A 223127-nucleotide genomic window follows, 5' to 3' on the forward strand; every position below is an offset into this window, starting at 1 on the left:
ACGAAGGAACTCAGGCTCGAAGAGATGGTGCGGGCCTGCATCTCCCTCGTCCGGGACGAAGGCGAGTGAGCGTCCGGCCGCGCCGGCCTGTGGTGCCGACGACATCCCGGGGGCCGCGAAAGTCAGGATCCGGCCGTGATCCCTGACCACCTTCAGCCCGGGTCCGCCTGTGGTCCGCCTGCGGTCCGCGTATCGGAAAGCTCCGCGGGCGGCCCGGCAAGGGCCGATGCGGCGCGCCGGACGCCCGCGGAACCGTGCTCCATCCGCCTCCGGGATTACACGCAGCAATTGAAATCAGGTCTTCCGGAAAGAATCCGGAAAGCTCCCCGTTGCTAAAGTCCCGCCTGGTGGGAGCGTGCACCGTCCAGCAGTACGTTCGCGCAGGCGGACGAGTGGGATCCCCGGAACATGAACAGTGGGATGGGCGCGCTGCGGGAGAAGGCGAAGCTTCTGGACACCGTCCTCGACACGATGGACCAGGGTCTCATGATGATCGACGCCGCCGGCGTCGTTCAGGTCTGCAATGCCCGCGCCCTCACGCTGCTCGATTTGCCGCCGGCGCTGATGCGGACCCGCCCGACCTTCGAGGCCGTCCGGCAATATCAGATCGCGCAGGGGGAGTTCGGCGCGGCGTGCGAGACCCTGCGGCGCTGGGTGGCCGCGCGCGGGCTGGAGCGCCGCGCCCACACCTACGAGCGCGAGCGCCCGAACGGCACCGTGCTGGAGATCCGCACCGTGCCGCTGCCCGATGGCGGGGCGGTGCGGACCTTCACGGACATCACCGCGCGCAAACGGGCCGAGGAGACGCTGCAGGTCAGCGAGACACGCCTCGCCCTGGCGCAGGACGCGGGCAGTGACGGGCTCTGGGACTGCGATCTCACGACCGGGGAGGCGTGGTCCTCGGATCGCTGGTGGGGGGTGCTGGGCTACGAGCCCGGCGAGCTGGCGAGCCACGCCCAGACGTGGCGGGCCCTGCTCCACCCGGAGGATGCGGGCGCGGCCGAGCGGGCCCTGATCGAGCATCTGAGCGGGCGGGCGCCGACCTTCGCGTGCGAGCACCGCATGCGGCGCAAGGACGGCACTTGGGCCTGGATGATGACCCGCGGCAAGGTCGTGGCCCGCGCCGCGGATGGCCGTGCCCTGCGCTTCATCGGCACGCAGATCGACATCAGCGCCCGCAAGGCGGCCGAGGGGCAGGTGGCCCACATGGCGCGCCACGACGGCCTCACCGACCTGCCCAACCGCGCGCTGTTCTACGAGCGGCTGGAGATCCGGCTCGCCGACCTGCATCTCCACGGCGGCGCCTGCGCGGTGCTGTGCCTCGACCTCGACCGCTTCAAGGCCGTCAACGACAGCCTCGGCCACGCGGCCGGGGATTTCCTGCTCCGGGCGGTGGCCCATCGCATCCGCGCGGTACTGCGGGCCGAGGACATGGTGGCGCGCCTCGGCGGCGACGAGTTCGCCGTGCTGGTGGCCGATGCGGGCGATCCCGCCCACGCCGAGACCCTGGCGGCGCGCCTCATCGCGGCGGTGCAGGCGCCGATCCGCTTCGGCAAGCAGCGGCTGAAGGTGGGCCTGAGCGTCGGCATCGCGCAGGCGCCCGGCCACGGTCCCGATAGCGAGACGCTGTTCCGGCGCGCCGATCTCGCCCTCTGCCGGGCGAAGGCGGAGGGCGGGAACACCCATCGGTTGTTCGAGCCCACGATGGACGAGGCCGAGGCGGCCCGGCGCGACCTGGAACGGGATCTGCGCCAGGCGATCGAGGGCGACGAACTCATCCTGCACTACCAGCCGCAGGTGAGCACCGCCACCGGCCGGCTCCTCGGGTTCGAGGCGCTGGTGCGCTGGGAGCATCCGACCCGCGGGCTGGTGCCGCCGAATGCCTTCATCCCGCTGGCGGAGGAGAGCGACCTGATCCTGCTGCTGGGGGAGTGGGTGCTGCGCGCCGCCTCCCGGGAGGCGGCGCGGTGGTCCCGTCCGCTGAAGGTGGCGGTGAACCTGTCCCCGCGCCAGTTCCAGCAAGCGGATCTGCCCGAGCGCATCCTGGCCATCCTCACCGAGACGGGCCTGGCGCCGACGCGGCTCGAGCTCGAGATCACCGAGACCCTGATCATCAACGACATGGCGCGGGCGCTCGGCATCCTGCGTCGGCTGAAGGCCTTCGGCATCTCCATCGCGATGGATGATTTCGGGACGGGCTACTCGTCGCTGGCGACGCTGCAGGCGTTCCCCTTCGACAAGATCAAGATCGACCGGTCGTTCGTGGGCCATGTCGAGGTCAGCGCCCAGGCCGCTGTGATCGTGCGCGCGGTCCTGGGGCTCGGCCGCAGCCTGGGGATGAGCGTCGTGGCCGAGGGCGTCGAGACGGATGCGCAGATGCGCTTCCTGGCCGCGGAGGCGTGCGACGAGGCTCAGGGCTATCTGATCAGCAAGCCGCAGCCGATCGAGCATTTCGCCGAGCAGATCGGTGCGTGCGAAGGCTTCGTGGCACCGGGCCGCCCGGACGCGGCCGTCGCCTGAGGCACGCTGCGGATCGACGACGGCCCGGAGCCCGGACGGTCGACGCGGGGCCGGATCGGGCCGCCCGATCGGCCGGCGTCCCACGGCGGCGATAGCCGCCCTGCGGACTCGACGCGTTCCGGTCCGCCGGGACCGCGGGCGCCGCGCCGGCCTCTGTGGCGCGGCCGCGACACCCGACGACGACCGCCTGTGGATGACGTGACCTGCCCCCGATCCGTCAAGGTTCGCAGGCCAGCATGACCGCGCACCGCCGATCCGGCTCACCCAGCGCCCTCATCGCATGTTCGCCCAGCCCCACGCCCTCATCCTCCGTCATCGCGAGCGCGTCGCCGTGCTCATCTCCTCCGCGCTGTTCCTGGCGGGCGCCCTGCCGCTCTTCTGGGCGATCGGCTGATCCCCCGGCTCTGACCAATAGAGAATCGGCTGCGGACCGGGCCGCACAGGCTCTCGACGCGCCGCACGCCCGGCGGGCGGTCCGATACGGATTCCGCGTGAAGCGCTCGGACGACGCCGGCGTCCAGGTTTCACGCGCGCAGCGAAGCCATCCGGGGCGCACCACGCGCTCCGAGGTCGCCCCCTGGTTCACAGCGCTCCGCGCTTAAGGCCGTGGAAAGTCCGGCCTGTCGCAGACGCGACGGCCTCCGAACGCCGAAGGGGCCGCGTCCTTTCGGACGCGGCCCCTTGCGAGCTCGGCTTGGCGCGGCGGTCGGGATCCGACCGCCGCGGCGCGGTCTTAGTAGGAGCCGAACTTGTAGTTCAGGCCGGCGCGGACGACGGCGAACTCGTCGGAACGGCGGCCGATGCCGCTGTAGACGACGGGGAAGTTGTTGGCGGCGTTGATGACGAACGCGCCCTGGTTGCGGGTGTTGCGGTCGAGGTTGACGTACAGGCCTTCGACCTTGAGCGTCACGGCCGAGGAGCGGAAGAAGTTCAGGAAGGAGTCGGTGGGGAGCGCGTACTCGACGCCGCCGCCGACGGCCCAGCCGGTGCGGAAGCTGTCGTTGCCGGCGTAGCCGCCGAAGGAGCGGTCGGCGCTGCCCGAGCCGTAGGCGAAGCCGCCGGTGCCGTACACGAGGGTGCGGTCGAAGGCGTAGCCGAGGCGGCCGCGGACGGTGCCGAAGAAGTCGAGGCTGGAGAGGCCGCGCGGGTCGGTGACGTAGTAGCCGGGAGCCAGCGCGCCGGCGACGAAGGCGTTGTTCCGGTTACGGCCGAAGTCGAGGTACTGGGCATCGGCCTCGATACCGAACACGACGCCGGAGCCGGGGGTCAGCTGCCAGTTGTAGCCGATCTGGCCACCGCCGGAGAAGCCGTCCTGGCTGCGGTTGCGGAAGGAGGCGACGGTGCCGGGAGCGGCGTAGGGGAACGGCACGGCGAAGGTGTTGCCGGTGTTGCGGTCGCTGGCGTCGAAGGCGTAGCCGGCGTTGATACCGAAATAGGCGCCGGTCCAGGTGAAGACCGGGACGGGGGTGAAGACCGGCGGCGGGGCGGCGCGGCGCGGCAGGTCGGCGGCCGAGGCGGCAGCGGTCAGGGCGGTGAAGGCAGCCAGCGAGGCCAGGAGCTTGGTCATCAGGTAAGGTCCAAATTTCGATCTGGACGTATGGCTACCGATCATCGACGAAAATGGCTGTAGTTTTACGGACACACCGCCCGTCGATGGCGGGCAATGCCATAGTAAATCATCCCTCAAGATTCGCCGACGTGCCGAAATACATCGCTCATACCGCGAGCGCGCGCGAGAACAATGTGAAGGCGTTTTGGTTGCATCGCACTGTGCCTACGCCCGCACCTGTGGCTGTCGAGCCACAGGTGCCCCTGCGCGACCGGCCGGCCTCGTGGGGGGAGGGCGCCGCCTGGGCCGGGCCTGACACTCGAGATCGATCCCGCGGGATTCCGGACCGGGCCGCCGAGCCAGTCGCCGGCAATCGCGCGCCGCGCGGATGATCGGGTTTCGGCACCCTCGCCGCTGTCCGGCAGCCGATCGACGGTAAATCCGATGGGCCGCCCAAAGTTATCACTCCCGTTACCAGCGGGAAAATAGACGGGATCGACAGTCATTGTCTCGAGCGACCCATCGATAGGAACCCGGCTGCCATGCATGTGAGAGTTCGCCTCGACGGCGCGAACCCGCGCCGCTGGCACGTCGCGCTGCTGACGCGACTCTCGGGCCTGCCCGGCATCGAAGCCGTCAGTGTCGAGGCCGCACCCGGCCCGGACGGTTGGCCGGTCCAGGCCGACCTCCTGTTCCGGCTGGAATCCCTGATCTTCCGGGTGGCCCCGAACGGGTCGGCGCCTGTGCCGCCGGCGGACTTGGCCGCCTGGACCGATCCCGCGGCCCCGGACCTCTTGCTCGACCTGTGTGGCGATGCGGTCGCCCGCTGCCCGGTCTGGCGGGTGGCTTACGATGGCGGCTTCGGCGAGACCGGCCTGCTCGGGAGCCTGCTCGCCGGCCGCGTGCCGCGCCTCGACCTGCTGGAAGGCGACACCGTCCTGGTCTCGGGACGCCTCGGATCGGATTACCGGGGCTCCATCGCGCTGTCGTTCGAGGACGCGCTGGTGCGCACGACCACGCTGGTCGCCGCCGCGCTGCGGGACCGATTGGCGGGCCGCGCCGCGGCTGAGATCCCGGCCCCGGCGGTCGCCGGGCCCGCGCGCCCGGCGCGGATCCGGGCGTCCCGACCGGCGCGGCTGCTGGCCCGCAGTCTCGTCGGCCGCCTGTACAGGCTGTGCTATCACGCGCCGCACTGGCGCACCGGATGGCGGGTTCTGCGCGGGCCGGATCTCATCGACCTGGGGCGCCATCCCGAGGGGGGATGGCAGATCCTGCCCGACGACGGCCGTCGCTTCTACGCCGACCCGTTCCCGCTCGCCGCCGATGGGACGACCCACGTCTTCGTCGAGGAATTCCCGCACGCGACCGGCAAGGCGATCATCTCGGCCGTCCGCTTCGGGCCGGACGGTCCCGTAGGGGCGCCCATCCCCGTGCTGGAGGAGCCGTATCACCTCTCCTACCCGTTCGTGTTCGCGCGGGCGGGCGCCGTCTGGATGGTGCCGGAGAGTTCCGCGGCGGGCACGGTCGACCTCTACCGGGCGACGCGCTACCCCGGCGGCTGGGTGAAGGAAGCGACGCTCCTCTCCGGCGTGGTCGCGAGCGACGCGACGCTCCTCGAACAGGACGGCCGCTGGTGGCTCTTCGCCACCGTGCGCGACGCCCCCCCCGGCGCCCCGGCGGGATCGGGGTGCCACCACGACGCGCTGTATCTCTGGTCGGCCCCCGACTTCCGGGGACCGTATGTGCCGCATCCGGCCAATCCCGTTCTGGTCGACCCCTCGTTCGCGCGGCCCGCGGGCCGGATCGTCGCGCGCGGCGGGCGCCTGATCCGTCCGGTTCAGGATTGCGCCCACGGTTACGGCCGCGCCCTGTCGCTGGCGCGGATTGACCGGCTGGACCAAGACGGGTTCGCCCAGACCGTCCTCGGCCGGATCGAGCCCGGGCCGGCTTGGCCCGGCAGCTGTCTCCACACGCTCAACGCCGGCGGCGGCATCGAGTGCATCGACGGATCCGGCCGGGCTTCGCGCCTCAGGGCGCGGCTCGGCGCCTAGAGCCGCACCCGGCCCCGGGCGAACCGGCACGGCGTCGGATGCCCGTTCTCACAAGCCCTCCTGCGCCGAACCGGCATCCGCCCTGCGCCCCGGAGCCTCGATCCGGGACCTCGATCCGATGCGTGTCGCGGCGGAGGCCCGGCCCCCAGGAACCAGCCGGCGCTTTCCGTGTTCGCTCACGAACCCGGAGACACGTCACCCCCATGATCATGATCCTCATCTGCTTTCTCGCGCCATGGCTCGCCATGTTCCTGCGCGGAAAGGTGCTTCAGGGTATCCTCTGCATCATCCTCCACCTGACGATCATCGGATGGATCCCGGCGACGATCTGGGCCCTGGTCGTGACCCGGAGGGAGGCGGCCTGACGGACAGCGCCGGGCCGGTCGCGGACCGGCCCGCCTTACGCCCGAAGATCGACGGAGGCCGCACCGTCGCGGAAGGATCGATCCGAGCGATCCCACCGAGGGACGTGACCGGCCTGATGCTCCGAATCGGCTCCAGCGGCCGGCCCGAGCCTCGGGAGACCGGCCGAGGCGGCCGGCGGCGTCCCGAGCCCGGCAGTCTCGAACCGGCGATCCGCTTCGCACGGTAAAGGAATGTCGGGCTCGATCCCGCATGCCGGCGGGATTCCGGTTCGCCTCACCGTCGATCGGGCGCGGCGCACTGCGCCCGGCCGTCACGCGCCACCGGATCCCGCTGGCCGGCCGTCGACTGGAAGTGGGTTGCGTTCGCGGCTTGCGCGGCGGTGCCGCGATCTGCCCGGTCCCCGAACGCGAAGACGGCGGGGCAAGAACCCCGCCGCCCGCGAAGACCGTCGCCAGGGCAGCCTCGCGGGCTGCCAGTCTCCGTCGCTCAGAAGCCCATCAGGACGCCGGCCGAGCCGGTCACCGTCATCGCGAGGCCGCCCAGGAAAGCGCCGATCATCGCGTAGGAAAAGCCCTTCAGAACCATGTCGTGCACTCCTTTCATCACGCGGCGGGCCTTCAAAGGCCCGGGAAAACCAACTGCAACGATGATGCCGGATCGGCCGGGCGCGTGCGGTGCGATGCGTCACGTTGCATTGCGGAACCGTTCGGCGCAGGTTCAGCGACACGGCTGAGCGTGCCCCGGCGCGGGCCGGGATGCGGCGGTCGGCCGTCCTGCCGGTCCGTCCTATGCGAAATGCGCGGGGAGGCTCAGAGCTTGCGCGTAGGTGACCAGCGCGATCGCGCCCGCGATCAGGGTGGCGGCGATCGTGATGCGGTTCGTCCAGGTCATCGTCATCTCCATCAGATGTGCGGCGGCGTTCGCGGTGTGATCCTGATGTAAGCTCAAGCATTCAGGTCCGGCGTGTCCTGAAACACCCGCGGTAGAGGGCGCCCCCGCACATCGTCTGCGCGGCAATGGCCGGCCGAGCCCGCACCGCGCTGCACGCCGGCGCGGTGCGGGCTCGGTCCGTCCTTCTGGCGTGGGCCCCTCCACAGAACCGGCATCCGCTTCGGCGGAGGGCGCCCTAGGCACCCTGCTGCGGACCGGAGGCACCGTCCCGCGCCGCACCGCGGAGGGCGGCCGGTCGCGCCCGGCAGCGCTCCAGATAGGCCTCGAAGGCCTCGCTGGCCGGGAACGCGGCGCGACCGAAGCCCAGCGCGCTGGCGATGAGGATGTCGGCGCCGGAAAACCTCTCACCCATCGCGTAGGGGCCGCGCGCCAGGGCGGTTTCGAGGCGGCGAACCACCGCCTCGTGGGCGCGCCGCTTCTGCGGCGATCCCGGGAGCTCGCCCGCCATGCCGGCGAACAGGGCAGGCTCGAACTCTGCCACGTACCAAGCCAGCCAAGTCAGGTATGCGCCGCGATCGGGGTCGCCGATCGCCGGCGCCAGCCCCGCTTCGGGGAAGTGCTCCGCCAGATGGAGCACGATGGCCAGGGACTCCGCGACCAGCACGCCGTTGTGCAGGAGGGCCGGGACGCGTTTGTCGGGATGCGGGTTGGCGGCATCCGGCACGCCCTCCCCCGTCATCGGCCGGAAGATCGAGACCGGCTCGATGGCGTAGGGAACGCCCAGCTCCTCCAGCAGCCAGATCATGCGTGAGGATCGCGATTGCGGGGCGTGATACAGGGTGATCATGGCGCGGTTCCTTCGTCACGGCGGGCGGGATGGCCGCGACGGGAGGCTTGTAGGACCACCCTGCTGACAGCATCCTGTCAGCAGGAGTCGAGTGATGCGCCGCGCCGACAGGCTGTTTCAGATCATCCAGATCCTGCGGCGTGCGCCGCGCCCGGTGACCGCCGCCGAGATCGCCCGGGAGCTGGAGGTGTCCGCCCGCACGGTCTATCGGGACGTGGCCGATCTCGTCGGCCAGCGCGTGCCGATCCTGGGCGAGGCCGGGCTCGGCTACGTGCTGGGCGAGACCTTCGACATGCCGCCGCTGATGCTGACACCCGACGAGATCGAGGCGGCGGTTCTCGGCGCGCAATGGGTTGCGGGCCGGGGCGAGCCGGTCCTCGCCAGGGCGGCGCGCGATCTCATCGCCAAGATCACCGCCGTCGTGCCCGAGCGCCTGCATCCGTTCATCGCCGATCCCTCGATCGGTACGCCGCCGGCTTTCACGCAGACCGCGGACGGGATCGATGTCGCGCGGACCCGGGCCTGGATCCGCGAGGGCCGCAAGATCCGCATCGACTACCGCGATGCGCGCGGCGATCCGAGCCGGCGCGTGATCTGGCCGGTGATCGTCGGGTTCTTCGATCAGGCACGGATGCTGGCCGGCTGGTGCGAGCTGCGCGGGGAATTCCGGCACTTCCGCACCGACCGGATCACGGACCCCGACTTCCTGGAGGAGCGGCACGGCCTCCGGCCCGCCGTCCTGCGCGCCCGGTGGAAGCGGAGCCTGTCGGGCCGGCCGGTGGGTCCGCACGCGCCGACGCAGGTCGTGACGTGAAGGCGTCGGGATCCCGGCTTGCGGCCACCCGCCGTCGAGGGCGGGCGCCCCCTGGCGTTCCGAACGCGATCCGGGTCGCGCCGCGATCGCCCCCGTCGCCCGCCCGGCTGTCACGCGCTGGCCGAACTGCGCCCGCGCCGCCCGGGGGCGGCGCGACGGATCGCCCTTGGGACGCCGCCGCGCTCTTCAGATCGCCCAGTCGGCCGCCAGTGCCGCGGCGGCGTATCGGGCGCGCGCCGCCGCATCTCTCTGAAGCCCGGCCCGCTCGCACCACGCGGCGAAGATCTCCGGCTCGATCGGCACGCGCACGACCTCTACGCCGCTGCGCTGCACCTCGCGTTCCATTTGTTCGGTGGCGACGCGCCACGTCTCATAGTCGGGCGGCAGCTTGGCGCCATCCGCCAAGCGCGCGCGCAACTCCGCGTAGCGCTCCGGAGCGTACCAGGGCAGGCCGACGCGGCGGGGGCGGTCCATGGGAGGCTCTTCGAACGGTCACGCTGAACGGCCATCAACGGTCCAGAGCGCTCTTCGGTTCGAACCAGGATGGCCGGAGCGGCGGTGATCGTGCCGCAGCGGCCGAACGCCCGATGGCCGAGCCTGCGGCTCGCCGCTACGCGGCCCTCATGGATATCGTCCCGTTCGCCCTCATGGCCTCCGCCCTCACGTTTTCCGGCTTCGTCGTGCTGCTCGGATGGCGGTGAGTTCCGCGGCGTCGCGGTCGCGTCGGCGCCGTGAACGCGGAGGAGGACGCTGCGGCATCGTGAAACCCGCTCCGTCATCCCCGCAGCGGGCAAGTTGCTGGCGACCCCGGTAGGGCTCGAACCTACGACCTGCCGCTTAGAAGGCGGCTGCTCTATCCAGCTGAGCTACGGAGTCAGGATGCCAAGCGGCCCCAGAAGCCACGGGCTCGCCCGGGGGTCAAGCGCGAGACGAAGACGTCCGCCGCCCCCGGGTTCACATCGGCGGTGACGATGTGGACGTCTGGATCGTGCCGCGGATCCGGATTGGGGTTGCGCGGCGCTGCGGATCCGGACAGGCCGGGGCGCGGTTCATGCCGGGGCACCGCCCCCCCGTCCGGAGACCGAGGTTGCCCGCGCCGAGTCCCACAGCTTCGCCCCCTGGGCCGGCCCGGCGCCGGTGGAACGCCGCGGGTCGGGGCAGCCTGAACCGGCCCGGCTCGGACCTGCGGCGCCTGCCGACGGGCCTCGACCTCCGGAACGTCCGGCTCGTGGAGGGCGTGCGCGCCGCCTTCGCGTTCGGCGTCGTCATCCTCCTCAACATCTGGATCCAGTGGGCGCCGCTGCTGACGATGGCGCTCGCCGCCAACCTCGCCTGCTTCTGCGACAACGGCGGCCCGATGCGCGCCCGCCTGCGGGTCCTCACCGCCTTCTCGGTCCTGGGCGGCCTGCTCTGGGCCGGACTCGGCTTGATCCAGCCCCTCGGCCTGCCGGTGGTCGTCCCGGTCGCCTGCGCGCTGATCTTCGCTTGCTCGTACGCCCGCGTCTGGAGCGTTCAGGCCCAGTCGGCCGGCAACGTGCTCGTGGTGGTGCTGTGCATCGCCCTCGACCGGCCCCTGACCCCGGAGCAGGCGGCCGTCACCGCGCTGATGTTCGCGGCCGGCGGTCTCTGGGCGACGTTCCTGGCCCTGGTGATCTGGCGGCTGCACCCGTACCGGCCGGCCCACCGGGCGGTGGCGGAGGTCTGGCACAACCTCGCCCGGCTCTGCGGCGACCTCGAGCGGCTCGTCGTCCTGCCGGAACCCGATACGGCCGCCTTCGACGGCCACGCGCGGGGCCACCGGCGGGGCGTGCGGGCGAGCATCGAGACCGCCCGGACCATGATCCTCGACCTCGCCCGCTCCCGCGAGCGCGTCTCGGACCGCACTGCCCAGGCCCTGCTGCGCCTGGAGAGCGCCGAGCAGATCTTTTCCGCGCTGATCGCCGTCGGCGAGCTGATCGACAGCCGTCCCGATGCCCGCCGCCGGGCCCTCGCCAAGGTCTTCCTGCGGCGCCTGCGCCCCCTGCTGGTGACCATCGCCCGGGCGATCCGCGACGACGTCAACCTCGACCTCGACCGTCTGGAACACTCCATCGCCCGCGTGGCCGAGGGGCTGTCGGAGGATCCGACCCTCGCCCGCCTCGCCGAACGGATCGTCGGGCGCGTGCGGATCGGCGCCAAGCTGTCGACCCCGGAGGGCTATCGCCCCGGCGGCACGCTCACGGAGGGCGGCAGCCTCGACCGCTGGACCCGCTATGTCGGGCCGCTGCGTCAGAACTTCACCCTGGCCTCGCCCAATCTCCGGCACGCCCTGCGGGCGAGCGCGGTCGCGGCCCCGGCGCTCGCCGCCACCCTGACCTATGCGGGCGCCTTCACGCACTGGCTGGTGATGACCGTGGTGCTCACCATGCAGCCCTTCTACGCGGCGACGTGGCAGCGGGCGCTGGAGCGGATCGGCGGCACGGTGCTGGGCGGCCTCGTGGGCGCCGTGCTCGCCTACTACGCCACGAGCCCCCTGGCGGAGGCCGGGCTGATCCTCGTGCTCAGCATCGTCGGCTTCGCGGCGCGCCAGATCTCCTACGGCTTCTTCGTCACCTGCCTGACCCCCCTCGTGGTGCTGCTGGTCGAGCTGCTGGAGCCCGGCCACAGCTCCTGGGAGATCGTCGCCATGCGGGGCGGCTTCACGGTGCTGGGCGGCGTGATCGCGGTGGCGAGCTGCCTGGTGCTGTGGCCGATCTGGGAGCCCGATCAGGTCCGGCAGGAACTGCGCCGGGCGCTCAAGGCCCAGGCCGGTCTCGCCGAGGCGGTGCTCCGCGCGCCGCCCGGCGAGGGCCGCGAGACCGCGATCGCGGCGCAGAGCCGCGAGGCCGGCCTCGCCCTCAACGATCTGGAGGCGGCGCTCTCCCGCGCCCTGCAGCAGCCCCGGGCCGGCAGCCACCCGGAGGTGGAATCCGCCCTGGTGGCCGACGCGACCCTGCGCCGGATCAGCGCCCGGCTCATCGTCCTGCGGCACGCCCCGGAGGCGGCCGCCCCCGAGGCCGAGCCCTGGCGGGCCTGGATCACCGCAACCCTGGCGGCCCTGGGCGCGGACAGGCCCGTGCCCGAGCGGCCGGCGCTGGATCGCGGGCAATCGCTCGTGCGTCTCGTCAGCCAGGTCGATCTTCTGGTGGGAACCCTCCGCCCTGGAGAGATCCGGGCTGGGACGGCGGCCGTCGGCGCGGTGCCGGGTCCGGCAAACGGCGCCACCGGCCTTGCCGACCGGCCCGTCCCTCACACCTGAGGGTCCGCCGGTCCGGTGCCCCGATCACCGCCGGTTATCGGGGCCCGCGGAGCCCGCGGGCCCGTTCGCCCGTCAGAACCGCGGCAGGGCGTTGGCCGGGCCACCGGCATGCGGACCGCTGTAGCGGTAGGCGGCCGCCCGCGCCGGACCGGCGGCGTCCCGATGCAGGACGGCGCCGTTGCCGACCCAGCCCGAATAGGCCGAGGCCGGGTAGGGCGAGTGCTTCGAATCCAGGCCCTGCGCGAGGGCGGGCGTGGCGACCGCGGCGACCAGGGCGGCGGCAGCGAGCATGCGGACGGTCATGATGATCTCCTGGTGTCTTCGTACGACTTCAGCGGGAAGTCATCCGGTCAACCGTGTCGCGTGAGGAAGATCGTCGGGTCGGCGGTCTTGATCACTCGGGCTTTGCTTGGCCGAATGTGACCTCTCAACGGGGATACTCTGCTTCGGGTTCGGCCGAGGCCGTGCGCTGGCGCACGACGGAGACGAACCGGGCCCGGAGGCCGGCCCATCGCTCCGGTCTGGCCGGACCCGGCGCGGGGGTGCGTCCCGCGCGGAAGCGTGCCACAGACCGCGCCGAACGGAGTCCCGCGGAACCCTCTGACATGAAGTTGATCGTCGGCCTCGGAAACCCGGGCGCACGCTATGCGGGCAACCGGCACAATATCGGCTTCCTCGCCGTCGACGCGATCGCCCGCCAGCACCGGGCGAGCCCGTTCCGCCACCGCTTCCAGGGCGAGGCCGCCGAGGCGGTGCTGGGCCCAGAGCGGGCGATCCTCCTGAAGCCCTCGACCTTCATGAACGAGTCCGGCCGCGCCGTCTCGGAGGCGCAGCGCTTCTACAAGATTCCGCTGTCCGACGTGATCGTGCTGCACGACGAGCTCGACCTCGCCCCCGCCAAGCTGCGGGTGAAGCTCGGCGGCGGCAATGCCGGCCATAACGGCCTGCGCTCGATCACCGCCCAATGCGGCAACGACTATCGCCGGGTGCGGCTCGGCATCGGCCATCCCGGCGACAAGGCGCTGGTGCATGCCTACGTGCTCAACGATTTCGGCAAGGCCGAGCTGCCCTGGGTGGACGATCTCTGCCGGGCCGTGGCCGACCACGCCGCCCTGCTCGCCGCCGGCGAGGATGCGAGCTTCCAGAACAAGGTCCACCTCGCCATGGCCGGCCGCGGCTGGGACGAGGTGAAGACGCTGGGCGCCCGAAATTGACACGCCCCCGCGGGGACGGGATATCGGGGCGGGCGAGAGGGTCCGATGAAGGCCGTGCGCCACAAGCCCGGCTGTCGGCGGTTCGATTGCCTCCCGGTGGCTGAGGCCCGGCTCGCCGGTGCCGCGCGTGCTCGACCGAGGACAGGGCGCACGGTGCCGTGTTCGCGGGCCTGACTCTCCGCAACCCTTTTTCGCGCGTCGCCCGACGACGTGCTGCGACGGAACTGACCCATGGGCTTCAAATGCGGCATCGTCGGCCTGCCGAACGTCGGCAAGTCGACCCTCTTCAACGCGCTGACGCAGACGGCGGCCGCCCAGGCGGCGAACTACCCGTTCTGCACCATCGAGCCGAATGTCGGCGAGGTGGCGGTGCCCGATCCGCGGCTCGATGACCTCGCCCGCATCGCCTCGTCGAAGGAGAAGATCCCGACGCGCCTGACCTTCGTGGACATCGCCGGCCTCGTGCGCGGCGCCTCCAAGGGCGAGGGCCTGGGCAACCAGTTCCTGGCCAACATCCGCGAGGTCGACGCCATCGCCCACGTGGTCCGCTGCTTCACGGACGGCGACGTCACCCACGTGGAGGGCAAGGTCGATCCGGCCGCCGACATCGAGACGATCGAGACCGAGCTGATGCTCGCCGACCTCGACAGCCTGGAGCGCCGCGCCGTCGCCCTGGAGAAGAAGGCCAAGGGGGCCGACAAGGAGGCCAAGGAGAGCCTCGACCTCGTCAACCGGGCGCTGCCGCTCCTGCGCGAGGGCAAGCCGGCGCGGCTGGTGGAGCGCAAGCCCGACGAGGAGAAGCTGTTCCAGTCCCTCGGCCTGATGACCGCCAAGCCTGTCCTCTACGTCTGCAACGTCGATGAGCCCGACGCCGACAAGGGCAACGCCTATTCGGACGCGGTCTTCGCCCGCGCCAAGGCGGAGGGCGCCGTGGCGGTGGTGGTCTCGGCCAAGATCGAGAGCGAGATCGCCGTGATGCCCGAGGCCGACCAGGCGGAGTTCCTGGAGGCGGTGGGGCTCGCCGAGCCCGGCCTCAACCGGGTGATCCGCGCCGGCTACGACCTGCTCGGCCTCGTCACCTACTTCACGGTGGGCCCCAAGGAGGCCCGCGCCTGGACGATCACCAAGGGCACCCGCGCCCCCGGGGCGGCCGGGGTGATCCACTCGGATTTCGAGAAGGGCTTCATCCGGGCCGAGACCATCGCGTTCAAGGACTACACGGCGCTCAACGGTGAATCCGGGGCCCGGGACGCCGGCAAGCTGCGGCTGGAGGGCAAGGAGTACGTGGTGCAGGACGGCGACGTGCTGCACTTCCGCTTCGCCAACTGAGGCTCGGGTCGCGCTCAGCCCTGGGCGGCGCTGCGTCTTTGCGAGCGGAGCGAAGCGATCCAGGGCAGCGCGACATCGGTGAGCGTGGCGCTCCTGGATTGCTTCGCTCCCGCTCGCAAAGACGGCGATCCCGATCGCCCGCCCCACCGATCAACCAGACGAGCCCGCCATGCCCGATCCCGCCCTCGAGGATTTCGCCGTCGGCGACGTGATCGTCGGCGCGCCGCTCACCGTCACCCGCGACGCCATCGTGGGCTTCGCGCAGGCCTTCGACTTCCAGCCCTTCCACCTCGACGAGGCGGCGGCGGAAGGGACCTTCGCGGGCCGGCTGATCGGCTCGGGCTGGCACACGGCGGCTTTGGGCATGCGGCTGCTCCAGCAGGGACCGTTCAAGGGCGGCTCGTCGCTCGGCGCGCCGGGGATCGACGAGCTGCGCTGGCTCGCGCCGGTCCTGCCGGGGGACGCGCTGACGCTGACCTTCCGGGTGGTGGGGCTGCGCGATTCGGCCTCCAAGCCCGGGCTCGGTTTCGTGACCGCCGAAGTCGCCCTCGGCAACCCGCGCGGCGAGACGGTGCTGACCCAGCGCTTCACCTTCATGCTGGCCCGCCGCGGCACCGATCCCCTGCCCCCGCGGCCGGTGGAGATCGGCGTGCCGGGACCGGTCGCCGAGCCGGAGGATGCCGAGATCCTGCCGTTCCTGCGGGATGCCGAGATCGGCGCCGTGCGGGAGCTGGGCGCCTATCCGTTCACCGCCGAGGCGATCATCGCGTTCGCCGAGGCCTACGATCCACAGGCCTTCCACCTCGACCACGCGGCGGCCAAGCGCAGCCATTTCGGCGGCCTCTGCGCCTCCGGCTGGCACACGGCCGCCGCCTACATGAACCGGATGCTCACGACCCGCGCCCGCGACGCCGCCTACACGGCCACCCGCGGCCCGGTCCCGGAGGCGGGCCCCTCCCCCGGGTTCAAGAACCTGCGCTGGCTGAAGCCCGTCTACGCGGGCGACACGGTCCGGTTCAGCGCCAAGCTCACCGACAAGCGCGCCTCGGCCTCGCGGCCCGGCTGGGGCCTGGCCTTCGCCCGCAACACCGGGGTGAACCAGCGCGGCGAGCCGGTCTTCGCCTTCGACAGCGCGGTGTTCCACCGCTGGGAGCCCTGAGCGCACCGGGCCCGCTCCCGCGCGTTGACACCCCAGACACGGACGGGATCAGGCAGGCATGTATCAGAAGAAGCTCGGCAGCACGGGGCTGTTCGTCTCGGAACTCTGCCTCGGCACCATGACCTTCGGCGGCGGGGCCGGGATGTGGCGCCAGATCGGCGCCCTCGACCAGACGGAGGCCGGGCGCCTCGTCGGACGGGCGCTCGATGCCGGGATCAACTTCATCGACACGGCCGACGTCTACGCGGAGGGGCTCTCGGAGCAGATCACCGGCCAGGCCCTGCGCGACCTCAAGGTCCCGCGCGACAGCGTCGTCGTCGCCACCAAGGGCTACGGGCCGATGGGGCCGGGCGCGAACGCCAAGGGCGCCTCGCGCCTGCACCTGATCGACGCCTGCAAGGCGAGCCTCAAGCGGCTCCAGCTCGACCACATCGACCTCTATCAGGTCCACGGCTTCGACCCGGCGACGCCGATCGAGGAGCAGGTGCGCGCCCTCGACATCCTCGTCCAGCACGGCCACGTCCGCTACGTCGGCGTCTCGAACTGGGCGGCGTGGCAGATCGTGAAGGCGCTGGGGATCAGCGCGCGGGCGGGGCTCGCCCGCTTCGAGACCCTGCAGGCCTATTACTCCATCGCGGGTCGCGACCTGGAGCGGGAGATCGTCCCGATGCTGCGCTCGGAGGGGCTCGGCCTCCTGGTCTGGAGCCCGCTGGCCGGCGGCCTGCTCAGCGGCAAGTATGCCGGCGGCGCGGGGGAGGGCCGGCGCGCGAGCTTCGACTTCCCGCCGGTCGACCGCCCCCGGGCCGACGCCTGCATCGACGCCATGCGGCAGGTGGCGGAGGCCCGCGCCGTCTCGGTGGCCCAGGTGGCGCTGGCCTGGCTGCTGCACCGCAAGGCGGTGACCAGCGTGATCGTCGGTGCCAAGCGCCTCGACCAGCTGGAGGACAACATCGCGGCGACCGAACTCAGCCTCAGCGACGCGGAACTCGACGCCCTCGATGCGGTGAGCGCCCTGCCGCCGGAATATCCGGGCTGGATGTTCGAGCGCCAGGGCGCCCGGGCGCAGCAGCTCGCGGAATCGGGCCGGCCCGGGGTGCGGTGAGGCGGCTCACGCCGCCTTCCGGCGCTCCGGATAGAGCCCGTACAACCCCTCGGCGCTGGCCTCGCAGATGCCGCGCTCGGTGATGATGCCGGTCACCAGCCGGGCCGGGGTCACGTCGAAGGCGGGATTCGCCACGGGACTGCCGGGGGAGACCACCTCGATCGTGGCGAAGCCGCCATCGGCGAGCCGCCCGGTCATGTGGGTGACCTCGCGCCCGTCGCGCTCCTCGATCGGGATCTCCTTGACCCCGTCGTCGAGGGTCCAGTCGATGGTCGAGAACGGCAGGGCGGCGTAGAACGGCACGCCGTTGTCGTGGGCCGCCAGCGCCTTCAGGTAGGTGCCGATCTTGTTGCAGACGTCGCCGCTCGCCGTGGTCCGGTCCGAGCCGACGATGCACAGGTCGACGCCGCCGTGCTGCATGAGGTGGCCGCCGGCATTGTCGGCGATGACCGTGTGCGGCACGCCGTGGCCGTTCAGCTCGAAGGCCGTGAGCGCGGCACCCTGGCTGCGCGGCCGGGTCTCGTCGACCAGGACATGCACCGGCACCCCCCGCTCGTGGGCGGCGTAGATCGGCGCCAGCGCCGTGCCCCAATCCACCGTGGCGAGCCAGCCGGCATTGCAGTGGGTCAGCACGGTGACCGGTCTGTCGCCGCCCTTGGTCCTGTGCAGGTCGGCGATCACCTGGCTGCCATGGGCGCCGATGGCGCGGCAGCTCGCCACGTCCTCCTCGGCGATGCGGCCGGCCTCCGCGAAGGCGCGGGCGAAGCGCTCGTCCGGCGCAACCTGCCGCAGGTTGGTGGAGACCCGATCCAGCGCCCAGCGCAGGTTGATGGCGGTCGGACGTGTCGCCGCGAGCGTCGCCACCGCCCGGTCGATCCCGTCGTGGGAGGCATCCGCCCGCATGGCCAGCGCCAGCCCGTAGGCGGCCGTGACGCCGATCAGGGGCGCGCCCCGCACGATCATCGTGCGGATCGCCACCGCGGCGTCCTCCAGAGTGGCGAGGCGCTTCAGCTCGAACGCGAAGGGCAGGCGGGTCTGGTCGATCACCTGGACGCTGACGCCGTCCGGGTCCGGGAAGATCGTGCGGTAGGGCTGGCCGTCGATATTCATGGCCGCTCCTGTGCCACAGCGGGGCGGCTTTTGCATCCTCCCGGGCGGGATCGCGACGGCCCGAGGAGGCCCGGCCGGGCGCCGGTGAGCCTTCCTCAACCTTAGCGGGTCGTTAAGGCGGTCATGCCTAGCCTCGGGCGTAAGTCCCCGTCTTGCGTCCGGTCCCGCATGCGCTCGCTTCGCCGTCCCGCATCGCCCTACGAGACTTTCGTCGACAGCGTTCGCCCCTTCCTGGGCAAGCGCCTGACGGAACTCGGCGGTTTCGTGCTCTTCACCGGCGCGGTCGCGCTGACCGTGGCCCTGGCCACGTGGTCGATCGACGACCCGAGCCTCAACCACGCCACCGACCACGCCGCCCACAACGTCCTCGGCCAGCCGGGCGCCGTCGTGGCCGATCTCGCCATGCAGATCCTGGGCCTGGGCTCCCTGGCCTTCGTGCTGCCGCCGGTCCTCTGGGGCATCCGGCTGATGCGCGAGCGCAACCTGCCCGAGGGCGGCCTGCGCATCGCGCTCTGGATCATCGGCTTCTGCGCCGCCAGTGCGGTGGCGAGCGCGCTCCCGCCGACGACCCGCTGGCCGCTGCCCACCGGCCTCGGCGGCGTGGCCGGCGACGGCCTGCTGTCGATGGCGCGGGTGATCGTCGGGGCGGTCTCGTCCGCGGCGGCCCATCTCGTCGGCTTCGGCTACGCGGCGGTGGCGATCCTCAGCCTGACCGGTGCCTGCCGCTTCGGCGCCGTCGAGGAGGAAAGCCTGCACGACGACCCCTATCCCGTCCGCCGCGCCCCGGCGCGCGGCCGGGAATCGGCCCGCGACGAGCGCGAGGATTCCGACGAGCCGAGCCTCGGCCTCGTGGGTGTCGGCGCCCTGGCGCAGGGGCTGATGGGCCTGCGCGTCGCCGCGGCGGACCGGATCGCGGCATGGCGCGCCGGCCGGGCCGAGCCGATCGACAGTGCCTCGCCGGCCCTCGCGGCCCGGCGCGCCTTCACGGATGCGGATCTGCCCTGGGCCGACCACCTGCCCGAGGGACGGGCGCCGGGGCCGGGTCGGCGCGAGCCGGTCTTCGAGGCGCCCGAGGACGGCCCCCCGGCCACGACCGCCCGCCGAATCGCGGCGCCGCAGGTCGATGCGGAGGACGAGCTGGAGGCGTTCGAGGCGCCGCAGAGCCCGGTCCCGCCGCGCTCCGAACCCACCGCCTCCCGGGTCGCTCCGCCCCCGGCCGCGCCGGTGCCGGCGCGCCGCGCGCCCGCGCCGCCCGTCCGCCCGGAGGATTACGCCCTGCCCGCCCTCGACCTGCTGGCCGCCCCCCGCGGCCCGTCCCAGGCGAGCCTGATCTCGGCGGACGCCCTGGAGCAGAACGCCACGCTCCTCGAGGCGACGCTGGGCGATTTCGGCGTGCGCGGCGACATCCTGGCGGTGCGGCCGGGCCCGGTCGTCACCCTCTACGAGCTGGAGCCGGCACCGGGCACCAAGTCCAGCCGCGTCATCGCGCTCGCCGACGACATCGCCCGGTCGATGTCGGCGGTCTCGGCCCGCGTCGCGGTGGTGCCCGGCCGCAACGCCATCGGCATCGAACTGCCGAACGCCAAGCGCGAGACGGTGTATCTGCGCGAGCTCCTGGCCTCCACGGATTTCGCCGAGAGCAAGCACAAGCTGGCCCTGTGCCTGGGCAAGAACATCGGCGGCGAGCCGATCATCGCCGACCTCGCGCGCATGCCGCACCTGCTGGTGGCCGGCACCACCGGCTCGGGCAAGTCGGTGGCGATCAACACCATGATCCTGTCGCTGCTCTACCGGCTGAAGCCGGAGGAGTGCCGGCTGATCATGGTCGATCCGAAGATGCTGGAGCTGTCGGTCTACGACGGCATCCCGCACCTGCTCTCCCCCGTGGTCACCGACCCCAAGAAGGCGGTCATCGCCCTCAAATGGGCCGTGCGCGAGATGGAGGAGCGCTACAAGAAGATGGCCAAGATCGCCGTCCGGAACATCGACGGCTACAACGCCCGGGTCGCCGAGGCGGCGGCGCGCGGCGAGGTGCTGACCCGGACCGTGCAGACCGGCTTCGACCGCCACACTGGCGAGGCGGTCTACGAGGACGAGGCGATGGACCTGGCGCCGCTGCCGTACATCGTGATCGTTGTCGACGAGATGGCCGACCTGATGATGGTGGCCGGCAAGGACATCGAGGGGGCGATCCAGCGTCTGGCGCAGATGGCGCGGGCGGCGGGCATCCACCTGATCATGGCGACGCAGCGGCCTTCGGTGGACGTGATCACCGGGACGATCAAGGCGAACTTCCCGACCCGGATCAGCTTCCAGGTGACGAGCAAGATCGACTCGCGCACGATCCTGGGCGAGATGGGCGCCGAGCAGCTTCTGGGCCAGGGCGACATGCTGTTCATGGCCGGCGGCGGGCGCACGACCCGGGTGCACGGGCCGTTCTGCTCGGACAGCGAGGTCGAGACCGTCGTGGCGCATCTCAAGCGCCAGGGCCGCCCCAGCTACCTCGACGCCGTCACGGCGGATGACGAGGAGGGCGCGCCCGAGAAGGGCGGCGAACGGGCCGGGAAGGGGAAGGCCGGCGCGGCGGAACTCGAACTCGACGGCGCCGTATTCGACCAGGGCTCCTTCGGCGAGGCCGGCGGCGATCTCTACGATCAGGCCGTGCAGGTGGTGCTGCGCGACCAGAAGGCGTCGACGAGCTACATCCAGCGCCGCCTGCAGATCGGCTACAACCGCGCCGCCTCGCTCATGGAGCGGATGGAGATCGAGGGCATCGTCGGTCCGGCCAACCATGCCGGCAAGCGCGAGATCCTGGTGGAGGAGGCGGTCGGCTGAGCGTGCGGGCGCCGGTGCCGCCGGTTCCGGTCCGGCGCCCGTCCCAGTCCCCGGCCTCATCCTGATCTCTTGGGGCCGGAATGCCCGGTTCGACAGCTCGCAGCGCTGCGGTCAAAAATTTTCGCTCGGCCTGGAACCCGCCCTCACCCGGCACGTTACGCGCGTGCGAGGCCCGGAAACGGGCTCGCGGTGAGGGCGCCGGACACGGTGTCCGGCGTCGCTTGTAGTCACGTTGCTCGTCGGAGGATGTGGTTATGAGGACTTACGACGTTTCGCCCCTGTTCCGGTCGTCCATTGGGTTCGACCGCCTGTTCGAGCTGCTCAATCAGGCTGAGCGCGTCGAGCCTTCGGCCGCTTGGCCGCCCTACAACATCGAGAAGGTCGCCGAGGACCAGTATCGCATCACCATGGCGGTGGCGGGCTTCACGCCCGAGGAGATCGAGCTGAACCAGCAGGACACCACGCTCCTGGTGTCCGGTCAGAAGGCCGCCCAGGAGGGCGAGAGACACTACCTCCACCGCGGCATCGCGGCGCGCACCTTCCGCCAGACCTTCAATCTGGCCGAGCACGTGACGGTCGTGGGCGCGTCCCTGGAGAACGGCCTGCTCACCGTCGCGCTGAAGCGCGAGGTGCCGGAGGCGCTCAAGCCCCGCCGCATCGCCATCGGTGGCACGACGGCCGCGTCCGGCCAGGACAACGCCCCGGCTCAGATCGCCCGCGACGCCAAGGCAGCCTGATCGGCGGCCCGGGCCGCGCGTCCGGGCACCCCGTGCCGACACGCATGACATCCCTCACGGGTCCGCGGACCCGCCGCGGGCCTGTTCCCACGACTGCATCGCATGCGCTGGAGAATGGACCATGAGCGTGAGAGATCTGATTCCCTGGAGCCGCAGCACGGCCCCGGCGCCCACCGCCCTGTCGCAGGAGCCGGCCAGCCCGTTCCTGACGCTGCACCGGGAGATGAACCGCCTGTTCGACGACGTGTTCAGCGGGTTCGGCGGCGTGCCCAGCCTCGCGAGCCGCGGCATCGGCTGGCCGCGGGTCGAGCTGGTGGAGGCGGACGGGGCGCTGCGCGTCTCCGCCGAGCTTCCCGGCCTCGACGAGAAGGACGTCGAACTCCTCATCGCGGACGGTGTCCTGACCTTGAAGGGCGAGAAGCGTGCCGAGACCACCGACAGGGTGCGCGGCTATTCCGAGCGCAGCTACGGCCGTTTCGAGCGGTCGATCGCCCTCCCCGTGCCGGTGGAGGAGGACAAGGCCGAGGCGACGTTCCGCAACGGCGTGCTCACCGTGACGCTGCCGCGGGCCGCCGAGGCGCCGGAACGTCGTCGGCGCATCGCGATCAACGCTACCGGCGCGCCGGCCGCCAAGCACTGAGCCGGCTTTGGATCGACCTTGCCTGCGGCCGCCCCGGCGGCCGCAGACCTGAACGCATGATGCGGCCGCCGGTGCGTCCCGACCAACGTGCCGGCTGCCCCTGCCTTTGCTCACGACGAGGAGGGTTGCATGCAGCCGATCGATACGACGTCCATCCATCCCGAGATCGAGCGCCTCGGTCCGGTGGCGGCCGCCACCCTGAGACCGCAGGCGGTCGAGCCGTTCGACGCCTTCGTGGCGCCGGGCGACGTCTTCCGGCATCCCCGAGAGGTGCTGCGCTATCCGGGCCTGTCGCACGCCGAGAAGCGGGCGATCCTGGCCTCCTGGGCCTCCGACGCACGGGCGGTCGAGTCCTGTCCGGCGCTGCGCTGCTTGCCCGGTTGCCGGGCCGAGCCCGTGCCGCTCGACGCGATCCTGGACGCGCTCCAGGCGCTCGACGAGGGTTCGGCCCCGCCCGTCTCGCCGGCGCCGCCCAAGCCGCTCTTCCCCGCGGCGTTCACCCGCCGCTGGCGGCGCGGTCCGACCGGGCGCGAGCCTCAGCTGAACTGAGCCGGAGGCGTCCGATGGCAACCTTCGACCTGAGGGGTGGGCACAGGCGCGTATCCCGGTTGCGGCATGGCCGGCGTGGCGGGCCGGTGCAGGCGACCGACTGGGCCGTGCTGGGCCGCTGGATCCTGTCCGCCGCGCTGTGCCTCGCTTTGGCCGCGCTCTGCCCGTCACCGGCCCTGCCCTGGGTGCTGGCCGTGCTGCTGAGCCTGTCGGGCTTCGTGTGGCTCGGTCTTGCGATCACGCAGGCCGGGCCGCCGGCCAACACCCCGCATCTGACTTCCTGGGACGCCGCGCTGCTCTCGTTCGCGGCGAGCTTCGGCGTGCAATCGGCGGCGCGGCTCGGTCTCTTCGGCGGCTGAGCGCGCCTCAACAGGGAGGCAACCATGCAGGATCGTACGATCGGACTCGGAGACGACACGCCGCCCGCGGGCGCAACGAGGCGCGCCGGCCGCCGGGCGCCGATCCGCCACGGCGTGCGCTCCGTCGAGACATCCGGCCCCGCCCGGGCCGAGAGGGGCGGCCTCGCCGTCGAGCGGGCGACGCCTCCGGAGATCGCGGCGCCGATGGGCTGGACCGGCGAGACCGGCACGCCCGCCACGGAGGGGGCGCTGACAGGCCCGACAGGGGAGCGGGCGGCAGCCTCTGCCGCGGGCCGGAGCCGCGCCGACAGGCCCGCGCCCGACCCGGCGGACCGACGTGGTCGGCCAGGCACTGTGCGGGTCTGGCGCTCGAACCGGGACGCGGCGCCCGTGCAGGTCCGCGCGACGGCGCAGGGTCGTTCCGCGGACGATCGCGTGCCCGAGGGGGTGCCGGATCTGGAGCGAGCCCTGGTCAACCCGGCCGCGGTGTTCGCCACGCCGGCCGCGGTCCTCGATCATCCCCGGCTGCTGCCCAGCTGCAAGCGCGAAATCCTGCGGCGCTGGGCGTGGGACGAGTACCTGAAGGAAGTCGCCGCCGCCGAGGGCATGGCCGATGGCGAGCCGTCCCGGCTCGACGCCGTGACGGTTGCCCTACTGGCGCTCGGCGAGACGCGGCGTCCGCATCCCGCCGCGCCGGCCGCCGCGATCCCCGGCCTGCGGGGACGCCCGCAGGCCGCGTGAGGCCGGAGCCGGCCGTCAGACCGGATCGGCCGGTCCCGGATCGATCCAGGCTTCGGCCCTCAGGGCGCTGCGGCCCGGCGGTGTGCGCCCTGACGGAGGCGTGAGGCTGGCGCGACGCGCCCTCACACCACCGAGAACCGGAACTTCGTCGTCGCCGCGAAGGTCTCGCCCGGCCGCAGAACCGCGGAGGGAAAGGCCGGCTGGTTCGGCGCGTCCGGAAAGCCCTGCGTCTCGAAGCAGACGCCGTCCCCGGACCGGTAGATGCGTCCGGAGGGCCCGATCAGCCGCCCGTCGAGATTGTTGCCGCTGTAGAGCTGCAGCGCCGGCTGCGTGGTCCAGACGTCGAGCCGGCGCCCGCTGTCGGGGGCGATGCAGGTGGCGGCCGGCCGCAGCGTCCCTGCGGCCCCGCGCAGGACGAAGGTGTGATCGTAGCCCTTGGCGTAGGCGAGCTGCGGGTCCCCCTCGCGGATCCGGGTCTCCAGGGCCCGGGGCGTGCGGAAGTCGAACGGCGTCCCGGCGACCGGCTGGAGCGCGCCGGTGGGGATCTGGGTCGCGTCCGTCGGCGCGAATGCGTCCGCTTCGACCTGCACGATGTGGCCGAGGACGCTGCCCGTCCCCTCCCCGGCGAGGTTGAAGTAGCTGTGGTTGGTGAGGTTCACGACCGTCGGCCGGTCGGTGACGGCGGCGTAATCGATGCGCAGCACGCCGTCCTCGGGAAGGCTGTACGTCACGCGGACATCGAGGGTGCCGGGAAATCCCTCTTCCCCGTCCGGGGAGCGGCGGCTCAGGACGAGGCGCGTCGCCTCGGAGAGGTCCGCCCGCCACAGGCGCCTGCCGAAATTGTCCGGGCCGCCGTGGAGGGTGTTGGGCGCCTCGTTCACAGGCAGGCGATAGCTCTGCCCGTCGAGGCTGAAGCGCCCGTCCGCGATGCGGTTGGCGTAGCGGCCGACGATGGCGCCGAAGCTCGGGCTCAGCGTCTCGTAGGCCGCGAGGGTGTCGAGGCCGAGGACGACGTTGGCCGAATGGCCGGCGCGGTCGGGCACCTCGATCGCCGTGACGGCCGCGCCGAAATCGATGATGGCGACGCGCAGACCGTCCCGGCTCAGGACATGGCGGGTGACCGGCCGTCCATCCGCGGTGGTGCCGAACGCTTCGGCCGGCATCGGTCTAGCGCTTCCAGACGCCGAGCCGTTCGCTCCGGGCGTGATCCTCGGCCGCGACCAGTTCGGGGCTCGCCTCCGGCGAGGCGCGACCGCCACCGTTGAACAGCACCACCTCGGAGAGGTCGCGCCCGTCCACGAGGCAATTCATGGTCGTGCTGCCGGGGGCGGGCTGGCAGGTCACCGGCCGGTTGCCGATGTACCGGGCCAACTCCTCCGCCTGACCGCCGCGCACCCATTCGACGCCGAACAGATGCACGACCTTGCCGCCGACCTTGAGGGTCGCGGTATCGATGACTTGGGCCTGTCCCGTCACGGCATTCGGCGGCAGCGGCGCGTCGGGCTCGGACTCGCCTCCGGTTTCGGGGGGCGGCGTGACCGTGTCGGGGGCTGCCGCCGGGGCGCCGGAGGAGGGATTGTTCGGGGTGGCGCCGTTCGGGGCCTCCGTGCGGGGCGCGGCCGGGGCCGCGGGGCGCGCGGGATCGGGCGCACGGCCCTCCAGGACGAGGCCCGCGGCGATCACCGCCGCCAGGGTGCCGGCACTGGCGCCCAGGAGCAGGCGGCGCTGCCGGCGTGCGCCCTCGTCCGCGCCGTCTCCGCCGCGGCCGAACCGGTCGCGCAGACGGCCGAAGCCGTCACGGAGGGACTCTCCGACGCGGCCGGGGCCGCTGTTCCAGGCCGTTGCCGGATCGACCTCCGGGCTCGCCCCCGTGGCCGCGTCGGTCCGGACCGTCGCGGGACGGGCGAACCGGCCGCGCAGGCTCGTCCGCAGGGTGGCGAACCGGCCGGCGGCGCTCTGCGCCAGCACCCGACCCTGCTCGGAGGAGCGCTCCGCCAGGGAGCGGGCCCGTTCGGACTGGGTTTCGACGAAGCGCGCGGTGGCGGCCTTCATCTCGTAGGCGCCGCTCAGCAGGGACGAATCGCGGGCCTCGTCGGCGGCCTCCGGCGCCGATTCGGGTTCGGGCTCGGGCGGCAGGAACAGGGCCGGATGCCGGGCGCGCAGGTCCGCCACGAGATCCACGAGGGTCATCGGCTCGGACGTGTCGTCCCGCAGGCGCACGGCACCGTGTCGATCGAGCACGCGGAGGCCGGTTCCCGCCTCATCGGGGGTGCAGGCGGTCTCGGCCAGGAGCTCGAGGGTCCGGACCGCCACGGGGCGCGGGCGCGCCCGCGCGATCTCAGCCCGGATTGCCTCGCGCAGGGCGAGGCGGCCGGGACCGTCGAGGGCCGGACGCGCCGGCTCCGCCGCCTGTTTCCCCACCACCATCGAAGACGTCATACACCCGATCCCGGCATCACCGCGCGCGGCGTGAAGGAGGCCCGGCCGCGCCTCCCGACGAAGCCCGCCCGGGGCGCCTCACGGAACGCCCGAGCACCGGGACCGATCCCATGACGCACCACCTCGCACGCCCCTGCCCGCCGCGAGGCGGCGGACCATGATCCGGGGCTCTTACGCCTTGCCGGGCGAAGCGGCCAGGGTTCCGGCCTGGATGCTCCGCCGCAGGACGCGACCGGTCTCGCCGAGGATGTAGGGTCGCGTGCCCGCGAAGCCGACCTCCAGGATCAGCTCGGCCTCGCCGCTGGAGACGGCGCCGCGCCCCGGATTGGCGGTGCGGAAATCGACGATCGTGCGGATCGTACAGGTCTCGGCATCGCAGGCGGCGCGCATCGCCCGCGGCTCGTAGCGACGCTCGGGCCAGCGCTGCACGAAGCTGCGCTTCTCGGCCACGAGGCCCGCCGTGGTGATCGGCCGCCCATAGAAGCGCACGCGGGTCGCGTAGAACCGGGTCGCGGCATCGACCATCGTGTCGCTCGAACCCGAGACGGTGGCGAGGTAGCTCGTGGCCAGCGCCCGGGCGGCGGCGGCGCGCTCGGCCGAGACGCCGGATGCCGGGACCATCGCGGCCGGCGTCTCGGCGAGCCGGTGCTGAGGGCGCGCGTGATGGTGCAGGGATTCCCGGACCGGCGGGCGCTCCAGGGCGGCGGCCCGCTTCGGTCCCGGCCCCCGCGTCGCCGCAGCCTTCGGCAGGGCATCCTCCCCCGGTTCCGGTCTGGCGGCCTGCCGGAGCGGCTCGGCGCCGCGCCCGCCTTCGGGCGGGGCTTTCGCCTGAGCGGTGATCGGCTCTTGGGTCTGTGGGCCTGCGGCTTTGAGCGGGGCCTTCGGGGCAGCCGCAACGGGCGCGGCCGCCCGCGGGGGCGGATCCACCCAGCCGCCCCCGCCTGCAGCACCCGGCTGCTGGGCCGCGGCAGAGCCCACGATGGCGAGCGGCAGGACCAAGCCCAGGACGAGGGCCTGGGGACGGGTGGGACGTGTGGCGGGCATCGGTGCCTTCCTGGCGGCCGGGGCGGACTGAGAGAGAACGCGCCTGCGTGAGTGCGAGGTTCCACGGGGGCTTCGGGCGCGCGTCACATCCTGCCCGACTGCGCGGCGGCGACCAGCCCTGGATTGCGGGGATGATGGGGTTGCGTTCGTGCGTTTGGGTACCAAGTCGGGGACAGTCTCGGCCTTTCGCCGTTCCCGCGTTCCCCTGGCACCCCCTTGCCGCCGTGCACCGAGGATCCCTTGGCCCGACCTGAGACCGAAACGCTGTCCGGCACCCGTCCCGGACGCACACGATGAGCACGCGCCAGCGCCGGGCCCTGCTGATCTGTAACGCCAAGGCCCGCAATGGCGCCCTGGATCTCGACGAGGTGCGCGCCATCCTGCGGGAGGGCGGGATCGAGCCGGAGGAGCCGTCGCCGGAGGCCGATTGCCGGGATGTCATCCGCGACCGCGCCGGCGCGGTCGACCTCGTGATTCTCGGCGGCGGCGACGGCACCATGAACTACGCCGCCCCGGCTCTGGTGGAGGCCGGCCTGCCCTTCGCCATCCTGCCGCTTGGCACGGCCAACGACCTCGCCCGCTCCCTCAACCTGCCGCTGGATCCCCTGGCGGCCGCCCGCTTCATCCCCGCCGCCGAGGCGCGGCCGGTGGATCTCGGCTGGGTCAACGGTCACTACTACTTCAACGTGGCGAGCATCGGCTTCTCCGCCGAACTCGCCGGCGAACTCACGGCGGAATCCAAGAAGACCTGGGGCGTGCTCGGTTACGCGGTCGCGGCTGTCCGCGTGCTGCGCCGTGTCCGGCCCTTCACCGTGACGATCGAGCATGACGGCACGGTGGAGAAGGTCACCACGATCCAGGTCTCGGTGGGCAATGGCCGCCACTATGGCGGCGGCATGACCGTCGAGGAGATGGCCGCGGTGGATGACGGCAAGCTGGATTTCTACAGCCTGGAGATCGATCACTGGTGGCGGCTCATCACCCTGCTCCCGGCGCTTCGGCGGGGCACGCATGGACGGGCGGCCGACGTGCGGGCGTTCCACGCGCAGGAGATCCGCCTCTCCACCCGCAGACCCCGGCCGGTGAACACCGACGGCGAACTGACCACGCACACGCCCGCCCACTTCAAGGTCTTCCCGCAGATTCTGCGGGTGCTGGCCCCCGAGCCGGTGCGCGGCCCCAGCCCGTTCGACCTGACCACCCTGGGCAGCCGCTTGTTCCCGACCAGTGAGGCCCCCAGCCTGTGACCGACCTGCTCCAACTCGCGAGCCAGCCGGCCGTCTGGGCCGCCCTCGCCACCCTGGTGGTGATGGAGGTGGTGCTCGGGATCGACAACCTGATCTTCATCTCGATCCTGACCAACAAGCTGCCGGCCGATCAGCAGACCCGGGCGCGGCGTATCGGCATCGGGCTCGCGCTGATCCTGCGGCTGGGGCTGCTCGGCACCGTGGCGTTCATCGTGCAGCTGACCGAACCGGTCTTCGCGGTGCTCGGCCAGGCTTTCTCCTGGCGCGACCTGATCCTGATCGGCGGCGGCCTGTTCCTGCTGTGGAAGGCCACCAAGGAGATCCACCACACGGTGGATCCGGAGCCCGAGACGGACAGGCCAACCGGGGGCAGCCTGGGCTTCGGCGCGGCGATCGGCCAGATCCTGCTCCTCGACCTCGTCTTCTCCATCGACTCGATCATCACCGCGGTGGGCATGACCGAGCACGTGCCGGTGATGATGGTGGCGGTGGTGGCCGCCGTGGTGGTGATGCTGGTCGCCGCCGAGCCGCTCTCGGCCTTCATCGCCCGAAACCCCAGCGTGGTGATGCTGGCGCTCGGCTTCCTGATCATGATCGGCATGACGCTGATCGCCGAGGGGTTCGGCGCGCATGTGCAGAAGGGCTACGTCTACACGGCCATGGCCTTCTCGGCCGGCGTCGAGGTCCTCAACATGCTGGCCCGCCGGCGCCGCCGTCCCGCCCGGGACGGCGTCCCCGCGTCGACCGGGCCGGCGCGGCGCGCCTGAGGCGGAGCGACCGTCATGTGGATCCGCGCAGCCCTCCTCCTCCTGCTGCTTCCCGCCGCCGCACATGCCGAGACGAGACCGATGGCACCCGATCCGACGGTCCTGCACGACCTCGCCCCCACCGGCACGCTCCGGGCGGCGATCAATCTCGGCAACCCGGTGCTCGCTCAGGGAGGCCCGGACGGGCCCGCGGGGGTCTCGGTGGATCTGGCCCGGGCCCTGGCGGCGCGGCTCGGGGTGCCGGTGGCGTTCATCACCTATCCGGGAGCGGGCGCGGTTTCGGGCTCGGCGGGCTCCGGAACCTGGGACATCTGCTTCCTGGCGATCGACCCCAAGCGCGCCGAGGGGATCAGCTTCACCGAGCCCTACGTGCTGATCGCCGGCAGCTACCTCGTGCCGGCCGCCTCGCCGCTCCGGTCCCCGGAGGCGGTGGATCGCGACGGCGTGCGCGTCTCGGTGGGGCGCGGCAGCGCCTACGACCTGTTCCTGACCCGCGCCCTGACGCACGCGACCCTGGTGCGGGCACCGACCTCGGCCGAGGCGGTGACGGCCTTCGCGCGGGACGGGTTGGAGGTGGCGGCGGGCGTGCATCAGCCGCTGGCCGCCTACGCGGCGGCGCATCCGGAGGTGCGATTGCTGCCGGGGCACTTCATGGAGATCCCGCAGGCCATGGGCCTGCCGGTCGGACGCGCGGCCGGGGCCGCCTACCTCGCCGCGTTCATCGCGCAGGCGAAGCGGGACGGACTGGTGCGGCGCGGTCTGGAAGCCAGCGGGCAGGACCCGGAGCTGGCGGCGCCTTGAGGTGCGTCACGCGGCGCGCTGAGGCCTTCGTCAACCCGGCGCTGTGACAGAGGCCCGGCAGAGCCGTCCTCGCCCTGGAATCCGCTGACCTCACCCGTGCCCTCATCCTGAGGTGCCCGCGTCGGCGGGCCTCGAAGGAGGGCACCCGGGATCGCCCGGCTGGCGGGAGCTCTCTTTCGAGGCCTCCGCTGCGCTCCGGCACCTCAGGATGAGGATGGAGGGTGGGATGGAGTCGATTCCCGATGGGATCGGCAGATCGACGCCTCACACCACCAGGTTCACGATCCGCCCCGGCACGACGATGACCTTGCGGGGCGCCTTGCCCTCCAGGACCTTCTGGACCGCCTCCAGCGCCAGGGTCGCGGCCTCCACAGCCTTGGCGTCGGCATCGCGCGGCACGGTGACGTCCGCACGCTTCTTGCCGTTGATCTGGACCGGCAAGGTGATCTCGTCCTCGACGAGGAGCCCCGCCTCGGTCTCGGGCCAGGGCGCCTGGGCCACGAGGCCGCCGCGGCCGAGGACGGACCAGCACTCCTCGGCGAGGTGCGGCATCATCGGGGCGATGAGCTGGACCAGGATGCCGGCGGCCTCCCGCGCCGCTTGTCCCGAGACCGGCCCGCGCAGGCCATCCTCCAGGGCGTTGGCCAGCGTGTAGATGTGGGCGACGCAGCGGTTGAAGCGCAGGCGCTCGATATCGTCCTGCACGGAGGCCAGCGCCCGGTGGGCGGCCTTGCGCAGGGGCAGGTCCGCGGCGCCGTCGCCGGTCGCCTGCACGGCCGCGTTGACCAGCCGCCAGACCTTCTGGACGAAGCGGGCCGCGCCCTGCACGCCCTCCTCGGTCCAGATCACGTCGCGCTCCGGCGGCGAGTCGGAGAGCATGAACCAGCGCGCCGTGTCGGCCCCATAGCTCGCGATGATGTCGTCGGGGTCGACCACGTTCTTCTTCGACTTGGACATCTTCTCGATGGCGCCGATCGTGATCGGCGCCTGAGTTTTCACGTGAAACGCGCGGCGCTCGCCCTCCTCCGTGGCGAAGCGGATCTCGGCCGGGGGCACCCAGGCGCCGGCCGCGTCCTTGTAGGTTTCGTGGACGACCATGCCCTGCGTGAACAGGCCGGCGAAGGGCTCGGAGACGCCGGCCCAGCCGGTCTCGCGCATCGCCCGCATGAAGAACCGGGCGTAGAGCAGGTGCAGGATCGCGTGCTCGATGCCGCCGATATACTGGTCCACCGCCAGCCAGCGATCGACCACGGCGCGGTCGGTGGGCGCGTCCGTGAGCCAGGGCGCGGTGAAGCGGGCGTAGTACCAGGACGAATCGACGAACGTGTCCATCGTGTCGGTCTCGCGCCGGGCCGGCGCGCCGCATTGCGGGCAGGGCACGTTCCGCCACGCCGCGTCGCGCTCCAGCGGGTTGCCGGGCTGATCGAAGGAGACGTCCTCGGGGAGTTTCACCGGCAGGTCGGACACCGGAACCGGGACCGGGCCGCAGGACTCGCAGTGGATGATCGGGATCGGGCAGCCCCAGTAGCGCTGGCGGGAGACGCCCCAGTCGCGCAGGCGGAACTGGACCTTGCGCTTGGCGATCCCCTCCCCTTCCAGGCGCCGCGCCACGGCCTCGAAGGCCTCCCCGGTGCTCATGCCGTCGAGGAAGCGCGAATTGATCATCCGCCCGTCCTCGACATAGGCGGTGTCAGTGATGACGAAGGTCGCCGGATCCTGCCCCTCGGGGCAGACCACCGGCGTGTTGCCGAGCCCGTACTTGTTCGAAAAATCGAGGTCGCGCTGGTCGTGCGCCGGGCAGCCGAACACCGCGCCGGTGCCGTATTCCATCAGCACGAAATTCGCCACGTAGACCGGCAGCGTCCAGGACGGGTCCAGGGGATGGCGGACGGTGAGGCCGGTGTCGAAGCCGAGTTTTTCCGCCGTGTCGATCGCCGCCTGGGCCGTGCCCGTGCGCCGGCATTCTTCGATGAAGGCCTGGAGAGCGGGGTTTGTTGCGGCAACCGCTGCCGCCAGCGGATGATCGGCGGCCACGGCGAGGAACTTGGCGCCGAACAGGGTGTCGGGCCGCGTGGTGTAGACCTTGATGTCACGGAGGACCCCATCGGCCGCACGTTGGGCAGCTGCGGCGTGGGCATCCGGAACAAGTGCGAAAAGAACCTCCAGGCCCTCCGAGCGGCCGATCCAGTTCTTCTGCATCAGCCGGACCTTCTCCGGCCAGCGGTCCAGCCCGTCCAGCGCGGTCAGCAGGTCCTCGGCGAAATCGGTGATCTTGAAGAACCACTGGGTCAGCTCGCGCTGCTCCACCAGGGCGCCGGAGCGCCAGCCGCGCCCGTCGATCACCTGCTCGTTGGCGAGCACGGTGTGGTCCACCGGGTCCCAGTTCACCTTGGCGGTGCGGCGGGTCACGAGGCCCTTCGCCAAGAAGTCCAGGAACATGCGCTGCTGATGCTTGTAATAGTCGGGATCGCAGGTCGCGATCTCCCGGCTCCAGTCCAGCGACAGGCCCATGGCCTTCAACTGGTCGCGCATCGACGCGATGTTGGCGTAGGTCCAGTCCCGCGGGTTGACCTTGCGCTCCATGGCGGCGTTCTCGGCCGGCAGGCCGAAGGCGTCCCAGCCCATCGGGTGCAGCACGTTGAAGCCGCGGGCGCGCTTGTAGCGGGCGACGACGTCGCCCATCGCGTAGTTGCGGACATGGCCCATGTGGATGCGCCCCGACGGATAGGGGAACATCTCAAGAACGTAGTATTTCGGACGGCTGTCGGAATTGTCGGTCTCGAACAGGCGCCTCTCAGCCCAGGCTTCCTGCCAGCGCGGCTCGGCATCCTTGGCGTTGTAGCGCTCGACGGGCTGGGGGGCGGTGCTGGTCATGGATCCGGCTGGGTCAGGGGCTCGTCGGTCATTCCGAAGGATGACCACGGCACGGTCGCGCCGCGATAGCATATCTGCGCCGCAGCCGGTCAACGCAGCGCGCGATTCGGGCTTGCGCGGGGCGCGCGAACGCATAGGTCGGACAGGGAGAGACGGGACATGAGGCGGGGTCGCGCCGGAGCGATCCCATCCAACCCCCTCATCCTGAGACGCGGCGCCGCCGCCTCGACGGCGGGCTGCAGGGGGGCGGACCGCCGGGACCCTCCTTCGAGGCCTCCGCGGCGCTCCGGCATCTCAGGATGAGGGGGTTGGACAGGATGACCGTCCCCTCGAGAATCACGGCAGCGGGGATGCACGGGCCGCCGCCCGGCAGCGACAGGACAGGCAAGGCCATGGACGACGCGAAGACCGAACCCAGCGCGCCTCCCACCGACGGGATGGGGCATGTGACCGCGAAGCTTCCGGTGGGGCAGGCCGATGTTGCCGCGGGTCTCGCCGAGGTCCGGGCGGCCATCGCCCGGGCCGCCGAGGATTCGGAGCGCGATCCGGCCACGGTCCAGCTCGTGGCCGTCTCCAAGACCGTGCCGGCCGAGGGCATCCTACCGGCGCTCAAGGCCGGACAGCGGGTCTTCGGCGAGAACTACGTCCAGGAATCCGTAGCGAAATGGCCGGACCTCCGGGCCCGCTACCCGGATGTCGAGTTGCACCTCGTCGGGCCGCTGCAATCCAACAAGGCCCGGGAGGCGGTCGCCCTGTTCGACGTGATCCACTCCCTCGACCGGCTGTCGCTCGCGGCGGCGCTGGCCAAGGAGATCGACCGGTCCGGCCGGACGCCGAAGCTTCTGATCCAGGTCAATACCGGCGCAGAGCCGCAGAAGGGCGGCGTGCTCCCGGATCAACTCGACACCCTGCTCTCCGAATGCCAGGAGACCCACGGCCTCGCCATTCAGGGGCTGATGTGCATCCCGCCGGCGGAGGATCCGCCCTCGGCCCATTTCGCCCTGCTGGCCCGGCTCGCGAAGGCCCACAACCTGCCGATCCTCTCCATGGGCATGAGCGCGGATTTCCCCGCGGCGATCCAGCTCGGCGCCACCCATGTCCGGGTCGGGACCGCGATCTTCGGGGCCCGGACCCGGAAGGCCTGAGCCTGAGGTCGGGCCTCAGCCGATCCGCAGATGCGTCCGCGGCCCGAGGCGGCGCAGCAGCCGCAGCAGGTCGGCCCGGGCCAGGGCGACGCAGCCCTCCGTCGGGCGGTAGCCGTCCCGGGCGATGTGCAGGAAGATCGCCGAGCCCCGCCCCTTCCGGATCGGGGCGCGGTTGTAGTCGAGGTCGATCACCACGTCGTAGAGCCCGTCGCCGCGCCACATCGATTCGGCGCTGATCCCGGGGGCCGGCAGGCGGATCGGCCGGTTGTAGCGGCGGTCCCGGCTCTCGTCGCACCAGCCGTCGTCGGGCCGGGTCGCCCGCAGGGGCAGCAGCGTGCGCGGCCGGATCCCGAGATGATCGGGCCGGTAGGCGCCGGCCCGCAGGCGGAAGCGCCCGCGCGGCGAGCCGCCGTCGCCCTCGCGCTTGTCGATCACGATCCCGCCCGCCCCGAGGGCGCAGGGGATCACCGCCGGGCCGACGAGAAGCTGACCGCGCCGCCGGTCCCCCACCGTGGCCCGCACGCGGATCTCCCCCAGGGTCAGGCGGACGGGTCCCCTGCTCGACCGCCGCATCTCCGTCCTCCCGAATCCACCCGGTCCGGCGCGCCTTATGCCCGAGATCCGTACTCCGAACCGGTGAAAAATTGCGCGCAAGGCAACTTCCGGCCACAAAGGGCGCTCTATTTCTCGGTTGAACCCGGGCCGCCGAGCCGGGATTCGGGAGCCAGCCCACCGCCTCGCCGTGGGGTCCGACGCCTTGATCCTGAAGCGGTGCGCCCCGATCCCGCAGCCCGTTCACCGCGGCGATTGCCGCGGCGGCGAAAGGATGCGGAAACACAAGCCTCGGTAGAGTCGCGCCGCGATCCTGCCGAGATCCTGACGTCATCGCATGCTGCACCCGGCAGGCGGCCCCCGCCTCTCCCGCAGCCTGCTCTGGGGCCCCGGACGATGCCGAATGCCTACCGCCTGCTGATCTGCGACGACGACGCGATCCTGCGCGATACTCTCACCGAGCAGCTCGATCTCTGCGACGAGTTCACGGTCTTCACCGAAGCCAACGCCACGGACGCGATCCGACGGGTCGCCGCCGAGCGCATCGACCTCGCCGTGATGGATGTCGGCCTGCCCGACCTCGACGGGCGCGAGGCCGTGCGCCGGATGCGGGCCGGCGGCTTCCGCGGCCCGGTGATCATGCTGACCGCCCAGGATTCCGAGGCGGACCATGTCGAGGGGCTGGAGGCCGGCGCCAACGACTACGTCACCAAGCCGTTCAAGTTCGGCATCCTGCTGGCCCGGATCCGCGCCCACCTGCGCAGCCACGAGGCCTCCGAGGACGCGGTGTTCCAGATCGGCCCCTACACGTTCCGGCCGGGGGCCAAGCTCCTCGTCGGCGAGCGCGGCTCGAAGCTGAAGCTCACCGAGAAGGAGACCGCGATCCTGCGCTTCCTCTACCGGGCGGGCCGGGCCGTGGTGAACCGCGACACCCTCCTCGCCGAGGTCTGGGGCTACAACGCCCAGGTGACCACGCACACGCTCGAGACGCATATCTACCGGCTGCGCCAGAAGATCGAGCCGAACCCCGCCACCGCCGCGATCCTCGTGACCGAGGGGGGCGGATACAAGTTGCTGCCCTGACGAATTGAAGCTTTACGTGTAGGCGATCCGGCAGGTTCGCGTATGCGCAGGGTGGTGAGGCGTTCTTGGGGCTCGACGACGACATCGCGATCCTCGCGGCCGCACCGCTGTTCGGCTTCCTCGACCGGGATGCCCTGCGCCTGCTGACCTTCGCGGCGGAGCGCCGCGACCTCGCGGACGGCGACCTGCTGTTTTCCCGCGGCGATCCGGCCGATGGCGGCTTCGTGGTGATGGCCGGGACGATCCGGCTGGCACCCCGGTCCCCGGGGGCCGAGCCGGTGCGGGCCGGGCGCTCCGCCTTGATCGGCCAGCTCGCCCTGTTCGTGCGCGGGACCCGCCCGACCGAGGCCCGGGCCGAGGGGAGCGCCGCGGTGATGCGCATCACGCCGATGCTGATGCGCCGGGTGCTGGAGGAATTCCCCGCGGCCGCGCAGGCCGTCCACGACACCCTGGCGGACGACCTCGCCGGGCTGGTGACCGATCTCGATCAGGTGCGCGGGCTCCTCGAGGTCATCGACGGCATCTCCTCAGGTGACAGCTCCGATGGCCGCTTGTAAGCACGGGCTCCCGCCGCAAGAGTTCTGACCCGTTCCATGTCCCAGGCCGGCCTGCCCCATTCCGATCTCGCCCAGACCATCGAAGCCGCCTGGGAAGACCGCGCCAACATCTCGACCGCCACCCAGGGGGCGGTGCGCGAGGCGGTCGAGACGGCCCTGGAGCTGCTCGATTCGGGCAAGGCACGGGTCGCCGAGAAGAGCGGCAACCACGACTGGGTGGTCAACCAGTGGCTGAAGAAGGCGGTGCTGCTCTCCTTCCGCCTCAACGACATGGCGACGATCGAGGGCGGCCCCGGCGGCGCGCCCTGGTGGGACAAGGTCGCGTCGAAATTCGCCGGCTGGGGCGAGGCCGAGTTCCGCGCCGCGGGCCTGCGCGCCGTGCCGGGCTGCTTCGTCCGCCGGGGCTCCTACATCGCCCCCGGTGCCGTGCTGATGCCGAGCTTCGTCAATCTCGGCGCCCATGTGGGCGAGGGCACGATGGTCGACACCTGGGTGACGATCGGCTCCTGCGCGCAGGTGGGGAAGAACTGCCACATCTCCGGCGGCGCCGGCATCGCGGGCGTGCTGGAGCCGCTCCAGGCCAACCCGGTGATCATCGAGGACGATTGCTTCATCGGCGCCCGCGCCGAGGTGGCGGAGGGCGTCATCGTCGGCCAGGGCAGCGTCCTGTCCATGGGCGTGTATATCGGCGCCTCCACCAAGATCGTCGATCGGACCACCGGCGAGGTGATGTACGGCCGCGTGCCGCCCTACTCCGTGGTCGTCTCGGGCACGATGCCCGGCAAGGCGCTCCCGGACGGATCGCCCGGCCCGGGCCTCTACTGCGCGGTGATCGTCAAGCGCGTCGATGCCGGCACCCGGTCGAAGACCGCCATCAACGAGCTGCTGCGCACCTGATGTCCTGAGACTGGGCGGGGGCGTGCTGGGCGGGAGCGCGATGGAGACGCTGGAGCTGAACCTCACGGTGGCGGGCCGGCCGGTGCCGACCCCCTGCGACGTGTTCGGAGCGGGGCCGGACGCCCTCCTGCTCCCGGCCCTGTCGACCATCTCGGCGCGCGCCGAGATGCGGGACCTCGCCCGCGACCTGGGAACCGCGTATCGCTGCCTCGTGCCCGACTGGCCCGGTTTCGGCGCCCGGCCGCGGACGCGGGTGCCCCTCGCCCCCGCGACCTTCCACGCCTTCCTCGACGCCCTGCTCGCCGCCGCCCCCGGCCCGTACGCGCTCGGCGTCGCGGCCGGCCATGCCGCCGGCTACCTTGTGGCGGCGGCGCTGCGCCATCCGCAGGCCTTCGCGCGCCTGGTCCTGGTGGCGCCGACCTGGCGGGGGCCGCTGCCCACCGCGATGCCGGGACGGGCGCACTGGTTCCCGCGCATCCGCCGCGCCGTGGAGGCGCCGCTCCTCGGCGAGGCGCTCTACCGCATCAACATCAGCCCACCGATCATCGGCCGGATGATGCGCGCCCATGTCTATGCCGACGCCGCCCGGGTGACCCCGGCTCTGATCCGCGACAAGCACGCCATCACCCGCCAGCGCAACGGCCGCTTCGGCACCGCCGCCTTCGTCACCGGAGGCCTCGATCCGGTGGGCAGCCGCGACGCCTTCCTGGCCCTGTTCGGCGACGGCCTGCCGCCGACCCTGGTGCTGCGGCCCGAGGGCGCACCCCGGCGCTCGGGCGCCGAGATGGACGCCCTTATCGCCGGCGGTCGCGTGACCGGCGCCGCGATCCCCGGCGCCCTGAGCCCGCACGAGGAGCATCCGGGCGCCGTGGCCGCCGCGATCCGGGCGGCGTGATCGCGGCGGGGGCGCGATCACGCGTGACAGTCGGCGCGGATCGGCACCGTCACCCTGGACAGAAGAGGGCGCCTGTGCAGGGACTGGATGGGCCGGCTGAGCCGTTCGTCCGGCAGCGGGCGCGCCCCGCAGATTCCATCCGATAGAGCCCCGGATCCGATGCTGCGCACGCCGTCCCTGCCCCTCCTCGCCCCGGCCGCCCTCGCCCTCCTCCTGGCCGTCGCGGCCCGGGCTGAGGATGCGCCCCACCACCCCCCGGCGATGACCCCTGCAGCCCCGTCCCTGGGCGCCGAGACGCTGAAGCCCGGCAAGCCGGCCGTGAAGCCCTACCTGGCGGACGCGGCGGTGCCGGACGCCGTCCAGATCCTGCCGGCCCCGCCGGCCCACGACGCGCCCCTCGATAAGGCCGACCGGGCGGCCTTCAACAGCACCCGTGTCCTCAAGGGAACGGCCCGTTGGGACCTGGCCGCCAACGACGTCGCGGAGGGCGCGGCGGCGGTGCTGGAGAATTTCGCCTGCGTCCTCGGCACCCGGATCGATCAGGCGCGGGTGCCGGCGGTGATCAACCTCCTGGAGCGCGCCCGCCTCGACCTCGCCCGGGCGACGCGGGGCCCCAAGGTCCATTACCGCCGCCTGCGCCCGTTCGTGGGCAACGAGGCGCCGATCTGCGTGCAGCGCAGCCAGGCCCTGGCCGACAGCTTCAGTTATCCCTCCGGGCACGCCACCCAGGGGTGGGCCTACGCGCTGATTCTCGCATCCCTGGTTCCCGAGAAGGCGACGCCGATCCTGACCCGCGGCCGGGCCTATGGCGAGAGCCGGATCGTCTGCGGCGTGCACTGGCTCAGCGACGTGGCGGCGGGACGCCTCACCGGCACCGCGGTCTTCGCCGCCCTGATGGGGGATGCAACCTTCCGGGCGGACCTCGACCGGGCTCGGGCCGAGCTCCGGAGCGCCATGGCGGGCGCCGGGACGGTACCGGATCAGGCCACCTGTACCCGGGAGGCCGACGCCCTGCGGGAGCCGCCGCTCGAGTTCTAGGCTCGAACCGTTCCAGATTTGAAGTCTTCTAAGTGTGTGATTTACAACACGTTTTCGGCTTGCTCAAGGACCCGTGAACGATGGTACGTGGACCCCAGGCGCCGCGTAAGGGCGCGTTTCGGGGTCTCCGATGTCATTCCGTATCGCCCAGTCCGGCCTGCTGCTCGCCACCACGGCGCTGACCACGATTGCCCTCGCCCCGGCGGCTGCCGCGCAAGAGACCGCCGTGCAGCTCAACGAGATCTCCGTGGAGGCCGCCCGGCCGGCCGTGGCGGCTCCGACGGGATCCGGCGGCGGCGGCGGCAATGTCAGCGGCGGTGACGGCGGCAGCGCCGCCACCAGCGGCGGCGGCGGCGGGCCCTCCGGCATCACCGGCTACGTAGCGCGGGTGAGCCCGACCGCCACGAAGACCAACACGCCCCTGATCGAGACCCCGCAATCGGTCTCCGTGGTCACCCGCGAGCAGCTCAACGACCGCAACGTGCAGAGCCTCAACGAGGCGGTGGCGTACACGCCCGGCGTGTCGAGCAACGTGTTCGGCTTCGATCCGCGGGCCGACGCATTCTACATTCGCGGTTTTGCGGAGACCTACGACGGTGTGTTCCGCGACGGCCTGCGCCAGACCGGAGTCGGCTTCGCCGTTCCCCGGATCGAACCCTACGGAACGGAAGCCCTGACGATCCTGCGCGGGCCGGCCTCCGGCCTATACGGCCTGGGCTCGCCCGGCGGCATCGTCGACGTGACCAGCAAGCGGCCGGTCTTCGCCCAATTCGGCGAGGTGTGGTTCCAGGGAGGCAACTTCGACCGCTACCAGGGCAATTTCGATATCGGCGGCCCGGTGGAGGGGTCGGACGGCACGATGGCCTACCGGCTGACCGGCGTCGCCCGGCAATCCAATACGTTCCTGCCCGGCCCCGGCGTCCGGGACGACCGGTTCACGATCGCGCCCGCCTTCACGTGGCGCCCCACGGCCGACACGACCTTTACGCTGCTGACCGAGTTCCAAGAATCGAACGTCCCGGGCAATGCGAGCTTTTACAACTTCCCCGGCTTCCGCGTGTCGCGGATCTACTCGGGTGACGGCGCGCTCAACACCTACCGGACGGATCAGCACCGGATCGGCTACGCCTTCGAGCATCGGTTCTCGCCAGACCTGATCCTGCGGCAGAACTTCCGCTATTCCGGCGTCGATGCCAATTTCTCGTACACGCAGGTCGACGGGGTGACGGGCCTCAGCGCGCAGCGCTCCACGGGCCTGTTCAAGCAATCGCTGGCCTCCTTCGCGGTGGACACCCAACTCGAGGGTCATCTCCACACCGGCCCGATCGCCCACACGCTGCTGACGGGCATCGACTACTATCATTACGACTTCTCGAGCGTCGCCGGCTTCGGCGTGGCGCCCGATCTCAACCTGCTCACCTTGAACTACGGTCGCCAGCCGATCGCGCGCCCCAGCATCGATCGCTCCTCGCGACAGGCGCAGGATCAGGTCGGCGTCTATTTCCAGGAACAGGCGAAGTGGGGGAAGTTTGTCCTGACGCTGACCGGACGGCAGGACTGGGTCGCCTCCGACACGGCGAGCGTGACGCGGGGCGTCGTGGCCGGACCGCAGAGCCAGAACGACAGCGCCTTCACCTACCGGGCGGGCCTGAACTACGAACTCGCGCCCGGCCTCGTGCCCTACGCGAGCTATGCGACGACCTTCACCCCCCAGGTCGGCGTCAACACCGTCACCGGCCGTCCCTATCGCCCGGCCACAGGCGACCAGATCGAGGCGGGTGTGAAATACCTGATCCCGGGCACGAATATCAGCGCCGGCATCGCAGGCTTCGATATCAATCAGACGAGCATTCTGCGCCAGGATCCCACAAACTTTGCCAACCAAGTTGCGACCGGCGAAGTCAATTCGCGCGGCTTCGAGATGGAGGCGACGGCGAATTTCGCGCCGGGGACCAACCTGACGCTCGCCTACACCCATCTCGACTTCCGCTTCGTGAAGCAGACCTCGGCCGTGACCGGTGCGGCGATCGACGGAAACCAGCTCTCCGGCATTCCGGGGGACACTTTCGCGTCGTTCCTGACCTACCTGTTCCCGCCCTCCTCCGCGTTGCGCGGCCTGACGATCGGCGGCGGCATCCGGTTCAACGCCAACAGCTTCGCCGACGACGAGAACACGGTGCGCAATCCGACCGTGACGCTGTTCGACGCCCTCGTCGCTTACGACTTCGCGGCGCTCGATCCGAAGTACAAAGGCTTCCGGGCGCAGATCAACGCGTTCAACATCTTCGATCGCGATTACTACAACTGCCAAGCCGGCTTCTGCTATCGCGGCGCGCCCGCGACGGTCATCGGCAGCCTGATCTACCGCTGGTAGGTCCTGTGAGCGGGGGCCGCGGCATGGCAGGTCCCCGCCCCCGGCACTGGAGATGGCCCCGCAAACCGTCCTAAGGCCGGAGCATCGTCCTCCGACCCGGACCCGCCATGCTCTCGACCGTGCTGGTCGTGCTGCCGATCTTCGCGCTGATCTTCGCCGGCTGGCTGGCCCGCCGGATCGGCGTGCTCGGCGCCGCCGCCACCACCGAACTCAACCGGTTCGTGGTCTTCCTGGCCCTGCCGGCCCTCCTGTTCGACGTCACCGCACACGCCCATTGGAGCGCCATCTGGAAGCCCGGCTTCATCGGCGCCTTCGGTCTCAGCAGTCTCGCGGTCTTCGCCCTCACCGTGCTGATCCGGCGCGGGGAGGGGCGGCCGCTGGCCGATGCCGCGGTGGACGGGCTCAACGCCGGCTACGCCAATACCGGCTTCATGGGGTTCCCCCTGGCGCTGGTCGCCTTCGGGCCCGAGGCGCTCGCCCCCACCACGGTGGCGGCGATCCTGACGGTCTGCGGCGTGTTCGCGGTGGCCATCGTGCTGATCGAGACCGGGCTGCGGCGCGAGGCGGCCGCGTCGGGCCGGAGCGGGCCCCGCATGCCCGTCTGGCGGTCGGTCGGCCGCTCGCTCATGCGCAACCCGCTTCTGGTGGCGCCGGCGCTGGGCGCCCTGGTGCCGAGTGCCGGACTGACCGTGCCGGAATCCGCGGAGACCTTCCTGAAGCTCCTCGGAGGCGCGGCCGCGCCCTGCGCCCTGGTGGCGCTCGGCCTGTTCCTGGCCCAGACCCGTCACGCCGGCGGCGGGCAGGGGCGGACCGCCGCGCTCCTCGTCGGCCTCAAGCTCGCCCTTCATCCGCTGCTGGCCTACGGCCTCGGCCGCTACCTGTTCGACCTGCCCCCGCTCCTGCTGCACACCGCGGTGCTCATGGCCGCCCTCCCCACCGGCACCGGACCGTTCATGCTGGCGGAGTTCTATCGGCGCGAGGCCGACCTGACCGCCACCGTGGTGCTGGTCTCGACGGTGCTGGCGATCGTCACGGTCTCGGCCTACCTGTCGGCGATCGCCTAGGATTTCCGGCCGGTCATCGGATTTCTCTCCCGCCGCGGCATGACATTCGGAAACCGGACGATCACGCTCTTGCCGCAGAGGAATCGTAACGTTTGCCCCCTAGCGTCGTGGCGCGGCATGCCGTGTCCGCGCTAGAACGATCCGACAAGCGGGGGCGGAACGACGGCGGATGGTGGGTTCGGGAGTTTCCATCGCGGGGCGGATCGTCCGCCTCGCCTGCGCGACCGGCCTGGCGCTGAGCCTCTCGGCCTGCTTTCGGCCGCTCTACGGGCCGACCGCGTCGGGCGAGTCCGTCCAGGCGCTGCTCGCCTCGGTCCAAGTCGACGACGTGGCGATGGCCCAGGGGCAGGAGCGCCTCGGCCATTACCTGCGCAGCGAACTGGTCTTCGATCTCGACGGGTCCGGTCATCCGGCGACCAAGCGCTACCGGCTGAAGCTCTCGGGCTCCGAGATCGTGCAGACCCCGATCGTCTCCTCCACCACCGGCCGCGCCGAGGCCGGCACCCTGGTGGCCAACATCAAGTACAGCCTCGAGGATATGAGCGGCGCCAAGGTCTATACCGAGGGCGTGGCCACCTCGACCGCGACCTACGATCGCTCGGTCCAGCGCTTCGCCAGCCAGCGGGCGGCGCGGGACGCCGAGATCCGGCTGGCGAGCGTGCTGTCCGATCAGATCAAGAGCCGCCTCGCCGCCGTGCTCTCGACGAAGCCGTAATCCGACGTGACGGCGGTCAAGGCGGGTGAGATCGAGGGGCTGATCCGGCGCGGACCCGATCCGCGCATCCCCGTCATCCTCGTCTACGGGCCGGATACCGGGCTGGTCACCGAGCGGGCCCGGAAGCTCGCCGAGGATTTCGTCGACGACCCGGCCGATCCCTTCGCGCTGGTTCGGATCGACGGCGACGCCCTGGCGGCCGATCCGGGCCGGCTGTGCGACGAGGCCGGGACGATGGGCCTGTTCGGTGGCCGCCGGTCGATCTGGGTCCGCCCTGGCACCCGCAATTACGCCCCCGCCGTCGAGGCGGTGCTCGGCGCGACGGTCGCCGACGCCCGCATCGTCGTCGAGGCCGGGGATCTCGCCAAGAACAACCCGCTCCGCACCCTGTGCGAGCGCTCTTCGAAGGCGCTGGCGATCCCCTGCTACGCCGACGACGAGCGGACCCTCTCGGACCTGATCGAGCGCACCCTTCAGGAGCGTGGCCTGCGCATCGACCGGGCCGCCCGGGAGGTTCTGGCCCGCAGCCTCGGCGGCGACCGCCGGGCGAGCCTGATGGAGATCGAGAAGCTCGCCCTCTACGCCGGGGGCGAGGGGGGAGGGGACAAGACCGTGACCCTCGACCATGTGGAGGCGATCACCAGCGACGTCGCGGCGAGCGTGCTCAACACCCTGATCGATGCCGCCTTCGACGGCCGCCGCGACGCGGTGGAGCGCGATTACCGCCGCTTCCGGCACGAGGGCCTCGACCCCGGCGTGGTGCTGGGCTCGGCGCTGCGGCACGCCCTGACGCTGCTCACCACCCGGCTCGACAATCCCGACAAGACGCCCGCCATGATGGTCGCGACGTGGCGCGGCCTGCATTTCAAGCGCAAGGCCAGCATCGAGGGCCAGCTCGGCGCCTGGCCGCCCGGCACCCTCCGGCAGGCCGTCGCGGCCCTGCAGGCGGCGGTCCTGGCCTGCCGGCGGGCGGAGCCCGACCTGGCCCACGCCCTGGCCTCGGCGGCCCTCCTGCGGGTCGCGGAGGCGGGGGCGCGGCGGCGGCGCTAGTCCGGGCTCAGGCGCCGTCGGCGCTTCCGGCACGGCGCAGCGCGAGCCACGCGCCCCAGAACAGGCTGGAAAAGAAGCGGGTCGGAGGCGCGAAGCCGGCGGCATCCAGCAGGGCCGCGACGGCTGCCTCGGAATGGGGCGGATCGGCCCCCTGCAGGATCTTCCCGCGTCGGGCCTCGATCGCGTCGGCGCTGGCGCCGTGCTGGCGCCAGCGTTCGCCCCAGGCTGCAAGCAGCAGTGGCTGACTTGCATACGCGTAATGGTTGCCGGCGAGCACCAGAGGCGCGCCCGGCTTCAGGCGCCCGGCAATGGCCTGCAGGATCGCCCGTTTCTCCGCGTCGCCCGGCAGATGGTGCAGCACGCCGATCAGGGTCGCGGCGTCGTAGACCGCGTCCTGGGGGAGGGCATCCACCGTTCCGAGGACGATCTCGGTCCGGTCGTGGAGACCGTCCTGCTCCAGCCGCGCGATCGTGAGATCCATCATGGCGCTGGACGGGTCGACGGCGGTGAAGCGCCAGCCGGGCTCGAGGGCCGCCGCAGTGACGATCTCCGGGCCGCCCCCGCCCGCCCCGACGATCAGCAGCCGCGCAGGCGTGCCGCTGCCCAGGACGGCGGCAAGCATGCAGGCGGCGAGCTCATGGCAGGCCTCGTAGCCGGCCAGGGCGATCCGGCTCTGCTGCGCTTATTCGCCGGCCCGGTCGGCGTCGAATTTCCGAGCCGCCGCGCTGGTACCGTCCGCCAAGTTCCGGCTCCCCGGTCATCCGGACTGCGGACCGGCCCGCATGTCCCAACTCTGGGCCGGGCGACACACGCGCTCCGGCCACCGATACGGCACGCGCTCCCGCCTGCGAGCGCCACCGGCAGGGCAGGGGGCCCGATCAGGCGTCCGAGACCTTGAACCGGTTGAGCAGGGCCTGAAGCTCGTCCTTCGTCTCGTAGCGGATGCGGATCTCGCCCGAATCGGCGTCCTTCGGCTTGTAGGAAACCGGGACGCCGAGCGCCCGGTGGATCCGCAACTCCAGATCGCGCACCGGCGCGGGGCGCTCGGCCGAGAGGCGCGGGCGCCCGGGGCGGGGTGCCTCGGCCGGCGCGGCCTCCGCGGAGGCGATGGCCTCCACGTCCCGGACCGACAGACCCTCGGCCACGACGCGGCGCGCCGTCGCCTCGGGATCGCGCACCGCCAGCAGGGCGCGGGCATGACCGGCGGTCAGCTCGCCGGCGGAGACCCGCTCCTGCACGGAGAGCGGCAGGTTGAGCAGCCGGAGCGTGTTGGCCAGATGGCTGCGGCTCTTGCCGAGGATCTCGGCCAACTCCTTCTGCGTGTACGAGAAATCCTTCATCAGGCGCTCGTAGCCGGACGCCTCCTCGATCGCGTTGAGGTCGGTGCGCTGGACGTTCTCCAGGATGGCGAATTCCAGGGAGCCCCGGTCGTCGATCTCGACCACCACCACCGGCACCTCGTCGAGGCCGGCGCGCTGGGCCGCCCGCCAGCGCCGCTCGCCGGCCACGATCTCGAAGGTGCCGGGCACGTCGCCGATCGGCCGCACCACGATCGGCTGGATGATGCCCCGCTGGCCGATCGAGACCGCGAGCTCCGACAGCTCCGTCTCGGCGAAGCTCCGGCGCGGGTTGCGCGGGTTGGCACGCAGGAACTCGATCGGAACCTTGCGCTGCTCCTCGGCCTTGGCCGACCCACGGCCCGCCTCGTTGAAATCGCCGATCAGCGCCGCGAGCCCGCGCCCCAGTCGAGGCTTCGCCCCCTCCTCCGCCATGATCGCCACCCGTGTCACGCTCCACACTCCCCCTCTTCGAACCGGAGGGGGCTCAAATCAATCAGGCCGCGGCCGGAACCCGGCCCTCGCGCTGGATCACCTCCGAGGCGAGGCGCAGGTAGGCTTGGCTGCCGGCGCATTTCAGGTCGTACAGCAGCGCCGGCTTGCCGTGCGAGGGCGCCTCGGAGATCCGGACGTTGCGCGGGATCACGGTCTCGTAGACCTTGTCGCCCATGAACCCGCGCACATCCGCCACCACCTGGGCGGAGAGGTTGTTGCGCGGGTCGAACATCGTCAGCACGATGCCCTGGATCGTCAGCTTCGGGTTCAGGGCGCCGCGGACCTGCTCGACGGTGCGCAGCAGCTGGCTGAGGCCTTCCAGGGCGAAGAACTCGCATTGCAGCGGCACCAGCACCGCGTCGGCCGCCGCCAGGGCATTGATGGTCAGCAGGTTGAGCGAGGGCGGGCAGTCGATCAGCACGTAGCTGATCCGGCTGAGGCTCGGCGCCTGGGTCAGGCTCTTCAGGACGCTGCGCAGCCGGTGCGCCCGGTCGGGCAGGGTGGCCAGTTCCAGCTCCAAGCCGAGGAGGTCCATGGTCGAGGGCGCCAGGGACAGCCGCGGCACGGCCGTGGGGACCACGGCCTGCGCCAGGGAGGCCTCGCCGGCCATCACCTCGTAGGTCGAGACCCTACGCTTGGCGCGGTCGATCCCGAGACCCGTGGAGGCGTTGCCCTGCGGATCGAGATCGATCACCAGCACATCCTCGCCGATCGCCGCCAGGGCGGTGCCGAGGTTGATCGCCGTCGTGGTCTTGCCGACGCCGCCCTTCTGGTTGGCGAGCGCCAGAACGCGCAGAGGGCGTCGCATGGATGAATCCATGGACCGGTCGGCGGAATCGCCGAGGATCGCTTCGCTCATCGGTGGCTCGGGGCGGCGAGGGCAGTGACGCGCACGATCCGGGCATCGGAATCGGTCCGGCTCGGCACGAGGTCGTTAACGACTGTCCACTGCGCGCCGGCCTGGGTCAATTCGGCTTGTACGTCCCGGCCCTTCGGAAACAGTCCGGTGGTGCCCGTTTTCAACAGAGGCTCGGTCCAGGCGAGGAGCTGCGTCATCGGCGCGAGGGCGCGGGCGCAGACCATGTCGGTGCCGACATAGTCCCCGATCACCGCCTCGATCCGGGCGTTGCGCACCCGGGCCGGGGCTCCGGTGAGCCGTGCGGTCTCGGTGAGGAAGGCGCATTTGCGCGCGTTGCTCTCCACGAGGTCCACCCGGATGCCGCGCTCCTGGCCGGCGATGGCCAGGATCAGGCCGGGTATGCCCGCGCCGGAGCCGAGATCGAGCCACGTGCGCGCCTCCGGTGCCAGGTCGAGCAGCTGGAGCGCGTCGTCGATATGGCGGCTCCAGACCTCCGTCAGCGTCGCCGGGCCGACGAGGTTCTTGATGGGCTGCCAGCGCCGCAGCTGGGCCACGTAGAGGTCGAGCCGCTCGGCTGTTTCACGTGAAACACCGGCAGCCGCGAGGACGCGGGCGCGATCCGGATCGCTCATGCCGAAAGCGGGTCCACGGGGGCCGCGACCGGGACCGATCGGGCGCCGCGCCGCGCATGCGCGGCCAGCAGGGTCAGGGCCGCCGGCGTCACGCCCTCGATCCGTGCCGCCTGTCCGAGGGTCCCGGGGCGCACGGTCTCGAGCTTCACCCGCATTTCGTTGGAGAGCCCGCTGATCGTCGCGTAATCCAGGGCCGGCGGCAGGCGCACCGCCTCGTCCCGGCGGAAGGCCGCGATGTCGGCGTTCTGACGATCGAGATAGACCGCGTAGGTGGCGTCGGTCTTCATCCGGTCGGCGATCCGCGGGGCGACATCCGCGAGGTCCGGCCACACCGCTGCCAGATCGGACCACGCGATCTCCGGATAGGCCAGCAGCTGGAAGCCCGTGCGGCGGATGCCGTCGCGGTTCAGGCTGATCCCATGGGACGCGGCCTGGCTCGGCGTCAGGCTCACGGCTTCGAGGCGGGCGCGGGCTTCGTCCAGGGCCGCCTGTCCGGCCGCGTAATGGGCTGCCCGGTCTCCGCCGACGCAGCCCAGCGCGATCCCCCGCGGCGTCAGCCGGGCGTCGGCATTGTCGACCCGCAGGGACAGCCGATACTCCGAGCGCGAGGTGAACATCCGGTAGGGCTCGCTGACCCCCTGGGTCACGAGGTCGTCGATCATCACGCCGAGATACGACTCGGCCCGGTCGAAGCCCACGATGCCGCGGCCGCCCGCGTGCCGAGCGGCGTTGAGACCGGCCACCAGCCCCTGGCCGGCCGCCTCCTCGTAGCCCGTGGTGCCGTTGATCTGGCCGGCCAGGAACAGGCCCGGCAGGCGCTTCACCTGCAGGCCGACATCGAGTTCCCGGGGATCGACGTAATCGTACTCGATGGCGTAGCCCGGCCGGCGGATCGCGGCCCGCTCCAGCCCGGGGATCAGGCGGACGAGATCGTGCTGGACCTCCTCCGGCAGCGCCGTGGAAATGCCGTTCGGGTAGATCGTCGGATCGTCGAGGCCTTCGGGCTCCAGGAAGATCTGGTGCCCTTCCCGGTCGCCGAAGCGCACGACCTTGTCCTCGATCGACGGACAGTAGCGCGGGCCCCGGCTGGCGATCCCGCCGGAATACATCGGCGAGCGGTGCAGGTTGGCGCGGATCAGGTCATGGACGGCCTGGCTCGTCCGGGTGATGCCGCAGCGGATCTGTGGCGTCGTGATCCGCTCGGTGAGCGTCGAGAACGGCACCGGCTCGGCGTCGGCCTCCTGCATCTCCAGGCCCGACCAATCGATGGTCCGTCCGTCGAGGCGCGGGGGCGTGCCGGTCTTCAGGCGTCCGAGGCGAAGGCCGAGGCGGTCGAGGGTCTGCGCCAGCCCGATCGCCGGCGCCTCGCCGACCCGGCCCGCCGGGATCTGCCGCTCGCCGATATGGATCAGCCCGCGCAGGAAGGTGCCGGTGGTCAGCACCACCGCGCCGCAGGCGAGGGTGCGCCCATCCGCCAGACCGAGGCCGCAGAGGTGGCCATCCGCGTCGAAGGTCAGATCCTCGCAGGCGCCCGCGATCACCGTGAGCCCCGCGGTCTCGGCGACGGCGGCCTGCATGGCGGCGGCGTAGAGCTTGCGGTCGGCCTGGGTCCGGGGGCCGCGCACCGCCGGTCCCTTGCGGCGGTTGAGCAGGCGGAACTGGATGCCCGCCGCGTCGGCGACGCGACCCATCAGCCCGTCCAGGGCGTCGACCTCGCGGACGAGATGGCCCTTGCCGAGACCGCCGATGGCCGGGTTGCACGACATCGCCCCGATCGTCGCCGGATCGTGGGTGACCAGCGCCGTGCGCGCGCCGCAGCGCGCCGCCGCGGCCGCGGCCTCGACGCCGGCATGGCCGCCGCCGACGACCGCGACGTCGAACCGGGCGGAGGAGGTGGTGAGCATGGGGTGACGAGCAGCCTTTCGCAGACATCCCGCCGCGGATGCGGGTGACGCACACCCGCTGTCCTCCGGACTGGAGCCCGGGGGCGGCGGTTCTTCCGGGAGGTCTAAGCGGGGGCGGGCGCGGCGGTCAACGCGTCCCCGTCGTCCTTTGCCAGACGCGGCCTCCGTCCTGGTCGGCGGTCGAAGCCGCAAATGGATACGATATTCGGTGCGATCGAAGCGCCAAGATCTATCGTCACCTCAAGCATTGCTCGTGAAGGATGCGTGAGGACTTGGCTATCGTCGCTTGCCAGTCACCCCGGACCGTGCAAGTCTTGCGCCGTGACTTCATCCTGAACGGACAGCGCCGTCCGGCAGGCTCACGAGAGGGGCTGTTTCGCCGCGTCGCGGGGCGACGCGGGATGAGGAGATTCGACATGTCGTCCCTGACGATCGGTCTGGGGGCCGCCTGCTGCGCGGCCGGCGCCGCCGCCCATTTCCTCGACCGCACCCAGCGCAAGGAAGGGCTGTTCGGCCTCGCGGGCTTCGCCCTGCTGCTGACGGGGATGTTCCTGAGCCGCTCCTGAGCGGGGTTCCTCGGAGGCCGGCCATCATCGTCCCGATACCTGCTCGGTCAGGACGCCTGCTTGGCCAGGATGACGGCTTGGCCAGGAAGACGGCTTGGCCAAGACGATGGAGCGCCGCGACATCTGCTGCCGCAGCCCGACACCCCGGATCCGGCGTTCCGGGACCCGACTCGGCGTCAGCCCGTCATGGCCGTCGCGGTGTAGCCGGCCTTGGTCAGGGCCTCGGCGAGGGTGAGCGCCTGCGCGCCGGTGCGGATCGCCACCCGCCCGGCGTCCCGGTCGACCTGCACGTCGGCCGCGGGATCGATCCGCTTCACCGTGCGGGTCACCGCGGCGGCGCAGCCGTCGCAGGTCATCCCCTCCACCCGCATCAGCAGGTCGGTGCGCGTCTCGTCCATCCGGGCCTCCATCAGCCGTATCGCCTTCCGTCGTATCGCCGGGATGTCGGGCCCGGGTGCGACCGGTGCAAGCCGTGCGTGCGGCTCAGAACAGCGCAGGCATCCGGAAGGCGTAATCGATCCGCAGGCCGAACTGGTACTGATTGGGATTGCCGAAGGGTCGACGCACGAGCGGGCTGTTGCCGGAGGCGCCCAGGATGCGGGTGTAGCCGGCATAGGCCGTGTAGGCCCAGGTCTCGCTCTGCGTGTAGGTCACGCCGCCGAGCACGCCCGCCGAGTAGAAGCTGCGCGGGTCGTAGGGGGTGACGCGCCCGTTCAGCGCCGCCTCGATCGGGGAGACGCCGAAATACTTCCGGGCGTAGCTGGCATCGCCGATGTTCAGGCGCGGCCCGATGGAGAACAGGAATTTCTCCGCGGGGATCAGGTAGTCGGCCGCCACCGAGCCGACCGTGCCGTGGTGACCGTAGAGGCCCTGGCGCACCTCGACGCGGGTCCGGATGAACGAGACCGGGTAGAACTCCGCGAACACGCCCGGCTCCACCGCGAAGCGGGCGTCGCGGAAGCCGTAAAGGTGCCGCCGGTCGTCGCCGTAATAGCGCCCCGGCACGAAGCGCGCGGTCGGGCCGATCCGGAACGACTCGGTGTCGAACAGCGACAGGCTGAACCCGTCATCCGGCGTCGAGAAGCGGCGCGGCTCGCCCACCCGGCGGATATCGATCGAGGGATAGCCGACGGCCGTGTAGTCGCTGGCGCCGGGATAGCGCGGCACGGCCTGGATCGAGCCGCTCAGCGTGACGATCCACGTATTGGGATCGATCATCGCGAAGGTCGGCGTGGTGCGCGGAAGATCTGCGCCGAGATCCGCGGCCTGCGGCGCGGTCGCGCCGAAGGCCGCGAGGAGCGCGCCGGCGCCGAGAACGGCGCGAAATCGGGAAGTACGCGGGGGGACGAACGTCATGGCCACGCTTTATGACCCTTTTTCATCCCCTCCGCATTCGCAAGCCGCGCAACCCTCCCCGGAGCGCCTCGCAATCGGATCCGCCGTGATGATTCCGCAACGTTCCAGCGGGCGCCGGCGTCACACCGCCCGGAATTAACAGGTGATGGCGCATCATCCTCCTCCCGGAGCCTTGCCGGGCCCGGTGCGCCCGGCCAATGATCCAGTGATTCGGTTCGCGCCCGGTGGGGTTCGCTCGGGATGTCCCCCGGCGACCGGCGCGCGTTCCCGGCAGGTGGTTAGACGATGGTCCCGGTCCTCGGCCGGTATGCGGGGCTGTTGACGGTCGGCCTTCTTGGGCTCGTCGTGTTCGGGCCACTCGCGGTGTTCCTGCCGCTCTGGAGTGCCATGACGCTCGGCGCCGCCGCCGCCCTGGCCGGCGGTCTCGCCCTGACCCGTATCGCCACCCTGAAGGCGCGCTGCGAGAAGCTGTCCGGCGAGGTCGATCTGCTGTCCCGGCGCCTGCTCAAGGTCGAGACGGCGGGGGCCGGCGCCGCGGCTCAGCCGCGCCCCGAAGCCGCCGAGGCGGCGTTGCGGGCGCAGATCGAGGAATTGACGGTCGAATTCGGGTTGCTCAGCGGCATCGTGCGCGACCTCACCACCGTGCTGAGCGCGCAGGATGCCGAGATCGCGGCCCTCAAGGCCCGGCCGGCGGAGGCGCTCCGGCCGCAGCCCGAGGCGGCGCCCGGCGCGGCCCTTCCGGACGCCGCCCCGGCCCCGGCCCTGCCGCGTCCGCAGATGTCGGCCGCCCCCCCGCGCGAGGACGGGGCGCTCCGGCCGCAGGCGGTTCCGCCGGACCCGCAACCGGCCCCGAACCCGGCCCCATCCGTCCCGGCACGGCCGATCCCCCCGCGGCCGATCCCGCCCCGGCCCGCGGCTCCCCCCGTCGACGAGGCCGGTCTCATCGGCGCCTTCGAAGGGGACGGTCTGGAGATCCATCTGCAGCCGGTTGTCACCCTGCCTCAACGCAAGGTCGTGGCCTACGAGGCGCTGGCCCGGCTCCGGATCGGCGGCCCCGGCGTTCCGCCGGCCGAGCCCGAGGTCTTCCTGCCCGTGCTGGAGCGCTTCGGACGGACCACCGAACTCGACCGCCGCATGCTGCAGCGGGCCACCATCGTGGCACGTCACCTCGCCCGGCGCGGTAGCGAGACGCTGCTGACCTACAGCCTGTCGCCGCTGTCGCTGTTCGAGCCCGGGCTCCTGCGCGAGCTCGCCCGCACCGCCACCGACGATCCGGCCCTGGCAGGTCTGACTATCGCCCTGCCGCAGGCGAGCTGGCGCCGTCTCGATGCAGGCCAGCGGGGCCTGCTCGCGCCGCTCCGGGGTCGGATCGGCTTCAGCCTCGACCGTCCGGACGACCTGCGCTTCGATGCGGCCGAATTCGCGGACCGCGGCATCGGTCAGGTCAAGGTCCCGGCCGAGATGCTGCTGCGCCCGCGCTCCGACCGGGGCAGCCTGTCCGACATCGCCGTGGAGGACATCGCACCGGCCCTGACCCGGGCCGGCATCCGCCTGATCGCCACCGGCGTCGCCGACGAGGCCGACGTCCCGGACCTGATCGACCTCGACGTGCCGTTCGCCCAGGGCACGGCCTTCGCGGCCCCGCGGCCGGTCCGGTCGGAGGTTCTGGCCGCCCCGCCCGTCGAGCAGCCCGTACCGCCCCCGGAACCGACGCCCGAACGGCGTCCGTTCCGATCGGTCCTGCGCCGGGCGGTGTGACGGGCGTCAGCTGAGGCCGCTGGCTTTCCCGGCACGCGCCGTCACCAGTAGATCTGCAGGCGTGCGATCACCGTGTCGACCGAGAACGGGGCCGTGCCCAGGGTCGCGGATTGGGCCTCCCCCGGCTGCACGCGCCCGTGAATGACGTTCCCGATCAGCCGCAGATTCGGCTCCGGATACCAGCTCAGGCCGAGGGTCACGTCCTGCTCCATGCCCCCGCGAAAGCCGCGGGCGTTCAGGTCGATGGCACTGTAGCGCGCGGCCAGTTCGAACACGCCGATCCCGCCGCGGGACACACGCTGCGCCTCCGGAACCGCCACGCCCCTGAAGGTCGCGTAGGTGGTGCCGCTCTGCGGCGTCAGCGCGTAGGCACGGCCTTCGCCGTTGAGCACGAGCGCCGCCTCGACATAGCCGCCCTGGAAGTCGAGCGCGGAGCCGGATTGTCCGGGGCCGCGGAACGGCTGCAGCGCCGCGTAGATGTATTCCGCCTGGATCAGGACCGGACCGCGGCGATAGGCGAATTCGGCCCCGAGCCGGGACACGCTGGCGGCATCGGGGAGATCGCCGGTGTCCACCAGGGGGCGCTCGAACAGGAAGGCTCCCGCGGGGCTCGAGAAGCCGAAGGCTCCGTCGGACCGCGACCGGTTGCGGACGATCCCGGCGAGGCCGAGATGCAGGGTCTCGTCGGCGGTCATGATCGGCGCGACGGTGGCGCGGGCCGCCACCGCGACACCATCGCCGTCGATGCCGTTGCTGGCGGCGTTGCCGAACAGGCCGGCCACCGCGGTCCAGGCCTGCCCGTGATGCCCGGCCGCGACGCCGAAGCGACGCTCCGGCACGAGGGCATTGGCCACCGAGCGCTCGACGAACAGGGTGTCGTTGTTGCTCTGCAGCCATTCCAGGCTGAAGGGCTCCTTCATGTTGCCGAGCGTCAGGATCGTGTCCGGCAGTCCCTTCCAGGCCACCAGCGCGTCGTTGATCGGCAGCATCGGGTCGGCGAAATCGTACTGGAAGGCGATCACCCAGTCGCGGCCGATGGTGAGCGTCGGCTCGATCCAGGCCCGGCGCACGGCGACGGTGTCGGGGAAGGCCTCGGGCAGGTCCGGCCGGCTGAAACCCGCCGCACCGCCGTCGATATGCAGCCGGCCGCCGATCTGGAGCTTCACATCGGGCGCGGGGAAGGTGAGGGTCAGCCCCTTGGCATCGACGCGAAGACGCTCGCCGTACGGGCCGGCCATCCCCTCGAACGCGTCCTCCCCGGCGCCCGCGGGCACCGCCAGGGCGAGGGACATGGCCAGGACGGCCGGAGCGGTGCGCGGTCCATTCACGGTCCCAGCAGAGAACAGGTCGGCCGGCCGGAGCCAATGAGCCGATGGCGCAAAATCCGAAAAGTCCGAGGGCCGTGGCCAGACGGCCACGACGGCGCGCGCCCGGTCGAGGGGGCGGTCGAGGGGCCGGTCGAGGGGCCGGGGGCAACACCCGGCGGGACGGCTGTGGGGTGCATTCCCCCGATCCCCGCGCCGCCGGCCCGCGGCCGGCCAGCCTACACGGCGCGGTTGTCGATCAGCCGGGTCCGGCCCAGAAAGGCGGCGGCGAGCACGCGGGCCGGGCCGTCGACCCGTTCCACCGGCGCCAGGGTCCGGGCGTCGCAGACCGCGAGATACTGGACCCGGAACCCCGCCGCCTCCAGCGCCGCCCGCCCGGCGGCGATCCGCCCGGCCACGGGGGTGCCGTTGCGGGAGGCCGCCGCGATCTCGCCCAGGACCGCCTGGAGCTTCGGGGCGACGGCACGCTCCTCGGGAGAGAGGTAGCGGTTGCGCGACGACAGCGCGAGGCCGTCGGGCTCCCGCACGGTCGGCACGCCGTGGATCTCCACCGCGAGGTCGAGATCCGCCACGGCCTGCTGAATCACCCGAAGCTGCTGGAAATCCTTCTCGCCGAACAGGGCGACGTCCGGGCGGACTTGGTTGAGGAGCTTGGTCACCACCGTGGCGACGCCGGCGAAATGGCCGGGCCGGAACGGGCCGCACAGGCCCTCGGTCAGGCCTGCGACCTCGATCCGGGTGGCGAAGCCCGGCGGGTACATGGTCTCCACCCCGGGCGTCCAGGCGGCATCCGCGCCGGCCTGCGCGAGCAGGGCCAGGTCGGTCTCCAGGTCGCGGGGATAGCGGGAGAAATCCTCGTTCGGGCCGAACTGGGTCGGATTGACGAAGATGCTCGCCACCGTCCGGCGGCCGATCCGCCGCGCCTCGGCCACGAGGGCGAGATGCCCTTCGTGCAGGGCCCCCATGGTCGGGATCAGGACGACGCGCTCACCCGCCGCGCGCCACGCGGCGACGCATCGGCGCAGGGCTGCGAGATCACGGAAGGGCTGAAGGGTCGGCTCGGGCACGGGACGGGCTCCGGGGGAGGGCAGGGCCGGTCTAGAGCATGATGCGGAGCGGTGGAATCCGGCACTCCGATCCGCCTGCGTGAACACGGGCCTGGATCTGCCGCGGCGACGCGGTCTCCGGAATGGCGCGTGTTTCGGCGTCAGGGGCAGTAGGGCAGGAGGGAGCGGCCGAAGGGATCGTCCACGCCGGGCGGCGGCGTGAAGCCGTAATAGCTTGGATGCCCCAGGCCGTACTCGGAGCCGACATAGCTCGGATCGTCCGGCGCGTTGGTGGGCACCGGCACCCGGCGGGGCGTGCAGCCCACCGGCACGGGACGGGACCGGACGGCGTAGACCGGGCGGCGATCGAGCCCGTCGTTGCGCGGGAAGAAGCGCGGGCTGGCCCCCACACCCGTCTCGGCGGTTCCACGGATGTCGAGATCCGCCCCGCGGGCCGATCCCGCGAGCAGCAGGACGAATCCGAGCGCCGTCATCGCCCTTCGTCCCGTCTTCCGCATGCCGTACCCGTCTCCGCCGGAAGGCGTCACCGTGGGGCGGCAGGGTAAACGGATGATTACCGCGCGCTCACGTGAGCGGCACGACGAGGGCCTTCAGGGCGCCGACGAGATCGCCTTCGGTCAGGCGGATCTGCAAGCCCCGACCGCCCCCGTTCACGTGGATCTCGGCCGCCGGGTCGGTCAGCGATCCGGCATCGATCGCCGTCGGGACAGTCCGCTTCTGCCCCAGGGGACTGATGCCGCCGACATGGTAGCCGGTCAGCCGCTCGGCATCGGCGGGCTTGAGCATGGCCGCCGCCTTGCCCGAGAAGGCGGCGGCGACCCGCTTCATCGACACCTCCTTGTCGGAGGCCACGAGCAGGCAGATCGTCCGTCCGTCCACGGCCGCCATCAGGGTCTTCAGGATCCGTCCGGGCGCGACCCCGAGCGCCTCCGCAGCCTGCAGGCCGATGCGCGGGGCGTCCGGATCGTACGCATAGACGTGGAGGCTGTGGCGGATCCCGGCCTTGTCCAGGACGAGCGTCGCGCGGGTGGTCTTGGCGGGGGTCTTCATGGGTCGTCCGGTCAGGCTGCCTGTGCTCGCGCGGCGATGAGCCGGCCGATTTCCGCGTAGGCCGCCGCGTAGGTCTCCGGGGACGCCGTCGAGCCGGTGACGTAGACCGCCACGACAACCGGTGCACGCCCCGGCGGCCGCAGGATCGCGATGTCGTTGACCGAGCCGTTGTCGCCGCTGCCTGTCTTGTCGCCCACGATCCAGTCGGGCGGCAGCCCAGCCCGCAGACGCTTGCGCCCGGTCTCGCAGGCGATCATCCAGGCTTCCAGCCGGCCGCGCGACGCCGGCGACAGGACGGTGCCCAGGAGGATCCGGCCCAGGCTCGCCCGCATGGCGTCCGGCGTGGTCGTGTCGCGCGGGTCACCGGGGAGCGCCGTGTTGAGGGTGGGCTCCGTCCGGTCGAGGCGGGTGACGGGGTCACCGGTGCCGCGCAGCCATGCGGTCAGCGCCTCGGGGCCGCCGAGGCTCGCCAGGAGCAGATTGGCGGCGCTGTTGTCGCTCCACACGATCGCGGCCGCGCAGAGATCCGAGACGGTCATCTGCCCTGTCCCGGCACCGGCCTCCAGGGCCTTCCGGGTCACCGGCGCGTAGCTCAGGAGGTCGCCGGGACCGTAGGCGACGATCCGGTCGAGGGTCTCGCGGCCGGTATCGACCCGCGCCAGCACCGCCGCCACCGCCAGCACCTTGAAGGTGCTGCACATCGGAAAGCGCGCGTCCGCGCGATAGGCGGCGAGGACGCGGTCCGCCGTGGCGGCCGCGATGCCGAGGCGACCGTCGAGCCGCCGCTCGAGGGCGCCCCAGTCCGGCTCCGCTTCGGCGGCCCGCAGGGGCAGGGTGAAGGGCGCGGCGAGCAGGCCGAGGCTGACGGTGCGGCGGGTCGTGACGAGCATGGCGCATCCGGGTTCGAGGGCGCGACACCGCAACCCGGCGCGGCACCGCGACGCCGGAATGGTATAGGGCACCCGCACCTGTTTCACGTGAAACTCTGCCCCTCCGCACGACCCTGCCGGATCATGACCCAAGCCGAGACCCTCTTCGCACCGGCCAGCGGCTTCGGCCGCGCGGCCGTCGCGGTGATCCGCATCAGCGGCCCGGCCGCGCGCGACGTGCTCGTCGCCCTTTGCGGGAGCCTGCCGCCACCCCGCCGGCTGTCCCTGCGAAGCCTGCGCGATCCGGCCGACGGCACCGAACTCGATCGGGCTCTGGTGGCCTGGTTTCCGGGGCCGGACACGTATAGCGGCGAGGACATGGCCGAGCTGCACCTCCATGGCGGTGCGGCGGTGCGGATGGGCGTTCTCGCCACGCTTGCCCGGTTTCCCGGGTGCCGCGCGGCCGAGCCGGGCGCCTTCACCCGTCGGGCGGTTCTCAACGGCCGGATGGATCTCGCCGCGGCCGAAGCCGTCGCCGATCTGATCGATGCCGAGACCGAGGGCCAGCGCCGGCAGGCCCTCCGTCAGCTCGACGGCGCCCTCAGCCGGCAAGTGGCCGCGTGGCGGGCGGAAGCGGTCGATTGCCTCGCCGCCGCGGAGGCGGCGCTGGATTTCGCCGACGAGGGCGACGTGGACGATGCCGGGCTCGACGCCGCCTTGTTCGGCCGCGCCGCGCGGCTTCGCGACGCGATCGCCGGGACCCTGCGCGACGGGCAGAGGGGCGAGCGCCTCCGCGAGGGCTTCACGGTGGTGCTGGCCGGGGCACCCAACAGCGGCAAGTCGACCCTGCTCAATGCTCTCAGCCGACGGGACGTGGCGATCGTCTCGGACCGTCCGGGAACGACCCGCGACGCCATCGAGGTGCGGCTCGACCTCGGCGGCCTGCCCGTCCTGCTGGTCGACACGGCCGGGCTCCGGGAGACCGCGGAGCCGATCGAGGCGGAGGGGATCATGCGGACGCGGGCGCGGATCGACAGCGCCGATCTGGTGATCGCCGTGGTGCCCCCCGACGGGGCGGTTCCGGAGCTCGGACCGACCCGCACGCCGATCCTGACGGTCCGCACGAAGGCCGATCTATTTGCCGGCTCAGAAACGGAACGGGCGTCGGACGGTCCGGCGGTTTCGGCCCGCACGGGCGCCGGCATGGCGCGGTTGCTGGATGCCATCCAGGCTGCGGCCGAATGCGGTCTCGGCACCGGCGATGCGCTGATCACCCGGGCCCGGCACAGGGCGGCGCTCGAAGCCTGCGTGGGCCATCTCGACCGCCTGCTCGAAGGCACGGGCGGATTGCCGGAGCTCGCCGCGGAGGATCTGCGTCTCGCCGTCCGGGCGCTGGGCGAGGTCGCGGGTCATGTCGGCGTCGAGGATGTGCTCGATCGGTTGTTCAGCGGCTTCTGCATCGGAAAGTAGTTCTATAGCCGGCAACTCAAAGCGGCATTCGGCGCGGCTTTCCCGGTTTCGTCGCCGGTCGTGCCGCGCCGGGACCGGGATGATCGGCGGATGCGGCGCGCCTACTGGGGGATCCGCAGGATCCGGGGCCGCCAGATCCCGAGCGCGACATTCGCGGTCGCGACCGCCAGCAGCACCCAGAGGGTCCCGCGTTCGCCGGGGAGCGACACGGCCAGCACGGCGGGATCGACGAGGCCGGCCAGCGCCCGGGCGCTCTGCTCCGCCTCCTGCTTCATCGGTCCCTGCACGTAGACCAGGCCGCCCTCGAACATCAGGACCCCGGTGGCGAGCTTGAGCCATGCCCAGCCGGCGTTCAGAAAGGCGCGGTTCAGGGCCATCGCCAGCAGGCCGGACATCAGCGTCACCGCCAGGGCGGGCAGGAAGATCCAGGTGGCCACGGCCCCCATCGCGCCCCGCATCGCCGCGTATCCCGCCAGGGCGGATGGCGCGGGCGCGAGGCTCAGCATGACCACCAGGGACGCCATCGCCCCCAGCAGCCCGGCGGATCCCATCGTGTGGAGGAACTTCAGCAGGCGTCGCACGGCATCTCACCCGGGGCCGTTTCGGCGCAGCCTAGCGTGGGGCCTCCCGGGGGGATAGCGGCGCGCCGGTCGCACCGCACCGGGACGGGGTCCGTCCGCGCCCGTCAGCTCCGCAGGCCCGGCGCCTCCTGGCCGGTGCGGGCCACGTATTCGGTGTAGCCGCCGCCATACTGGTGGATGCCCTCCGGGGTCACCTCCAGCACCCGGTTCGAGAGTGCGGCCAGGAAGTGCCGGTCGTGGGAGACGAACAGCATCGTCCCCTCGTAGTTGGCCAGCGCCTCGATCAGCATCTCCTTGGTGCCCATGTCGAGGTGGTTGGTCGGCTCGTCGAGCACCAGGAAGTTCGGCGGATCGTAGAGCATCAGCGCCATGACCAGCCGGGCCTTCTCGCCTCCCGAGAGCACCCGGCAGCGCTTCTCGACATCGTCCCCCGAGAAGCCGAAGCAGCCGGCCAGCGCCCGCAGCGAGCCCTGTCCGGCCTGCGGGAAGGCCTCCTCCAGGGTCTGGAACACGGTGCGGTCGCCGTCGAGCAGGTCCATGGCGTGCTGGGCGAAGTAGCCGAGCTTGACGCTGCCGCCCACCGTGACCGAGCCGTCATCCGGTGCGGTGGTGCCGGTCACGAGCTTCAGGAGCGTCGACTTGCCGGCGCCGTTGATGCCCATCACGCACCAGCGCTCCCGGCGCCGCACCGAGAAGTCGAGGCCCTCGTAGATCGTGCGGCTGCCGTAGCGCTTGTGCACGCCTTTGAGCATCACGACGTCGTCGCCCGAGCGGGGCGCCGGCTGGAATTCGAAGGCCACGGATTGCCGCCGCCGGGGCGGCTCGACCCGCTCGATCTTGTCGAGCTTCTTCACCCGGCTCTGCACCTGGGCGGCGTGGGAGGCCCGGGCCTTGAACCGCTCGATGAAGGCGATCTCCTTGGCCAGCATGGCCTGCTGGCGCTCGAACTGCGCCTGCTGCTGCGCCTCGTTCAGCTTCCGCTGGCCTTCGTAGAAGGCGAAGTCGCCCGAGAAGGTGGTGAGCGCGCCGCCGTCGATCTCGATGACCTTGGTGACGATGCGGTTCATGAACTCGCGGTCGTGCGAGGTCATCAGCAGGGCGCCGTCATAGGCCTTCAGGAAGGATTCGAGCCAGATCAGGCTCTCGAGGTCGAGGTGGTTGGACGGCTCGTCGAGGAGCATCACGTCCGGGCGCATCAGCAGGATGCGGGCCAGCGCCACGCGCATCTTCCAGCCGCCCGAGAGGGCGCCGACATCCCCGTCCATCATCTCCTGGCTGAAGCTGAGGCCGTCGAGCACCTCCCGTGCGCGGCCCTCCAGGGCGTAGCCGTCGAGCTCCTCGAACCGGGCCTGGACCTCGCCGTAGCGCTCGATCAGGGCGTCCATCTCGTCCGCCCGCTCCGGGTCGGCGAGGGCCGCGCCGAGCTCGGCGAGCTCGGCCGCCACCGCGCTCACGGGGCCGGCGCCGTCCATCACCTCGGTGACGACGCTGCGGCCGGACATCTCGCCGACATCCTGGCTGAAATAGCCGATCGTGATGCCCCGGTCGGCGGCGACCTGCCCCTCGTCGGGCTGCTCCTGGCCGATGATCATCCGGAACAGGGTGGTCTTGCCGGCCCCGTTCGGGCCGACCAGCCCGACCTTCTCGCCCCGCTGCAGGGCGGCCGAGGCCTCGATGAAGACGAGCTGCCGCCCGTTCTGCTTGGTGATCTTGTCCAGGCGAATCATGAAGTGCGGGCGCGGTGTCCGGGAATGGGGCTCCGGGGCGCTTACGGCATCGATCGAGACGGCGCAAAGACGGGCGCGGCCGCTGGGCCCTGCATGGCGCGCAACCGTGACCGTCATCCGATCGCCGGACGCCTTTTCTGCCCGATTCTGCGAGCTAAGTCGTTTCCCTGCCGCTCCAGCCGCCGCTCCGGCGTATGGTGCCGGGCTTGGCCGTGGCGGACGCCTTTGAGGACGATGATGTTTTGCGGTTGGTGGACGACGAGCCTCGACATGGCCATGCTCGGCCTGGAGGCTCAGGGCGTGATCGCCCAGCGGATGGCGATGTTCGCCCTCGGGGGGCCGGCCGCGCAGGTCGAGGCGCAGCTCATGGTGACCGAGAAGATGCTGGCCGCCGGCGAGGCGGCTCTGATGCTCGCCGCGGGGGCCTCGAACGGCAAGGTGATCCGCAGCTACCGGCGGAAGGTCCAGGCCAATGCCCGGCGCCTGAGCCGGGGGTGAGGCGGAGTGCGCGTCTCCCTCCCCCGCGAAGAGGGGAGGGAGGGCGTATGTCAGGTCCGGACGAGGCTCTCCGCCCCGCCGCACACCTCAGTTGTTCGCCGTCCTGAACGTGTCGCAGGCCTTGGTCTGCCCACTCTTGTAGCCGGCCTTGAACCAGCGCTGGCGCTGGGCCGAGGAGCCGTGGGTGAAGGAATCCGGCACCACGTAGCCCTTCGAGCGCTGCTGCAGGGCGTCGTCGCCGATCTGGGCGGCGGCGTTCAGGGCCTCGTCGATGTCGCCCTGCTCCAGCTCGGCGTACTTGTCGTTGGAGTTCTTGGCCCAGACGCCGGCGAGGCAGTCGGCCATCAGCTCGATCCGCACCGAGAGGGCGTTCGCCTCGGTCTTGCTGGACGCCTGCTGCTGGCGCGCCTGGACCTTGCCGAGGATGCCGAGCACGTCCTGGACGTGGTGGCCGACCTCGTGGGCGATGACGTAGGCGTAGGCGAAATCGCCCTTCACGCCGAACTTCGAGGCCATCTCCTTGAAGAAGCCCGTGTCGAGATAGACCTTCTTGTCGAGGGGGCAGTAGAACGGGCCCATCGCCGCCTGGGCCGAGCCGCAGCCCGAGCGGGTGCCGCCGGTATACAGCACCAGGGTCGTCGGCGTGTACTGCTTGCCGGTCTGCTGCGGCAGGATCTGGCTCCAGACGTCCTCGGTGTTGCCGAGGATCTTCGAGGCGAACCGGCCGCTCTCGTCCGTCGGCGCCTGCCGCCGCTTGGCCTGGGTCTGCGGATCGACCTGCTGCTCCTGCTGGCCGCGCCCGCCGCCGATCCGCTCGGCGCCGCCGATCAGGATCGCCGGGTTGATGCCGGTGAAATAGCTGATGATCAGCAGCACCACGATGGTGCCGATGCCGAGCCCGCCGGCGCCGCCGCCGGGAAAGCCCATGCCGCCGCCGCCACCGCCCTCGCCCCGGCGATCCTCGACGTTGTCGGAGCTGCGTAGATCTTCCCAGCGCATGGTTGGGTCCCGCCATCAATGCTGCGCCGGCCGCCTCGGGCAGCCCACGGTTTGCTATGCGTCGCTATGTCCGGCCGACGGTGGACCAGCGGCGGGAACGAAGCTCTAATGGCGGGAGGGGAGACCCGGTTCCGCCCACGTGGTCAAGCTTTCCCGTCGAGAAGGGCGCGCAGGGATCGGAAATCCCGCCATGCGAGACGCTTCTGCACCGGCTGGCGCAGCAGGAAGGCCGGGTGGAGGGTGGCGAGCAGCTTCACCTCGCGGTTGGGCAGCTTGTAGGGGAACAGTCGGCCGCGGGTCCGCAGGATGCCATCCTTCGTGCCGGTCAGCGTCTGGGTCGCGGGCGCGCCGAGGCAGACGATGAGGTCCGGATCGACCAGCTCGATCTGGCGCTCCACGAAGGGCCGGCACACCGCAACCTCCTGGGGCGTCGGGTTGCGGTTGCCCGGCGGGCGCCAGGGCACGATGTTGGCGACGTAGGCGCTGGTCCGGTCGAGCCCGATCGCCTTCATCATCTTGTCGAGGAGCTGGCCCGAGCGGCCCATGAACGGCTTGCCGATCCGGTCCTCGTCGGCGCCGGGCGCCTCGCCGAGAAACATCACCCGCGCCTTGGGATTGCCGTCGGCGAAGACGAGGTTCTTGGCGGTGAAGCGCAGCGGGCAGGCGTCGAAATCGGCGAGGATCCGCTCCAGTTCGTCCAGGGTCTTCGCCTGCCGCGCCCGGGCGCGGGCGTCGCTCGCGGCTTCGTCGGGCTGGGCGCTGGCGGCGCGGCCGAAGGTCCGCGACGGCGCGGCGGGCGGCGGCGAACCGGGGGGCGGCACGAGGCTGCCGGCGGTCGGGCCGGCGGTCTGGCCGACGGGCGGGTCGGGGGCCCGGCGCGGTGCCCGCAGGGTCGGCGCCGGCGCATCCGCCTCGCTGAACCGGTCGTGCGGCCGCTCGTCCAGAACCGCGTCGGCACCGGCCTCCACGTGGAAGTCGAGATAGGCGATCAGATCGGCTTGCGCGTCGTTGGGGCTCGGCATGGAGAGGAGCATGTGGGAACGCCGCGGCCTGTGGACAACTCTCGAAACCCGCCGGCCGGGCAAGGTCTTGCGTGACGGAACAGCGCGATCCCGCGGGCCCCGCCCCACCCGCCGTCTGACCGGCATGCCGGGTTGCGGACGGGGTGGGATCGTCCGGCACCCGTCACATGTACCGCCCCGTGCGGCAAAGGGAACTTTGCCTTAAGCCGGATCTTCGGCAACTTGCCTTTCTAGCTTGGAATCGCTTGAGACGGCAGCAGGGATGCCGGCCCACCGCGGATCGGGGGCTGGAAGAAGACTGGAAAAAGAAAAGGAGAGGCGAGGATGGCGCTGCCCGAACGCGAGAGCATGGATTTCGACGTGGTCGTGGTGGGCGCCGGCCCGGCCGGCCTCGCCACCGCGATCCGCCTGAAGCAGCGCGCCGCCGAGATCGGCGAGGAGATCAGCGTCGTCGTCGTCGAGAAGGGCTCCGAGGTCGGCGCCCATATCCTCTCGGGCGCGGTGATCGACCCGATCGGCCTCGACCGGCTCCTGCCCGAATGGCGCCAGGACCCGGAGCGGCCGCTCAAGACGGAAGTTCAGCGCGACGAGTTCATGATGCTCACCAAGAACAGCGGCATCACCCTGCCGAACCTGTTCTTCCCCAAGCTCATGTCGAACCACGGCAATTTCGTCGGCTCGCTCTCGAACGTCTGCAAGTACCTGGGCGCGCAGGCCGAGGCGCTCGGCGTCGAGATCTATCCGGGCTTCCCGGCCTCCGAGGTGCTGTTCGACGACAAGGGCGCGGTGGCGGGCATCGCCACGGGCGATCTCGGGATCGGCAAGTCCGGCGCGCCGCGCGAGGACTACACCCGCGGCATGGAGCTGCGCGCCAAGTACACGGTGTTCGGCGAGGGCGCCCGGGGCAACCTGACCAAGGGCCTGATCCAGCGCTTCTCGCTCAACCGGCACAGCGACCACTTCAAGTACGGGCTCGGCGTGAAGGAGCTCTGGCAGCTCGCGCCGGGCAAGTTCGAGCCTGGGCTCGTGCGCCACACCATGGGCTGGCCGCTGCCCAACAAGGCCGGCGGCGGCTCCTGGCTCTACCATTTCGACGACAACCTGCTCTCGGTCGGCTTCGTCACGCACCTGAACTACGAGAACCCGACCCTGTCGCCGTTCGAGGAGTTCCAGCGCTTCAAGACCCACCCGCTGATCGCCGAGACCTTCGAGGGCGCCAAGCGCATCGGCTACGGCGCGCGCGCCATCATGGAGGGCGGCTGGCAATCGGTGCCGAAGCTGGTCTTCCCCGGCGGCTGCCTGGTCGGCTGCTCGGCGGGCTTCGTCAACGTGCCGCGGATCAAGGGCTCGCACAACGCGGTGCTCTCCGGGATGCAGGCGGCCGACGCCATCGCGGACGCCCTGAAGGCGGGCCGCGCCGGCGACGAGCTCACCGCCTACGAGGCCGGCTGGCGCGACAGCCCGATCGGGCAGGACCTGAAGGCGGTGCGCAACGTCAAGCCGCTCTGGTCCAAGTACGGCACGTTGGTGGGCGTCGGCCTCGGCGGGATCGACATGTGGGCGACGAGCATCTTCGGCGCCTCGCCGTTCGGCACGCTCAAGCACGGCAAGCCCGACCACGCCTGCCTCAAGCCGCTCTCCGAGGTGACGCCGATCGTCTACCCGAAGCCCGACGGCAAGCTGACCTTCGACCGGCTCTCCTCGGTCTACCTGTCGAACACCAACCACGAGGAGGACCAGCCGCCGCACCTCAAGGTCCGCGACCTGGAGCTGCAGAAGCGCTCCGAGCACGACGTCTATGGCGGGCCGTCCGGCCGCTACTGCCCGGCGGGCGTCTACGAGTGGGTGGCGGATTCCGCCGCGAGCGACGGGGTGCGCTACCAGATCAACGCGCAGAACTGCGTCCACTGCAAGACCTGCGACATCAAGGATCCGAACCAGAACATCGACTGGGTGACCCCGGAGGGGCCCGGCGGGCCGAACTACCCGAACATGTGAGGCGCCCGGACCGGGCCGGGAGGACGCGGCGTCATCCTTTCGCCTTGCGGGGCTGGCGGGATGGGTTCAGTGTCCCCAGCGTTTTTTCGGGGATGCCCCGCCATTCTCGCGCCCGGCCCCTGACGGGCCGGCGCCCAGGAGCCGCGATCGGTTCATGATGATCACACGCGCCCGCCGGAGCGTCTCGGCGCTCGCCCTTCTGCTCGCCGCCGGGCTGCCGCAGACCGTGCTGGCCGCGCAGCCGAGGGAATCGACCCCGGTGCTCGACTACGAGCCCGCGGATTCGCTGGAGGGCAACTTCCTCTCCGCCTACATCGCGGGCGCGTCCCGGGACACGGCGGCGGCGGCGACCTTCTACCGCGAGGCGGTCAAGGCCGATCCGCGCAATGCCGAGCTGGTCGAGCGCGCCTTCATCTCGCTGCTCGCCGACGGCGCCCTGCCGGACGCGTTCCGCACCGCCGAGAAGCTCATCGCCCGCGATCCCACCAACGGGCTCGCCAACCTCTCCCTCGGGGTGCGCCAGATCAAGGCGGGCCAATGGGCCGCCGCCCGCCAGAACTTCTCGCGCAGCGGCCGCGGGGCGGCCACCGACCTGACCGCGACGCTGCTCACCGCCTGGTCGTATGCCGGCGCGGGCGACGGCAAGAAGGCGCTGGAGACGGTCAACAAGCTCCGGGGCGAGCGCTACTACAACACCTTCCGCGACTACCATGCCGGCCTGATCGCCTCGGTGACCGGCGACAACGCCGAGGCCGAGCGGCGCCTCAAGGCCGCCTACGAGGCCGACCGCAACACCCTGCGCATCGTCGACGCCTATGCCCGGATGGAGGCGAGCCTCGGCCGCACCGATCTGGCGATCCAGGCCTATTCCGACTTCGACCAGCTCTCGCCCCGCCACCCGCTGGTGCGCGACGCCCTCGACAAGCTCAAGGAGGGCAAGCCGCTCACGCGGCTGATCGGCACCGCCCAGGAGGGCGCAGCCGAGGTGCTGTACGGGCTGGGCTCCGCGGGCTCGACGCAGGGCGACGAACTGCCCGCCGTGATCTACCTGCGGCTGGCGCTCTACCTCGCCCCCGACCACGCCCTCGCCCGGCTGACGCTGGCCGACACGCTGGACCGGATGAAGCAGCCCGAGCGGGCCAACGAGGCCTACGCGCAGATCCCGGCCGCCTCCCCGCTCAAGCTCAACGCCGACATCCAGATCGGCCTGAACCTGGAGCAGATGGGCAAGGGCGACGAGGCCCTGGCCCATCTCGACGCGGCGATGAAGGCCCACCCGGACGACATCGACGTCATCACGGCGCTGGGCAACGTGCAGCGCGCCCGCAAGAAATACGAGGAGGCGGCCGCCACCTACACCCGGGCCATCGGCCTGATCGGCGACCGGCCGCAGGCCAATTACTGGACGACCTACTATTTCCGCGGCACCGCCTACGAGCGCGCCAAGCAGTGGCCGAAGGCCGAGGCCGACCTGAAGAAGGCCCTGTCCCTGGTGCCGGCCAACCAGCCGGCCGCCAAGGCGCAGGTGATGAACTATCTCGGCTATTCCTGGGTCGATCAGAACGTCAACATCGACGAGGCGTTCAAGCTGCTGCAGCAGGCCGCCGATGCGAGCCCCCGGGACGGGATGATCGTCGACAGCCTCGGCTGGGCCTATTATCGCCTCGGCCGTTGGGACGATGCGGTGCGCGAGCTGGAGAAGGCGGTCGAGCTGAAGCCCGGCGATCCGACCATCAACGACCACCTGGGCGACGCCTACTGGCGTTCGGGCCGGCGCCTCGAGGGCAAGTTCCAGTGGCAGCACGCCAAGGATCTGAACCCCGAGCCGGATGACCTCACGCAGATCAACGCGAAGCTGAAGGACGGTCTGCCCGACATCGAGAAGCCGACCGCCACCGCCGAGACCGTGCCGGCCCCGGTCGCCGCCCCGCACAACGCCGAGAACCCGGAATTGCCGAAGGGCGCCCCCCAGCCGCACGAGGCGCCGGGCGCCGCCGACAAGGCCAAGAAGTCGGGGGGCTAGCGCCCCTCTCCCGATCCGGCGCGCTGGCGGTCCGCACCTCGTTCGTCACGGCGGTGCGGCGGCCGGCGCCGCCCGCAGCCGAAGCTCGGGCGCGCCGTCCCGAAGATCCGCAAGGCGGCTTCGGGCCGCAAGGGCAAGATCTTCGGCCTCCGGGCATGAGCCTGCGCCCGTTCAGGCTCCCGGCGCCTGCGTAAGATCGCCGGTATTCTGCACCCGACATCCCGTAGCGCCGTCCTGCAAAGCGCAAAGACGAACGGGATTCTCTTGGGGACCGTAGCTCAAGAGGCCTAATTGCCTGCCGATCCGGGCCCGCTAGGCTCGCGCCTCCGCAACCTGTCGGAGTGGATCGTGAAAGCGCTGAAGCCGGTCTGGATCCTGCTGGCCCTCGCCTGTGCCGCATCCGGGATCCCGGCCGATCCTGCGAGCGCGCAGGACACGGTGTCCGGGCCGGCTGCGTCCATCCTGGAGGCCGTTCCCGTCTCGAACGCGCCGCTCGGCGGCTTTCCCTACTTCGCGCTCCCCGACGGCTACCAGCCGCTGAACCCGCCCGAGACCCGCGCTTTCGGGCATTTCCTGTTCTGGACCGGCACGGCGCTCCACGAGGTCGAGGGCAAGGTCTTCCTGTCCCTCATCGGCACCAAGGACGGCAAGACCTACGCATCCTATGAGCTGAAGAAGAACATCGAGGCCGTGCTGACACAGGCCGGCGGCCGGAAGATCGCCGACAGCAGGATCCCCGCCTCCCTCACGGAGACGCTGCCCGAGGACATCCGGATCGGGATGTATGAGGGCCTGGGCAATGTCTACAACGAGCCGGCGCAGACCTGGGTGATCCGCCGGCCGGACCGGCAGATCTGGGTCCATTTCGTGCCCGGCAGCAACAACGCGGCCTGGACCATCCTGGAGACCAAGCCGTTTCTCCAGACCGCCGCCCTCCTGCCCGCCGAGCAGCTGAAGCAGGACCTCGACACGACGGGAAGGGCGGTGATCCAGGTCAACTTCGCCACCGACAGGACCGAGATCCTGCCGGCCTCCGCCCCGCAGATCGACGCGGTGGCGGGCCTGCTGCGGACGAATCCCGGCCTGCGGCTCGCGATCAACGGCCATACCGACGAGACCGGAGCCGCCGCGCACAACCAGGCCCTGTCCGACGGCCGTGCCAAGGCGGTCATGGCGAAGCTCGTCGCCGCCGGCGTCGCGAGGGATCGGCTGAAGGCCAGGGGCTTCGGGGCGTCCAGCCCGGTCGCCGCCAACGACAGCGCGGAGGGACGGGCGAAGAACCGGCGCGTCGAGCTGGTCAGGTTCTGAGGGCCGAGGCGCCGATGGCAGGCCTCGACCGGGCGTCTCGCTGGTCCGGACCCGCTCCGTGCGTCGGAGCTGGGGACGTCGGGGGCGACAAGAGTATTTTGTCCGCCATATCATAAAAATCGACGCGCATTTTCCCGGGCTTTGACGCACAGTGCGCAGCCGTTCGCGGGCGGCCAAGCCGCAGCCCGCACGGCAGGAGATTCGCACGGCAAGAGCCGGCGGGCGGGCATCGCGCCCGCGAGTCAGGGAGGAAGGCCCATGCCGTCAGATATCGAGATCGCCCGCGCCGCGACCCTGAAGCCGATCGCGCAGGTCGCCGAGAAGCTCGGCATCCCGGATGACGCGCTCCACAATTACGGCAAGCACATCGCCAAGATCGACCACGGCTACATCGCCGGTCTGGAGAGCCGGAAGCCCGGCAAGCTCGTGCTGGTCACGGCGATCTCCCCGACGCCCGCGGGCGAGGGCAAGACCACCACCACGGTGGGCCTGGGCGACGCCCTGAACCGCATCGGCGAGAAGACCATGATCTGCCTGCGCGAGCCGTCGCTCGGGCCGTGCTTCGGCATGAAGGGCGGCGCCGCCGGCGGCGGCAAGGCCCAGGTCGTGCCGATGGAGCAGATCAACCTGCACTTCACCGGCGACTTCCACGCCATCACGTCGGCCCACAGCCTCGCGGCCGCGCTGATCGACAACCACGTCTACTGGGCGAACGAGCTCAACATCGACGTGCGCCGCATCCACTGGCGCCGCGTCGTCGACATGAACGACCGGGCTTTGCGCCAGATCACCCAGTCGCTCGGCGGCGTCGCCAACGGCTTCCCCCGGGAGGACGGGTTCGACATCACGGTGGCCTCCGAGGTGATGGCGGTGTTCTGCCTCGCCAAGGACCTCGCCGACCTGGAGGAGCGCCTCGGCCGGATCGTCATCGCCGAGACCCGCGACCGCAAGCTCGTCACCCTCAAGGACGTGAAGGCCACCGGCGCCATGACGGTGCTGCTCAAGGACGCCCTGCAGCCCAACCTCGTGCAGACGCTCGAGGGCAACCCGGCGCTGATCCATGGCGGCCCCTTCGCCAACATCGCCCATGGCTGCAACTCGGTGATCGCCACACGGGCCGGCCTGCGGCTCGCCGACTACACGGTGACGGAGGCCGGGTTCGGCGCCGATCTCGGCGCCGAGAAGTTCCTCGATATCAAGTGCCGGCAGGCGGGGCTGACCCCCTCGGCCGTGGTGGTGGTGGCGACCATCCGCGCCCTCAAGATGCATGGCGGCGTCGACAAGAAGAACCTCGGGGCCGAGAACATCGACGCCCTGGAGAAGGGCTTCGCCAACCTCGCCCGGCACGTGACCAACCTGCGCGGCTTCGGCCTGCCGGTGGTGGTCGGCGTCAACCACTTCTACGCCGACACCGATGCCGAGCACGCCAAGCTCAAGGAACTGTGCCGCGAGCGGCTCGACGTCGAGGCGATCACCTGCCGCCACTGGGCGGAGGGCGGGGCCGGGGCCGAGGAGCTGGCCCGCGCGGTGGTGAAGCTCTCCGAGGCCGAGCCGGCGCCGATCCGCCACGCCTACGAGACGGAGAGCCGCCTCTCCGACAAGATCCGGGCGATCGCCACCAAGCTGTACGGGGCCGCCGACATCCAGATCGAGACGAAGGCTCAGGCCAAGCTCGCCACCTTCGAGAAGGACGGCTACGGAAACCTGCCGATCTGTATGGCCAAGACCCAGTACTCGTTCTCCACCGACCCGACCCTGATGGGCGCCCCCGAGGGCCACATCGTGGGCGTGCGCGACGTCCGGCTCTCGGCCGGCGCCGGCTTCGTGGTGGCGATCTGCGGGGAGATCATGACCATGCCGGGCCTGCCCCGGGTGCCCGCCGCCGACACGATCCGGCTGGACGCCAACGGGCAGATCGACGGGCTGTTCTGAGGATCACGCGCGGGGCGGGTCAGGGCTCGCCCTCTACACCGCTCCGAACAGGTCCACCGCCAGCCGGGAATGCGCCTCGCGCAGCATCCCGGTATCGACCCCGAGCGGCTGGCCGTCGATCACCCGCCAGCGGCCCGCCACCATCACCCGGTCGGCCCGGGTGGCGCCGCACAGGACCAGAGCCGCCAGCGGGTCGTGGGCGCCGGAGAAGCGCAGCTCGTCCAGGGTGAACAGGGCGAGGTCCGCCTCCCGGCCCGGCTCGATCCGGCCGATATCGGTGCGGCCGAGGCAGGCGGCCGAGCCCTCGGTGGCCCAGCGCAGGGCGTCGAGATGCGTCACGGCTTCCGCCCCGTAGGTGAGCCGGTTGATCATCAGGGCGTGGCGCACGCCCTCCATCAGGTTCGAGCTGTCGTTCGAGGCCGAGCCGTCGACACCGAGGCCCAAGGGCGAGCCCGCCGCCTCCAGCTCGCAGGTGCGGCAGCGGCCCGAGGCCAGGGTCATGTTCGAGGTCGGGCAGTGGCAGACGCCGACCCCGGCCTTGCCGAGCCGGGCGACCTCGGCATCGGTGAAGTGGATGCCGTGGGCGAGCCAGACCCGGTCGTTCAGCCAGCCGACCTCCTCGAGGTACTCCACCGGCCGGCAACCGAACATCTGCTGGCAATAGGCGTCCTCGTCCAGCGTCTCGCCGAGATGGGTGTGCAGCCGGCTCCCGTGCCGGGCGGCGAGCGCCGCGCTCTCGCGCATCAGGCGCCGGGTCACCGCGAAGGGCGAGCAGGGGGCGAGCGCGACCTGCACCATCGCGCCGGGGGCGGGGTCGTGGAACAGGTTCAGCACCCGCTCGCAATCCGAAAGAATCGTGTCGTCGTCCTGGGTCAGGCTCTCGGGCGGCAGCCCGCCCTCCCGGTCGGACAGGCTCATGGAGCCGCGGGTGATCGCGGCCCGGATCCCGAGGGCCCGGGCCTCCGCGACCTGGACGTCCATCGAATCCTCCAGCCCCTTCGGGAACAGGTAGTGATGGTCGCCCGCCGTGGTGCAGCCCGAGAGCAGCAGCTCGGTGAAGGCCACCTGCGTGGCGAGCCGGAACGCCTCCGGGGTGATCCGCCCCCAGACCGTGTAGAGCGCCTTCAGCCAGGGAAAGAGCGGCTTGTTGATCGCCAGCGGGTGGGCGCGGGTCAGCGTCTGGAAGGCGTGGTGATGGGTGTTGATCAGCCCCGGGATGACCACGTGGCGCGAGGCGTCGAAGGTCTCGTCCACGGGCGCGGCGGGTTTCGCGCCCGCCGCCACGCATTCGACGATCCGGGTGCCCGCCACGACGATCCCGCCCCCGGCGCCCTCGGCCAGGATGGCGCGCGGATCGCGGATCCAGAGGCGTCCCGGTCCCGGTTCAGCTGCCTCGGCCATGTCCGTCCGCTCCCGTCGATCGAGGATCCTGCGTAGCGGAGGGGCCGGACCGGCGGCAATCCCGCTTGAGGATCGCCGCCGGCCGGCGCCCCGGCCGGCCCGGTCAGGGTTGACGGGCCCGGGCCGCCTTGAGAAACGTCATGGGGACTGACCTATCACCCGTTGGGAGCGGCCGCGCCGTGACACGGACAGCCCCGCGCGAGGCGATCTTCGCGGCGAAACCCGTCCCGGGTGCCGCGCCGGCCGCCCTCGGCAGCGACGACCTGATCGAGCTTCTGTTCTTCGCCTACCGGGATTTCGTGGGCGATCCCGACCGGATCCTGGCCGCCTACGGCTTCGGCCGGGCCCACCACCGGGTGCTGCACTTCGTCGACCGCTATCCCGGCCTGACCATCGCCGAACTCCTCGACATCCTGCGCATCACCAAGCAGAGCCTCAACCGGGTGCTCAAGGACCTGATCGGGCAGGGCTACGTCGCGCAGAAGCCGGGTTCCAGCGACCGGCGCCAGCGCCTCCTCTACTGCACCGAGGCCGGCGCCCGGCTCGCGGCCGACCTCACGCGGGTCCAGGCCCGCCGCCTCGCCCGGGCGCTCGCGGCGCCGGATGCCCGGGGCTCCCCGGAGGATTTCCTGATGGCGATGATCGAGCCGGAGGACCGCCCGGCGGTCCAGCGCCTGATGGCGCGGCGCGGGGGCGGGAGCGACGGGCGCGTCGCCGGGGAGGAGTGCGCGTGAGCAATGCCGCCCGGGCCGACCTGCCCGACGAGGCGCCCCACGTCCTCGTGGTCGACGACGACCGCCGGCTGCGCGAATTGCTCGCCCGTTACCTCACCGACCAGGGCTTCCGGGTCACCGCCGCGGCGAGCGCCGCGGAGGCCCGGGCCCGGGCCCAGAGCGTCGTGTTCGACGCCATGGTCCTCGACGTGATGATGCCCGGCGAGAACGGCTTCGACTACGCCCGCAGCGTGCGCGAGACGTCGCGTGTGCCGATCCTGATGCTCACCGCCCGCTCCAACCCGAACGACCGGGTGATGGGGCTGGAGATCGGCGCGGACGATTACCTGCCCAAGCCCTTCGAGCCGCGGGAGCTGACGCTGCGGCTCAACAACATCATCAAGCGCAGCGCGCGGCCCCGCGCGGCGGCCGCCGAGGCGGTGACCTTCGGGCCGTTCGCGTTCCGGGTCGACCGGGGCGAGCTGCGCCGGGACGACGAGCTGATCCGCATCACCGAGCGCGAGCGCGAGATCCTGACGATCCTGGCGATGGCGGGCGGCGCCAATGTCGAGCGCGAGCAGCTCGCCGGCCCCGGCGGGGCCGCGGCGGAGCGCACCGTCGACGTGCAGATCAACCGCCTGCGCCGCAAGACCGAGGTCGACCCCGCCAATCCGGTCTTCCTGCAGACCGTGCGGGGCGTCGGCTACCGGCTCGCGGTGGATTGAGCCGGAACCGGGCGGCTCAGACCACCCGCGGCTCGTCGCGCTTCAGCTTGAGGGCCTTGGCGATCCGGGTGGACAGGCTGCCCACGATGGCGAGGGTGGCCGACGGGTCGACCAGAGGGCGGACGGCCTCCAGCGCCTCCGCGGCGCTGGGCTTCATCACCGCGTAGACCGTGGCGCCGGATGCCGGGCTGGAGCCCTGCACGGTGACGGAGACGAGGAAGGTCGTGTGGCGTCGCCGCAGGCGTCCAGGCATGGCTCAGCATTTGGCATGTCGGCTAACCATCACCAATGCCAGAGTCCCGGAGCCGGCCCGGGAAACGACACGATCCTGGCACGATAACCCGTGCCGGGTCTTTCAGATCAGGGCAAGGTCGATGCCGGGAAGCCGCAGCCCGTCGAGCCGCGTGCTCCAGTGCTGGCCGGAGGCGACCGGAAGCGCGTCTGTCAGCGTGCCGGTTGTGACGACCGTGCCGGCTGCGAGCGGCGGGGCGACCGGATCGTTAGCCAGCGCATCGACCAAGTGCGCGAGGGCGGCGAGCGGTCCCGTCCCGAGGACGCTGCGGCCGCCGCCCCGGTCGGCGACGGCGCCGTCCCGCAGCAGGTCGACGGTGAAGCCCGCGAGGTCGCCGATCCAGCCGCGCCGCGCGGCCGCCGGAACCGGCACCCGCTCGCCCACCACCAGCAACCCGTGCAGCCCGAAGGCCGCCACGGTGTCGGGCGCCGCGAAGCGCCAGCCCGGATAGAGCGACTGCACGATCTCGAAGCCGCTCGCGGCCCAGTCGAGGCAGGCGATCAGCGCCTCGGCATCCATGCCGGGTTCCGGCGCGCGTGCCAGACCGAACACGATCTCCGGCTCGATCCGGGGCTCGACGAAGGCCGCGAGGGGCACCGGTCCGCCCAGGGCGGCCCGGTCGCGCAGGGTCGTGTCGTAGACATGCCCCCAGATCGGCGCCCGGACGCCGTACCGCTCCCACAGGGTCGTGTTGGTGAAGCCGATCTTGTAGCCGACATTCCGCTCGCCGCGCCCGGCACGCAGGCTCCGGATCGCCTCGGCGACCCGGTAGGCCGCCGGCAGGTCGAAGGTCGGATCCCAGCCGGTCAGCGGTGCGATGGGGCGGCGATGCTCGTGCGCGGCCAGGATGGTGCGCGCGTGGGCCGCGGCGGATATCGGCTCGGTCATCGGCAACAGGGTCCAGGCCGACGCGACGTCATCCGCGCCGGGCCGCCTGGATCGCGGCGACGTCGATCTTCCCCATGGTCATCATGGCCGTGAACGCGCGCCGGGCCTCCGCGCCGCCGGCCGCCAGCGCGGCGGTGAGCACGCGTGGCGTGATCTGCCACGCGATGCCCCAGCGATCCTTGCACCAGCCGCAGGCGCTCTCCTGCCCGCCATTGTCGACGATGGCGGTCCAGAGCCGGTCCGTCTCCGCCTGGTCGTCCGTCGCGATCTGGAACGAGAAGGCCTCGCTGTGCCGGAAGGCGGGACCGCCGTTCAGGCCGATGCACGGGATGCCGGCCACAGTGAACGCCACCGTCAGCACGTCCCCCGCCTTGCCCGACGGGTAATCGGCCGGTGCCCGGTAAACCGCGCCCATGGCGCTGTCCGGAAAGGTCGCGACGTAGAATCGGGCGGCCGCCTCGGCCTCCGTGTCGTACCAGAGGCAGATCGTGGCCTTGGGAATTTCGCTCTCGCCGAGCGCGTTCCGGGCGTCCTGATCCTCGGCGACCACGCTGGCCATTGCGGTGCCTCCCTTGCCGTTCCCGTGCCATGCCGACGCGCGGGCCTCGCCGCCGGCCGACAGGGGCCGCGGCACGCCCCCATACAACCATGAGATGTCGACCCGGCAAAGACCGACACGCGGGACCGGCCGGTCGGGTTGGCCGCACGGATTTGCGTCGCGGCGCGATCGACCGCGCGGGGACCGTTTTGCCCGGCGCCGTGGAGGCCCGGCCGGGACGCGGGCCGATCATCGGCCGCGCGGGGCCCCGCCTGGGAGATCCGCGAGTGCCACGCCGCCGACGGTGTCGGTGCGAGCGGGCGTCGCGGCTCAGAGCTTGCTGACGAGCAAGCCCAGACCGAAGCCCGCGAGCCCGGCGACGAGCAAGGAAGCGTGGGGCCAGGCGACGGAGGTCTGGTGACCTTCCCACGCGTAGGCACGGCTCCGGTCATAGGCCTCCGCGGCGTGGTCCGAGATCTCGTTGGCCGCGTGCCGGACCGCGTCCTTGGCCTGACCGTAGAGGTTCTCGGCGGTGCCCTGCGCTTCGCGGAGCCGGCCCTCGATCGCATCGCGGTTCGAACCGGCGAGGTCGCCAACCGAGCCCTGAACCGTGCCGCCGAACGCGCGCGCGGCCCCCGTGATCCTGTCCGTGTCGATCATCGCGCTGCCCTTCACATCCTGTCTCGGGCTGGCATCGGCTGCGGTCTCGCAAGCCCGACGCCCACCCTCTCGCGACGGGTGCAACGGCGGCCTCCTCCAAGCGTTCCGGCGAGCGGTCCAGTCCAGTGGGTCCAGGCTTCCGCCACGGACCCTGGCCATTCCGGGATGGCGCGCTGTCCCGTCGGGGTCGCGCGGAAGGCGATATCGGCTGAGCCGCACGCGACGCCGGCGCGGACGCCTTCAATCGGGACCCTGTGCGGATCGGCGGTTTGGTCGGAGGCGCGGACGTCGCCGAGCCGGCGAAGGGCGTCGGAGGCCGTCCGGTCGCCCGCGGGCGCATCTGTGCCGGCGCCGACACGGTCGGCGAGACCGTCACGGGACTGGCCGGGACTGGCCAGGACTGTCCGCTGGAACGCCCTCCGGGTCGGCTTGATGGGGGAGGCCCGGATCGACCCCGTGACGCTCAGCCCGGAGGGGGGCTGGCGTCCGGTCGTGGCCATGGACGGCGTCCCACGCGGCGGCATCGCCTTTTTCTCCGACGGCATGTCACATCCCGCGTCGTCCCCTCGTCTTGACGTCGAACGAGCGCCTCAGCGGCACCCCGCCGCGCCGCCCGGTTCACGCAGGAGACGCGCGTCATGAAGATGGTTGTGATCGGCGGGAGCGGGTTGATCGGCAGGCAGTTGACCGCCGAACTCGGCCGCAGGGGACACGAAGCCGTCGCCGCCTCCCCGCGGACGGGCGTCGACGCCCTGACGGGTGAGGGGCTCGCCGAGGTTCTCGTCGGCGCCGAGGTCGTGGTCGACGTCGCGAACGCACCGTCCTTCGAGGATGCGGCGGTGCTCGATTTCTTCGAGCGGTCGAGCCGCAACCTCCTGGCCGCCGCGCGTCGGGCCGGCGTGACGCACCATGTCGCCCTCTCGATCGTCGGCACGGATCGCCTGGACGGGAACGGATACTTCCGGGCGAAGGTCGCGCAGGAGCGGCTGATCGTGGCGTCCGGCCTGCCCTACACGATCGTTCGTGCAACCCAGTTCTTCGAGTTCGTCGCCACGATCACCGCGGCGTCGGTCGTGGGCGATCGCATCGTCGTCCCCGACGCCGATTTCCAGCCCATCGCCGCCGCCGACGTCGCGGCCGCGCTGGCGGAGGTCGCCGTCCACGAGCCCCGCAGCCGGACGATCGAGATCGCCGGACCGGACAGGCTGCCCTTCCGCGACTTCGTCGCCCGATGCGCCGCCGCCGCCGGCGACCGCCGGGCGGTGTCGGCCGACCGCAGCGCACGGTATTTCGGCGCCGCGCTGGAGAAGGGCTCGCTCGTTCCCGAGGACGCTGCCGCGGCGCGCCTCGGATCCACGCGCTTCGCGACCTGGCTCGCGACCGTCTGACGGCCTCCCTCACCACGCTGGACGAACCCCCATGGTCAAAGCACTCATCCTCTCCGCTTGCCTGGCCGGCTTCGCGCTCCCGGTCGGGGCGGCGGAGCTGCGGGCCGGCGAGGCCCGCGTCACGACGATCTTCGACCACCCCCTGCCGGGCATCCCCGGCAAGAGTCTGCGCGGCGTCCTCGTCGCATACGGGCCGGGCGGGTCCTCCCCCGCCCACAGGCATGCGCGCTCCGCCTTCATCACCGCGACGGTGATCGAGGGCGCGATCCGCAGCCGCATCAACGACGGGCCTGAGCAGATCTTCCGGGTCGGCGAGAGCTTCGTGGAGCAGCCGGGCGACCACCATGCCGTGAGCGCCAATGCCAGCGCCACGGAGCCGTCCCGCCTTCTCGCGGTGTTCGTCGTCGACACGGACGACCGCGACCTGACCGTGCCGGACCGGCGGTGACACCCCCTCCGGCCGCGTGCGAGGATCCCCGGGTCTCGCCATCGCTCCGCAGACAGATCCCATGCCGCCGACCGACACGCAGACCGACGCGGCGACCGCCACCTTCGAGGCCCATCGTCCGCGCCTCCTGCGCATCGCCTACCGCATGCTCGGCTCCCGCAGCGAGGCCGAGGACATGGTGCAGGACACGTGGCTGCGCTGGATCGCGGCGGATCGGGGCGCGGTCGCGGCCCCGTATCCGTTTCTGGCCCGCATCGTGACCCGGCTCTGCCTCGACCAGATGAAGTCGGCCCGCGCCCGCCGGGAGACCTATGTCGGCGCCTGGCTGCCGGAGCCCCTGGTCGAGACGGGGGAGGACGGCGTGGACGAGGACGATCTCACGCTGACGCTGATGATGGCGCTGGAACGCCTCTCGCCCCTCGAGCGCGCAGCCTTCCTCCTCCACGACGTGTTCGGCATCCCGCTCGGCGAGGTGGCGGACACGCTTGATCGGGAGGCGGCCGCCGTGCGTCAGCTCGCGGTGCGCGCCCGCCGGAACGTGCAGTCCGCACGGCCGCGCTTTCCCGTGGCGCGGGAGGAGGGCGAGCGGATCGCCCACGCCTTCTTCGCGGCCTCCGCCAGCGGGGACATCGCGACCCTGCGCACGCTGCTCGCGGAGGACGTGGTGCTCTGCTCGGACGGCGGCGGCAAGGTCCTGGCCTTTCCCAACCCCATCGTCGGGTCGGAGCGCCTGCTCCGTCTCTTCGCGGGCGTCCGGCGCAAATGGGGGCCCAAGCGGGCCGCGCTGGTCGCGCCGGTCTGGATCGACGGATTGCCGGGATACATCAGCCGGGAACGCGGCGATCTCCTCCAGACGACCGCGCTCGCCATCGAGAACGGTCGGATCACCGCCCTCTACATCACCCGCAACCCCGACAAGCTCCGCCATGTGCTCCGTCAGGTCCTGCCCCCTGTGGCGGGCGCAGCCGGCACCGGGCCGCATGCGGAGCCGCAACCGCGCGGATCCGGGGAAAGGCGCCCGGGAGGGGCGGTTCCTTGACCGCATCGCCGAGAGCGGCCGCGCATCGGCCCGGCCCCGAGGCCCCCGGGATCGCGCTGGCTCTCTCCGCATCACGGAAATTTGAACCGAAATTTAATCGTGTTCGTTGACGTTTCGCCTGATGCACACAGGTGGAACCATGTCCTTGCTCTCCAACGCTAAAATATTGACAAAGCTGTCAGCGGTCATCGTGCTTATCGGTGGAGTGATCGGTGGCTGTATTTGGTTTGCGCAGGCGCGGATCGGCCAGATCGATAAGGCCTACAGTTCTTTCATCGATCGCGATGCGAAGGCGGTTGCAACGGCGCGTCGCCTGAATCGCAGCGTCTTCGAGATGAATTACTGGGTGTATCGCATCCTCGCTGAGACAGACGAAGCTCAGATGAAGGTGGCCAACACTGGATTCGACGACGCCATCCCCACCCTGACAAAGGCTCTGGCCGACCTGCGCCGACTCGCGCCGGATTTTGGCGCGCGCATCGACGAGCAGGCGGCCCGTATCCATCAGTTCGTCCAGCAGGTTTCCGAGGTTCGCCAGCTCTGCCTGGCGGGCCGGAACGCCGAGGCCCTCGCGCTGGTCCATCGTACGATCGACCCGACCTTCGTCGCCCTGGTGCAGGGCAGTTCGAAGCTCGGGAACGACATCGATGGCGCGATGGAGAAGGGCTCGGCCGAACTGACCGAGCAGACCAACGCCACCCGCATCTCCCTGGTGTCGTTCAGCGCGCTCGGCTTGCTGGTCGGGCTCGCTGCGGCCGCCCTCGTGACGATCGTCGGCATCACGCGCCCGCTCGGCAGATTGGTCGTCGTCCTGCGACGCATGGCGCAAGGGGAGATCGAGGCGGAGATCCGGGAGGCTGGCCGGGGCGACGAGATCGGCGCGGTCGGCCGGGCAGTGGAGGGGATCAAGGCCCTGGTCGCCCGCAAGGCCGCCGAGGAGGCCGAGGTCAAGCGGCTGGCCGACGCGGCCGCGGCCCAGGCGCGCCGGCGCACCATGATCGAACTCGCCGACGGGTTCGAGCGGGCGGTCGGCGGCGTCGTCGGCATGGTCTCGTCCTCGGCCACGGAGCTGCAGGCCACCGCCCGGCAGATGACCGCCACCGCCCAGGAGACGGCCTCGCAATCCACCGCCGTGGCGGCCGCCGCGGAAGAGGCCGCCGCCAACGTCCAGACCGTGGCGGCCGCCGCGGAGGAGCTGGGCTCGTCGGTGCAGGAGATCGGCCGGCAGGTCACCGGCTCGGCCCGGCTCGCGCAATCGGCGGTGGGCGAGGCCGACCAGACCGCCGCCCTGGTCCAGGCGCTCAGCCAGACCGCCGCCCGGATCGGCGACATGGTCGGGATGATCTCCGGGATCGCCGGGCAGACCAACCTGCTGGCGCTCAACGCCACGATCGAGGCGGCGCGGGCCGGCGCCGCGGGGCGGGGCTTTGCGGTGGTGGCTGCCGAGGTGAAGGCGCTGGCCGAGCAGACCGCCAAGGCGACCGAGGAGATCGCCCGGCAGATCGGCGCGGTGCAGGAGGTGACCGGGCAGGCCGTGACGGCGATCGGCGGGATCACCGGGCGGATCCGGGAGATCGACGGCGTGGCGACCTCGATCGCCGCGGCGGTGGAGCAGCAGGGGGCGGCGACGCAGGAGATCGTGCGCAACGTGGCGCAGGCCTCGACCGGCACCACCGCGGTGACCGGCACCATCGCGGGCGTCGCGCAGGCCTCCGAGGAGACCGGCGCCGCGGCCAGCCAAGTGCTCGCCTCCGCCTCCGAACTCTCGCGCCAGTCCGAGCATCTCGGTGCCGAGGTCGCCCGCTTCCTCGCAACCGTCCGCGCCGCCTGACGAGCCCCTGGCCGGATCCTCCCGGTCCGCCCTCCCGGCGCGGGCCGGCTCCGCCGCTTGCGGGCCGGCCCGACGGCGGTGCAGGGGCAGAGCGCGGATTGCGGGGGGCGTGTGGCGCCCATTGAGACCGGGGCGTCGTCGGCCGACGGCCTTGAGCAGGCCGTCGGCCTTCGCCTGCACGACCCGTTCCCCGCAGAGGGGCCTGGAGCCCCCCAGGAACGGGCTTGGCGTGGTCGAGCCCTGTCGGCGCACGTCATTGAGATGCCCGCACCGTCCCGATCCCGGCCGGGACGACCGGACGCGTCGAAGCCCTGGGGCGCACCTATCTGTCGGGGGCCGACACGGGGGCCGGCGCGGTCAGCCGGGCCGCGCGGTGCGTGCGTGCATGGCGCAGGGTGGCGTCCGGCGGCAGGGTGCCCACGGAAACCTTCGGGACGGCGATGCGCTGGGACAGGTAGATGCCGCTGTGCCCGGAGCACAGGTAGGCCAGGAAGCAGGCGGTCGCGATGTAGACGCCGTGCGTGGCGCCGAACAGCTCGATACCCATGAGCGTGCAGGCCAGCGGCGTGTTGGCCGCTCCGGCAAACACGGCGACGAACCCGAGGCCGGCCAGGAGATCCACCGGCGCCCCCAGCACCCCGGCCAGTGCGTTGCCGAGGGCCGCGCCGATGAAGAACAGCGGCGTGACCTCGCCGCCCTTGAACCCGGCGCTCAGGGTGACGACCGTGAACAGCATCTTGAGCGCCCAGCTCCAGGGATGCACCTCCGGACCGAAGAAGCGGGCAATGGTCAGCCCGTGCGGATCCGCCGACCAGACGCCCAGTCCCAGGTAATCCCGCGTGCCACAGAGGTAGACCAGGGCGATCACCGCGAGGCCGCCCGCCACGGGGCGGAGGGGCGCGAAGGCGATGACCCGCTTGCACCATCCGCCGAGCATGTGGTTCGCCTCGGCGAACACCAGGCCGGCCAGTCCGAAGGCCACGCCTGCCACCGCGACCTTGGCCAGGAGCAGCGGCTCGACCATGTGCGTGCCGACGGCTCCGGCGTGGTCGTCGATACGGTAGACCCCGTGTTCGATGCCCCACAGCTGACAGGTCCAGTCGCCGACCACGGCCGCGACGAGGCAGGGCACGAGGGCCGCATATTCGACGCGTCCGACAGCGAGGACCTCGAGCGCGAAGACCGCGCCGGCCAGTGGCGTACCGAAGACGGCGCCGAACCCCGCGGCGATCCCGGCCATCAGCATGATCCGGAAGCTCGGCGCATCCAGGCGGACCGCCTTGCCGAAGGCGCTTGCGAGGCTGCCGCCCAGTTGGACGGCCGTGCCTTCGCGGCCCGCCGATCCGCCGAACAGATGCGTGACCACCGTGCCGAGGAAGATCAGCGGCGCCATGCGCAGGGGCACGCCGCCCCCGGGCACATGGATCTGCTCGACGATGAGGTTGTTGCCGCCCTCCACGGATTGGCCGAAGCGATGGTAGAGCAGCCCGATAGCCAAGCCGCCGAGCGGCAGGAGAAACAGCAGCCCGGGATAGGCGAAGCGCGCCCGGGTGGCCGCATCGAGGCTCCAGAGGAAGGCCGCGCACAGGGAGCCCACGGCGGCGGCCATGGGCAGCAGAACCAGGATCCAGCGCGCGACCGAGACGGCATGATCGTGCCGCGTGCGGACAAAGGCCGCTACGTTGAAGCGTGTGAACAGATTTCGGAAGGTTGCAGGCATGACATCCCCTTGATGCGACGCCGCAAGACTTTGCGGGATCGCAAGAAGTAGGAGTCATCAGCCTGACGGCGGTTCGGCCTTGATGGCCCGGCAGACACCATTGCCGTCCTCAAGAGATACGGGACCCCTCCGAACCGCGTCAAGGCCCTTCGTCAAGGCCCTTCGTGCAGGCCTGCGGCGTGCGGGCGGGGCGAACCCGTCGCTCCCCCGAGGGTGGACGCGGAGACAGCGGATCCGGTCGACCCTCGGGGCGCTGGGACCCTGGTCTCGCACAGACCTGACCCACGGGCGGCCGGTCGCCGCCGCGATCACGACGGCGCCCGCGTGGACGGTCGCATCGGCGGCGGGGTGTCTCAGCGCTTCACAAAGCCGATGTCGGCGGCCACGGCGCTCAGCCGCTCCGGCGCGCGCTCCTTCCGCTCGCTGTAGCGGTCGACGAGGTCGTCGGCCCGCTCCCGGGTCAGCAGCGTGAACTTCATCAGCTCCTCGCACACGTCCACGACGCGCTCGTAGAGCGGCCCCGGCTTCATCCGGCCGGCCTCGTCGAACTCCTTGTAGGCCATCGGGACCGACGACTGGTTCGGGATCGTGATCATCCGCATCCAGCGGCCGAGAATCCGCAGGCTGTTCACGGCGTTGAAGCTCTGCGAGCCGCCGGACACCTGCATCACGGCCAGCGTGCGGCCCTGGGTCGGCCGCACGCTGCCTTCGGAGAGCGGCAGCCAGTCGATCTGGCTTTTCATCACGCCGGTCAGCGTGCCGTGCCGCTCCGGCGACACCCACACTTGGCCCTCGGACCAGATCGAGAGGTCGCGCAGCTCCTGCACCTTCGGATGATCGGCGGTCGTGTCGTCGGGCAGGGGCAGGCCGTGCGCGTCGTAGATCCGCACCTCGCCGCCCATGGCTTCCAGGAGCCGGGCGGCCTCGTAGGCGAGGAAGCGGCTGAACGAGCGCTCCCGCAGGGAGCCGTAGAGGATCAGGAACCGGGGGGCGTGGGTGAGCGGCTTGACCGCCTCCAGGCGCGCGCGGGTCGGCACCACGAAATGCGCGGCGCTCAAGTTCGGCAGGCCATCGGTGAAAGGCTGGCGCGGCTTGTCCAAGGTTCAGCTTTCTTGTACGTTCAAAGAGTGATTTGAAGATTGTAACGAATATGGACGAGCCGCAAGCCCTCGCCGCCTTCGCGGCCCTCGCCCAGGAGCACCGTCTGCGCCTGGTGCGGGTGCTCGTGACCGCCGGCCCGGACGGGCTGGCCTCCGGCGTGCTGGCCGAGGCGGTGGGCGTCTCCGCCGCCACCGTGTCCCATCATCTCAAGGAACTGAGCCACGCGGGCCTGGTCGCCTCGCGGCGCGCGGGCCGCTCGATCATCTACAGCGCCGCCTACCCGGCGCTGTCCGGCCTGATCGCCTTCCTGATGAAAGATTGCTGCCAGGGCCGCCCGGAGGTCTGCACCCCGGCGATGGCCGCCCTGGCACCCTGCTGCCCCGCCCTTGGAGAGACCGCCCATGCCTGAGCCGTTCGACGTCGTGATCTACCACAACCCCGAATGCGGCACGTCCCGCAACACCCTCGCGATGATCCGCAACGCCGGCATCGAGCCGCACGTGATCGAATACCTCAAAACCCCGCCCGCGCGGGCGCTGCTGGTGCAGCTCCTGGCCCGCGCCGGTCTGTCGGTGCGTGCGGTGCTGCGGGAGAGCGGCACGCCGTTCGCGGAGCTGAACCTCGGCGATCCCGCGCTGACGGATGCGCAACTCCTGGACGCCATCGCGGCGCACCCGATCCTCCTCAACCGCCCGCTGGTGGTCACGCCCAAGGGCGTGCGCCTGTGCCGACCGTCGGAAGCCGTGCTCGATCTTCTGCCGGTGCAGCAGGGCGAGTTCGTCAAGGAAGACGGTGAGCGGGTCGTGGACGAGCACGGCCGCCGCGTCGCCACGGCTTGAGCCTCACACCGATCCATAAGACGAAAACGCCCGGATGCTCGCGCTCGCCATTTTCCTTGCCACCCTCGTGTTCGTCATCTGGCAGCCCAGGGGCCTCGGGATCGGATGGAGCGCACTGGCCGGCGCGGGGGTCGCTCTCGCCGCGGGCGTGATCCATCCGGGCGACATTCCGGTGGTCTGGCATGTCGTCTGGGACGCCACGTTCACCTTCGTGGCGCTCATCATCCTCTCCCTGCTGCTCGATGAGGCCGGGTTCTTCCATTGGGCGGCCCTGCACATCGCCCGCTGGGGCGGCGGCCGGGGCCGGCGGCTGTTCCCGCTGGTCGTGCTCCTCGGCGCGGCCATCGCGGCGGTGTTCGCCAACGACGGCGCGGCGCTGCTGCTGACGCCGATCGTGCTGGCGATCCTGCTCCGGCTCGATTTCAAGCCGGCGGCGGCCCTGGCGTTCATCGTCGCCTGCGGGTTCGTGGCGGACAGCACCTCCCTGCCGCTGGTGATCTCCAACCTGGTCAACATCGTCTCCGCCAACTTCTTCGCCGTGACCTTCGGCCGGTACGCCGCCGTGATGGTGCCGGTGAACCTGGTGTCCCTGGCGGCGACGCTGCTGGTGCTGTGGGCCTATTTCCGGCGCGACGTGCCGGAAGCCTACCCGGTCGATGCCCTCGAACGCCCGGCCGACGCGATCCGCGATCCGCTGGTGTTCCGGGCGGCGTTCCCGCTGCTCGGCGTGCTGCTCGCCGCCTACTTCGTCACCGCGCCGTTCGGGGTGCCGGTGTCGGCCGTCACCTGCGCCGGCGCGGCGGTGCTCCTGCTGCTCGCCAACCGGGGCGGGATCATCCCGATCCGCAAGGTGCTGACCGGCGCCCCCTGGCAGATCGTGCTGTTCAGCCTCGGCATGTACCTCGTGGTCTACGGCCTCCGGAACGCCGGCCTGACCGACGCGCTGGCGAAGGGCCTGGTCTGGCTCGCCGGCCACGGCCCGTGGGCCGCCACCATCGGCACCGGCTTTGCCGCTGCGATCCTGTCGTCGCTGATGAACAACATGCCGAGCGTGCTGATCGGGGCGCTCGCGATCGAGCGGGCGCCGGACCTGTCGCCGCTGACCCGCGAGCTGATGGTCTACGCCAACGTGATCGGCTGCGACCTCGGGCCGAAGTTCACGCCGATCGGCAGCCTCGCCACCCTGCTCTGGCTGCATGTCCTGGACAGCAAGGGCCAGAGGATCACCTGGGGCCAGTACATGAAGGTCGGCCTGGTCATCACCCCGCCCGTGCTGCTGGCCACGCTGCTGGCGCTGGCGGCCTGGCTGCCGCTGCTCGGTCCCCGGTAGGCCGCGCGTGTCCGGGGGGCGGCGCTGGCCGGTGATCTCCGCCCTCGGCGTGATCGAGATCCTCGCCTGGGGGTCCTCGTTCTACCTGCCCGCCGTGCTCGCCGGCCCGGTGGCGGAGAGCACCGGCTGGCCGCTGGCCTGGGTGGTCGGCGGTCTGTCCCTCGGGCTCCTCGTTGCCGCGTTCGCCGCGCCGCATGTCGGGGCGGCGATCCACCGCCACGGCGGCCGTCCGGTTCTGGCGCTGGCGGCGCTGCTGCTGGCGGCCGGCCTGATCACGCTGGCCGCCGCGCCGGTCCTGCCGGTCTACCTGGCCGGCTGGCTTCTGCTGGGGCTCGGCATGGGCTGCGGCCTGTACGATCCGGCCTTCGCCACCCTCGGGCGCCTCTACGGGGCGGCGGCACGGCCGGCGATCACCACCCTGACCCTGTGGGGCGGGTTCGCCAGCACCGTGTGCTGGCCGCTCTCGGCGCTCCTGGTCGCGCAGGTCGGCTGGCGGGGCGCCTGCCTCGCCTATGCCGGCCTGCACCTCGGGGTCACGCTGCCGCTGGTGCTCCTGCTGATCCCGAACCCGCCGGCGGCGGCGGCGGAGCACCGCGCGGCGCGCACCGGCCCTCTGTCCGCCTCCGAGCGGCGGGCGTTCCGGCTGTTCGCCGGGGTGCTGGTCCTCGGCGGCGCGATCATGGCGCTGGTGTCGGTGCATCTGCTGACGCTGCTGCAGGCGCGGGGCGTGGCGCTGGCGTCCGCCGTGTCCTACGCGGCGCTGATCGGCCCGGCGCAGGTCGGCGCCCGCATCGTGGAGATGTCGTTCGAAGGGCGGCATCACCCGCTCTGGACTCTCACCGCCGCCCTGGGCCTGGTGGCGCTGGGTTTGGTGCTGCTGGCCCTGGGGCTGCCGGGCGTCGGGATCTGGCTGGTGCTCTACGGCGGCGGCAACGGGATCTATTCGATCGCGCGGGGCACGGTGCCCTTGGCCCTGTTCGGTCCGGTGCGCTACCCGCTGGTGGTCGGCCGCCTGGCGCGGCCGGGGCTGGTCGCGCAGGCGCTCGCCCCGCCGGCCGGCGCGTTCGTGCTGACCCAGGCCAGCCCGGAGGCCCTGTTGTGGCTCTTGCTCGCCCTGAGCCTCGCCAATCTCGGGCTGGTCGGCGCGCTGTGGCATCTCCACCGCGCGGAGCGGTGAGACGGCGGCCAAGCCGACAGGCAGGGGATCGCGACACCGGCCCCGTCCCGCCGGCCGACGGGAGGGGGGATCGCGCGACCGCGACGAACCCTGCATGTTCGGCTGTTCGCGGCTCGGTCCATCGTCCCACTCCGCCGGGTCCAAGACCGGCCGATCCCCTCGCCTTGGCGGCGCCCGTCTTTCACAGGTGAATCATCGCGGGCCGTCGATCCTGGGGGCGCCGAAATACCGTGATGCAGGTGTATCATTGGTTCTGTTGCTGTCCCGTATCGGTTGGGACGTTTAAATAAGACGTAAATACATCGTGGGCCCGATCTGCCGGGGGATCGCGGGATTCGGTAGTCCGCCTTGGTTGATAACAATTTTTGAGGCCATGGCTCAGCTGCGAAATGTGCTATCGATAGAGCACAGGCGACCGAATCGGGCCCGTTTGCGCATCGAACCTGTATTGTCGCAGGGCGGGGCATCTGTGTTGGGCCGCCAAAGTCAGGATCGACCGGGTTGTCCGGTTGGCGCGCTGCGCGGGTGTGTCGATCATGATGTTTGCCGTTCCTGCCCTGCTGATGGAGCTGGTGTTGGCGATGCCGGTCTCGGACACGATGCCGGTCTTCGACGTTCACGGCAGCTGCCGGGCGGCGACGCAGCAGATGACCCTCGATGCCGGCCGGCAGAAGCTCTGCCTCGAGGATGAGGGGTCGGCGCGGGCCGAGGTCGAAAAAAAGTGGTCCAGCTACCCGGCCGGTGACCGGACACGCTGCGCGGCGGAAGCGCAACTCGACGGCCTGCCCAGCTATGTCGATCTGCTCGAATGCCTGACCCTCGCCCGGGAAGCCAAGGCCGAGGATGGTCAGTAGCCGCGGCAGCACCGAGGCCAAAGACCATCCGTAACGATCTTAGGTTGAGGGCCGGCCGTGCCGATCGAGCTGCAGCTTCCCGGATCCGTCCGTCTTCTCGCCCTCGCGGCCATCGCCGGATGCGCCGCCGGTTGCCGCGATTCGAACCAGTACGTCCCGCCACCGCCGCCCGGCGTCTCGGTCTCGCAGCCGGTCGTGCGCACGGTGACGCGCTACTTCGAACTCACCGGCAACACCAAGGCGTTCGCGGCCGTCGATCTCGAGGCGCGGGTCCAGGGCTTTCTGGAGGCGATCACCTACAAGGACGGCGCCGTGGTGAAGGCGGGCGCGCCGCTCTTCGCCATCCAGCGCAACACCTACGAGGCGCAGCTCAAGCAGGCGCAGGGCGCCCTGGCGGCGCAGCAGGCCGCCCTGGCGAACGCCCAGTCCGAATATCAGCGCCAATCCACGCTGGGGCGGCAGGAATTCGCCTCGCAGGCCCGGGTCGAGGACGCGAAGACCAAGCAGGACCAAGCCAGCGCCGCCGTCATGGAGGCGCAGGCCAACCTCGACATCGCCACCATCAACCTCGGCTACACGCAGGTCTCCGCGCCCTTCGACGGCGTGGTCACCAACCACCTGGCGGATGTCGGGGCGCTCGTCGGCATCAGCGGGCCGACCAAGCTGGCGCAGCTCGTCCGCATCGATCCGCTCTACGTCTACTTCAACGTCAGCGAGCAGCAGGTGCTGCTGGTCAAGCAGCACCTGCGCGCGACGCAGCAGCCGCTGGGCGATCTGGCCAAGATACCGGTGGAGATCGGCCTGCAGACCGAGACCGGCTATCCGCATACCGGCCGGCTCGACTACCTCGCGCCGCAGGTCGATCCGTCCACCGGCACGCTGCTGGCCCGGGCGCTCATCGAGAACGGCGATCACGCGCTCCTCCCGGGCCTGTTCGTGCGGGTCCGGATCCCGGTCGGCCGCGACGACAAGGCGCTGCTGGTCCGCGACGACGCCATCGGGACGAACCAGCAGGGCAGCTACGTGCTCACGGTCGGGGCCGACAACACGGTCGCGCAGCGGGTGGTGACGCTCGGGGCGCGGGACGGGCGGTACCGGGTGATCGAGGCGGGGCTCGCCCCCGGCGACTGGGTCGTCACGGACGGCATCCAGCGAGCCATCCCCGGGGCCAAGGTCGCACCCCAGAAGTCGGCGGTGGCCGAGGCCTCCCCAGGCCCGGCGCCGCTTCAGCGGTGAGACACCGGCCGGTGCGCCCGGCCGAGCCCGCGAGACCGATGGTCCAGGGCACCGATCCGCCCGGTCACCGGAGGCCGGCATCCGCCCATCCGCGGCCCGCCGATGCGGCGGACCGCCCCTGAGACGCCGGCACCGAGGGCCAACGGCATGATCTCGCGCTTCTTCATCGAGCGGCCGGTCCTGGCCAACGTGCTGGCCCTGATCATGGTGCTGGTCGGCGCGGTGTCGCTCCTCAACCTGCCCGTGTCGCAATACCCCAACGTCGTGCCGCCGACGGTCCAGGTCACCACGCGCTATCCGGGTGCGAGCGCCCGCACGGTGATCGACACGGTGGCGCTGCCGATCGAGCAGCAGGTCAACGGCGTCGAGGGCATGCTCTACATGCAGTCGACCAGCGCGAGCGACGGCACCTACACCCTCACGGTCACCTTCGCGATCGGGACGGACGGCGATCAGGCGCAGGTGCTGGTGCAGAACCGCGTCGCGATCGCGATGTCCTCGCTGCCGCAGGCGGTCCAGGTCCAGGGCGTCACGACCCAGAAGAAATCCACCGCAATCCTGCAATTCGTGACGCTGTCGGCCACCGACGGGAAGTTCGACAGCCTGTTCCTGTCGAATTACGGCGTGATCAACGTGCAGAACGAGCTGGCCCGGCTCCCCGGCGTCGGCAACGTCACGGTGTTCGGCGCCGGCCAGTACGCGATGCGGATCTGGCTGGACCCCGATCTGCTCCAGGCCCGGGGCCTCACCCCCGACGCCATCATCAACACCGTGCAGCAGCAGAGCCAGGAGGTCACCGCCGGGGCCCTGGGGATGCCGCCGGTGCCGACCGGACAGGATTTCCAGTACACCCTCAACATCAACGGGCGGCTGAACGACGCCCCGGACTTCGAGAACATCATCATCAAGGCGGACGCGCAGGACGGCGGCCGCATCACCCGCCTGCGCGACGTCGGCCGGGTCGAACTCGGCGCGCAGACCTACAGCCAGTCCTTCACCCTGAACGGTCAGGCCGCCGCCGGCATCGGCATCTACCAGCTGCCGGAGGCGAACGCGCTCACGGTGGCGAACGCCGTCGGCACCCGGATGGCCGAACTCGCCAAGACCTTCCCGCCGGGCCTCGTCTACGCCATCCCGTTCGACACGACCGCGTTCGTCCAGGCCTCGATCCACGAGGTCTACAGGACGCTGTTCGAGGCCGCCGTGCTGGTCCTGATCGTCATCCTGGTCTTCGTCCAGGACTGGCGGGCCATGCTGGTGCCGGCGACGACGGTGCCGGTGACCATCATCGGCGCCTTCGCCGCCATGGCGGCGATGGGCTTCAGCGTGAACCTCTCGACGCTGTTCGCCATCGTGCTGGCGATCGGCATCGTGGTGGACGACGCCATCGTGATCGTCGAGGGCGTGGCCCACCATATCGACGAGGGCCTCTCGCCCCGGGCGGCGGCCGAGAAGGCGATGGAGGAGCTGTTCGGCCCGATCATCGGCATCACCCTGGTGCTCATGTCGGTCTTCGTGCCGGCCGCGTTCCTCCCCGGCCTGACCGGGCAGCTCTACAAGCAGTTCGCCCTGGTGATCGCCGCCACCGCGCTGATCAGCGCGATCAACGCCGCCACGCTGAAGCCGACCCAATGCGCCCTGTGGTTGCGCAAGCCGGTGCCGCCGGAGAAGCGGAACCTGTTCTACCGCGGCTTCAACCGCGTCTACGGGGTCGTCGAGGGCTGGTACGCCCGGCTGATCGCCCACATGGTCCGGCGCAGCGGCCTCATGGCCGTCCTCGCGCTCCTACTGATCGGCTTGGCGGGATGGGGATTGACCCGCCTGCCCACCGCCTTCCTGCCCACGGAGGATCAGGGCTACGTGCTGATCGGGGCCCAGCTGCCCGACGGGGCCTCGAAGGAGCGCACCGACGCGGTGATGCAGCGCATCAGCGCGCAGGCGAAGGCGACGGCCGGCGTCGACAACGTGCTCACCATCAGCGGCATCTCGGTCCTCGATTCCAACGCCACCCTGCCCAATGCCGGTGTCGCCTACGTCGTCCTCAAGGACTGGGACGCCCGGGCCCGGGAGAAGGGCCAGGATCTGCGCAGCCTCTACGACCGCTTCAACACGATGCTGGAGGGCGTCGAGGACGCCGCGACCTTCGTGCTCATCCCGCCGCCGATCCAGGGCATCGGCAATGCCAGCGGCTTCACCATGCAGGTGGAGCTGCGCAACGGCGACTTCGATTACCCCCTGCTGGAGAGCCTCGCCCGGACGATCGTCGCCGACGGGAACGCGCAATCGGGCTTGCGGAAGCTCAACACCTCGTTCCGGGCCGGCGTGCCGCAGATCGCGATCGCGGTGGACCGGATCAAGGCCGAGGCGCTCGGCGTCACGGTCGGGCAGGTCTTCTCGACGCTCTCGAGCTACGTGGGGTCGTCCTACGTCACGCAGTTCAACAAGTTCGGCCGGACCTTCCAGGTCTACGTGCAGGCCGCGCCCGATTACCGGCTCCGCCCCGAGGACGTCGAGAACCTGAAGGTGCGGGCCGGCAACGGGGCGATGGTGCCGCTCGGCACCATCGTGGAGATCAAGACCGTGCAGGGCCCGTCCCTGATCAGCCTCTACAACCTCTACCCGACGGCCACGATCGTGGGCGGGGCGGCGCCGGGCTTCAGCTCCGGGCAGGCGCTGGACCTGATGCAGCAGATCGCCGCCAAGGTGCTGCCGCCGGGCACGGGCTATGACTGGACGGCGATGTCGTACCAGGAGAAGGCGGTCGGCGCGCAGATCTACCTCGTGTTCGGGCTCGCCATCCTCCTCGTCTACCTGGTCCTGGCCGGCCAGTACGAGAGCTGGATCCTGCCGCTGGCGGTCCTGCTCGGGGTGCCCCTGGCGCTCCTGGGCACGGTCGGGGCGCTGCTGTTGCTCGGCGTCGCCAACAACCTCTACACGCAGATCGGCCTGATCCTGCTGATCGCGCTGGCGAGCAAGAACGCCATCCTGATCGTCGAGGTCGCCCGCGAGAAGCGGCAGGCCGGTCTCGACATCGCGGCCGCGGCCGTGGAGGCGTCGCGGCTGCGCTTCCGCCCGATCCTGATGACCTCGTTCGCCTTCATCCTCGGCGTCCTGCCCCTCGTCACCGCCTCCGGGGCCGGCGCTGCCGCGCGCAAGTCGATCGGCATCACGGTCTTCAGCGGGATGCTGGCCTCGACCTGCCTGGCGGTGCTGTTCGTGCCGTGCTTCTACGTCATCCTGCAGCGCGTCGAGGAGCGGCGCGCGCAGGGGCGGCAGCCTGTGCCGACCGGGACCGCATCCTCGGCGCCCGAGAGGGTCTGACACCGTGACGGAGGGCGCGCATCCCGGATTGCGTCGGGTCCCGGGGGGCGGCGTGGCGGGTCCAGCCTGACGCCGCCGCGAGGATTTCGGCTCCTGGCGCGTCCCCCGCAACAGGGCGGTCGAGCGTACCGCGACACCGGGGATCGGACGCCCCGCCGCTTCACCGCGTGACGATGCCGGGCTCCTTCGGACTGGGCCGGCGCTGCAGGATGAGAAGCCCGGCCGAGTAGATCAAAGAGACGAGGAGGGCGGCACACAGGGCGGCGGCGGCACCGAGGGCCTGGACCGTCAGGTGAAGCGTGAGCAGCGCCAGGCCGAAGCCGAAGACGCCCCGGATCGCAATGCTGGCCAAGCGTGCCATCGCGCCCCCGCCGATCCGGCGATGCAGGATCACGAAGGTGCTCGTCAGGGTGACCGGAAAGGCGGCGACCACCCCGGTCCGCGCCGGTCCCAGGGCCGAACTGACAGCCAGGACAACCGCCACGAACAGGGCCACGGCCGTCGCTCGGGCCAGGAGATCCACCGGTCGCGGCCGCGCGACGACCGCGCTCCGGACGAGGGAGGTTCGCACCGCCTGCCGGGTCGCGACGGCCCCCGCGCCATAGACGAGTGCGTTGAGCCCGAGGGCCGTCAGCGGCGTCCAGGACGCGGCGGATACGGGGATGGCCACCGCCAGCCATGCCAGCGTCGCCGGACCGAGGGTCGAGCCCAGATCCCGGCCGCTGGCCCGCAGGGCGTAGACGGTCAGGAACAGGCCCGTCGCCGCATTGGCGGCGAAGCCGTTGAGGGCCGCCCCGGCGACGAAGTCGGTATCGTGTTCCAAGGCCATGAACACGTAGGCCGGCCCGGCCGAGACCGGCAGGCTGACGATGAGGGCGCCCCAGACCGGTCCGAGGAGTTCCGCCAGCACGGAGGCCAGCACGACGACGGTTCCCGAGGTCAGCGCCCGGACCAGGGCTGTTACCCATATCGCTGCCACGGCCGCTTCCCCGGCATCGCACCGCCGATCCGGATCGACTTCGGAGCCGCGGCTTCGCTATCACGGGCGCCGGGCCTGGGCCAAAGTCACGGGCTCCGACAGGCGCCGGCCCTGACCGGAGATCAGCCATGCGACAGCTCCCCCGACGCCCGATCCTGTTCCTGCTGGCCGGGCTCGCCGCCGCCCCGGTCTCCGCCGCCGAGACGGGCAGGGGGCACCGCGTCGTGTTCCAGGTGGACACAGCCGAGCCGGCCACGATGAACCTGACGCTCAACAACGCCACCAACGTGGTCGATCATTACCGCGCCAAGAACGAGGCGGTGGAGATCGACATCGTCGCCTTCGGGCCGGGCCTCGCCATGTATCGGGCCGACAAATCCACCGTGGCCGACCGGATCGCGCATTTCGCCGAGTCCGGCTTCCCGTCGAAGATCCAGTTCTCGGCCTGCAACAACACCAAGACCGCCATGGAGAAGGCCGAGGGGCATCCGATCCCGCTGCTGCCGCAGGCGACGATCGTTCCCTCCGGCGTCGTGCAGATCATGGAGCGGCAGGAGCAGGGGTGGAGCTATGTGCGGCCGTAGGGTGATCTGCCGGCGCGCGGCCTGCGCCGCCGCCGGTCCCGCGGCGGTGCGGGACGGGCGCGACTTCCGAAGTCCCGGCCGAGGAGCCGGTCCACCGACCGGGATCAGGGGGCGCGGCAGTCCATCGCGGCCGTCGCCTCGATCACGCTGAGGGCCCTGCGCCGGACTTCCAGCGTCACCTTCGGGCTGTCCGAGACGATGGAGGCCTCCCGTTTCAGCGTCGCGTCGCAGGCGCATGAACTGTACCCGGCCGTGTCATAGCAGGCATCGTGGCGCATGCATGCGGCGTCCAGGTCGTCGGTCGGCGGCAACCCCTCGCCGCGCTGCCCCTTCCCGCAATAGTTGCCGTGAAACAGTTCCTTGCCGGCAATGACTTGGCCAAGCTCGCCCTTGGGCGGGGCCGGCGCCTCGGCGCGGCCGCCCGGGTTCAGGTCGTTGGCCGGGCCGCCGGCCTTGGATCCGGACGAGCGGAGCGTCTTCGGGATATCGGACCGTTCGTCGGGCTCGTTCAGGGCCCCGCCGGCCCGCCCGTTCGGATCGGAGACATCCGGAAGGGGCGGGGGCGGCCCGGGGCGAGGCTCCTCATCTTCGGCGGATGGAGGCGCCACAGGCGCCTGTGCGAGCGCACCCTGAGAGGTCAGGACGACAACCGCGAGGACAATCGCACGGACGAGGGTCATGACCGGTCCCGATGGCTACGGCGCAGGCGCGCGCAAGGTGTCTCGGCCCAAGCGGGGTGCGGTCTGCCCGGGCCGGCGAGGCGAGGATATGCCCGCGACGGATCTAGTAGCGGTTGTCCCGGTACCCGCGGTAGCGACGCTCCTCGAAGACGCGCGCATCCCTGCGGCCGTAGCCGCCCATGTCGCGATGGCGGCGATACCCGTGCGCGGGCGCCCATGCAGGCGGGCCGCCGGGGCGGAAGCCGCGTTCCCCACGGGCCCAGGGCGGATCGGCCAGGGCGGCGGACGAGGTCCCGAGAAGGCCTCCCGCCAAGGTCAGTGCGCCGAGCAGGAACAACGTTGGCGTGCGAAACATGGAGCCTCCCTCGCAGCGGGATTGGTCCCGGTGCGGCTCAGATACGGCGCTCGGGGCAAATCCGTTCCACGCGCCGCGCAGCACCATGGGCCCATGCGACGACTGGGTTGCGCGGTTTGAGCCGGTCAGACGTGCGACAGATCGGCAGGAACAACCTCAAAGAATTTCTTCAGTATTAAGGTCGGCGATATCTCCGGTCTTTGAACATCGGGAGATACTTTCGAGACATCGAATTTTTCTGGAACGGTCGCGGCCACCCTGCCGTTTAGGGGCTCCAACACAGGAGACGCTCAATGCGAAGCTTCCCGATCATCATTCTCGCCACTCTCGCTCTCGGCGGCAGCGCCATGGCCGCCGAGCAGGGGGCTTCGTCCAAGGCGCCCGGCCACGAGATGCAGGACCGCGGAAGCCGGGCGGGGAGCCCCGGCGCATCCGGCTATGCTCCCGGACACGAGATGAAGTCCGGCGGGATGGAATCGACCGGTTCGACCACGCGGACCGGCGGCACGGCCACCGGTACGTCCGGCATCGGTTCGACCGGAACCCACCGCTGACGCACCTGCTGCGCCCCTTCCGGCCCTGTCGGCCGGTCGGGGCGCAGTTCCGCGGGCGGTCGGGCTCTCCAGCGCGGTCATCGTCGCCCTTGCACCGCGCCGGGCCACAGATCCGCTGAGGGCCCGTCCGGAACGCCCGCCGGGGCACCCGTCCGGCGCCGGCTGTCCGGGCCGGCGCCGACGGGCCCGCTGGCGTGCAACCGCTTTCGACCCATTCGACTTACCGACCGGATTCATCGAGCCGAAGGGGCATCGCCATGCCGATACGTTTGGTCACGACCGTTCTGTTTCTGTCCACCGCGGCAACCTCCGTCTGGGCCGCGCCGATGTCCGCCGACGAGAAGGCGGCGTTCCAGCAGCAATGCATGGGCGACTTCACGACCTTCTGCGGCGACCTGACTCCGGAGGATGGTCCCGGAACGCAGGCCTGCTTCGAGAAGAACATGGCGAAGCTCTCCACCGGCTGTCGGGAGGCCATACAGAGCTTCAAGCAGGCGAAGCGCGGCTGAGCCGTCGGCCGCTCAGCCCGAGCGGGCACGCCCGGCGCTGCCGGGACAGGCGCGCAGCCGAAACCGTCGGGGCTTTGGAGGGGGGCTGTGGAGGGATGACCCGCCGGGTGTGACCCGGGTCCTGCCGATCTCCTCGCGCCGGCGGGGTCGGCCGTTCCATCTGGCTCGGGCCCGGCGGAAACGCCCGGCCCGAGCGGGTCTCCCCGCGCCACAGCCGCTTCGGCGCATCGCCACCTCTGGCACGACCGCGCCCTGCGTCGCATACTTCCCGGCAGCGGCAGATCCACACCCGCCGAGAGAGGCTGACGCCGATGCGCGCGCGCCATGCGGAAAGCCACCTGATCGAGCGCATCGGCTGGTTGCGTGCCGCGGTGCTGGGCGCCAACGATGGGCTCGTATCCACGGCCAGTCTGATCGTCGGCGTGGCGGCCTCCGCCGCCGCCGCCAGCGATATCCTGGTCGCCGGTACGGCGGGCCTCGTCGCCGGCGCGATGTCGATGGCGGCCGGTGAATATGTCTCGGTGAGCTCCCAATCCGATACGGAGCGGGCCGACCTCGCGCGCGAGCGGCGCGAACTCGAACAGGACCCGGCGGCTGAGCGGGAGGAGCTTGCGGGGATCTACGTCTCGCGCGGCCTGGACCACGATCTCGCGCTGAAGGTCGCGGAGCAGCTGATGGCGCGGGACGCCCTCGGCGCCCATGCCAGGGACGAACTCGGCATCTCCACGTTCACCACGGCGCGCCCGATCCAGGCTGCGCTGACCTCGGCGGCGACGTTCTCCGCGGGCGCGGCCATGCCCCTTCTCGTGGCCGCGGTCTCTCCGGCCGACTATCTCGTCGTCTCGGTGTCCGCAGCTTCGCTGACGTTCCTCGCTGTGCTCGGGGCGTTGGGCGCGAAGGTGGGCGGCGCAGCGATCCCGCGGGCGACCGCGCGGGTTGCGTTCTGGGGGGCCCTGGCAATGGCGGTCACCGCGGGGATCGGGCATCTCGTCGGCAAGGTTGTGTGACCGCTCGGCCGGAGACACGGCGGAGGCGCAAGCCAAGGATCACGGAGCGCTGGGCGGCATTGCTGTTGCGCGCGTTACGCAGTGTCGGGCTCAGCGCGAGCCGATCTGCCCGACAACACGGTCAATCTCATCGATGACGCTCACCAGGAGTTTCGCCTGCTTGTCCAGATCGGCGACTGCCGGGCGGCCCGGCGTGTCCGTCGTCCACCAACGACCGTTATCGATGACGTCGACCAGCCGGCCGACGCGGGCGTGCTCACGTTTCAGGGTGTCGATAAACTCCTTGCCGCTCTGCATGGACCCCCTCCCTCTTGGACGGCCGAGCCGAGACTTGCCCCCGGAGCGGACCGCTTGAACGTGCGCAATCCCTCGTGTCGGCAAGGGAAGCGGCGATGGCCAGGGCCTTGATCCATTTCGGTTTGTTGAGACGGATACTGGCAAATAGCGACGTCCGACGCGACGATGACGTCGCGGCACATGGCATCCGGGCAACTGCCGCCGCGTCGGTCGTGCACCGGAGACGACCGCGACGGCGCGCGCCGAGGCTTCGCGCTGGGCAGAGGTGACTCTGGCGGTGTCGGGTTCAGGCCGTGCGGGTGCCGCGGTGGTCGCAGTCATGATGAGCCTACCTGTTCGCGCTCCAGCGACCGGCCGATCGAAGCCGAACTCGCATACAAGGTCAGCCTCGCGTCGTTGAGCCAGATCAACGCCAAGCCGCTGTTCCCGAGTCCGTTGCGAGCGCGCGGATTGCTGCCGGCACGGTGGACGCCACACTCAGCGGGTTCGGGCCGGTTCTCGAACTCCACCGGGCCTGCGGGAGCCGAGCGTCGCGTGCCGCCCGGCCGCTTTGTCGAAGCGTGGGGGGCGGAGCGGCATCAGCGGAGCGGGTCTGCCCCTGCGCCGGATCGCCAGGACGGGCGCATCCGCCACGACGCGTGCCGTCATGCGCGCCTGCACCGCCGGTCTCGCCATCACACCCCAACCGGGTATCGGTGACACCCCCAGCGGGCCCCGCGAGGGACTTCGATGGCCGGGGCGCATCCGGCGCCCAGGACTCGGAGATGCCGACGGAATGGCATGCCTCAGATCGAACGCCGATCCTGAGGTCCTGAGCGGTTGATCAACATCAATGTGTGACCCCTCGGGGCAGGTAACCTGAATTCGGTTGCGCCCACGGCCGACCGCATCGCTGACGACATTGCGCGTGACGAGGGACATCTCTCGCTGGGGAGGGTTTCATGACGCTGGCGACACTGGTGCAGGTGACGGCCCTCACCACACTCCTCGCGGCCGGCTCGCTGTCCAGCGCAGGTGCTCAGACATCAACGGGCCCGGAGAACACGCCGGACCCAGCCTCCCCGCCCAACCGACCCAGCATGATGGGGCGGGGCATGATGAGCGGCATGGGAGGACTGGGCCATGGCGGCATGTGTGGCATGATGGACCACATGATGGACGGGATGATGGCCGGCGGCCTCCGAATGCGGATGATGTTCGCGATTGCGGATACGGACGGGGACGGTTCTCTCTCGTTCGACGAAGTGACGGCTATCCATAAGCGTCTCTTCAACGCGGTCGACGCCAACAAGGATGGAAAGGTGACCCCCGAGGAGCTTCGGAAATTCTTCTCGGATCGGTAGTCGAAGCTCACAGCAAGCCGCAGAGACCGAGCGGGACCAGCCCGCGCAGCCGCCACCTCGTCCTCCGCCCAGCCCGGCCTTGGGCCGGCGATGAGGCGGGTCGGCGATCCCATGAGGCATGAGCGTGCCGGCGCACCCGGCGCCTTCCACGGGCGAAGGGTCGGGGTGCGGGCGCGCGATGAGGTGCGGATCGGAGGCCGACCGCAGATGGGGCGCCGCCGCCATGGCCACGCCGTTCGGCGAGCCCGGCGCCACCCGTGTGACCGGCACCCGGCCTTCGCCGCGCCGGCCGGCCGGTGGGTCGATCCGCCGTCCCGGTGACCCCGCCTCGAACAGCGCCTTCGGGACCACGCGCGGGACCACGCGCGCGTGGGAAGCCGCCCATGACACAGATATGCTCAAGCATCTCCTCATCGTGCCGGTGGCCGTCGTCGGCGGCTTCCTCGTCGCGACGGGGTGGCCCGCCGCCGCCGCCGCGTTGCGGGCTCTGCTGACCGGTGCGCGGTACCCGCCCAGGATCGCGGGCTCGGGTGTGATGCCGGCGGCTGTTCCAGAGCCGGAACGGGCCAGGCGGGTTCGCCTCACGGACGATCAGGTCGCCAAGGCCAGGATCCTCCCCAGACGGCCTTCCGGTCCTGCCGGCCGCGCCGTCGGCCCGGATGGCCGCCGGCTTCATCGGTCGGTGCCCTGCTTCGCATCGACCGGCAGCCGGACGACCGGCGCGCGCCGCCGCTCGGGCTCGGGAGACGGGCCTCGTTCCGGGCCCGGCCTGAGCGCGGGAAACTCCGCTGCCGTCACCGTTTCCACGTCGAGGAGGAGCGCGGCCCCGCCCTCCAGATCCTGCCGCCGCCGTCTCAGGATCTCTGTCGCCGTCTCGAATGCCCCCGCCACGATGTCCCGGCCGGCAACGTCGATCTCGCGAGCCGTCAGGTCGGACGCGTTCGGCCGGTCGCTGCCGATCTCGGACAGGAACGGGTTCGCGGGTGGCAGATAGGTGCGCTGGCCGACCTCCGGCGTCATCCCGTGCCGGGTCACCATCTCCAGCGCGATCTGGGTCGCGCGCTGCAGGTCGTCCGCGGCACCGGTCGAGACATCCCCGTCGAAGACCAGCGCCTCGGCCGCACGGCCGCCGAGCAGGACCGCGATCCGGTTCCGCAGCGCGCTCGCCGTGATCAGGAACCTGTCCTCGGTGGGACGCTGGATCGTGTAGCCGAGCGCCCCGACGCCGCGCGGGATGATCGAGACCTTCAGGACCGGATCGACACCCGGCAGGCTCGCGGCAACGAGGGCGTGTCCCATCTCGTGGAACGCCACGCGCCTGCGCTCCTCCGGCCCAAGCACGCGGCTGCGCTTCTCAAGCCCGGCCACGATCCGCTCCATGGCGGCCGTGAAGTCGGCATAGGTGACGTCCGCGCCGCCGCGCCGGGTCGCCACGATGGCGGCCTCGTTGACGAGATTGGCGAGGTCGGCGCCGGTGAATCCGGGCGTGATGCCCGCCACCTCGTCCAGGTCGAGGTCCCCGGCGAGCCTGACCTTGCCGACATGCACCTTCAGGATCTCGACACGGCCCTTCCGGTCGGGGCGGTCGACGAGCACCTGCCGGTCGAAACGGCCGGGCCTGAGGAGCGCCGGATCGAGGACCTCCGGCCGGTTCGTCGCAGCGAGAAGGATCACGCCGGTGGTCGGGTCGAACCCGTCGAGTTCCGCGAGGAGCTGGTTGACGGTCTGCTCGCGCTCGTCGTGGCCCCCCAGAATCTGGGTGCCGCTGCGGCTGCGGCCGAGGGAGTCCAGTTCGTCGATGAAGATGATGGCGGGCGCGGCCTCGCGGGCCTGCTCGAACAGGTCTCGTACCCGGGCGGCGCCGACGCCGACGAACATCTCGATGAATTCGGCCCCCGAGATCGAGAAGAACGGCACGCCGGCCTCGCCGGCGACGGCGCGCGCGAGCAGCGTCTTGCCGGTGCCCGGCGGCCCGACGAGCAGGATGCCCTTCGGTGACCGCGCCCCGAGCCGCCCGAAGGACTTGGGATCCTTGAGGAAGGCGACTGTCTCCTGCAATTCGGCCTTGGCCTCGTCGACGCCGGCCACGTCCTTGAAGGTCACCTTCGTGTCGGTCTCGACATAGACCTTGGCCTTCGATTTGCCGATGGCCATGAGGCCGCCGAGGCCGCTCCGCCCGGACACGCGGCTGAAGAGGGCGCGCCACAGAAAATAGACGGCGAAGGCAGGCAGGATCCAGGAGAGGAGGCCCGTCATGAAGCCCGTGGATGGGGCTCCCTTGACCACCACGCCCTTGGCCGAAAGCCTGTCGGCGAGGGCTGGGTCAACGCGCGTCGCCACCACGTACCGGTGGCCGTTGTCCGCCGGCTCCTTCAGCGTGGCCGCAATCCGGTCGGTGCCGACGGTCGCCTCGGCAATCTTTCCCTGGGCGACCAATTGCTCGAACTGACTGTAGGGGATCGCGTCCGTCTGGCTGAAGCCGACCCAGAGATCGTGGACGAGCAGGACGCCGAAGGAGGCCGCCGCCATGGACCAGAGCGCCCAGCTCAACTTGCGCTGACTCGGGTCCATGAGCGCCTCCCACGTCGACTCGGGAAGTGCGCCGTTCGGCCGCTCGTCGCTTTGCGCCAGCTCAAATGTCTCGGCCCGTCTGCAACCGCGGCGCGGGGTGGCGACATCCGTCGGTCGAGCGGGCTGAACGCGCAGCCTGTTCGGAGCCGCGGTCGAACGCGGCTCCGCATGACGCCGCAGCGAACCTCCGGTCGCTCCACGCGGACCGGCATGGGGGGCGGCTGCTGCCCGTGACGGGCGACCGTGCTTTGCTGGCCGGATCGGCGCCGAACCCATCGCCGATCAACATCCCGGGGATGGCCCCTCGGCGTGCGTCGCGGCGGGGATCGCTTACGGAGGGGAGAGGGCGGGCGGTCCCGGTCCCGCAACCGAGATCCGCCGCCCGCTCCAGGACGACGGTCTCATCCGCCGACGCCCTCGACCGTCAGGGGCCGGTCCATCGCGATGACGAAGGCGGCGCCTCCGGCGAAGACCGTCATGGGAGCCCCCCGGTCGAGGGCGACACGCAGCACACGGGTCGTCCCGTCTATGGCCACGGCCAGGTCCCGCCCGCGCCACCGGATCCTGAAGTCGAGGCTCTGCCAGTCGGCCGGCAGGCACGGATCGAAAGCGAGCCCGTCAGCCCGCAGCGACAACCCGGCGAAGCCGAGGATCGCTATCATCCAAACCCCGCCGAGGGCCGCGACGTGGATGCCGCCGCCGATCGCCACATGGGTGTCGGCGAGATCGATTGCCGCGCTTCGGCGGAAGTAGCTCAGCGCTGCCTCGGCACGCCCCAGCCGCGCGGCCGCGAGGCCGTGCATGGCCCGGCTCAGGGAGCTCCCGTGCCCGCATCGGGGCTCGTAATGGTCGAAGTTGGTCCCGCCGCTCGCGCCCGGAAAGGCCTCGGGCAGGAGGGCCAGGAGCGCGACGACGTCGGCCTGCTTGATGACCTGCGCCCGCTGCGTCTGCTCGCGCCCCAGCACGACATCCATCGGCACCGAGCGCCCGGCATAGGCGTTCAAATCGACCGTCTCCAAGGCCGAGAAGCCCGCGAACTGCTCGAACAGCCCCGTGGCCGGATCGAAGCCGGTGGCGATGGCCTCCGCCGCCTCACGCCAGTGCGCCAGTTCCGGCTCGCCGAGGTCCAGACTCCGCGCGAGGCGCGCCCACGTCTCCGGCCAGCGGGCCTGCACGAGGGCGGCGACGTCGAGGCCGCGCGCGATGGTCCACCGGGCCATCCCATTGGTGAAGGCGTTGTCGTCCACGCCCTCGTGATACTCGTCCGGCCCGATGACCGTGCGGATGTGACGCCGGCCGTCCGCCTCCGGCGCCGCACGCCAGGTCCAGAACCGGGCCGTCTCCAGGATGATCTCAGCCCCAGCCTCCTGCAGGAAGGCTTCGTCCTCGGTCGCCTGCCAGTATTGCCACACCGCATAGGCCACGTCGGCGCTGATATGCTGCTCCTGGCTGCCGCAGAGGACGTCCAGGATCTTGCGGTCCGGGCCAACCGTCTGGGCGGGCGTGACCTCCGACCCGCTATCGGCCGATTCCCAGGCGTAGAGGGCGCCCCGACAGCCCATCTGCGCGGCCTTGGCGCGGGCCGCGTCCAGGGTGCGGAAGCGGTACATCAGGAGGGTGCGCGCGGCCTCCGGCCAGGTCAGCGCGTAGAAGGGCACGAGAAAGATGTCGGTGTCCCAGAAGACGTGGCCGCGGTAATCGTCCCCCGTGAGGGCGCGGGCTGCGACGGAGACGTGCGGGTCTTCCGGATTCGCCGCCCCGTTCAGGTGGTAGATGGCGAAGCGCAGGGCGGCCTGGGCGGCATCGTCACCGGTCACCCGGATGTCGCTGCAGCGCCAGCGCTCGGCCCAGGCCGCCTCGTGGCGGGCGAGGATGCCGCGCCAGCCGAGCGTGCGCGCGGCGGCCAGTTCCTTGCGGGCCCGGGCGCCCGCATGGACGTCGGTGGCGTGGTGGCGGGTCACCGCGATGATGCGCCGGAAGGTCACGATCTGGCCCGGCTGGGCGGTCCAGCTCCAGTTCCAGGTCAGGTCGCCCCGCATCACGGGCTGACGCTCGATCCCGTCGACCTCCAGGGAGGCCGCCGCCGCGATGGCGAGGCTCCGGCCGGATCGCCAGGTGCGCCACGCCTTCAGGTCGAGTTCCGCCCGTTCCGGCGCGAGTTCGAAATCCGTGGGCCCGAACGCGGCCTCGAAGGTGAGGTCGCTGACCCCGCTCTCGATCCGAAGCTCGATCACCTGCATGCCGATCGCACGCGCGTGCAGCGACACCAGCCGCAGGGAGCGTAGGCAGACATCGAGCGGGGCGTTGCAGGTCTGGCGGGCCTCCATGAACAGGGCCCCCCGTCGCATGTCCAGGGTCAGAGCCCGCGAGGACCGGTCCGGGCAGCGCATGAGCGGGCCGTCCGGCAGGAGGATGCGGACCTGCGTCCAGTCGGGGGCCGGCACCAGTTCCGGAACCACGCTGTCGGGCGTCGGCGTGTCGAACAATCCGGCGACGTAGATCCGCGGCGGAACAGCCCGGCAGGCGCCGAGATGGGAAGCCAGCCCGCCCCGCACGCCGAGAAAGCCGTTGCTGAGGGCGAAGCGGGTTTCGAAGGTGCTCTCCCGCAGCAATTCGTATCCGGTCTCGCGCAGCAGCCAGGACGGATCGCCTCCAGCGATCATGTCTTCGGCCAAGGTGTCGGCCACGCTCATGCGGCATCTCCCGAAGACGGCGGCGCGATATGCTCGATGCAGATCTCGTCGAAACTCGCGACCACCCGGTCGGCCCCCGCTGCCCGCAATCCGTCGGCGTCGCCGAGGCGGGCGATGCCGATGGCCGTCATGCCGCCGGCCTTGGCGGCCCGGATGCCCACGGGGGCGTCCTCGGCCACGAAACAGCGGGCCGGGACGACCCGCAATTCGGCGGCGGCCAGCAGAAAGATCTCGGGGTCCGGCTTGCCGTGGCGCAGGGCGCGGCCGCAGATGCGGGCCGCGAACGCGTCGAGCAGCGTCCGGTCCTGGCTCAGCGGCACCGCGCGCATCATGGCCTCCGCGTTCTTCGAGGACGAGGCCGCCGCCAGGGGCCAGCCCCGGTCGGCGAGGGCCCGGACGAAGCGGAGGGCGTCCGGAAAGGCCGTCACGCCCTCGGCCGCAACGATCCGCTCGAGACAGCGCTGTTTCGCATCGGCGTAGGCCGACACGAGGCGCTCGGTATCCGGTAGACCCAGTGCGGCGAGGGCCGCGCGGGCCCCGTCGATCCGGGCCTTTCCGGCGACCTGCGCCTGATACAGGGCGGTGGTGAAGGGCCGGGGATCCGCGACGCCGGCGAGCGCCTCGCGCCAGGCACGTTCATGCGGGGACGCCAGCAGGACGCCGTCGACGTCGAAGATGAAGGCGGGGGCGCTCGGGCGGCGCGTGATCGGTGGAGGCCTCATCCCGTCGCTCCCCCGGCCGAATGGCGCGTCCTGCGGATCAGCCATCTCCCGGTCGCGCCGAAGACCAGAACCGACCTGGCGTCGGCGCGGGAGAGCATCCGGCCGCCGATTGTCAGGAGCGCCAGTGACTTGCGGGCTGGGCCGGCCTCGAGCCCCTCCGGCGACCGATGCGCGTCCGGCAGCCCGACTGCCGGCGACACCCCGCTCGACGGCAGCAGGCCGATCAGGACGCAAAGCCGGTGCTGCGGGCCGGTGCGGCCACATCCGCGCGCGGGACGGACCGCTCGGTGAGCCATGCGACCGCCAGCGCCAGTGCTTCGTCGATCGGTCTGGGTTCGTAGCCGAGTTCCCGGCGCGCCTTGCTGTGGTCGAACGCCGTGGAACGCAGCGCAAGGCGCACGCCCTCGCGCACGGCCACCGGACTTCGGTGGGAGATATGATCGGCGAACCACTCGGCAACGATGGCCACCGCCATCGCGAGGCTGCCCGGCAACGCCATGGACGGCATGCGTCGGCCCGTCATCCGCTCCAGCCTGGAGAGGAGCTGCCGCAGCGGCACGTTCTCGCCGCCCAGCACGTAGCGCTGCCCGGCCTGTCCCTTCTCCCCCACCAGACGCAGCCCCTCGGCCACGTCCCGGACATCGACGAGGTTGAGCGTGCAATCGAGGAAGAACGGCGTCTGCCCGGTCAGGAAGAGGGCGAGCATCGCCGCGGGCGGCGTCATGTTCCAGTCGTCCGGTCCGATCGGGACCGTGGGGCTCGCGATCACGACATCGCGGCCCGCCTGCGCGGCGGCGAACGCCGCCTGCTCGGCCAGGCATTTCGATCGTGTATAGGGACCGGCCATCCGGTCCAGGGATGGGAGATCGCCCTCGCGCACCCGCGCAGCATCCCGAAATCCCGTGAGCAGCACCGCCTCGGTCGAGCAATGCACGACCCGTGCGGCAGGCGGCGCTGCGGCCAGCAGGCGTTCCGTGCCCTCGGCGTTCACGCGGGCCAAGGCACCCCGCTCGGGGGCCCACAGGTGCGCGTCGCCGGCCAGATGATAGACGCGCGCGATCCCGACCATCGCGGACGACAGAGCGGCGGCATCGAGGATCGAGCCGCGGCGATACTCGGCGTCAGCCGAAAGGCCACGCGGGTCGCCACAGTCGAGCACGCGCACGCTGCGCCCTGTGGCAATGATCGACTGGACGAGATGGCGGCCAATAAAGCCGCATCCACCCGTAACGAGATCGACGGCGGTCATCGGATTTCTCTGGAATTCGATGCGATGCTGATGTCCCGCTCATTTATTGCGTTGATCTCGATCAATTCCGCCGGTGTAGCAGAGTGGAATTGTCGGCCAATACAATGAAGCGATTGGGCGGCCCGGGTCGGGCGAGCTGGAGGCTTAGGCCAGATCTCGAATGTGCCGCATCGCTTCGGGTGTCAGGAGGTGAGCGCCCCATCCCTGCCGCACCATCGCTCCGGCGCAGGCCGGCCGCGCGAGGAGCATGAGCGCCGCACCCACCACCGGCAGGACGCTCAAGGGGTCGAGACGCACCGGCGTCAATTCTTCGCGCGCCTGCGCGAAGGGTCCTGGGCGGCCGACAAGCTGCAGGAGCGACGCGACGAGGTTCCGCCGGCGGGCGCCCCGAAGCGCCGCACCGAGGAGGACTTGCAGGGCGAGCCGCGTGCGCACCCCCGGCCGGCCCATGCGGCCGTGCGCGATGCTGTGACCGGCAGATACGCGGACCAGCAGGTCCGCAAGGTTGAGGCCCGCGAGGCTGGCGGCCATCGGCTCGACGAGGCGCGGATTGCCGTCGATGTAGAGCGGGCGCTCGCCGCGGTCGTCCGTGAAGTAATCGACGGACAATGCGCCGTGCCAGGACAGATGGGAGCCGATCTTTGCAAGATCGCTGGCGACGTTGGGGCGATGAACGCTTTCTTTGAGCGCCGCGCCGCCGCCTGCTCCCTCGACGAGCCTGCGCGTGGCGTGGAACCCGACGAGCCGCCCCTCCTGGAAGACGGCCTGCGCCTGCTCGAGGGGCGCGGACACCCATGCCTGCACGAGGATCGGCTCGCCCGGGCTCGCCACATGCGCGAGTTCGGCCGCGGCACGGTCCCGGTCCGCCTCGCAACGGATCAACCAGGTGCTGTGGCTCGCCGTGCCCAGGGCGGCCTTCACGACGAACGGGTAGGCCGCGTGCTGGGCGAGGCTGCGCGGATCGTCGAGCAAATGTGTTGGGGGCTGTTGCAGGCCGAGCTCGGTCAGCAGGCCGCGAAAACCGAGCTTCGTCAGGACGCGCTCGTAGCTTTCGAAGGCCGGAACCGCGAACGCAACCCGCGGGCGCAGTTCGTCGGCCAAGCGGGCGACGAGGTATCCCTGCTCGTGGATGGGCAGGAGGACATCGAATCTCTCCCGCGAGAGCGTCTCGTGGAGGAAGTGTCGAAACCCCTCCGGATCCGTGCCGAGGGGCGGGCAGCGATAGCGGCGGACGACCAAGCGCGAGAACCGCCCGAGGCAGATCCGGGCCGGATCGCAGTAGGCGACCTCGTGCCCGGCGAGCGCCAGGGCCGTGATGGCTTGGCGCGCAGACGTGCTGCTGCCCTCGGTCAGGAGAACACGCATGCGGTGCTCGTCGCCTCCAGGATGCTCGGCGGGATGCCCGTCGCGCCGAGGCCGTCGAAGCCGGTGTCGATGCCCGTGTCGATGCCTTCAGGGCAGAGCGTCCGTCCGCGCCAGGACGCGCCGATGGCGGAGGCCCGTTATGGTCCGGATACGGGCGCCTCGCCGGGACGAGCAGACGGACACGGCTGTCGCGGCGGGGGCACGCATGACCGGTCGCGAAGCCACCGCGGCCCGGGCTCGCGGACGTCCAGAAGACCGCCTGCCGCGCGCCGCGCCCGCCCGGCCGCGATGATTCTGCCGCCTGTCGATCATGGGCGGCCGGCCCTCTGCGAACCCACGGTCCGGGCATGCGTCTCGCAGTCGTCCGTGTCCGGCCGTTCCTCGCGCGTGATCGCCCCGTCCTCGATGTGCACGATCCGATCGGCGAAGCGGAAGAGACGCGCGTCGTGCGTCACGACGAGGACGGCCCGCCCGCGCTGCTTCGCCGCCGATGACAGGATGGCCATGATCGCCCGACCGTTTTCCGAGTCGAGAGCGGCCGTCGGCTCATCCGCGAGGATGACGGACGGATCCGCGACCAGCGCCCGCGCGATCGCGACGCGCTGCTGCTCGCCGCCGCTCAGCTCGCGCGGGAACGCGTTCAGCTTGGCGGAGAGGCCGACATCGGCGAGGACCGCGGCGCTCTTCGCGGTCGCCCCGGGGCCGCGCTCGCTGCGGATATCGAGGGCGAGCTGGACGTTCTCCCCCGCGGTGAGCGTGGAGAACAGATGGTAGGATTGGAAGACAAAGCCGATGTGCCGCCGCCGGATGGCCGCCAGCGCCTCCGGCCGGGCGTCGCCGGTCGGGACGCCGCAGACCCGCACGGTCCCGCTCGTGGGCGTCAACATGCAGCCCAGGATGGACAGCAGGGTCGTCTTGCCGCTGCCCGAGGGCCCGACCAGGACCGTCAACTCGTGGGCGCGGACGACAAGGTCGAGCGCCCGCACCGCCTCGACGCGCGTCGGCCCCTGCCCGTAGGTCTTGCACACCCGCGCGGCTTCGATCGCGGCGCTCATCGGGTGAGCACGCTCGCGGGATCGACCCGGATGATCCGGACAATGGAGGCGATGCCGGAGGCGACGCACATGAGGAGCGTGAGGGCGAAGGCGACCGCCACCAAGGCGGGCGTAATCACGACCGGGGCGACGCTCGTCGCGGTCAGACGCTCAACCCCGATACTGATTACGGTCGCCACCGAGAGACCGATCAGCGCGTTCACGAGCGCCTGGAAGGCGATGACCCTGTAGATGTATCGGTTGGAGGCACCGATCGCCCGGACCATCGCGAATTCGTAGAGGTGCTCCTTCGTGCTGGAGTAGAGCGTCTGCGCGATGATGACGGTCCCGACGATGATGGAGAGCAGGGCGCCCGCGACGAGAGCCGCGCCGGCCCCCGTACGGTAGAGCCAGAAATTCAGGGACCGCGCGCGAAACTGTTCCGGCGTGAGCGCCTCCATGCCGGAGACACGCGCCTGCGCCTCCTGCCGGATGCGCGCGATGTCGGCCCCCGGCTTCGCCCGGATGAGGAAGTACGTGACCAGATTGGCCGGTAATCCGACATAGGATCGGGCGCTGCGGAAATCGGTGAAGACGTAGGGCCGCGTCGTGAAGGAGCGCAGGCCGGAGGTGACCGCCCCGACCGTTACCGGGTGCCCGCGAACCTGTGCCGTCTCGCCGCGCGCAGACACGCCCAGCTGGTCTGCGTAGGACCGTTCGAGCGACACGGTGCCGGCGGTCGCGAGATCGTCGAGGCCACCCTCCACGATGTTCCACGGCGCCAGGCCACCGACCGGGTCGGACGCGATGATGAAGATCCCGATCAATCCGCCGTCCGGCGGCAGCCAAGCCGAGAAGCCCGCCACCACCGGGACGGCCTCCGACACCCCGTCGACGGCGCTCAGCTCCTGGCGCATCTCCGCGTCGAGAATCGAGATGTCCTCGAAGTACTGCGTTCCTTTCGAGACGATCCAGAGATCGGCTGCGGTGTGATCGACGATCAGCGTCACCATCCGCCCGAAGCCGTAGAACAAGCCCATCTGCACCAGGATGAGGACGACCGAGAGCACGATCCCGGTGACGGCGGCCACGAACCGAAGCCGATCCTGAAGCAGATTCCGGAGCGCCAGCGTCATGACAAGCGGCATTCGCGTGCTCGATATGTGCCATTGTCATGTAAAAATCAGCATAAATTGCCAGTAATGAGATTGATATGGATCAATTGCGGTGCCATGACTCTGTATTCACATTCAACTTGATCTTGATCTGGAGGGCGATATGGGCCGCGCGTGGTGTGTCGCCGGGGTGGCGGCAGCGATGGTCCTGGTCGGCGCCCGCGCTTGCGCAGAAGACGCTTTCGAGGGGCGATACCTGCAGAACCGGCCATGCCGCGGCGACAGGACCGATCCCCCGAGCCTGAGGGTGACGATCACACCGCAGCAGATCACGTACGCGGGCGGAACATGCGCGATAAAGACCAGGCGCGGCGAAGGGAGCAGGCTCATCTTCGGCGTCGCGTGCCGGTTTCGCAGCGGCATCACGATGGGATCGGACATCGTCTTTACGCGCCAGCGGGGCGGCGTCTGGCACATGACCCAGGGGGATGGGGATTTCGAGGCCGACATCTACAGGTGTCCGGACTGAATCCGAGCCGTGGCTGAAGGGAGCCGGACCTGCTGTCGCCGCCACGTCGATGCCCCGGCGGTGAGCGTTTCCGCGTCACGATCACCGGCGCCTTCCTTGTGTGCCGCGGCCCTCTGCAGGGTGACGGTCTCTCGCCTGCCTCAGTCGGGCCATGGGCTGCGTGTGCGTTTCACCTGGTCAGGCGCGCCGACTCGGGTAAGCCGTTTCCGGCCCTGCTCCGACAGGTCACCGAGTGTCTCAGTCGGGTGGTTTTGCGACAGCCTGCTTCTGGGCAAGGGTTTGGAAGACGCAGACGCGGCTGCGGCGGCGACACGCCCGGCTCCCACGTCTGTGCGCGCTGCGTGAGCCTCACGGATTGCCCGAAGGCGATTGCCGGCCAATCCCGATCAGGTCGCCGTGAGACGCTTCTCGTTCGCAGCCACGTGCTCACGATAGCGGGCGACAACCACGTCGACAGAACCTCCGGTCATCAAGGTGCCCGAGGCCTCGATGAAAGCGCTGATCTTCTCGCTGACCATTCGGTGCGCCTCAAGCTGACCGTCGGCACCGCCCAAGGCGAGTTTCACAAGCCGAAGTTCGACGACCCTTTGTGCCTCGAGAGCGAGCAGGGTCACGGCATAGGGGTTGTACATCGCGCACTCCGAGCCACGCCGCGCGAGAACCGACGCGACTGCGACAAACGAAAAGGGCGGCCGAAGCGACCGCCCTCGGGTTGATTGCCGGATCGAGGAGGATCGCTCGACCTTCGGTCCGGCGTCTCAGCGCACGCGCGTTCAGCCCTGCTGCGCGATGCCGGAGAAGGTCTTGCCGGCCTCCTCGATGGCGCGCGCCGAGGTCTCGGAGAGGGCTTTGCCGTCCTGAACCATGGATTGCAGCCCCTCACGGACGAGCTCGCTCTGGATTGCGGAGTACTCCTGCACCGATTTGGCGCGAGCCAGCTTGTTCAGGCCGTCGAGGTTGCGCTGCCACTGCTTCTGGCTCAGCGAAAGCCAGATCCGTGACGTGTCCTGGAAGGCCTGGGTGATCACGGTCCCGCAGCGAACGACTGCTTCCATGTTCTGCTTGGACTGCCGAGCCAAGCGCTCGCTGCCCTCGCCCGTGTAGCCGAGGGTGCGGCTGAAGCGATCCGCGGCTTGGCGCGCTTGGTGCGAGGCCGTCTCGACGCCTTTCTGCACGATGTGCTGGGTGTTCTCCGCGGCGCGCTCGTTGAGATCGACGAACTTGTTCACACCGTCGCGAGCGGCGTCGGCGAATTGTGTGGTCTGCTCGGCGGACTTGTCGGCGTTGGCCTTCAGGGTCTCGGCGGCCTTGTCGAACTGCCTGTTGTGCCTGTTCTGGTCAGTGTTTTGATTGGATGTCATTGTAAATTCCTGTCCTATAATCGATTGGCGATGTCTGCTCTGCGAAATTCAGATGCCAATCGGGATGCGGGGATAGTTATTTATCCCTCTTATTGCGCCTCATTTAAATCGTGCGCCGGATCATATAAACAATGTCTGAAATTAAGATTTGATCCAAATAATGATCGGCGATTTTATGGAACGGAGATACTTAAATGATAAGTCGCTGATTGCGCTGCACAATAAAAGTTTCGGCAGGATGCACTGCGGTCAGGGTGGGTCGCGTGAGACCGCGACGGCGTATTGGGCGCAGGCCATCCCGTGGTCGCCAACGGCTTGCGAGGCGCTCGCGAGCCCAGGGCTGCCGCGATGCGGTCGTCAGCGGCACGATCCTCGCGGTCGACGCCGCCGATCATGGTCAAGCTGTAGTCCGGCCCCGGTCGGGAGAACCGCCCGAGATCGCCCGTCAGCGGAGCCGCCGCGGGCTTCGGCGCGGGCGTCGAGCGGGCCTTCGGCGCCTGCCGTCCGACGTTCCGCGGGTCCGTCTCGCGAAGCTCGGCCGCCAGGACGTCGATTATTGCCGGAGCGATCGTGACCCGCCCCGGGTCCCGCCGGCCTCCTTGCCGACGCTCGGCACGCGCTCGCCGTCGCACGCGGTGATCGCGACGAGCTTGGCCATGCGGTCGAGCACGGGCGTCCGGTCGTCGGCGGTCCCGCCGGCGGCATCGAGCGCCCTCTCGATCGCAGCCGTGTTCCGCGCGCGGGTGGCCAGGTCGCCCCGGGTGGCCTCGCGCTCGGCCTGCTTCCGGAGCTCCGTGGTGATCAAGACGTTCGAAAGGTCGCGGACCGGCAGCGGGCTCTGTCCGCTTCGGAGACGCCAACGAAGGACGCCGGATCGGTGAGACGGGCGGGTTTGCGATCGTCTGCCTGCGAGCGACGACGCATCAAACCGAACATCGCCTCGGCCAAACTGACGGGCTTCAGACCTGGCCGTGATGGAAGCAGGGGTTACGTCTTGTCCGGCTCGGTCGAGGGGCCGGCAACGGTTCCCAGGCCGTTGCCCAGGTTCACTCCCCTGTGAGGCGGTACTCCGCTCGGCAATACGGGGGCGGTTGCGGGCGCCTCCTGCACCTGTGCGAGGCCGGCGTCCACCTCGTGGATGAGGTCTGCAAAGTCGTAGGGCTTGCTGAGCAGGCGTGTGCCCGGCGGCAGCGCCCGCTGAAGATCCGATCCGGCTCCCGAGGTGACAATGATGCCGACGGCGGGCCAACGGTGATGAACGAGGTGGGCAAGGGCAACACCATCACCCACGATGCCGCGCCCCGTCACCAGCATGCTCACCGGGGTCGGTCCTTCGAGCACCGCCAGCGCCTCGGCGGCTGTGCGGACCTCTATGGCCTGAAAGCCAACATCCTCCAGCATGTCGGCCGTGACCATACGGACAAGTTCATCGGCCTCGGCGATGAGGATGGCTAAAGGCCTGCTGTCAGACACAGACATGCTCCGCGTGATCAGGGCGGGAGCGCTCGCTGCTCTCAGGCACTGACGGCCGGGTCCGAAGCCAGTGATTCCCCCTTATGCGCCAATTGTCCGCCGGGCGCGATGACCTTGGTTGTGGCAGCGCGTCTCCCGAGGGCGCGCCCTGGTCCGGCCGCCTTCCGCCCAGAGCCGAACTTGCCGGACGGCCGACGAATGGCGTCTGTGGACGCCCCTGCTTTCGGGGCGTCCAACAGCGGGCCGAAGGGCCGACATGGGTCGGCAGCGGAAGGACCGCGCGGGGTGGGTTTCTGCCGGTCTGTTCCAGGGCGCAGAGACGTTGGAGCGGGCCTTGCCCTCCCGCCTGCTCACGATCCCAAGCAGCCGATCCCACCGGTGAAGATTGGGCATGCGGATGAAGACCAACTCCGCCGGTTCGCTATGGGGCGCCTTCAGCAGACCGCCGTTTGTGGCCGCTTCGAACTGGAGCGTTCCGCTAGGACAAGCCTTACTGGACTGTCAGACACTCAGTGCGCTTCCGGGTCGAACCAAGCCGCTGTCCCATTCGGTCAAGCTGCCGTGCTCAGCTTCGGTATGCTGCCGCGCGCCGCGATCCGATGTGGCTCTCGACGGTTTCTCTGTTCTGACGGTCGGCAAAGCCGCTCCGGCGAGAGGGCGCTGCATTCGGCGCGTCTAGGGGATCGAGATTTTTCCTGAAGCCGCCTGCCTGAGCGGGCAATTCCGAGGAGACGGTCATGGATGTCACCAGACGGATCTTCGCCGCCGGCGCCGCTACGATCCCGTTCGTCGGCTCGGGCCTGCCTCTCGCCCGGGCTCAGAGCACGGCCCAGGACGCGCCACTCATCGGCAACAACGCGGTGGCCGATCCGATCGAGCTGGCGACGGACGCCTACATCTACGGCTACCCGCTCGTCACCATGGAGATGACCCGGCGCGTGCTCACCAATGTGGCAGCGCCTGAGGGCAAGAACGCTCCGATGGGCCAATTCGCCAATCTGCGCGAATATCCAGACGCGAAGTTCCGGGCCGTCACCGCACCAAACGCGGATACTCTGTACTCCAGCGCCTTCATCGATGTCGGGACAGAGCCCCACCTTCTCAGCATCCCGGAGGAGGACGGCCGATACTATCTCATGCCGATGCTGAGCGCCTGGACGAACGTGTTCGCCGTGCCGGGCAAGCGCACGACGGGAACCGGGCCACAAACCTACTTCATCGCCGGACCCGGCTGGAGCGGCAGCGTGCCGTCCGGCGCCAAGCTGATCCAGGCGCCGACTAACCTGATCTGGATCCTTGGCCGGACCTACTGCACGGGGGCTCCCGAGGATTATAGGGCCGTGCACGCGCTGCAGGACCAGTACCGGCTCATCCCGGCGAGCGCGGCCGGCAAGCCGTACACACCGCCTCCGGGGCGCGTCGATCCGAGCGTCGACACGAAGACGGCGGTGCGCGAGCAGGTCAACCGCATGGATGCGACGACCTACTTCAACATGCTGGCCACCCTCATGAAGGACAACTCGCCGGCGCTCGCCGATGGGGTTCCGGTCGCCAAGATGGCCTCACTCGGCATCGTGCCGGGCCAGCCCTTCGATCCCGCACGCCTGCCGCCTGCCACCCGCGAGGCAATCGCGCAGGCGCCGAAGGAGGCCATTCCTCGCATCATGGGACACATGAAGGCGGCGGGACAGCACGTAAACGGCTGGACCTTCACGACCAACGGCGGCGATTACGGCAAGGATTACCTGCAACGCGCTCTGGTGACGGCGGTCGGGCTCGGCTGCAACTTGCCGCAGGACGCAGTCTACCCGGTGGCCACGGTTGATGCCGCGGGCCGTCGGCTGACCGGCGCCTCGACCTACGTGATGCGTTTCCCGGCCGGCGAGCTGCCGCCCGTCAACGGCTTCTGGTCGCTGACGATGTATGACGCGGACTACTTTTTCGTCGACAACCCGATCAACCGCTATTCATTGAGCCCGCGCGACAGCCTCAAGGCCAACCCGGACGGCTCGGTTGATCTCCTCATCCAGCATGAGAGCCCTGGCGCGCAGCGGGAGGCGAACTGGCTACCTGCCCCGGCCGGGCCTTTCATCCTGATGCTCCGCACCTACTGGCCGAAGGACGTCCTCCTGAACGGCTCCTGGGCGCCGCCGCCGGTCACCCGCAGCTCCAGCGCCACGCTCTAGGCCGCACGGCCGGATCCCTGCCCGAGAGGCAGCGCTCCATAAGATCCAATCCGCGAACGTCCGCCTGCGACGGTGACGCAGTCCGTTGCGACCGCCCCGCCGAAGGCCGGCTCCTCACCCCGAGCCGAAGTCGCTTTACCGCAGGCAAACGTCTCCTTTGAGGACGAGACGAACGCGGTCCTGACGACCGAGATGGGTCGAAACCTGCAGGGCCGCTCAGGGCGAGAGCGGTCCGACCGCTTTCGGACCGCCAGGCAGGGAAGCCGACGTCGGTTCCGCGCCTGCACACGACCCATGGCAGACCCATGGCAGGCCCGTGACAGGCCCGCTTCGTCGTCACCGCATCGGCCTGATCGCGGGTGAGCACGCTGATGGCCGGTCGATCCGCAGCACCTTCGGTGTCCGCGTGATGGCCGGGGCGACCAAGCTCAATGCCAAATCCGGTTCGTTGCGCTATCCTGCCGCTGACGCGCCGGGGGGAACGCCCTGCTTGGCATAGACGGAATGAGCCCGCTCATGTTCGATGAATACGGCATTCCACGCGGCGCTGAGTTGAACGAAGTCCCGCTGCCCGCGCTGTATCATTTCGTCTATTGCAGCCGTGCCGCGGACGGCGTCGACGACGCCGAGGTCGGCCGCATCGTCAAGGCGGCCCAACTCCACAATCTCGCGCATGGCATCACCGGGGTCCTGGTGTTCGGCAGCGGCGTCTTCTTCCAGTGGATCGAGGGGCCGGCTGCCCAGATACACAAGCTGATCGCGCGCCTGCATGGCGATTCGCGCCACTACGATGTCGTTTCGCTGAGCCAGAGCGAGGAAGAGCGAGAGCGTCTCTATCCGGACTGGGAGATGGAGAAGGTCGAAGCCGAGGACATCCGCATGGTCCTGACGGACGCGCTTGAAAGCGCCGAAGACAAGAGCAACATCTCGGCCCTCAAGCGGATTCTCAAGCAACTCGATTCGGGACCGCTCGATTCGCTGGGACGAAGCTGGTCGGGCCAGCCCGTAACATCCAGTCCGGCGCCCGATCGGCGTTGTGGGCCAGGACTTCGATGGCCCCCATTCGACCTCGACCGAGCGTCGCAGAGCATCCCGTTCTCCAGGATCGACCGCGTCGCCGTGGCGAACCTCCATTCCAGTCCCTGCGGCTGCGCGGTTGGGCCCGCGAGCCAGTCCGACCACGCAAAGACCCTTCACGGGCAAGGGGGCGCGCGATCGCCTGTCTAAGCCCGAGCCCGAGCCCGAGCCTGACCGTTGTCTCGCCCGCGCGCAAAACTTTGTCTTTCGGCCAAGCCGGGCCGCGATGTCTTATCCCAGGAAATTTGACTTAGCCTTTACATCCGCGCTGACAACAGTTCTCATGCTGCGCAGCGATCGATAGGCCAGCAAGGCCGCCGACGCTGTGGCGCCGGGGGGGACGATGCAGAATTTCGGTTCGTCCGACCATCTGGGGGGCGACGGTCTCCCGCACGATACCGAACGTGCGACCGAGGCTCGTCGGCTCTATGCGCGCAAGCGTGCCGCCGAGGCCGCACGCGAGCGCTGCCTGGCCCTGGGGCAGGTCGTCCAGACCGAGATCATCCCGCAACTGGTTCTGCGCCATCGCGGTTTGGGGACCGAGGGAGCCATACCCGCCTTCAAACCAGACGCGGGACAGATCGCGGCCTTCACCGATCTCACGCTCGCGACGGACGATGGGGCCGTCATCGAGGCTTTCTCGGCCCTGGTGGCGGCCGGCCACCCTGTCGATCGCCTGTTCCTCGATCTTCTGGCCCCCTCCGCGGCTCTCTTGGGCCGGATGTGGGACGAGGATCTGTGCGACTTCGTCGAGGTCACCACGGGGGTGGCCCGGCTCCAACGGCTCGTCGCGCGTTTCCGAGCCGCGCCGGGGGCCGCCTCGCGCGATGATCGGCGTCGTCTGCTCCTGATGGGCGCTCCAGGTGAACAGCACACGTTCGGCGTGCGGATCGTCGAGCAATTCCTGCGTCGGGCAGGCTGGGCCGTGTCGATCGGCCTCTCCTCCAGTCCAGAGGAGATCGCCGCTCTGGTGGCGTCCGAATGGTTCGGCGTCGTCGGTCTGACGCTCAGCAGCGAGACGCGCGTCGACCAGCTCGCCACGGCGATCCGCTCCGTGCGCGATGCGTCGTGCAACCGAGCCATCTGCGTGATGGTCGGAGGACCGATGTTTCTGCAGCAGCCGGACCTCGTCCAACGGGTCGGAGCGGACGCATCCGCGGTGGACGCGGCGACGGCGGTGCTACTCGCGCAACGACTGCTCGATCTTGCGGCCGACGAGGCCGGGACGTCAGGAGCAGACGCGGTTGCGACCGAGTGCGGGGCCTGACACCGGCGCAGGAGAAGCAAGGCTTCATCAGCCTTCCTGCGGCTCTGAGAGGTCAGCCTGCCCCCCGGCATCCGGCCGATCGAGCCTCGGAATCGCTCTGAGGGGACGGGCGCGAGGCGGCCGACTGGGGCGGCCCGAAGACGGTCCCTGTGCCGTCTGGCGAAGGGCCAGGGGCCGCTGACTACCCCGGGGCGACGTTGCCGGGCGGCCTGGGAATGGCGGCGTCCGAGAGCCGACGTTCAAGCGGTCGGTCGGTCGGGCGCGTGTCTGCCCCCTCGCGGGGTCAGCCAGGCCGTCACCGGCAGCGGGACGTCTGCGGGCGGGCAAGCCGCTGCCCGGATCCGATCCAGACTCGCGTTGGGCAGGGTGATCCGCCGCCATCTATGATAGACGAGCCGGAGAGTGCGCTGCCCGTCCAGCGTGGAACGTCCTTTTGGAGAGTCGCAGTGGCACGTCCGGACCTTGGTACGAAGCGCATTTGCCCGGTGACGGGCAAGAAGTTCTACGACCTCAACAAGACCCCCGTGATCTCGCCCTACTCTGGCGAGGTCGTCCCCACCTCCGTGTCGCCGTCCTCCGCCCGAGCGGCCGCACCCGTGGTGGCGCGCAAGGAGACGCCGGTCGACGATGAGGAGGAGACGGACGGGCCGGAACTCGTGTCACTGGATGAGGCCGAGGCCGAGGAAGCCGACAAGGACACCGATACCGAGAGCGATGACACGCTCGATATCGAGGACGACGGCGACACGGTCGAGGATGACACCCTCGTGGTCGACGAGGACGACGAGGACACCAGCGACCTGATCGAGGTCAACGACGACGAGGACGATCAGTAGCCGCGCTCAAGCGGATCGCCCGATCCGCCGAACGCTGATCCCTCGCAGGGTCTCGGCGGCCGATCGGTCGGGCCGTCGGGCGGCCCATGAGCAGGGCCGATCGCACCGCCATGCGACGGGACGGCTCGTCGCTGTCAGGATCGACCACCGTCGCGGACGCGAAGGCGTGCGCCGCGACGGCCGCAGCCAGATCGAGACTATGGTCCGGCCCGATCGGATGATTCTGCGTCGTCGGTTCCGCGAGGTAGACGTCGATGGCGGCACCGACGTCCTCGATGGCGATGCGCTCGGCGGTTACGAGATCCCAGAGCGTGGCATCGTCCGACATCGGCGACGTCCCATACCGCGCGCGACAGGCCGCAACGACGTGACAGCGAGGACACCCTGATCATCAAGGAGCCCCAAGGGCAAGGCGGTCGCCGGGGGGGCACCCCACGGAACACCGCGGCTCTCGCACAAGGCCGATCCTGCGGCTCCTGCACGGTCTGCTGTCGAGCCCTGGAGATCAAGGCCCTCGACAAGCCCGCGGGGATCCTGTGCCGCCACAACACCGGCACGGCGTGCGGGATCTACCCCGAGCGCCCGGAGGCCTGCGCCCGCTGGGATTGCCTGTGGCGCAAGATCGGAGCCCTGCCGGATGACCTGAGGCCGGATCGGTCGGGCGTGCTGTTCTCGTTGGAGAGCCGGCCACCCGTCGCAGAGGCTCCCGACGCGGCCTGCATCGTCGGTCGCGCGGTGGACGGGGCGCAAGCCTTCGACCGAGGAGCGGTGGCGGAGGCCTTCGCCATGTTCGTCCGCGAGGGGTCGCTGCCGGTGTGGAAGGCCTCCGACCGGGAGGCCACCCTGGTGAGCCGGGGCGGGGCGGTCCCGGCGCGGTGACATCTGTGGCGAGCGATCCCGCCCAGGTCGTCGCTTCAGCACCGCAAGCCGATACCCGACTCGGCCCGCGATGCTGATGTTAGGCGGATCTGGTCAGCCGATGCCGAACGGCGCGCGCCGGCTGTGATCCCCACGAAGGACGGCTCAGGCGCCCTTCAGGTTGGCGGCGCTCTCCTTGCCACTGCGCCGGTCGGCTTCGACGTCGTAGGAGATCTTCTGCCCCTCGATCAGGTTGCGCATCCCGGCGCGCTCGACCGCCGAGATGTGGACGAACACGTCCTTGCCGCCGTCGTCGGGCTGGATGAAGCCATAGCCCTTGGTCTCGTTGAACCACTTCACTGTGCCGGTAGCCATAGCGTTAACCCTGGTCGTCGGCGCGCCAACGCGGCACGCCGTGAGCTTCGAACCGGCCGGATCAGCCGACCGTTCCATGCGCGGCATCGATCAGACGGCGTTGAACCGACGACCGCACGAACCGTGACGGCGTTTTCCGGGTTCGCTCCGGCCGCCCATCATCTGGGCTATCATTGCGGCTCAGGGAGGCGCAGGATGCCGATCGACGGATCGCGTGCCTCGAGCGCCAGCAGCTTGGGGCTGGTGTTCACAACGAGAGCGGGCAGGCGCGAATGGCAGACGTCGTAAGCTTCCCGGCCAGGCGCCATTCGTCCTGTGCGCTCTCGCCGTACCGGGCCTACCGGTTCGCGCCGGATGGGAGCGTCAGGTCGACCATCCCGATCGAGGCCGCCAGCGACGCGGACGCGACGGAACGTGCCCTCTGCCTGAGCGACGGAGACCGCGTCGAACTCTGGTCGCGGGCCCGCTTCATAGCCCATGTGGGACCCCTAGACGGTCCGATCGCGACCTCGATCGCGCTGATTGAGGACGAGCCGTCGCCGGAACCGTGAGCGCGGCTTTTCGCGCGTGACGCTCAGCCGGGCGTGAGATCCCGACGCCTGCGACAGGCCCGAGATTCAGGCCGGTCCTCTTGACCGTGCCGGCACCCCATTCAGCCCTCGGTCGGTCCGATGGTGTCGGCCGCATGGGCCTCGCGCGAGCCGAGCGGCTTCGGTTGCCCCCGCGTGCTGTCGCGCGCCGTCTGGCGTTCGATCTCGGCGTTCAACTTGGCCCCCAGAAGCACGATCACGACCGAGAACCAGATCCACGTCATGAACCCGACGCCTGCGCCGAGCGAACCGTAGATCCTGTTGTAGCTGTCGAAGCTGGCCACGTACCAGGAGAACGAGACCGAGGCACAAACCCAGGTGATGGCCGCGGCGACGCCGCCCCAACTCACCCACCGCCACTTGGCCTCGCGCCGGCTGGGTCCGTACCGATACGTCACGGCCAAGCCGAGGCTGACGAGGATCAGCAGCCCCGGCCAGCGCACGAGGCGCAGCGTGACGTCGGTCAGCACACCCAGGCCGAGCTGGTCGAGCGCGAGCGGCAGGATGACGACCAATCCGGTGGCCGTCAGGGCGAACACGATGCCGCTCAACGTGAACAGGAAGGTGGTGGCATAGAAGCGCACCAGCGAACGCTTCTCCCGCTCCCTGTAGATCACATTGAGCGCATCGAAGAGGGCGCTCACGCCCGAGTTCGCACTCCAGAAGGCGATCAACACGCTCACCAGCGAGGCCGTGCTGAGTGCGCCGGCGCTCTGCTGGGCGACGCGTATGAGCTGGTCGGACAGGAGGGCGAGGACGCCGCTCGGCAGCACGCCCGAGAGGAGGCTCAGGTGCTCGCTGATGACGTGCGGGTCGGAGAACAGGCTGTAGACCGACACGATGGTCGCCAAAGCCGGGAAGGTCGACAGAAGGGTGAAGAAGGCGACGCCCCCGGCCGTGGTGAAGATGCGGTCGCGCGGGAAGGAGTACAGGATCCTCCAGAGGACGTCCTTCCACCCCAGGGCCGGGATCTGGGCCGGATCATCCGCGGTTCGCCCGCGACCGGGTTCGCGCGCGCGGCTCCGGGCGCGGCTGAGGCTTCCCGTGTCAGGCCGGCGCGTGCTGACGGAGCGCCAATCCTCGCCCTCGTCCTCGCCCTCGTCGTGGTTCTGGTCCGGGCTCACGAGGGATCCTGCGCAGCGCCTTGACCCGGGCGCACTCTACGTCGTTCCGGCCGGCCGCCAATCGCGTCGGCCGTTGCGCCGCATTGAAGCAGACCTTCGGCGTCAGGCCCATCATCGCCATGCGTCGAGGCCCGCCCGAGGTCCGGCAACGGACACGGAGCGCGCCGGCCGGGAAGCCGGGTCGCCCGCCCGTTCCTGCCTTGTCAGATCGACGGCGGCGCGACGTCGCAGCGCCACCATCCTGCGGTCGATCGGCCGAATCGGCTGTGCTCGGCTTCGATACGGCGCCGGTTCAGGCCGGGCCGGGCGCTTCTTCCGTCGTCACGCGAAACCCGGTGAGATCGTTGGGCCCGAAGGTGAGCGTCAACGGCACGTCCGCGGCGTCGCGCCCATAGGCGATCAGGATCCGGCCGATCCGGGAGCTGTTGTTGCGAGGGTCGAAGGTATGCCAACGGCCACCGAGATACACTTCCATCCAGGCGGCGAAATCACCGGGCGCATGCGGCAGCGGCAGGCCGATGTCGCTGACATAGCCGTTGCAGTAGCGCGTCGGGATGTTGAGGCAGCGGCAGAACGCGATCGCCAAATGCGCATAGTCGCGGCAGACGCCCCGCTGCTCCTCGAAGACATCGAAGGCCGTGCGGGTTGCACGCGCGTGCTCATACCCGAAGGCGATCCGATCATGCACATAGTCGCAGATCGCCTGCACCCGTCCCCAGCCGGGCGGGACATGTCCGAACAGATCCCACGCGATGGCGGAGAGGCGATCCGTCTCGCAGTACCGGCTGCCGAGGAGAAACAGCACGCTGTCCGAAGGCAGCTTCTCGACCGGGATCTCCGGAGCGTCGAGTTCCTGCAGATCCCCGCTGCCGTGGTCCCGCACGACCGTGTCGGTCATGAGCATGAAGCGCCCCGCCGGAGCGACCATACGGGTGCACCAATTCCCGAAGCTGTCGCGATAGCCCTCCAGGGGAACGGCCGGGCTCGTGATCAGGTAATCGGGCCGTTCGAGGTCAGGGAAGCGCGATGCGTGGACGTTGAGCGTCGCGATGACGGGCGTGGGCTGCGGAAACTCGTAAGTCATCTCGCAGCCGACAAGAATGCGCATGTGCTCTCTCCTCGATGGCAACCGCGAGATCGGCGCGGGTCATGCCGACAGGACGAATTTCGCAGGGCCCTCGTCGGCGCGATCGCCCTGCGAGCCAACGCATCCGTCACGAGGATGAGGCGCCCGGAGCGAACGGCACAAGCTTGCCGGTTTCAGCCCGGCGGAGGCGGCAGCGGTCGATAGCGACAGAAGGTCGGTCCAGCCGGTCGATCCAGCCGGTCGATCCACCCCCTCGTGTTGCGCCGAAGCGCCCTCCGGCGATCCGCCTGTCGGCGTGCCGGAGGGCGCTTCGGATCTGTTTCGGCCGGTTAGAAATCCATGCCGCCCATGCCGCCCATGCCGCCGCCGGCGGGCATGGCCGGAGCCTCCTTGCGCGGCGCCTCGGAGATCATCGCCTCGGTGGTCACCAGCAGGCCGGCGACCGAGGCCGCGCCCTGAATGGCCGCGCGCACCACCTTGGCCGGGTCGACGATGCCGGCCTTGAGCATGTCGACATACTCTTCGGTCTGGGCGTTGAAGCCGTAGGTCTCCGAGCTGTTGGCCAGGATCTTACCGACCACGATCGAGCCCTCGACGCCCGAGTTCTGGGCGATCTGACGGATCGGGGCCTCAAGGGCCTTGAGGACGATCTTGATGCCGGCCTGGACGTCGGGGTTGTCGTTCGCGAGCCCCTGGACGGCGGCCTTGGCGCGCAGGAGCGCGGTGCCGCCGCCGGGGACGATGCCTTCCTCGACCGCCGCGCGGGTGGCGTGCAGCGCGTCGTCGACGCGGTCCTTCTTCTCCTTGACCTCGACCTCGGTCGAACCGCCGACGCGGATCACCGCGACGCCGCCCGCGAGCTTGGCCAGACGCTCTTGGAGCTTCTCGCGGTCGTAGTCCGAGGTGGTCTCCTCGATCTGCGCCTTGATCTGGTTGATCCGGCCCTCGATGTCGGCCTTCTCGCCGGCGCCGTCGATGATCGTGGTGGTCTCCTTCTCGATCCGCACGCGCTTGGCGCGGCCGAGCATCGGGAGCGTCACGTTCTCGAGCTTGATGCCGAGGTCCTCGGCGATCATCTGGCCCTTGGTCAGGATCGCGATGTCCTCGAGCATCGCCTTGCGGCGGTCACCGAAGCCCGGCGCCTTCACGGCCGCGACCTTCAGGCCGCCGCGGAGCTTGTTCACCACCAGGGTGGCCAGCGCCTCGCCCTCGATGTCCTCGGCGATGATCAGGAGCGGCTTGCCGGTCTGGACCACGGCCTCGAGCACCGGCAGCATGGCCTGGAGCGAGGAGAGCTTCTTCTCGTGGATGAGGATGTAGGGGTCTTCCAGCTCGGCGACCATCTTCTCCGCATTCGTGATGAAGTACGGGGACAGGTAGCCGCGGTCGAACTGCATGCCTTCGACGACGTCGAGTTCGGTCTCGGCGGTCTTGGCCTCCTCGACGGTGATGACGCCCTCGTTGCCCACCTTCTGCATGGCGTGGGCGATCATCTCGCCGATCTCCTTGTCGCCGTTGGCGGAGATCGTGCCGACCTGGGCGATCTCCTCGGACGAGGCGACCTTGCGGGAGCGCGCGCCGATATCCTTCACGACCGCGGCCACGGCCAGATCGATGCCGCGCTTCAGGTCCATCGGGTTCATGCCGGCGGCGACGTACTTCACGCCCTCCCGGACGATGGAGGCCGCGAGAACGGTCGCGGTCGTCGTGCCGTCACCGGCGGTGTCGCTCGACTTGGAGGCCACTTCGCGCACCATCTGGGCGCCCATGTTCTCGAACTTGTCGACGAGCTCGATCTCCTTGGCGACGGTGACGCCGTCCTTGGTGATGCGCGGGGCGCCGAAGCTCTTCTCGATCACGACGTTGCGGCCCTTCGGGCCCAGCGTCACCTTCACCGCACTGGCGAGCAATTCGACACCGCGCAGCATCTTCTCGCGGGCATCGACCGAAAAGCGAACGTCTTTGGCGGACATGGTGGAGCACTCGTCATCTGTCGTTTGGCCCTGAGGCGCGCCACAGCGGGCGCCTCGAAGGGCAGATCGTCGTGAGGCTCTGAGCGGCCTGATCCGCGCTAGGCGACGATGCCCAGGATGTCGGATTCCTTCATGATCAGGAGGTCCTGACCGTCGATCTTGACCTCGGTGCCGGACCACTTGCCGAACAGGACGCGGTCGCCGGCCTTCACCTCGAGCGGGTTGATCTTGCCCGCCTCGTCGCGCACGCCCGGTCCAGCGGCGACGACCTCGCCCTCCTGCGGCTTCTCCTTGACCGTATCGGGAATGATGATGCCGCCCTTGGTCTTCTCCTCGCCTTCGATGCGACGGAGGACCACGCGGTCGTGCAGCGGACGGAATTTCATCGTGGTATCCTGATCGTTCCCAAGCGAGATCCAACCGACATGATTGGCGCTGTCGCGGGAAAGGCTACGGCGAGACTGTCATCGCCGCCCGATCGACGCATTGTTAGCACTCACCGAGTGGAAGTGCTAATCTTATGAATGGGCCGGGGACCGGCTCATCCGGGCATTGGCGCGCGCCTTCGCGGCCGCTCCCGATTGACCCGCGCGGCGACACGACCGTCCGCCTCCCGTGGGTATGGCCAAGGGAGACGGCGCAGGCAGACGGCGCAGGGCGACGGTCCTTGCACTCGGCCGGGCATCGACGTGCGCCTGGCGGTGGAGGGCTGGCCAGGCGCAGGATGCCATGTCATGGGCAGGGCGGTGATCGATCATCCGCCTTCCTTCCAGCCCCTGTCGCTTGCAAGCTTGGGCTGGTCCGACTTCTTCGAAGTCCAGCGTGAACCCCACGAGGCCGATCTCGCCCCGATGCGGATCGCGACGCTTCACCGGTCTCGCTTGACCGCCCTGTCGGAGGCCGGATCCGTCGAACTGACGCTCGCGATCCACGCCAGCACGAGCGACTTCACCGTGGGCGATTGGGTTCTCGTCGATCCGCGAACCCAGACCGTGCATCGCCGTCTCAGCCGCAGGACGGTCATGGAGCGCCGCACCGAAGGCAGCCGGACCCTTCAGGCCGCTGCGGCCAATGTCGACACGCTGTTCATCGTCACCTCCTGCAACGCCGATTTCAATCCGGCGCGACTGGAGCGCTATCTGGCTCTGGCCAATCAAGGCGGCACAATTCCGGTGATCCTCCTCACCAAGGCCGACACGACAGCCGATCTGGGAACCTACCAGCGCCAAGCGTCCGAGTTGCAGCGCGGGCTCGACGTCGTAACCCTCAACCCCCGTCTCTCCGCGGCCGCAGACGCCCTCGCTCCGTGGTGTGGGCTGGGGCAGACGGTGGCGCTGGTCGGCTCCTCCGGCGTCGGCAAATCGACGCTGGTGAACACGCTGGTCGGTCCCGGTCAGGCCCAGGCCCAGCTGACCGGCGGCATTCGCGAGCACGATGCCAAGGGACGCCATACGACCACGTCGCGTTCGCTGCATGCCATCGCCGACGGCGGCTGGGTCATCGACACGCCGGGGATGCGCACGCTGCACGTCAGCGGCGCCGCGGAAGGGATCGAAACGCTGTTCGCCGAGATCATCGAACGAGCGCCCCTGTGCCGATACCGCGACTGCACCCACACAAGCGAACCCGGGTGCGCCGTGCAGGCTGCCGTCGCGGACGGCAGCCTCGCACCTGAGCGGCTGATCCGTTGGCGCAAGCTGTTCGACGAGAACCGGACCAATACACCGACACCGGCTGGTCCACGCAGCCACCGACGTCCTCGCAGGTAGGCTGCGGCCCTGACTGTCCCGCTGCCGCGAGAGCGGGCGCCGGCGGCGCGCTCCGTGCTATGACGCCGGCATGACGCGCTGACCCTTCGCCCACACCCGTGGCAATCCAGGCTGCGAAGGCGGCCTCCTGTTCGGGTGGATCGATACGGTCTCGTCACAACGACCGGACATGCCGGAACCCTGAGTGGCTGGATAAGGTGAGCGTGACCGGAGACCAATCGGACGCGTTGCGCCCGCGACGCGTCGCCGTGCTCGGTGGCACCGGGACGATCGGGCGCGCGACGGTGCGCGCGCTGGTGTCACGGGGCCATGACGTGGTCTGCTTCGTCAGGCGTCGCGCCGACATCGACGACCCGTCAGGGCCGCCCGCGTGCTCCCGACTGCCTCCGGGCGCGACCGCAAGGGTGGTGGATGTGACCGATCCATCGTCTCTCGCCGAGGCGGGTTTCCGCGGCGAGCCGTTCGACGTCCTGGTCTCGTGTCTCGCCTCGCGCACGGGCTTGCCCGACGACGCCTGGGCGATCGATTATCGCGCGCATGTGAGTGCTTTGCACGCCGGGAAGGCGGCCGGCGTGACCCACGTCATCCTTCTCTCGGCAATCTGCGTCCAGAAGCCGGTCCTGGCGTTCCAGCACGCCAAGCGCGCGTTCGAGGGCGTTCTGGCCGCGTCGGGCCTCGATTACACGATCGTACGACCAACGGCCTTCTTCAAATCACTGTCGGGGCAAATCGATCGTTTGAAACGCGGGAAGTCGTTCCTGATTTTCGGCGACGGCACGCTGACGGCCTGCAAACCGATCAGCGACGACGACTTGGGCACCTACATTGCCGAGTGCCTCGACGACCCGGACCGGCGCAATCGCGTGCTGCCGATCGGCGGCCCGGGCGAAGCCGTGACCCCGAAGGCGCAGGGCGAGCAGCTCTTCGCCTTGCTCGGGCGCGAAGCGCGATTCACGCATGTGCCCGTGGCCCTTCTGGACGTCATCATAGTCACTCTGGCCATGCTCGGACGGCTGGTTCCGACCATGGCAGCCAAGGCCGAACTCGCGCGCATCGGGCGCTACTACGCGACGGAATCCATGCTCGTTCTGGATCCGGTGACGGGGCAATATGATGCGCGCGCCACACCGTCGACCGGCTCTGAAACTCTCTTCGACTATTATGCGCGCTTGATCCGAGGCGAGGCCGTTGCCGAGCGCGGCGACCACGCCGTGTTCTGACGGCGCGCCGTCTGGACGCCCGCAAGCGGGTCGCACGGCCGCCCAAGCGGGGCGGAAGCCGACGCGCCGACCGGCGTCAGCTTCTCCGCTTCACCCACGTCGAGGCAGCCTGACCATCGTCGACCGGAACCGGCGGGCGCTGGTGATCGCCTGAGAGCCTTGGTCGGGTGGATTGCGGTCGGCCTGCTCCCGAGCCGGGGGTGGAGCGAACAGGCACGACCGGCGCGTCCTCGCGCGCCTGACCACAGGTCTCCCGGGGCTGCTGCTGCAACGGGGCGTGGGCGGTCGCGGACCACGTTGCCGACCGGTCTTGGGGCGGATCTGCCAGCCATCGCCTGCCGGGGTGACCGGGCGAATGTGTCTCAGATCGACAGCCCGGCTTGGAGAACGATGTTGGGTCCAGGACCGAACCGACGTGTGAGACGAGGATGTCGTTCATGAGGGTTGCACTCTTCGCCGTCGCGGCCTGCCTGGCCTCCACCCTCGGCGCCGCCGAGGATGCGGGACAGACGGTCGCCAGCGAGGGCGACTGGGTGCTCAGGAAGCCCGGTCACCCGTCGAGCGGGGACGCTGACTGCATCCTGGCGCCGAAGACCCGATCGCGCATCCAGATCGTCGGCGACCGGCTCGAGGTGACGGGTCTGCCGAAGAATTCCATCTTCAACTATCAGTATCGGATCGACGACGGGCCGGTGTCGAACGCAATGTTTCCCACGGCGCAGATGCAGGAAATCGGGGTGATTTCGCTGAATGGCGATGTGCTCAAGAGCATCCTGAACGGCCGACGATTCAGCATCCGCCTGCTCGACAGATGGCACGAGGCCATCACGGAGGAGATCAGCCTCGCCGGCCTGCGCAGCCTGCGCGACCAGCGCGCGGACGCCTGCAAGTCGTCAGGGGCCGAGGGACAGCCGAGCCGAGCGCCCGGCTCCGGGTGAACGCCTCGGTCCCGTTCGGCACCCAGGTCATCCTGCCGGTCCGGCCGCGATCTCTCGCGGCACATCCGCGGATGCGCGTCGATCTCGCCAAGCACAAGGGCCTGTCCGGCGACGTGGTGCGCCTGATGGCGCTCGGCGGCGCCGGCCTCGCACGGTTCGGCCGGTCCTACGTCTCCGCGGATCTCGCCGCAGGGCGGCTCGCGCCGGTGCTGGAGCCGTTCAGTCCCGCCATTGCCGACCGGTGCCGACGTCTTACCTGCTGCGCCTAACGACAGACCTCGACGCGGCGTCGGGGGGAGAGGACATCATGAAGAGTCTCACCGCCACCCTGGCGGCGGCATTGTCCATCGCGCTTGCGAACGACGCGGCGCGCGCGGCCGAGCCCTCCACCGCGCCGGCGCCTGCCATCGAGCAGGTCGCACAATTCGACGGCGCCATGCCGACGGGCATCACTGTCGCGCCCAACGGGCGGATGTTCGTGAATTTCCCGCAATGGGCCGACAACCCGCCCTTCACCGTGGGGGAGGTGGTGAACGGGACGACGGTGCCCTATCCCGATCTCGCGACGAACCAGCCCGATCCGGCCGCCCCGGCCGCGCATTTCATCTCCGTGCAGAGCGTCGTCGCCGACGGCGCGAACCGGCTCTGGGTGCTGGATACGGCCGCGCCCGGCTTCCGCCCGCCGCAGCCGGGCGGTGCCAAGCTGGTGGCGATCGACCTCGCCACGAACACGATCGTCCGCACCATCGTCCTGCCCGACAGCGTCGTTTTGCCGACGACCTATCTCAACGACGTCCGCTTCGACCTGCGCCAGGGCGAGGCCGGCGTCGCCTACATCACCGACAGTTCCAACGCGGGCATCGGCGGGATCATCGTGGTGGACCTCGCCACCGGAAAGGCATTCCGCCGCCTCTCCGGCCATGCGAGCACCGCGCCGGAGCCCGACTTCACCCCCGTCGTCGATGGCGAGCCGCTGATGAACCGCCCCGCCAACGGGCCGGCGAAGCCGGTCCGCGTCGCCAGCGATGCCATCGCGCTCTCGGCGGACGGGTCGCTGCTCTATTACGGCCCGCTCTCCGGCCGGACGCTCTATGCCGTGCCGACCGCCGCCTTGCGCGATCCCCGGGTGAGCGAGGCTGATCTCGCCGGCCAGATCCGCGACATGGGCGCCAAGGGCGCCTCGGACGGGATCGCCGAAGACGATCGCGGCCGGGTCTTCGCCGGCGATTACGAGCACAACGCCATCCGCGTGCTCGACCAGGGCAAGTGGTCCACCGTGGTCACCGATCCGGCCATCAGCTGGCCCGATACGCTGTCGATCGGGCGCGACGGTTACCTGTACTTCACCGCCAACCAGTTGCACCGGCAAGCGGGCTTCCACGAAGGCCGCGACCTTCGCCGGAAGCCCTACGCGGTGCTGCGCATCCGGATCGACAGCGGGCCCGTCCTCCTGACCCGCCCCTGAGACCGCGTCGCTGCTGAGGCCTGCGCCGGATCGCGTGGACGTTCTCCGGCGACAGATCCGACGCCCGGCTGCCGTGATGATGGACCTCGCCGCGCCTCGCCGCGCCGGGGAGCCTTCTCGAGGGGCGAGATCGGCGAACCGAAAGGCTGCCCGGCATGACCCGTGCCAGAGCCTCCCCACGACCTTGGGCGCGGGGGCGCTGCCGCCAAGCTCCAGGGCTGGAAGCTGCGGCGGCGGGGACGGTTCCGGGATCCGCCCGTTCGGCTCCATGGATCCGCGTTGCGGCGGTGGATGATCGGCGCGCGAGAAAGCACTCTTGATCGCGTCATGCTGGCGTCGGATCAGCAGGATCCCGTCCGCCTTTTGCAGGGTCCCGATGCACACGAGCGGCGGTCCACAGGGGCGACGGCGTGCGGGTACGATCAATGATCCCGGCGGGCCCGTGGGGGGGCAGATACGGGCCCGCCGGGCAATCACACGCGAATTTGGAAGCGCGTGCGATCTTCTGGACGTCTCTGGAGACGGCGTCCTTACGTTGAGCGGGGCGTTACGGCCGCTCCGTCGACTGTCACCACGGCCGGCCCTGCGACGGCCTTTTCCGGCCGCTGCACCCGGAACCACAGGGCGTACAGGGCGGGCAGGAACAGGAGCGTCAGGACCGTACCGACACCGACGCCGCCGATGAGAACGTAGGCTAGCGCACCCCAGAACACCGAGTGGGTCAACGGGATGAAGGCCAGCATCGCAGCCGCCGCCGTCAGGATGACGGGCCGCGCCCGGCGCACGGTCGATTCCACGATGGCCTCATAATCCCCGAGGCCCGCCGCTTGGTCGTGGTGGATCTGGTCCACCAAGATCAGCGTGTTCCGCATGAGGATGCCCGACAGCGCGATCAGCCCGAGGATCGCGTTGAAGCCGAAGGGTTGGTGGAAGACCAACAGGGTCGGCGCGGCGCCGACGAGGCCCAGCGGTGCGGTGGCAAAGACCATGAACATGGTGGCGAACGAGCGCACCTGGATCATGATCACCGTCAGCGTCACGATGAGCATGATGGGGAACACCGCCACCAGCGACAGCATCGCCTTCTCGCTCTCCTCCACGGAGCCTGCCGTGTCGATGCGGTAGCCCGGCGGCAGCTTGGCTTTGATCGGCGCCAGCAGCGGAACGACCTGGGCGTGGATGTCGGGCGGCTGCTTGCCGTCGAGCACGTCGCCCTGCACGCGGATGTAGGTCTCACGGTTGTAGCGCTTCAGGACCGCATCCTCGGTGCGGCTCTCCAAGCGCGCCACCTGCGAGACCGGCACCTGGCGCCCGTCCTTCGTCGCCAGCGTCAGGTCGCCGATCTCCCCCAGCGAGCGCCGCTCGGGGCCGGGGCTGCGCAGGAGGACGTCGACGGAACGCAGGTTCTCCCGGACCTGGGTGGCGGGCGTGCCGTTGAGGTAGCTCTGCAGCTGCTGGCCGGCCTCCTTGGGCGTCAAGCCGATCAAGCGCAGGCGCTCTTGGTCGAGGGCAAGGTGGAGGCTCGGGGTCTTGTCGCCCCAGTCGAGATGGACCATGCGCATGTTGGGGTTCGTGGCCATCGCTTGGGCGACCTCACCGGCGATGCCGCGAATGATGTCGAGGTCGGGTCCCACGACGCGGAAGGCGACGGGGAAGCGGACCGGTGGTCCGAACACGATCTGGAGGACCCGCACACGGGCTTCAGGAAAGCGGCCGTCCTCGACGAGCTTGCGCACCTTGCCCCGGAGGGCGTCGCGGGCATGGGAATCGGCGGTCTGCACCACGATCTGCGCGAAGGCGGGATCGGGCAGTTCCGGGTCGAAAGAGAGCACGAAGCGCGGCATGCCCTGGCCGATATAGCTCGTGATCTCACGCGCCTCGGGCAACTCGCGAACCGCCGCCTCAATCCGCTTGACGCTGGCCTCGGTGGTGGCGAAGGCCGAGCCCGCCGGCAGGGTGACCTCGACGATGAGTTCGGGGCGCTCCGAATTCGGGAAGAATTGCTGCTCGACCTTGCCCATGGCCACGACGGCGAGTGCGAACAACCCCACCGTGATGCCGGCGGCGATCCACTTATGGTCGACGGACAGGCGCACGACGCGGCGCAGGCGTTCGTAGTTCTTCGTGGCGTAGATGGCGTCGTGCCCGCCCTCGACCTTCTCGATGTTGGGCAAGAGCTTGACGCCGAGATAGGGCGTGAAGGTCACGGCCACGATCCATGAGACGATCAGCGAGAAGGCCACCACCCAGAAGATGTTTCCGGCGTACTCGCCCGCCGTCGACGCGGCGAAGCCCACGGGCAGGAAGCCCGCGATGGTGACCAGCGTGCCGGTGAGCATCGGCGCGGCCGTGGCGCTCCAGGCGTAGGTCGCGGCCTCGATCCGGTCGGCGCCTTCCTCCATGCGCACCACCATCATCTCGATGGCGATGATGGCGTCGTCGACGAGGAGGCCCAGCGAGATGATGAGGGCGCCGAGGGTGATGCGGTCGAAGTCACGGCCCGTGACCATCATCACCACGAACACCGCCGAGAGCGTCAGCGGCACGGCCAGCGCCACCACGATGCCGACCCGGAAGCCCAGAGCCACCAGCGACACAAGGATGACCACACCGAGCGCGGTGAAGAACTTCACCATGAACTCGTTGATGGCGTCGTCGATGACCTTCGCCTGGTCGGTGATTTTCGTGAAGGTGATGCCGACCGGCGTCTCGTGGTGGATCGCCACTTCCTCGGCGTTCAGCGCCGCGCCGAGCTTGAGGCCGTTGTAGCCGGGCTTCATCACGAGGCCGAGCATCAGGGCCGGCGCGCCGTCGTTACGGATCTCGAAGGTCTTCGGGTCCTCGTAGCCGCGCTTCACCGCGGCGATGTCGCCGAGCTTGAGGCTGCGGTCGCCGACGGCCACCGGGAGGTTGCGGATCGCGTCGAGCCCGTCGATGGCGCCGTCCAGGCGCAGGTACACCCGCGGGCCGTCGGCCTCGACGAAGCCAGCCGGCGTCACGTCGTTCTGGTTGGCGAGCGCCGCCAGCAGTTGCTGGCCGTTGATGCCGAGCGTGGCGAGACGCTGGTAGGAGATCTCGACGAAGATCTTCTGCGCCTGCTCGCCGAGGATGTTGATCTTCTCGACGCCCGGCACCCGCAGCAGGCGCTGCCGCAGGTCCTCGGCGCGAAGCACCAGTTGACGGTGCGGCAAACCCCTGGCCTGGAGCGCATAGAGAGAGAAGTAGACGTCCGAGAACTCGTCGTTGAACAGCGGCCCGAGCACGCCGCGCGGCAGGCTGGAAGCCTGGTCGGAGAGCTTCTTGCGCGTCTGGTAGAACTCCGACTGAAGTTTCGCCGGAGGCATGTTGTCCTTGAAGAAGACCTTCATCAGCAACAGGCCGGGCCGGGTCGTCGTCTCGACACGGTCGTAGTAAGCGAGTTCCTGCAGCCGCTTCTCGAGCGGGTCGGCGACCTGCCGCTGCATCTCGGCGGTCGTCGCCCCAGGCCATGCGGCCGAGACGGCCATTGTCTTCACCGCGAAACTCGGGTCCTCGCCACGCCCGAGCTTTTGGAAGGCGAAGAAGCCGGCACCCGTCAGGGCAATCAGCAGGAACAGGGTGACGGCCCGCTCGCGGACGGCCACGGCCGAGAGGTTGAAGCGGCTCATCGGGCCACCCCGGTCATGCTGACCGGCGCTTGCCGCACCTTCTGGTCGGCTTTGAGGAGATGGGCGCCGAGGGCTACGATCCGGTCGCCGGGGTTCAGGCCGGCCACGATCTCGACCCGCTCCTCGCCCATTCGGGCGACCTGCACCATCTGCGGCCGCACGGTCTCGGTCGCGACGTCGTAGCGCCAGACCGCGGTGCCGCGGCCCTGGTCGAACAGCGCCGCGAGGGGAACCTCCACGCTCGCTGTGCGGACCGCCGCATGGGCCTTGAGCTGCAGGGTGACGGTGGCGCCGAGCGGCGCCGCCTCGCCGTCCCCCGAAAGGATGTAGCGCGCCCGGTAGGTGCGCGTGGCCGGGTCGGCGGTGGCGGACAATTCGCGCAGTCGGGCCGGATAGGTCGCCGCGTCCTCGGAATAGAGCGTGGCGGAAGCCTCGCCCTGAGCGGCGCGCCGGCTGCCCTCGGGTATGAACACTTCCGCCTCGCGCGCCCCGTCGCGAGCGAGCTTGACCACGGTCTGGCCGGCGGCGACCACCTCCCCAGGATAGGAGGGCACTTCCATGACGACGCCGTCGGCATCGGCCTTGAGCTCAGCATACCCCGCTTGGTTCTCGATCTGGCTGGCTTGGGCTTCGGCATTGGCGAACTGGGCGATGGCCGCGTCGGCCGCGCCCTTGTTCTGGTCGTAGGTCTGCTTGGAGGTCCAGCCGTCCGAGACGAGCTTACGGCTGCGCTCCTCGTCGGCCTTGGCCTTGATCATCTGGGCGCGGGCGGCATCGACGGAAGCGCGCGCCGCGTTGAGCGCGAGGGTGAAGTCGGTTCGGTCGAGGCGCATCAGCGGCTGGCCGAGGCGCACGCGGTCACCAGGATCGACGAGGCGCTCGAAGATCTTGCCTCCCACCCGGAAGCCGAGGTTGCTCTCGGTGCGCGCCCGGATCACGCCCGTATAACGGGAGACCGCGCCGGGGCTCGGGACGACTTCGGCGATCTGCACCAGGGGCGGCTCGGGGCTGACCGCTGTCTCGGCGGGCGAGCAGGCCGCCAGGGCCAATCCGGTCAGTCCGACCATCCATCGCGCGTCCATTGGCGATTCCCCGTAACCTTTTGAGGGGTTTTGATATGACGGTCGTCATCTATTCCGGCTCGGTTCCATCGTCAATGGCCCGTGCTGCCGCCCATTCCGGGGGACACGATCACGGGAGGCCGGGGCCACGCGATGGGCTCCATGGCGACCGGCGACCTTGGGGGCAGGGGACGTACACCGCCGGGGTCGGGTCCGGGAGATCGCTCCGGATCGTCGCGCTGCGTTGAAGCTCAAGGCCGCGGCCTGCCACGCGGAAGGCGTGTCTCCTCTGGCAGCGCCGAGCAAGACCGCGCCCTCCCCGACACGGAGGAGCGCCTCGAAGGCTCCAAGGCGGAGGCCAAGCATCGAGACGACGAACCATTCGTCCTGATGCGTCCTGTCGTGGCGGTGCGCGGTCACGTCGGAAGGCGGCAATCTCGACCGGCGAAGTCACAGGGCGCCCAGGCCGGCTTGCGGATCGGAGCGCAGACACTTATAGATTACGCATAACATCTATTTTGCGGCATCGAAGGCGCCGGGTGCTCGGCGCCCGTCGTCCGGAGCATCCCGGATCGCGAAGCCAGCCTGGGGCGGAGATTCCTGCCTGATGAACCTCGAAGATCATCCCGCGGTGAAGCGTCTCCGTGCCGCCGAGCTATCAAGCGGGCCGGCCGCTGCGAGGAGGCCATTCGGGGCGGGCGAACTGCGGCAGCTGGCCCTCGAATGCGGTGCGGACGACGTCGGGTTCGTCGAGATCGGCCGGTTCGAGCTTGAGCCGCAGCGGGACGAGATCCTGCGGCACTATCCCTGGACGCGGTCCCTCGTCAGCATCGTCGTCAAGATGGCGCAGGCACCGGTTCGCGGGACGCCGCGGTCCGTTGCCAACCTCGAATTCCACCGTGCCGGTCACGACACCAACGCCATCTGCGCCGCCATCGTCGCGCGCCTTCAGGATCATGGCATCCGAGCCGTCAACCCCTCCATGGGCTTCCCGATGGAGATGAACCAGAACCCCGGGCACGCCATCTGGATCGTGGCTCACAAGCCCGTGGCGGTCGCGGCAGGTCTCGGCCGGATGGGCATCCACCGCAACGTCATCCACCCGAAATTCGGGAACTTCATCCTGCTGGGCACGGTCCTGCTCGACCAGGACATCGACATCCCCGACGCGCCCATCGACTACAACCCGTGTCTGGAATGCAAGCTCTGCGTCGCAGCCTGCCCGGTCGGTGCGATCAAGCTCGAAGGCGCCTTCGATTTCCAGGCCTGCTTCACCCACAATTACCGCGAATTCATGGGCGGCTTCACCGACTGGGTGGAGCAGATTGCGGACTCCCGCGACGCGCTCGACTATCGCCGGCGGGTCAACGAGCCCGAGACCGCCTCGATGTGGCAGAGCCTGACCTATGGGGCGAACTACAAGTCGGCCTACTGCATCGCCGTGTGCCCGGCGGGCGAGGACGTCATCGGCTCGTACCTGAAGGATAAAGGCGCGCACCGGCGCGAGATTCTGAAGCCGCTCCAGGATCGCCCGGAACCGGTCTACGTCGTGGCCGGCACCGACGCCGAGGAGATCGCCAGACGCAAGTGGAAGCACAAGACGGTGAAGCCCGTCGGCAATGGCATGACCCCCCGGACCATCGGTGGCCTCCTGACCTTCATGCCCATCGTGTTCCAGCGGGCGCAGGCGCGCGATCTCGACGCGGTCTTCCATTTCACCTTCACCGGCGCCGAGAGCCGCCAAGCAACCGTCACCGTCCGCGATGGAAAGATCGCCGTTCGCGACGGCTTGGTCGACAAGCCCAACCTGCGTGTGATTGCCGACGCCAAGACGTGGCTCGGGTTCCTCGCCAGGGAAAAGAGCTTGGTCTGGGCTCTGGCGAGGCGGAAGATCCGGATCTCCGGGGACCCCCGGCTCCTGCTGGCCTTCGGCAAATGCTTCCCGTCGCCCGAAATCCGGCGCAAGCCCGTCGAGATCGTGCCCGAGACCTCGCTGCTGCGTCCCGCGATAACGCCCTACGCGCGGAACGACGAGGCGACCGGGACGGTGCGGTGGTTCGGCGAGCTGGAACTGCGCGACGTCGCGCAGGTCACCCGCACGGTCAGGACGTTCCGCTTCGTCGATCCGAAGGGCGGCGAGATCCCCTTCCGGCATGTGGCCGGGCAGTACCTGACGCTGGAGATCACGCGGCAGGGCATTCCGACCCGCCGCTCGTACACCATCGCCTCGTCGCCGACGTGGCGGGACCGTATCGAGATCACCGTCAAGCGCGAGGAGAACGGCGCGGTCTCCCGTTGGCTGCACGACGAGATGCGACCGGGCGACCGCGTCCAGGTCGAGGCGCCGAGCGGTGGCTTCGTGTTCTCCGGCAGGGAATGGCCAACCGTCGTGCTGATCGGCGGCGGCGTCGGGATCACGCCCATGATGAGCAGCGTGCGTTACCTGACCGAGACGGACTGGCCCGGCACGATCTACCTCCTCCTCAGCTTCAAAAGCCCGCAGGACTACATCTTCAAGGACGAGATCGAGACGCTGAGGAAGCGGAATCCCAGGCTTCACGTTTCGGTCGCGATGTCCGCACCGGATAGGGAGGCCTGGAAGGGGCATACCGGTCGCATCGATGCCCGCTTCGTCACGGCCGCCGTGCCGGATATCGCGCGCCACCGCGCCCACATCTGCGGACCGACGCCCATGATGGACGCGGTCAAGGCGGTCCTGCTCGATCTGGGCGTGCCGGCCGGTCAGATACGGACAGAGGCCTTCGGAACGGACCGTCGCGATCCGACCGGAAGGACCGGACAGTCCGGCACGGTCGTCGGTCAGGTCAAATTCCTGGACACCGGTAAGACGTCTACGGCTCGCGAGGGAGCGACGCTGCTCGACGTGGCTGACGAGGCGAAGGTCCGCATCGACAGCGCCTGTCGCTCCGGGACGTGCGGAACCTGCATGGTGAGGCTGCGGAGCGGGACGGTTCGGATGCCCGTGCAGGACGCACTCGGCGACGGCGACAGGGAGGATGGCTACATCCTCGCCTGCCAGGCCGAGCCTGAAGGCGACGTGGAGTTGGAAGCGTAGCCCCGCGTTCGGGGGGGCGATTGATGCCGTTCAGCCCTCGGCGATGGGCGCATCTCGTGCCGCGCGGCGGGACACCCCCAGGGCGGGGTGATCCTTGGCTTCGACCGGCTGCTCGCGTTGGCCAATGCGGGCTTCGCTTCAGGCCGCTATCGCGTTGGGGCCATGACGCTCGACGTCGAGACCGGCACGGGTCTGTGGCCAAGCCTAGCGCCAGCTCGGCTCCAAGCACCCGCGCCGCCCCTGAGCGGGCCGTCCCGGGCCATCGGTTGCTCGCCTCCGTTGCCAGAACGCCGGCCTGACGTCATTCCGCGGGCAGAAGACCCCGCCCGCTCAAGATCCCGGCAAGCCATCGCCGATGAGTCCAAACGCGTTTTGGGCCGGGCACTCTCACCAGGCGCAGGTCGGTTTGCGTCAGGGGGCGCCGTTCGCACCGTTTTTGATCGCAGCTCGGCGGCGTCCAGTGCGACGTCGCGGCGACGGGATGGGAGGACACTCAGGGAGTGCAATCCACAGGCCGCGGCTGCGGGGGCGAACCGACTTTTGGCGCGCCAACCCGTTGTGAGGAAACACCGGTTTCGGGTTGGTGGGCGACCGCGGAGACGCGGCCCGCCCATGATCTCGAATTTCGTGTTTTTTATCCGCTGCTTACCTCGATGGCTGCGTTCGCTACCCATCCCAGTCCACGTGATCAACGTGGATCTCCGGGTAGTGCGGCGGACGACGACGGATTGATCAGCTCGCATCGGATGCGCGAGCGGGACATGCTTGGGTTCCAGCCACAGACCTGAGGCGGTCCGCCGCATTTTCCCATGGGGGAACCGGGGTCACATCTCACGCGGCTCGTACGGAGCCGTCGACATCGGCCGCGACATGATCGCGGGTTTAGCTCCATGGCCTCCATCAAAATTCGTGCGTCCGCTGACGGGACCTTTGCGGTCTGCCGGAATGGATCCGCCGTCGCCTCTGGCCTGACCCGAGCCCAGGCCGACCATCTGGTGGCGGTGCTCGGCTGGATTTCCTGAGGCCTCCGCGATCCCTCCCACCGCCTGCACGGGATGTGCGAGCGGCGTTCACTGGGAAGAGCAAGTTTGGATTGAAATGTCTCCAATCAGACATTAGGCCGCCGCCGCCGGCTTCAGGCTGGCCGTCCACGTCCGCCTACCGTTCGCCCCTCAGCGACAAGGGCGGGCGTGGATGCCAAGGGGGGCGCGAAACGCTGCCCCTAAGCTCGACTGCGTCGTCGTCGGCTCGGCGAACCCTCGCCGAAACTTCCTGCTCCCTCACGCCGTAGCGTAGGCGTCCCATGCCGATGTGGAGGCGCTGCGGTGACGTTGATCAGTCTGGCTTGCTTCGTGGCTGGAACGGCCTCTGCCGCGGCGTCTCTCATCAGCGACCGTCTGCGCGTCATTCTTGAAGCTGCGGGTGGCTCCCTGTTTCTGGTCGGCCTTTGCGTGCTCGGCGCAGAGTTGCCGCTGTTCAGATAGGGCCCATTGCAGCCTCCCGGCGGCCTCACTGCATCGAGGCCCGCGACGGCAGGTCCGCCGGAGCTGCCAGGGCTTCCGGCTTGGCGCACCCGCCCCCGAAAGCGCTCAAAAGCCTCATCCCCGCTTCTGGGGCACTCGGTGGGCTTATACGAGCCCGTGTGGACCGGACCGGTCCTTCAGAATTTTCCAGCGATGGTTAGACGTACCGCCGTAGGCTCGACCGGGTGAAACACGCGGTCGATCAGCCCCTCGGCGGGCTCGCCGGGCAACCGTGAAACATACGCGTAGGTGATCTGGTCAGACTTGCTGTTCGTCAAGTTCAGTACGTCCAGCGAGACGCTGATGCCGTTGTCGAAATTGTAGCCCACCCGGCCGTTGAACAGCGCGGTCGCCCGCGAGCGGATCGCGTTGTCCTCAATCAGCGGCCGGGGGCCGAAGTAGCGGAAGCGGAGTGATCCGAACCAGCCTAGCGGCTCGCCGAAGGTCACGCCCGCCGACGCGATGGTCGTCGGCGCTTCAGGAACCCGGTTGCCCACCGGGTCGTAGTCCGAGAAGCGAGCGTTCGTGATCGTCAGGTCGCCCTCCAGCGCGAGCCAGGGCGTCACCGCATACCGATTGGTCCATTCCACGCCGAAGCGGCGGGTCGGGCGGCTCGGCTCCGTGGTGCCGGTATCGCCCTGGAACAGGTTCTCTGAGGCGAAATCGAGCCGGAACAGGGCGAGGCTCGTCTCCAGCCCGGCAATGGACCGGTTGCGCAGGCCGATCTCGTAGCCCGTGGAGGGCACGAGGAAGGGCGAGCGGGTCGTGTTGAACAGCGAGGAGGTCGGATCCACCGTGGCGGTCACGCCGCGCGCATCGTTCGAGTGGAAGCCGCCGCCGTAGTTCACGAAGAGTTCGGTGTCGAACCACGGCCCGAGCGTCAGGCCGAGCTTTGGGTTGACGATGCCATCGCGCGCCTTGCCCGAATTGGCCGGCGTGTCCGAGACGACGCTGGCGTAGTATCCGTCCGCGCGGAAACCGACGCTGGTGCGCAGCCAGTCGGTCCAGCGCACGCGGTTGTCGAAGTAGAAGGCTCCACTTGTCTCCAGCACCCGGTCGTCGAGCACGCCCGAGCGATACTGCCGGTTCGTTGTGTTGAATAGGCCGACGCGGATCGAGTCGGTGCGGGTCTGCACGCCGATCTCGTTTTCCATCGGCCTCCCGAACAGGTCGCCCTGGAAGATGTGCAGGGCCTCGCCGCCGCCGATGATGCGCTGATCGAGCTGGTGGAACTGGTCGCCGTTCACCGGATCGTTGAGGAAGTAAGTGAAGTCGTTGAACAGGTTCAATTGGGATCGGATGACGTAGGCCGAGGCCCGCGTCACGCCCGTGTCGTCCGTTGCGCTGAACTTGCCCGAGAGCGAGAAGCGCGAGGTGTCGCCGCCATCGGTCGGGTTGATCGTGCCGTAGCGGCTGATCAGCCCCTCCGTCACAGCGCGCTCTGGGATCTGGTTGGTGGCGGTCCAGCGCGCCGCGTAGGCCATGCCGGTGACCGAGAAGCCGTCGAGCGGCGTACCCTGGCTGTAGCGGGCCACGCCGTTGATCTTGCGCAGGGCGTCCGGGACCACCCACGGGCCGTCGTAGACCTGGGCTTCCCCCGCGAGGAGGAGGTTGCCCTCACCGAGTGGTACGGTGGTGATCGAGAGCGCGCGCTTGTAGCCGAAGCTGCCGATGGAGGTCAGGGCGACGTTTTTCGCGGTCGTGTCGAGATAGTCGATCCGCACGGAGCCCGCAGAGGCGAAGTCACCGTCGCGGACGAAATACGGACCCTTGTGGAATTCCACCGCGCCGACGAGTTCCGGGATCAGGAAGTTGATGTCGGCGTAGCCTTGTCCGTGGGCATGGGTTCGCATGTTGAGCGGCATGCCGTCGAGGAACAGGGCTATGTCGGTGCCGTGGTCGAGGTTGAACCCGCGCAAGAAGAACTGATTGGCCTTGCCCTCGCCGGAGTGCTGCGTGACGATCAGGCCCGGCACCGACTCCAACACCTCGCCGGGGCGCGTCACCGGACGGCTGTTAAGCTGTGCGCCCGTGATGACACCCGAACTGGCGGAAGCCACGGGGGTGCTGATCCCACCGATCCCGGTCGTGCCCCCGACGTAGCTCGCGCTCGCGGCCGGACCGACGCGCGGCGATGCGGCTACGGCTGTGTCGGCGGTGACCGAGATCTCCTCCAGCGTCGTCTCGGTGGTCGCCGCACTCGGCGTGGAGCGGTCCTGAGCTGCGGCCGCCGAGGCCAGGGCGGCGAGGCCGACGCCCGACCAGGTCGAGAGCATTCGGATGGTGGGACGACGGGACACGGGAGCCTCGGGCGACGGGAGTGGCACGTCACCGCGAATGAGGTCTCCACGCCCAGCGTCAGCCCGGCGCTTCGACACCCGTCAGGACACCCCGCCCGACGCGTTTCGCGTGTGACCACGACTGACGGCAGGTCTCCTGGCTCGCGGGTCACCGCCCTCGCACCGTCTTCCCGGATGAGGCACATCCAGTGACGCGGTGGTGCTGGGCTCGCCGCTTACAGTTGCGGGGGCAGCCGCGGCTTCAGGGCAAGCCCTTCACCGCGTTCCCTTTTGATCCCCGAAGGGAACCGTCGCTGTCACCATCCGTCGCCTTGTCAGGCCACGTCAAGCCATGAGGAAGATCGGCGACCGTGTGTGGCCTCGCTGTGACAATGGGGTCCGTAACCTCGCCGTTATCGAACGGTCGCTTCCGCGCATCGAGCCAATTACCGCGTCACACCCATTGCCGAACTTGACCGGACGCGAAGCGACACGGTTTGGCTATAAGAGGCTGATCACCTGTGGTTCGATCGCCCGATCTAAAGCCTCGATGGCGGCTCGGAGTTGCTCCGGTCCGAGTCCTGACGCGTATACGGCAAGGCCGAGCGCGGCTTGGCGTGACCCATAAGCTCGGCGATAACGCTGCTGTTTACTGTTGTGGTGTGCTTAGAGGCCCGTTGGAGATAGGTTGCGAAGCATCGTCTGAAGCTATGGACATCGACCTGTTTGCTGGGCCCAAGCACCTTCTGGCAAAAGGTGGCAAATCGCTTCACCACGATCCAGCTTCGCTTCCCGTCCGGCCCCGCGGGCGTGAGACCCGAGCATACCCAGCCGTCTGACGAGCGTGCAACGCGCTGCTGCAAGATCGGCCTAGCTGATCCATGAACTGGTACGACGCGCCGGGCATGCTCCGTTTTCCGTGAGAGATGCGGAACGCTCGCCCCTCTGTGCGCATGTCGGCGGTGCGAAGCTGACAAAGCTCGCTGATGCGGCAGCCGGTCAGTAAGCCGACCCGCATGAGGTCGAACAGCACCGTCCCCTACCGCGCAGGCCCATGATCGCCACAGGATCAGCCGTGAGGAGCGTGACAAGCTCATCAGCGGTGTCGGCGCGCTTCGATGGCTCCTGCCTCGATCTATTCGAGAAGCTACCCTGCCCCTGCCACGGATTGTCGGCGACAAAGCCACGCTTGATGAGCCGCTGCCACATCGAAGAGAGCGCCGCGATCTGTCGATGGACCGTGGCCTGAGACGCCCGACTCCGCAGGAGCGCGTCGCTGACGAACTCACCCGCGGTGCGTCGATCCACGCCGCGGACGGCATAGTTTAAAGGCTGAGTTTGTGCGAACTCCCGGACGGCAAGGGCATGCTGCATCCGAGATTGCTTGGTCTGGACCCCATCGATCTCCATCAACCAGCGCTCCAGCGTCGTGAGCATTGTGGTCTGGCGCGATGACCCCCCTGGATGAGCATGATCGCGGCCATCCTTTCGGGTCGTCTTTTGGGGAGAGAATGAGGCGTTGGGTCGGGGCACTCTCGCCCGGTATCGTCGCGGGACCGTCCTGAACCGGTCAGTGCAGCCGCCCAGGCGGGCTCCCAACCGTCCGATACGGTCTGCGCACCGATCCAGTCCCAGAGCAGCGCCAGCGCGATCCACCGTCGCTGCCGCGCAACAGCCTCGGTGCTCGCGTCGAGAGCCCGGACGAGGTGGGTCTGTCCGACCGTGGAGACGAGATGGGATGGCACCCTGAGTCGCACGGACCAGCGCCCACGACGGCATTGCAGGTGGTCGGGGTGCCGCACCTTTGGCCTCATCCCGTACGGCTACGATGACGCTGTGTCACCAAAGCTGGCCGGACGAAGCGATAAAAAGGCTGCTTTTACAACATCTTATGGCTAAATGGCGGAGACGGAGGGATTCGAACCCTCGATACCCATTTCTGGGTATGCTCATTTAGCAAACGAGTGCCTTCAGCCGCTCGGCCACGTCTCCGGCGCTCTGGCTCTAGAAGGTCGGATCCGGCGGGTCAACCCGATCCTGGCGGGCGGCGGCCACGCGGCGGCGCTCGACATGCTTCGCGACGCGCAGATGCCGCGAGATCGCGTAGTTCATCGCCGTCAGGAAGCCGTAGGTGCCGCGCACGAAGTGGCGGCGCCCGAGATAGGCCTTCAGGAAGTTGCCCGGCAGTTCCACGAACACCCGCCAGGTCGGGATCACCACGCCCCGCGTCTCCAAGTCCTCCGCCTGCTGGTCGGAGTAGCGATTCAGCTTGTCGAGCTGGTCGCCGAGCGAGCGCACCGAGAAATGATGGATCACGCCCCTGAGCCGCCCCGGCGTGACGCCGGGTTCCAGCGCCACCCGGTCGTGCACCGGCGAGGCGGCGTAACGGCCCCGGTCCTTCCTGTAGAGCCGGACCGGCGTCAGGGTGTAGGCGAGCGGGTGCGGGCGGCCCTCGCCGGGAAAGATCTCCGCGATGCCGATCCGCCACGCCGGCCGGCGCGGCTCGCCCGCGGCCCAGAGGGCCCGGATCTCCCGGACGAGATCCTCCGGCACTACCTCGTCGGCGTCGAGGTTCAGGAGCCAGACATGCCGGCACTGCTCCTCGGCGAACCGCTTCTGCGGGCCGTAGCCCGGCCAGGGATTGTGAATCACCCGCGCGCCGAGCGCGGCCGCCAGCGCCTGCGTGCCGTCGGTGGAGCCCGAATCGACCACCACGAGGTCGTCGGTCAGGCCCCGCACCGCCCGGATCGTCGCGCCGATCCGGTCCACCTCGTTGTGGGCGATGATGAAGACCGACAGCGGCAGCCGCCGGTCGGCCGCCGCGGCCGACGGGGACGCGGGCGCGCCGCTCACGCCAGCCAGTCCGGCACCCGGTCGAGGGCGATCAGCGCGTCGACGTCGAGGCGCGGTCGCACCACGGCCGCCCGGTCACCCCGCACCAGAACCTCCGGCACCAGGGGCCGCGTGTTGTAGGTGCAGGACTGCACCGCCCCGTAGGCGCCGGCGCTCATCACGGCGATCAGGTCGCCCGCCGCCACCGCCGGCATGTCGCGGTTGAGAGCGAGATAGTCGCCGCTCTCGCAGACCGGACCCACCACGTCGGCGACGAGGCGCGGCGTCCCGGAACTTGGCTCGAGGACCGGCCGCAGGGCGTGATAGGCCTCGTACAGGGTCGGGCGGATCAGGTCGTTCATCGCCGCGTCGACGATCACGAAGGTGCGCCCCTCGCTGTGCTTCACGTAGAGCACCCGCGTCACCAGAATCCCGGCATTGCCGACGATCATCCGGCCGATCTCGAAGACCGGCCGCAGGCCGAGCGGGGCGAAATGCGGCCGCAGGGTCGCCGCCAGGGCGGCCGGATCCGGCGGCGGCGCGTTGTCGTCGCGATAGGGGATCCCGAGACCGCCGCCGAAATCGATGTGGCGCAGGGGATGGCCGGCCGCCATGAGCGTCCGGGCGAGGTCCGCCAGCAGCCGGGCCGCGTCGGCGAAGGGCGCCAGATCGGTGATCTGGCTGCCGATATGCATGTCGACGCCGTGCACCGCGATCCCCGGCAGGGCGGCGGCAGCGGCGTAGACCGCCGGCGCCCGGGTGATCGGGATGCCGAACTTGTTCTCGTATTTGCCGGTGGAGATCTTGGCGTGCGTGCCGGCATCCACGTCGGGGTTCACCCGGATCGAGACCGGGGCCTTGAGGCCGAGGCCCACGGCCACGTCGGACAGGACCGCGAGTTCCGGCTCGCTCTCGACATTGAAGCAGAAAATGCCGGCCTTGAGCGCGGCCTCCATCTCGGCGCGGGTCTTGCCGACGCCGGAGAACACGATCTTGCCGGGATCCACCCCGGCCGCCAGCGCCCGCTGCAGCTCGCCCCCCGAGACGATGTCCATCCCGGCGCCCTGGGAAGCGAGGGTGCGCAGGACGGCCTGGTTCGAATTCGCCTTCATGGCGAAGCAGACCAGCGCGTCGTCGGCCGCGAAGGCCTCCGCGAAGACGCGGTAATGCCGCTCGAGGGTGGCGGTGCTGTAGCAGTAGAACGGCGTCCCGACCTCCGCGGCGAGGCCGGTCAGGTCGACCGCCTCGGCGTGCAGGCGGCCGTCGCGATAGTGGAAATGGTGCATCTCGGCCGTGTCTCGTCTGCGCGCCGGAGCGCGGCCTGTTTCCCGTGAAACACCCCGCCGCAGGCCGACGCGGGCGCACGCCGACGACCGGATCCGACCGGGTCACCGGGCGCGGAGCACCACGACGGCCTGCCGGCGGCGTGGCGCCGTGCCGGCCTCAGCCCTCTACAGCAGCGGATCCAGAATGAAAGGCTCCTTCGGCACGCGGTAGCCCCGCCGCGCGCCGCGGCTGGTCTCCACCGGCGCATCGGTGCCGCCCGGCGGCACTGCCGCCACGGAGAGTTCGTCGCCAGCGCGCACCGAGGCCGCATCCGGCTCCGGGGCGCCCCCGCCGAGGCCGACGGAGACCGGCAGCGTCCGCCGCCCGGTCGCCGCGCCCCCGCTCGCCGGCGCGGCGGCCGGGGCCGCCGTCTGCGGCGGTTCCAGGGCACCACGCCGCCCGCAGGCGGAGACCGCCAGGGCCACGAGGCCGGACACGGCGAGGAGTTTCAGGGCGGGTTTCGACAACATCGCGCGAGGGTCCGGCGGGCTCGGCACCGGCACGCGAGGGCCGGCGGGAGCGCTACCTTAGCCGTTGCCGAGCCCCGGCGCGAGCGCGCCCCCGCCACAGGCCGAGCTCGGTCCTCGGCCGATGGCCCGCTCGGGGGACTTTCGGCCGAGGATTGTCAGCGGAGAGGCGTCAGCCCCGCCGCTCCTTGCCGCCCTGCGAGCCCTGCCGGTTCTTGGCGGGGGCGTTCTGCTGCTGCTCGGCCTCGTAGGCGTCGATCGCCCGGCGGCAGTTCTCGCTCAGCTTCTTCCAGTTCTTCTGGAAGCAGGCGTCGGTGGCCGGATCGTCGGGGGCCAGATTGCCGCAGTAGGTCAGGTAATCGCCGGTGCAGTACTTCTTCAGGGTCTCGTTGCCGCGCTTCGTCTGCTGCGCCGCCGCCGGCAGCGTCAGGACAACGGACGCCGCGACGGCGAGGGCGATCGGCTTCAGGCGCATGGGTATCCGTACCATCTGTCGAAGTTGTGAATGCGTGACGCGTCGACGTTGCGATGATGCCTTTGCGTGGTCGAAACAAGGCAGTCGTCGCAGGTTTTCGGTCCGGTTCTGGTGGTAGAGGCCCCGTTTCGGAGGCGGATCCGCTCAAACCCGTTCGTGCTGCGGCATCGGCGCGGCGGCGCGGGGCATCCGGCCCGGGCCCGTGAGGGCGTCGGCGACCTCGACGATTCGCCGGCGCAGGTCGGCGTTCTCCCGCTCGATCCCGGCTTGCCGATCCGGTTGCCGGTCGCCGGAGCGGTCGTTCTGCCGGTCGGCCAGGGTCAGGGCCAGAGCCTCCTCGGCCGCCTTTAGGCTGGCGCGCAGATCGTCGCGCTCGGCCGCCAGCGCGGCGGCGTCCGGTGCCGGGGCCGTGCCCTGCCGGAGCGTCAGGAGGCTGTCGAGCAGGTCGGCATGGGCGTCCTCGAGAGCCTGGAGCGTCGCGAGGCTCGCAGTGCCGTCCTCGCGGGCGATCGCCAGTTCGGCCTCGAGCTCCCGGGTCTTGGCCTGGACCTGGGCGATTTCGGCATCGCGGGCCGCGACATCGCGCGCCAGGGCGGCGACCCGCATCGTCCCGGCTCCGATCGCCGCCATGTCGGCCTGCCGCCGCGCCTCGACCGTCTCGACCCGGCGCTCCAGGCGGCGCTGCTGGACGGCGAACTGCGCGCGCAGGAAGTCGCGCTCCGCCGCGATCTCGGCCGGCGACAGGGGCAAGCGCGCCTCGGCCCGGCGTCGCTCCAGGCGTGCGGCACGCGCATTGAGGGCCGGCAGCAGCAGCAGGCCGCACAGGCTCGCCGCCAGGAAGCCCAGCGCGAAGATCATCACCGTTTCGATCACGAGGGTGCAGTCCGCGCATCCGGCCGGAAGACCCGACCCAAGTCCACTCTAGCCCAGGTTGGCCGCGGGGGTGAAATCCTGCGGCACCGGTCAATCAGAACGGATTCCTGATCAGAACGGGTTCCAGGTCGGCTCACGGGTGAACTTCAAATAACCGACATTGATCCCGAGGCGCGCGCCCACGCCGCTGCGGATCGGCACGACGATGGTCCGGTCGTTGACCACCGCGGTCATCCCGAAGCCGCCCACGAGGTAGGCCGAGCCGTCGACGCCGGCGAAGCGGCGATACAGGTTGCGCACGTTCGGCAGGTTGTAGACCAGCATCATGGTGCGCGCGCCGTCGCCGCCGACGTCGAAGCCGAGGGACGGGCCCTGCCAGTAGATGCGCCGCTGCCCGGCATTGCGGGTGTAGAGGGTGCCCTCGCCGTAGCGGACGCCCGCCACCAGGGCGCCGCCGCCCTCCTGTCCGAGGATATAGCCGTTGGGCTCGCCCCAGCGCCGGCCCGCCTCCTCGACGGTGAGCGCGAGCCCGCGCGACACGGTGCCGAAGAACCGGTGGCCGGATTCCACGATCTCGCCGGGGCGGAAGGTCTCGGGCGTGTCGAGGTCCTCGCCGGCCGCCCGGGCCGGCTCCGCGGCGGCGAGGCCGGCGAGAGAGGCGCCGAAGGGCGCGCCGAGAGCCAGGCCGAGGCCCGCCCGCAGCAGGGTGCGGCGGTCGGTGCCGCGATCGTCTCGTGCCATCATCGTTGTCTCCTCGCCCGGTTCGATTAACGGTTCGTGCGATGGACCTGGGCCGCTCTCGTCCCGCCGGGCCGGCAGCGGCCGCGCCTGCGCCCCGGATCGGCCGGGGCGCCGCCATCCATCCGGGCCGTGCGTCCCGCGAACCCGGGCGGATGAGTCGGACCAGCTTCTGAGGGAATTCGCAAGATGTGGTTAACGCGTCCTGACCCCGCGGCCGCGGCGATCATCCCGGGGGCGGCGCTGACAATCACGCTGGCCCTCGCGCTGACGGCCACGCTGGCCCCTCTGCCGGGGGTCGGCCCCCGCCGCGCCGCGGCCGAAGAGGGCCTGCCGTCCCAGACGCGGATCGCGCTGCTGACGCTCAACGGCTTCGACCCCGTCAGCTACTTCCTAAAGGGCGGGCCGCAGGCCGGGGCGGCCCGGTTCGAACTGTCCTGGGACGGCCGGGTCTGGCGCTTCGCCAGCGGCGCCAACCGCGAGGCCTTCCGGGACGATCCGCCGGTCTACGCCCCGCGCCTCGGGGGCTACGACGCTGCCGGAATCCTCGAGGGCCGGCTGGTGGATGCCGATCCCCTGGTCTTCGCGGTGATCGGCGAGCGCCTCTACCTGTTCCGGAATGCCGAGCGCCGCGCCCGGTTCCTGGCCGAGCCCGACCTGGTCCGGCAGGCGGAGGCGGCGTGGCCGGCCCTGCGTGCCCTGCAGGACGTCCCGCCTATGGATGCGCCGCGCTGAGCGGCACCGTCGGCCTGCCGGTCGGCAGGGCGAGGCGCGGGGCCAGGGCGGGATCGCCCAGGGCCGCGAAGGGCCCGTTGCGATGATCGGGCCCGTGCTGCCCGTAGCGGATCGGGCTACCGCCGGGCACCACCACGCAGCCCCCCGCCGCCGCGACGATGTGATCGCCCGCGGCCGTATCCCATTCCATGGTCGGGCCGCAGCGCACGTAGATGTCCGCCTCGCCGGCGGCGATCAGCCCGAACTTCAGGGCGGATCCGACCTGGCGCGTCTCCAGGACGGGCAGCGCCGCGAGGCAGGCGGCGGTTTCGGGATCGCCGTGCCGCCGGCTGCCCAGGGCGACGAGGCCGGCCTCCGGCGCCGGTCGCGTGTGGACCGGCCGCCCGGCCCCCGGCCGGCCGGCGACCACCGCGCCCTCGACGGTTGCTGCGCCCGCCCACCAGACCCGGCCGAGCCCCGGGGCCGCCAGGGCGGCGGCCACCGGGCGGGCGCCGGACACCAGCGCGATGTTGACCGAGTAGTCCGGCGTCCCGGCGAGGAAGTCGCGGGTGCCGTCCAGGGGATCGACGAGGAAGAAGAGGTCGGCCGGCCGCGTCGCGTCGGTCTGGGCGCGCTCCTCGGCCACGACCGCGATCCCCGGGAAGCGTCCGGCGAGGGCCTCGACGATCAGGTCCTCGGCCTCGGTGTCGGCGGCGCTCGACGGTGAGCCGTCCGGCTTCAGGGCGTGGGGGCAGGGGGCCCGATGGTAGCGGCGCAGAATCTCGCCCGCCGCGCAGGCGATCTCGGCGAGCGCCGCGGCGATCCGCTCACGCTCCGGTTCCGAGATCGTCGTCGCGCTCGTCATGGTCCCTCCGGAGGCGACCCTGAATGCCCGAGCCCGCCGGCAATGTCGACCGTGTCTCCCGGGTGTGCGGCCGGCCTGTCGGGCCGGGACGGCCCCGTCAGCCGTGCTCCGGCGGGACATCCGCGGCGCCCGGCATCCGCAAAGTCCGCCGGATCCGCGCCAGCAGGGCCTGGCTCCGGCGCCGGTGGCGGCGCAGCTCCGCCGCGAGGCTGCGGGCGTCCGGAAGGCCCACGGCCTTGGCGATCTGCCGGGCCGCGGTCTCGGAGGGCTCCGCGGCGGGATCGGTCATCACGAGTCGCTGCCACTGATAGACGGCGTCGAGGAACCCGTAGGTCTCGGCGAGGGCCTCGCCCGTTGCCGCGGGCAGGAGGCCGCGCGCCGCCGCCTCCCGGAACAGCGCCTCCGCGCCGAGGCCGATGCAGCCGGGCCAGTCGCGGGCCCGGCTCAGCACGAGGGCCTGGGCCAGGAAGTCGAGGTCGAACAGCGCGCCCGGTGCGAGCTTCAGGTCGAAGGGGCCGGCATGGCCCCGCTCCCGGGCGACCAGGGCCCGCATCGCGCCCGCCTCGGCGCAGACGGCGGCGGTTTCGCGCGGTTGCCGGAGCACCCGGGCGATCGCGGCCGTGACGTCGGCCGCCAGGGTGGCGTCGCCGGCCACGACCCGGGCGCGGGCGAGCGCCATGTGCTCCCAGAGTTCCGCCTCGCCGCCGTGATAGGCCGCGAAGCCGCTGAGCTGCACGGCGGGCGGGCTGTGGCTGCCGTAGGGCCGCAGCCGCAGGTCGACCGCGTAGAGCCGCCCCCGCCGCGTGGCCGTGGTGAGCGCCGCGAACACGCGTTGCGCCAGCCGGTTGTAGGCCACCACGGCGTCGAGGGGGCGCCGGCCGTCGCTGGTGCGATTCTCCGGGTCGAAATCGTAGAGGAAGACGAGGTCGAGGTCGGATTCCGCGCTGAGCTGCCGGGATCCGAGGCGGCCCAGCGCCAGGATGCAGCAGCGTCCCTTGGGCAGCGTGCCGTGGTCCAGGGCGAACCGGCGCTCCTCCGCCTCCAGGCTCAGCGCCACCGTCGCGTCGGCGATCGCCGCGTAGGCCTCCCCGGCCTGGCGCGGCGTGAGGATGCCCGACAGGAGGCGGGCGCCGGTGACGAAGGTCATCTGCCGCGTGGCGTCCCGGCAGCGGTCGAGGCTCTCCTCGTGGCTCGCCGGCTGTCCCAGGAGCGCCCGGTACTGCGCGCGGACCTGATCGGGATCGGTGGTCGGCGTCACGAAATCCGCGTCGAGCACGGTGTCGAGGACGTGCGGGCTCAGGCCCACCGTGTCGGCGAGGCGGGGTGCCGTCCCCAGGATGTCGGCGAACAGGAGGCGCAGGCGCTCGTGCGAGCGCAGGATGGCGAGGAGTTCCGCCACCGCGGGCATCCGCGCGAAGGCCCGGTCGAGGGCGAGGAGCGCCGCGTCCGGATCGGCGGTTCCGCCGAGCGCCCGCAGCAGCGCCGGGAGCACCTCGGCGAGGATCTCCCGGGCCCGTCCGGTCCGCAGGGCCGGGCGGCGCCCGAGATGCCAGCCCTGCACGGTCTCCCAGGCCAGGGGCGGATCCCGGAACCCGAAGGTGCCGAGCCGCGCCAGGGTCGCGGGCTCCGGCTCGCTCGCGCCGAAGACCAGGGGGGCCCCGTCCCCGCCGGCCTCCGGCCCGGCCTCGAACAGCAGGGCGTAATGCGCCTGGACCCGGCCGGCGTGGTGGAGCAGCGCCGCCTCGAAGGCCGCCAGGTCGGAAAAGCCCGCGAACAGCGCCAGCGCGGTCAGCGCCTCGGTCCCGGTGGGCAGGCGCTGGGTCTGCTCGTCCCGGATCATCTGGATCCGGTGCTCCAGGGTGCGCAGGAACGTGTAGGCCGCACGCAGCTCGTCCCGGGCCTGCCCGTCGATCCAGCCCTGCGCGACGAGTTCGGCCAGCATCGCGACCGTACGACGCCCCCGCAGGGCGGGCTTGCGGCCGCCGAAGACGAGTTGCTGGGTCTGGACGAAGAACTCGATCTCCCGGATGCCGCCGCGGCCGATCTTGATGTCGTGGCCGCCGACCGCGATGGTCTCGTGTCCGCGGACCATGTGGATCTGGCGCTTCAGGGCGTGGATCTCGGCGATGGCCGGGAAGTCGAAGTGCCGGCGCCAGATGAACGGCGCCAGTTCCGCGAGGAACGCTTCGCCGGCCGGGATGTCGCCGGCGATCGGTCGGGCCTTGATGAAGGCCGCGCGCTCCCAGTTCTGGCCGAGCGTCTGGTAGTAGTCGAAGGCGAAGCCGGTGGAGAGCGCCACCGCGGTGGAGCCCGGGTCCGGCCGCAGCCGGTAGTCGATGCGGTGGACGTATCCGTCCGCGGTCCGGTCGGCCAGGAGCTTCACCAGCCCCTGCGCCAGCTTGACGAAGAAGGGCTTCGGATCGCCGCCGGTGGCCGCGGCGGCGGAGCCGGCCTCGTAGAAGACGACGAGGTCGATGTCGCTCGAATAGTTCAGCTCGCAGCCGCCGAGCTTGCCCAGGCCGAGGACGATCAGGCCGGACCCGTCCTGCGGCGCCTCCGGATCCGCGGGCCGGAACCGCCCGGCCGCCATCCCCTGCCGGAGCAGCGCCTCGACCGCCCCGCTCACCGAGGCGTCCGCGAAGGCCGACAGGGCCTGGGTCACCGCGTCGAGATCCCAGCAGCCGCCGAGATCGGCCAGCGCGACCAGGAGGGCATGTTCCTCCCGGTTGGCGCGCAGCCGCCGGCCGACCTCGGCGAGGTCGGGGTTCGCCCCGCAGGACGCGCCGACCGCGCGCTGCCGGGCGATGATGTCCCGGCTGGCCGCGTCCGGCGCCTGTTCCAGCAGGGCGACGAGCCGGTCCGGCGACCGGGTGGCCGCCCGCCAGAGGAAGGGCGAATGGTCCGCGAGGCCGAGGAGCAGGTCCCGGCACGGCGGCGTCAGGAAACCGGCCGGAAGGGCCGGCGCGATCTCGGCGAGCCGGGCCTGCGCGGCGTCCGGATCGGCGAGGCCGAGCCGGGGGCTCAGGCTCGCGCGCAGCGTCGTGGCCGATCCGTTCCGGAGACCGGTCTCGTCTCTCATGCCGCATCCTCCCTGGCGCGACGGGGCCGGCATCGTAACCGACCGGGCCGCCCGTGTCCGGCCCCGCGCGCAGGGACGCGCGGATCCAGGGCTGGGCGGATCCTGGGCTATGCGGATCCGGAATCGGGGGCCGCCCCGCCCTCCGTCCGATCCGGTAACGCTTTTCAAAGCTGACCGTGGCGTCTATCCGTGCGGACCGGTCGTCGCCCCCGGTCCGACCTGCAGGCCGTGCGGGACCCCCTCGGGCGACTCGATCGCCACGGGGGCGGCCGAGGACTGGGCGCCCGGGAGCCGGGCGGCCGGAACCCGGCAGCCTCGATCGGGGCCCCGACCCGCAGACGTCCGCACCTCAGATCCGCCCGCCCGGAGCGCACCATGTCCTCCCCGACCTCGCCCACCCTGCACCTCGACGGCCTCGACCTCGCCGCCCTGCTCTGCTCCCGCGTCTGCCACGACGTGATCAGCCCCGTCGGCGCGATCGTGAACGGGCTCGAGGTCCTGGAGGACGACCAGGACGAATCGATGCGGACCTTCGCCCTGGAGCTGATCGGCAAGAGCGCCCGGCAGGCCTCGGCGCGGCTGAAATTCGCCCGCATCGCCTTCGGGGCCGCGGGCTCGGCCGGCGCCTCGATCGACCTCGCCGACGCCGAGGGCGTGGCCAAGGGCATGTTCTCCGACGAGAAGACCAAGCTGACCTGGAGCGCCCCCCAGGCCCTCTTCCCGAAGAACAAGGTCAAGCTCCTCCTCAATCTCGTGATGGTCGCCACCTCGGCGATTCCCCGGGGCGGCGTGATCGACGTCGTCGTCTCCGGCGATGCCGAGGCGCCCACGCTGGTGCTCAAGGCCAAGGGCTCGCATGCCCGCATCCCGCCCCACGTGGAGGAGCTGATGGCCGGCCGCCCCGAGAGCGGCACCGTCGACGCGCACGGCATCCTGCCGTTCTACGCGGGCCTCGTGGCGCGGGCCGCCGCCATGGATGTGCGATTCGCCATCGAGGGTGATGAAGTGACTATCACCGCCACGCCCGCCGCGAGCCCCGCAGTGATCGGAGCGCCCGAAGACCCCGACGGCGAGGCTTCGGACACGGCCCTGGCGTGAAATTCTGAAAAACCGAGACGCGGGGCCGGGATGGAAACGCTTCCCTAACCCCGCGCGAGTAAGTAGGTTGCGCGAGACCTTCTCCGCGTAACGAGTAGCGCCTATGGACGACCTGCTTCGCGAGTTTTTGACCGAGAGCGGGGAGCATCTCGACACGGTTGATGCAGAACTTGTTCGATTCGAGCAGGATCCGAACAACGAGACTATTCTGCGAAACATCTTCCGTCTCGTGCACACGATTAAGGGAACCTGCGGATTCCTCGGCCTTCCGCGGCTCGAAGCCCTGGCGCATGCTGCGGAAACCCTGATGGGCCGCTTCCGCGACGGGCTGCCCGCCACGTCGGATTCCGTCACCCTGATCCTGCTGACGCTGGACCGGCTCAAGGCGATCCTGGCCGATCTGGAAGCCACCGGCACCGAGCCCTCAGGCTCGGATGACGACCTCATCTCCGCCCTGGAGCGCATGGCCGAGGGCGCGCCCGAGCCGCAGGCCGTCGCTCCGCCGCCGCCCGAGCCGGTGCTGCCCGATCCGGTGGTCCGCGAGCTGAAGCCCGGCGAGGTCACCCTGGACGAGCTGGAAGCCGCCTTCCTGTCGGCCCCGGGTCCCGACGAATCGGATTTCCTCCCGCCGCCGGCCCCCCTTGCCGCCGCGCCGGCCCCGACGCCCGCGGCCCCCGCGGCGAGCGCGCCGCCGAAGGCCGAGACCAGGGTCGAGCCGGTCGAGGCCGAGAAGCCCGAGCCGGCCCGCGCCGAGAAGGCCGAGGGCGCCGAGGGTGAGACGACCGCCGCCGCCAAGAATCAGACGATCCGGGTGAACGTCGACACGCTCGAGCACCTGATGACCATGGTCTCGGAGCTGGTGCTGACCCGCAACCAGCTCCTGGAGATCGCCCGCCGCCACGAGGATTCGAGCTACAAGGTCCCGCTGCAGCGCCTGTCGCACGTCACCGCCGAGCTGCAGGAAGGCGTCATGAAGACGCGCATGCAGCCGATCGGCAACGCGTGGCAGAAGCTGCCGCGCGTGGTGCGCGACCTCTCGGCGGAACTCGGCAAGCAGATCGACCTCGTGATGGTCGGTAACGAGACCGAGCTCGACCGGCAGGTCCTTGAGGTCATCAAGGACCCGCTGACCCACATGGTCCGCAACTCGGCCGATCACGGCCTCGAATCGACCGCCGAGCGCGTGGCGGCGGGCAAGCCCGCCCGCGGCACGATCCGGCTCGCCGCCTACCACGAGGGCGGCACGATCACGATCGAGATCGCCGACGACGGCAAGGGCCTGAACCTCGCGGCGATCCGGCAGAAGGCGGTGCAGCGCGGCCTCGCCTCCCAGGCCGATGTCGAGCGGATGACCGACGCCCAGGTCGCCAAGTTCATCTTCCACGCCGGCTTCTCGACGGCGGCGGCGGTGACCTCGGTCTCGGGCCGCGGCGTCGGCATGGACGTGGTCAAGACCAACATCGAGACCATCGGCGGCCTGATCGACATCGCCACGACGGCGGGGCGCGGCACGACCTTCACCATCAAGATCCCGCTGACGCTGGCCATCGTCGCCGCGCTGATCGTGCGGGCCGGCGAGCACCGCTTCGCCCTGCCGCAGGTGGCGGTGCTGGAGCTGGTGCGGGTCGATGCCGGGGCGCAGCGGGTCGAGCACATCAACGGCGCGCCGGTGCTGCGCCTGCGCGAGCGGCTCCTGCCGATCGTCTCGCTCACCGGCCTGCTCGGCCAGTCGAGCCCGGGCGGGGAGGCGGAGCAGGCCGGCTTCGTGGTGGTCGCCCAGGTCGGGCGCGAGCGCTTCGGCATCCTCGTCGACGAGGTCTTCCACACGGAGGAGATCGTCGTGAAGCCGATGTCGGTGAAGCTGCGGCACATCCCGATGTTTGCCGGCAACACGATCCTCGGCGACGGCGCCGTGGTGCTGATCGTCGATCCCAACGGCGTGGCCCGCCAGGTGGCGCAGGGCGTCCAGGGCAGCGGCGGCCACATCGACGCCGACGCCGACGAGGCGGTGGAGATGGCCGACACCAAGACCACGCTCCTGGTTTTCAAGGGCGGCCAGGGCAGCTTCAAGGCGGTGCCGCTGTCGCTGGTCACCCGCCTCGAGGAGATCGAGTGCGCCAAGGTCGAGTGGCTCGGCGGCCGCGCGCTGATCCAGTATCGCGGGCGCCTGATGCCCCTGGTCCCGGCCGACGCGGCGATCACCATCAAGTCGGAGGGGACGCAGGCCCTGGTGGTGTTCTCCGACGGCGAGCGCGCCATGGGCCTCGTGGTCGACGAGATCGTCGACATCGTCGAGGAGCGCCTCGACATCGAGATCGCGGCCGACCGGTCGGACCTGATCGGCTCGGCGGTTCTGCGGGGCCGGGCGACCGACATCATCAACATCGCCCACTTCCTGCCGCTGGCCTACGACGACTGGGCGCGCGGCCTGAAGCGGCCCGAGCAGATCTCCACGATCCTGCTGGTCGACGACTCGGCCTTCTTCCGCGACATGCTGAGCCCGGTGCTGAAGGCGGCGGGCTACCAGGTGGTCACCGCGGCGAGCGCGGACGCGGCGCTGGCGGCCCTCCAGGCCGATCCGCAGATCGAGGTCGTGGTCACCGATCTGGAGATGCCGGGCCGCAGCGGCTTCGACCTCGTCGCCGCCATGCGCCGGGCCGAGCCGCGCCTCGCCGGGCTCCCGGTGATCGGCCTCAGCGGCGCGATCGGCGCCGATGCGGTTGAGCGCGCCCGGGCCCTGGCGATCAGCGACCTCGTGGCGAAGTTCGACCGCAGCGGCCTGATCTCGGCGCTGGCCGAGATCGGCGCCGCCACGGTGTCGAAAGCCGCCTGAGCCTGCACGCCGCCCGCCCCAAAACGATCGAGACGATCGAGACGATCGAATCCGGAGAGTTCCGATGCAGGCTGCCAACGCCAACACCAGCGGCGCCACCACCAACGGTGTCGAGACCGGCGCCACCGACGACTTCGTCACGGTCTATGTCGGCGAGACGCTGTTCGGCCTGGCGATCGAGCGGGTGCACGACGTCTTCGTCCCCTCGGGCGTGACGCCGGTTCCCCTGGCGCCGGCCGAGATCGTCGGCCTCTTGAACCTGCGCGGCCGCGTGGTGACGGCCATGAGCCTGCGCCGGCGGCTGGGCCTGCCCGACGCGGAGGCCCAGGCGGACGGCACCAAGGCCAGCCCGAAGATGGCGATCGGCCTGGAGCAGGCCGGCGAGACCTTCGCGCTGGTGGTCGACGGCGTCGGCGAGGTGCTGAAGCTCGGGGCCGACAGCCGCGAGGCGGTGCCGATCAACCTGGATCCGCGCTTCCGCGATCTCGCCACCTGCGTCCATCGCCTCGACGGGCGGCTCCTGGTGATCCTCGACGTGGACGCGCTCCTCGGCTTCACGCCCGCCGGCGCCAAGGCGGCTTGAGGGAGAGGTCGATGAAGGCGCCCCACGAGACCACCTGCCTGGTGGTGGACGATTCCGCGGTGATCCGGAAGGTCGCCCGGCGGATCATCGAGGATCTCGGCATGAACGTCAGCGAGGCCGAGGATGGCAGCGCCGCCCTGGAAGCCTGTGCCGCCAGCATGCCGGACGCGATCCTGCTCGACTGGAACATGCCGAACATGGACGGCTACGCCTTCCTCCAGGCCCTGCGCCAGAGCGAGGGCGGGGGCGTGCCGAAGGTCCTGTTCTGCACCACCGAGAACGATGTCGGGGCGATCGCCCGCGCCCTCCGGGCGGGGGCCGACGAATACATCATGAAGCCCTTCGACCGCGACATCCTGACGGCCAAGCTCGAACAGGTCGGTCTCGTCGCCGACGCGGCCTGACCGCACGATTCGGCTCCGACGCCCCTGCACCCGCGACCTGTACCCGAGGCAAGCATCATGGCCCTGAGTCCCGCGGTTGCTCCGCTCCGTACACCCACCACCCCGAGCACGACCGCATCCGCCACCACGATCCGGGTTCTGGTGGCCGATGATTCCGCCGTGGTGCGCGGCCTCGTGGCCCGCTGGATCGGCGAGGCCGGATTCGAGCTCGTCGGCACGGCCTCGAACGGCCGGATCGCCCTCGAGCTGATGGCCAAGCACGACCCGGACGTGGTCCTGCTCGACATCGAGATGCCGGAACTCGACGGCACGACCGCGCTGCCGCGCATGCTGGCCATGAGCCCGAGCGTGCAGGTCGTGATGATGTCGACGCTGACCACGCGCAACGCCGACATCTCGTTGAAATGCCTCGCCCTCGGGGCGGTGGACTACATCGCCAAGCCCGAGAGCAGCCGTGGCGTCACCACCTCGGACACGTTCCGGGTCGAGCTGATCGAGCGCGTCCGCGTGTTCGGCTCCGCCCGCGCGCGGAGCCGGCGCCCCGCCTTCGGCCATGTGCCGGCCACCCCGCACGCCCCCGCCGGGCCTGCGGTCGGGCACCACGCACCCGCGGTCGTGGCGCATCCGGCGCCGGCCGCCGCGCGCCCCGCGACCCCCTTCACGCTGCGGCCGAAGGTCCGCAACCGGACCCAGCCCCGGGCCCTGCTGATCGGCTCCTCCACGGGCGGCCCGCGGGCGGTGGGCGAGATGCTGGAGGGAATCGGCTCGGCCGCCCTGCGCCGTCTGCCGGTCCTGATCGTCCAGCACATGCCGCCGATCTTCACCGCGGTCTTCGCCGAACACCTCGCCACCCGTACCGGGCTCCCCGCAGCCGAGGGCAAGGCCGACGAGCGGGTCGAACCGGGCCGCATCTACGTGGCCCCGGGCGGCCGCCACATGGGACTGGCCGCGGCCGCCGGCGGCCCGATCATCAAGCTCACCGACGGCCCGCCGGTGAACTTCTGCCGCCCCGCGGTCGACGTCCTGTTCAAGGACGCGGCGGTCGTGTTCGGCGCCGCCACCGCGACCGTGATCCTCACCGGCATGGGCTCGGACGGCACCAACGGCGCCCGGGCCCTCACCGAGGCCGGCGGCCCGGTTCTGGCCCAGGACGAGGCCACCAGCACGGTCTGGGGCATGCCGGGCAGCGTCGCGCGGGCCGGGCTCGCCGAGGCCGTGCTGCCCTTGCCCGAACTCGCGACGGCGCTCCGCGCCATGATCACGGGGCAGCCGGCATGACCGAACTCGAGTTCGAATTCCTGCGCAGCTTCCTGAAGCAGCGCTCCGGCCTCGCGTTGACGCCGGAGAAGCGTTACCTCGTGGAGAGCCGGCTGACCCCGGTCTGCCGCCGCTTCGGGCTCGCGAGCCTGGGCGACCTGATCGGCGCCCTCAAGCTCGCCCAGAACGGAACGATCGAGCGGGCCGTGGTCGAGGCCATGACCACGAACGAGACCTTCTTCTTCCGCGACCGGATCCCCTTCGACCTGTTCCGCGACACGCTCCTGCCGGACGTGCTGGCGCGCAATGCCAGCCGCCGCCGGCTGCGGATCTGGTGCGCGGCGGCCTCCACCGGGCAGGAGCCCTACTCGCTGGCCATGCTGCTCCAGGAGGCGGCGCCGCGGCTCGCCGGCTGGCAGGTCGAGATCGTCGCCACCGACCTGTCCACCGAGGTGATCGAGAAGGCCAAGCTCGGGCTCTACAGCCATTTCGAGGTCCAGCGCGGCCTGCCGGTGCAGTGGCTGATCAAGTACTTCACCCAGGTCGGCGAGCAGTGGCAGATCGCCCAGAGCCTGCGCAGCATGGTGGATTACCGCCAGCTCAACCTGCTGCACAGCTTCGCCTCGCTGGGCCAGTTCGACGTGATCTACTGCCGCAACGTGCTGATCTACTTCGATGCGCCGACGAAGTCGGACGTGCTGGCGCGGCTCGCCGCGCAGCTCGCACCGGAGGGCGCGCTCCTGCTGGGGGCCGCCGAGACGGTGATCGGCCTCACCGACCGGCTGTCGCCCAACCCGAAGCACCGCGGCCTCTACGGCCATTCCGAGGCCGCGGCGCGCCCGGCCGAGGCGCCGCCGCTGCGCATGGCCGCGAGCCTCTGAATCCGGCGATCGGGGTTCCCGGTCGCGCCCCGGCTCCGGGCCGTCCCTGCACCCGGCACCGCGACGGGGATCCGGGCGGTTCCGGAAACGCGGCCTTAAGACTCGCGTGGGTAATTTGCACACGGACCCGCCGCCGGGCGAATCCGGCTCATCCGTGACCCGAGCCCCCTCATGAGTACCGTCTCATCCACCGCGACATCGCAGCTCTCCGCGCAGCGATGGTCGCCGCCTCCGTCGCCCAAGACCCAGATGTCCGACACGATCAGCAGCGCGCTGTCGGCCGGCACGATCAGCAGCACCGACGCGACGGCGCTGACCAGCGCCCTGAGCAGCATCGATTCGAGCCTGTCGTCGGACAGCTCCGCCTCGGGCAGCACCACGACCCGGTCCAAGCTCGACCCGTCCTCCATGAAGGATCGGATCGACGGCCTGATCGCCGATCAGGTCAGCAGCGGCAGCCTCACCACCGACCAGGCCACGGAGCTGAAGAACCTGTTTTCCAGCCACGGCCAGAGCCTTCAGAGCGCGGACGCCACCGGCGACGTGTCCGGGCCGGACGGTCCGCCGCCCGGCCCCCCGCCCGGTCCGCCGCCGGGGAGCGCCGCCTCCGGCAGCACCGGCAGCGGGACCTCGTCCTCCACGTCGGTGACGCAGTCGACGAACGACCTCCTCTCGACCTTCATGCAGCAGCTCCAGAGCAGCCAGTCGGTCGGCGCCGGCTATGGCGCCAACGGCACCACCAACAGCAGCAGCAGCCTCTCGGCCCTTCTGGTCGACTTCCAGAGCTGAGCCGGCGGTGCGGGCGTGGCCGGCCGAGGGGGCCGCCCGCCCGACGCATCGCCCGCCTGCGCGCGGCCGGGATCGACCTCGGCCGCGCGACGCGGCATCACTCCGCCATCGCATTCGCGCGACCGGACAGGGTCGGGAGGCACGGCATGGCGGCAGGATCGGGGACCGGATTGCCCAAGGTCGCGTTCATCGGCACGGGCGGGACGATCTCGTCCCTCGGGCGCGACACCCTCGACATCCTCGACTACACCGCCACCGACCGGCGCCTCGAAGCCGGCGGCATCCTGGAGGCGGTCCCGGAACTCGCCACCGTCGCCACGGTGGTGCCGGTCCCGTTCCAGGCGGTCCCGAGCCCGGCGATCGGATTTGCCGAGTGGCGCGACCTCGTGCGCCTGTGCGAGCGCCTCGCGGCCGAGCATGCGGATCTCGCGGGAATCGTCATCGGGCACGGCACCGCCACCCTGGAGGAGACCGCCTACGCCCTGAGCCTGACCCTGACGATCGACCTGCCGGTGGTGCTGGTCGGCTCGCAGCGGCCGATGAGCGCCCTCTCCACCGACGCCAAGCTCAATCTCGTGGCCGCGATCCGCACCGCCGCGGCGCCGGCCTCCCGCGGGCGCGGCGTGCTGGTGGTGCTCAACGACGAGATCCAGGCGGCGCGCGAGGTGACCAAGACCTCGGTGGCCCGGCTTCAGACGTTCCGGACGCCGGATTTCGGCGTGCTCGGCCATGTCGACGGCGACAGCGTCCGCTACTATCGCCGCTCCGAGCGGGCGCACGCACCGGGCACGCCCTTCGACATCCGCAGCCTGCCCGCGCTGCCGCGGGTCGATATCGTCTATGGCTACGCCGACGCGGACGGCACCGCGGTCCGGGCCTTCCTGTCGGCGGGCGCGCGCGGCCTCGTCGCGGCCGGTCTTGCCCCGGGCATGACCCCGCCGGCCGAGGCCGAGGCCCTGGAGGCGGCGGCTGCCGCCGGGATCGTGGTGGTGATGTCGACCCGGGCCGGCAGCGGCGTCGTCCCGCTCACCACCCGGCTGCGCACCCGCGGCATCCTCAGCGCCGACAACCTCACCCCGCAGAAGGCCAGAATCCTGCTGGCCCTGGCGCTGACCGTCACGACGGAGCCGGAGGCGGTGGCGCGGCTGTTCGCGACGTATTAGGGCACCGGCCGCCCGAAGGGGGACCGGCTCGGCGCGAGAGGGGGGCGGGGCCGCGGTTCGGCCCGATCCGCGCCGGGGTCGTCCGCGCCCGGCCGGAGGATCACCGGGTGCAGCCGACGCAGATGCCGCGGGTGATGGCGTCGTCGCGGATCTGCTCCGGCGTGCGCCGCTGGATCTGGCTGCTCTCGTCGACGTCGATCTTGTCCGGCTTCGGCACGGTCGCACCGCTCTTGGCGATGTAGTCGCTTCGGTTGGCCGCAACATCCATCGAATCCGGCCTGTCGCCGGCCCGGACCAGAGCCGACGAGACCACCACAAGAGCGATCGAACATCCGAGAACGAGAGGATACCGCATGGCCGCCTCCGCCGTAGAGGTAGAGCGTGTGACGGCATCACAGACCGATCCGGGTTCCCCGCATTGACCTATCGCAAGGCTCGGCCCGCGTGCGGCGCCGGGCTCGTCGTCATTGGCCCGGTCGCCGTTGCGCTAGATCAAGGCTCGCCGGCCGGGGGCGAGCAGAGTTTGCCGCGGGTCCGCGCCCCGCATCCGGGCCGTCGAGGACCGCATCGTCGCTCTCGTCTGGACGGAACGGCCGGGCAGCGGCAGACCGGATCGCCCGTGAACCCGCAGCCAGCCATGGAGACGCGCTATGACGGACAGCCACGCACACGAGGTCGTCGAGCATGAGGGCCGGGGCGGGGAGGGCGCCCATCCGGATGAGCGGCTTGCCGGCCGCATCGGCGAACACGTGAGACGGGCCCTGCAGGACATCCTGAAGAGCCCCGAAGCGCTGCGGCAGGCGATCCATCTGGGACCGCACGAACACGCGCTGAGCCGCCGGGTGGCCAACGGCCACGATCCGGCCGCAGTGGCGGCGCTGCTCGCCGCCGGCGGCGTCGGCTTCGGGCTGGCATGGCTGATCTTCGGCCAGCATTGGCACCGCACGGATTACGTCGCGCGCCGGATGAGCCACAGCAGCGAACGGATGGCCTGACGCCGTTTCACGGCCCGCCGGGCCGAAGCCTGCGGCAACGGCCTGCGCGCGGGACCCCGGTCCCGCACGGGGGAGGGCGCCGCCTGTCGCCTCACCCCGGCGGTTGCGCCGTCCCGTCGGCCCGCACGTTGCGCTGGATCAACGCCCAGGCTGCGCCGACAGCGATGAATGGCAGACCTGCGAAGAGGTGAAGCCATGAAACGCGATCTCGCTACGAACCTGAGCGAAGAGACCGAACGGGTCGGCGCCCGCATCGACAAATCCTACGAGAAACTGGCGCTCAAGCTGCGGCGGCGGGCCGACAAGGCGCGCGCGGCCATGGTCAAGTGCAAGAACCGCATCAAGCGGGCCGTCCTCCAGCGGCGGTTCGAGATCTACGCGAATGCCGCGCGCGATATCGACCAGTCCGTGATGGACCGGCAGGCCTCGCCGGGACCGGTGCTGCGGCTGAAACCGGACGAGCGGGGCACGCCCGCTCAGACGTGATTCAGGGCCGCGGCGGGCCCTCCGTCCGTCCGGGCTTGATCCAGCGCAAGGCGGGCCGAAGGTTGGGCTGCGCACCCTGCTCCGTGGCCGGCCGCCCTGCCGATGCCGGTTGATCGATGCCCCGATCCCAAGCCGGGGAGGTTGTGAATGCCAGCGCTCACCTCCGTTCCGGATCACGCCCCAGGGCCCGATGCCCCGTCGCCGTCCGCGGGCGACCGGTCGCACCTGAGGCTGCATCCCCTGTGCGCCCGGCAGATCATGTCGGCGCCCGTCGTCAGCGTCTGCCCCGACACGGCCCTGCGGCGCGCGATCGATCTCATGCTCGACGCCGAGATCAGCGGCCTGCCGGTCATCGATGCGCAGGGCGCGCTCGTCGGCATGGTGACGGAGGGCGATCTGCTCCGCCGGGTCGAACTCGGCACCGAACACCGCATGTCGCGCTGGATCGCGTATCTGCGCAGCCCCGGCCGGCTCGCCGAGGATTATGTCCACGCGCACGGCCGGCGGGTCGAGGCGGTGATGTCCAGCCCCGTGACCACCGTGACGGAGGACACGCCCCTGAAGGCGATCGTCGAGACCCTGATACGGGCTCGGATCAAGCGGGTGCCGGTCCTGCGCGGGCACGCCGTCGTCGGGATCGTGAGCCGGGCGGATGTCGTCCGGGCTCTCGGCGCCGCCTTGGACGCGGACGGGACTGCGGGCCACCGCAGTGATGTCGAGATCCGTCAGGACATCCTCGCGGCCTTCGACCAAGCCGTCTGCATCCCGAAGGCCACCATCGCGGTCGCCGTCCGGCACGGAACGGTCGAGCTCCACGGCTGGATCGCCGACGAGCGGGAAAGGGGCGCGGTGCGCGCCGCCGTCGACGGCGTTCCGGGCGTCGTCGCCCTGCGCGACCATCTGACGTGGGTCGAGCCGATCACCGGCACGGTCCTGCCGGGTCCAGACGACGCCCGGGCGGAGGATTCCGCCGCACCGCATCCCGCCACGCATCCCGCCACGCCTGCCGACAGCGCCGTACGGATCGAGGGCGCGTCCCCATGAGCGTGGACACCGTCCTGCCCTCCGTCAGCGCCCGCAACCGGACGGCGGAGGTGCTTCGTGACAAGGTCGTCCCCGCGCCCGGAACCAGCGTCCCGTCTCCCGCGCCATGCCCCCCCGCCGGTCCGGATCGGCGATCACGCGGCCTGTGGCTCACGGCCGCCATCGTGCTGCTGCTTCTCGCCGGGGGCGGCTACGGATGGTGGAAGGCCCATCGCCCGTTGCTGCCGCCGGGCTTCGCCTCCGGGAATGGCCGGCTCGAAGCGAACGTGATCGACATCGAGACCAAGTTCGCCGGCCGCATCGCGCGTCTTCTCGTCGAAGAGGGCGACCTGGTGCGGGCCGGGCAGGTCGTCGCCGTGATGGATACGCGGGATCTGGAGGCGCAGCTGAGCCAGGCGGAGGCGCAGATCCGCCAGGCCCAGAAGGGCGTGGAGGAGGCGGAGCGGACCCTCGTCCAGCAGCAGGCCCAGGTTCTCGCCACCCAGGCGGCGGTCAGCCAGGCCGAGCGCGCCGTCGCGGAGGCCCGCGCCAACATCCAGGAGCGGCAGAGCCACGTGAAGCTCACCCAGCAGGAGCTGAGCCGCTCGACCTATCTCACGGCGCGGGGCTACGCGTCCGCCGAGCAGCTCGACACGCGTCGGCAGGCGGCGGACGAGGCGGCCGCGGCGCTGAGCGCGGCCGAGGCGCGGTTCGGCGGCGGCGAACATGCGCTGGAGGTCGCGCGGAAGAACGCCGACGCGGCGCAGGCCGCCCGGGAGGCGGCGGCCGCGCGGGTCGGTGCGGCCCGGCACGCCCTCGAAGCCCAGACGCAGAGCGCCGCCTTTATCCGGGTCAACATCGCCGACAATTCCCTCGTCGCGCCGCGCGACGGGCCCATCGAGTATCGCGTCGCCAATGTCGGCGAGGTCCTGGGCGCCGGCGGCAAGGTCTTCACGATGCTCGACGCCGCCGACGTCCGCATGGATGTCTACCTGCCGACGCCGGAGGCGGGCCGTGTCCGGATCGGCGCGGAGGCGCGCATCGTGCTCGACGCCTATCCTCGGCATGTCATCCCGGCGCGGGTGGTCTTCGTCTCGAGCCAGGCGCAGTTCACGCCGAAGACCGTGGAGACCCGTGACGAGCGCGACAAGCTGATGTTCCGGATCCGGGTGCGGATCGACCCGGAGCGCCTCCGTGGACGCGAGCGCCTCATCCGCAGCGGGTTGCCCGGGATCGCCTATGTGCGGACCGACGAGACGGCCGCTTGGCCGGCCTCGCTCCTCCCGAGCCCGCCCCCGGCTGCACCGGCTCCCGCGCCGATCCCCACGGCGCCCTGAGACGCGTGATGGGGCCGCCGGATCTCACCGTCGCCCGGGTCGAGCATCTCACGCACCGCTACGGCCGGACCGTCGCACTCGACGACGTCACGCTGGCGATCCCCGGCGGCCGGCTCGTGGGCCTGATCGGGCCGGACGGCGTCGGGAAGTCGTCGCTGCTCGCGATACTCGCGGGGGCCCGGCGGGTTCAGGCGGGCCGCGCCACGGTGCTCGACGGCGACATCGCGCAGGCTCGGCACCGGGCGGCCGCGTGTCCGCGGATCGCCTACATGCCGCAGGGACTCGGGCGCAATCTCTACGCCAGCCTCAGCGTGCGCGAGAACGTCGATGTCTTCGGCCGCCTGTTCGGGCAGGAGCCGGCGGAGCGGGACGCGCGGATCGCCGAACTCCTGGCCGCCACGGGGCTCGCGCCCTTCGCGGACCGCCCGGCCGGGAAGCTGTCCGGCGGCATGCGCCAGAAGCTCGGCCTCTGCTGCGCCCTGATCCACGATCCCGACCTGCTGATCCTCGACGAGCCGACCACCGGGGTCGATCCGCTTTCGCGCCGGCAGTTCTGGGAGCTGATCGGGCGCATCCGGGCGCGGCGCCCGGCCATGTCGGTGCTGGTCGCCACGGCCTACATGCAGGAGGCGGAGGCCTTCGACTGGCTCGTCGCCATGAACGACGGCCGGGTGGTCGCCACGGGCTCCCCGGAGGGGCTTCGGCGGCGGACCGGCGCGGCCGGCGTCGAGGCCGCCTTCACGGCCCTGCTGCCGCAGGATGACGCGCCCCCGTCCCGGGCGCCGGTGCCGCCCAGGGCCGCCCCCGGGCGCGACCGGCCGATCATCACCGCGCGCGACCTGACACGGCGGTTCGGCGCCTTCACGGCGGTGGACCGCGTCAGCTTCGACATCCTGCCCGGGGAGATCTTCGGGTTCGTCGGCTCGAACGGCTGCGGCAAGACCACGACCATGAAGGTCCTGACCGGCCTCCTGCCGCCGAGCGAGGGCGAGGCGCTCCTGTTCGGGCAGCCGGTCGCCGCGGGCGGCATCGCGGCGCGCCGACGGGTCGGCTACATGTCGCAGGCCTTCTCGCTCTATGCCGAGCTGACCGTCCGGCAGAACCTCGCCCTGCATGCCCGCCTGTTCCGGCTCAGCCCCGAGGCCAGGCGCGCCCGGGTGGCCGAACTCGTCGCGCAGTTCGACCTCGCCCGCCACGTCGATCAGCGTGCCGAGGACCTGCCGCTCGGCATCCGGCAGCGCCTGTCCCTGGCGGTGGCCGTCGTCCACGGGCCCGAACTCCTCATTCTGGACGAGCCGACCTCCGGGGTGGATCCGCCGGCACGCGACCGCTTCTGGGCTCTCCTGCTCGATCTCGCGCGCCGCCAGGGCGTGACGATCTTCGTGTCGACCCACTTCATGGCCGAGGCCGAACGCTGCGACCGCCTCGCGCTGATGGATTCGGGGCGGGTCCTGGCCATCGACACCCCCGCGGGACTGGTGGCGCGTTGCGGGGCCGCCACCCTGGAGGACGCCTTCGTCACCCTCCTCGAACGGGCCGGAGCCGGCGGCACCGGAGCGCCCCCGCAGACGCCCGCGATCACGGAGGCGCGGCTTCCCCCGTCCGGCCCTCGGACGGACGGCATCATCCCGGTCAGCCCGCGCCGGCTCCTCGCCTGCGCACGTCGCGAGGCGCTGGAACTGGCGCGCGACCGGGTCCGCCTCGCCTTCGCGGTCCTGGGCACGACCTTCCTGATGCTGGTCTTCGGCTTCGGCATTTCCACCGACGTGAACAGCGTCGCCTTCGCGGTGCTCGATCACGACCGGAGCCATGCGAGCCGCGCCTATCTCGAGGACCTGCGCGGCTCGCGCTATTTCGTGGAGACCCCGCCCCTGTCGGGGTTCGGCGATCTCGAGCGGCGGCTCGCCCGGGGGGACATCGCGGCCGCGATCGAGATCCCGCCGGGCTTCGGCCGGGACGTGGCCCGCGGGCGGCCGACGCAGGTGGCGGCCTGGATCGACGGGGCCCGGCCGTTCTTCGCGCAGACCATCCGGGGCTACCTGTCCGGGGTGCACCAGCGCTATCTGTCCGATCCGCGGCGATTTCCTGCCAAGGCCGATCCGGCTCCCCAGGCCGAGATTGCGGTCCGCTTCAAGTACAACCAGGATTTCGACAGCATCTTCGCGATGGTGCCGGCGCAGATCGCCCTCCAGCTCGCCCTGATCCCGGCGATCATGATGGCGCTGGCGGTGGTGCGCGAGAAGGAGCTCGGCTCGATCACCAATCTCTACGTGACGCCCCTGACGCGCCTGGAATTCCTACTGGGCAAGCAGCTCCCCTATATCGGCTTGGCGCTCGTCAATTTCGCGCTGATGGTCCTGCTGGCGCGGTTCGTCTTCGGGGTCCCGCTGAAGGGGAGCGCCTCGGTCCTGGTCGTCGGCACGCTGATCTACGTGACGGCGACGACGGCCTACGGGATGCTGGTCTCGACCTTCGCGCGGACCCAGATCGCGGCCCTGTTCGGCACCGCCATCCTGACCGTGCTGCCCGCCACCATGTTCGCCGGGATGCTCGTCCCCGTGGCCTCCCTGTCGGGCCTGGGGCGCATCCTGGGGCGGCTCTTCCCCATGACCTATTACCTGCCGGTGAGCCTCGGGGCCTTCACCAAGGGCCTCGGCTGGGCCGACCTCGCCGGCAGCCTCGCCATCCTGGCTGTATTCGTCCCCGTCCTGACCGCGGCGGCCTGCCTGGCGATGCCCCGGCAGGAATCCTGATCGCGGACGGGACTGCGCCGTGGCCACCCTCGCGAACATCGTCTGGCTCGGGACCAAGGAGCTGCGCAGCTTCGGGCGCGACTACGTCCTGCTGGGCCTCGTCGTCTACAGCTTCTCCCTCGCCATCCTGGCGCAGGCGCAGAGCAGCTCGCAGGAACTGCACAACGCCGCGATCGCCATCGTCGACGAGGACCGCTCGACGCTGTCCCGGCAGATCACGCAGGCCTTCCTGCCCCCCCATTTCAAGCCGCCCGTCGCCATCGCCGAACGGGACATCGTCCCGGCGCTGAACGCGGGCACCTACACGTTCGTGCTCGACATCCCGCCGCGCTTCCAAGCCGACCTGCTCGGTCTGAAGCCAGCCCGGCTCCAGCTCGACATCGACGCCACCGCGATGGTGCAGGCCGGCCTCGGCGCAGCCTACGCGCAGCAGATCGTGGCCGACGAGGTCGCCCGCTTCGTCGGCCGCGCAGGGGGGTCGGCGCCGGCGCCGGTCGCACTCGTCGCGCGCATCGCCTTCAACCCCAATGCCGAGACGGCGTGGTTCACGAGCGTGATGGGGATCCTCAACAGCGTGACGATGCTGGCCATCATCCTGGCCGGTGCGGCGGTGGTGCGGGAGCGCGAGCGGGGGACGTTGGAGCACCTGCTGGTGATGCCGGTCACGCCCTTCGAGATCGCTATGGCGAAGGTCTGGTCCAACGGCCTCGTCATCCTGGTGGCCGTTGGCCTGTCCCTCGTCCTCGTCGTGCGGGGCCTGCTGCACGTGCCGATCATCGGCTCCATCCCGCTGTTTCTGGTCGGGACGGCGGCGTACCTGTTCTTCGCGACGGCGATCGGCCTGTTCCTGGGCACCCTCGCGCGCTCGATGCCGCAGCTCGGCCTGATCTACCTCCTGGTCTACCTGCCGCTCGCCATGCTGTCCGGGAGCAACACGCCGCTGGAGAGCATGCCGCCCTGGCTCGCCACGCTCCTCCAGGCCTCCCCCACGGTCCATTTCGTGGCCTTCGCACAGGCGATCCTCTACCGGGGCGCCGGTCTCGACGCGGTCTGGCCCCGCATCGTGGTGGTGAGCGCGATCGGCGCCGTGTTCGTCGTCGCGGCGATCCTGCGGTTCCGCAAGACGGTCGCCCTCTCGTGACATCGGGGGACCGCGGCCGGGGGCCGTCCGCCGCACCTTGATCTGAATCACGGGACGGCGGCTGCGCCTGCCGTACCCTGCGCGGCGTCGCAGGAGACCGTGCATGCTCGACGCTGAGGTGAGAGACCGGGCCGAGACGGCCGCTGAGCCGCCGCGGCCCGGGTTGCGTCTGCGCCCGATCCCGGAGGTCCCCAGCCCGGCATCCCGGCCCGATCCCCCCGAGGACGAGGACGATCTGGCGCCGGTCCGGCGAGCGATCGATCAGAGCGTGCACGCGTCCGTCGCCCGGATGACGGCCGGCCTCTCCCCCGCTGCCCTCGCCGAGGCGTGGTTCGACTGGGCCATCCACGCGGTCTTCTCGCCCGGCAAGCAGGCCACATTGGTGATGAAGCTCCTGCGGAAGCAGGTGCGCCTCGCGCAGTTCGCCGCCCGGAGCGCCGTCCTGCAGGGCCATGCTGCGCCGTGCATCGATCCGCTGCCCCAGGACCACCGCTTCGACGATCCGGCCTGGCAGGTCTGGCCCTTCAGCCTCGCCTGCCAGTCGTTCCTGCTGACCCAGCAATGGTGGCACAACGCCACGACCGGCGTGCCCGGCGTGTGCCGCGCCCACGAGACCATGGTCGCCTTCGCGGCGCGCCAAGTCCTCGATGCCGCCTCGCCCTCGAACCTGCCCTGGACCAATCCGGTCGTGCTAGGCGAGACCGTGCGGACCGGCGGTGCGAACCTCGTCACGGGCCTGCTCAATGCCGCCGAGGACGCCCTGCGCGCGGCCGAAGGTCTGAAGCCGGTCGGCGCCGACGCCTTCCCGGTCGGCGGCGCGGTGGCGGTCTCGCCCGGCAAGGTCGTGTTCCGCAACCGGCTGATCGAGCTGATCCAGTACGCCCCCACCGTGACCGCGGTCCGGCCGGAGCCGGTGCTGATCGTCCCGGCCTGGATCATGAAGTTCTACATCCTCGATCTGTCGCCCGAAAACTCCCTGGTCCGGTACCTCACGGCCCAGGGCCACACCGTCTTCATGATCTCCTGGCGCAATCCCGGTCCGGAGGACCGGGACGTGTCCTTCGACGATTATCGCCGGCTCGGCGTGATGGCGGCCCTTGAGGCCGTCGCGGCCATCGTTCCCGGCCACCCGATCCACGCGGCCGGGTATTGCCTGGGCGGGACGTTGCTCGCCATCGCGGCCGCCGCGATGAGCCGGGACGGCGACGCGCGCCTCGCCTCACTCAGCCTGTTCGCCGCGCAGCTCGACTTCACCGAGGCCGGAGAGCTGACGCTGTTCATCGGCGAGAGCCAGATCAGCTTCCTGGAGAGCCTGATGCGCAGCCAAGGCACCCTCGATGCCCGGCAGATGGCCGGCGCCTTCCAGCTCCTGCGTTCGAACGACCTGATCTGGTCCCGGATCGTCCGCGACTATCTCCTGGGGCGGCGACAGCCGATGACAGACCTGACGGCCTGGAACGCGGACGCGACGCGCCTGCCGGCGCGGATGCACGCCGAATATCTGCGTGGCCTGTTCCTCGACAACGATCTCGCGGAGGGGCGTTTCCTGGCCGGAGACCGGCCGGTCTCCATCAGCGACATCCGCGTCCCGGTCTTCGCGGCGGCCACGGAGCGCGATCACGTCGCGCCCTGGCGTTCGGTGTTCAAGATCCACCCCCTCGCCGATACCGACGTCACCTTCGTCCTCGCCAGCGGCGGCCACAATGCCGGGATCGTCGCGCCGCCGGGGCGGAAGCAGGCCCGTCATCGGATCCGCACCACGCGGGCGACCGACCGTTACCGCGATCCCGACACCTGGATCGGGCAGACGCCGCAGTGCGAAGGGTCCTGGTGGCCCGCCTGGGCCGCCTGGCTCGCCGAGCGGTCGGGGCCGCCCGCCCCGCCGCCCGCGATGGGCGCACCGGCCTCGGGCTACGCGGTGCTCGGGGACGCGCCCGGCGCCTACGTGCTGGAAGCCTGAGCGGGTGGCCCGATGGAACCGCCCCGCTTCATCGAGAACCGCACCTTCGACGAGATCGCGGTGGGCGACACCGCCAGCCTGACCCGCACCCTGCAGGCGCAGGACATCAGCCTGTTCGCCCTGGCCTCCGGCGACGTGAATCCGGCCCATCTCGATCGGGACTATGCCGCCACGGACCGGTTCCACGGGGTGATTGCGCACGGGCTCTGGGGCGGGTCGCTGATCTCGGCGGTGCTCGGCACCGAACTGCCCGGGCCCGGCACGGTCTATCTCAGCCAGTCCCTGCGGTTCCTGCATCCGGTCCGGATCGGCGACACCGTGACGGCGCGCGTCACCGTGCGCGCCAAGGAGGCCGCCGATCAGCGGGTCCGCCTCGACTGCGTCTGCCTGAATGCGCAGGGCGAGACGGTCATCACCGGCGAGGCCGAGGTGCTGGCCCCCGCCGACAAGGTGCGCCGGCCGCGCGTCCTGCTGCCGGAGGTCCACCTGCACGAGCGGGGCGTGCATTGGAAACCCATGATTGCGGCGGCGCGCCGCTTCGCCCCGGCGCTGACGGCCGTCGTCCATCCCTGCGATGCGGTCTCGCTCGAGGGCGCGCGCGCCGCGCGCGAGGCCGGGCTGATCGTGCCGGTTCTGGTGGGGCCGCGGCCGAAGATCGAGGCCGCGGCGCGCGCGGCCGGCCTCGCCCTCGACGGCATCGAGATCGTCGACGCGCCCCACAGCCACGCCGCGGCGGAGAAGGCGGTCTCCCTCGCCCGCGCCGGCCGGGTGACGGCGCTGATGAAGGGCGCGCTCCACACCGACGAGATCCTGGCGGCCGCCATTGCCCGGGCGACGGGCCTGCGGACCGAGCGGCGCATGAGCCACGTCTACGCCCTCGACGTGCCGAGCTACCCCAAGCCGCTGTTCCTGACCGATGCCGCCGTCAACATCGCGCCGAGCCTGGAGGAGAAGCGCGACATCGTGCAGAACGCCATCGACCTCGCCCGCGCGCTCGGCATCGCGCAGCCCAAGGTGGCGATCCTCTCGGCCGTCGAGACGGTCTCCACGAAGCTCGGCTCGACCCTCGACGCGGCGGCCCTGTGCAAGATGGCCGGGCGCGGGCAGATCACGGACGGCCTCGTCGACGGGCCGCTGGCCTTCGACACCGCCATCTCCCGCGCCGCCGCCGCCGCGAAGGCCCTCGTGTCGCCGGTCGCGGGCGAGGCCGACATCCTCGTGGTGCCGGACCTCGTGTCGGGCAACATGCTCGCCAAGCAGCTGATCCATCTCGCGGGCGCCGACGCCGCCGGTCTGCTGCTCGGCGCCCGTGTCCCGATCATCCTGACGAGCCGCTCCGACAGCCCGGAGGTGCGGCTGGCCTCCTGCGCCCTGGCGCAGCTCTTCGCCCACCGCTCTGGGACGCCCTGATGGATCCGATGCGCAGCGGGGGGAACGCCGGCGCGCCGCGCCTCGAATGCGCCCCGAGGGGCCACGGCAGCGTTACGAGCGTCACGACCACGATGGCTTCACGGCCCTCGACGGACCGAGGGCGGACCCGCGCTCCCGCACGGTCGATCCCCGACGGGGGCTCCAGCGCATCGGCGCGGGCGCCACGCCTCCAGGGCCGGATCCGACGAGGGCCGGAACGGCGGCCCCCCGGAGGACGAGGCAGGCCGCGGCACGGCGGGGGTGCGGGCCAGGGGGGCGGCGCCGGCTCAGACCTCGTAGGCCGACGGGGATTCGCGCAGACGCCAGACTTCGGAACTCGCCGAGATGACCAGCGCGATGCCGAAGCTCACATGCGCCCACGTCGCCACCGTGGCCTCCTGGAAGCCGAGTGCCCAAGGGGCCAGGCAGACCCAGAGTCCCGCTGCCGCGATGGCGTAGACCTCCCAGTCGTAGGTCTGCATCAGCGCCAGCACGGCGAGGATCGCGACCGTGGTGCCGAAGATCCAGGCGTTCCAAGCCGCGGCAGTCTCGGACGCGAATCCGAAATACCAGGGCGCCGCGATCAGGCCGATGCCCAGCAGGAGACTCAATCCGTTCAGGAAGATGTCCTGCGATTGATTGTCGATGGTGCGCATCCTCCGCTCCCTCAACGGGTCCGGCGCGCGTGTCGCCGCCGTGCCCGGGACCGTATTGCGCGGGGCGACGGGACACCTTGCGTTGGATCAAACCGGGCGCCGGGTCCCTCTCGCGGCCGGGCATCGGATCGACGCGGTCGGGGGTTCCGCTGAGCCAGGACACGCTGCCGGTCGAACCGCAACGCCTGATCGCCCGCGCCCGGATCCTCGGCGACCGCATCGATACGGCGGGTCTCGAACGCAACGACACGCTCGCGATCAACCCGCTCGCCTTGCGGGTCGGGTGCGGTTTCGCGGTGGTCTTCCGCTACGGGGTCGTGGTGACGGTCGGGCTGTCTCCGAGCGAGGAGGAGGCGATGGCGGCAGGCCTGCTGTCGCGTGTCCGCGGTCCCGTGACGCGGCCGGAAGAGGAGACCGCCACGATCGAGATCGGGCCGGATCACGACGATCAGGTCGTGCCCGGCGGCCGGATCGCCATCCGCCAGCTGACGCCCGGGCGTCTGATCGTCATCGCCGACATCCTCGCCAAGAGCACGGCGCTGGCGCAGAACGAGATCGAGGTCGCGGCTGTCTTCGACGTGATCGAGCCCTTGGCGCGGCGGCTGGCCGAGACGGGGCGCGCATCGGGCGGCCGTCGGGCCGTCCTGAAGCATGTCGGCAGCACGCTGCTCGTCCAGCACAGGGTGTCGGGGCGCGTGGCGGTCGAGGAGAAGCCCGAGGTGCTGTGGGATCAGCCGGGCCTGGAACGCCTCTACGCGCGCCTCGAGGACGAGTACGAGCTGCGGGAGCGGACGGCCACGCTGAATCGCAAGCTCACCGTGATCGGCGCGACGGCGACCGCGCTCACCGACCTGATGCACACGAACCGCTCGTTGCGCCTGGAGATCGTGGTCGTCCTGCTGATCGCCCTCGAGATCGCGATCACGTTCCTTCCTCTGTTGCCCGCCTTCAGGCGATGAGGCCGCCGCCCGGAAGGCCGTCCGGACCGGACCGATCCGGCGCGTTGCCGTCCGCGCGGGGCCGGGCCGGGGCCGCGTCGCTCAAGCCGCGACGCGCGGTCTGGGCAAACGCGTCCAGGGACGGGCGATACGCGCCGGTCAGGACCTGGCGTTGGGTCAACGAGAGGGTGGGCATGCCGGCGCAGCCGCTGATCTGCTCCAGATCGCGGAAGAAGGCGGCCTGCGCGCCCCCCGAGCCCGAGACGGCGACGCCGAGCAGGTGCGGCGGCGCCCCGGCCTCCTGGAGGTAGGTCCGCACCGGCCCGGGAAGCCGGCCGGCCCAGACGGGTGAGCACAGGACGACCGTCTTGAACGGCGCCGGATCGAAGCGCTTCCGGATCGGCGGCCCGATCCGACGGAGCGCATGCCACAGGCCTCTCACGAATCCCGCCGCCCCCGCATAGGAGACCGCAGGCGTGATCCGATCGAGGTCGGCGCCGAGCGCGGTCGCGAGCGCCCGGGCCACCACGTCGGTCGTGCCCGAGCGCGAATAATAGACGACCAGGACGTCACGCATCGCCCGCCTCCGCGTGCCCGAGTGAGCCGCCAGGATCCGCCTCGGGCCCGGGCGCGGCATTGAGGGACATCAAAGGCCGGCCGTCCGGCCTCTTTGCGATGAATCAAGGCTCGCCGTGCCCATCGGCGCACCCTGGCGGCCTGGACCGGAACGCGGATCGTCCTCCGGTTCGCCCTCACAGGATGCGCGCCATGATCAAGGATCTGCTCATCGTCGCGGACGCGGTCGGAGAGGCCGCCGGGCCCTACGCGCTGTCCCTGGCCCGGGAGGTCGGGGCCGCGGCCGGATGCCTGTACCTCCAGCCGGAGGGCGGCGATGAGGCCCCCCTGGCGGAGCTGCCCTATGGCTTCGCCCTCTCGGCCCGTGAGGCCGCCCTCGCGGTGGTGCGCGATGCCGCCGACGACCTGTCCTACGCCGCCAGAACCGCCGACGTGCCGATGGAGATGGAAACCCTGAGCGGGAGCGCGGGCGACATCCGGAGCCGCCTGCTGGATCGGGCCCGCCTCGCCGATCTCATCGTGGTCGAGCGGGCCGATCCGGGCCGCGACAAGCCGGCGGATGCCTATATCGAAGACCTTCTCCTCGGAGCGGGCCGGCCGATCCTCGTGGTGCCGGCGCGGTGGGGCCGGCCGGCGCGGTTCGGCGCCGTCACGGTGGCCTGGGACGGCAGCGCCGCGGCCGCACGGGCGCTGGCCGATGCGCTGCCGCTCCTGAGCCGCGCCGAGCGCGTGCGCGTCCTCACGGTGCAGACGGAGGCGGTGGCCGGCGTCAGCGAGGGCGGCGCCCGCGTGGTGAAGCATCTGGGTCGCCACGGCATCGCCGCCGATTACCGCGCGATCATCAGCGGCACCACCGTCGGCGAAACCCTGCTGGCGGAGGTCGCCCAGGCCGGCGTCGACCTTCTCGTGATGGGGGCCTACGGCCATTCCCGCCTGCGCGAAGTCTTCCTCGGCGGGGCGAGCCGCGACCTCCTCCGCAGGATAACGGTGCCGACCCTGATGGCGCACTGAGCCGCGGAAGGTTTCGCGCACCGGTCGCCGGGGCCCGCGGAACGCCTGTGCTTCGGGCGCGAGCTTCGGACGAAGTCTTGAGCTGAACGAAACTTCCGTTGACCTGCATCAATGCCGGTCATTCCAGCCGGAAGAGGGTTTCCGACAGAATCCGCGCGGAGGCGATTCCGGGGCGGATCCGAAACCATCAGCACGAGGCCAAGCTCATGAAAGTCCGTGACGTCATGCACAAAGGTGCGACTTTCGTCTCGGCCGAGACGCGCGTCGACGTGATTGCGCGGCAGATGCGGGATGCCGATGTGGGCGCGCTGCCCGTCAAGTCGGACGGCCACTTGGTCGGCATCGTCACCGACCGGGACATCGCGTGCCGCGCCCTGGCGGACGGCAAGGACCCGCAGACGATGACCGCGACCGACGTGATGACCACCCGGGTCGCCTGCTGCGCTCCGGACGACGATCTCGCTCTGGCGATCAAGATCATGGAGAACAAGCGGGTCCGCCGCCTTCCGGTCATCGACGCCGACCAGAAGCTCGTCGGCATGGTGAGCCTCGGGGACATCTCCCACAAGGTCGGCGCCGGGCTGTCGGGCGAGGTTCTGCGCGCCGTCTCCGCGCATCATCGCTGACGAAGGCGCGCGGGCAGGCCGCCCTGGGACCGACGGCTGGATGCCGGCCGCCCGCGCGCGCCTGCGGTGCGGATGGAGATCCTGCGTGGACAGCCTGGGGCTGTCTCGATGTCTTGTTGATGTCGTCGTTTTTCCAAATATTCGTATTCTGATTATCGTTTATTTTCGTGTCTTCTGGCGCGGTTGATCTTGAGGTGAATCAATGCCGCATCGGGGTGCGGGCCCTACCGATGCGGACCACTTCTTGAGAGGAGGCATTCCCCATGGCCGAGTCTGGTACAAAAGTGTCGGTCAGCAGCGACGGGTCGGAGCGCGCGTCCGCACCGGCCGAATGGCGTCCGTTCGAGAATGTGCGCCGGGACATCGATCATCTCATCGACGACCTGGCGCGCAGCCTGAAGCGCGTGCCCTTCGATTTCCTCGGGGCGGCCACCACGCCGTTCACCGGCGGCGCGCTGTGGCAACTGTCTCCCGTGGCCGACATACAGAACAAGCCGACCTGCTACGAAGTCACGGCCGAGCTGCCCGGTATCGATGAGAAGCATGTCGAGGTCAAAGTCACCGACGGCATGCTGATGATCAAGGGGGAGAAGCGGCAAGACCAGGAACGCAAGGGCGAGGGCTTCTACCTGTCCGAGCGCCGGTTCGGCGCCATCGAGCGGGCCTTCCGCATGCCGCCGGGCGTCGACGCGGGCAAGATCGAGGCGGTCCTCAAGAACGGCGTGCTGACGGTGACGCTGCCGAAGACCGCGGAGGCGAAGGCCGAGAAGACGATCGCCGTTCAGGCCGCGTAGCCGGCTTTCGAACGCGAGCCCGGGGCGGGCCCGACGCGTCGGGTCGCCCGCCCCGGCGAACGACGATCCTGTTCCGGGATCCGCGCAGCGGGAGGGTGGCGATGGCCGAGCGCATCTTTCGCGACCGCGCCGAAGCGGGTCGGGAACTCGTCAAGGGACTCGCCGCCTTCGCCGAGCGCTCCGACGTCGTGATCCTGGCGCTGCCGCGCGGCGGCGTTCCGGTGGCGGCCGCGGTGGCCGACGCGCTGCACGCGCCCCTCGACGTGTTCATCGTGCGCAAGCTCGGCGTGCCGGGCTACGAGGAACTCGCCATGGGCGCCATCGCCAGCGGCGGTGTGCGGGTTCTCAACCAGGACATCGTCGCGTCCCTGAAGGTCCCCCCCTACCTGATCGACGCGGTCACCGCGCAGGAGCAAGAGGAGCTCCTGCGGCGCGAGCGCGTCTATCGCGGCGGGCGTGCGCCCGCCGATGTCCGCGGGCGCACCGTCATCCTGGTGGACGATGGCCTGGCCACCGGCGCCTCGATGCAGGCCGCCATCCGGGCGATCCGGCAGCGCCAGCCGAAGGAGGTGGTCGTGGCCGTGCCCACCGCCTCCCGCGAGACGGTCGAGCGGCTGAAACACGAGGCGGATGCGGTCGTCTGCGCCGACCTGCCCGAACCGTTCTGGGCGGTGGGCGCCGCGTACCGGGATTTCACGCAGACGAGCGACGACGAGGTGCGCCGGCTGCTCGGGCGCGCGCAGGCCGCGGGCGCGGCCGATCCCGCCGCGGCGCACGCCGACGACGCGCCGGACCCCACGGTCCTCCGCCGCCTGCGCGCGGCGGCGATCCCCCTGGAAGGCGGCCCCGACGACTACGATCCGCTGCTGGCGCTGATCGGCGAGGCGCGCTTCGCGCTCCTCGGCGAGGCCTCCCACGGGACGCACGAGTTCTACCGGGAACGGGCGGAGATCACCCGGCGGCTGATCACCGACAAGGGCTTCGGGGCCGTGGCCATCGAGGCCGACTGGCCGGATGCCTGGCGGGTGAACCGCTACGTTCGCGGCGACAGCGACGACCTCGACGCCGTCGAGGCGCTCGCCGGCTTCCGCCGCTTCCCCACCTGGATGTGGCGCAACACCGAGATGGTCGAGTTCGTCGAGTGGCTGCGCATCCACAACCAGGGCCTGCCGGCGCAGGCGCGGGTGGGCGTGTACGGCATCGATCTCTACAGCCTGCGCGCCTCGATGAAGGCGGTGCTCCGCTGCCTGGAAGCCGTCGACCCGGCCGCCGCCGCGGTGGCGCGTACGCGCTACGCCTGCTTCGACCGGTTCGGCGACAGCGGCCAGGCCTACGGCTTCATGACCGGGCTGAAGGGCATCGGATCCTGCCAGGAGCAGGCCGTCGCCCAGCTCCTGGCGCTGCAGCGGCGCACGGCCGATACCCTGTCCTGGAGCGGCAGCGCCGATGGCGAGGAACTCTTCAACGCCGAACAGAACGCACGGGTCGTCAAGAGCGCCGAAGCCTATTACCGCACGATGTTCCTGGCGGAGGTCTCCTCCTGGAACCTGCGGGACCGCCACATGGCCGACAGCCTGGAGCGGCTGGTGGCGCATCTGGAGCGCCGGCCCGGCCCGGTGAAGATCGCCGTCTGGGCGCACAACTCCCATCTCGGCGACGCCCGCGCCACTGCGATGGGCGAGCGGGGCGAACTGAACCTGGGGCAGCTGCTGCGGGAACGCCACGGCCGCGCCGTCGTGAGCGTCGGCTTCAGCACCTACGCGGGGACCGTGACGGCCGCCTCCGACTGGGATCAGCCGGCCGAGCGCAAGCGCGTGCGTCCCGCGCGACCCGACAGCTACGAGGCCTTGTTCCACGCCCTCGGCATAGGCCGCTTCCTGCTGCCCCTCACCCTCGGCGGGGAGGCGGAGCAAATCCTCCGGACCGACCGGATCGAGCGGGCGATCGGCGTCATCTACCGGCCCGATACGGAGCTGCAGAGCCATTATGCCCGAGCCTGCCTTCCGGAGCAGTTCGACGCGATCCTCCACTTCGACGAGACACGCGCGGTGACGCCCCTGGAGCGGACGGCCGAGTGGGATGCGGGCGAGGTGCCGGAAACCTTCCCGGTCGGCCTCTGAGCCGCCGGCGCGATCCTCTCCCCAGCGGAGGAGCTGGCCATGGACGAAATCCTCGCTCCGCGCGAGCAGCAGATCCGGATTCCGGCCGCCGCGGCGTTCCTGGCGGCCGACCTGCACGTTCCACGCACGCCCCGCGGCGTCATCCTGTTCGCGCACGGTTCCGGAAGCGGCCGCTTCAGCCCGCGCAACCGCAGCGTCGCGCAGGCGCTCAATGCGGTGGGCTTCGCGACGGTGCTGGCGGACCTTCTGACCCCGAGCGAAGAGACGGCCGACCGCCGGACCGGCCAGCTGCGTTTCGACATCCCATTCCTGGCCGGGCGGCTGCGCTCCGTGGCCGCGTGGCTCTCCGGCCAGCGGGATCTGCGGCGGCTCCCGCGGGGCTATTTCGGCGCGAGCACCGGGGCTGCGGCCGCGCTGATTGCGGCTGCCGCCGAGCCGGATCAGGTCGGGGCGATCGTGTCGCGCGGCGGCCGACCCGACCTGGCGGGCGCGACCCTGGCCCGCGTGCGGGCTCCGACGCTGCTGCTCGTGGGGAGCCGCGACCCCGAGGTCCTCGCCCTGAACGAGGCGGCCCTGGCCCGTCTGACCTGCGTCAAGCGCCTGGTCGTCGTGCCCGGTGCGTCGCACCTTTTCGAGGAGCCGGGGACGCTCGAGACGGTGGCGCAGCACGCGGCGCGGTGGTTCCGGGAGCACCTGAAGGCCGATACCTCCGGCGCCTCGGTTCCGGTATCCTGACGGCGCGGAGACGCGACGGCCGCCCCGAAGGCCGCGACCCGGGCGACCGGTGCATCGCCGACGCCCAGCCCATCGCTGACGCCAGGAAGCCGCGGCCGTCCGGCGCGGGGCCTGCCCGGCTCCGAGGCCGTCGCGGGCGGCCTGACGGGCGGCAGGCATGTCTGCGGACGGAATCCGCGTCTCGTCCCGGACGGCTCCGAAAGCGTGCCGCGCCTCATGGCCGGATGGCCTCGGCCTCCTTGAGGCTGAGGATGTAGTCGATGACCGCATCCATCTCGTCGCGGTCGAGCCGCAGGCTCGGCATGCGCTGGTGGTGGCTCTGCAGGAAGACGTTGAGCGCCAGTCCGGTCGTCGAGGGCATGTTGGCGATCCGGACGAAGGACGGCCCCATGGCGTCGCCGGCCTGCGGGACGCGACCGACGACGTGACACGGGCTGCAGAGCTGCGTGGCGATGGTCCATCCCCGGAGGCGGTGACCCTCGTCGGGATCGGCCGCCGCGGCGCCGGTTCCGACCGCCAGAAGGCCGGCGAGGAGCGCCGCGCAGGCGGCGGGCCGCGAGACCGTCATGGCCGCCTCGCGATCCGCAGCAGGGCCGTGGCGGAGGCGACGGCCAGGCTCCCGAGAACGACATGCGCCCAGGTCGCGCCGTCATTCGCCGCGAAGCCGAGGGCCCAGGGTGCGACCAGCGTCCAAACCCCGACGAGCAGGACCGTCCGTTCCAGCACGGCCCGGAAGCGGATCTGGTTGGCGCCGTAGAGCATGATGATGAGCAAGCCCGGCAGCAGCGCGGACCCCGCCGCACGGGCATGGTCGGTGAAGGCCAGCACCCACGCCGTCAGCACCAGCGCGATGCCGGCCGTGTACTGCAGGATGCTGACCAGAATCTCGTCCGTCCGCCACGTCGGCGATTGTGTTGGGGCCGGGTCCGCGCGGGACATGATCTGCCTCCGATAGGACCGGCCGGGCACCGCGCCACGGCCGGTGTGGAAACCATCGCCGCGGCGCGGCGTCAGGCGTGGACCTCGGCGATGACGCAGCCGGGGTCGACCACTTGGTTCACGGGGGCGAGGACCGTCAGGCAGCCCTCGGCCGGCGAGGCGATGTCGTGCAGGGCATCGCCGATGCGGACGGCGGCCACGGCCTCGCCGGCGCGCACGCGCGCTCCGTCCGCCACGAACCACCGCTCCAGAATGCCCTCAGGCAGCATGCTGGTGGACCAGAGTTCCTCGGCCACATGCACGTCGGCCATGGTCGTCTCCCCTGTCGGGGCGCCCGTCGCGGGGCGCCGCTTGTAGAGGAGGCCATCCGGGAAGGACGCGCTTTGATCTGGATCACCGTGCGGCTGCGGGGCCGCTTGAGCCAGGTCAATGAGGTCCGCGGTGTCTCAGGCAGGGTCGAGGGGAACAGTCGTCCGGTCCAGCGCCATGCTCCTCGCCATGACGGCCAGCGTCGCCCTCGTCGTGTCCACGATCCTGGTCCTCTACGAGACGCTGCGGCTGACCTCGGAGCACCTGTCCGAGCTGCCGGTCCCGCCGCGGGTCCGCATCCTGGCCGTGGTGCTGATGACCTTCGTCGGACACACCGTCGCCGTCTGGATCTACGCCGGCGCCTACTGGCTGCTCGTGCTCCGGCTCGGCATCGGCACCTTCGCGGGCGCGCCGGTCGAGACCTTCGAGGACTGCCTGTACTTCTCCGTGGTGGCCTACACGTCCCTCGGGTTCGGCGACCATTTCCCGAGCTCGCACACGCGGCTGCTCGCCGGGGTCGAGGCCCTCAACGGCCTGCTCCTGATCGGGTGGTCGGCCTCGTTCACCTACCTGGCGATGGAGCGGTACTGGCCGCTGCACGGGAAGACGCAGGCGCACCGGGCCGCCCGGGCGGCGGCCGGCATCGGGACCGAGCCCAGCCGAGACCGTCTCTTCCCGCCGGCCCCGGAAACCTGACCGGGCGCCCATCCTTGCGCTGGATCAAGGCCGCCGGTCCTCGCGGGCCCCAGGCTGAAGGGATTCTCGGACAGGAGGCGCACCATGCGCCAATACCTCGTGACCTTCCACAAGGTCGTGCCGGACGATAGCGGCCACGACCACCGTATCCTGCAGCACCAGGTCATCGTCCCCGCCCGGTCGGAGGTCACCGCGGCCTGCGCGGCCCAGGCGCTGTTCTGCGAAGCGGCCGGCATCGTCGACTGGCGTCTGCGGGCCGACACCTGCCTGGTCGCCCAACTGTCCGAGGCCACGGTATAAGGAGGCATCCCCATGAGCCACGATCTCACCGCCCCCGTGCATTGGCAGGGCCGGCAATGGGCCGTCACCGGCTACGGCATCGAGGCGCTCGACGGCATGTACCATGTGCCGTTTTCCGAGATCCCGGAGGCCGAGGCCGGGCCTCCGGACTGGCTGGAGAATCTCTGGCACCGCTACGGCACCGACCGGGACGACCTCGCGGCGGCCCTCAGGGTGGCCCGCTCGATCCGGTTCGCGGCGAAGCCGGCCGCGTCGCGTTCCGCGGCATGAGCCCGGCATGAGTCCGGCAGGAGCCCGGCATGGTCCTGAGCGGTACGGTCACGCCGCCCTTGACCTGGCGCAACGCGGACCGGACCGACCGGTCCATCCTGGTCGCACCGCAACGGCACCGGGAGACGGGCGATGAGGAGCGGACCAGGGGACAGGCCGGTCGTGCTGGTGGCGGAGCCGCAGGCCCTGCCGGGCATGTGGCTGGAGGACGTCCTCGCCGAGGCCGGCTGCGCGGTGCGCGGACCCTACGGAACCAGCGCGGAGGCGGCCCGCTGCCTGGACGAGACGCCTCCGGACTTCGCGGTGGTCAGCATCGACCTGAATCACGGCTCCGGCTTCCCGCTGGCCTGCGTCCTGCGCCGGAAGGGTATCCCCTTCGCCCTGATCTCGGGCAACGCACGCGTGCCGCGCGCCTTCTCGGACGTGCCGCAGTTCGACCGGCTGTTCGAGGCCCGGGCGATGGTCTCCACCGTGACCGCCGGCTGCGCCGTTGCCGGCGGCCCCCGGGCCTGCCCGATGCCGGATCGGAGGCCGGCGGGCGCCCCCTTTGCGCTGGATCAATGCCCGACCGCCTGCCGGGCCTAGCGTCGGCGTGGACCGGGCACGGCCTGGACGTCATCGGAGGAGACCGACATGGGCGACAAGCTGATCCGCCAGAACGTCATCGACGAGTTGGATTTCGACCCGAGCATCGACGCCGCACATATCGGCGTCGCCGTCGAGAACGGCATCGTCACGCTCACGGGCCACGTCGCCAGCTACACGGAGCGCGTCGCCGCCGAGAAGGCGGCCCAGAAGGTGCGCGGGGTGCGCGGCGTCGTCGAGGAGATCAAGGTCCGCTTCGGCGGCGAGACGCCGCCGCGCGACGAGGACCTCGCCCAGCGCGCCGTGCAGATGCTCGACTGGTCCGCGACCGTGCCGAAGGGTGCGGTGCAGGTGAAAGTTCAGAACGGCTGGGTGACGCTGACCGGCCGGGTCGACTGGCAGTATCAGAAGGAAGAAGCCTACCGGTCGATCAAGCGCCTCGCGGGCGTGGCCGGCATCCTCAACACCATCGAGGTGGCGCCGAAGGCGAGCGTGCCCGATGTGCGTGCGAAGATCCTGGCGGCGCTGAAGCGCAACGCCGAACTCGAGGCGGACGCCATCAAGGTCACCGTCAAGGACGCGAAGGTCGTCCTGGAGGGCAAGGTGAACGCGTGGCACGAGCGCCGGCTCGCCGAGAACGCGGCGTGGTCGGCGCCGGGCGTGCGCGCCGTCGAGGACCACCTGACGCTGGGCTGACCGACGCTGGGCTGAGGCCCGAACCGACGGGAGGCGCCGGCCGGGCCCGCCGTCATCCCGCCGCCGTCCTTCGAGCCGGAGACGTTCCATGACCTATGCGAGCATCATGGTCGCCATGGACCTGACGGATGGCGCGCGAAACCGCGTGCGCCTGGCAGGCCGCCTCGCCGACGACTTCAACGCCCGCCTGATCGGCGTCGCCGCGGAGCAGCCGGCCTATGTCGTCCCGCCGGTGGGCCCGACGCCGGCGAGCGCCTACGCGCTGGCCGATTCCGGCGAGACCGTCCTGAACGACCTCCGGGTCGCCCACGAGGCCTTCGCGGCGGCGGCCGGCGGCCGCAACCGCCTCGAGTGGCGCTCCAACCTCGATGTCCCGGTGGCGTTCCTGGCGGCACAGTCCGCGGCCGCCGACCTCGTGGTGGTCGGCCGCGGAGTCCCCGGGCCCCCCCTGTTCGCGGTGGATCCGGCCGATGCGGTCATGCAGCTCGGCCGTCCGGTGCTGGTGGTGCCGCCGGATCTGGACCATCTCGACGCGAAGCGCGTGGTGATCGGCTGGAAGAACACGCGCGAGGCGCGCCGGGCGGTCTGGGACGCGCTGCCCTTCCTGAAGCGCGCCTCGGAGGTGCTCGTCGTCTCCGTCGACGACGGAGCCAGCTCCGAAGGGCAGGATACCCTCCGCCTCCTTCAGGCCCATGACGTCTCCGCCATCCGCGTCCGGCGCGATGCCCAGGGCGAGTTGGTGTCCCTGGCGCTCGTCGAGGCGGCGGCAGAGCATGGGGCGGACCTGATCGTCACGGGCGCCTACGGGCACGGGCGTCTGCGCGAGTGGGTCGTCGGCGGCGTCACCCGCGAACTGCTGGCCGGCGTCCCGGTCTGCTGCCTGATGAGCCACTGAGAGCAGGGATGGGCGGCATGTCCGATACACGCACCCGCATGATCCCGCACGGCGGCTACGTCGTCGTCTGCGACGGCCGCAAGGCCCTGGTGCTCCGCAACGTGAGCGTCCACCCGAAGCCGGACCTCCAGGTCCAGCTCGCGTTCGAGGCGCCCCCGAACCCGCCGACCCACGCGCAGGGCACCGACAGGCCGCCGCGGGTCAGGCTCGGAGACCAGCGCAGCGCCATCGCGCAGACGGACTGGCATGATCTCGCCGAGCGACGCTTCGCGAAAGCGGTCGCCCACGCGCTGGACGCCTTCGACCCGGTCACGGCCCTGATCGTCGTCGCCCCGCCGAAGACCCTCGCCGAGATGCGGCGCGCGTTGCCCGAGCGCCTGCGGCGGGTCGTCGTGGCGGAGGTCGACAAGGATCTGACCAAGCACCCGGTCGAGGAGATCGAGCGCTGCCTCGCCAATGCCTGACCCCGCGCCAGAAGCCGACGCGCCAGAAGTCGACGCGCCAGAAGTCGACGCGGCAGGGGCCGACGCGGCAGGAGCCGACGAGGCCGGGACGCCGCCGGCCCCATGCCCGGGGGACTGGAGCGCGGCGGACGCCGCCGCGGCCCGGGTCCTGATCGACGCCATCCTCTCGCGCCACGGGGCGGCGTTCCGGGACCTGTTCTGGCGCGCCGTCGATACCGGCTACAAGTGCGCTCTCCGGCCGGATCCGGACGCAGAGGCGCAACCCGCGCCCCCCGGACCGGGCTGCGGCGGTGGAACCGCATCGCGACCGGGCGCCCGGCCGAAACCGAGCCCTCTGCCCAGGCCCGCACTCAGTGGGCCATGAGCACCGGAATGCCGGCGTGTTCGATGACATGGCGGGTGACGCCGCCGAGCAGGAACTCGCGCACGCGGCTGTGCGTGTAGGCGCCCATGGCCAGCAGGGAGGCGTTGCGCCGTCCCGCCTCCGCCAGGATCGCCGCGCCGACCGGGGTCCCGTCCTCGACCGGCAGACTGACGGCCTCCGCCACGATGCCGTGCCAGCGCAGATAGGCGCACAGATCCGCTGCCCGCACCTCCGCGAAGCGCTCGGTCTGCGCGTGCACGACCGTGACGCGCGCGGCCTCGTGCAGCAGCGTGATGGACTGGCCGATCAGGCGCGTCGCCTCCAGGCTGCCGTTCCAGGCGATCACGACGTGGTCCAGCAGGTCGTGGGGGATGTGTTCGCCGACGACCAGGGTCGGCCGGCCGACGGCGAACAGGGCGGTGTCGAGGGCGCGGCCCGTGAACGGCTCGTCCGGATCCGGGCGGTCGACGATGACGAGGTCGTTGACCCGCCCGGTCAGCGTCAGGAGCGGCTCGACCTCTCCGGAGAGTTCGGTCCACGTCGCGAAGGTGGCGTCCAGGCGCTCGGCCTTCGCGACCACCGGCACGCCCGCGCGTCCGCACCACGCCTCGAAGGCCGCCTTGCTCTCGGCCGCCGATTCCCGGACGCTCTGCTGGATGGCCTCGATGGTCGTGCCGTCCATCGGCACGAGGCTCGCCATGGCGGCCAGCACGTGCTCCGGGCCGGGCGCCATGAAGGCGACGCCGATATGCGCGTGCAGGCGCCGCCCGAGGCGCAGGGCCGCGTCCAGCCGACGCGTCGCGTCGATCCCCGGGCCGGTCGGGACGAGGAGGCAGCGGAGGTACATCGAGGCTCTCCCTCAGCGTTCCAGCGATTTCAGGTAGGCGATCAGGTCTTGCGCCTGGTCCGGATCGAACCGGAACTCGGGCATGGTCGGGTGGCCCGTGCGGATCCCCTCGGTGAGCGCCTCGCCGAGATCCTCGACGGGGTAGCGCGTGTGGAGATCGCGGAAGGGGGGCGCGGCCCGCAGCGGGCTTTCCCCGGCCCGCCCGATGGCGTGGCACCGGGCGCAGTTGGTCCGCGCGAGGGTCTCGCCTTGCCGGATCTGCAGGTTCCAGGCCGGCGCCGACACGGCGGGCAGAGGGGGGAGGGCAGCCAGGACGCCGGCGAGAAGGAGTCGGGTCGTGCGCATCAGTGGCTCATCAGGCAGCAAACGGTGGTGGTCTCCAGCATCTCGCGGGTCGCGCCTCCGAAGACCCACTCGCGCAGCCGGGAATGGCCGTAGGCGCCCATGACGATCAGATCCGCCTCCTCCCGCCGGGCGAAGCGGAGGATCTCGTCCGCGACGCTGATCTCGGGCTTGTGCAGCAGGTGCGTGGCGACGCGGATGCCGTGCCCCGACAGGTACGCGGCGACGTCCGTGGCGCCTTCGCGGCGCGCCTCCGGACCCGCGACCGCGACATGGACTTGGTCGGCCCGCACCAGGAACGGCAGGGCGTCGTGGACGGCCCTGCGCGCCTCGCGGGTGTCCTTCCAGGCCACGACGATCCGCTTGGCCGAGAGCCGATGGAGGCCGGGCGGCACGATGAGGACGGGACGCCCCGCCTCCATCAGCAGGCCGCCCGCGGCGACACCCATCGGCCCGGGATCGCCGTCGGCCGGCCCCTGACGGCTCACCACCACGAGGCCGGCGGCGCGGGCCTGTTCCACCAGGAAGGCCAGGGGCTCGGCCAGCGCCTCCCGCCACGCGGTCCTGACCCGCTCGCCGGCCTCGCGCTCGAACAGCGCCCGCCCTTCGGCCAGCTCCTCCTTCGCCCGCGTCTCCTCGATCTCGAAGATGCGCTGCGACGCGTCGGCGCTCTCGACCGGGATCATGGTGACGAGCTGCCGCGCGGCGACGCCGATCAGGGTGGTGTCGAAGCGCCAGGCGATGTCGGCGGCGAGCCGGACGCGGTCGACGGCCGTGGCCCCGCGGTCGACCGAGACCAAGATGTTGGAGATCCGCATGATCACCTCCCGGCGCGGGCCCGTCCGCCCGGCCCGGCGATTGTTGCCCGTGCAGGTGGCCGGGGCCTTGATCCAGCTCAACCGCACCGGGGCCAGCGCAAGCCGCGAGGGCGCGTGTCCCGCCGCGCGGTGGGCGCGATGTCCGGGACGATTGACCGATCGCAATGCCCGGTCCCGCCGGATGGGGACATGAGGTTGCGGATGGAGGTCTCATGCCGTCCGCTTCCGCGATCCTGGCTTCAGGCCTGCCCGGTTTCGGGCCCTCCCGCGATGGGCTGGCGACGCCGCGGACCCTCCCGGCCTTCATCGCGAGCGCGAGCGGCGCCCATCAGCTGGCCCTGGTGGCAATGGCGACGGCCCTCTTCGTGGCGGATCTGGCGCCCCTCGAGCTGCAGCGGCGGGTCGTCAACGCGGCCCTTCCCGGCGGGAGCGCCCGAACCATCCTCCTGCTCGCGGCCCTGTACATCGCGGCTGCCACGGCGATGGGGGCCCTCAAGCTCGCGCTCAACATATACCGCAGCTACGTCAGCGAGAGCGCGGTCCGCCGGCTCCGCAGGACGCTGCTGCAGGACCTCGGCACCCTCGCCCCGGGCGACCGTGCGGCGGTCGAGGGCGTGGAGGTCTCCCTCGTCCTGGCGGAGGCGGAGCCGGTCGGCGCCTTCGTCGGCGTGAGCGTCTCGGAACCGGTCCTGGAGGGCGGCATCGTGCTGGGGACGTTCGGGTACATGCTGTACCTCAACCCGCTGATGGCGGCCCTGGCACTGGCGGTGTTCGTACCGCAGATGGTCTTCGTGCCGCTGATGCAGCAGGCGATCAACCGCCGCGTGGTCGCGCGGACGGGCGCCTTGCGCCGCATCAGCGGCGGCATCATCGGCCGGCACCGACACGAGGCCACGGGACTTCAGGACGCACGCATCGAGCGGGTGTTCCGGCTCAACATGGGCATCTTCAAGCTGAAGTTCTCGATGAACTTCCTCATGAACCTGATGCACCATGCCGGGGTGGCGCTGACCCTGGGGCTGGGCGGCTACCTCGTGGTGAACGGCGAGACGGATCTTGGGACCGTCGTGGCCTTCGTCGCGGGCCTGAGGCAGCTCAACGATCCGTGGGGCGGCCTGATCGACTGGTTCCGGGAGTGGCGCGTCACGCTGGCAAAGTACGCCCTGCTCCGGCAGGCCCTCGACACGCTCCCGCGGCAGGGCGCCTGAGGCGGCGTTCCGGCCGGACCGCCCCCGCCGATCGCCCGAAACCGCCTCGACCCGGTGCCCCGCCCGGACGGCCTCGCGCCCGGGACGTGGGATCAGGGCACGAGGACCGCCGCGCCCCGGAGGGCGCCGGACCGGTGATCCGCCACGGCCTCGTTGGCGCGGGTCAGCGCGTAGGTGCGGGTGTGCGTGACGAGGCCGGCCTGCGGCACGACGGCGAAGAAGGTGCGGGCGTCCTCGCGCGTGAGGTTCGCCACCGAATGCACGGAGCGCTCGCCCCAGAGCCGGTCGTAGGGGAAGGCCGGGATGTCGCTCATGTGGATGCCGCCGCAGACCACGCGGCCCCCCTTGCGCAGGGCGCCGAGGGCCCGCGGGACGAGGTTCCCGTCCGGGGCGAAGATCAGGGCCGCGTCCATCGGCTCGGGCGGCGCCTCGTCCGACCCGCCGGCCCACGCGGCCCCCAGCGTGCGCGCGAAGTCCTGGGCGTCCCGGTCGCCCGGCCGGGTCAGCGCGAACACGCGCCGCCCCTGCCAGCGGCAGATCTGGGCGACGATGTGGGCGGCCGCCCCGAACCCGTAGAGACCGACCGTTCCGGCATCGCCGGCCATCCGCAGCGTGCGCCAGCCGATCAGCCCGGCGCACAGAAGGGGCGCCGTCGCGACCGGGTCCAGGCGCGCGTCGAGCGGGATGGTGAAGGCGGCCTCGGCCAGGAGATGGCTCGCGAAGCCGCCGTCGCGGGTGCAGCCGGTGAAGCCGGGGGCGTCGCAGAGGTTCTCGCGCCCCGTCTCGCAGTAGGCGCAGTGCCCGCAGGCATGCCCGAGCCAGGGCACGCCGACCCGCATGCCCGGTCGCGGCGCCGTCACGCCCGCGCCGACCGCCTCGACGCGCCCGACGACCTCGTGTCCCGGCACGATGGGGTAGACGGCCTGGGGCAGGTCGCCGTCGATGACGTGGATGTCGGTCCGGCAGACCGCGCAGGCCTCGACCCGGATGCGCACCTCGCCCGGCCCGGGGTCCGGGTCCGGACGCTCCTCCGGGACGAGGGCCGCGCCGATCTCCCGCAGGACCATGGCCAGCATCGGACCGGCCTCACGCGAGGGTCAGGCGATCCTCGACGGCGCGGACGCCGGGCGCCGACCACGCGGCCCGCTCGGCGATCTCGCGCTCGCTCCAGACATCGACGCACCCGTCGAGGGTGACCTTGTCGCCGTCCACGTGCACGCGGATCGTATCCGGATCCCGCGCGCTCCGTCTCAGGGCCGCGAGGATGCGGGACTTCACCTCGGTGGCCTGCGCCAGCGGCTTCACCGCGATGAGATTGACGATGTCGGTGACGCCGGCCAGGCGCCGCAGCGCCTGATCGACGGCCGCCTTCTGGTGATAGAACGGGACACAGCCGTCGAGCGTGACGCAGCCCTTCTCGACCTTGAGCGTGACCGCGTTCTCCGGGATCTGCACGTCCCATGCGAGCACCCGGGCGCAGCGCTCGGCCAGGGCCTCGTCGCCGACGATGGGGCAGTTCGGATAACGGACCTCGATCCGCTCCACCACGCCCCGCACGCCGCGGACCCGCAGCACGACGCGCTCGGCGATGCCCTTCTCGGCGTAGTTGCGGACATGCCCCGTCAGGGTCACGATGCCGTTCTCGACGGTGACGCCGATCTGCGCCGCGTCGATCATCGGAGCGTATTCCAGCTCGTCGAGCACATGCTGGTGCACGGTCTTGTCGTCCATCACCCGTCTCCCCGCGTCGCTCGGTTCAGAGGACCAGCCAGAGCAGCACAGTCGTCACCGCCGAGGCCGCGATGGCCAGGGCCAGGGCCTGCAGACTGCCGATGCGCCCGTAGTGGTAGCCATCCGCCACGACGCGCCGGCCCGCGTCGTTCCGCGGCTCGAGCCTGAGCGGCATCCATACGCGGCGCACCGTCCGGATGTGGGTGGATCGAAGCACCAGGGTCATCGTTCGCTCCCGTCTTGGCTGACGGGGCCATCTTGCCGTCCTGCCTGGGGAGGGCCTTGATCCACCTCAACGCCGCCGGGCCCGGCCCCCGGCAGGGTCCGCCCCGGGTTACGGATCCGCCGGGAGGCCGACATGGACGCGAGGCACGGCTCGAAGGAGCGCCGCGACGGCGAAGGCCGGGACGACGGACACGGCCTGGCCTTCGTGCCCGGGCCGCTCGGACCCGATGGCCTCGGGACGATCGACGCCTACTGGCGCGCCGCCAACTACCTGTCGGTCGGGCAGATCTACCTCATGGCCAACCCGCTCCTGCGCGAGCCGCTCAAGGCGGAGCACGTCAAGCCGCGGCTCCTCGGCCACTGGGGGACGACGCCCGGCCTCAACTTCATCTACGCGCACCTGAACCGGATCATCCGGCAGCGCGACCTCGACATGATCGCCGTTTGGGGACCGGGCCACGGTGCGCCAGGTCTCGTGGCCAACGCCTACCTGGAGGGCACCTACAGCGAAATCTACCCGGACGTGGCCCGGGACGCGGTCGGGATGGGCCGCCTGTTCCGGCAGTTCTCGTTCCCCGGCGGCATCCCGAGCCACGCCTCGCCCGAGCTGCCGGGCTCGATCCACGAGGGCGGCGAACTCGGCTACTCTCTGGCGCATGCGTTCGGGGCAGCCCTCGACAATCCGGGCCTGACCGTCGCCTGCATCGTCGGGGACGGCGAGGCCGAGACCGGGCCGCTCGCCGCCGCCTGGCACGCGAACAAGTTCCTCGACCCGCGCTCCGACGGCACGGTCCTGCCGATCCTGCACCTCAACGGCTACAAGATCGCCAGCCCGACGGTCCTCGCCCGCATGCCCGCGGACGAGCTGCGCAGCCTTCTCGTCGGCTACGGCTACGCGCCGGTCTTCGTCGAGGGCGACGACCCGGCCCCGATGCACCAGGCCATGGCCACGGCCCTCGATGCCGCCTTCGACACCATCGCGGAGATCCGGGCGCGTGCCGGACGCGGCGCCGTCGAGCGGCCCCGCTGGCCCATGATCGTGCTGCGCAGCCCCAAGGGCTGGACGGGGCCGCATTGCGTGGACGGCAAGCCCGTCGAGGGCACATGGCGCGCGCACCAGGTGCCGGTCGCCGCCGTCCGGGAGAATGCGGAGCACCGGGCGATCCTGGAAGCCTGGATGCGCTCCTATCGTCCGGAGGAGCTGTTCGCGGAGGACGGCGCCCTCGTCCCCGAACTCGCCGCGCTGCCGCCGAAGGGGGCGCGGCGCATCTCGGCCAATCCGCACGCCAACGCGCACAAGAGCGCGCCCCTGCGCCTACCCGACCTGAGCGTGGCGGCCGTCGCGGTGCCGGAGCCCGGCCGCATCAGGGCCGAGGCCACCCGCGCGCTCGGGGCCTACCTTCGGGAGGTGCTGACCCTGAACGCGCCGACGCGCAACTTCCGCATCATGGGGCCGGACGAGACCGCCTCGAACCGCCTCGACGCGGTCTTCGCGGTGACGAGCCGCGCCTGGCAGGAGGCGATCCTGCCGGGCGACGAGAACCTCGCCCGCGACGGCCGCGTCATGGAGGTGCTGAGCGAGCACCTCTGCGAGGGCTGGCTGGAGGGCTACGTGCTGACCGGGCGGCACGGCCTGTTCGCGACTTACGAGGCCTTCGCGCACGTGGTCGATTCGATGGTGAACCAGCACGCCAAGTGGCTGAAATCCGCGCGCGACCTGCCCTGGCGCCGGCCGGTGCCGTCCCTCAACATCCTTCTCTCGTCCCATGTCTGGCGGCAGGACCACAACGGCTTCAGCCACCAGGACCCCGGCTTCATCGACTTCGTGGCCAACAAGCGGGGCGACACGGCCCGCATCTACCTGCCGCCGGACGCGAACACCCTGCTCTGCGTCATGGACCATTGCCTGCGCACCTACGACCGCATCAACGTCGTCGTGGCCGGCAAGCAGCCGGCCCTGCAGTGGTTGAGTCTGGACGAGGCCGTTCGCCATTGCGCGGCCGGCGTCGACATCTGGGACTGGGCCTCCAACGAGGGTGCGGGGGAGCCGGATGTGGTGATGGCCTGCGCGGGCGACGTGCCGACCCAGGAGACGCTCGCCGCGGTGGATTGGCTGCGCCGACATGTCCCCGCGCTCAAGGTCCGGGTGGTGAACGTCGTCGACCTGATGACGCTGCCTGCGCCCGAGACGCACCCCCACGGGCTCGACGACGCAACCTTCGACAGCCTGTTCACCTCCGATCGGCCCGTGGTGTTCGCCTATCACGGCTATCCGTGGCTCATCCATCGGCTGACCTACAAGCGGACGAACCATGGCAACTTCCACGTCCACGGCTTCATCGAGGAGGGCACGACCACGACGCCCTTCGACATGTGCGTGCTGAACCGCCTCGACCGCTTCCACCTCGCGCTCGCCGCGCTGCAGACGGTCCCCCATCTCGGGGCATGCGCCGAGCATGCCGAGCAGGCGCTGCGGGATGCCTTGGCGGCCCATCACGCGTATGTCCGTCGCACCGGCGACGACCTGCCGGAGGTGCGGGATTGGGTCTGGCCGGACCGGCATGCGCATCCGCATCCGGACCGTCGGCGGATCGACGGCGACATCATGCAGTGCGGTCCGACCACGGGCGAAGAGCCTCGCCCGGGCGAAACCCTGGACGACTGGACGGTCGTCACCTGAGGCCGGGCGATGATCCGCGTCCTCGACGCCGGCGCCTCCAGCCTGCGCCGCGCCCTGTCCCGGCCGGGTGCCGACGACCCGGCGTGGCGCGCCCGCGGTCGCCGACACCGGTCATGAGCCGGCGCTCCCGATCGGAGGCCTCGACGCGCCGGTGCTGGGCGCGCTGGACGAACCCCTACCCCTGGCGTCCCATCCTGCCCGCGATCGAGGCGCGCGCGATCGCGGTATCGGTGCCCGACCTTCGGGGGCGCGCGACGGCCCGAAGCGCGCAGGCCGCAGAGGGCATCCCGATGCACGCGTGCCGCGCGAGGCGTCTTCGGGCCGTCTTCGGGGCCGTGCCATCCCCCGGGCTGGACGCAATCGCGGATGAGTCCTTCCGCGAGGACCGCTCCAAACCCGGATCCGGGGGGAGCCGAACCCGGGCCGTGTCCACCCCGGGTCAGGGGGGCGGGAAATCCAGGTTCAGGTAGGCAGGGTCGAATTCGGCGACCTTCCGGAGACCGTCCCAGTCCTCGATGGTCATCCATCGGCATCGCTTGGACACGAGCCCGGCCTGCTGGAGCCTCTTCATGGTTCGGTTCGCGTGGACCGATGTGAGGCCCAGGGCGCTGCCGAGTTCCGTCTGCGTCAGGGGCATCGGAAATCGGAAGGCCTCGGTCATGCCGGCCACCGCGGCCCGGGTGAAGAGTTCGCAGATCAGGTGCGCCATCCCCGCATAGGCCTGACGGTGCCCCGCATTCAGGAGCCAGCGGCGGGTTATGGCCGCCTCGGTGGCGGTTTCGACCTGAATCAGACGGCCGATGCCGGGATGCCGCTCGACGAGCCCGTGCAGGACGCCGTGCGGAATGATGCCGATGCGGCATGGGGTGAGCGTGGCGATGACATGATCCATCTCGCCCCGCAGAAGGCCCTGCAGGTCCAGGGCGTCGCCGGCGAGTTGCAGGCCGAGGATCTGCGGCCTGCCGTCCTTCAAGGGGACGTACCGGCACGTCCAACCCTCCAGCAGAAGGCGGCATTCGGTCGGCGTGTCGCCCTCGCGCACGATGTCCGTGTCCGCCTCGACGTTCACGACCCGGGATACGGATGCGGCGAGGGCATCGATCTCCGCGGCCCAGACGCCGCCGGACCGATCCAGCCTGCGCCGGATGGTCAAGGTCCAATCCACGCCCGACGGGCGCGTGGGGTCGCGGGCGAACTTCCGCCGGCCCGTCTGCGCGTCCCGGGCGCGTGCCAGGGGGAGTGTCGGCGGTAGTGTCGGGGGGAGTGTCGGGGGCCGTGTCGGGCCAGGGGGGGATTGCGTCGCCTCGCATCCCTGGGCGGTGATCGCTTCGTGGCTCAGCCTTGAGCGCGTCTTCCCTTCGGCTATCGACATCATGCGCCCCCAGTCTCGCTGGATGGAAACAGGTCGGCGCCGCGCCGCGGTCGTGCCTTGCGGTGGATCAAAGGCGCCCGGTTCGAAGCCTCCACGCCATCCGGCATCGCGGCACGATGCACCGCCTGCCGCCCGGCGGCCCCCGGAGATCATCGCCGCACCATGAGGGACGGCGGGGGGCTGCACGCTCCATCGCGCTCACGCGCGCACACCCCCCATCCCGACCCCGCCATCGCGGCCGTCGCGCCCCTCCGTCGAACCGACGGAACAGGCTGCGATGTCGGCCGGCCGCACCCATCGGTACAGGAGACGGTCGACCGCGCCGGCCCGGGCGAGCGGCAGATCGCGCCAGAAGGTGCGCCACCGCGTCAGAAGGGTGCTCTCGGCGGACCCGAACTCCGACGGAGGCGGGCACGGAGGCGGGCACAGGGGCAAGACGGGACAGTCCGCGCCCCCGCCCGTCATGATCCGTCCCCGCCGTCCGGATGGGTGAGGCGGGCGACCTTGAACGTGCGGTAGACCGCGCCGCCGGCATCCCGGATCGAGACGTACTCGCCTTCGACGAAGACGTGGGTACCCAGATGGTAGCCGGCCTCGTCATCCTCGTTCGTCCAGTCCTCGTAGTCGATCAGCCAAGTCGCGCCGCCCTCGCCACCGGCCCGGTGCACCAGGCGGCCGTGCCGGTCCGGCTCGCCGATCCAGAAGCGGCGGACGCGGCAACGGTCGCGGGTCTCGCGCCAGAGCGCCGGGTCGAGGTGCCCGTCTGGCGTGAGGGGCGCCACGATCTCGTAGCCTCGTCCGGTGCTGCCGTCCGGATGCTCCGGGCAGCGCGCCAGCGTCAGCGTCACGCGAGACAGTCCGGGCCGGGCATCGGGTTTCCCCGGAGGTCGTCCACCCTGGAGCGGGGCGGCGTCGAGCGCGTGCGATTCGCCGGACATGGCGGTCCTCCTCAGCTCAGGGCCACGATGCGGTCCTCGACGGCGCGCACGCCCGGCACCGACCATGCGGCGCGCTCGGCCGCATCGCGCTCGGCCCAGGCCGTCACCGCCCCTTCCAGGGTCACCTTGTCCCCCGTGACGGTGACCTTGATCCCCTCCGCCTCGAACAGGGCGCCCCGCCGGAACGCCTCCAGGATCTTGTCCTTGACCGCCGCCGGCGGCACCTGCCGCCGGATTTCGATGAGGTTGGTCACGCCGTGCACGCCGGTGAGCTTCCGGACGGCCGCCTCGGCGCCCGCCACTTGGTACTGCCAGTCCACCGTGCCGGTCAGCGTGACCCAGCCGCCGGCCACCTTAACCTGGATGGCGTCCTTCGGCAGATGCACCGACCAGTCGATGATCGCGAGCGCCCGGGCTGCGATCTGGTCGTCGGCCACCTTCTTCTCGTCGGCGTAGCGGACCGCGATCTCCTGCGCGATGGCGCGCACGCCCCGGACGCGGCGCACGGCGCGCTCCGCCTCCACCTTCTCGGCGTAGCTGCCGACATGGCCGGTGAGCGTCACCACCCCTTCGGAGACGGCGACGCCGATATCCCCGGCGTCCAGGCTCGGGTCGAAGTCGAGTTCGTCGAGCACCGCCCGGCGCAGGTCCTTGTCGGTCATGGGGTCCTTCCTCATGGCGTGTCTCCCGATCGTTCTGGCTGGCGCGATGGCGCGGGGGCTCCTCGGCGCTGCGGCGCGGCCTAGACGGAGGAGCCTCGATTCAGCGCGACGCCGACGCGTCGCTCGGCCTGGGCGAGCGCGGCGCACCGCTCCAGCTCCGTGCGCAGGCGGGGGATCGTCGCGTCGATGCCGGCCGCCCCGAGATCCGACCGAAGCCTGTCGATCAGCGCTTCGTCCTCGGTCACGACGGCGTACTCCGTGACGGCGGTGACGTAGTCTTCCGCCGCCTGGCCGGTCAGGTTCATCCGCTCGGAGGCCCAGGCGGCCAGGAGCCGGTTGCGCCGGTTGCGGGCGTGGAACCGCGCCTCCTCCTCCTGGACGAAGCGGCGTTCGGCGGCTCGCTCGCGCTCGTCGAACGTCGTGGTCATGGAAGCCTCCATCCCGTGAGCGGTGCCGGACCGCGCCGGCTGCGGTTCGGCCATCCTTCAACCGGCCGGCGCCGCCGGCCTTGAGGCAGATCAAGGTTCGGCGCGCCGATGGCGGGCGCGGTGCGGCGGGCGGGCGGCCCAGGGCTTCACGGTCTCGACCGCCGCGAGGTAGGCGAGGGTGATCAGCGCGATGCCGAGGAGCGTCGGCAGGGGCGGGGCCTGGAAGCCGAACCAAGGCCCTGCCGGCGTGAAGGGAAGGGCCAGCGCGGCCGCCAGCGCGGCGAGCGAGGAGCACGCCAGCGCCGCGCTCGGACGATCCCGCCAGGGGCGCCCGCTCGTCCGGATGACGAAGATCACGAGGATCTGCGTCGCCATGGATTCGAGGAACCAGGCCGTCCGGAATTCCTCCGCCGAGGCACCGAAGAGGAAGAGCAGGGCGCCGAAGGTCAGGAGGTCGAACAGCGACGAGAGCGGGCCCATCACGCCCGCGAACCGGAGGATGGCCGCCATGTCCCAGACCTGTGGCCGGGCGGTCGCGGACGGCGCCACATGGTCGAAGGGGATGCCGACCTCTGAGAGGTCGTAGAGCAGGTTGTTGAGAAGGATCTGCGTCGGCAGCATCGGGAGGAACGGCAGCGTCACCGAGGCGACCGCCATCGAGAGCATGTTGCCGAAGTTCGAGCTCGCGCCCATGCGGATATATTTCAGGATGTTGGTGAAGGTCCGCCGCCCCTCCTCGACGCCGTCGGCGACGACCGCGAGGTCCGAGGCGAGCAGGATCATGTCGGCCGCGGCCTGCGCGACCCCGGTCGCGCCCTCGACGGAGAGGCCGATATCGGCCTGCGCGAGGCCCGGCGCGTCGTTGATGCCGTCACCCAGGAAGCCCACGATCGCGCCCCTGGCCTGAAGCGCCCGCACGATGCGCGCCTTCTGGTCCGGGGTGAGCCGTCCGAAGGCGTCCACCTTGCGGGCCTGCACCGCGAGCGCCGCATCGCTCAGGGCCGCGACCTCGGAGCCGGACAGGACCGTGGTGGTGTGAAGCCCCACGAGGCTGGCAAGGCGGCGCACGACCACCGGGTCGTCGCCGGACAGGATCTTCAGGCGCACGCCGGCGCGCGCGAGCCGCGTGACGGCGGCGGCGGCCGTCAGTTTGGGCGGGTCGGCGAAGGCGCAGAAGCCCTCGAAGACGAGGTCGGCCTCGTCCGCGGTTCCGGGCGGCCGCATGGGCCCCGACCAGGGCCGCGACGCGACCGCGATGGTGCGCAGCCCCTCCTCGGCCAGGCTCCGGACCTGCCCGAGGGCCGCGCCGCGTTCCTCCGGGCCCATCGGCTCCGTCCCCTCGCCGGCGCGGCGCGCGGTGCACAGCGCCAGGACCGCCTCCGGCGCGCCCTTCAGGATCAGCAGCGGCCCCTCCGGTCCCTGCGCGAGGACCGACCCGGTGCGGCGCCCATAATCGAACGCCCGCTGGCCGGCCAGGACCCACGCCCGGCCCGCGTTCGGGTGATGGTCGACGAGGGCCGCGTCGAGCGAGCTGCGATCCCCGCCGAGATCGGCCGCGACCGCCGCGAGCCGCGACGGCCGCGCGTCCTCGCGGCCCGCCGGATCGAGGCTGCGGCCCAGGGCGATCTCGGCCGAGGTCAGCGTCCCGGTCTTGTCGGTGCACAGCACCGTCATCGCGCCGAGGTCGTGGATCGCGGCGAGCCGCTTCACGATGACCTTGCGGGCCGCCATGCGCAGCGCGCCCCGCGAGAGCGTCACCGTCGTGACCATCGGCAGCAGTTCCGGGGTGAGGCCGACGGCGAGCGCGACCGCGAACAGGAGGGAGTCGAGCACGGGGCGGCCGAGCACGACGCGGGCGGCCAGGACGCTGAGCACCAGGGCCAGGGTCAGCCGGGCGACCATGAGCCCGAAGGCGTGGAGGTCGCGCTGGAAGGGCGAAGATGCCCGCGCCTCGGCCAGAACCGAGGCCGCCGCGCCGAACATCGTGGCGGGGCCGGTCGCGACGACGAGGGCGGTTGCCTTGCCCGTCCGCACGACGGCGCCGCGGAACACGGCGTTCGAGGCCTCCGCCGGCTCTGGAGACGTCACCGGCCCGGCCCGCTTCTCCACCGGGTAGGGCTCGCCGGTCAGGGCGGCCTCGGCCACCGTGAAGGCGTCGCCGTCGATCACGAGGGCATCGGCCGGGACGATGTCGCCGGCCCGCATGCGCAGGATGTCGCCGGGAACCACCTGCTCCACCGGGACCGTGACGAAGCTGCCGTCCCGCCTGACCTCAGCCTTCAGCGCCACCGTGTGGCGCAGGGCCTCGGCGGCCCGTGTGGCGTGGCCCTCCTGCACCGTGTCGAGGCCGATGGACAGGCCGAGGATGGCGACGATGATGACGCCTCCCACCACGTCGCCGGTCACGACCGAGACGAGGCCGGCCGCGATCAGGATCAGGGCGAGCGGTTCGAGCAGGCGGCGGAGCACGGCCTGCAGGGCGCCGCCGGCCCGCGTCCCGGCATCGCTGTTCGGCCCGTAGCGTTCGAGCCGTCGCGTGGCGTCGACCGCGCCGAGCCCGTCGAGCCCGCATCGGAGCTCGGCGCAGAGCGCCTCGAGGCCGCGCACCCAGAACGCCCCGCTCGGCCCGGGCGACGACAGCTCCGTCGGAGTGGCGATGTCGCGCGCGCGCGCCGGAACCGCCGTCATCTCCATGGGTCCACCCGTCGCTCTCCCGCTCGCGGCGGCACGACATCACCGGTTGGGACTGGGGTCGTTGCGGTGGATCAAGCCGCCGCCGCTCTGGCTGACGGCCAGCAGATGCTGCACGGCCGCCGTCAACGGCCGGTCCCGCGACGGATCGATGAGGCCGTCCGCGACGAAGCCGTCCTGCAGCGAGCCGCCGCCCGCACCGGGCTCCGGCGATAGGCGGCCCTGCGTCCCGGCCGCCATGCCGTCCGGGGTCACCACGCGGTCGGGTGCGATGCCGTTGCCGTCCACCCGGCGGCCCGCGGGCGTGACGAACCAGGCCGTGGTGAGGCGCAGCGCGCGCCCGTCGCGGTGGGCATAGGTGGTCTGGACCGCCCCCTTGCCGTAGGTGCGCGTCCCGATGAGAATCGCCCGCCGGTGATCCTGAAGGGCGCCGGCGACGATCTCGGCCGCGGACGCGGTCCCGCCGTCGACGAGCACGACCAACGGAAGGCCGTCGATCACGTCGGCACCGGTCCTGTCCAGCGCGAACCGCTCGACGCTGCCGGGGTCCCGGCCGACCAGGCGCACGATCTCGCCCCGTCCGAGGAAGGCCCCGGCCACCGCGACGGCCTGCACGACGAGGCCCCCCGGATTGCCGCGCAGGTCCAGGATGAACCCCGTGAGCCTGTCACGGCCGATGCCGGCCTTCAGGTTCGCCACCGCCCTGAGCAGCCGGCCGGTCGTGAATTCGTCGAAGTGGTCGAGCCCGAGATAGGCGACGGTATCCAGGGCTTTCAGACGCACCGGGTGCAGCGGCAGCCACTCCCGGATCAGGACCATCTCGGCCGGGGCAGGCTCGCCCGGCCGGACGACCCGCACGCGCACCGTCGAGTCCGGCTCTCCGCGCAGGCGGTCGGCGACCTGGTCGGGCGCGATGCGCCCGATGGCGACGCCGTCGATTTCCTGGATGATTGTCCCGGGCGTGAGGCCGGCGCGCGCGGCCGGGGCATCGGGAAGCGTGCGCCGCACCGTCCCGTCCGCGTCGACGACCACGCCGATGCCGGCATAGCTTCCCGTATCCTGCTCATCGAGCCGGCGGAACTCGGCCGCGGTGAGGTAGTGTGAATGCCGGTCCAGCGCGGCGAGCATCCCGACGATGGCCGCGTCGATCAACGGACCGTCGCCGCGCATGTCGGCCGCCCGTGACCGGATGGCGTGGAATGCGGCCCCGAAGAGGCGCAGGTCCCGATAGGGCGAGTCCTGGAACCCGTCCGGGTGTAGGCCGACGTCGGGTGCGGCGGGGCTCGTGAGCAGCGCGCCGGCGGCGCCGGCGAGCCAGGCCGCCCCGGCGAGGCAGCACGCAGCGCCGCGACCGGTCGGCCCCCGGTCGCGTGCCGCCTTGCTTGCGATCGGTTTGAACGGCATCGCCCGGTTCGACGTCCACGCGCGCGGTGAGGATGGCTCTCCGCGCCCGGCCTCGCCTTGACGTGCGTCAACGTCACCGCGTGTGCGGAGGCGGGCCCTGCGCGATGGCGATCGTCGTCGGAATGCTCGCTGCCCGCTCCGGCCGATCCGGCGGGGTCGGGGTCGCCGGTGACCCGTCGGGTGGCCGGGCCGCCGGCCAGCCCGTCACGCCGGCGCTCCCCAGGAGCGACAGGACCGTCGCGCGCAACGCGTCCACGGGCTGATCGGCGCGGAGCTCGTGCCACGCGAGGGCGCCGCGACCCCGCGCGACCTGGGCCGCCAGGACCGTCGCGGTGGCATCCGAAGGGTCGCCGGCGCGGCTGTCGATGCGGCGCGCGAGCAATGGGGCCGGGGCCTCCAGCCAGACGCCGCAGAACCGGGCCCCCCGGTCTCGGGCGAGGGCCTCGATCTGCGCCCGCTCGGTCGGTCGGTCGAAGACCGCATCGGCGACGACGCAATGGCCCGCGGCCAGGACCCGCCCGGCGTCCCGCCGCAGGATCGCGTAGACGCGCCGCGACACGGTCTGGGCATAAGCCGCCGCCGGGAGCCGCGTCAGGGCGTCGACCCCGTGCAGGCGCTTGCGGATCCGATCGCTCGACAGGATCCGGGCGCCCGGGGCCGCGCCGATCCAGGGGGCCGCCGCCGCCGCGACGCTCGACTTGCCGGAACCGCTGAAGCCGCCGACCGCCAGGAGGCCCGCCGGCCTGTCGGTCAGCAGGTCTTCCCCGAGGGCGAGATACGCGCGCGCCTCGGCGGTCCTGGCGGCGGCGGCCGCGCCGGTTCCGTCCGCCGCTTGAGCCGCCGTGACGTGGGCGCGGATCACCGCGCGCAGCGCCATCAGGACCGGCAGCAATCCGAGACCGTCGGTCTCGTCCGCCCCATCGAGGTAGCGATTGAGCAGGAGGTTGGCGAGGTCGAAGCGCGACCGGTGCCAGAGGTCCATGAGGACGAAGGCGAGGTCGTACAGGATGTCGGTCGTCGCGATGGTCTCGCTGAACTCGATGCAGTCGAACGGCGTCGGCTTGCCCTCGAACAGGCAGATGTTGCGCAAGGTGAGGTCGCCGTGGCAGCGGCGGACCTTGCCGGCGGCGCGGCGGGCGTCGAGCAGGGGGGCATGCCGCGCCAGAACCGCCCGGAACCGCGCCGTCAGCGTCGCCACCGCGCCGGTCGAGGCGAGCCCCGTCGCCCGGAGCGCCGCCGCGTTCAAGTCGACGAGCGCCGTCAGGGCGGCAGCCCCGCCCTTGTCGCGGTGGATCTCCGCGCCGGCATGGAAGGCGGCGATGACCTGGGCAAGGTCCGCGATATGGTCCGGTCCGAGGCGCCCCTCGCACGCCAGGGTGTCGAACAGGTCCGCCTCCGGGAACCGCCGCATCTCGACCACGGCGTCGACGAGGTTCCCGGTCCCGTCGAAGGCCAGGCCCCCGTCCGGTCCGCGCGTGATCCGCCGGGCGCCGAGGTAGAGCGCGGGTGCCGTGCGGCGGTTGAGCACGACCTCGGCCTCGCAGGCGGCGAGGCGCCGCTCGGGGGTCGAGAAGTCGAGATAGGGGAAGCGGACGGCGCGCTTGAGCTTGAACACGCGGCTGCCGGCCAGGAAGAGCCGGGAGATGTGGGTGGTTACGGTCTCCACCTGTCCCGTGCCCGACAGGGCCTGCGTCAGGAACGCGGCGACGGCGTCCTTGTCCCCGGTCGACATGCGGATCGATCCTCGCTGACCCTGGGCGTCGCGCGGGCCGCGGGCGGCGCGGTTTGCCGAGCGGATTTCTGGGCAGATCCCTGGGAAGCCGGCAGGTCCTGCAGCCGCCACAGCCAGGAGCCGGCCGAGACGAGGAGGGCGACGCCGAAGCCCACGTGAGCCCAGGCCGCGGCGTCCTGGAAGCCCAGCGCCCAGGGGGCCGCGCAGGACCAGAGACCGGCCGCCCCGATGGCGTACACCTCCCCCTCACGGGTGCGCATCAGCGTCAGGGCCGCCAAGGCCAGGATCGTCGCCCCGGTGATCCAGGCGTTCCAGGCCGCGATGTCCTCGGATCGGAAGCCGAAGTACCAGGGCGCCAGGATCAGGCCCGCCCCCAGCATGAGGTTCCAGCCCCCCAGGAAGACGTCTTCAGGCTGGTTGTCGATGGTGCGCATCGCCCCTCGTCCCCGGGGTGTGGCGGGCCCTGGGCCGCCGCCGACCGAGATGTGCGCCGATGTCGCCGGATCGGCCTTGAGATGGATCAAGGGCGCCGCCGCCGCGGTGGGGCACGCAGGGATTTTCAGGAGTCTGTGATGGCCGCACCAGCCGACAAGACCGACCCCTTCGATCCATTCGGCGTCGCCGCCGCGATGACCGGATGGTGCTGCCTCCTGAAGGCGGCGCAGGAAATCCGGGACATCGACCAGGAGATGATGGAGACGATGATGGAGGCCGACGCCGCGGCGCCCGCCGGCCTGTCGCCGGAAGCCGGCGCCAAGCTCCAGGGCGTCGTCAGCCTGATGCGACGCCTGCAGCTCGACCCCGAAGCCGTTCGGCGGAGCGAGCCCGAGACCATGCGGGCGCTCGAGGCCGCTTGCCGGGCCTGCGGCGCGCGGAGCCGCTGCGAACGCGAGCTCCGGGCCGGAACGGCGGCCCGCACCTACCCGGACTTCTGCCCGAACGCCGCGCGCCTCGACCGGCTGCGCCATGCTTGAGCGGGATCCGGCCGAGGATCCCGAATGGCCCAGCCCGCCGGCCGCGACCGGGTGCCCGGCGGCGGGGACGAAACCCGTCCATGCCCTGCCGGTCGCGGAGGTTCCAGGGCGTTTCGAGACCGCCCTGCCCGCGGGCCTGACCGATGCGGAGGCCCGGCGACGGCGCGCGCGGTTCGGCGCGAACGTGATCGCCACGACCGAGAGGGCCGGCAGGCTGTCCCTGCTCCTGCACCAGCTCGCGAGCCCCGTCGTCTACCTGCTCGCCGCGGCCGGCGGGCTCTCGCTCTACTTCGGGGATTGGCAGGAGGCGGCCGCCGTCATCGCGGTGCTGGCCATCAATACCGGCCTCGGCTTCTTCACCGAGCTTCGGGCGGTCCGATCCGTCGAGGGCTTGCGGTCGCTCGGGACGCGCTCGGCCCGCGTCCGCCGCGACGGGCACATCCGGGTCCTGCCCGCCGAGGATCTCGTCCCGGGCGACATCGTGCTGATCGAGGGCGGCGATGCGGTCCCGGCCGACATCCGGCTGGTCGAGGCGTCGAACCTGGGCGCCGACGAGTCGACCCTCACGGGGGAATCCGTGCCGGTGGACAAGTCGGCACAGCCGGTCGCCGCAGAGGCACGCCTCGCGGAGCGCGCGTCGATGCTGTTCCGGGGCACGCTGGTCACCCGCGGGAGCGGTGCGGGTGTCGTGGTCGCGACCGGCGCGGCGACCGAACTCGGGGCGGTGTCGCGCCTCGTCGCGCAGGCCGACCCGGAGGGGTCGCCCCTGGAACGGCGCCTGGGCCGCCTGTCCGGCCAGATGGTCTGGGCGGTCCTGGGGGTGGCCGTTCTCCTGGCCGGCCTCGGCATCGCAACCGGCAAGGATCTCCGCCTCATGACCGAGGCCAGCATCGCGCTGTCGGTCGCGGCCATTCCGGAAGGCCTGCCCATCGTCGCGACTCTGGTGCTCGCGCGCGGCATGTGGCGGATGGCCCGCAGGAACGCGCTGATCGAGCGCCTGTCGGCCGTCGAAACGCTCGGCGCCACGACGGTCATCCTGACCGACAAGACGGGGACGCTCACCGAGAACCGGATGACGGTGCGGCAATTGTCGCTGCCCTCCGGGCAGGGGGACCTGGCCGAGGGAGGGCCCTCGATCGAAGCCGGACGCCTGCTCCGCGTTGCGGTGCTCTGCAACGACGCCGCGCTCGGATCGGGCGCCGGAGACGGCAGCGGCGACCCGATGGAACAGGCGCTCCTGCGGGCGGGGCGGTCCGCCGGCTTCGACCGCGCGGCCCTCGGGCGCGACCGGCCTCTCGTGGGAAAGCACGCCTTCGAGGCGGCCGTCCGCATGATGGCCACCGTCCATGCTGCGGGGCCGGGTTTCTGGGTGGCGGTCAAGGGCGCCCCGGAGGCCGTGCTCGCCGCCTCGCGGCGCACCGGTGACGGCGCGCATGATCGTCCCCTCGACGCGGGCGACCGCACCCTGTGGCGACGCCGCGTCGAGGATCTGGGGGCACGGGGCCTGCGGGTCATCGCCTGCGCCGAGAGGACGGTCGCGGATCCGGTAAGCCCGCCCTTCGAGGATCTCACGTTCCTCGGGCTGGTCGGGTTGGAGGACCCGGCCCGGGAGGACGTGCCGGCGGCGATGGCGGCCTGCCGCGCCGCGGGCATCCGCGCGGTGATGGTCACCGGCGATCACGCCGTAACCGCCCGGAGCATCGCCCTCGCGGTCGGTCTCGCCGGTCCGGGGGACCGCATCGCGGAGGGCGTCCCCGATGCCGGTCTGCCGGACGGGCTGGAGGATGTCGCGGTCTTCGCCCGCGTGAGCCCGGCCGAGAAGCTGGCGCTGGTCCGCGCCTACCAGGCGAAGGGCGAGGTCGTCGCCATGACCGGCGACGGCGTCAACGACGCCCCGGCGCTGAGGCAGGCGGATATCGGCGTCGCGATGGGCCGGCGGGGGACGGACGTGGCGCGCGAGGCCGCCGCCATGATCCTCCTCGACGATGCCTTCCCGACCATCGTCGGCGCGATCCGCGAGGGGCGGATCATCTTCGACAACATCCGCCGGTTCGTCACCTATCTCCTGGCCTGCAACCTGAGCGAGGTGATGGTCGTCGGGCTCGCGGTCGTGTCGACGCTGCCGCTACCGATCCTGCCGATGCAGATCCTCTACCTGAACGTCGTGACCGACGTGTTCCCGGCCTTCGCCCTGGCCCTCGGCGAAGGCCGGGACGACATCCTCCGGCGACCGCCGCGGGATCCGAAGGAGCCCATTCTGGGGCGGGCGCAATGGACGCGGATCGGCCTGCACGCCGCCGCGATGACGGCGGCGACCTTCGCGGCCGGCGCCGCCGCCACGTTCTGGCTCGCCTTCGATCCGGCCTCGGTCGTGACCGTCACGTTCCTGACGCTCGCCTTCGCGCAGCTCTGGCAGGTGTTCAACATGCGCGCCTCCAGCGCGCCGCTCCTCCGCAACGAGGTCACCCGGAATCCCTGGGTCTGGGCCGCCCTGCTCCTGTGCACGGCGCTGCTCGTCGGCCCGGCCTATCTCCCGCCCGTCGGCCGCCTGCTGGGCCTCGTCCCGCTCGATCGGAACGGCTGGATGCTCGTCCTCTCGGTGAGCCTCGCACCGCTCCTGGTCGTCCAACTCGCCACCCTGGCGGCAGGAGCCCGCCGGCCGTCCGGGCGCGACGGCCGTCCGACGTGAGGTCCGGTGCCCCTCCGCGCCCACGGCCCGCGCGCCTTCGTGTAAGCTGTCGTCCATGAGCAGGATCACGACGGACCCGACCGCAGCGGATTGGGATGCACGAATGGAGCGGCTGACCGGCCGCCTTCCCGGGCGCCTGCGCGATGCGGTCACGTGGCTGAGGAAGCCCTCGCGGCGGCCGGCGCGGTTGGCGGCGGCGCTCGCCCTGATCGGCGGCGGCTTGCTGTCGTTCCTGCCGATCCTCGGCCTCTGGATGCTGCCCCTCGGCTTCGCCCTCCTGAGCGAGGACATCCCGGCGCTGAAGCCGCGGCTCGAAGCGATGGCGCGGGCGGTGGAGCGGTTCGTGTCCCGCTTCCGCAAGAAGCCCTGACCGGATCGGGTGATCCGGCGCGGTCGCCGACGGTCCGGCGTTGAGCTGGATCAAGGTCGAGCGGCCGCACCCGTCGAGACTCGGGCGATCGGCAGCCCGGAGCTCTCATGTCCCTCCCGTCCTCATCGCCCCTCGCCGCCTTGCGCGACATCCTGGTCGCCGTCACCGAGGAGGGCCGCGGCGACGAGCCCGGAACGGCGCTTGGCTATGGCCTCACGCTCGCCGCCGCGGCGGGCGCCCACCTCACCGTCCAGTCCGCGGCCCGCCGTCTCACCATGGTGGGCGGCGCGGGATTGGGGTTCGTCGACGGCCTCGTCGCGGACGAGAACCGGCGCCTGCGCGTCCTCGCCCAGGCCGTCGCCGAACGCGCCGCCGGGGATGCCACCCGTGCGGGGGTGACCTGTACGACCGAGGCGCCCGCGCTGGCCTACCCGGATCTGATCGCCCGGCTCACCGCCCGCGCGCGCCTCGCCGACCTGACCATCCTGGACGCGGAGGCGCGGGAGGTCGATCTCGACCGCGACCTGATCGACGGACTCCTGTTCGGCAGCGGTCGCCCGCTCATCGTGGTGCCTGCGGGCTGCTCGGCCTGGCCTGCCGGTCGGATCGTCGTCGCCTGGGACGGCAGCGCCCAGGCCGCGCGGGCGGCGAACGATGCCCTGCCGTTCCTGCGCGCCGCCGAGGCGGTCGAGATCGTGTCCGTCGTCGGCGAGAAGGACCTGTCGGCCGCGGTCGCCGGCGCCGAGTTCGCGCCGCACCTCGCGCGCCACGGCGTGACCGTGTCGGTGAACGTCCTGCCGGTCGTCGACGACGTCGCGGAGACGCTCAGGACCCAGGCGGGCCTGTTCCGCGCCGACATGCTGGTGATGGGCGCCTACCGGCACGCCCGCCTGAAGGAATGGTTCTTCGGCGGCGTGACCCAGTCGCTCCTGGCCCGCAGCCCCCTTCCGCTGTTCCTCGCCCATTGACGGCGCGGCATCACGATCCGTCGCGACCCGCCGGGGCGGCGTCGCGCTCAGTCCTCGATCATGCGGTGGAGCCGGGCCCGTCTCAGGCTGACCTGGCGGCCGCCGACGCGTTGCAGGGCCCCGTCCTCCTCCAGCTGCGAAAGGGTGCGCGACACGGTCTCGATGGTCAGCCCGAGAAAGTCGGCGATGTCGCGCCGGGTCATCGGAAGGGAGAAAGTCCCGGTGCCGCCCAGGCGTGCGTCCACGTCGATGAGGAAGCTTGCCACGCGCTCCGCCGCCGAGCGGCGCCCGAGCAGCAGCATGTGATCCTGGGCGTGCCTCAGATCGTTCGTGGCCATGTCCCAGAGCTGGCAGGCGAACTCGGCCCGGTCGGTCGCGGCGCGCTCGACCTGCCGCCGTTTGAAGATCAGCACCTTGGTGTCGGTGAGCGCCTCGGCGCTGTGGCGGTGGATCTTGCCCTGCTCGAACCCGAACAGGTCGCCGGGCAGGCGGAAGCCGGTGATCTGACGACGGCCGTCGCTCAGCACCTTGTGCGTGCGCACCGCGCCGCTGACGACCTTGTAGACGAACTCGGCCTCCTCGCCCTCGCCGTAGACTTCCTCCTCGCGGGCGTAGGAGAACGGCGTCCCGATCACCTCGGGGCAGCCCGCGAACAGCGCGCTTGCGTCCAGGCTCGGGAAGGGCGCCGAATGGCCTGCCGGGATCTGCGTGGACGTCCGTGCGGTGTAGTCGGTGCTCATCGCTTCGCTCCTCACCTCGTCGTGGGAGCGAGATTGGCCGTCCTCGGGGAGCGATGAAATTCCGGTTCGTGTCTTAAGCGAACTTGCTTACGGACAATTACGTAGTGCCGCGCGTCGGGCTCAGAGGCCCGCGGTCGTCGCGAATGCCCAGGCGGGAACCGGGTCGGGGAGCCCGGGCAGGCCGGAGCGCCCCGCGAGGAGGGCGCCCACCAGGGTGGCGAGCCCGTATGCCAGCACGCCCAGAACCAGCGTGAGGACGTCGGCATGACGGCGCAGGGCGTGGATGCCCGCGCAGCCGACCGTGAAGGACGCGGCGGCCGCGAGCGCGACGGGGTCGAGGGGCATGGCAGCCTCCTGGAAACGATGCCGTGAGGGACGCGGCCGCGCGCGGCGCAGGGCTGTCGCGGCCGTTCCGGCGCCCGGCCCGCCTCAGACCGAGCGCGCCTGGGGCGACACGTAGAGCCGCCGGAGTTCGAACGCGGCCAGGGCGGCCACCGCGAGCCCGACCCCGACATGCACCCCCATGGCGCCCCTGGTCTCCGCGAAGCCCAGTGCCCACGGCGCCATGGCCGCCCATAGGCCGAGGGCGAGGTTGAGGTACTCTTCCCAATCGTAGGTCCGGCCGAGGGCCAGCAACGCGACGACGGTGATGGCGCCGCCGCTGAGAAAGGCGTTGCGTGCGGCGGCGGAATCGTAGCTCAACTCCAGATACCAGGGTGCGAGGACGAGCGTGATCCCGAGGAGGATGTTGAGCGCGTTCGGGATCATGTCCTCGGTTCGGTTCTCGATGGTTCTCATCGGCTTCCCCCTGACGAAGGGGCCCCGGCGGCCGGACCGAGCGGGCGTCCGGAGCGCGAGCGGCAGACGGCCTGCCGCCTTCCCGATTTTCAGGGTCTCCGTATTGGTGCGGCGATACATTGATCCAGCTCAAGATCTTTGTGCGGGTTTCGCCGCAATGTTCATGAATAAGCTTGGCAAATCGTCGTTCCGTGGAGACAAGAGCGACGTGGCCGGTTCTTTTGCTTGGCCGCACGCTGTGACGGAGCGCACAGGGGCCTTGGGATCGTCCGCCGCCGCATGCGGGCGCCGCGGTCGCCTCGGCCAGGGTAGCTCGGCCTCGGGCACGCCGGCGCGCGCCGGTTTGCCGATCTGGTTTCCGTCGGGTGTGGTCAGGCCGGCTGGGGGAGGGGCGCGGGGCGTGGCGCTGGGGCGGCCTCTCGGGCGGCCTCTCGGGCGGCGTCTCGGGCGGCGTCTCGGGCGGCGTCCGGGGCGAGGAGCCCGAGGAGCGCGTCGAAGGCGAGGGGCTTGTCGACCAGCGGGATCCCGGCGGCGCGAGCCCGGGCGCGGATGGCGGGGTCGGGGTGTCCGGTGATCAGGACCACGGGCACGCGGGCATCGAGGTCGTGGAGCCTGGCGCAGACTTCCAGGCCGTCGAGCCCCGGCAGGACGTGGTCGAGGAGGACGAAGGCCGGGCTCGGCCCCGGGAAGGCGGCCAGCAGTTCCGGTCCGTCCGCGAAGGTCTCGACCCGGAGGCCCTCGCTTTCCAGGAGGAAGCGGGTGGAGTGGAGGACGGCCGCGTCGTCGTCCACCACGTAGATGAGGTCGGTCAGGGCAGGCATGAGGTGTATCGGCGGCTGGATCGGCGGCTGGATCGGCAGGTTCGTCGGCGGGGTGCCGGTCCGGGTTCGGGACCGCCAGGATGGGGCGCGATCCGGATCCCGGCCTTGACCTGCCTCAAGGCCGGCTCAGGCCAGGCCCGCCAGCACCGCCCAGCGCACCAGCTCCTGCAGGGTGCCGGCCTGCGTCTTGGCCATAAGCTTCGCCCGGTAGATCTCGACGGTGCGCGGACTGATGTCGAGCGTGCGGCCGATCTCCTTGCTGGTGCCGCCGGCGACCAGCTGGTCGAGGACCTGCCGCTCGCGCTCGCTCAGGGTGCCGACCCGCCGGACGAACTCCCGCAGCGTCGGATCCACCGCCTCGGCCGCGCCGTTGCGTTCCAGGGCGGAGCGCAGCGCCTGCAGGAGGGCCTCGTCGTCGAACGGCTTCTCGATGAAGTCGCAGGCGCCGAGCTTCATCGCCTCCACCGCGAGCGGGACGTCCCCGTGCCCGGTCATCATGATAACCGGAAGCTTGTGGCCGGATGCCCGCAGGCGGCGGAGCAACTCCAGGCCGTTGAGACCGGGCATGCGGATATCGGTCAGGACGCAGCCCGCTGCCGGCTCGACGAGCCGTTGGAGAAAGTCGGTCGCAGTCTCGTAGAGCCGCACCTCGAAGCCTTCGGTGCCGAGCAGGAAGCCGACCGAGTCCCGCATGGCCGGGTCGTCGTCGACCACGTGCACAAGGCTAGCTGGCATGACCGAGGTCTCCATCGTGCGCGGCCGGCAGCGTCAGCCGGAAGGTTGCCCCGCCGGCCTCGTTGCGCTCGACCCATAGGCGGCCGCCATGAGCCTCGACGATGGTGCGGCAGATCGAGAGCCCGACGCCCATCCCGCTCGCCTTGGTGGTGACGAAGGGTTGGAACAGCCGGTCCGCCACCGCGTCCGAGATGCCCGGCCCGGTGTCCACGACGGCAATCTCGACGTGGTCCGTTCCCGCGGGGCAGGCCTCGACGCGCAATTCGCGCCGGTGCCCCTGCTGCATGGCCTCGCGGGCGTTGCGCATCAGGTTGATCAGGACCTGCTGAACCTGAACGCGGTCGGCCAGGACGGACGTGACCCTCGGATCCACGTGCACGCGCGCGACAACGCCTTGCTCCCGGGCCCCGACCAGGGCCAGCGTGCTGGCCTCCTCGATCAGGCTCGCGACGGGCTCGACCCGCTTCTCGGTCTCGCCGCGGGTGACGAACTCGCGCAGGCGCCGGATGATCTGTCCCGCCCGCAAGGCCTGCTCCGCGGCCTTATCGAGCACCTCCACCGTCTTGGCGACGTTCTCGGGACTGGGATGCGCCAGAAGGCGCTTGCAGCCCTTGGTATAGTTGCTGATGGCCCCGAGCGGCTGGTTCAACTCGTGGGCCAGCGTCGAAGCCATCTCGCCCATCTCGCTGAGGCGGGACATGTGGACCAGCTCCGCCTGGAGTTCCTCGAGACGGGCCTGCGTGCGGCGTTGCTCGGTCAGGTCGTTGATGAACCCGGTGAAGAAGACCTGCTCGCCCGCGCGCATCTCGCCGATGGCCAGCTCCATCGGGAAGGTGGAGCCGTCCCGCCTCAGGCCGGTCACGACCCTGTTGGTGCCGATGATGCGGCGCTCGCCGGTCCGCCGGTAGCGGTCGAGGTAGGCGTCGTGCTCGCTCCGCATCGGCTCCGGCATCAGGATGCGGACGTTCCGACCGACCGCCTCGTCGGCCGCGTAGCCGAAGAGACGCTCGGCCGCCGCGCTGAACCAATGGATCCGGCCTGCCTCGTCGATGACGACCATGGCCTCCGGCACGGTGTCGAGGATCGAGCGCAGGTGAGCCTCGCGGGCCCGCAGGTCGACCTCGGCCCGCTTCTGCTCGTCGATATTGAGCACGACCCCGCGGAGCCGGAAGGGGCTGCGTTCCGGGTCGAGTTGCACCCGGCCGCGCGAGCGCAGCCAGCAGACATGCCCGTCGGGGCGCAGGACGCGGTAATCGACCTCGTAGCTGCCCCCCTCCCGCACGGCTCTCTCGATGGCCTCCGCGCGGGCTGGACGGTCCTCCGGATGCACGAGGGCCTGTGAGGCGGCGAAGGTGGTCAATCGTTCGGCCGGGACGCCGAACAGGCGGGCACAGGTCGGCGACACCGTGGCGCGACCGGTCACGATGTCCAGCGACCAGATGCAGATGCCCACCTCGTCGAGCGTCAACCGCAGGTCGTCGCCGGTCTGAGCGGTGGCATCGTCGCGAGGGTGGCCGGGCGCGTCGACGGGGTTCGTCATCGCTTGCACCCGGAGAGGTCCTGCGGGCCGCGACGATGAAAACGCATCCGTCCCGAACTTCCAATCGGTTGCGCCATGACAACCAAAAATTACTGCATTTTGGAATCAGTGAACAGCCTTTCGGCAGTGTTGTTGGTCGAATATAGACGATCCCGTCGGGCGAATGTGCGAAATTGAACACTCCGCATCGTGGGCCGCTTGAGGTGGATCAAGGCTGCCCAGCCGCGACGGGACGAACCATGGGGCCGGCACGAATCGGAGACGCTCCATGTCCAGCCCCTCCCGCTCCCCACTCGCGGGCATTCGCGACGTCCTCGTCGGCACGACCGTGGAGGGTGAGTTCGATCCCCCCATCGCGGCGATCGGCTACGGGCTGACGCTGGCCAAGGCGGCCAATGCGCACCTCACCGTGCAGTCGGCCTCCTGGCGCCTCACGGGCGACGACGCGTGGCTCGGCGAGTTCGACTACGTGGGCGAGGCCCTCGTGGACCGCCGTCTCGACGCGCTGGCGCGCTCCATCGCGGAGCGTGCGGCCGGCGATGCGGCCCAGGTCGGCGTTGTCTGCACGACGGAGGCGCCGGGGCTGACCTACCCGGACGTCGTGACCCGGCTGGCCACGCAGGCGCGCCTGCACGACCTCACGGTCCTGGACGCGGGACCGCGACGGTTCGACCTCGATCGCGAGACCATCGAGCGGGCGCTCTTCGAGAGCGGGCGGCCGGTCATCGCGGTGCCGCCGGGCTGCGACGTCTTCGCCGCACGGCGGATCATCGTCGCCTGGGACGGCAGCGCGCAGGCGGCCCGGGCCGCCAACGATGCCCTGCCGTTCCTGCGCGCCGCCGAAGCGATCGAGGTCGTCTCGGTCTGCGACGACGCGGAGATCCACGAGGCCGTCCCCGGGGCCGAGTTCGCGCCCCACCTCGCGCGGCACGGCGTGAACGTCGTCGTCAACGACCTGCCGAAGGGGGACGGCATCGCCGAGACCCTGCGCAGCCAGGCCGGCCTGTTCCGCGCCGACCTGGTCGTGATGGGAGCCTACCGGCATTCTCCCAAGCGGGAGTTCTTCCTGGGCGGCGTCACCCGCTCGCTCCTGCGGAACTGTCCCGTGCCGCTGTTCCTGTCCCATTGAACCTAGGGGGTCGGCGATGCGCAAGCGACCAACAGCCCGGAGCGGCACGACCACCGGGCCGACGCGCAAGCGTGAGCCGCCGCCCCGTGGCGCCCCGGCGCGCCCCGAAGCCGCGGAGGCGGTGCCGCCGGTGCGCCCCGAACCCGTCGAGGCGGTGCCGCCGGTGCGGGCGCCGAACGCGCCCGATTGGGCCAACCCGTTGACCGAGGAGGAGCGCCGCGCCCTCGAGGCCGGCTGGGGCTTCGTCGAATGACGGCTCCGCGGGCGCCGTCGGCTCCCCGGCCCGTGCGGCGGTGTCAGAGCCGGGCCCGCGCGAGTTCCTCGATGGCCTGGATCAGGCGGCGCAGGTCGGCCGGGTCCGGCTGCGCCGGGGCACGCGCGGTCAGGGCTGCGATCAGCCTGTCGACGTAAACGGAGGCGCCGGAATAGGCGAGGCTCCAGTCGGCGAAGCGCCGCCGGTCGATGTCGTCGTACAGCAGCACCGCCACCTCCGTATGGCGCGGGTCGCGACGGATGCTGTCCATCAGGGCATCGACCGCGGGACGCGGCCCCTCCAGGATCTGCGCGAACCGGGTGCGCGACGCCACGAGGGCTCCCGTGACCCGGAGCCGGGCGTTCCGGGACAGAGACGTCTCGACGATGTTCCGGACGTCGGCCTCGGAGGATGTCCGCCGGCTGACGTAGAGAAGCCGACTGTCCATGGCTCTGCCTCCCTGCCGCCGCCCAGCGCGACCCTGACGCGTCCGGGCCGGCGAGCCTGGCCTCGTCGCACGGATCGGACCGGAACGCGGGCGCCGCGGGATGGTGCCGTTCGACGCCCGCGATCGGGAAGCGCTCGTCCAGCCTGCGAACGGCGGCCCCGACGAAGCGCGGGCTCAGTGGCTCATCAGGCAGCAGCGTGGGGAGCGCTCGAGGAGATCGCGCGTGACGCCGCCGAACATCCATTCCCGCAACCGGGAATGGCCGTAGGCGCCCGTGACGATCAGATCCGCATCCTGCCGCAGGGCGAACCGCAGGATCTCCGAGCCGGCATCCTCCTCCGTTTGCAGGTGATGGACGGCGACGTGCGCGCCGTGCCGCGCGAGGTGGCCGGCCACGTCGTCCGCACCGTCGGGCCGGGCATCGGCGCCGACGGTCGCCACGTGGACCCGGTCCGCCGCCCGCAGGAATGGCAAAGCCGCCGACACGGCCCGCCGCGCTGCGGGACCGTCCCGCCACGCGATAACGATGCGCGACCCCGTCAGGCTCGCGAGCCCCGGCGGCACCACCAGGACCGGCCTGCCGGCCTCCATGAGGACGGGCCCGGGCGGCACGCCGAGTGGTCCCGGATCCGCGTCGCCCGGTCCCCGCCGGCTCAGGACCACGAGGTCCGCGGCGCGGGCCGTCTCGATGACGTGCGTGACGGCGTCCGCGAAGCCGGCGCGCCAGTCCGTGCCGATCCCCTCGGTCCCGGCACGCCGGAACAGGGCCTGCGCCTGTTCGAGGATGGTTTGGACCTGTGCCGTGTTGCGTTGCTCCTGCGCGACGGCATCGTAGACATCGCGGACCAGGAGGGGGGCCGGCACCGGATGGGCCGCCGCGCCCGTGAGCGTCGCCGCGAAGCGCCGGGCGAGGCCGGCGGCGAGGCGCATCCGGTCCAGCGCCGCTTCGCCGAGGTCGGCGGAAACGAGGATGTTGGCGTAGTCCATGGCTCAGCTCCGGCCCGCGTCGATGCCGACGCGGGAACCTCGCTGGAGCCGCGAGGGGCCACCTTGATCCAGCGCAAGCCCGCCGGCTGCCGGCGGGCGTCAGGGATGGCCCACGGCCTCCGCCGTCGGCTCGCGCCCGTCCCGGGGGCCGCCGAGCACGCGCATGGCGTTGAGGATCACCGCGACGTCGATGGCCTCCTGAAGGAGCGCCCCCTGAAGCGGCGAGAGATGGCCCAGCGCCGCCGCGACCATGCCGGCGAGGGACAGGCCGAGGCCGATCCACACGCTCTGGAGGGCGATGGCGCGGGCGCGCTTCGCGATGTGGATCGCCTGCGGCAGCGGCGCCAGGCTGTCCACCAGCAGGACGACGTCGGCCGCCTCGGCCGCCGCCGCCGCGCCCCGGGCGCCGAGGGCCACGCCGAGATCGGCCGCCGCCAGCGCGGGCGCGTCGTTGACCCCGTCGCCCACCATCATCACGGGGCCGTTCCGACGCTCGGCGGCCACGGTGCCGGTCTTGGCCGCCGGATCGAGGTCGGCCACGATGGCGTCCACGGGCAGGCCGGCGACGAGCGCCTCGGCGACGCCGCGCCGGTCGCCGGTCGCGAGCACCACGCGCGTGATCCCGCAGGCGCGAAGGTCCATGAGCGCCCGGCCGCCATCCGTCCGCAGCGGGTCCGCGAAGTCCAGGACCGCGGCCGGCGTGCCGTCGACGGCGACCAGGACCGTCGATGCCGCCGCCGCGGCCTGTCGGGGGCCGGCCGCCGGCGGGAAGACGATGCCGTGCCGGCGCATCAGGCGCGCGCCTCCGACGATGACGAGCCGCCCCTCCACCCGGCCGCTCGCCCCCTCGCCGGGGGATTCCGCGACCATTGAGGGCTGCGGAAGGATCAGGCCGCGCCCCCGGGCCTCCTCGACCAGGGCCCGCGCCACCGGGTGGCCCGAGGCCTGATCGACGGACGCCGCGAGGCGCAGGACCTCGGCCTCCCCGTGCGCGCCGAGGGTTCGCAGGGCGGCGAGTCGGGCGGAGCCGCGGGTCAGGGTGCCGGTCTTGTCGATCACCAGGACCCGCACCTGGGCGAGCATCTCCAGCGCGCCGCCGCCCTTGATCAGCACGCCGATGCCGGCTGCGCGCGACAGTCCCGAGACGAGGGCGACGGGCACCGCCAGGATCAGCGGGCACGGCGTGGCGACGACCAGCACCGCCAGGGCCCGGATCGGGTCGCCCGTGGCGGCCCAGGCGCCGCCGGCCAAAGCCAGCGTGAGAGCGAGGAATCCGAGCCCGTAGCGGTCCGCCAACCGCGCCATCGGCGCCTTCTGGGCGCGGGCGGCCTCGACCAGGCGGACGATCCCGGCATAGGTGCTCTCGGCCGCAGGTCGCTCCGCCAAGAGGGTGAACGGCGTGCCGGCATTCACCGTGCCGCTGAGCACGGGCTCGTTCGCCTTGAGGGTGACCGGAAGCGCCTCGCCGGTCAGGCTCGACCGGTCGAGCACCGCCCGGCCCGCCGCGACCCACCCGTCCACCGGCACGACGTCACCGACACGGACCAGGATCCGGTCCCCCGGGACCAGCGCCGCGAGGGCGACCTCCTGCAACACACCGCCCTCCTCGCGCAGGGCTGTGCGCGGCTGGCGCGCGATCAGCGCCGTCATCGCCGCCCCGGCCCGGCCCGTGGCATAGGCCTCCAGCGACTGGCCGCCCGCGTACATCAGGGCGATGACGGCACCGGCCAGCGTCTGACCCAGGAGGAGGGCGCCGCCCATCGAGAGAAGGGCAACGAGGTCAAGCCCGACATCGCCGCGCGCCAAGCTCGTCACGACCTGCGTCAGGAGGACGGCCAGGACCGCCAGGGTTGCGAACGCCCAGGCCGCCGTCGCGAAATCCGGACGCCCGAGCGCCTGCGCCAGGAGGCCCGCGCAGAGGCCCGCCAGCGGCAGGACCGCCAGCCACCTTCGCACCCGCGTCCCCCACTCGGCGGCCGACCATCCTGTTCCGCTTGAGCCTACCGCCGCCGTGGCCATGTCGAGGGTGCCTTCGTCCGCGCCGCCGAGCTAGGGCCCGCCTGGCTCGCGGGCCTTGCGTTGGATCAAACCGTCCCCGTCGAACCGGGCCGGGCCCAGGCCCGTGGGGCGCGACCACGCCAGATTCCGGCCCCCGCGATGCCGGCGCACCGACCGGGACGGGGCTGCGGACGACGGTGGAGCCGTTGGGCATCGCGGGCTCGGTCCGGCTGTCGACGCGTCGCGTCGGATTCTCCCTTCGCGACTGGAGCAAGGGGTCGAGGACCGAGCCGCGGGCGCGGACGGGCCGCGGCCTGCGATGCCCGAGAAATCCGGAGCTGGCGCCGAGCCTTGGATCGGGTCGCGGGGCGGCGCGTCCGGCGGCGTCCGACCTGTCCGGTCGGGTTTTTCTCAATAATATCTGAGCGAATAGTTGTATTGGATTTGAGATATTGATCTGAATCAATGCGGATCGTGCCGGAACTTCATTCGTGACCCGGATGTCGAGACAGGAGATCCCGATGGCTTCTGAGACCGTGACGCCTCTTCAGGCACCGTCGTCCACCGACCCGATGGAGTCCATCAAGGCCGGCCTGGGTACAGGCTTCGGCGCCTGGCGCGCCTTTGCCGTCGATCTGCCGCTGCGCATCGCCACGGAGACGGTGCGCTTCACGGGCTGCCGTCTCCAGGCCCAGGCGGACCATCTGGCCGCGCTCACCCGATGCGGCTCGCTCAAGGATGCGTTCGAGCTTCAGACGGCGTTCCTGACCAGAAGCATGGCCGACTACCAAGCGGAGGCGCGCACGCTGTCGCACGAGGTCGTCGAGGCGGCCTCCGCCGAGGGGGTGTCCAAGGCGGCCTGAGGGGCCGGACCGCCGCGCCATTCCGAGCGCGCCCGTCTCGATGGCTTCTGCTGCGGTGGGGGCAGGACGGGGGCGGCATGATGGGGGTGGCAGGACGGGCCGCAGGTCGATCAGCCGACCCGTTCCGCCCTCCGCCGGGTGTTCGCGCGCCGGCCCGATGCGCGCCGTATTTCGCTCTGGCCGGTCTGGTTTCCGCCGGGTGTGGTCAGGCCGGCTGGGGGAGGGGCGCGGGGCGTGGCGCCGGGGCGGCCTCTCGGGCGGCCTCTCGGGCGGCGTCTCGGGCGGTGTCTCGGGCGGCGTCCGGGGCGAGGAGCCCGAGGAGCGCGTCGAAGGCGAGGGGCTTGTCGACCAGCGGGATCCCGGCGGCGCGGGCCCGGGCGCGGATGGCGGGGTTGGGGTGTCCGGTGATCAGGACCACGGGCACGCGGGCATCGAGGTCGTGGAGCCTGGCGCAGACTTCCAGGCCGTCGAGCCCCGGCAGGACGTGGTCGAGGAGGACGAAGGCCGGGCTCGGCCCCGGGAAGGCGGCCAGCAGTTCCGGTCCGTCCGCGAAGGTCTCGACCCGGAGGCCCTCGCTTTCCAGGAGGAAGCGGGTGGAGTGGAGGACGGCCGCGTCGTCGTCCACCACGTAGATGAGGTCGGTCAGGGCAGGCATGAGGTGTATCGGCGGCTGGATCGGCGGGTTCGTCGGCGGCGTGCCGGTCCGGGTTCGGGACCGCCAGGATGGGGCGCGATCCGGATCCCGGCCTTGACCTGCCTCAAGGCCGGCTCAGGCCAGGCCCGCCAGCACCGCCCAGCGCACCAGCTCCTGCAGGGGACCGGAAGGCGTGTCGTTTCGTTGTCCTCTGGTTTTGTTCGCGGGCATTCCCCGGTTCTGGTGTGAGTTATAGAATTGCCAAATTTGTCCGCCTACGCTCTCGACCGCATGAATTGAATATCGTCTGAGCGTGAAGACTGCCATGAACAGCACGACACAGCAGGATCAACTCGAGATCGTGAGCGCGCTGGCGGCGTCGCTGGCCGATCGGATGCTGATGGAGCGCCTGACCCAGGGAACGCTGCCGCTGGCGAATGCCAGCCGCCTCTGGACCGCGTCGCTGCTGCTGGAGGAGCACGAGCGCCCCATTCCCCGCATCGTGGCGGACGTCCTGGAACAGGTGCGGCATGTCGAGCCCGCGGAGGCGCCGGAGAGGATGGACCTGGAGTCCGAGCTGGAGTCCGGACCGGAGCCCCGACCGGAGCCCTTGCCGGACGTGACGGCCGAGCGGCATGCCGGCGCGGCCGCGCCGCGCCGGCGCCGGCTCACCCGCCTGCTCCGCCCGTTCCGGCAGGGAACCGAGGCCTGACGCTCCCGGCGTCGGCGGGTCCTGCGGGCGCGACTTGATGTCGGCCCGCCGTCGTTTCGGATCCGGAGTTTCCCGACGGCGCCCGGGACGCTAAGACCCTCTCCAGTGCGGTGGCGGATCCCGTCCCGCGAACGGGCTTCGGGATACGAGTGATGAGCACCCCTGAACGGCGCGTCCGGACCCTGTTCGACGAGGCGGCCATCGCCAGGCGCAACGATGAACTCGCCCAGGAGATTTTGGCTGCCGGGCCCGAGGACCTCCTCGTCGTGGCCGTGCTCAAGGGAAGCTTCATGTTCGCGGCCGACCTGCTCCGGTCGCTCCACCGGGTCGGCCTCGCGCCGCAGGTCGAGTTCGTGCACCTGTCGAGCTACCGTACGGGGACCGTGTCCAGCGGTCAGGTCGAGATCCTGCGCGACGTGCAGAGCGAGGTGCGCGGGCGGGATGTGCTGCTCGTGGACGATATCCTGGAATCGGGCCGCACCGTCGTCTTCGCCAAGGACCTGCTGATGGCCCGCGGCGCCCGGCGCGTCCTCACCGCGGTGCTGCTGGAGAAGCCCGGCAAGCGCGCCGTGACGATCGACGCGGATTTCGTCGGCTTCGTCTGCCCCGATGTCTTCGTCGTCGGCTACGGCATGGATGCCGCGCATGCCTTCCGGCAGTTGCCCTTCGTGGGCGTGGTCGATTACGGGGATGGCGGCCCGGATCTGTTCGATGCCTGACCGAGACGCCGCGGCGCGGCATTTTCGCCGCGCTGCACGGCAGGATTGACGATTCGACGTGCGACGTCTTGACAGGCGGCAAATTCGCCTGTGTCTGTCGACGTTTGGGCGTCCGCATCATCGCGACGGGGCGCTCGCGGGCTTCGGGGACGATCACGGGACCACATGGCGCGCATCCTCCTGGTGGATGACGAAGAGACCGTCCGGGGCTTCCTCAAGCGGGGGCTGGAGATCGACGGCCATGCGGTCGTCACGGCCAGCGATGGCAGTGACGGGCTCGATCGCCTCAACGAGGCCGACGGCGGCTTCGATCTGATGCTCACCGATATCCGCATGCCGCTCATGGACGGCATCGCGCTGGCCCTGGCGGCCAAGCGCGATTTCCCCGACCTGACCATCCTGCTGATGACCGGCTTCGCCGATCAGCGCGAGCGCGCGCGGGGGCTCGATGCCATCGTCACCGATGTCCTGACCAAGCCCTTCTCCCTGGCGGATCTGCGCGCCACGGTGAAGCGGGCGCTGGCGGCCTGAGGCGACCGGCCCGGCGGGACAGTCCACCCGTTCAGACGAACTTAAACATTTCCCTTAGGTTGAGCTTCACGAAGGCGTGCCAATCTGCTCCCGACTGGATCAGACCGAGTACGCCCTCGCCATGTATCGCCGGGACCGGGACATCGACGCGGCAGCCTATCAAGCGGACCGCTATGCCTGGGAGCCGGACGATGCGACCTGGCGGGCGGATCGGGACGAGCCGCAGCGGGCACGCAAGGGCTTTTTCGGGCGGCTGTCTTCGCTGGTCAAGATTTCCGTGCTTGCGGTGCCGGCGGCGCTGTTCCTGTATGGCAGCTTCGCCGATTGCAGCGGCCGTCCGGCGGCGGGCTGGCTCGGCCTCGTCGGGGCCGGTGCCTGCGCCCGCAACGAGATGCTCGGCAGCGTCCTCTCGATCCAGGACAACCTCGCCCTCCTGAAGCGGCTCATCAACTGAACCTTCGGCGTGTCGCGCCGCCGCGCTCTGCTCCGCTCCCCGTGAGTCCGCCATGTCCAGCCGCCCGCTTCTTCCCGCCGCGTCCGAAGGTGCGTCCGATGCCCTCGAGGAGGCGAAGTTCCGCGCCCGCATGGCACGGGTCGGCCCCGAAGCGGCGAACCGTCCCCCCCGCGGGAGCCGGGCACCCGAACGGGGGCGCCGTCTCCGGCTCGGCTGGAAGGGCTGGCTCGTCGTCGACAGCCTGGTCGTGCTCCTGGTCGTCGCGGGGGTGGTGGCCTGGCCGCCGATCCAGGCCTGCCGATACCAGGACCAGACGGTCGGCTTCTACGCCGGCGATTCCGTTGGGAAGTGCATCCGCCGCGGCATCGCCGACCGCCTCGATACCGCGGACCAGCGCTTCAAGCGCCTGATCCGCCGCTCGGGCCAATGAGGCGGGCCGCCGCAATTCTTCGCGCCCCTCGGGTTGAGCGGCGGCACGGCGGCTGGTAGCAAGCGTCTCGCGAGCCGGTGTAGCACAGCGGTAGTGCAGCGGTTTTGTAAACCGAAGGTCGGGAGTTCGATCCTCTCCACCGGCACCAGACGTTTTCCGCACGATCAGAGTGGGTTGGGCCTGCTCCCGGAGCGCGGCGACCGCTTTCCTCACGCAGCGGTCGGGACAGCACCCCTCCGAATCGCCTCCCCCTGGAAGGAGCCCGGGATCGGGTCTGCCGTCGACGCACCCGCGCGCGGCGCGCGCCAGGACGGGTCTGGTCGCGGCCCGTTCGGCTTCGGGAGGAGCGAGACCGCGCCCGGTCGGACAGGCGGCCCGGAGCGCGGTCAGCGTCCGTTCAGGTGCCTCCGCGCATCCTCGGTACAGCCAAGCTGAAAACAAGTATTTCTGAATTGTAACTGAGTATATATCCTGAAAATTCGGCCCAAGCTGGGCCATTTGATAATTAAAATTAGATGAATGCGCAGTTCAGAGCCGATTAAATCCGTCGCGCCTACCAGCCCTGCCGGACAGCGATGAGATGCGTCTCCGCCGCGCCGAGACCGGTCCGGCGGAGGCCGGGCCTCCGGGGCCGCATCGGGCACGGCAGGGGGCGCGACCATGTCAGGGAACGAGGACGATCGGGCGAGGGCGGGCTCCGCCGGAGCGCCGGATGCGACCGAGGGATGCGCCGCGGTCGGGCCGCGCCCGGCGCGGCGGGCCGGTGCGCCCGGTCGTTCGATCGACGGCGCGGCGCGGGACCGGATCGGGCGCGGCCTGCGCCTGCACTACGCCGGGGTGCTGGCGCTGCCGATTCCGGACCGGCTCCGGACGCTGCTCGACGACCTCGCCGCCTGCTCCGACACGGAGGCCTCGCAATGACCCTGATGCTGCAAGCCGCCCCCGCGGGGAGCGGATCCGGTCCGGCGCCCGTAGGGGCCGATGCCGAGATGCGCGACCTCCTTCTGGGCGCGATCCCGGCCCTGCGGGCCTTCGCGTTCTCGCTGACCTACGACCTCGACCGCTCGGACGATCTCGTGCAGGACACGCTGGTGCGCGCGTGGATCAACGCCGCCAGCTT

Annotated in this window: 211 protein-coding genes, 3 tRNA genes and 2 riboswitches (2 of these 216 only partly in view); of the genes, 115 read left to right on the forward strand and 99 right to left on the reverse strand. The window is 71.0% G+C overall.

Annotation, left to right across the window (positions count from 1 at the left end; translation table 11 throughout):
* Positions 1 to 69, forward strand: the end of a protein-coding gene (locus ABIC70_RS15375) for a hypothetical protein (RefSeq protein WP_236952738.1). 228 nt of this gene lie to the left of the window's left edge; the window shows 69 of its 297 coding nt (coding positions 229-297); its start codon lies beyond the left edge, outside the window; its stop codon occupies positions 67 to 69.
* A gap of 339 nt (positions 70 to 408) precedes the next feature.
* Positions 409 to 2520: a putative bifunctional diguanylate cyclase/phosphodiesterase gene (locus ABIC70_RS15380; protein ID WP_354440023.1), complete on the forward strand. Its 2112-nt coding sequence runs from the start codon at positions 409 to 411 to the stop codon at positions 2518 to 2520.
* 733 nt (positions 2521 to 3253) lie between these two features.
* Here ABIC70_RS15380 and ABIC70_RS15385 read toward each other — a convergent pair.
* Positions 3254 to 4087 (reverse strand): outer membrane protein, encoded by an 834-nt coding sequence (locus ABIC70_RS15385; RefSeq protein WP_043756327.1) that lies wholly within the window; start codon positions 4085 to 4087, stop codon positions 3254 to 3256.
* Between the two features lie 524 nt (positions 4088 to 4611).
* On the opposite strand from ABIC70_RS15385, the gene ABIC70_RS15390 reads away from it, so the two are divergent.
* Both ABIC70_RS15390 and ABIC70_RS15395 read left to right on the forward strand, forming a co-directional pair.
* Complete coding sequence (locus ABIC70_RS15390; protein WP_354440024.1) at positions 4612 to 6120, forward strand: glucosamine inositolphosphorylceramide transferase family protein; 1509 nt, start codon at positions 4612 to 4614, stop codon at positions 6118 to 6120.
* Between the two features lie 203 nt (positions 6121 to 6323).
* Positions 6324 to 6485 carry a YqaE/Pmp3 family membrane protein gene (locus ABIC70_RS15395; RefSeq protein ID WP_085987713.1) on the forward strand — a complete coding sequence of 54 codons (162 nt, stop codon included), beginning with the start codon at positions 6324 to 6326 and terminating at the stop codon, positions 6483 to 6485.
* A 1127-nt stretch (positions 6486 to 7612) separates the two neighbouring features.
* Here the strand turns inward: ABIC70_RS15395 and ABIC70_RS15400 are convergent.
* Positions 7613 to 8224, reverse strand: a complete 612-nt coding sequence (locus ABIC70_RS15400; RefSeq protein WP_043759496.1) for a glutathione S-transferase family protein — start codon at positions 8222 to 8224, stop codon at positions 7613 to 7615.
* Between the two features lie 94 nt (positions 8225 to 8318).
* On the opposite strand from ABIC70_RS15400, the gene ABIC70_RS15405 reads away from it, so the two are divergent.
* The gene (locus tag ABIC70_RS15405; RefSeq protein ID WP_354440025.1) at positions 8319 to 9038 is read left to right on the forward strand and encodes a helix-turn-helix transcriptional regulator; all 720 of its coding nucleotides are present in this window, start codon (positions 8319 to 8321) and stop codon (positions 9036 to 9038) included.
* 186 nt (positions 9039 to 9224) lie between these two features.
* Here ABIC70_RS15405 and ABIC70_RS15410 read toward each other — a convergent pair whose 3' ends face one another.
* Complete coding sequence (locus tag ABIC70_RS15410) at positions 9225 to 9512, reverse strand: DUF8829 domain-containing protein (RefSeq protein ID WP_043351475.1); 288 nt, start codon at positions 9510 to 9512, stop codon at positions 9225 to 9227.
* 325 nt (positions 9513 to 9837) lie between these two features.
* A tRNA-Arg gene (locus tag ABIC70_RS15415) sits at positions 9838 to 9914 on the reverse strand.
* A gap of 175 nt (positions 9915 to 10089) precedes the next feature.
* Here ABIC70_RS15415 and ABIC70_RS15420 point away from each other — a divergent pair.
* The gene (locus tag ABIC70_RS15420) at positions 10090 to 12315 is read left to right on the forward strand and encodes an FUSC family protein (protein ID WP_502916023.1); all 2226 of its coding nucleotides are present in this window, start codon (positions 10090 to 10092) and stop codon (positions 12313 to 12315) included.
* A 72-nt stretch (positions 12316 to 12387) separates the two neighbouring features.
* Here ABIC70_RS15420 and ABIC70_RS15425 read toward each other — a convergent pair whose 3' ends face one another.
* A complete protein-coding gene (locus tag ABIC70_RS15425; protein WP_043387836.1) occupies positions 12388 to 12618 on the reverse strand; it encodes a hypothetical protein in 231 nt (76 codons plus the stop codon).
* Positions 12619 to 12920: 302 nt separating this feature from the next.
* Between ABIC70_RS15425 and pth the strand changes: the two genes are divergently transcribed.
* The 4 genes from pth (at position 12921) to ABIC70_RS15445 (ending at position 17119) form a co-directional block, all read left to right on the forward strand.
* Complete coding sequence (pth, locus tag ABIC70_RS15430; protein ID WP_043387837.1) at positions 12921 to 13529, forward strand: aminoacyl-tRNA hydrolase; 609 nt, start codon at positions 12921 to 12923, stop codon at positions 13527 to 13529.
* 231 nt (positions 13530 to 13760) lie between these two features.
* Positions 13761 to 14858 carry a redox-regulated ATPase YchF gene (ychF, locus tag ABIC70_RS15435; RefSeq protein WP_043355673.1) on the forward strand — a complete coding sequence of 366 codons (1098 nt, stop codon included), beginning with the start codon at positions 13761 to 13763 and terminating at the stop codon, positions 14856 to 14858.
* Positions 14859 to 15027: 169 nt separating this feature from the next.
* Positions 15028 to 16017, forward strand: coding sequence for a MaoC/PaaZ C-terminal domain-containing protein (locus ABIC70_RS15440; protein WP_043387838.1), 990 nt, complete (start codon positions 15028 to 15030; stop codon positions 16015 to 16017).
* Between the two features lie 58 nt (positions 16018 to 16075).
* Entirely contained in the window at positions 16076 to 17119 is a 1044-nt protein-coding gene (locus ABIC70_RS15445; RefSeq protein ID WP_354440026.1) for an aldo/keto reductase, read from the forward strand.
* A gap of 6 nt (positions 17120 to 17125) precedes the next feature.
* Here the strand turns inward: ABIC70_RS15445 and mtnA are convergent, their stop codons facing one another.
* Positions 17126 to 18229 (reverse strand): S-methyl-5-thioribose-1-phosphate isomerase, encoded by a 1104-nt coding sequence (gene mtnA, locus ABIC70_RS15450; RefSeq protein ID WP_354440027.1) that lies wholly within the window; start codon positions 18227 to 18229, stop codon positions 17126 to 17128.
* 168 nt (positions 18230 to 18397) lie between these two features.
* Between mtnA and ABIC70_RS15455 the strand changes: the two genes are divergently transcribed.
* The 6 genes from ABIC70_RS15455 (at position 18398) to ABIC70_RS15480 (ending at position 24090) form a co-directional block, all read left to right on the forward strand.
* A complete protein-coding gene (locus ABIC70_RS15455) occupies positions 18398 to 21064 on the forward strand; it encodes a DNA translocase FtsK (RefSeq protein ID WP_043346824.1) in 2667 nt (888 codons plus the stop codon).
* 254 nt (positions 21065 to 21318) lie between these two features.
* Positions 21319 to 21801: an Hsp20 family protein gene (locus ABIC70_RS15460; RefSeq protein ID WP_354440028.1), complete on the forward strand. Its 483-nt coding sequence runs from the start codon at positions 21319 to 21321 to the stop codon at positions 21799 to 21801.
* A gap of 121 nt (positions 21802 to 21922) precedes the next feature.
* Positions 21923 to 22441, forward strand: coding sequence for an Hsp20/alpha crystallin family protein (locus ABIC70_RS15465; RefSeq protein ID WP_354440029.1), 519 nt, complete (start codon positions 21923 to 21925; stop codon positions 22439 to 22441).
* Between the two features lie 129 nt (positions 22442 to 22570).
* Positions 22571 to 22990, forward strand: coding sequence for a hypothetical protein (locus ABIC70_RS15470; protein ID WP_043346832.1), 420 nt, complete (start codon positions 22571 to 22573; stop codon positions 22988 to 22990).
* Positions 22991 to 23004: 14 nt separating this feature from the next.
* Positions 23005 to 23349 (forward strand): hypothetical protein, encoded by a 345-nt coding sequence (locus ABIC70_RS15475; protein ID WP_354440030.1) that lies wholly within the window; start codon positions 23005 to 23007, stop codon positions 23347 to 23349.
* Positions 23350 to 23373: 24 nt separating this feature from the next.
* A complete protein-coding gene (locus tag ABIC70_RS15480) occupies positions 23374 to 24090 on the forward strand; it encodes a hypothetical protein (protein ID WP_354440031.1) in 717 nt (238 codons plus the stop codon).
* Positions 24091 to 24212: 122 nt separating this feature from the next.
* On the opposite strand, the gene ABIC70_RS15485 is transcribed toward ABIC70_RS15480, so the two are convergent.
* From ABIC70_RS15485 to ABIC70_RS15495, 3 genes are all read right to left on the reverse strand, one after another.
* Positions 24213 to 25253 carry an aldose epimerase family protein gene (locus tag ABIC70_RS15485; protein WP_354440032.1) on the reverse strand — a complete coding sequence of 347 codons (1041 nt, stop codon included), beginning with the start codon at positions 25251 to 25253 and terminating at the stop codon, positions 24213 to 24215.
* A gap of 4 nt (positions 25254 to 25257) precedes the next feature.
* A complete protein-coding gene (locus ABIC70_RS15490) occupies positions 25258 to 26529 on the reverse strand; it encodes a thermonuclease family protein (RefSeq protein ID WP_354440033.1) in 1272 nt (423 codons plus the stop codon).
* A gap of 171 nt (positions 26530 to 26700) precedes the next feature.
* On the reverse strand, positions 26701 to 27573 hold the full coding sequence (locus ABIC70_RS15495; protein WP_354440034.1) for a hypothetical protein: 873 nt from the start codon (positions 27571 to 27573) through the stop codon (positions 26701 to 26703).
* Between the two features lie 293 nt (positions 27574 to 27866).
* Between ABIC70_RS15495 and ABIC70_RS15500 the strand changes: the two genes are divergently transcribed.
* Genes ABIC70_RS15500 through ABIC70_RS15510 form a run of 3 tightly spaced genes read left to right on the forward strand, consistent with a single transcriptional unit; the run spans position 27867 to position 30388 of the window.
* Positions 27867 to 28820 (forward strand): lipid kinase, encoded by a 954-nt coding sequence (locus ABIC70_RS15500; protein ID WP_043346841.1) that lies wholly within the window; start codon positions 27867 to 27869, stop codon positions 28818 to 28820.
* Positions 28817 to 29587, forward strand: a complete 771-nt coding sequence (locus tag ABIC70_RS15505; protein WP_354440035.1) for a TerC family protein — start codon at positions 28817 to 28819, stop codon at positions 29585 to 29587. The genes ABIC70_RS15500 and ABIC70_RS15505 overlap by 4 nt, the downstream gene beginning before the upstream one ends.
* A gap of 15 nt (positions 29588 to 29602) precedes the next feature.
* Positions 29603 to 30388: an ABC transporter substrate-binding protein gene (locus ABIC70_RS15510; protein WP_354440036.1), complete on the forward strand. Its 786-nt coding sequence runs from the start codon at positions 29603 to 29605 to the stop codon at positions 30386 to 30388.
* A 264-nt stretch (positions 30389 to 30652) separates the two neighbouring features.
* Here ABIC70_RS15510 and leuS read toward each other — a convergent pair whose 3' ends face one another.
* Entirely contained in the window at positions 30653 to 33262 is a 2610-nt protein-coding gene (gene leuS / locus ABIC70_RS15515) for a leucine--tRNA ligase (protein WP_043384077.1), read from the reverse strand.
* Positions 33263 to 33654: 392 nt separating this feature from the next.
* On the opposite strand from leuS, the gene ABIC70_RS15520 reads away from it, so the two are divergent.
* Positions 33655 to 34407, forward strand: coding sequence for a YggS family pyridoxal phosphate-dependent enzyme (locus ABIC70_RS15520; RefSeq protein WP_043346853.1), 753 nt, complete (start codon positions 33655 to 33657; stop codon positions 34405 to 34407).
* A gap of 15 nt (positions 34408 to 34422) precedes the next feature.
* Here the strand turns inward: ABIC70_RS15520 and ABIC70_RS15525 are convergent, their stop codons facing one another.
* The gene (locus ABIC70_RS15525) at positions 34423 to 34980 is read right to left on the reverse strand and encodes a L,D-transpeptidase family protein (RefSeq protein ID WP_354440037.1); all 558 of its coding nucleotides are present in this window, start codon (positions 34978 to 34980) and stop codon (positions 34423 to 34425) included.
* Between the two features lie 375 nt (positions 34981 to 35355).
* Here ABIC70_RS15525 and ABIC70_RS15530 point away from each other — a divergent pair, with 375 nt between their 5' ends.
* The 9 genes from ABIC70_RS15530 to holA all read left to right on the forward strand — a co-directional run bounded on the left by ABIC70_RS15530 (position 35356) and on the right by holA (position 44632).
* Entirely contained in the window at positions 35356 to 36042 is a 687-nt protein-coding gene (locus ABIC70_RS15530; protein ID WP_043346856.1) for a response regulator transcription factor, read from the forward strand.
* Positions 36043 to 36107: 65 nt separating this feature from the next.
* On the forward strand, positions 36108 to 36599 hold the full coding sequence (locus tag ABIC70_RS15535) for a cyclic nucleotide-binding domain-containing protein (RefSeq protein WP_043384073.1): 492 nt from the start codon (positions 36108 to 36110) through the stop codon (positions 36597 to 36599).
* Positions 36600 to 36650: 51 nt separating this feature from the next.
* The gene (gene dapD, locus ABIC70_RS15540; RefSeq protein ID WP_043384148.1) at positions 36651 to 37496 is read left to right on the forward strand and encodes a 2,3,4,5-tetrahydropyridine-2,6-dicarboxylate N-succinyltransferase; all 846 of its coding nucleotides are present in this window, start codon (positions 36651 to 36653) and stop codon (positions 37494 to 37496) included.
* A gap of 40 nt (positions 37497 to 37536) precedes the next feature.
* Positions 37537 to 38391: an alpha/beta fold hydrolase gene (locus ABIC70_RS15545; protein ID WP_354440038.1), complete on the forward strand. Its 855-nt coding sequence runs from the start codon at positions 37537 to 37539 to the stop codon at positions 38389 to 38391.
* A 159-nt stretch (positions 38392 to 38550) separates the two neighbouring features.
* Positions 38551 to 39429 (forward strand): acid phosphatase, encoded by an 879-nt coding sequence (locus ABIC70_RS15550; protein WP_354440039.1) that lies wholly within the window; start codon positions 38551 to 38553, stop codon positions 39427 to 39429.
* Between the two features lie 130 nt (positions 39430 to 39559).
* Positions 39560 to 41803, forward strand: a complete 2244-nt coding sequence (locus ABIC70_RS15555; RefSeq protein ID WP_043759474.1) for a TonB-dependent siderophore receptor — start codon at positions 39560 to 39562, stop codon at positions 41801 to 41803.
* Positions 41804 to 41910: 107 nt separating this feature from the next.
* Positions 41911 to 42867 (forward strand): AEC family transporter, encoded by a 957-nt coding sequence (locus ABIC70_RS15560; protein WP_043346866.1) that lies wholly within the window; start codon positions 41911 to 41913, stop codon positions 42865 to 42867.
* Positions 42868 to 43036: 169 nt separating this feature from the next.
* Positions 43037 to 43582, forward strand: a complete 546-nt coding sequence (locus ABIC70_RS15565; RefSeq protein ID WP_043346867.1) for an LPS assembly lipoprotein LptE — start codon at positions 43037 to 43039, stop codon at positions 43580 to 43582.
* A 6-nt stretch (positions 43583 to 43588) separates the two neighbouring features.
* The gene (gene holA / locus ABIC70_RS15570) at positions 43589 to 44632 is read left to right on the forward strand and encodes a DNA polymerase III subunit delta (RefSeq protein WP_354440040.1); all 1044 of its coding nucleotides are present in this window, start codon (positions 43589 to 43591) and stop codon (positions 44630 to 44632) included.
* 7 nt (positions 44633 to 44639) lie between these two features.
* Here the strand turns inward: holA and ABIC70_RS15575 are convergent, their stop codons facing one another.
* The 5 genes from ABIC70_RS15575 to mnmG all read right to left on the reverse strand — a co-directional run bounded on the left by ABIC70_RS15575 (position 44640) and on the right by mnmG (position 49859).
* The gene (locus ABIC70_RS15575; protein WP_354440041.1) at positions 44640 to 45254 is read right to left on the reverse strand and encodes a class I SAM-dependent methyltransferase; all 615 of its coding nucleotides are present in this window, start codon (positions 45252 to 45254) and stop codon (positions 44640 to 44642) included.
* Positions 45255 to 45510: 256 nt separating this feature from the next.
* Complete coding sequence (locus ABIC70_RS15580; RefSeq protein ID WP_053609629.1) at positions 45511 to 46404, reverse strand: ParB/RepB/Spo0J family partition protein; 894 nt, start codon at positions 46402 to 46404, stop codon at positions 45511 to 45513.
* A 61-nt stretch (positions 46405 to 46465) separates the two neighbouring features.
* Positions 46466 to 47323, reverse strand: coding sequence for a ParA family protein (locus ABIC70_RS15585; RefSeq protein ID WP_043354859.1), 858 nt, complete (start codon positions 47321 to 47323; stop codon positions 46466 to 46468).
* A complete protein-coding gene (rsmG, locus tag ABIC70_RS15590; protein WP_354440042.1) occupies positions 47320 to 47955 on the reverse strand; it encodes a 16S rRNA (guanine(527)-N(7))-methyltransferase RsmG in 636 nt (211 codons plus the stop codon). The genes ABIC70_RS15585 and rsmG overlap by 4 nt, the downstream gene beginning before the upstream one ends.
* A complete protein-coding gene (gene mnmG / locus ABIC70_RS15595; protein WP_053609614.1) occupies positions 47952 to 49859 on the reverse strand; it encodes a tRNA uridine-5-carboxymethylaminomethyl(34) synthesis enzyme MnmG in 1908 nt (635 codons plus the stop codon). Before mnmG ends, rsmG begins: the two co-directional genes overlap by 4 nt.
* 416 nt (positions 49860 to 50275) lie before the next feature.
* Between mnmG and ABIC70_RS15600 the strand changes: the two genes are divergently transcribed.
* Positions 50276 to 50425 carry a hypothetical protein gene (locus tag ABIC70_RS15600; RefSeq protein ID WP_164706362.1) on the forward strand — a complete coding sequence of 50 codons (150 nt, stop codon included), beginning with the start codon at positions 50276 to 50278 and terminating at the stop codon, positions 50423 to 50425.
* Between the two features lie 176 nt (positions 50426 to 50601).
* Here the strand turns inward: ABIC70_RS15600 and ABIC70_RS15605 are convergent, their stop codons facing one another.
* Both ABIC70_RS15605 and ABIC70_RS15610 read right to left on the reverse strand, forming a co-directional pair.
* Complete coding sequence (locus ABIC70_RS15605; protein ID WP_043353346.1) at positions 50602 to 50823, reverse strand: heavy-metal-associated domain-containing protein; 222 nt, start codon at positions 50821 to 50823, stop codon at positions 50602 to 50604.
* A gap of 85 nt (positions 50824 to 50908) precedes the next feature.
* Positions 50909 to 51781: a MipA/OmpV family protein gene (locus ABIC70_RS15610; RefSeq protein ID WP_051976115.1), complete on the reverse strand. Its 873-nt coding sequence runs from the start codon at positions 51779 to 51781 to the stop codon at positions 50909 to 50911.
* A 285-nt stretch (positions 51782 to 52066) separates the two neighbouring features.
* Here ABIC70_RS15610 and ABIC70_RS15615 point away from each other — a divergent pair, with 285 nt between their 5' ends.
* Positions 52067 to 53539 (forward strand): EAL domain-containing protein, encoded by a 1473-nt coding sequence (locus tag ABIC70_RS15615; protein WP_278306104.1) that lies wholly within the window; start codon positions 52067 to 52069, stop codon positions 53537 to 53539.
* Between the two features lie 41 nt (positions 53540 to 53580).
* On the opposite strand, the gene ABIC70_RS15620 is transcribed toward ABIC70_RS15615, so the two are convergent.
* The 5 genes from ABIC70_RS15620 to bla all read right to left on the reverse strand — a co-directional run bounded on the left by ABIC70_RS15620 (position 53581) and on the right by bla (position 57871).
* Entirely contained in the window at positions 53581 to 54831 is a 1251-nt protein-coding gene (locus ABIC70_RS15620) for an OprO/OprP family phosphate-selective porin (protein WP_287089120.1), read from the reverse strand.
* A gap of 251 nt (positions 54832 to 55082) precedes the next feature.
* Positions 55083 to 55931, reverse strand: coding sequence for a pantoate--beta-alanine ligase (gene panC, locus ABIC70_RS15625; RefSeq protein ID WP_043759463.1), 849 nt, complete (start codon positions 55929 to 55931; stop codon positions 55083 to 55085).
* Positions 55932 to 56071: 140 nt separating this feature from the next.
* Positions 56072 to 56428 (reverse strand): hypothetical protein, encoded by a 357-nt coding sequence (locus ABIC70_RS15630; protein WP_043356906.1) that lies wholly within the window; start codon positions 56426 to 56428, stop codon positions 56072 to 56074.
* Between the two features lie 67 nt (positions 56429 to 56495).
* Complete coding sequence (locus ABIC70_RS15635) at positions 56496 to 56981, reverse strand: YbaK/EbsC family protein (RefSeq protein WP_354440043.1); 486 nt, start codon at positions 56979 to 56981, stop codon at positions 56496 to 56498.
* Between the two features lie 11 nt (positions 56982 to 56992).
* A complete protein-coding gene (gene bla / locus ABIC70_RS15640; RefSeq protein ID WP_354440044.1) occupies positions 56993 to 57871 on the reverse strand; it encodes a class A beta-lactamase in 879 nt (292 codons plus the stop codon).
* 123 nt (positions 57872 to 57994) lie between these two features.
* Here bla and mnmE point away from each other — a divergent pair, with 123 nt between their 5' ends.
* The gene (gene mnmE, locus ABIC70_RS15645; RefSeq protein ID WP_354440045.1) at positions 57995 to 59320 is read left to right on the forward strand and encodes a tRNA uridine-5-carboxymethylaminomethyl(34) synthesis GTPase MnmE; all 1326 of its coding nucleotides are present in this window, start codon (positions 57995 to 57997) and stop codon (positions 59318 to 59320) included.
* Positions 59321 to 59421: 101 nt separating this feature from the next.
* Here mnmE and ABIC70_RS15650 read toward each other — a convergent pair whose 3' ends face one another.
* Together ABIC70_RS15650 and ABIC70_RS15655 are read right to left on the reverse strand one after the other, a co-directional pair.
* Positions 59422 to 59901 carry a hypothetical protein gene (locus ABIC70_RS15650; protein WP_043356918.1) on the reverse strand — a complete coding sequence of 160 codons (480 nt, stop codon included), beginning with the start codon at positions 59899 to 59901 and terminating at the stop codon, positions 59422 to 59424.
* Positions 59902 to 60005: 104 nt separating this feature from the next.
* Positions 60006 to 61628: an ABC-F family ATP-binding cassette domain-containing protein gene (locus ABIC70_RS15655; protein ID WP_053609608.1), complete on the reverse strand. Its 1623-nt coding sequence runs from the start codon at positions 61626 to 61628 to the stop codon at positions 60006 to 60008.
* A 237-nt stretch (positions 61629 to 61865) separates the two neighbouring features.
* Between ABIC70_RS15655 and ABIC70_RS15660 the strand changes: the two genes are divergently transcribed.
* Positions 61866 to 62126: a hypothetical protein gene (locus tag ABIC70_RS15660; RefSeq protein WP_043384142.1), complete on the forward strand. Its 261-nt coding sequence runs from the start codon at positions 61866 to 61868 to the stop codon at positions 62124 to 62126.
* An 87-nt stretch (positions 62127 to 62213) separates the two neighbouring features.
* Here the strand turns inward: ABIC70_RS15660 and ypfJ are convergent, their stop codons facing one another.
* On the reverse strand, positions 62214 to 63125 hold the full coding sequence (gene ypfJ, locus ABIC70_RS15665) for a KPN_02809 family neutral zinc metallopeptidase (RefSeq protein WP_043384038.1): 912 nt from the start codon (positions 63123 to 63125) through the stop codon (positions 62214 to 62216).
* Between the two features lie 143 nt (positions 63126 to 63268).
* The gene (locus ABIC70_RS15670) at positions 63269 to 64159 is read right to left on the reverse strand and encodes a uracil-DNA glycosylase (protein WP_354440046.1); all 891 of its coding nucleotides are present in this window, start codon (positions 64157 to 64159) and stop codon (positions 63269 to 63271) included.
* Between the two features lie 312 nt (positions 64160 to 64471).
* Here ABIC70_RS15670 and ABIC70_RS15675 point away from each other — a divergent pair, with 312 nt between their 5' ends.
* The 4 genes from ABIC70_RS15675 (at position 64472) to ABIC70_RS15690 (ending at position 71408) form a co-directional block, all read left to right on the forward strand.
* Positions 64472 to 66145 (forward strand): electron transfer flavoprotein-ubiquinone oxidoreductase, encoded by a 1674-nt coding sequence (locus ABIC70_RS15675; RefSeq protein WP_043353371.1) that lies wholly within the window; start codon positions 64472 to 64474, stop codon positions 66143 to 66145.
* Between the two features lie 154 nt (positions 66146 to 66299).
* Positions 66300 to 68168 (forward strand): tetratricopeptide repeat protein, encoded by a 1869-nt coding sequence (locus ABIC70_RS15680; protein WP_043384035.1) that lies wholly within the window; start codon positions 66300 to 66302, stop codon positions 68166 to 68168.
* Between the two features lie 348 nt (positions 68169 to 68516).
* Positions 68517 to 69476 (forward strand): OmpA family protein, encoded by a 960-nt coding sequence (locus ABIC70_RS15685; protein WP_354440047.1) that lies wholly within the window; start codon positions 68517 to 68519, stop codon positions 69474 to 69476.
* Positions 69477 to 69734: 258 nt separating this feature from the next.
* Complete coding sequence (locus ABIC70_RS15690) at positions 69735 to 71408, forward strand: formate--tetrahydrofolate ligase (protein ID WP_043384032.1); 1674 nt, start codon at positions 69735 to 69737, stop codon at positions 71406 to 71408.
* A gap of 33 nt (positions 71409 to 71441) precedes the next feature.
* On the opposite strand, the gene ABIC70_RS15695 is transcribed toward ABIC70_RS15690, so the two are convergent.
* Positions 71442 to 72809 carry an 8-oxoguanine deaminase gene (locus ABIC70_RS15695; RefSeq protein ID WP_043384029.1) on the reverse strand — a complete coding sequence of 456 codons (1368 nt, stop codon included), beginning with the start codon at positions 72807 to 72809 and terminating at the stop codon, positions 71442 to 71444.
* A gap of 140 nt (positions 72810 to 72949) precedes the next feature.
* On the opposite strand from ABIC70_RS15695, the gene ABIC70_RS15700 reads away from it, so the two are divergent.
* Positions 72950 to 73543: a MarR family winged helix-turn-helix transcriptional regulator gene (locus ABIC70_RS15700; RefSeq protein WP_210274645.1), complete on the forward strand. Its 594-nt coding sequence runs from the start codon at positions 72950 to 72952 to the stop codon at positions 73541 to 73543.
* Positions 73540 to 74247, forward strand: a complete 708-nt coding sequence (locus ABIC70_RS15705; RefSeq protein WP_043353334.1) for a response regulator — start codon at positions 73540 to 73542, stop codon at positions 74245 to 74247. Before ABIC70_RS15700 ends, ABIC70_RS15705 begins: the two co-directional genes overlap by 4 nt.
* 16 nt (positions 74248 to 74263) lie before the next feature.
* Here the strand turns inward: ABIC70_RS15705 and ABIC70_RS15710 are convergent, their stop codons facing one another.
* The 4 genes from ABIC70_RS15710 to ABIC70_RS15725 all read right to left on the reverse strand — a co-directional run bounded on the left by ABIC70_RS15710 (position 74264) and on the right by ABIC70_RS15725 (position 76625).
* Positions 74264 to 74500 (reverse strand): hypothetical protein, encoded by a 237-nt coding sequence (locus tag ABIC70_RS15710; RefSeq protein ID WP_354440048.1) that lies wholly within the window; start codon positions 74498 to 74500, stop codon positions 74264 to 74266.
* Between the two features lie 102 nt (positions 74501 to 74602).
* Complete coding sequence (locus ABIC70_RS15715; RefSeq protein WP_043384026.1) at positions 74603 to 75427, reverse strand: 2-keto-4-pentenoate hydratase; 825 nt, start codon at positions 75425 to 75427, stop codon at positions 74603 to 74605.
* 28 nt (positions 75428 to 75455) lie between these two features.
* On the reverse strand, positions 75456 to 75929 hold the full coding sequence (locus ABIC70_RS15720; RefSeq protein WP_354440156.1) for a VOC family protein: 474 nt from the start codon (positions 75927 to 75929) through the stop codon (positions 75456 to 75458).
* A gap of 366 nt (positions 75930 to 76295) precedes the next feature.
* Positions 76296 to 76625, reverse strand: a complete 330-nt coding sequence (locus ABIC70_RS15725) for a CsbD family protein (protein ID WP_043384130.1) — start codon at positions 76623 to 76625, stop codon at positions 76296 to 76298.
* A gap of 638 nt (positions 76626 to 77263) precedes the next feature.
* Here ABIC70_RS15725 and ABIC70_RS15730 point away from each other — a divergent pair.
* The 4 genes from ABIC70_RS15730 (at position 77264) to ABIC70_RS15745 (ending at position 81331) form a co-directional block, all read left to right on the forward strand.
* Complete coding sequence (locus tag ABIC70_RS15730; RefSeq protein ID WP_354440049.1) at positions 77264 to 78013, forward strand: SDR family oxidoreductase; 750 nt, start codon at positions 77264 to 77266, stop codon at positions 78011 to 78013.
* A gap of 31 nt (positions 78014 to 78044) precedes the next feature.
* Positions 78045 to 78461, forward strand: a complete 417-nt coding sequence (locus ABIC70_RS15735) for a cupin domain-containing protein (protein ID WP_043384020.1) — start codon at positions 78045 to 78047, stop codon at positions 78459 to 78461.
* A 61-nt stretch (positions 78462 to 78522) separates the two neighbouring features.
* Entirely contained in the window at positions 78523 to 79500 is a 978-nt protein-coding gene (locus tag ABIC70_RS15740; protein WP_354440050.1) for a sigma-70 family RNA polymerase sigma factor, read from the forward strand.
* 139 nt (positions 79501 to 79639) lie between these two features.
* A complete protein-coding gene (locus ABIC70_RS15745; RefSeq protein WP_043759447.1) occupies positions 79640 to 81331 on the forward strand; it encodes a methyl-accepting chemotaxis protein in 1692 nt (563 codons plus the stop codon).
* 322 nt (positions 81332 to 81653) lie between these two features.
* Here the strand turns inward: ABIC70_RS15745 and ABIC70_RS15750 are convergent, their stop codons facing one another.
* Both ABIC70_RS15750 and arsH read right to left on the reverse strand, forming a co-directional pair.
* The gene (locus ABIC70_RS15750; protein ID WP_354440051.1) at positions 81654 to 83051 is read right to left on the reverse strand and encodes a voltage-gated chloride channel family protein; all 1398 of its coding nucleotides are present in this window, start codon (positions 83049 to 83051) and stop codon (positions 81654 to 81656) included.
* 41 nt (positions 83052 to 83092) lie between these two features.
* Positions 83093 to 83165: riboswitch (Fluoride riboswitch) on the reverse strand.
* A gap of 239 nt (positions 83166 to 83404) precedes the next feature.
* Positions 83405 to 84151 carry an arsenical resistance protein ArsH gene (gene arsH / locus ABIC70_RS15755; protein WP_043353686.1) on the reverse strand — a complete coding sequence of 249 codons (747 nt, stop codon included), beginning with the start codon at positions 84149 to 84151 and terminating at the stop codon, positions 83405 to 83407.
* 50 nt (positions 84152 to 84201) lie between these two features.
* Between arsH and ABIC70_RS15760 the strand changes: the two genes are divergently transcribed.
* The 7 genes from ABIC70_RS15760 to ABIC70_RS15790 all read left to right on the forward strand — a co-directional run bounded on the left by ABIC70_RS15760 (position 84202) and on the right by ABIC70_RS15790 (position 92909).
* Positions 84202 to 84561 (forward strand): ArsR/SmtB family transcription factor, encoded by a 360-nt coding sequence (locus ABIC70_RS15760; protein ID WP_043353685.1) that lies wholly within the window; start codon positions 84202 to 84204, stop codon positions 84559 to 84561.
* A complete protein-coding gene (gene arsC, locus ABIC70_RS15765) occupies positions 84554 to 84991 on the forward strand; it encodes an arsenate reductase (glutaredoxin) (RefSeq protein ID WP_043353683.1) in 438 nt (145 codons plus the stop codon). Before ABIC70_RS15760 ends, arsC begins: the two co-directional genes overlap by 8 nt.
* A gap of 34 nt (positions 84992 to 85025) precedes the next feature.
* Positions 85026 to 86321 carry an arsenic transporter gene (locus ABIC70_RS15770; RefSeq protein WP_043384014.1) on the forward strand — a complete coding sequence of 432 codons (1296 nt, stop codon included), beginning with the start codon at positions 85026 to 85028 and terminating at the stop codon, positions 86319 to 86321.
* Positions 86322 to 86328: 7 nt separating this feature from the next.
* Positions 86329 to 87498 carry an MFS transporter gene (locus ABIC70_RS15775; RefSeq protein ID WP_354440052.1) on the forward strand — a complete coding sequence of 390 codons (1170 nt, stop codon included), beginning with the start codon at positions 86329 to 86331 and terminating at the stop codon, positions 87496 to 87498.
* A 536-nt stretch (positions 87499 to 88034) separates the two neighbouring features.
* The gene (locus ABIC70_RS15780; RefSeq protein WP_354440053.1) at positions 88035 to 88352 is read left to right on the forward strand and encodes a hypothetical protein; all 318 of its coding nucleotides are present in this window, start codon (positions 88035 to 88037) and stop codon (positions 88350 to 88352) included.
* Positions 88353 to 88409: 57 nt separating this feature from the next.
* Positions 88410 to 89588 carry an efflux RND transporter periplasmic adaptor subunit gene (locus ABIC70_RS15785; protein WP_354440054.1) on the forward strand — a complete coding sequence of 393 codons (1179 nt, stop codon included), beginning with the start codon at positions 88410 to 88412 and terminating at the stop codon, positions 89586 to 89588.
* Between the two features lie 147 nt (positions 89589 to 89735).
* Positions 89736 to 92909 carry an efflux RND transporter permease subunit gene (locus tag ABIC70_RS15790; protein ID WP_053609600.1) on the forward strand — a complete coding sequence of 1058 codons (3174 nt, stop codon included), beginning with the start codon at positions 89736 to 89738 and terminating at the stop codon, positions 92907 to 92909.
* Between the two features lie 160 nt (positions 92910 to 93069).
* Here ABIC70_RS15790 and ABIC70_RS15795 read toward each other — a convergent pair whose 3' ends face one another.
* Positions 93070 to 93888, reverse strand: coding sequence for a hypothetical protein (locus tag ABIC70_RS15795; RefSeq protein WP_052083688.1), 819 nt, complete (start codon positions 93886 to 93888; stop codon positions 93070 to 93072).
* A 128-nt stretch (positions 93889 to 94016) separates the two neighbouring features.
* Between ABIC70_RS15795 and ABIC70_RS15800 the strand changes: the two genes are divergently transcribed.
* Positions 94017 to 94472 (forward strand): DsrE family protein, encoded by a 456-nt coding sequence (locus ABIC70_RS15800; protein ID WP_354440055.1) that lies wholly within the window; start codon positions 94017 to 94019, stop codon positions 94470 to 94472.
* Between the two features lie 104 nt (positions 94473 to 94576).
* Here the strand turns inward: ABIC70_RS15800 and ABIC70_RS15805 are convergent, their stop codons facing one another.
* Positions 94577 to 95152, reverse strand: a complete 576-nt coding sequence (locus ABIC70_RS15805; protein WP_354440057.1) for a phospholipase A2 family protein — start codon at positions 95150 to 95152, stop codon at positions 94577 to 94579.
* A 103-nt stretch (positions 95153 to 95255) separates the two neighbouring features.
* Positions 95256 to 95507: a hypothetical protein gene (locus tag ABIC70_RS15810; RefSeq protein ID WP_111473586.1), complete on the reverse strand. Its 252-nt coding sequence runs from the start codon at positions 95505 to 95507 to the stop codon at positions 95256 to 95258.
* Positions 95508 to 95800: 293 nt separating this feature from the next.
* Between ABIC70_RS15810 and ABIC70_RS15815 the strand changes: the two genes are divergently transcribed.
* The 3 genes from ABIC70_RS15815 (at position 95801) to ABIC70_RS15825 (ending at position 97577) form a co-directional block, all read left to right on the forward strand.
* Positions 95801 to 96061 carry a hypothetical protein gene (locus tag ABIC70_RS15815; RefSeq protein WP_354440059.1) on the forward strand — a complete coding sequence of 87 codons (261 nt, stop codon included), beginning with the start codon at positions 95801 to 95803 and terminating at the stop codon, positions 96059 to 96061.
* A gap of 257 nt (positions 96062 to 96318) precedes the next feature.
* Complete coding sequence (locus tag ABIC70_RS15820; RefSeq protein WP_043353668.1) at positions 96319 to 96570, forward strand: hypothetical protein; 252 nt, start codon at positions 96319 to 96321, stop codon at positions 96568 to 96570.
* 311 nt (positions 96571 to 96881) lie between these two features.
* Positions 96882 to 97577, forward strand: coding sequence for a VIT1/CCC1 transporter family protein (locus ABIC70_RS15825; protein WP_043759436.1), 696 nt, complete (start codon positions 96882 to 96884; stop codon positions 97575 to 97577).
* Between the two features lie 90 nt (positions 97578 to 97667).
* On the opposite strand, the gene ABIC70_RS15830 is transcribed toward ABIC70_RS15825, so the two are convergent.
* Positions 97668 to 97874 carry a hypothetical protein gene (locus ABIC70_RS15830; protein ID WP_354440061.1) on the reverse strand — a complete coding sequence of 69 codons (207 nt, stop codon included), beginning with the start codon at positions 97872 to 97874 and terminating at the stop codon, positions 97668 to 97670.
* A 941-nt stretch (positions 97875 to 98815) separates the two neighbouring features.
* On the opposite strand from ABIC70_RS15830, the gene ABIC70_RS15835 reads away from it, so the two are divergent.
* On the forward strand, positions 98816 to 99217 hold the full coding sequence (locus ABIC70_RS15835; protein ID WP_043383999.1) for an EF-hand domain-containing protein: 402 nt from the start codon (positions 98816 to 98818) through the stop codon (positions 99215 to 99217).
* A 672-nt stretch (positions 99218 to 99889) separates the two neighbouring features.
* Here ABIC70_RS15835 and ftsH read toward each other — a convergent pair.
* From ftsH to ABIC70_RS15870, 7 genes are all read right to left on the reverse strand, one after another.
* Complete coding sequence (ftsH, locus tag ABIC70_RS15840; protein ID WP_354440063.1) at positions 99890 to 101788, reverse strand: ATP-dependent zinc metalloprotease FtsH; 1899 nt, start codon at positions 101786 to 101788, stop codon at positions 99890 to 99892.
* A 401-nt stretch (positions 101789 to 102189) separates the two neighbouring features.
* A complete protein-coding gene (locus ABIC70_RS15845; RefSeq protein WP_354440065.1) occupies positions 102190 to 104481 on the reverse strand; it encodes a glycoside hydrolase family 65 protein in 2292 nt (763 codons plus the stop codon).
* The gene (locus ABIC70_RS15850) at positions 104478 to 105203 is read right to left on the reverse strand and encodes an HAD family hydrolase (RefSeq protein WP_354440067.1); all 726 of its coding nucleotides are present in this window, start codon (positions 105201 to 105203) and stop codon (positions 104478 to 104480) included. Before ABIC70_RS15850 ends, ABIC70_RS15845 begins: the two co-directional genes overlap by 4 nt.
* A 223-nt stretch (positions 105204 to 105426) precedes the next feature.
* Positions 105427 to 106452, reverse strand: coding sequence for an NAD-dependent epimerase/dehydratase family protein (locus ABIC70_RS15855; protein ID WP_354440069.1), 1026 nt, complete (start codon positions 106450 to 106452; stop codon positions 105427 to 105429).
* Between the two features lie 144 nt (positions 106453 to 106596).
* The gene (locus tag ABIC70_RS15860) at positions 106597 to 107817 is read right to left on the reverse strand and encodes an ATP-grasp domain-containing protein (protein ID WP_354440071.1); all 1221 of its coding nucleotides are present in this window, start codon (positions 107815 to 107817) and stop codon (positions 106597 to 106599) included.
* 308 nt (positions 107818 to 108125) lie between these two features.
* Complete coding sequence (locus ABIC70_RS15865; protein ID WP_075380936.1) at positions 108126 to 108872, reverse strand: ABC transporter ATP-binding protein; 747 nt, start codon at positions 108870 to 108872, stop codon at positions 108126 to 108128.
* Entirely contained in the window at positions 108869 to 109999 is a 1131-nt protein-coding gene (locus ABIC70_RS15870; RefSeq protein ID WP_075380935.1) for an ABC transporter permease, read from the reverse strand. The genes ABIC70_RS15865 and ABIC70_RS15870 overlap by 4 nt, the downstream gene beginning before the upstream one ends.
* A gap of 130 nt (positions 110000 to 110129) precedes the next feature.
* Here ABIC70_RS15870 and ABIC70_RS15875 point away from each other — a divergent pair, with 130 nt between their 5' ends.
* Positions 110130 to 110495 (forward strand): hypothetical protein, encoded by a 366-nt coding sequence (locus ABIC70_RS15875; RefSeq protein WP_236952734.1) that lies wholly within the window; start codon positions 110130 to 110132, stop codon positions 110493 to 110495.
* 386 nt (positions 110496 to 110881) lie between these two features.
* Here the strand turns inward: ABIC70_RS15875 and ABIC70_RS15880 are convergent, their stop codons facing one another.
* From ABIC70_RS15880 to ABIC70_RS15895, 4 genes are all read right to left on the reverse strand, one after another.
* Positions 110882 to 111127: a hypothetical protein gene (locus ABIC70_RS15880; protein WP_043356801.1), complete on the reverse strand. Its 246-nt coding sequence runs from the start codon at positions 111125 to 111127 to the stop codon at positions 110882 to 110884.
* Positions 111128 to 111268: 141 nt separating this feature from the next.
* Positions 111269 to 111856: a phasin family protein gene (locus ABIC70_RS15885; protein ID WP_043356803.1), complete on the reverse strand. Its 588-nt coding sequence runs from the start codon at positions 111854 to 111856 to the stop codon at positions 111269 to 111271.
* A 553-nt stretch (positions 111857 to 112409) separates the two neighbouring features.
* Complete coding sequence (locus tag ABIC70_RS15890) at positions 112410 to 112661, reverse strand: hypothetical protein (protein ID WP_354440074.1); 252 nt, start codon at positions 112659 to 112661, stop codon at positions 112410 to 112412.
* Positions 112662 to 112843: 182 nt separating this feature from the next.
* A complete protein-coding gene (locus tag ABIC70_RS15895; protein WP_053609590.1) occupies positions 112844 to 113335 on the reverse strand; it encodes a response regulator in 492 nt (163 codons plus the stop codon).
* Between the two features lie 731 nt (positions 113336 to 114066).
* On the opposite strand from ABIC70_RS15895, the gene ABIC70_RS15900 reads away from it, so the two are divergent.
* The 4 genes from ABIC70_RS15900 to ABIC70_RS15915 all read left to right on the forward strand — a co-directional run bounded on the left by ABIC70_RS15900 (position 114067) and on the right by ABIC70_RS15915 (position 118695).
* Positions 114067 to 115515, forward strand: a complete 1449-nt coding sequence (locus ABIC70_RS15900) for a DUF1254 domain-containing protein (RefSeq protein WP_053611186.1) — start codon at positions 114067 to 114069, stop codon at positions 115513 to 115515.
* A gap of 516 nt (positions 115516 to 116031) precedes the next feature.
* A complete protein-coding gene (locus ABIC70_RS15905; protein WP_354440077.1) occupies positions 116032 to 116742 on the forward strand; it encodes a BLUF domain-containing protein in 711 nt (236 codons plus the stop codon).
* A 193-nt stretch (positions 116743 to 116935) separates the two neighbouring features.
* A complete protein-coding gene (locus ABIC70_RS15910; RefSeq protein ID WP_083683593.1) occupies positions 116936 to 117859 on the forward strand; it encodes a cobalamin B12-binding domain-containing protein in 924 nt (307 codons plus the stop codon).
* 446 nt (positions 117860 to 118305) lie between these two features.
* Complete coding sequence (locus ABIC70_RS15915; protein WP_043356817.1) at positions 118306 to 118695, forward strand: TIGR02300 family protein; 390 nt, start codon at positions 118306 to 118308, stop codon at positions 118693 to 118695.
* Here the strand turns inward: ABIC70_RS15915 and ABIC70_RS15920 are convergent.
* Positions 118670 to 119023, reverse strand: coding sequence for a hypothetical protein (locus tag ABIC70_RS15920; protein ID WP_354440079.1), 354 nt, complete (start codon positions 119021 to 119023; stop codon positions 118670 to 118672). The two genes, ABIC70_RS15915 and ABIC70_RS15920, sit on opposite strands and share 26 nt — an antisense overlap.
* A gap of 335 nt (positions 119024 to 119358) precedes the next feature.
* Between ABIC70_RS15920 and ABIC70_RS15925 the strand changes: the two genes are divergently transcribed.
* Positions 119359 to 119574 (forward strand): hypothetical protein, encoded by a 216-nt coding sequence (locus tag ABIC70_RS15925; RefSeq protein WP_244538926.1) that lies wholly within the window; start codon positions 119359 to 119361, stop codon positions 119572 to 119574.
* A gap of 144 nt (positions 119575 to 119718) precedes the next feature.
* Here the strand turns inward: ABIC70_RS15925 and ABIC70_RS15930 are convergent, their stop codons facing one another.
* The gene (locus ABIC70_RS15930; RefSeq protein ID WP_043356824.1) at positions 119719 to 119928 is read right to left on the reverse strand and encodes a cold-shock protein; all 210 of its coding nucleotides are present in this window, start codon (positions 119926 to 119928) and stop codon (positions 119719 to 119721) included.
* A 272-nt stretch (positions 119929 to 120200) separates the two neighbouring features.
* Here ABIC70_RS15930 and ABIC70_RS15935 point away from each other — a divergent pair, with 272 nt between their 5' ends.
* Positions 120201 to 120479, forward strand: a complete 279-nt coding sequence (locus tag ABIC70_RS15935; RefSeq protein ID WP_075380931.1) for a hypothetical protein — start codon at positions 120201 to 120203, stop codon at positions 120477 to 120479.
* 101 nt (positions 120480 to 120580) lie between these two features.
* Here ABIC70_RS15935 and ABIC70_RS15940 read toward each other — a convergent pair whose 3' ends face one another.
* From ABIC70_RS15940 to ABIC70_RS15955, 4 genes are all read right to left on the reverse strand, one after another.
* Positions 120581 to 121642, reverse strand: a complete 1062-nt coding sequence (locus tag ABIC70_RS15940; protein ID WP_043356828.1) for a YihY/virulence factor BrkB family protein — start codon at positions 121640 to 121642, stop codon at positions 120581 to 120583.
* Between the two features lie 292 nt (positions 121643 to 121934).
* Positions 121935 to 122750: a transglutaminase-like domain-containing protein gene (locus tag ABIC70_RS15945; RefSeq protein WP_354440082.1), complete on the reverse strand. Its 816-nt coding sequence runs from the start codon at positions 122748 to 122750 to the stop codon at positions 121935 to 121937.
* A 308-nt stretch (positions 122751 to 123058) separates the two neighbouring features.
* Positions 123059 to 124702 carry a chaperonin GroEL gene (gene groL, locus ABIC70_RS15950; protein WP_354440084.1) on the reverse strand — a complete coding sequence of 548 codons (1644 nt, stop codon included), beginning with the start codon at positions 124700 to 124702 and terminating at the stop codon, positions 123059 to 123061.
* A 98-nt stretch (positions 124703 to 124800) separates the two neighbouring features.
* Positions 124801 to 125088 (reverse strand): co-chaperone GroES, encoded by a 288-nt coding sequence (locus ABIC70_RS15955; RefSeq protein ID WP_043356833.1) that lies wholly within the window; start codon positions 125086 to 125088, stop codon positions 124801 to 124803.
* Positions 125089 to 125436: 348 nt separating this feature from the next.
* On the opposite strand from ABIC70_RS15955, the gene rsgA reads away from it, so the two are divergent.
* The 5 genes from rsgA to ABIC70_RS15980 all read left to right on the forward strand — a co-directional run bounded on the left by rsgA (position 125437) and on the right by ABIC70_RS15980 (position 130094).
* A complete protein-coding gene (rsgA, locus tag ABIC70_RS15960; protein WP_043356834.1) occupies positions 125437 to 126471 on the forward strand; it encodes a ribosome small subunit-dependent GTPase A in 1035 nt (344 codons plus the stop codon).
* Between the two features lie 248 nt (positions 126472 to 126719).
* A complete protein-coding gene (locus ABIC70_RS15965; protein ID WP_354440158.1) occupies positions 126720 to 127691 on the forward strand; it encodes an NAD(P)H-binding protein in 972 nt (323 codons plus the stop codon).
* 380 nt (positions 127692 to 128071) lie between these two features.
* Positions 128072 to 128629, forward strand: coding sequence for a hypothetical protein (locus ABIC70_RS15970; RefSeq protein WP_354440087.1), 558 nt, complete (start codon positions 128072 to 128074; stop codon positions 128627 to 128629).
* A complete protein-coding gene (locus tag ABIC70_RS15975; RefSeq protein WP_179697375.1) occupies positions 128626 to 128898 on the forward strand; it encodes a type 2 periplasmic-binding domain-containing protein in 273 nt (90 codons plus the stop codon). Before ABIC70_RS15970 ends, ABIC70_RS15975 begins: the two co-directional genes overlap by 4 nt.
* 38 nt (positions 128899 to 128936) lie before the next feature.
* A complete protein-coding gene (locus ABIC70_RS15980) occupies positions 128937 to 130094 on the forward strand; it encodes an L-dopachrome tautomerase-related protein (protein WP_354440089.1) in 1158 nt (385 codons plus the stop codon).
* Between the two features lie 530 nt (positions 130095 to 130624).
* Here the strand turns inward: ABIC70_RS15980 and ABIC70_RS15985 are convergent.
* Both ABIC70_RS15985 and ABIC70_RS15990 read right to left on the reverse strand, forming a co-directional pair.
* Entirely contained in the window at positions 130625 to 133741 is a 3117-nt protein-coding gene (locus ABIC70_RS15985; protein WP_354440091.1) for an efflux RND transporter permease subunit, read from the reverse strand.
* Positions 133738 to 134823, reverse strand: coding sequence for an efflux RND transporter periplasmic adaptor subunit (locus ABIC70_RS15990; RefSeq protein WP_043759408.1), 1086 nt, complete (start codon positions 134821 to 134823; stop codon positions 133738 to 133740). The genes ABIC70_RS15985 and ABIC70_RS15990 overlap by 4 nt, the downstream gene beginning before the upstream one ends.
* A 586-nt stretch (positions 134824 to 135409) precedes the next feature.
* Between ABIC70_RS15990 and ABIC70_RS15995 the strand changes: the two genes are divergently transcribed.
* Complete coding sequence (locus ABIC70_RS15995; RefSeq protein ID WP_354440093.1) at positions 135410 to 137878, forward strand: 2Fe-2S iron-sulfur cluster-binding protein; 2469 nt, start codon at positions 135410 to 135412, stop codon at positions 137876 to 137878.
* Between the two features lie 1660 nt (positions 137879 to 139538).
* Here ABIC70_RS15995 and ABIC70_RS16000 read toward each other — a convergent pair.
* From ABIC70_RS16000 to ABIC70_RS16045, 10 genes are all read right to left on the reverse strand, one after another.
* Positions 139539 to 141677: a TonB-dependent receptor gene (locus tag ABIC70_RS16000; protein ID WP_354440160.1), complete on the reverse strand. Its 2139-nt coding sequence runs from the start codon at positions 141675 to 141677 to the stop codon at positions 139539 to 139541.
* A gap of 133 nt (positions 141678 to 141810) precedes the next feature.
* Positions 141811 to 142008, reverse strand: a riboswitch (cobalamin riboswitch).
* Positions 142009 to 142679: 671 nt separating this feature from the next.
* Complete coding sequence (locus ABIC70_RS16005) at positions 142680 to 143117, reverse strand: site-specific integrase (protein ID WP_354440095.1); 438 nt, start codon at positions 143115 to 143117, stop codon at positions 142680 to 142682.
* Positions 143090 to 143494, reverse strand: a complete 405-nt coding sequence (locus ABIC70_RS16010) for a DUF6538 domain-containing protein (RefSeq protein WP_354440097.1) — start codon at positions 143492 to 143494, stop codon at positions 143090 to 143092. Before ABIC70_RS16010 ends, ABIC70_RS16005 begins: the two co-directional genes overlap by 28 nt.
* 86 nt (positions 143495 to 143580) lie before the next feature.
* Positions 143581 to 143672, reverse strand: a tRNA-Ser gene (locus ABIC70_RS16015).
* A 12-nt stretch (positions 143673 to 143684) separates the two neighbouring features.
* Positions 143685 to 144533, reverse strand: coding sequence for a glycosyltransferase family 2 protein (locus ABIC70_RS16020; RefSeq protein WP_179697349.1), 849 nt, complete (start codon positions 144531 to 144533; stop codon positions 143685 to 143687).
* Positions 144530 to 145798 carry a diaminopimelate decarboxylase gene (lysA, locus tag ABIC70_RS16025; RefSeq protein WP_179697348.1) on the reverse strand — a complete coding sequence of 423 codons (1269 nt, stop codon included), beginning with the start codon at positions 145796 to 145798 and terminating at the stop codon, positions 144530 to 144532. Before lysA ends, ABIC70_RS16020 begins: the two co-directional genes overlap by 4 nt.
* A gap of 165 nt (positions 145799 to 145963) precedes the next feature.
* A complete protein-coding gene (gene lptM, locus ABIC70_RS16030) occupies positions 145964 to 146308 on the reverse strand; it encodes an LPS translocon maturation chaperone LptM (RefSeq protein ID WP_043352391.1) in 345 nt (114 codons plus the stop codon).
* 169 nt (positions 146309 to 146477) lie between these two features.
* On the reverse strand, positions 146478 to 146780 hold the full coding sequence (locus tag ABIC70_RS16035; RefSeq protein WP_043352393.1) for a hypothetical protein: 303 nt from the start codon (positions 146778 to 146780) through the stop codon (positions 146478 to 146480).
* A 144-nt stretch (positions 146781 to 146924) separates the two neighbouring features.
* Positions 146925 to 147653, reverse strand: a complete 729-nt coding sequence (locus ABIC70_RS16040; protein ID WP_075380922.1) for a hypothetical protein — start codon at positions 147651 to 147653, stop codon at positions 146925 to 146927.
* A gap of 111 nt (positions 147654 to 147764) precedes the next feature.
* Positions 147765 to 148397: a DUF1134 domain-containing protein gene (locus ABIC70_RS16045; protein WP_043386928.1), complete on the reverse strand. Its 633-nt coding sequence runs from the start codon at positions 148395 to 148397 to the stop codon at positions 147765 to 147767.
* Positions 148398 to 148580: 183 nt separating this feature from the next.
* On the opposite strand from ABIC70_RS16045, the gene ABIC70_RS16050 reads away from it, so the two are divergent.
* On the forward strand, positions 148581 to 149126 hold the full coding sequence (locus ABIC70_RS16050) for a YHS domain-containing (seleno)protein (protein ID WP_043352398.1): 546 nt from the start codon (positions 148581 to 148583) through the stop codon (positions 149124 to 149126).
* On the opposite strand, the gene ABIC70_RS16055 is transcribed toward ABIC70_RS16050, so the two are convergent.
* Both ABIC70_RS16055 and ABIC70_RS16060 read right to left on the reverse strand, forming a co-directional pair.
* Positions 149107 to 149970: a 3'(2'),5'-bisphosphate nucleotidase CysQ family protein gene (locus ABIC70_RS16055; protein ID WP_053610564.1), complete on the reverse strand. Its 864-nt coding sequence runs from the start codon at positions 149968 to 149970 to the stop codon at positions 149107 to 149109. The genes ABIC70_RS16050 and ABIC70_RS16055 overlap by 20 nt on opposite strands.
* Positions 149971 to 150067: 97 nt before the next feature.
* Positions 150068 to 153049: a bifunctional [glutamine synthetase] adenylyltransferase/[glutamine synthetase]-adenylyl-L-tyrosine phosphorylase gene (locus ABIC70_RS16060; RefSeq protein ID WP_354440101.1), complete on the reverse strand. Its 2982-nt coding sequence runs from the start codon at positions 153047 to 153049 to the stop codon at positions 150068 to 150070.
* 375 nt (positions 153050 to 153424) lie between these two features.
* Between ABIC70_RS16060 and chpT the strand changes: the two genes are divergently transcribed.
* The 8 genes from chpT to ABIC70_RS16100 all read left to right on the forward strand — a co-directional run bounded on the left by chpT (position 153425) and on the right by ABIC70_RS16100 (position 162057).
* On the forward strand, positions 153425 to 154147 hold the full coding sequence (gene chpT, locus ABIC70_RS16065) for a histidine phosphotransferase ChpT (protein WP_043352403.1): 723 nt from the start codon (positions 153425 to 153427) through the stop codon (positions 154145 to 154147).
* 103 nt (positions 154148 to 154250) lie between these two features.
* Positions 154251 to 156980: a hybrid sensor histidine kinase/response regulator gene (locus ABIC70_RS16070; RefSeq protein WP_279900848.1), complete on the forward strand. Its 2730-nt coding sequence runs from the start codon at positions 154251 to 154253 to the stop codon at positions 156978 to 156980.
* A 64-nt stretch (positions 156981 to 157044) separates the two neighbouring features.
* Positions 157045 to 157563 (forward strand): chemotaxis protein CheW, encoded by a 519-nt coding sequence (locus tag ABIC70_RS16075; RefSeq protein ID WP_043386919.1) that lies wholly within the window; start codon positions 157045 to 157047, stop codon positions 157561 to 157563.
* 11 nt (positions 157564 to 157574) lie between these two features.
* A complete protein-coding gene (locus tag ABIC70_RS16080; protein ID WP_043352407.1) occupies positions 157575 to 157967 on the forward strand; it encodes a response regulator in 393 nt (130 codons plus the stop codon).
* A 57-nt stretch (positions 157968 to 158024) separates the two neighbouring features.
* Positions 158025 to 159245, forward strand: a complete 1221-nt coding sequence (gene cheB, locus ABIC70_RS16085; protein WP_043386917.1) for a chemotaxis-specific protein-glutamate methyltransferase CheB — start codon at positions 158025 to 158027, stop codon at positions 159243 to 159245.
* A complete protein-coding gene (locus tag ABIC70_RS16090) occupies positions 159242 to 160105 on the forward strand; it encodes a CheR family methyltransferase (RefSeq protein ID WP_043386914.1) in 864 nt (287 codons plus the stop codon). The genes cheB and ABIC70_RS16090 overlap by 4 nt, the downstream gene beginning before the upstream one ends.
* A 171-nt stretch (positions 160106 to 160276) precedes the next feature.
* Positions 160277 to 160894 carry a hypothetical protein gene (locus tag ABIC70_RS16095; protein WP_043759340.1) on the forward strand — a complete coding sequence of 206 codons (618 nt, stop codon included), beginning with the start codon at positions 160277 to 160279 and terminating at the stop codon, positions 160892 to 160894.
* A gap of 146 nt (positions 160895 to 161040) precedes the next feature.
* Positions 161041 to 162057: an asparaginase gene (locus ABIC70_RS16100; protein ID WP_043386909.1), complete on the forward strand. Its 1017-nt coding sequence runs from the start codon at positions 161041 to 161043 to the stop codon at positions 162055 to 162057.
* 100 nt (positions 162058 to 162157) lie between these two features.
* Here the strand turns inward: ABIC70_RS16100 and ABIC70_RS16105 are convergent, their stop codons facing one another.
* Entirely contained in the window at positions 162158 to 162412 is a 255-nt protein-coding gene (locus ABIC70_RS16105) for a hypothetical protein (RefSeq protein ID WP_182592738.1), read from the reverse strand.
* A 295-nt stretch (positions 162413 to 162707) separates the two neighbouring features.
* Here ABIC70_RS16105 and ABIC70_RS16110 point away from each other — a divergent pair, with 295 nt between their 5' ends.
* From ABIC70_RS16110 to ABIC70_RS16145, 8 genes are all read left to right on the forward strand, one after another.
* Positions 162708 to 163052, forward strand: a complete 345-nt coding sequence (locus tag ABIC70_RS16110; protein WP_043759339.1) for a hypothetical protein — start codon at positions 162708 to 162710, stop codon at positions 163050 to 163052.
* A gap of 195 nt (positions 163053 to 163247) precedes the next feature.
* Positions 163248 to 163538 (forward strand): hypothetical protein, encoded by a 291-nt coding sequence (locus tag ABIC70_RS16115; RefSeq protein WP_051044756.1) that lies wholly within the window; start codon positions 163248 to 163250, stop codon positions 163536 to 163538.
* Between the two features lie 258 nt (positions 163539 to 163796).
* Positions 163797 to 164582: a CBS domain-containing protein gene (locus tag ABIC70_RS16120; RefSeq protein WP_279900841.1), complete on the forward strand. Its 786-nt coding sequence runs from the start codon at positions 163797 to 163799 to the stop codon at positions 164580 to 164582.
* Positions 164579 to 165898 carry an HlyD family secretion protein gene (locus ABIC70_RS16125; RefSeq protein WP_182592740.1) on the forward strand — a complete coding sequence of 440 codons (1320 nt, stop codon included), beginning with the start codon at positions 164579 to 164581 and terminating at the stop codon, positions 165896 to 165898. The genes ABIC70_RS16120 and ABIC70_RS16125 overlap by 4 nt, the downstream gene beginning before the upstream one ends.
* 8 nt (positions 165899 to 165906) lie before the next feature.
* Entirely contained in the window at positions 165907 to 168651 is a 2745-nt protein-coding gene (rbbA, locus tag ABIC70_RS16130) for a ribosome-associated ATPase/putative transporter RbbA (protein WP_354440162.1), read from the forward strand.
* 19 nt (positions 168652 to 168670) lie between these two features.
* Positions 168671 to 169792, forward strand: coding sequence for an ABC transporter permease (locus ABIC70_RS16135; RefSeq protein WP_354440108.1), 1122 nt, complete (start codon positions 168671 to 168673; stop codon positions 169790 to 169792).
* Positions 169793 to 169895: 103 nt separating this feature from the next.
* On the forward strand, positions 169896 to 171752 hold the full coding sequence (locus ABIC70_RS16140; protein ID WP_354440110.1) for a PHA/PHB synthase family protein: 1857 nt from the start codon (positions 169896 to 169898) through the stop codon (positions 171750 to 171752).
* 12 nt (positions 171753 to 171764) lie between these two features.
* Entirely contained in the window at positions 171765 to 173162 is a 1398-nt protein-coding gene (locus ABIC70_RS16145; protein ID WP_043349924.1) for a bifunctional enoyl-CoA hydratase/phosphate acetyltransferase, read from the forward strand.
* A 287-nt stretch (positions 173163 to 173449) separates the two neighbouring features.
* Here the strand turns inward: ABIC70_RS16145 and ABIC70_RS16150 are convergent, their stop codons facing one another.
* Positions 173450 to 173818, reverse strand: coding sequence for an SPW repeat protein (locus tag ABIC70_RS16150; protein WP_043386891.1), 369 nt, complete (start codon positions 173816 to 173818; stop codon positions 173450 to 173452).
* A 77-nt stretch (positions 173819 to 173895) separates the two neighbouring features.
* Here ABIC70_RS16150 and ABIC70_RS16155 point away from each other — a divergent pair, with 77 nt between their 5' ends.
* A complete protein-coding gene (locus tag ABIC70_RS16155; RefSeq protein ID WP_403091468.1) occupies positions 173896 to 174777 on the forward strand; it encodes an RMD1 family protein in 882 nt (293 codons plus the stop codon).
* On the opposite strand, the gene ABIC70_RS16160 is transcribed toward ABIC70_RS16155, so the two are convergent.
* Positions 174767 to 175333 (reverse strand): flavodoxin family protein, encoded by a 567-nt coding sequence (locus ABIC70_RS16160; protein WP_075380915.1) that lies wholly within the window; start codon positions 175331 to 175333, stop codon positions 174767 to 174769. The genes ABIC70_RS16155 and ABIC70_RS16160 overlap by 11 nt on opposite strands.
* A 191-nt stretch (positions 175334 to 175524) precedes the next feature.
* Here ABIC70_RS16160 and ABIC70_RS16165 point away from each other — a divergent pair, with 191 nt between their 5' ends.
* From ABIC70_RS16165 to ABIC70_RS16185, 5 genes are all read left to right on the forward strand, one after another.
* A complete protein-coding gene (locus tag ABIC70_RS16165) occupies positions 175525 to 176343 on the forward strand; it encodes a universal stress protein (protein WP_043386946.1) in 819 nt (272 codons plus the stop codon).
* A 206-nt stretch (positions 176344 to 176549) separates the two neighbouring features.
* Entirely contained in the window at positions 176550 to 176969 is a 420-nt protein-coding gene (locus ABIC70_RS16170) for a CBS domain-containing protein (RefSeq protein WP_043352646.1), read from the forward strand.
* A 263-nt stretch (positions 176970 to 177232) separates the two neighbouring features.
* Positions 177233 to 177763: an Hsp20/alpha crystallin family protein gene (locus ABIC70_RS16175; RefSeq protein WP_179697338.1), complete on the forward strand. Its 531-nt coding sequence runs from the start codon at positions 177233 to 177235 to the stop codon at positions 177761 to 177763.
* Between the two features lie 101 nt (positions 177764 to 177864).
* Positions 177865 to 179883, forward strand: coding sequence for an erythromycin esterase family protein (locus ABIC70_RS16180; RefSeq protein WP_354440114.1), 2019 nt, complete (start codon positions 177865 to 177867; stop codon positions 179881 to 179883).
* 39 nt (positions 179884 to 179922) lie between these two features.
* The gene (locus ABIC70_RS16185; RefSeq protein ID WP_043387178.1) at positions 179923 to 180618 is read left to right on the forward strand and encodes a dienelactone hydrolase family protein; all 696 of its coding nucleotides are present in this window, start codon (positions 179923 to 179925) and stop codon (positions 180616 to 180618) included.
* Between the two features lie 214 nt (positions 180619 to 180832).
* Here ABIC70_RS16185 and ABIC70_RS16190 read toward each other — a convergent pair whose 3' ends face one another.
* The 3 genes from ABIC70_RS16190 to ABIC70_RS16200 all read right to left on the reverse strand — a co-directional run bounded on the left by ABIC70_RS16190 (position 180833) and on the right by ABIC70_RS16200 (position 181868).
* Positions 180833 to 181186: a c-type cytochrome gene (locus ABIC70_RS16190; protein WP_279900827.1), complete on the reverse strand. Its 354-nt coding sequence runs from the start codon at positions 181184 to 181186 to the stop codon at positions 180833 to 180835.
* Positions 181183 to 181557 carry an SPW repeat protein gene (locus ABIC70_RS16195; RefSeq protein WP_043387180.1) on the reverse strand — a complete coding sequence of 125 codons (375 nt, stop codon included), beginning with the start codon at positions 181555 to 181557 and terminating at the stop codon, positions 181183 to 181185. The genes ABIC70_RS16190 and ABIC70_RS16195 overlap by 4 nt, the downstream gene beginning before the upstream one ends.
* Positions 181558 to 181628: 71 nt before the next feature.
* Entirely contained in the window at positions 181629 to 181868 is a 240-nt protein-coding gene (locus ABIC70_RS16200) for a biotin/lipoyl-containing protein (protein WP_043352632.1), read from the reverse strand.
* A 175-nt stretch (positions 181869 to 182043) separates the two neighbouring features.
* Between ABIC70_RS16200 and ABIC70_RS16205 the strand changes: the two genes are divergently transcribed.
* From ABIC70_RS16205 to ABIC70_RS16235, 7 genes are all read left to right on the forward strand, one after another.
* A complete protein-coding gene (locus ABIC70_RS16205; RefSeq protein ID WP_043352634.1) occupies positions 182044 to 182562 on the forward strand; it encodes a potassium channel family protein in 519 nt (172 codons plus the stop codon).
* 84 nt (positions 182563 to 182646) lie between these two features.
* Positions 182647 to 182862, forward strand: a complete 216-nt coding sequence (locus ABIC70_RS16210; RefSeq protein WP_043387181.1) for a hypothetical protein — start codon at positions 182647 to 182649, stop codon at positions 182860 to 182862.
* Positions 182863 to 182874: 12 nt separating this feature from the next.
* Entirely contained in the window at positions 182875 to 183132 is a 258-nt protein-coding gene (locus tag ABIC70_RS16215; RefSeq protein WP_043352639.1) for a hypothetical protein, read from the forward strand.
* 132 nt (positions 183133 to 183264) lie between these two features.
* Positions 183265 to 183717, forward strand: a complete 453-nt coding sequence (locus ABIC70_RS16220) for a response regulator (protein WP_354440118.1) — start codon at positions 183265 to 183267, stop codon at positions 183715 to 183717.
* Between the two features lie 48 nt (positions 183718 to 183765).
* Positions 183766 to 184413, forward strand: a complete 648-nt coding sequence (locus tag ABIC70_RS16225) for a BON domain-containing protein (RefSeq protein WP_043387185.1) — start codon at positions 183766 to 183768, stop codon at positions 184411 to 184413.
* Between the two features lie 88 nt (positions 184414 to 184501).
* Positions 184502 to 185308 (forward strand): universal stress protein, encoded by an 807-nt coding sequence (locus ABIC70_RS16230; RefSeq protein WP_287089665.1) that lies wholly within the window; start codon positions 184502 to 184504, stop codon positions 185306 to 185308.
* Positions 185309 to 185325: 17 nt separating this feature from the next.
* On the forward strand, positions 185326 to 185772 hold the full coding sequence (locus tag ABIC70_RS16235) for a host attachment protein (protein ID WP_043352661.1): 447 nt from the start codon (positions 185326 to 185328) through the stop codon (positions 185770 to 185772).
* Between the two features lie 350 nt (positions 185773 to 186122).
* On the opposite strand, the gene ABIC70_RS16240 is transcribed toward ABIC70_RS16235, so the two are convergent.
* The 3 genes from ABIC70_RS16240 to ABIC70_RS16250 are packed head-to-tail and all read right to left on the reverse strand — an operon-like array spanning position 186123 to position 188143.
* On the reverse strand, positions 186123 to 186983 hold the full coding sequence (locus ABIC70_RS16240) for a universal stress protein (RefSeq protein ID WP_354440121.1): 861 nt from the start codon (positions 186981 to 186983) through the stop codon (positions 186123 to 186125).
* 12 nt (positions 186984 to 186995) lie between these two features.
* Complete coding sequence (locus ABIC70_RS16245) at positions 186996 to 187328, reverse strand: c-type cytochrome (RefSeq protein WP_053610283.1); 333 nt, start codon at positions 187326 to 187328, stop codon at positions 186996 to 186998.
* On the reverse strand, positions 187328 to 188143 hold the full coding sequence (locus ABIC70_RS16250; RefSeq protein WP_043387218.1) for a universal stress protein: 816 nt from the start codon (positions 188141 to 188143) through the stop codon (positions 187328 to 187330). The genes ABIC70_RS16245 and ABIC70_RS16250 overlap by 1 nt, the downstream gene beginning before the upstream one ends.
* Before the next feature lie 212 nt (positions 188144 to 188355).
* Between ABIC70_RS16250 and ABIC70_RS16255 the strand changes: the two genes are divergently transcribed.
* Entirely contained in the window at positions 188356 to 189351 is a 996-nt protein-coding gene (locus ABIC70_RS16255) for an ABC transporter ATP-binding protein (RefSeq protein ID WP_043352660.1), read from the forward strand.
* A gap of 92 nt (positions 189352 to 189443) precedes the next feature.
* Here ABIC70_RS16255 and ABIC70_RS16260 read toward each other — a convergent pair whose 3' ends face one another.
* The 3 genes from ABIC70_RS16260 to ABIC70_RS16270 are packed head-to-tail and all read right to left on the reverse strand — an operon-like array spanning position 189444 to position 191308.
* Positions 189444 to 190427: a zinc-dependent alcohol dehydrogenase family protein gene (locus tag ABIC70_RS16260; RefSeq protein WP_043387193.1), complete on the reverse strand. Its 984-nt coding sequence runs from the start codon at positions 190425 to 190427 to the stop codon at positions 189444 to 189446.
* Between the two features lie 10 nt (positions 190428 to 190437).
* Positions 190438 to 191082 (reverse strand): BON domain-containing protein, encoded by a 645-nt coding sequence (locus tag ABIC70_RS16265; protein WP_043352669.1) that lies wholly within the window; start codon positions 191080 to 191082, stop codon positions 190438 to 190440.
* A 25-nt stretch (positions 191083 to 191107) separates the two neighbouring features.
* Positions 191108 to 191308 carry a hypothetical protein gene (locus ABIC70_RS16270; protein ID WP_043759288.1) on the reverse strand — a complete coding sequence of 67 codons (201 nt, stop codon included), beginning with the start codon at positions 191306 to 191308 and terminating at the stop codon, positions 191108 to 191110.
* 132 nt (positions 191309 to 191440) lie between these two features.
* Here ABIC70_RS16270 and ABIC70_RS16275 point away from each other — a divergent pair, with 132 nt between their 5' ends.
* A complete protein-coding gene (locus ABIC70_RS16275) occupies positions 191441 to 193987 on the forward strand; it encodes a phosphoketolase family protein (protein ID WP_354440125.1) in 2547 nt (848 codons plus the stop codon).
* Between the two features lie 439 nt (positions 193988 to 194426).
* On the opposite strand, the gene ABIC70_RS16280 is transcribed toward ABIC70_RS16275, so the two are convergent.
* From ABIC70_RS16280 to ABIC70_RS16315, 8 genes are all read right to left on the reverse strand, one after another.
* Positions 194427 to 195140, reverse strand: a complete 714-nt coding sequence (locus tag ABIC70_RS16280) for a Crp/Fnr family transcriptional regulator (RefSeq protein ID WP_158713301.1) — start codon at positions 195138 to 195140, stop codon at positions 194427 to 194429.
* Between the two features lie 680 nt (positions 195141 to 195820).
* Positions 195821 to 196297, reverse strand: coding sequence for a hypothetical protein (locus ABIC70_RS16285; protein ID WP_081948758.1), 477 nt, complete (start codon positions 196295 to 196297; stop codon positions 195821 to 195823).
* A gap of 11 nt (positions 196298 to 196308) precedes the next feature.
* Positions 196309 to 196959 (reverse strand): BON domain-containing protein, encoded by a 651-nt coding sequence (locus tag ABIC70_RS16290; protein WP_043352676.1) that lies wholly within the window; start codon positions 196957 to 196959, stop codon positions 196309 to 196311.
* Between the two features lie 80 nt (positions 196960 to 197039).
* Positions 197040 to 197387 (reverse strand): DUF1476 domain-containing protein, encoded by a 348-nt coding sequence (locus ABIC70_RS16295; RefSeq protein ID WP_043352687.1) that lies wholly within the window; start codon positions 197385 to 197387, stop codon positions 197040 to 197042.
* Between the two features lie 90 nt (positions 197388 to 197477).
* Positions 197478 to 200081, reverse strand: a complete 2604-nt coding sequence (gene mgtA / locus ABIC70_RS16300; protein WP_354440127.1) for a magnesium-translocating P-type ATPase — start codon at positions 200079 to 200081, stop codon at positions 197478 to 197480.
* Positions 200082 to 200120: 39 nt separating this feature from the next.
* Positions 200121 to 201482, reverse strand: a complete 1362-nt coding sequence (locus tag ABIC70_RS16305; protein WP_354440129.1) for a S41 family peptidase — start codon at positions 201480 to 201482, stop codon at positions 200121 to 200123.
* 73 nt (positions 201483 to 201555) lie between these two features.
* A complete protein-coding gene (locus tag ABIC70_RS16310; protein WP_354440131.1) occupies positions 201556 to 203214 on the reverse strand; it encodes a bifunctional aminoglycoside phosphotransferase/ATP-binding protein in 1659 nt (552 codons plus the stop codon).
* A complete protein-coding gene (locus ABIC70_RS16315) occupies positions 203175 to 203648 on the reverse strand; it encodes an SPW repeat protein (protein ID WP_354440133.1) in 474 nt (157 codons plus the stop codon). Before ABIC70_RS16315 ends, ABIC70_RS16310 begins: the two co-directional genes overlap by 40 nt.
* A gap of 138 nt (positions 203649 to 203786) precedes the next feature.
* Here ABIC70_RS16315 and ABIC70_RS16320 point away from each other — a divergent pair, with 138 nt between their 5' ends.
* The 4 genes from ABIC70_RS16320 to ABIC70_RS16335 all read left to right on the forward strand — a co-directional run bounded on the left by ABIC70_RS16320 (position 203787) and on the right by ABIC70_RS16335 (position 208215).
* Positions 203787 to 204188, forward strand: a complete 402-nt coding sequence (locus ABIC70_RS16320; protein WP_043387209.1) for a DUF6455 family protein — start codon at positions 203787 to 203789, stop codon at positions 204186 to 204188.
* Entirely contained in the window at positions 204181 to 206877 is a 2697-nt protein-coding gene (locus ABIC70_RS16325) for a cation-translocating P-type ATPase (protein WP_354440135.1), read from the forward strand. The genes ABIC70_RS16320 and ABIC70_RS16325 overlap by 8 nt, the downstream gene beginning before the upstream one ends.
* A gap of 103 nt (positions 206878 to 206980) precedes the next feature.
* Entirely contained in the window at positions 206981 to 207247 is a 267-nt protein-coding gene (locus tag ABIC70_RS16330) for a hypothetical protein (protein WP_236952731.1), read from the forward strand.
* Positions 207248 to 207354: 107 nt separating this feature from the next.
* Positions 207355 to 208215, forward strand: coding sequence for a universal stress protein (locus tag ABIC70_RS16335; RefSeq protein ID WP_053610293.1), 861 nt, complete (start codon positions 207355 to 207357; stop codon positions 208213 to 208215).
* Positions 208216 to 208262: 47 nt separating this feature from the next.
* Here the strand turns inward: ABIC70_RS16335 and ABIC70_RS16340 are convergent, their stop codons facing one another.
* The 6 genes from ABIC70_RS16340 to ABIC70_RS16365 form a co-directional block, all read right to left on the reverse strand.
* A complete protein-coding gene (locus tag ABIC70_RS16340) occupies positions 208263 to 208955 on the reverse strand; it encodes a helix-turn-helix domain-containing protein (RefSeq protein WP_354440138.1) in 693 nt (230 codons plus the stop codon).
* A gap of 120 nt (positions 208956 to 209075) precedes the next feature.
* Positions 209076 to 209300 carry a hypothetical protein gene (locus ABIC70_RS16345; protein WP_043354335.1) on the reverse strand — a complete coding sequence of 75 codons (225 nt, stop codon included), beginning with the start codon at positions 209298 to 209300 and terminating at the stop codon, positions 209076 to 209078.
* A gap of 84 nt (positions 209301 to 209384) precedes the next feature.
* A complete protein-coding gene (locus ABIC70_RS16350; protein ID WP_043387222.1) occupies positions 209385 to 209753 on the reverse strand; it encodes an SPW repeat protein in 369 nt (122 codons plus the stop codon).
* A 371-nt stretch (positions 209754 to 210124) separates the two neighbouring features.
* Positions 210125 to 210574 (reverse strand): response regulator transcription factor, encoded by a 450-nt coding sequence (locus ABIC70_RS16355; protein ID WP_354440140.1) that lies wholly within the window; start codon positions 210572 to 210574, stop codon positions 210125 to 210127.
* Between the two features lie 126 nt (positions 210575 to 210700).
* Positions 210701 to 211309, reverse strand: a complete 609-nt coding sequence (gene fixJ, locus ABIC70_RS16360) for a response regulator FixJ (RefSeq protein WP_043354340.1) — start codon at positions 211307 to 211309, stop codon at positions 210701 to 210703.
* Positions 211299 to 212849, reverse strand: a complete 1551-nt coding sequence (locus ABIC70_RS16365) for a PAS domain-containing sensor histidine kinase (protein WP_081948865.1) — start codon at positions 212847 to 212849, stop codon at positions 211299 to 211301. Before ABIC70_RS16365 ends, fixJ begins: the two co-directional genes overlap by 11 nt.
* A 268-nt stretch (positions 212850 to 213117) precedes the next feature.
* Between ABIC70_RS16365 and ABIC70_RS16370 the strand changes: the two genes are divergently transcribed.
* Both ABIC70_RS16370 and ABIC70_RS16375 read left to right on the forward strand, forming a co-directional pair.
* A complete protein-coding gene (locus ABIC70_RS16370) occupies positions 213118 to 213978 on the forward strand; it encodes a universal stress protein (RefSeq protein ID WP_354440143.1) in 861 nt (286 codons plus the stop codon).
* A 16-nt stretch (positions 213979 to 213994) separates the two neighbouring features.
* The gene (locus ABIC70_RS16375) at positions 213995 to 214231 is read left to right on the forward strand and encodes a hypothetical protein (RefSeq protein ID WP_043354346.1); all 237 of its coding nucleotides are present in this window, start codon (positions 213995 to 213997) and stop codon (positions 214229 to 214231) included.
* A gap of 43 nt (positions 214232 to 214274) precedes the next feature.
* Here the strand turns inward: ABIC70_RS16375 and ABIC70_RS16380 are convergent, their stop codons facing one another.
* The 3 genes from ABIC70_RS16380 to ABIC70_RS16390 all read right to left on the reverse strand — a co-directional run bounded on the left by ABIC70_RS16380 (position 214275) and on the right by ABIC70_RS16390 (position 217685).
* Positions 214275 to 214679 (reverse strand): BLUF domain-containing protein, encoded by a 405-nt coding sequence (locus ABIC70_RS16380; RefSeq protein ID WP_043388204.1) that lies wholly within the window; start codon positions 214677 to 214679, stop codon positions 214275 to 214277.
* A gap of 174 nt (positions 214680 to 214853) precedes the next feature.
* On the reverse strand, positions 214854 to 215666 hold the full coding sequence (locus ABIC70_RS16385) for a universal stress protein (protein WP_075380906.1): 813 nt from the start codon (positions 215664 to 215666) through the stop codon (positions 214854 to 214856).
* A 99-nt stretch (positions 215667 to 215765) separates the two neighbouring features.
* On the reverse strand, positions 215766 to 217685 hold the full coding sequence (locus tag ABIC70_RS16390; protein ID WP_354440146.1) for a heavy metal translocating P-type ATPase: 1920 nt from the start codon (positions 217683 to 217685) through the stop codon (positions 215766 to 215768).
* A gap of 500 nt (positions 217686 to 218185) precedes the next feature.
* Here ABIC70_RS16390 and ABIC70_RS16395 point away from each other — a divergent pair, with 500 nt between their 5' ends.
* The gene (locus tag ABIC70_RS16395; protein ID WP_043354355.1) at positions 218186 to 218527 is read left to right on the forward strand and encodes a phasin family protein; all 342 of its coding nucleotides are present in this window, start codon (positions 218186 to 218188) and stop codon (positions 218525 to 218527) included.
* Positions 218528 to 218732: 205 nt separating this feature from the next.
* Here the strand turns inward: ABIC70_RS16395 and ABIC70_RS16400 are convergent, their stop codons facing one another.
* Positions 218733 to 219182, reverse strand: a complete 450-nt coding sequence (locus tag ABIC70_RS16400; RefSeq protein ID WP_100794009.1) for a response regulator transcription factor — start codon at positions 219180 to 219182, stop codon at positions 218733 to 218735.
* 304 nt (positions 219183 to 219486) lie between these two features.
* Between ABIC70_RS16400 and ABIC70_RS16405 the strand changes: the two genes are divergently transcribed.
* The 8 genes from ABIC70_RS16405 to ABIC70_RS16440 all read left to right on the forward strand — a co-directional run.
* Positions 219487 to 219873, forward strand: a complete 387-nt coding sequence (locus tag ABIC70_RS16405; RefSeq protein ID WP_043759265.1) for a hypothetical protein — start codon at positions 219487 to 219489, stop codon at positions 219871 to 219873.
* Between the two features lie 152 nt (positions 219874 to 220025).
* Entirely contained in the window at positions 220026 to 220592 is a 567-nt protein-coding gene (gene hpt / locus ABIC70_RS16410) for a hypoxanthine phosphoribosyltransferase (RefSeq protein WP_043354359.1), read from the forward strand.
* 165 nt (positions 220593 to 220757) lie between these two features.
* Positions 220758 to 221123: a response regulator gene (locus ABIC70_RS16415; RefSeq protein WP_043354361.1), complete on the forward strand. Its 366-nt coding sequence runs from the start codon at positions 220758 to 220760 to the stop codon at positions 221121 to 221123.
* Positions 221124 to 221199: 76 nt separating this feature from the next.
* The gene (locus ABIC70_RS16420) at positions 221200 to 221577 is read left to right on the forward strand and encodes a hypothetical protein (protein WP_244447686.1); all 378 of its coding nucleotides are present in this window, start codon (positions 221200 to 221202) and stop codon (positions 221575 to 221577) included.
* 52 nt (positions 221578 to 221629) lie between these two features.
* The gene (locus ABIC70_RS16425) at positions 221630 to 222007 is read left to right on the forward strand and encodes a hypothetical protein (RefSeq protein ID WP_043354364.1); all 378 of its coding nucleotides are present in this window, start codon (positions 221630 to 221632) and stop codon (positions 222005 to 222007) included.
* A gap of 73 nt (positions 222008 to 222080) precedes the next feature.
* Positions 222081 to 222155 (forward strand) — tRNA-Thr (locus tag ABIC70_RS16430).
* Positions 222156 to 222667: 512 nt separating this feature from the next.
* Entirely contained in the window at positions 222668 to 222928 is a 261-nt protein-coding gene (locus tag ABIC70_RS16435) for a NepR family anti-sigma factor (protein ID WP_043354366.1), read from the forward strand.
* On the forward strand, positions 222925 to 223127 hold the start of the coding sequence (locus ABIC70_RS16440) for a sigma-70 family RNA polymerase sigma factor (protein ID WP_051044938.1). It continues 394 nt past the right edge of the window; the window shows 203 of its 597 coding nt (coding positions 1-203); the start codon lies at positions 222925 to 222927; its stop codon lies off the right edge, out of view. Before ABIC70_RS16435 ends, ABIC70_RS16440 begins: the two co-directional genes overlap by 4 nt.

This window comes from Methylobacterium sp. 1973, from assembly GCF_040545035.1.
Lineage (GTDB): Bacteria > Pseudomonadota > Alphaproteobacteria > Rhizobiales > Beijerinckiaceae > Methylobacterium > Methylobacterium fujisawaense.

Excerpts from the sequence above, each read along its gene's own strand:
- ABIC70_RS15380 (WP_354440023.1), top strand. The coding sequence starts at position 409 with ATGAACAGTGGGATGGGCGCGCTGCGGGAGAAGGCGAAGCTTCTGGAC.
- ABIC70_RS15385 (WP_043756327.1), bottom strand. The coding sequence starts at position 4,087 with ATGACCAAGCTCCTGGCCTCGCTGGCTGCCTTCACCGCCCTGACCGCT.
- ABIC70_RS15390 (WP_354440024.1), top strand. The coding sequence starts at position 4,612 with ATGCATGTGAGAGTTCGCCTCGACGGCGCGAACCCGCGCCGCTGGCAC.
- ABIC70_RS15395 (WP_085987713.1), top strand. The coding sequence starts at position 6,324 with ATGATCATGATCCTCATCTGCTTTCTCGCGCCATGGCTCGCCATGTTC.
- ABIC70_RS15400 (WP_043759496.1), bottom strand. The coding sequence starts at position 8,224 with ATGATCACCCTGTATCACGCCCCGCAATCGCGATCCTCACGCATGATC.
- ABIC70_RS15405 (WP_354440025.1), top strand. The coding sequence starts at position 8,319 with ATGCGCCGCGCCGACAGGCTGTTTCAGATCATCCAGATCCTGCGGCGT.
- ABIC70_RS15410 (WP_043351475.1), bottom strand. The coding sequence starts at position 9,512 with ATGGACCGCCCCCGCCGCGTCGGCCTGCCCTGGTACGCTCCGGAGCGC.
- ABIC70_RS15420 (WP_502916023.1), top strand. The coding sequence starts at position 10,090 with ATGCCGGGGCACCGCCCCCCCGTCCGGAGACCGAGGTTGCCCGCGCCG.
- ABIC70_RS15425 (WP_043387836.1), bottom strand. The coding sequence starts at position 12,618 with ATGACCGTCCGCATGCTCGCTGCCGCCGCCCTGGTCGCCGCGGTCGCC.
- pth (WP_043387837.1), top strand. The coding sequence starts at position 12,921 with ATGAAGTTGATCGTCGGCCTCGGAAACCCGGGCGCACGCTATGCGGGC.
- ychF (WP_043355673.1), top strand. The coding sequence starts at position 13,761 with ATGGGCTTCAAATGCGGCATCGTCGGCCTGCCGAACGTCGGCAAGTCG.
- ABIC70_RS15440 (WP_043387838.1), top strand. The coding sequence starts at position 15,028 with ATGCCCGATCCCGCCCTCGAGGATTTCGCCGTCGGCGACGTGATCGTC.
- ABIC70_RS15445 (WP_354440026.1), top strand. The coding sequence starts at position 16,076 with ATGTATCAGAAGAAGCTCGGCAGCACGGGGCTGTTCGTCTCGGAACTC.
- mtnA (WP_354440027.1), bottom strand. The coding sequence starts at position 18,229 with ATGAATATCGACGGCCAGCCCTACCGCACGATCTTCCCGGACCCGGAC.
- ABIC70_RS15455 (WP_043346824.1), top strand. The coding sequence starts at position 18,398 with ATGCGCTCGCTTCGCCGTCCCGCATCGCCCTACGAGACTTTCGTCGAC.
- ABIC70_RS15460 (WP_354440028.1), top strand. The coding sequence starts at position 21,319 with ATGAGGACTTACGACGTTTCGCCCCTGTTCCGGTCGTCCATTGGGTTC.
- ABIC70_RS15465 (WP_354440029.1), top strand. The coding sequence starts at position 21,923 with ATGAGCGTGAGAGATCTGATTCCCTGGAGCCGCAGCACGGCCCCGGCG.
- ABIC70_RS15470 (WP_043346832.1), top strand. The coding sequence starts at position 22,571 with ATGCAGCCGATCGATACGACGTCCATCCATCCCGAGATCGAGCGCCTC.
- ABIC70_RS15475 (WP_354440030.1), top strand. The coding sequence starts at position 23,005 with ATGGCAACCTTCGACCTGAGGGGTGGGCACAGGCGCGTATCCCGGTTG.
- ABIC70_RS15480 (WP_354440031.1), top strand. The coding sequence starts at position 23,374 with ATGCAGGATCGTACGATCGGACTCGGAGACGACACGCCGCCCGCGGGC.
- ABIC70_RS15485 (WP_354440032.1), bottom strand. The coding sequence starts at position 25,253 with ATGCCGGCCGAAGCGTTCGGCACCACCGCGGATGGACGGCCGGTCACC.
- ABIC70_RS15490 (WP_354440033.1), bottom strand. The coding sequence starts at position 26,529 with ATGACGTCTTCGATGGTGGTGGGGAAACAGGCGGCGGAGCCGGCGCGT.
- ABIC70_RS15495 (WP_354440034.1), bottom strand. The coding sequence starts at position 27,573 with ATGCCCGCCACACGTCCCACCCGTCCCCAGGCCCTCGTCCTGGGCTTG.
- ABIC70_RS15500 (WP_043346841.1), top strand. The coding sequence starts at position 27,867 with ATGAGCACGCGCCAGCGCCGGGCCCTGCTGATCTGTAACGCCAAGGCC.
- ABIC70_RS15510 (WP_354440036.1), top strand. The coding sequence starts at position 29,603 with ATGTGGATCCGCGCAGCCCTCCTCCTCCTGCTGCTTCCCGCCGCCGCA.
- leuS (WP_043384077.1), bottom strand. The coding sequence starts at position 33,262 with ATGACCAGCACCGCCCCCCAGCCCGTCGAGCGCTACAACGCCAAGGAT.
- ABIC70_RS15520 (WP_043346853.1), top strand. The coding sequence starts at position 33,655 with ATGGACGACGCGAAGACCGAACCCAGCGCGCCTCCCACCGACGGGATG.
- ABIC70_RS15525 (WP_354440037.1), bottom strand. The coding sequence starts at position 34,980 with ATGCGGCGGTCGAGCAGGGGACCCGTCCGCCTGACCCTGGGGGAGATC.
- ABIC70_RS15530 (WP_043346856.1), top strand. The coding sequence starts at position 35,356 with ATGCCGAATGCCTACCGCCTGCTGATCTGCGACGACGACGCGATCCTG.
- ABIC70_RS15545 (WP_354440038.1), top strand. The coding sequence starts at position 37,537 with ATGGAGACGCTGGAGCTGAACCTCACGGTGGCGGGCCGGCCGGTGCCG.
- ABIC70_RS15550 (WP_354440039.1), top strand. The coding sequence starts at position 38,551 with ATGCTGCGCACGCCGTCCCTGCCCCTCCTCGCCCCGGCCGCCCTCGCC.
- ABIC70_RS15555 (WP_043759474.1), top strand. The coding sequence starts at position 39,560 with ATGTCATTCCGTATCGCCCAGTCCGGCCTGCTGCTCGCCACCACGGCG.
- ABIC70_RS15560 (WP_043346866.1), top strand. The coding sequence starts at position 41,911 with ATGCTCTCGACCGTGCTGGTCGTGCTGCCGATCTTCGCGCTGATCTTC.
- ABIC70_RS15565 (WP_043346867.1), top strand. The coding sequence starts at position 43,037 with ATGGTGGGTTCGGGAGTTTCCATCGCGGGGCGGATCGTCCGCCTCGCC.
- ABIC70_RS15575 (WP_354440041.1), bottom strand. The coding sequence starts at position 45,254 with ATGCTTGCCGCCGTCCTGGGCAGCGGCACGCCTGCGCGGCTGCTGATC.
- ABIC70_RS15580 (WP_053609629.1), bottom strand. The coding sequence starts at position 46,404 with ATGGCGGAGGAGGGGGCGAAGCCTCGACTGGGGCGCGGGCTCGCGGCG.
- ABIC70_RS15585 (WP_043354859.1), bottom strand. The coding sequence starts at position 47,323 with ATGAGCGAAGCGATCCTCGGCGATTCCGCCGACCGGTCCATGGATTCA.
- rsmG (WP_354440042.1), bottom strand. The coding sequence starts at position 47,955 with ATGAGCGATCCGGATCGCGCCCGCGTCCTCGCGGCTGCCGGTGTTTCA.
- mnmG (WP_053609614.1), bottom strand. The coding sequence starts at position 49,859 with ATGCTCACCACCTCCTCCGCCCGGTTCGACGTCGCGGTCGTCGGCGGC.
- ABIC70_RS15600 (WP_164706362.1), top strand. The coding sequence starts at position 50,276 with ATGTCGTCCCTGACGATCGGTCTGGGGGCCGCCTGCTGCGCGGCCGGC.
- ABIC70_RS15605 (WP_043353346.1), bottom strand. The coding sequence starts at position 50,823 with ATGGACGAGACGCGCACCGACCTGCTGATGCGGGTGGAGGGGATGACC.
- ABIC70_RS15610 (WP_051976115.1), bottom strand. The coding sequence starts at position 51,781 with ATGACGTTCGTCCCCCCGCGTACTTCCCGATTTCGCGCCGTTCTCGGC.
- ABIC70_RS15615 (WP_278306104.1), top strand. The coding sequence starts at position 52,067 with ATGGTCCCGGTCCTCGGCCGGTATGCGGGGCTGTTGACGGTCGGCCTT.
- ABIC70_RS15620 (WP_287089120.1), bottom strand. The coding sequence starts at position 54,831 with ATGTCCCTCGCCCTGGCGGTGCCCGCGGGCGCCGGGGAGGACGCGTTC.
- ABIC70_RS15630 (WP_043356906.1), bottom strand. The coding sequence starts at position 56,428 with ATGCGGAAGACGGGACGAAGGGCGATGACGGCGCTCGGATTCGTCCTG.
- ABIC70_RS15635 (WP_354440043.1), bottom strand. The coding sequence starts at position 56,981 with ATGAAGACCCCCGCCAAGACCACCCGCGCGACGCTCGTCCTGGACAAG.
- bla (WP_354440044.1), bottom strand. The coding sequence starts at position 57,871 with ATGCTCGTCACGACCCGCCGCACCGTCAGCCTCGGCCTGCTCGCCGCG.
- mnmE (WP_354440045.1), top strand. The coding sequence starts at position 57,995 with ATGACCCAAGCCGAGACCCTCTTCGCACCGGCCAGCGGCTTCGGCCGC.
- ABIC70_RS15655 (WP_053609608.1), bottom strand. The coding sequence starts at position 61,628 with ATGATTCGCCTGGACAAGATCACCAAGCAGAACGGGCGGCAGCTCGTC.
- ABIC70_RS15660 (WP_043384142.1), top strand. The coding sequence starts at position 61,866 with ATGTTTTGCGGTTGGTGGACGACGAGCCTCGACATGGCCATGCTCGGC.
- ypfJ (WP_043384038.1), bottom strand. The coding sequence starts at position 63,125 with ATGCGCTGGGAAGATCTACGCAGCTCCGACAACGTCGAGGATCGCCGG.
- ABIC70_RS15670 (WP_354440046.1), bottom strand. The coding sequence starts at position 64,159 with ATGCTCCTCTCCATGCCGAGCCCCAACGACGCGCAAGCCGATCTGATC.
- ABIC70_RS15675 (WP_043353371.1), top strand. The coding sequence starts at position 64,472 with ATGGCGCTGCCCGAACGCGAGAGCATGGATTTCGACGTGGTCGTGGTG.
- ABIC70_RS15680 (WP_043384035.1), top strand. The coding sequence starts at position 66,300 with ATGATGATCACACGCGCCCGCCGGAGCGTCTCGGCGCTCGCCCTTCTG.
- ABIC70_RS15690 (WP_043384032.1), top strand. The coding sequence starts at position 69,735 with ATGCCGTCAGATATCGAGATCGCCCGCGCCGCGACCCTGAAGCCGATC.
- ABIC70_RS15695 (WP_043384029.1), bottom strand. The coding sequence starts at position 72,809 with ATGGCCGAGGCAGCTGAACCGGGACCGGGACGCCTCTGGATCCGCGAT.
- ABIC70_RS15700 (WP_210274645.1), top strand. The coding sequence starts at position 72,950 with ATGGGGACTGACCTATCACCCGTTGGGAGCGGCCGCGCCGTGACACGG.
- ABIC70_RS15710 (WP_354440048.1), bottom strand. The coding sequence starts at position 74,500 with ATGCCTGGACGCCTGCGGCGACGCCACACGACCTTCCTCGTCTCCGTC.
- ABIC70_RS15715 (WP_043384026.1), bottom strand. The coding sequence starts at position 75,427 with ATGACCGAGCCGATATCCGCCGCGGCCCACGCGCGCACCATCCTGGCC.
- ABIC70_RS15725 (WP_043384130.1), bottom strand. The coding sequence starts at position 76,625 with ATGATCGACACGGACAGGATCACGGGGGCCGCGCGCGCGTTCGGCGGC.
- ABIC70_RS15730 (WP_354440049.1), top strand. The coding sequence starts at position 77,264 with ATGAAGATGGTTGTGATCGGCGGGAGCGGGTTGATCGGCAGGCAGTTG.
- ABIC70_RS15735 (WP_043384020.1), top strand. The coding sequence starts at position 78,045 with ATGGTCAAAGCACTCATCCTCTCCGCTTGCCTGGCCGGCTTCGCGCTC.
- ABIC70_RS15740 (WP_354440050.1), top strand. The coding sequence starts at position 78,523 with ATGCCGCCGACCGACACGCAGACCGACGCGGCGACCGCCACCTTCGAG.
- ABIC70_RS15745 (WP_043759447.1), top strand. The coding sequence starts at position 79,640 with ATGTCCTTGCTCTCCAACGCTAAAATATTGACAAAGCTGTCAGCGGTC.
- ABIC70_RS15750 (WP_354440051.1), bottom strand. The coding sequence starts at position 83,051 with ATGCCTGCAACCTTCCGAAATCTGTTCACACGCTTCAACGTAGCGGCC.
- ABIC70_RS15760 (WP_043353685.1), top strand. The coding sequence starts at position 84,202 with ATGGACGAGCCGCAAGCCCTCGCCGCCTTCGCGGCCCTCGCCCAGGAG.
- arsC (WP_043353683.1), top strand. The coding sequence starts at position 84,554 with ATGCCTGAGCCGTTCGACGTCGTGATCTACCACAACCCCGAATGCGGC.
- ABIC70_RS15770 (WP_043384014.1), top strand. The coding sequence starts at position 85,026 with ATGCTCGCGCTCGCCATTTTCCTTGCCACCCTCGTGTTCGTCATCTGG.
- ABIC70_RS15780 (WP_354440053.1), top strand. The coding sequence starts at position 88,035 with ATGATGTTTGCCGTTCCTGCCCTGCTGATGGAGCTGGTGTTGGCGATG.
- ABIC70_RS15790 (WP_053609600.1), top strand. The coding sequence starts at position 89,736 with ATGATCTCGCGCTTCTTCATCGAGCGGCCGGTCCTGGCCAACGTGCTG.
- ABIC70_RS15800 (WP_354440055.1), top strand. The coding sequence starts at position 94,017 with ATGCGACAGCTCCCCCGACGCCCGATCCTGTTCCTGCTGGCCGGGCTC.
- ABIC70_RS15805 (WP_354440057.1), bottom strand. The coding sequence starts at position 95,152 with ATGACCCTCGTCCGTGCGATTGTCCTCGCGGTTGTCGTCCTGACCTCT.
- ABIC70_RS15810 (WP_111473586.1), bottom strand. The coding sequence starts at position 95,507 with ATGTTTCGCACGCCAACGTTGTTCCTGCTCGGCGCACTGACCTTGGCG.
- ABIC70_RS15815 (WP_354440059.1), top strand. The coding sequence starts at position 95,801 with ATGCGAAGCTTCCCGATCATCATTCTCGCCACTCTCGCTCTCGGCGGC.
- ABIC70_RS15820 (WP_043353668.1), top strand. The coding sequence starts at position 96,319 with ATGCCGATACGTTTGGTCACGACCGTTCTGTTTCTGTCCACCGCGGCA.
- ABIC70_RS15825 (WP_043759436.1), top strand. The coding sequence starts at position 96,882 with ATGCGCGCGCGCCATGCGGAAAGCCACCTGATCGAGCGCATCGGCTGG.
- ABIC70_RS15830 (WP_354440061.1), bottom strand. The coding sequence starts at position 97,874 with ATGCAGAGCGGCAAGGAGTTTATCGACACCCTGAAACGTGAGCACGCC.
- ABIC70_RS15835 (WP_043383999.1), top strand. The coding sequence starts at position 98,816 with ATGACGCTGGCGACACTGGTGCAGGTGACGGCCCTCACCACACTCCTC.
- ftsH (WP_354440063.1), bottom strand. The coding sequence starts at position 101,788 with ATGGACCCGAGTCAGCGCAAGTTGAGCTGGGCGCTCTGGTCCATGGCG.
- ABIC70_RS15845 (WP_354440065.1), bottom strand. The coding sequence starts at position 104,481 with ATGAGCGTGGCCGACACCTTGGCCGAAGACATGATCGCTGGAGGCGAT.
- ABIC70_RS15850 (WP_354440067.1), bottom strand. The coding sequence starts at position 105,203 with ATGAGGCCTCCACCGATCACGCGCCGCCCGAGCGCCCCCGCCTTCATC.
- ABIC70_RS15855 (WP_354440069.1), bottom strand. The coding sequence starts at position 106,452 with ATGACCGCCGTCGATCTCGTTACGGGTGGATGCGGCTTTATTGGCCGC.
- ABIC70_RS15860 (WP_354440071.1), bottom strand. The coding sequence starts at position 107,817 with ATGCGTGTTCTCCTGACCGAGGGCAGCAGCACGTCTGCGCGCCAAGCC.
- ABIC70_RS15865 (WP_075380936.1), bottom strand. The coding sequence starts at position 108,872 with ATGAGCGCCGCGATCGAAGCCGCGCGGGTGTGCAAGACCTACGGGCAG.
- ABIC70_RS15870 (WP_075380935.1), bottom strand. The coding sequence starts at position 109,999 with ATGCCGCTTGTCATGACGCTGGCGCTCCGGAATCTGCTTCAGGATCGG.
- ABIC70_RS15875 (WP_236952734.1), top strand. The coding sequence starts at position 110,130 with ATGGGCCGCGCGTGGTGTGTCGCCGGGGTGGCGGCAGCGATGGTCCTG.
- ABIC70_RS15880 (WP_043356801.1), bottom strand. The coding sequence starts at position 111,127 with ATGTACAACCCCTATGCCGTGACCCTGCTCGCTCTCGAGGCACAAAGG.
- ABIC70_RS15885 (WP_043356803.1), bottom strand. The coding sequence starts at position 111,856 with ATGACATCCAATCAAAACACTGACCAGAACAGGCACAACAGGCAGTTC.
- ABIC70_RS15895 (WP_053609590.1), bottom strand. The coding sequence starts at position 113,335 with ATGTCTGTGTCTGACAGCAGGCCTTTAGCCATCCTCATCGCCGAGGCC.
- ABIC70_RS15900 (WP_053611186.1), top strand. The coding sequence starts at position 114,067 with ATGGATGTCACCAGACGGATCTTCGCCGCCGGCGCCGCTACGATCCCG.
- ABIC70_RS15905 (WP_354440077.1), top strand. The coding sequence starts at position 116,032 with ATGTTCGATGAATACGGCATTCCACGCGGCGCTGAGTTGAACGAAGTC.
- ABIC70_RS15910 (WP_083683593.1), top strand. The coding sequence starts at position 116,936 with ATGCAGAATTTCGGTTCGTCCGACCATCTGGGGGGCGACGGTCTCCCG.
- ABIC70_RS15920 (WP_354440079.1), bottom strand. The coding sequence starts at position 119,023 with ATGTCGGACGATGCCACGCTCTGGGATCTCGTAACCGCCGAGCGCATC.
- ABIC70_RS15930 (WP_043356824.1), bottom strand. The coding sequence starts at position 119,928 with ATGGCTACCGGCACAGTGAAGTGGTTCAACGAGACCAAGGGCTATGGC.
- ABIC70_RS15935 (WP_075380931.1), top strand. The coding sequence starts at position 120,201 with ATGGCAGACGTCGTAAGCTTCCCGGCCAGGCGCCATTCGTCCTGTGCG.
- ABIC70_RS15945 (WP_354440082.1), bottom strand. The coding sequence starts at position 122,750 with ATGCGCATTCTTGTCGGCTGCGAGATGACTTACGAGTTTCCGCAGCCC.
- groL (WP_354440084.1), bottom strand. The coding sequence starts at position 124,702 with ATGTCCGCCAAAGACGTTCGCTTTTCGGTCGATGCCCGCGAGAAGATG.
- ABIC70_RS15955 (WP_043356833.1), bottom strand. The coding sequence starts at position 125,088 with ATGAAATTCCGTCCGCTGCACGACCGCGTGGTCCTCCGTCGCATCGAA.
- rsgA (WP_043356834.1), top strand. The coding sequence starts at position 125,437 with ATGGGCAGGGCGGTGATCGATCATCCGCCTTCCTTCCAGCCCCTGTCG.
- ABIC70_RS15980 (WP_354440089.1), top strand. The coding sequence starts at position 128,937 with ATGAAGAGTCTCACCGCCACCCTGGCGGCGGCATTGTCCATCGCGCTT.
- ABIC70_RS15985 (WP_354440091.1), bottom strand. The coding sequence starts at position 133,741 with ATGAGCCGCTTCAACCTCTCGGCCGTGGCCGTCCGCGAGCGGGCCGTC.
- ABIC70_RS15990 (WP_043759408.1), bottom strand. The coding sequence starts at position 134,823 with ATGGACGCGCGATGGATGGTCGGACTGACCGGATTGGCCCTGGCGGCC.
- ABIC70_RS15995 (WP_354440093.1), top strand. The coding sequence starts at position 135,410 with ATGAACCTCGAAGATCATCCCGCGGTGAAGCGTCTCCGTGCCGCCGAG.
- ABIC70_RS16000 (WP_354440160.1), bottom strand. The coding sequence starts at position 141,677 with ATGCTCTCGACCTGGTCGGGCGTCGGCCTCGCCGCCCTGGCCTCGGCG.
- ABIC70_RS16005 (WP_354440095.1), bottom strand. The coding sequence starts at position 143,117 with ATGCTCACGACGCTGGAGCGCTGGTTGATGGAGATCGATGGGGTCCAG.
- ABIC70_RS16010 (WP_354440097.1), bottom strand. The coding sequence starts at position 143,494 with ATGAGGCCAAAGGTGCGGCACCCCGACCACCTGCAATGCCGTCGTGGG.
- lysA (WP_179697348.1), bottom strand. The coding sequence starts at position 145,798 with ATGCACCATTTCCACTATCGCGACGGCCGCCTGCACGCCGAGGCGGTC.
- lptM (WP_043352391.1), bottom strand. The coding sequence starts at position 146,308 with ATGTTGTCGAAACCCGCCCTGAAACTCCTCGCCGTGTCCGGCCTCGTG.
- ABIC70_RS16035 (WP_043352393.1), bottom strand. The coding sequence starts at position 146,780 with ATGCGCCTGAAGCCGATCGCCCTCGCCGTCGCGGCGTCCGTTGTCCTG.
- ABIC70_RS16045 (WP_043386928.1), bottom strand. The coding sequence starts at position 148,397 with ATGATGGCACGAGACGATCGCGGCACCGACCGCCGCACCCTGCTGCGG.
- ABIC70_RS16050 (WP_043352398.1), top strand. The coding sequence starts at position 148,581 with ATGTGGTTAACGCGTCCTGACCCCGCGGCCGCGGCGATCATCCCGGGG.
- ABIC70_RS16055 (WP_053610564.1), bottom strand. The coding sequence starts at position 149,970 with ATGACGAGCGCGACGACGATCTCGGAACCGGAGCGTGAGCGGATCGCC.
- ABIC70_RS16060 (WP_354440101.1), bottom strand. The coding sequence starts at position 153,049 with ATGAGAGACGAGACCGGTCTCCGGAACGGATCGGCCACGACGCTGCGC.
- chpT (WP_043352403.1), top strand. The coding sequence starts at position 153,425 with ATGTCCTCCCCGACCTCGCCCACCCTGCACCTCGACGGCCTCGACCTC.
- ABIC70_RS16070 (WP_279900848.1), top strand. The coding sequence starts at position 154,251 with ATGGACGACCTGCTTCGCGAGTTTTTGACCGAGAGCGGGGAGCATCTC.
- ABIC70_RS16075 (WP_043386919.1), top strand. The coding sequence starts at position 157,045 with ATGCAGGCTGCCAACGCCAACACCAGCGGCGCCACCACCAACGGTGTC.
- ABIC70_RS16080 (WP_043352407.1), top strand. The coding sequence starts at position 157,575 with ATGAAGGCGCCCCACGAGACCACCTGCCTGGTGGTGGACGATTCCGCG.
- cheB (WP_043386917.1), top strand. The coding sequence starts at position 158,025 with ATGGCCCTGAGTCCCGCGGTTGCTCCGCTCCGTACACCCACCACCCCG.
- ABIC70_RS16090 (WP_043386914.1), top strand. The coding sequence starts at position 159,242 with ATGACCGAACTCGAGTTCGAATTCCTGCGCAGCTTCCTGAAGCAGCGC.
- ABIC70_RS16095 (WP_043759340.1), top strand. The coding sequence starts at position 160,277 with ATGAGTACCGTCTCATCCACCGCGACATCGCAGCTCTCCGCGCAGCGA.
- ABIC70_RS16100 (WP_043386909.1), top strand. The coding sequence starts at position 161,041 with ATGGCGGCAGGATCGGGGACCGGATTGCCCAAGGTCGCGTTCATCGGC.
- ABIC70_RS16105 (WP_182592738.1), bottom strand. The coding sequence starts at position 162,412 with ATGCGGTATCCTCTCGTTCTCGGATGTTCGATCGCTCTTGTGGTGGTC.
- ABIC70_RS16110 (WP_043759339.1), top strand. The coding sequence starts at position 162,708 with ATGACGGACAGCCACGCACACGAGGTCGTCGAGCATGAGGGCCGGGGC.
- ABIC70_RS16115 (WP_051044756.1), top strand. The coding sequence starts at position 163,248 with ATGAAACGCGATCTCGCTACGAACCTGAGCGAAGAGACCGAACGGGTC.
- ABIC70_RS16120 (WP_279900841.1), top strand. The coding sequence starts at position 163,797 with ATGTCGGCGCCCGTCGTCAGCGTCTGCCCCGACACGGCCCTGCGGCGC.
- ABIC70_RS16125 (WP_182592740.1), top strand. The coding sequence starts at position 164,579 with ATGAGCGTGGACACCGTCCTGCCCTCCGTCAGCGCCCGCAACCGGACG.
- rbbA (WP_354440162.1), top strand. The coding sequence starts at position 165,907 with ATGGGGCCGCCGGATCTCACCGTCGCCCGGGTCGAGCATCTCACGCAC.
- ABIC70_RS16140 (WP_354440110.1), top strand. The coding sequence starts at position 169,896 with ATGCTCGACGCTGAGGTGAGAGACCGGGCCGAGACGGCCGCTGAGCCG.
- ABIC70_RS16145 (WP_043349924.1), top strand. The coding sequence starts at position 171,765 with ATGGAACCGCCCCGCTTCATCGAGAACCGCACCTTCGACGAGATCGCG.
- ABIC70_RS16150 (WP_043386891.1), bottom strand. The coding sequence starts at position 173,818 with ATGCGCACCATCGACAATCAATCGCAGGACATCTTCCTGAACGGATTG.
- ABIC70_RS16160 (WP_075380915.1), bottom strand. The coding sequence starts at position 175,333 with ATGCGTGACGTCCTGGTCGTCTATTATTCGCGCTCGGGCACGACCGAC.
- ABIC70_RS16165 (WP_043386946.1), top strand. The coding sequence starts at position 175,525 with ATGATCAAGGATCTGCTCATCGTCGCGGACGCGGTCGGAGAGGCCGCC.
- ABIC70_RS16170 (WP_043352646.1), top strand. The coding sequence starts at position 176,550 with ATGAAAGTCCGTGACGTCATGCACAAAGGTGCGACTTTCGTCTCGGCC.
- ABIC70_RS16175 (WP_179697338.1), top strand. The coding sequence starts at position 177,233 with ATGGCCGAGTCTGGTACAAAAGTGTCGGTCAGCAGCGACGGGTCGGAG.
- ABIC70_RS16180 (WP_354440114.1), top strand. The coding sequence starts at position 177,865 with ATGGCCGAGCGCATCTTTCGCGACCGCGCCGAAGCGGGTCGGGAACTC.
- ABIC70_RS16185 (WP_043387178.1), top strand. The coding sequence starts at position 179,923 with ATGGACGAAATCCTCGCTCCGCGCGAGCAGCAGATCCGGATTCCGGCC.
- ABIC70_RS16190 (WP_279900827.1), bottom strand. The coding sequence starts at position 181,186 with ATGACGGTCTCGCGGCCCGCCGCCTGCGCGGCGCTCCTCGCCGGCCTT.
- ABIC70_RS16195 (WP_043387180.1), bottom strand. The coding sequence starts at position 181,557 with ATGTCCCGCGCGGACCCGGCCCCAACACAATCGCCGACGTGGCGGACG.
- ABIC70_RS16200 (WP_043352632.1), bottom strand. The coding sequence starts at position 181,868 with ATGGCCGACGTGCATGTGGCCGAGGAACTCTGGTCCACCAGCATGCTG.
- ABIC70_RS16205 (WP_043352634.1), top strand. The coding sequence starts at position 182,044 with ATGCTCCTCGCCATGACGGCCAGCGTCGCCCTCGTCGTGTCCACGATC.
- ABIC70_RS16210 (WP_043387181.1), top strand. The coding sequence starts at position 182,647 with ATGCGCCAATACCTCGTGACCTTCCACAAGGTCGTGCCGGACGATAGC.
- ABIC70_RS16215 (WP_043352639.1), top strand. The coding sequence starts at position 182,875 with ATGAGCCACGATCTCACCGCCCCCGTGCATTGGCAGGGCCGGCAATGG.
- ABIC70_RS16220 (WP_354440118.1), top strand. The coding sequence starts at position 183,265 with ATGAGGAGCGGACCAGGGGACAGGCCGGTCGTGCTGGTGGCGGAGCCG.
- ABIC70_RS16225 (WP_043387185.1), top strand. The coding sequence starts at position 183,766 with ATGGGCGACAAGCTGATCCGCCAGAACGTCATCGACGAGTTGGATTTC.
- ABIC70_RS16230 (WP_287089665.1), top strand. The coding sequence starts at position 184,502 with ATGACCTATGCGAGCATCATGGTCGCCATGGACCTGACGGATGGCGCG.
- ABIC70_RS16235 (WP_043352661.1), top strand. The coding sequence starts at position 185,326 with ATGTCCGATACACGCACCCGCATGATCCCGCACGGCGGCTACGTCGTC.
- ABIC70_RS16240 (WP_354440121.1), bottom strand. The coding sequence starts at position 186,983 with ATGTACCTCCGCTGCCTCCTCGTCCCGACCGGCCCGGGGATCGACGCG.
- ABIC70_RS16245 (WP_053610283.1), bottom strand. The coding sequence starts at position 187,328 with ATGCGCACGACCCGACTCCTTCTCGCCGGCGTCCTGGCTGCCCTCCCC.
- ABIC70_RS16250 (WP_043387218.1), bottom strand. The coding sequence starts at position 188,143 with ATGCGGATCTCCAACATCTTGGTCTCGGTCGACCGCGGGGCCACGGCC.
- ABIC70_RS16255 (WP_043352660.1), top strand. The coding sequence starts at position 188,356 with ATGCCGTCCGCTTCCGCGATCCTGGCTTCAGGCCTGCCCGGTTTCGGG.
- ABIC70_RS16260 (WP_043387193.1), bottom strand. The coding sequence starts at position 190,427 with ATGCTGGCCATGGTCCTGCGGGAGATCGGCGCGGCCCTCGTCCCGGAG.
- ABIC70_RS16265 (WP_043352669.1), bottom strand. The coding sequence starts at position 191,082 with ATGGACGACAAGACCGTGCACCAGCATGTGCTCGACGAGCTGGAATAC.
- ABIC70_RS16270 (WP_043759288.1), bottom strand. The coding sequence starts at position 191,308 with ATGACCCTGGTGCTTCGATCCACCCACATCCGGACGGTGCGCCGCGTA.
- ABIC70_RS16275 (WP_354440125.1), top strand. The coding sequence starts at position 191,441 with ATGGACGCGAGGCACGGCTCGAAGGAGCGCCGCGACGGCGAAGGCCGG.
- ABIC70_RS16285 (WP_081948758.1), bottom strand. The coding sequence starts at position 196,297 with ATGTCCGGCGAATCGCACGCGCTCGACGCCGCCCCGCTCCAGGGTGGA.
- ABIC70_RS16290 (WP_043352676.1), bottom strand. The coding sequence starts at position 196,959 with ATGACCGACAAGGACCTGCGCCGGGCGGTGCTCGACGAACTCGACTTC.
- ABIC70_RS16295 (WP_043352687.1), bottom strand. The coding sequence starts at position 197,387 with ATGACCACGACGTTCGACGAGCGCGAGCGAGCCGCCGAACGCCGCTTC.
- mgtA (WP_354440127.1), bottom strand. The coding sequence starts at position 200,081 with ATGGAGATGACGGCGGTTCCGGCGCGCGCGCGCGACATCGCCACTCCG.
- ABIC70_RS16305 (WP_354440129.1), bottom strand. The coding sequence starts at position 201,482 with ATGCCGTTCAAACCGATCGCAAGCAAGGCGGCACGCGACCGGGGGCCG.
- ABIC70_RS16310 (WP_354440131.1), bottom strand. The coding sequence starts at position 203,214 with ATGTCGACCGGGGACAAGGACGCCGTCGCCGCGTTCCTGACGCAGGCC.
- ABIC70_RS16315 (WP_354440133.1), bottom strand. The coding sequence starts at position 203,648 with ATGCGCACCATCGACAACCAGCCTGAAGACGTCTTCCTGGGGGGCTGG.
- ABIC70_RS16320 (WP_043387209.1), top strand. The coding sequence starts at position 203,787 with ATGGCCGCACCAGCCGACAAGACCGACCCCTTCGATCCATTCGGCGTC.
- ABIC70_RS16325 (WP_354440135.1), top strand. The coding sequence starts at position 204,181 with ATGCTTGAGCGGGATCCGGCCGAGGATCCCGAATGGCCCAGCCCGCCG.
- ABIC70_RS16330 (WP_236952731.1), top strand. The coding sequence starts at position 206,981 with ATGGAGCGGCTGACCGGCCGCCTTCCCGGGCGCCTGCGCGATGCGGTC.
- ABIC70_RS16335 (WP_053610293.1), top strand. The coding sequence starts at position 207,355 with ATGTCCCTCCCGTCCTCATCGCCCCTCGCCGCCTTGCGCGACATCCTG.
- ABIC70_RS16340 (WP_354440138.1), bottom strand. The coding sequence starts at position 208,955 with ATGAGCACCGACTACACCGCACGGACGTCCACGCAGATCCCGGCAGGC.
- ABIC70_RS16345 (WP_043354335.1), bottom strand. The coding sequence starts at position 209,300 with ATGCCCCTCGACCCCGTCGCGCTCGCGGCCGCCGCGTCCTTCACGGTC.
- ABIC70_RS16350 (WP_043387222.1), bottom strand. The coding sequence starts at position 209,753 with ATGAGAACCATCGAGAACCGAACCGAGGACATGATCCCGAACGCGCTC.
- ABIC70_RS16355 (WP_354440140.1), bottom strand. The coding sequence starts at position 210,574 with ATGCCTGCCCTGACCGACCTCATCTACGTGGTGGACGACGACGCGGCC.
- fixJ (WP_043354340.1), bottom strand. The coding sequence starts at position 211,309 with ATGCCAGCTAGCCTTGTGCACGTGGTCGACGACGACCCGGCCATGCGG.
- ABIC70_RS16365 (WP_081948865.1), bottom strand. The coding sequence starts at position 212,849 with ATGACGAACCCCGTCGACGCGCCCGGCCACCCTCGCGACGATGCCACC.
- ABIC70_RS16370 (WP_354440143.1), top strand. The coding sequence starts at position 213,118 with ATGTCCAGCCCCTCCCGCTCCCCACTCGCGGGCATTCGCGACGTCCTC.
- ABIC70_RS16375 (WP_043354346.1), top strand. The coding sequence starts at position 213,995 with ATGCGCAAGCGACCAACAGCCCGGAGCGGCACGACCACCGGGCCGACG.
- ABIC70_RS16380 (WP_043388204.1), bottom strand. The coding sequence starts at position 214,679 with ATGGACAGTCGGCTTCTCTACGTCAGCCGGCGGACATCCTCCGAGGCC.
- ABIC70_RS16385 (WP_075380906.1), bottom strand. The coding sequence starts at position 215,666 with ATGGACTACGCCAACATCCTCGTTTCCGCCGACCTCGGCGAAGCGGCG.
- ABIC70_RS16390 (WP_354440146.1), bottom strand. The coding sequence starts at position 217,685 with ATGGCCACGGCGGCGGTAGGCTCAAGCGGAACAGGATGGTCGGCCGCC.
- ABIC70_RS16395 (WP_043354355.1), top strand. The coding sequence starts at position 218,186 with ATGGCTTCTGAGACCGTGACGCCTCTTCAGGCACCGTCGTCCACCGAC.
- ABIC70_RS16400 (WP_100794009.1), bottom strand. The coding sequence starts at position 219,182 with ATGCCTGCCCTGACCGACCTCATCTACGTGGTGGACGACGACGCGGCC.
- ABIC70_RS16405 (WP_043759265.1), top strand. The coding sequence starts at position 219,487 with ATGAACAGCACGACACAGCAGGATCAACTCGAGATCGTGAGCGCGCTG.
- hpt (WP_043354359.1), top strand. The coding sequence starts at position 220,026 with ATGAGCACCCCTGAACGGCGCGTCCGGACCCTGTTCGACGAGGCGGCC.
- ABIC70_RS16415 (WP_043354361.1), top strand. The coding sequence starts at position 220,758 with ATGGCGCGCATCCTCCTGGTGGATGACGAAGAGACCGTCCGGGGCTTC.
- ABIC70_RS16425 (WP_043354364.1), top strand. The coding sequence starts at position 221,630 with ATGTCCAGCCGCCCGCTTCTTCCCGCCGCGTCCGAAGGTGCGTCCGAT.
- ABIC70_RS16435 (WP_043354366.1), top strand. The coding sequence starts at position 222,668 with ATGTCAGGGAACGAGGACGATCGGGCGAGGGCGGGCTCCGCCGGAGCG.